The organism is Streptococcus urinalis 2285-97 (assembly GCF_000188055.2).
Lineage (GTDB): Bacteria > Bacillota > Bacilli > Lactobacillales > Streptococcaceae > Streptococcus > Streptococcus urinalis.
On sequence record NZ_AEUZ02000001.1, the window covers coordinates 1,663,429 to 1,894,114 of the forward strand.

The window sequence follows — 230,686 nt, forward strand, 5'->3', positions numbered from 1 at the left end:
TCATGACGAATCCTCCTCAGTCTCATTTACCATTATATCATACTTGAAAACACTTGCAAAACAATCTGAAAATAATCAATTTTTAAAACTATGAATAGGTGCAGGGATCTGTCCACCCCGTTGAATAAAGGCATTTGATGAGTTTTTATTAACAGACATAACAGGTGCCATGCCTAATAAACCACCAAAATTAATCAGATCTCCTTCCTTCCCTTTCGGAATGATACGGACAGCTGTTGTTTTTTGGTTAATAACACCAATAGCAGCTTCGTCAGCTATCATAGCAGCAATTGTTTCATGCGGTGTTTTTTCTGGGATAGCGATCATATCTAGTCCTACTGAACAAATTGCCGTCATCGCCTCAAGTTTTTCTAGGTTTAAAGAACCATTTTGTACAGCAGCAATCATTCCTTCATCTTCTGAAACAGGAATAAATGCTCCTGAAAGACCTCCAACTTGATTGCAGGCCATAACGCCGCCTTTTTTTACAGCATCATTTAAGAGAGCTAAGGCAGCCGTAGTACCATGTGTTCCTACTGCTTCAAGGCCCATTTCTTCTAAAACCCTGGCAACTGAGTCCCCAACTGCAGGTGTAGGTGCTAAACTTAAATCCACAATTCCAAATTTTACACCTAATCTTTCAGAGGCCATTTGACCTACTAATTGACCAATTCTAGTAATCTTAAAGGCAGTCTTTTTGACAGTTTCTGCAACAACATCAAAACTTTCACCTTTTACCTTCTCTAGTGCTCTTTTGACAACACCTGGACCAGAGACGCCAACATTGATAACAACATCCGCCTCACCAACACCATGAAAAGCACCTGCCATAAAAGGATTGTCTTCGACCGCATTTGCAAATACAACTAATTTAGCTGCACCCATATCTGATAAATCAGCTGTTTCTTTAATAACCTTTCCCATATCAGCAACTGCTGTCATATTGATTCCAGCTTTAGTTGACCCAATATTAACAGAAGCACATACTTTATTGGTTTCTGCTAAAGCTCTAGGAATAGATTGGATAAGAATCTCGTCGCCTTTTTGATAGCCTTTTTGAACTAATGCAGAAAAACCACCAATAAAATCTACTCCAATTTCTTCAGCAGCGGCATCCATAGCTTTTGCAATAGGTGTATAATCGTCCACATTAGTTGCAGCCCCAATCAAAGAAATCGGAGTCACTGATACCCGCTTATTGACAATTGGAATACCCAATTCTGCTGCGATTTGATTACCCACTGTAACTAGATTTGAAGCTTTGTCAACAATTTTACGATAGACTTTATCACAAACCTTATCAATATCAGTATCGATACAATCTAGTAAAGAAATCCCCATTGTAATGGTTCTGATATCAAAATGTTGTTCATCAATCATGTCAATCGTTTCTTTGACCTGTCTAATATCCATTTTTTTCTCCTATAGATTATGCATAGCATCAAATATGGCAGCACTTTGGATATTAATTTTAACATTCAAAGTTTTACCAAATTGAGTTAAATCATCACGCAATGTTGTAAAATCCAAATGATTTTCAGAAGAAACAACCGCCATCATTGTAAAATATTCGTCTAAAACAGTTTGTGAAATATCATCAATATTTAGACCCAACGCTGCAATTTTTCCAGAAACTCCTGCTACTATTCCTTTACTATCTCTTCCTACTACTGTGATAATTGCTTTCATACCATGCCTCCATAATTTTTTTATATTTTAGCATAAAACATTTTAAAAAACTATTTTATTTTCAAAAAAGCTGATTACAGCAATGATTTTGTAATTAAAGGACATATTTTTGTTATCTAAATATTACATAAATTATTTATAATAAGCTTGTAGCCTGAAAAATTTAGAAGATAAGACATCTAATGCTACTTTTGTCGTTTCGACTATATGAAAAAGAGCTAGCTTTTGCTAGCTCTTTTTTAGCGTTTATCAAGAAAATAAGCAACCACTGCTACAACTATTACTGCTCCTAGAATAGATGGAAAAATAGCCATTTTAGCTAAATGTGGTCCCCAATTTCCAAATAGTGCTTGACCTACTGAAGAGCCAATAAGCCCAGCAGCAATATTAGTAATACATCCCATGCGATTATTATTTTCAGTTATTCTACCTGCAATGGAACCAATAATGGCGCCTACAATTAATGACAAAATCATAATGTCTCCTTTATATTTCAATGTCATCTCGAACTATTTTGACAGCTTCTTTGTTAATTACTTTATCTCTTAAACTGATTATTAAAACAGCTGCTAATATTAGTGTCATTCCTAAAAAGTCAATAGGATAAAAATGTTGTTTAATAATTACAATTGCAAAAACAACTGATGCTATCGGCTCGACACATGCTAATAAACTTCCTTTAACAGGACCGACAATTGTAGTTCCCATCAAAAACACGGTATAAGCAAAAACAGTTCCCACCCCAATGATACCAAACAAAGCAAGTATTGTTTTACTATCATATGATACATGGTATTGCCATGATTTGGTAATAATTGGAAAAATAATTCCTGCAATTAACATTCCAAGTCCGATAACACTCAAACTTCCCCATTTTTTTATGAGTTGAGCTGGCAATATAATATAAACAGAATAAGTAAATGCAGATAATAATCCCCAAAAGAGACCTTTAGGTGTCATTGCCATATGTGTGATTTGACCATGTGTCGACATGATTAATGTCCCAGAAATAGCAAAGAGTATTGATAAAAGCTCTGCAAAAGTTGGCAATTGTTTCTTGGTCAGTGATACATAAAGTAAAATGAGAACTGGTGACAGGTATTGTAATACTGTAGCTGTCCCAGCATTAGTAAATTTGATTGCCGACAAAAAAGCAAGTTGATTCATTAACAATCCTAATATACTAAAGATAAAAAGTGTCAATATGTTTTCTTTTTTCTTGATTAGTGATATAAATTTTTCTTTTTGAATGAGAAAAGCTAAAAATGTTATCACAATACCTGAAATCAAGAGTCTCAAAGAAGTCAAAAGATTAACTGCCATCCCGTGTGACATGAGATACTGACCAGATACACTCGAAATACCCCACGCTGTTCCAGCAGATAAAACCAGAAGAGTTCCATATTTAACTTTCATATGCCATCCATTGAGTTTGAGAAAAAATCAGTTTAGACTGATTTTTTAGTCTTTTAATTTAGCTAGTTCTTGTGCTAATAAAGTCAAGGCAACTTGTGGGTTTGCTTGACCTTTTGTCGCCTTCATTAAATAACCTGTAAAAGCTTTATCAGCATTGCGTTTTCCTGCTTTAAAGTCAGCAACTGCAGCTTCATTATCTGCAAAGACTTGATGAATAATAGGAATAAGTACGTCTGGATCTGAAATTTGAACCAGTCCTGCTTTCTCGACATAATCACGCGCAGAACCGCCATTTTTAGCCAAATGCACAAAAACTTTCTTAGCAATTTTAGATGAAATGGTACCATCTTCGATGATAGAAATCATTTCAACTAGATTCTCAGGTGTCAATTCAATTTCTAAAATTGATTTAGATTGACTATTTAAGAATTGTGCGACTTCACCTTGTAACCAATTTGAAACTTGCTTAGCATCACCACCAATTAAAACTGCCTTTTCAAAAAAGTCAGACAAGGCTTTTGTTGCTGTTAATTGCTGTGCATCATAAGCTGATAAGCCTAATTCAGAAACATAACGTTGACGTCTTTGAGCTGGAAATTGCGGCAAATCTTTTCGCATTTCTTCTATCCAAGCATCATCAACTTCAAATAATGGCAGATCAGGTTCTGGGAAATAACGGTAATCAGCCGCACCTTCTTTAACACGCATCAAGATTGTGCCTTTATTTGCTTCATCATAACGGCGTGTTTCTTGACGAATAATACCACCTGAACGCAATAGTTTCGCTTGACGAGCAACTTCAAATTCTAACCCTTTTCGAACATTAGAAAAGGAGTTTAAGTTTTTCAATTCAGTTTTTGTTCCAAATGCTTCTTGTCCGTATGGTCTTAATGACACATTGGCATCAACACGCATTGATCCTTCTTCCATTTTGACATCTGAAATACCAGTATATTGGATAATTTCTTTTAATGCAGTTAGATAAGCATAGGCTTCTTCAGGCGATCTCATATCAGCTTCTGAAACAATCTCAATCAAAGGAACACCTTGACGGTTTAAGTCAACATAAGAATAACCATCTGTTCCATGAGTATTTTTCCCTGCATCCTCTTCAAGATGAGCACGTTCAATTCTAATTTTTTTAGTCGAGCCATCTTCTAAATTGATATCAATCCAACCATCATAACCAATTGGCTCATCAAATTGAGAAATTTGGTAAGCTTTTGGATTGTCAGGATAAAAATAATTTTTGCGGTCAAAGTGCATCTTTTGATGTATAGACATATTTAAAGCCAGAGCAGCTTTAATACCCGCATCAATCACACCTTTATTCATTACAGGAAGTACTCCTGGGAAAGACCAGTCAATGACATTTGTATTGGTATTTGGATTTTCCCCAAAATGAGCTGAAGAAGGTGAGAAAATTTTTGAATTTGTGTTTAATTCAACATGGACTTCTAATCCAATTATCGTTTCAAAATTCATTAGCGTCCTCCTTCAAAAATAATTGGTTGTTGTTTATGATAATCTGTACTTGCCTCAAAAGCAGCAGCAACTTGATAAATGACTTCTTCTGAGTACTTAGGTCCAATTAATTGTAAGCCTACTGGAAGTCCTTCAACAAATCCTGAAGGAATTGAAATTCCAGGTAAACCTGCTAGATTAACCGGTATTGTTAATAAATCAGCTAAATACATAGCAACCGGGTCATGACTTAATGTATCTAAATCAAATGCAACATTTGGTGTAGTTGGTCCTAAAATTAAATCATAGTCAGCAAATACTTTGTCAAAATCTTGAATAATTAGTGTTCTCACTTGACCTGCTTTTTTAAAGTAAGCATCATAGTAACCTGATGATAAACTGAATGTCCCAAGCATTATACGACGTTTAACTTCATCACCAAATCCTTGACTTCTCGTATTCACATAAATCTCTTCTAAGCTTTTAGCATCATCTGCTCTAAAACCATAACGAATACCATCAAACCGTTGTAAGTTAGATGATGCTTCTGAAGATGCAATGATATAATAAACTGCAACCCCATATTTACTATGTGGAAGACTGACTTCCTCAACTATGGCACCTAATTTTTCAAATGTTTTAGCCGCTTCTAAGATATTTTCTTTGATTTTAGGGTCAATACCTTCACCAAGATATTCTTTTGGTAAGGCAATTTTCATCCCTTTAATATCTTTGCCAATCTTACTAGTATAGTCCCCCACTTCAATAGGTGCAGATGTTGAATCTTTGCTATCTTGGCTGGCAATAACATTTAATAGCTGTGCATTTTCTTTGACAGTCGGAGCAAATGGCCCAATTTGATCTAATGAAGATCCAAACGCAATCAACCCATAACGCGAAACAGAACCATAGGTTGGTTTCAAACCGACAATCCCATTAAAGGCTGCTGGTTGACGAATAGAACCTCCTGTATCAGATCCTAGAGATAAGCGAACTTGTCCTGATGCTACTGCTGTAGCTGAACCACCTGAAGAACCTCCTGGAACTTTTGTTTGATCCCAAGCATTTTTGGTCTTTTTAAAGTAAGATGTTTCTGTTGATCCGCCCATAGCAAACTCATCCATATTGGTTTTCCCAATCAGAATCATTCCTTGGTTTAAAGCATTTTCGACAGCTGTTGCATTAAAAATTGGTTCATAATTATATAACATTTTAGAAGCAGCTGTTGTTAAAATACCAGATGTTGAAATATTATCTTTAACTGCTAAAGGAATTCCACTCATTAGATTTGATGCATCAATTCCAGATTGGTCGATTGCTTCGGCTTGCGCCAACGCTTTTTCTTCAGCAATTGTAATAAAAGAATCAACTAATTCTTCTCTCTTTTTGATATCAGCAAGCGTTTCTTTTGTCAATTCAGTGGCTGAAATTTCCTTTTTTACAAGGAGATCATGTAATTCTTCAATTGTCTTATCATGTAATGACATTATGCATCTCCTCCATCTTCTAAGATTGCTGGAACTTTAATATAATGCCCTTCTTTTTCAGGGACATTTTTAAATAGTAATTTAGGTTCTGTTCCTTTTTCAGCTACATCTTGACGAATAACTGTTTTACGATCAGCCATTGTTGAGGTGATGGCTACGCCTTCTGTGTCTACTTCATTTAAGAGTTCAACCATATCGACTATTTTTGTCAAAGTTGTTGCAAATTCTGTTGTTTCTTTATCAGAAAAAGATAACTTTGATAAATGAGCAACATGGCGAACTTCTTCTTCAGAAATTTTCATTTCGTGTCTCCTTGTATTTCTGCAAGTTCTTATATGTCAATAAAAAGACATAGTCTAGTTTATTATATCACACTTTGATTAATTTAAGCTGGCTCCTTGCCAGATTATATCGAGTGAAATAAAACATTATGAACGAGGAAACATTTCACCCCAAGCTAATGTTCCACCCATAACATCAACAACATTATATCCATGATCTGCTAAAAATTCAGCAGCTTTTCGTGAACGTGTCCCACCTTTACAAACGATGTAGTAGGTATCTTCTTTATCAAGAGACATTTTGTCGTGGTAGACATCACTAAGTGGTATGTTTTTTGCACAAGGGATATGAAAAGAATCATATTCTTCTTTTTCACGAACATCTATTAGATTGATAGCTTCTTTTGCCATTAGTTCGTTTAATGATTTTACTGAAATAGTTTCCATAGTCTATACATCACTTTCTTTGATTTAGACAATGCATTTTGCACCTAAAACTGTTAGCATATGATTAATTGCCCAGTTATGGTCTGTCTCATTTATACTTGCTACTGCACTTGGTGATAGTTCAATTTTATAACCTAGTTGGTAAGCATCAATAGCAGTATGCAAAACACAAATATTCGTCATGACACCTGTTATCATAACCGTATCAATACAACGTTCTCTTAACCTAATATCCAAATCAGTTCCTGAGAATGCAGAATAATGCCTTTTGTCTAACCAGTATATCTGTTCCTTGTTTTTATGTTTTTTATAAAAATCACCTAATTGCCCATAAAGATTTCGACCAGCACTGTGTTTAAGATTATGTGGTGGAAATAAACGAGTCTCTGGATGATAAGTGTCTTTTTCTTCATGACAGTCAATAGCAAAAACAATAAAATCACCAGCATTAAACGCAGCTTCAGTTACTTCAGCTATAGCAGTTTCAATTAATTGAGCTGGTTTTCCAACAGTTAATTTGCCTTCATCTGCTACAAAATCGTAAGTGTAATCAACTGAAATAACAGCTTTCATTTTCATCCTCTTTTCATTCAACTTTTTCAAATTGGAAATAGCATACCTTAATCTAATAAGGGTGTCAAGAAAAATATAACATCAAAAAAGCCTAAAAGTCAGATGCTTTAGGCTTTTTTTATTAGAATTCTTGCAATTTATCGAAGATACCTTCATTGATAACCTTTAGGTAAGTTCCTTTCATACCTAATGAACGACTTTCAATAATACCCGCACTTTCAAGCTTACGTAAGGCATTTACAATCACTGAGCGTGTAATCCCAATACGATCAGCGATAACTGATGCCGTAAGACGTCCTTCATTGCCATCAAGTTCTCCTAAAATAGCTGCTACAGCTTTCATTTCAGAATATGACAAAGTATTGATTGCCATATTAACAGCCGTTTGTTTACGGATGGTTTCTTCAAGGTTTTCAGTTTGAAGATTCAATAGTTGGATACCAACAACGGTACTTGAAATTTCAACAAGAATTAAATCATCATCGCTGAATTCTTTATCATTACGCCAGATGATAAGTGTCCCTAGACGCATACCACCACCGTAAATAGGTGCAATAGTTGTCAAACCATCTGGATAAATATCTTTTGATTCCACTGGAAAGACTGTTAAGTCATTTTCAACAGGTAAATTTGCTTCAGTATCGTAAATGCGACTAGCAGATTTCACATATTCTTCTGGAAATTGTTTGGCTTCGAAAAATTCTTCAACACGATCAGTGTTTGTTTTATATTTCATCGCATAACCTAACAATGCACCACCACCGTTGATAATACATGCATTACAATCAATGATATCAGCAAGCTGTGCTGCCATAGTATTATAAGGTAATTCAGAATCAAGACTGTCAACTGTGCGTTGTAAAATCGATGTAATACGACGTGTTTGTTGTAATAAATTTGGCATTCTTTCTCATCCTTTGAATAATTTTGCGTCTCAATTATAACAAAGAGGATTTGATTATGCAAGGAATTATCAGAAAATTATTTACTTTTTTGATAATTCCTTGCAAGCGAATTCATTTTTAAAAAATTAGAAAATTAGAAAATTAGAAAATTAGAAAAATCCCTCCTAATAAAGGAGAGATAAGCTTACTTATCCTATTTCTCTACTTATCGAAACATAAAGATTAGAAAATAAATTATCTTCTATATTTTGAAAGAACACGAGTGATCTTTTCTTGCACTTCTGACAATTCTGAAACAGTTGGTAGATAGACTATTCTAAAATGATCAGGATTTTTCCAGTTGAATCCTCTACCATGAACAAGCATGACTTTTTCTTGTTTAAGCAAATCAAGAACAAACTGTTCGTCATCATCTATGCGATAGATTGACTGGTCGATTTTTGGAAAAATATATAATCCAGCTTTGGGTTTCACCGCTGAAAGTCCCGGAATATTATTAATAGCGTCATAAATGAAATTACGTTGTTCAAAAATACGACCACCTGGAAGCAAGAGCTCATCAACAGATTGGTGACCTCCTAATGAGGTTTGCACCACTTGCTGAGCAAGAACATTTGAACAAAGGCGCATATTAGCTAACATGTTTAAGCCTTCAATATAACCTTTTACATGGTTTTTAGGTCCAGAAAGCACCATCCAACCAACACGAAAACCAGCTATTCGATGTGATTTAGAAAGACCATTCATGGAGACACAAAAAACATCAGGTGCTAGGCTAGCAATGGCAATATGTTCGCCGCCATCCATAACCAACCTATCATAAATCTCATCTGCAAAAATGATTAGATCATTTTGACGAGCAATGTCAACAATTTCTTCTAAAATCTCTTTAGGATAGAGCGCTCCTGTTGGGTTATTGGGATTAATAACTACAATCGCTTTAGTCTTACTTGTGATTTTTGATTTGATATCATCAATATCTGGATACCAGTCTGCCGACTCATCACAAAGATAATGAACCGCATTTCCACCACCTAGACTGATACAGGCTGTCCAAAGTGGATAGTCTGGCATTGGAACCAAGACCTCATCATCTTGATCTAAAAGTGCTTGAAGTGACATTGAAATGAGTTCTGAAACACCATTACCTAAGTAAATATCGTTTATATCGACATCTGGTATCCCTTTTAATTGAGAATACTGCATAATCGCTTTACGAGCAGAAAATAATCCTTTACTATCTGAATAGCCTTCAGATTGTCTGGCATTTAAAATCAGATCACGAATGACTTCATCAGGAGCTTCAAATCCAAATGCAGCTGGATTACCTGTATTTAAGCGAAGAATCTTTTCACCATTGGCAATCATTCTATCTGCTTCGTCTAATACTGGACCACGGATATCGTAAGCAACATGAGCTAGTTTGGATGATTTATCAAAAGTTTTCATAGCTTTTTTACCTCGTAAAATATATTATAAACCAATTTTTTTTAAATTGAAAGAGTTTTCTATGAGAGGTATTTCTAAGAAAAGATTAATCAAACGCTTTCAATTCTTTCAGAAAAGAGGTATAATATTATCATAAAATCAAGGAGGGCAAGAAGATGTCTCAAAAATATGAACGAATACTTGTTGCGATTGATGGTTCCTACGAATCTGAATTAGCCTTTGAAAAAGGCGTCAATGTCGCACTCAGAAACCAAGCAGAATTGCTTTTAACTCACGTCATTGACACAAGAGCCCTACAAAGCGTCGCAACTTTTGATACTTACATTTATGAAAAACTTGAACAAGAAGCTAAAGATGTTTTGTCTGACTATGAAAGACAAGCACGTGAAAAGGGTCTCACAAATGTTCGCCAAGTTATTGAATTTGGAAATCCAAAAACCTTGCTTGCGATTGATATTCCTGACAAAGAAAAAGTGGACTTAATTATGGTGGGAGCAACAGGATTAAACACCTTCGAGCGACTTCTTATTGGTTCATCCTCAGAATATATCTTGCGCCATACTAAAGTGGATATGTTAATCGTTCGTGATAGCGAAAAAACACTTTAATAAAAAAACTCCAGACTGACTGGAGTTTTTTATTTTTTCAGTGATTTTTGCATTTGTCGATCAACTTCTTTTTTGATGTCTTGTTCAGGTGCAAATTTTTCTTCCCAATCATCAGGTTTCAAAATCTTATGCGTTATTGGGTCAAAATGCGCTTGCCCATCTGGAAATATCTTTCCCATATTAGCTTCATGAACAATTTCAAAAATAGGTTTTGGATCAACACCCATTAGCACAAATGAGCCATAAGTAAAATACAAAAGATCCATCAAAGCATCAACTTGACCAACCAGTGGCGTTTCTGCATGCTCTTTTGACTGTACTTTTTGACTTGCCTTATCAATCGCTTGATGTAAATTTATGAGAGATTGTGTAAAGTCTGCTTTATCTCCTTGGCTAGAAGCATATAAAAACTCCACAATTTCTTCGACTTTAAAATCTGCTCTATGACCAGCTTCTTCTAATGAATAAACTTTTGGTGTCTCAACTGTCTCACCATCCATTAGACGATGAAAATCTTTAACTTTATTGAAACTATCATCACGACTGGTGAAAGATTTTTCAACATCTAAATGAATGAGTCCATAATGCGCTAAAGCTTTTGAAATGCCATCATTATTGTTAGATGCAGTTGTGTAATCAGATTTTTCTTTAACCAAATCCGAGGCATTCCCCATAGCAATGCCTAAACCAACTTCTGTCAACATTTCTATATCATTATCAGAATCTCCAAAGGCAAGGACTTGGGATAAGTCGAATCCAAACATATTACCTAAACGCTCGATACCTTTAACCTTTGATTGTCCCAATGAAATAAGGTCAGCAGAATAGGGACTACTTCTCGTCAATTTTAAATGAGGAAATTTTTCTTGAATGACTTGACTCTCAGACTCTGTAGCCACCATCACGATTTGATAAACAGGTTCTTTCATAATAGTAACTAAATGGTCGAAACTTTGTGGTTTAAATCGTCTAACTAAATGTTTAAAACTCCCCTCAACAGTCTTGGCCATTTTTTTAGGGACAACGGTGCTTACCATTTGTCCAAAAGAACTTGTTCCCATATCAATAATGCGTGAACCAATAAGTCCAGATGATGTTCCTAGAGAAATTTCTTTTTTTCGATCATTAGCAAATCGTATGACTTTATATATGGATGATTTTGGAAGTTGATTTTGATAAAGAACTTTATCTCTGGTCAAAATATATTGACCATTATAAGTAATGGCAAAATCCAGATTTAAATTTTCAATATAAGGCTGCACAAAACCAGGACCTCTACCAGTGGCTAGGCCGACAAAAATCCCTTGTGCTTTTAACCGTTGAATCGCTCTTTTAGTTGATTTTTGGATACTTTTACGGTCATTTAATAATGTGCCATCAATATCAAAAAATACTGCTTTAATTGCCAAAACCTTTTTTTGCTCTCTTCCTTTTATGTTAAAATAGATTATAACACAATTTTGAAAGAAGTTTGAAAACAATGAAAAAAATTCTTGTTCTCCATACTGGTGGCACTATCTCTATGACTATTAATGAAGATGGTCAAGTTGCTACTTCTGAGACAAATCATCTATTGGCTCCTTCAGATTTGAAGTTGCCTAACATTCATCTAACAACAATTGATTTTTTCAATATTCCTAGTCCTCATATGACACTAAAGCACATGTTAGCACTTTATCAAGAAATCAAATCTAAAGCTGATCAATTTGATGGTGTTGTTATTACTCACGGTACAGACACTCTAGAAGAAACTGCTTATTTTTTGGATACTATGTCAATTCCTAATATTCCAATTATCATAACTGGAGCAATGAGAAGTTCTAATGAAATTGGAAGTGATGGCATATACAATTTTATTACAGCACTCCGAGTGGCCAGTCATCCTAAATCTCATGATAAAGGTGTCCTAGTTGTGATGAACGATGAAATCCATGCCGCTAAATATGTCACAAAAACCCATACAACCAATATTTCAACCTTTCAAACACCTACTCACGGTCCGCTTGGTATTGTCATGAAACATGATATTTTATTTTTCAAAACTGCTGAACCACGAATTCGTTTTGATTTAAAAGCTATTTCTGGAACCGTTCCTATTATTAAAGCTTATGCTGGAATGGGACGAGGTAGTATTATTAGTATTTTAGGTCCTGAAAATGTTGATGGTGTTGTAATTGAAGCACTTGGAGCAGGAAATGTGCCACCAAGTGCTGCTCGTGAATTGTCTGAGCTAATTGAGAAAGGTGTCCCAGTTGTTCTGGTATCACGCTGTTTTAATGGTGTTGCCGAGCCTGTCTATGCTTACGAAGGTGGAGGTGTTCGATTAGAAGCATCAGGTGTTATGTTCGTCAAAGAATTAAACGCCGCTAAGGCTAGACTTAAACTTATCATCGCTCTAAATGCTGGGCTTGAGGGAAATGAGTTAAAAGAATATATTGAAGGTTAAAAAAGATAGGTCAAACCTATCTTTTTTTTATGGTAATTGATTTCCAGCACTTCTATATATATCATACCATTCAGATCTTTCTAAGTTAACATCATAGGCTTTGGAAATTTTTGCAATTCTCTCAGGATTCATTGATCCAATAATAGCTTGCATTTTTGCAGGATATCTCAAAATCCATGCTATGATGATAGCTTCATCAGATACATGATATTTTTCAGCATATTTTGAAATCGTTTGATTCAATTCTTTATACTCTGAATTTCCTGAAAACAAACCTTTTTCAAGATCAATTTGAAACGGAGACCAAGCCTGAATAGTCATTTTTTTCAAACGACAATAGTCAACAATACCATTTTCATGATCCACACTAGCTTGATTTTTCATATTCACATTAAAACCAGAATCAAACATTGGCGTATGAGCAGGCGATAACTGCAATTGATTAACAGCAAGTGGTTCTTCTAAATAACTTTGTAATAATTCAATTTGAAAACGATTTTGATTGCTAACTCCAAAATGTCTTACTTTTCCTGACTTTTTAAGCATAGAAAATGCTTCAGCAACCTCATCAGGCTCAACTAATGTATCTGGACGATGTAAAACTAAAAAATCTAGATAATCCATGCCCAATCTTGTCAAGATACCATCAACTGAAGTCACAATATGCTCTTTTGAGAAATCAAAATAACCTTGTCTAATGCCACATTTTGATTGAATGAACAATTGATCACGACTAATATTAGTTTCTTTTAGAGCTTTTGCAAAGGTTATTTCAGACTCTCCTCCACCATAAATATCAGCATGGTCAATGAAGTTAATACCATTGTCAAATGAACTATTGATGACTTTAACAGCAGCATTAGTATCTAAAGAAGCCATGCGCATACAACCTAAGGCAATTCTAGACACTTCAAGGTCCGTTTGTCCAATTAATTGTGTTTTCATCTTTTTTCCTCACTAAAAACTTTTATTTTCGTTAGTATAACATTTTTGAAATCGTTTTACATGATTTACCTTAACAAATTAACTAATATCCTTCATTTTTAATAAAATAAATGTTAATCAAAATCACCGTGCTCTTTAAGGTGTTTTACAATCACAGACCAATTAGGATCATTCCTCCAATGGGTATGTGAGACTATTTCAGAGGATACTCGTCTAGCCTCTTCCATGATATTAAAATCCTCAACAATATCAGCTATTTTAAATTCTGGAATGCCTGATTGTCTTGTTCCAAAAATTTCACCAGAACCTCGCATTTTTAAATCTGCCTCTGCTAACTCAAAGCCATCATTTGTTTTTGTCATGATAGTCATTCGTTCTTTACCAGATTCAGTTTTTGGATTTGCTACTAAAATCACATAAGATTGCTTTGTTCCTCGTCCGACACGCCCTCTCAACTGGTGTAATTGACTGAGACCAAAACGATCTGCATCCATGATAACCATGATAGTTGCATTCGGAACATTCACACCAACTTCAATAACCGTTGTTGACACTAAAATATCGATATCTTTTGCTTTAAAAGACTGCATGATTTTCTCTTTTTCATCATTTTTCATTTTCCCGTGAAGTAAGGCGACAGTTGCTTGTCCTGAAAAGTAATTTTTCAATTCTTCTTCTAATGCAACAGCATTTTTTAAATCTAAAGTTTCAGATTCCTCTATTAAAGGCGAAATCACGTAGATCTGAGCTTCCTTTTGGACTTCTTTTTTTAACCATTCAAGTACAGTATCAAATTGCTGATGTTTTACCCATCTCGTTATGATCGGTTTTCGTCCAGCTGGAAGTTCGTTGATTATTGAAACATCCATTTCACCATAGGTTGTTATGGCTAATGTTCTTGGAATTGGCGTTGCTGTCATCATAAGTACATCTGGATTTTCTCCTTTTTCTCTAAATAATCGCCTTTGATTAACCCCAAATCGATGTTGTTCATCTGTGATAACCAAACCTAAATTAGCATAATTAACACCATCTTGAATTAAGGCATGAGTCCCAACAATCATATCAACTGAGCCATTTTGTATAGCCTTTAAGAGGGGCTTTTTTTCTGCTACTCTCATCCCAGATTTTAATATCGCAATAGATAAATCAGGAAATAATTCCCTTAGACTCATATAATGTTGTTCTGCTAAAATTTCCGTTGGAACCATTAAAGCAGACTGAAATCCTGCTGTATATGCAGCATACATAGCCAAACTAGCAATAACGGTTTTCCCTGAACCAACATCACCTTGTAACAGACGATTCATGTGTGCACCGGATGACATATCCTTTAAGATTGCTTCTAAACTTACCTTTTGAGCTTTTGTTAACGTAAAAGGAAGTTGGTAAATCTTCTGATTAACTAATTGTTGTTTAAAAGGGATAGCTATACCATTTGTCAATTCTTTGTTCTGTGCTTTAAGCAATTGCAAATGCATTTGGAAATAAAATAATTCTTCAAATTTAATTCTTCTTAGAGCTTGTTTATATTCATTAATATCTTTTGGAAAATGCATTGCTCTAACAGCTGTTTTTCGATCAAGAAGTCTATATTTTTTTAATAGTAAATCGGGGAGATTTTCATCAAGTTCTTCAAGCAACTGGGTGTTCATAGCTGATTTTATTGCTTTAACAAGAGAAGACTGACTAATTCCCTGAGCGACATGGTAAACAGGTTGCATATCATCTTCCGTTTGAATAAGAATTTTCATACCTGTAATCGCTGTTTTCTTCTGATCCCATTTCCCAAATACTGCAATATCTTGGCCTAACTCTATTTTATCCGCTAAATAAGGTTGATTAAAGAATGAAATATTAATAACCACTTCATCTTGCTTCAATTTAAAACTGAGACGGTTTCGTTTAAAACCGTAATATTGAACATTTGCTGGTGTAACAACCTGACCAACTATAACAGCTTTTTCCCCATCTATTAGGTCAAAGACTTTTTTCTGTTTAAAATCTTCGTATCGAAATGGAAAATAAAGTAACAGATCTTTTATAGTAATGATCTCAAGCTTTAAAAACTTCTCTGCTGATTTTGGTCCCAAACCTTTAAGTTCTGAAATTGGGCTATTTAAATCCATCTTAACCTCTCATTCTTAATGTTATTATAACAAAAAAACTGAGTCTAGCTCAGTTTCTTTATTTTTTACCAATAACATAAGTTAATTGACTAGCTTGTTCAGCCGTAAAAGTTCTGTAAGAGATAACACCTAAACCAAGACAATTGGACTCTGAAATGAGGACTGAACCGTCTTCACGTACTTGTTCGACGATGGCAACATGCCCATAAGTTCTATCAGCACCTGCTTGTCCAGGTGAAAATGAAACGGCATATCCTACTTCCGCTTTATGACTAGTTGTATAACCAGCTTTATGTTGCCAGCTTCCACCATTGCCCATATATGGGTCATAGTGATACCCCAACTCATTTGCCCGGTTATAAACATACCAAGTACATTGTCCCCAAGCATATGTTGCAGCTGTGTAATTAATAACAACATTTGCCTTCATTGTTTTGAAACCAACTGGAACCATATCAAAACTTGTAGATGATTTTAACTTAAGTGATTCAGGAATAGCTGGTGTTCCCCCATGTTGATCAATCCAGCGATCAATTTCTTCCATAATACGAGCACGTTTTTTACCACTATCGCTTGTATCAGTAAAGTAGACACCACCATCTAAGGCAACATCTAAGAAACCTTGTGACAGTTTTTTTGCTTTTTGGTCTTGAATGGCAAAGGATTGATTTTGATTTTGTAGAATGGTTTCTTGAGTTAATTTTACAAGTGCCTTTTCATCATTAAAATGACGTGCAAAGTTTGGATTAGAATCAAATGCCGCATAGCCAAACATATTGGCACCTTTATGTGTTGCGACACCTGCAGTTCCAAGTGAACTTTCAGCTATAGCAATAGCGATGATCGCTCTGACATCAAGTCCACTTATTTTTTGCCATTCTAATAACTTTTGTCCGTTTATGCGATTGGAATCATAATGAATACCAGTTGATTGTAAGTAGCCATCTAATTGTTGAGCTGTAATACCATAACGTTTTGACATTAAATGATGTGTATAAGCATTTCCACTACTCCAGTGTTCTACATAAGCATCTGCTACATTTACAGAAGGTAAATTGATCGTATCAAAAATGGCAGAACTCAGTTGTTGTGTATTCGTTTCTTTAACAACAGGGACTGTATTGGTTTTCTCTTGACTGAGATTTGGCGAAACAGTCTTAGATGGAATAACTTGTTGACTAACACTATCACTTTTTGGTACTTGTGTAGACTTTTTATTTTTAGTCTCTTCTAACTTATCAGGCATTTCAGATGTTTTTGATGTCTGATTAGCATTGACATCTTGACTCTGACTAGTCGTTTCAGTTTTTGCATTACCATTAGAATCACTTGGTTTTGTCAAGGATTGTGATGTTGGTACAGTGCTAGATTGACTTAAGTCTGTACTTAATGATTGAGAAGTTTGTGTCTTTTCTGAAGAACTCTCGTTATTTTCAGGGACACTTTTGACTGACTCTTCTGATGTTAAATGACTTTCATTTGCATTAGTCTCTTCAGCATATGCTTGTAAGACATTTGCATTTGGTGATAATACTGCCATTAGCATCATCAGAGTGAATATTTTTTGTTTTTTCATATATTCACTTTCTTTATTTTTTCTCTAATCATTATAACATTATTTTAAAATTTGTCTATTAAATTATATATTAATTAGTATTTTCTTGGTATTCTATCACTTAATAAGCACAAGACTTCATAATTGATGGTATCACAATAGTTAGCAATATCTGTAGCTGTAATTACCTCATTATTACTTCTACCAATTAAAACAACTTTAGTGCCTAAGGGTAGTTTTTTGGGTAATTTTATGGTAATTTGATCCATCGAAACACGACCAACAATTTGACAATATTGACCATCTACTAAAACTGAAAAATCTTTTAAATGTCTAGTCCAACCATCAGCATAACCAATCGGAACGGTCCCAATTATTTCTTGATTTGTTGTTTCATATGTTGCACCATATCCAATTTTAGACCCTTTTTCTAATTCTTTGACATGTATTAATTCTGATTCTAAACTTAATGCTGGTTTCAAAGGATATGGCAACTCAAGATCTTTACCACTTGGATTTAAACCATAAATAACAATTCCTAAGCGTACTGCATTAAATATAGTTTCAGAATGCCAAAGACTTGTAGCTGAATTACTTGCATGAACACATTTAGGACAATTATCTATATTAGATAGGATAGATTTAAAACGACTTAATTGTTGATTAAAATAGGTTTCTGATGCTTCGTCAGCAGTCGCAAAATGAGTAAAAATACCATCAACAATAACACCACATTCACTTAATGCTTTCAGTAGTTTATTTACTTGATTTGCATTTCTTACTCCTATTCTTCCCATGCCTGAATCCACTTTAACATGAACATGTAAACCAGATAGGTTTATGCCAAGTTTTTTTGCTTCCTCTAACCACTCATGACTGGCTACTGTTAAAGTAATCTTATTTTCTTTTGCTAGTAAAACCACTTCAGGCATTACAACCCCTAAAATTAAAATTTCTGTGTCGATACCTGATTGTCTAAGCTCTATTGCTTCATCAAGATTTGATACACAAAAGCCATCCACTTGTTTAAGAAGGTGTTTTGATACTTGTACAGCACCATGACCATATGCATTTGCTTTAACAACTGCATAAACTTTTTTATCCTTTGCGATATGACCTTTCACTTGAGAAATATTAAACGAAATAGCATCTAAATCAATCTTAGCTATTGTCGGTCTGTGAATACTTGAAATCATCTTACATCCTCCAAAATGACACTTGCTTCAACATAGTCACCACTGTGTGAGATACTGATGTGGGCTTTGCCATCAAAATTTAATTTTGAGAAGTAGGGTACGCCTTTGTCATCATTCAATATTTCAATATCTTGAAAAGACAGTTGACCAATTCCCGTACCAAGGGCTTTCGAAAGAGCTTCTTTCCCAGCCCATCTTCCAGCTAAATAAGTCATTCGCCTTTGACCTTTTAAGCTTTCAAACTTTTCTTTTTCCTGTTTCGTTAAAACACGACTGGCAAATGAATGATGTCTCTGATAAGCATTCTCAATTGCAGAAATGTTTTGTAAATCTATTCCATGTCCAATTATCATTATTATTCCCAAAAAAACTAGCAAAGGCTAGTTTTTCTTTCTTTTATTGATGATTAATAGCGTTTTTTACCATGACAGTTTTTAAATTTTTTACCTGAACCACATGGGCAAGGATCGTTACGGTTAACATTACTAAAATCAATGTCACCTTCCAAATCATCAAAGTCTAATTTTTTAGCTTTAATATTTTGAGCTGATGTCGTTGTCACGCGCTCAGTTGAACGTTCTCTTTCTTGCTCATGAATTTGTGCTTTCATCATCGTTCTTGTGACGTCAAATTCAATTGCACCAATCATATCTTGGAACATTCTAAATCCTTCTGACTGATATTCAACAACTGGATTATTTTGGGCGTAACCACGTAGACCAACTGATTGTCTCAATTGATCCAATGCATCAATATGATCTGTCCATTTATTATCCACAACCATTAATATCAAGACTTTTTGGAATTCAAGAATAGCATCTTGATCTTTCAGTTTTGAAATTTGCTCTTCATAGACTTTATATGCTCGGTCTACAAGATATGACTTGATTTCAGCATCTTTTTTACCTTTAAGATCTTTAATACCAATTGATTCTTCTGAAACGAGATTGGTTCTTGCAAAAGTCAAGATAGCTTCTAAAGCATCATTACGATTACTTCTACTATGAGCATCAACCGCACGATTAATCGTTCGTTCAATCATTGCTTTTATTTCAGGAGATAAATCACGGTTAGCTGTAATCACATCACGACGATTGGCATAAATGATTTCACGTTGTTCTCTCATGACATCATCGTATTGCAAGACTTGCTTACGCGTATCATAGTTATTACCTTCAACACGTTTTTGAGCTGACTCAACTTGTCTTGAAAGCATTCTTGACTTGATAACCAAATCTTCGTCATCAGTCTTCATACGGTCAAGGAAAACTTTAATTCGTTCTGAACCAAATCGTTTCATCAAATCATCTTCTAAGGATAGATAAAATTGTGATTCACCAGGGTCCCCCTGACGTCCAGAACGCCCACGTAATTGGTTATCAATACGACGACTTTCATGACGTTCCGTACCAATAACGCAAAGGCCGCCTAATTCGCGAACACCTTCACCAAGTTTAATATCAGTACCACGACCAGCCATATTGGTCGCAATTGTAACCGCTCCGCGTTGACCGGCATTCATGATAATTTGTGCTTCTTTGAAGTGGTTTTTAGCATTTAAAACTTCATGAGGGATTCCTGCTTCGACAAGCTTTTTCGAAATGTAATCACTTGTTTCAACAGCCACTGTACCTACAAGGATTGGTTGTCCCTTCTCATGACGTGCTTTGACATCAGCTACTACAGCTCTGAATTTTGATTCTAATGTAGGATAGAGCAAATCAGTATTATCAAGACGTGCAATTGGTTTGTTAGTTGGGATTGGAATGATTCGCATATTATAAACTTCACGAAACTCTTCTTCTTCCGTCTTGGCAGTACCAGTCATACCTGCAAGTTTTTTGTACATGCGGAACATATTTTGGTACGTAATGGATGCACTTGTTTTTGACTCTTCCTGGATACGAACGCCTTCTTTAGCTTCAATAGCTTGGTGAAGACCATCAGAGAAACGACGACCTTCCATTGTACGACCCGTAAATTGATCAACAATTAAAATTTCACCTTCTTCACTGACAACATAATCAATATCAAGAAGCATGATATAGTTAGCTCGTAAAGCATTATCCACAAAGTGAGTCAATGCTACATTCTCAATATCATACAAGTTAGCAAGACTAAAGTAAGTTTCAGCTTTATCAATCCCTGAATCAGATAATCCAATGGTTTTAGTTGGAACATCAATGATATAATCTTCTTCTGATAACGTTTTAACAAACATATCAGCACGGATATAAAGTTGATTTGTTTCAGAACTTACTGCACCAGAAACAATCAAAGGTGTTCTTGCTTCATCAATAAGAACAGAGTCAACTTCATCGACAAGTGCGTAATTAAGTGGTCTTTGAACCATATCTTCTTGACGAACTACCATATTGTCTCTTAGATAGTCAAAGCCAACTTCTGAGTTTGTTGAGTATGTAATATCACATAAATAAGCGTCACGCTTTTCAGCGGGTGATTTAGCCGCTAAATTGATCCCAACTGATAAGCCCAGCCAGCTATAGACTTCACCCATTTCAGTTGCATCACGAGTTGAAAGGTATTCGTTGACCGTAATAACATGTACCCCTTCACCTGCTAGTGCATTTAGATACACTGGCATTGTGGCAGTCAACGTTTTACCTTCACCAGTACGCATTTCTGGGACATCACCATTATGGAGAACAACCCCCCCCATAATTTGGACACGGTAGGGATATAACCCTAGAACACGTTTTGCAGCTTCTCGAACAACAGCAAAAGCTTCTGGAAGTAATTGGTCTAATGTTTCACCATTTTGATAACGATTTTGAAATTCTGGAGTTTTTGCTTGCAAGTCGGCATCTGATAAATTTGCCATTTCATCAGCATATGACTCTACTTTTTTTGCAATTTTTTCTAATTTTCTTATTTCGCCTTTGTCATTTTCAATGACTTTGCGTAGAATATTTGCCATTCTAATTCCTTTCGAAAGTCTTATCGTTTCATTTTATCATAGTTTCCTTAAGTGTACAAGAATGCATCATTAAAACGAACTATGTCTCCACTAAAGAAAGTTAAAGAAATTATTTTGAATTAGGATGACTAGCAATTATCCTTAAATCACCAGAAATTTGCCATGAAGAAACATCATTTGGCAATATGAAATGACTACCTTTAGTTAGTGCATAAGTCTGCCCATCAACGACTATTTCACCTTGTCCTTCTATTACACTGACCAACAAGTATGGAGCTACTTTTTTAAAGTTTGTCTCACCTGAAATTTCCCATTTATAAACTGTGAAAAATGGATTTGAAACAAGCACCGTATTGCTCAAATGATCACTAAGGACACAAGCTGGAGTACTATTATTAGGTTCCCCAATGGTTAAGACATCAATTGATTTATCAATATGCAGTTCTCGTGTTTGACCATTGGCATCTTTGCGATCAAAATCGTACACTCTATAAGTCGTATCACTAGATTGTTGCGTTTCTAAAATAAGGATGCCTTTCCCAATAGCATGCATTGTACCACTTGGAACATAATAGAAATCACCAGCTTTAACAGGAATTTTTGTTAACAAATCATCCCATTTCTTAGCTTCAATCATTTGTCGTAATTCTTCTTTAGTCTTGGCATTATGTCCATAAATAATTTCAGCACCAGGTTCGGCATCAATGACATACCAACATTCCGTCTTACCAAGTTCACCTTCATGTTTCAAACCATAAGCATCATCTGGATGAACTTGTACACTTAACCAATCATTAGCATCTAAGATTTTAGTTAATAATGGAAAGACTTTTTCTTTAGGATTTCCAAAAAGAGTTGGAACTTCTTGATATAACCTGTCTAGTGGCATATCTTTGTATTTTCCATTTGATACTGTCGATACACCATTGGGATGTGCAGAAATAGCCCAATATTCTCCTGTTGTTTCAGTTGGAATATCATATCCAAATTGTTCCTTTAGTTTCGTTCCACCCCAAATTTTATCATGCATTTTTGCTTTTAAAAATAATGGTTCTGACATATTCTCTCCTTAGATTTCTTTTTTTCTATTATAACACTTTTAAACTCTTTTTTTGATTTGCCTTAGCCTTTTTATTGTAGCAAAAAGCTTTAACAATCGTTAAAGCTTTTCAATTATTCTAGCTATTAAAAACTGTTTCATCAATTAAAAATTGGTTACTATCAATCATATTTTTCATCCAATAACCTGATTTTTTTATTGTCTTAGTTTGAGTATGGATATTATTACTAATTAAACCATAACGATTGCGATAAGCATTGGCCCATGACCAACAATCAATCGGCGTCCACAAGTGATAACCAATACAGTGGCTACCCTCAGAGATTCCTTTTTGTAACCAATAGAGATGTTCTTTGATGAATTGAATGCGGTAGTCATCTTCAATCATACCCGCTTCATTCATGAAACGTTCCTCTTTAGAAACGCCAATTCCATTTTCACTCATATACCATTTTATATTGCCATAGTTTTCTTGAATATCTTTTGCAATATCATAAACAGCCTTTGGATAAATTTCCCAACCCTTATCAACATTCATTCTAGCCATAGGCATATCGTAGGATTGCCAATATTTATTTGGAAGAAAATCTACTGCTAAACTATTAGGAGAATACTTAGGTCTTTGCACACGATTAGGATGATAAAAATTTACCCCTAAAATATCAATGGTATTATTTTTAATAATTGTCAACTCTTCTTCAGTTGATTTCCAAAGTGCATTTTCCTTTTTCAAAATAGAAACGAGTTCTTCTGGAAAATAACCTTTACTACTGGCATCCATAAACATACGGTTATACCATAAATCTGCAATTCGTGCGGCTTCTAAATCTTCTGGTGAGTCACTCGCTGGATAAGCAGGAGTCAAGTTCAAAATAATACCAATTTCACCCTCTAAATTTAGTTGTCGATACCTTTCAATAGCTTTACTACTTGCCAACTGTAAATGATAAGCCACCTGAACAGCTTTATACCCATCTACTATTTTAGGATAATGAAATTGCTCTAAATAACCCCCTTCAACTACAACTAAAGGTTCATTATGAGTAAACCAATACTTAACTCTATCACCAAAAAGTGTAAAACATTTTTCAGCAAAACCAACAAAAAGGTCAACTACAGGCCTACTTTCCCAACCACCATATTGATGCAATAAATCAACAGGTAAATCAAAATGATGTAGATTAAGGATAGGTTCAATACCATTTGCGATTAATTCATCAATAACATGATTATAAAAATCAACAGCTTCTGGATTAACCTCATTTGTCTCTAAATTTTTAATTAAACGCGACCATTGAATAGACGTCCTAACACTATTTAGCCCGCAAGCCTTCATCAACTTGATATCTTCTTTATAATCATGGTAAAAATTCGAAGCTGTATCTGGACCAACCTGATCATAAAAATCTTCTGGCGATTTAGCATACCAATAATCCATGACATTTTGATGAGGTTTTTTAAAAGAGCCTTCAGATTGCGGCCCACTCGTTGCAGCACCCCACCAAAAATTTTTTTCAAAAGTTACTGTTTTCATGACATTACTCCTTTAGTAAAAGAGTTAGTTAGACTAACTCTTTTTTCAGTTATAAATCTTCAACATTAGTGCGATCAATCATTTTCAAGAATGGGAACCATATCAATGCAATAGCCACTACCTGAACTAATTGTAAAACTGCACCCATAATTGAATTGGTTGCTAAGAAACCAGAAACAAAGATTGGCATCGTCCAAGGTACTTGTGCCCCCGTTGTTAAAGGTACCAAGCCACTTGCAAATCCAAGATAAGCAATGATGGCAGATACAATTGGCGCTAAAAGCCAAGGAATGACAATGCTAGCATTCATAACCATTGGTAAGCCAAAAATAACGGGTTCATTAACATTGAAAATACCTGGTGCCAAAGCAAAACGACCAACCTCTTTATATTGTTTATTTTTCATAATAAAGGCCATCATGATAACCACAATCAGAGTTGATCCTGAACCACCAAGTCCAACAGTAAAAGTATCCATGAAAGATTTAGTGACAATGTGACCATGTTTAGCTAGAGCATCTGCTCCTTGTTGGGTTAATTGCGCATTGTCTAGCATGTTGGTTTGCCAAAAAGGTTCAAAAACAGAATTAACAATAACTTGACCATGTAAACCAAAGAACCAAAGGAATTGTACAAAGAAAATAGCAATAACAGTAGCAAATAAACTTGTTCCAAGACCAGTTAGAGGTTTTTGGATAACATTATAGATAACATCATGTAGATTCGTATTAAAAATGGTTACCATCAAAGCATTAACAATCAAGAAAGCTAATAAAGTCCCAATTGCTGGAATTAGCGCTGAAAAAGATTTTGAAACTGCTGGTGGTACACTATCTGGCATCTTAATCGTAAAGCCACGTTTTGTTAAGTAAGCAAAAAGTTTTGCTGCTAAGAATGACGCAATAATCCCTAGGAACATTCCTTTTGCTCCCAAACGATCAAGACTTAGAGCACCTGTAGCTGTTGCGGCAACTTTTCCTTTTGCATCTAAAACATCAAAGAAAAAGGGTGTTAAGATCAGAAATGCTGCTAAAGACACAACGGCACTATAAATAGCTTCTTCCAATTCTTCAGATTTAGCCATATAATAACCAATACCTAAAGAGACAAAGACTGTCATAATTGACATCGTAGCACTTTGACCATTGCCAAATATTGTTCCAAATTGTGTTTTTAAACTATCTGGCCAAAATGGTAGGTTATTAAAGACAACTATCAATGACCCAAACATGGTTAAAGGGAATGATAGCATAAAGGCATCACGTAAGACTAATAAATACTTGTTATTCCCAAGCATTGTTGCGATGGGTAGTATTTTTTCGCTTAATTTATCCATAAATTTATTCATGGCATTTGCTCCTTCTTTCAACAAAACATTAATTTGTTTCATAAAGATTATACTATTTTTGAAATTTATTTCAATATATTTTTTATATTTTAAAATTTATTTTAATTCAAGGGCGATATAAGAGGATAATATTTCAGAAAAAATAGAAAATATAGATCTATTATCCAAAAGATATAGAGAGCCTTCTTTTTGATCAACTTGCATGGCATTCGACGGTAAAATGACTAATTCATCAGCATATTTTCGCACATAAGCATTATCAACCATCGTTACAATAATAGTTTTTGAGCCTGCTTCTTTAGCAGCTTTAAAAATAGCTTTAAAATCTGTATTTCCTGAAACGGTGTAAAAAAGTAAAGCTGTTTCTTTTTTTAAACTACGAGATAGATAATACATTTTGGTTTTACTAGTGACACTTTCAGTGTAACAATCTTGGTAAAGTAAATTATATACCATTTGTTCAGCATTTAAACCTGAACTCCCAATCCCTAATATTTTTAGGTCTTTTGCTTCAAGCATAGTCGTTGCTATTCTTTGAAGTTGTTTTTCATCAAGTTGTTCTTCAATGAGATTGAGATTTCTTCGATAATGATTGAGAACAGCTGTTTTTGGAGTTTCATCATTGTTGTCATCTAAACTTGGCTTTTCTTCTGCATAACGATCTAAGTCAATTTTTAATTCAGCTAATCCTTTATAACCTATTTTTTTTGAAAATCTGACTAAGGCTGCTGGTGACGTCTCAATAACCTTAGCAGCTTCTTGAACGCTCTGATCTGATAAAAAAGCAGGATTATCCAATAGATAGTTGGTTATTTTTTTATCTGTTTTTGTTAGATTTGTGAATTGTATTGAGATTCTTTCTTTAAAATTCATATTGACTCCTTACTACCATTTAAAAGATTACCATGACTCTGAAAAAAAGGGAATAAAAAACCTCTTATAAAAAGAGGTTTGTATTATTTTGAGATTTTATCTGCCAATGCAAAATTACCAACTGTAGCAGAACCATTACCTTCTATTGCAGGTGTAACAATATACTCCTTTAAATCAGGAACTGGTAAGTAACCATTTAAAAGTTCGCTAAAAGTATCATGAACACGTTTTAACATATGAGCTTGTCCCATAACACCACCCCCAAAGACAATGACTTGTGGACGATATAACATTGTCGCTTGCAATGCAGCTTGTGCAATATAATAAGCTTGAATGTCCCAAATTTCTGAGTATTCAGGAATTAATTCACCTTTCATACCAGCTCTAGCTTCCAAACTTGGTCCAGAAGCCATTCCTTCTAAACAACCTTTATGGAATGGACAAACACCTTCAAAATGATTTTCCAAATCTTTCGGATGTGGCTTAACATAAGTGTGACCAGCTTCGGTATGACCTAAACCACCAATAAAATGGCCATCTTGAATAGCTCCAGCACCAATTCCAGTACCAATAGTATAGTATACTAGACTATCAACTTCTTTTCTGACTAAGGCTTCACCATAAGCAGAGCTATTGACATCTGTTGTAAAGTAAAAAGGAACATCAAAAGCATTAGCAATTTTTCCTAATAAATCAACATTAGCCCAATTTGCTTTGGGTGTCGTTGTCACATAACCGTAGGTTTTTGAATCTGGGTCAATGTCAATTGGTCCAAATGAACCAATAGCAATCCCTTTTAATTCCGTTTCAAATGCTTTAAAAAATGCAATTGTTTTTTCGATCGTTTCATCAGGAGTTGTTGTTGGAAATTGAACTTTTTCAATAATCTTATAAGACTCATTTCCAACAGCACAGACAAATTTGGTCCCTCCTGCTTCAATACTTCCAAAAAGTTGTGTCATGATATCCCTCTCTTTTTTGTCAAAAAGACTCTAGTCTTTCAACCAGAGTATTTTGAAACCTTAGTTTACTTTTATTAAGTCGTCTCCTACAGCAACTTGACCAGTCGCAACTGCAGTTACTTCTTCATAATCAGCTGTGTTTGTCACAATAATCATTGTTGTGTCATCTAGACCAGCAGCTTTGATTTTCTCAGAATCAAAAGTTCCCAACAAGTCACCCTTTTTAACAGTTTGGTTTGCTGCGACATTTTGGGTGAAGCCATCTCCATCCATCTTAACAGTATCTATACCAATATGAATGAGAATTTCAGTCCCATTATCAGATTTCAAACCATAAGCATGACCTGTTTCAAAAGCAATTTGAACAATTCCATCAACTGGTGAGAATACTTTGTTTTCAGAAGGCTTAATAGCAATTCCTTTACCCATAGCTTCTGAAGAAAAGACTGGGTCACTGACTGATTTAATATCTAATGCTTTACCAACAAGTGGTGAGACAAGTGTTTCAGCTTGTTTTGGGTTAGTGTTTGTTTCTACTGCTCTAATGCTTTCTTGATTTGACGTTTTTTCTACTTCATTTGTTTCAGTTTCAACTTTTGCTAACTCTGCAACTTCTTCAGCTGCAAATACTGCTGAAGCTTTTGTTTTACCATAAGCATATGTTATCACAAAAGCAATAGCAAAGCTAATCAATTCACATAGAACAAAGAATGGAATTGACGTTGCATTGATTGAAAGGAATCCTAAGAAACCTGCAGAACCAAGTGATACTGCAATAACTTTTAGCAAGCCTGCAACTGCTGCTGCCACTGCTGATCCTACTAAAGCACAGAAAAATGGGAAGCGGTATTTTAGGTTAACCCCAAATAATGCTGGCTCTGTAATCCCAAGTAAGGCTGAGACTGCAGCTGATGATGCCAAACCTTTTGTTTTTGAACTTTTTGTTAAAAACCAAATTGCAAATGTAGCTGCACCTTGTGCAACATTAGCCATTGAAGCGACAACAAAGATAAAGTCTCCATAGCCAGTACCTTTTGTCCAAGCTGATAATAATTGTGTTTCAATTGCAGGGAAAGATTGGTGTAATCCAGTCATAACAATTAATGAATATGTTCCACCAAATATTCCCATTCCAAGGAATCCTGTTGTATGGTATAGCCAGACGATGCCATTAGTAATACCATTAGACACTAATAACATTACTGGACCTATAACAGTAAAAGTGAGAAAACCAGTAATCATGACTGATAGTAAAGGTGTGAAAGTGAAGTCTACTGCTGATGGAAGCTTCTTATGGAAATACTTTTCAAGAATAGATAATACCCATACCGCAACTAAAACTGGAATAACTTGGTAAGTATAACTGGTTTGAGCTACATGATATCCAAAAATATCCCAGAATTTTGTTAAGCCACCTAAGTCTGGAGTTGTCATAATCATACCAATGGCAGCACCTAAGTATTGATTAGCACCAAAGCGTTTAGCAGCTGAAACACCAACTAATATAGGTAGGAACATAAATGGCGCTGCAGACATCAACTGAATCATTGCTGAGATGCCTTTAATAGCAGGATACATCGCTTCAAGTGATTTTGATCCAAATAGACCAGCAGATGTCAAGAAGTTACGTAAAGCCATTAACAGACCACCAGCAACTAAGGCAGGAATGATAGGTACAAAAATATCAGAAAGTAACTTGATAAGTGCCATAATAGGATTAAATTTCTTATCACTAGCAGCTATTTTTTTCAAGTCATCTGTCGATACTTCCGATAGACCAGTCTCTTTAATCAACTCGTCATAGACATAATTAACATCTCCAGCCCCAATAATAACTTGATACTGACCATCAATTTTGAATGTCCCTTTTACATTTGAGTTGTTATCTAACAGTGTTTGATTCACTTTACTGTCATCTTTTAAAACAAGTCTTAGACGTGTCGCACAATGTGCAGCAGCAACGAGATTATCTTTTCCGACAGCATCTACGACATCAGATGCAACCTTTTTGTAATCCATAGGATCCTCCTTTAATATTTTTGCTTCTGTAAGCGTTTCATAATTTACTCTCTTATTCTAACATCTTATAATAATATGTCAAGCGTTTGTCACAATTTTTATTTTTTCATTGAAAATCATTGATTTTTATAAAGAAAACGATTACTATAATAGTAAGTAAAATAGTATCAGGAGAACTAATATGACTTTTTCTAGAGACCTTCGTTACCGTCCATACCAAGATTGGACAACTGAAGAAAAAAATAAAATAAAGGCAAATGTCAATAAATCCCCTTGGCATGCCAACTATCATATTGAACCTAAATCAGGTCTTTTAAATGATCCAAATGGTTTTTCTTTTTTCAATGGGAAATTTCATCTTTTCTATCAAAACTGGCCATTTGGTGCGGCACATGGTTTAAAGCAATGGGTTCATACCGAAAGTGATGATTTAGTACACTTCACCGAAACAAATACGCGTTTATTACCTGATAACCCTAACGATAGCCATGGCTGCTATTCAGGATCAGCTTATGAAATTGGTAGTAAATTATTTTTATTCTATACTGGAAATGTTCGTGATGAAAACTGGGTACGAACTCCTCTTCAAGTTGGTGCCTGGATGGATAAAGAGGGAAATATCTCAAAAATGGATACCATTCTCATCAACCAACCTAGCGATGTTACAGAGCATTTTAGAGATCCTCAGATTTTTTCCTATCAAAATCAATTTTACGTCATTGTAGGGACACAATCTTTGGATAAAGAAGGTTTTATCAAAGTCTATAAAGCAGAACAAAATGATGTTAATAATTGGACTTTTATTGGTAATCTTGATTTTGATAATAAAGGTCATGCTTACATGATTGAATGTCCAAATCTTGTTTTTATTGACAATAAACCTGTCCTAATATATAGTCCACAAGGAATCAGTCACGATGAATTAGATTATAATAACATTTATCCAAATGCCTATAAGATAGGTCAATCGTTTGACACATCAATTCCAAAAATGAACCAAGTGTCCTCAATTCAAAATCTTGATTATGGTTTTGAAGCTTATGCCACACAAGCTTTTAACGCTCCTGATGGACGGGCTTTAGCTGTTTCGTGGATTGGATTACCAGAAATAGACTATCCTACTGATCGATTTGATTACCAAGGGGCTTTGAGCTTAGTTAAAGAATTAACCCTTAAAGACGGCAAACTTTATCAATACCCAGTCGACTCCATTTCTACTCTTCGCTCTAAACAACAGGAATTTGGACCACAAGAGAAAACATCAAATTGTTATGAACTTGAACTTCATATTCCTAAAGAGGAAAAAAGCATCCTAAAACTCTTTGCTGATAATAAAGGTAATGGACTAAGCTTGACTGTGGATTCAAGCAATGGTTTTATCACATTGGATAGATCTCAAGTAGGAGAAGTTTTTGGTCAAGAATATGGTACAATAAGAAAATGTCCGATTGAAAACAAAGCTATTACTTTAAATATTTTCGTGGATAACTCAATTGTTGAAATTTTTATTAATAAAGGAGAAAAGGTAATGACTAGTCGTGTTTTCCCTGAACAAGATCAATCAGGTATTTCCATCATTTCTGGAAATATTACAGGTCATTACTTTGAATTAAACTAAATGGTCGCTAAACTCACCGATGTCGCTGAATTAGCTGGTGTTAGTCCAACAACAGTTTCACGCGTAATCAATAAAAAAGGCTACTTATCTGAAAAAACCGTAAAAAAAGTTAACCAAGCCATGCGAACACTAGGTTACAAACCCAATAATCTCGCTAGAAGTCTTCAAGGAAAGTCAGCTCAACTGATTGGTCTTATTTTCCCAAATATCAGCAATATTTTCTATGCAGAATTGATAGAACATCTTGAAATAGAACTGTTTAAAAAAGGGTATAAAACCATTATTTGTAACAGTGAAAAGAATCCTGATAAGGAAAGAGAATATCTCGAAATGCTCGAGGCTAATCAAGTGGATGGTATTATCTCTTCAAGTCATAATTTAGGTATAGATGATTATGAAAAAGTATCAGCTCCTATTATTGCTTTCGATAGAAATTTAGCTCCTGGTATTCCAATTATTTCTTCTGATAACTTTGAAGGTGGTAAATTAGCTGCTTCCATACTTCAAAAAAATGGATGCCAAAAGATTATTATGATTACTGGTAATGATAATACAGATTCACCAACAGGTCTAAGGCAACTTGGATTTTCCTACCAACTTAATAAAAAAGCTGAAGTCATTAGATTACCCAGACATTTTTCAACCATGAGACGAGAGATGGAAATCAGATCCATTTTAACTTCTAGAAGACCTGATGGTGTCTTTGTCTCTGATGATTTAACCGCTATTCTTGTTATGAAAATTGCAAAACAACTTCAATACAAGATACCTGAACAATTAAAAATAATTGGTTATGATGGCACGCAATTCATTGAAAATTATTATCCACAACTTGCAACTATTAAACAACCCCTACAAGAAATTGCCAGCTTAATGGTGGAAGTTTTACTCATGAAGATTGACCACAAAGCAACCAATAAAGACTATATCCTACCAATCACTTTTATTCCTGGTGGTAGCATATAAAAAGAACCGAGAAGTAATCTCGGTTCTTTTTTAAGCTTCTTCTACGAATTGACTTAATAAGCCGTTAACAAATTTTGATGATGTTTCATCAGAATATTTTTTTGCAATTTCAATGATTTCATTGACGGCTACACGACTTGGAGTTTCATCAAAAAATTTGATTTCATATAATCCAAGTCTGAGTAAAGTTTTATCAGTTAAAGTTAGTCTTTCTAAAGACCAACCTTTCTTTAAATGACTGGTAATTAACTGATTAATTTCTTCAGTATGTGATTCAACACCATTTACTAAATTAATGAGAAATAATGGTAATTCATTACTTGCTTCAGATTCTTCACTTATTTTGTCATAATGATAAGCAAATTGAGTAGCTTCAATAGCATCACGACCAAATTCAATACTAAATAAGGCTTGAAATGCTCTTTCTCTAAGGTCTCTTCTAGAATCAATAAAGCTCTTAGTCATCCAAAAAGTCCTCATTAAATAGAGATTCAAGATCTGGTTTAGATGTTTTTTCAGGAACGATGCCTTCAACATGAATATTAACAGATGAAATAGTCACTTCTGCCATATCATAGACAGTTGCTTTTACAGCTTTTTGAATGGCAATAGAAACAACAGGAACATTCACACCATATTGTAAGTAGACGTAGATATCTGCATTAACTGTTCCATCTTCTTCTGTTTGTAAATAGACACCTTTACCAAGGCTTGCTTTATTAAAGCTATCTGCTACTTTTTTATTATGAAGTGAGTGAACGCCATCAACTTTGGTTGTCGCAATTCCAGTAATCACTTCTAGTACGCGTGGTGAGATAACAATTTCACCGATATTTTCAGTTGTCATAAGATCCCTTTCTATTGCTTTTTCATCACTTTTATAATGATTGATTAAGCACGAGAAACGTATGTTCCTTCAGCAGTATTGATGATAAGTTTTTGTCCTGTTTCAATAAAGTCAGGAACATTTACAACAAGACCAGTTTCCAAAGTTGCGGGTTTTCCTGAACCTGTAACAGTAGCACCTTTAATAGATGGTTGTGTTTCTTCAACAGTTAACTCAACAGTTGTTGGTACTTGAACACCAATAACTTCTGTTCCATAGAATTGAATCTTAACATCTGAATTTTCAAGAATGTAAAGCAATTCTTGTTCTACATTAGCAACTGGGATTTCATATTGGTCATATGTTTCAGTATTCATGAAATAAGCTGTTTCATCCATTTTGTATAGGTATTGGGCAGGAACTGTTTCAATAATAGCTTGCTCAAATTTTTCTTCTGGACGATAAGTAGTATCAAAAGTTGAACCTGTACGAACATCACGTAATTTCATACGCATAACAGTGTTTCCTTTACCAGGTTTATGATGACTGGCTTCTAACACTTTGATTAATTTTCCTTCTGATTCAAAAGTCATACCTGCTTTAAGCTTACTTGCTTCAATCATTATTAATTACCTCTTATTAAAATATTTATCATCTCATTTTATCACAAAATGAACAATGGCTCAAATGTTTTATTAGAATCAATTGGCTAAGTCCTATAGAGTATAAAAAGAAGATGATCTTCATCTTCTTTTTTTCTTCTAATAGTAATTCAGTGACTGATTAAACGGCATAACCACGCCAGTCAAAGAATACTTCTGAGCCATCAGACAAAGTAACCCATTGGTTACGAGCCATTTCACCAGAATTTGGATCATAATAAGTTCTATGGTCATTTACTATCGCAATGCTGCCTTTAACTTGGCTTCCATCTACATTGAAATATAAATGTTGACCATTAATAACTTGACTACCAGTCACAGCTTTACCATCTAAACCAAAATAGTACCAAAGACCATTTACAGATTCAAACTTATTCACAATCATTTGACCTGAGTCTGCATCATAATAGTATTTTGATCCATCTTCAGTTTCAATAAGTTTTCCTTTATCTTGAAGACCAGTACTTTCAAAGTTAAGTTTTTGACCTTTAATTGTTTGTGAACCTGTCACCAAATTACCATTTGAGTCTGCATAATACCAGTTATTATCTCCAGTTGTAAAGAATTTATTAATCATCTTTTGTCCAGAATCAGCATCATAGTAACTTCTGCTACCATCTGTATTAGTAACAATACTTCCCTTCACTTGAACACCATTTTCGTCAAAGTATAGGTCTTGGCCTTCTATTGTTTGAGCACCTGTTACAGCAACACCATTGGCATCAAAATAATACCAATTATTGTCTCCGATTTTAACAAAATCTGAAACTACCATTTCTCCAGAGTCAGCTTTGAAATAACGAATATTGCCATCTTTATCTGTAACAATTTGTCCTTTAACTTGGTAACCATCATTATCGTAGTATTGATATTTACCATCTATTTGGACTAAACCTCGTGCCATAACCCCATTTTCATCAAAATGACGCCATTTTGTTTCAGTTGTTGTTCCATCTGCATTATTGACGTCAACATCAAATGAATAGTAGTTATTTTGATATTGGTTACCATTACTTCCATAATAGTATTGATTACCATTTTCATCTTCATAAATAGCATCTCTTAATTGAATACCATTTGGTAGGAAGAAATATGTTTTACCATCTAATCTACTGTCTTACTTCCAGTTACTATATAACCATTTTCATCAAAGTAATAGTAATTGTTATTAAACACAATAAACTCAGATTTAGCACGATAACCACTCGTTGAGAAGTAAGTCATGCCACTACCATCATAGTAAAAACCAGTTACCGCTGAATTTGAGGTTAATTGTTTTGGTAAGAATACCCCTGTATCAGAAACTGTAAAATATTTACCAGTAGCTTGATCACTTAGTACATATCCGTCACCTCTACCTAATATATTTGTACCATTAAAGTACTCAGCCTTCCAGGTTGTGATTTTAGTAGAAGGATCAATGGGTTCTCCAGTTGAAATCATATTGACTGTAAATAAGTCTGAATATTGAGATTGTAAATAATCTAAGAACGCTCCACCATATTTTGCTTGGTAATCTGTTCCGCTACTTTTTGTATTAGCAACATAAAGAGTGTTATTAATATAGGCACCCTCTTTTACTTCACCATAATCATTGACACGTGTTGCTGTCACAACTTCTTCATTTGGTAATGAGTAAATTTGGTCAGGTACCCAGTCTGCAATAACTTGTAATCCAGCTGAATGAAGTGCTAATAAAGCATCACGTAAATCTTCAGCCGAACCATATTTATTATTTTTACTCATTCCTAAATCATAACGGTCTGTGAAAGCATAACCATTTTGTATGATTGAATCAAGGAATGATCCATCTGTAGAAGAGACATATTGTGGCGCCATTTCAAATGTTGTAATTCCCCATGAAGCAAAAAGTTCAGAATTTTCAGCAATTACCTTATTGGTATATTGAGAATCATTTGTGACAAAATCTTGGAAATTAGAAAATCCTTCATAGATAACTTGTGAATCAAGTGCAGCAGTCGCTTTAATTGTCTTGTCACCATCAGAATAAGTTTCTGTGCTTGCAGCTACTCGAATATCTTGATCATCAGATGCTCCTACAGGAACCCAAACTGACAAATAACCATTCATATCAACGGTTTGATAACCTTTAATTTCATCTGCAGTAAAGTAGATAAAGCCATTATTATCAACTAATTTTCTTAGGGTTGTATCAGAGTCATTTGAATAAGAGACTAGTCCATTATCTGTTGGCAAAAAAAGTGGACGATAATACTGTCCAGCATGAGCAATACCGACTTGTACTGCAACTTTTTCAGTAGATGCAAGTTTGAGGTCAGGATTATTTGAAATTACAGTTACTATACCTGAAGTGACTGGATTACCATCAGTAGCTGTTTGATCAGCAGTCATGATACCACTACCATAACGAACAGAAGTTAAAACTCCAGTTTGATTTAAAACAGAATCTTGATTATCAGTCTTCATAGTAGAATCAGGAGTATAATAATTAACTGCCATTGATTGACCACCAGCTGAATATTTGATACGAGCTTTTAATAGTTCTGTAATTTGATCATAATAAGGTGATTTTGTTTCCATATATTGACCATTATCAGTGTACAAATCACCATAATAAATACGTGGTACAGATTCCATATTCGTTAAAAGTAAAGAATAAGCAGCTGGTATATTATAATGAGTATACTCTTTATTAACGCTATTCATATCAGCATTATAAATTTCAAAGGCCTGTTTTAATTCATCTAAAGTAAATGTCATCCCATCTGTTTTTGGATTAATTTTACTTGAAATGATTTGAGCAATAATCGTTTGAACTTCACTATCGTGTGCACGAACAAAAGTATATGAAGGTGTGGTATCACCATAAGCACTATCAGTACTACGATCAGTCAATCCAATTTCTGAAGAGATTAATGGTTCTAACCCAGATCGTTCAGATGTGTTTCTTGTTAATGAATACAAGAGTGACAAACGTAAGCCGTTATCAACTGCTAAACCATCAACATTTGTATCTTGTACATAATCAGGATCATTATAGCTCCAAGCTTCTAAGATAGAAATATGAGCAAGTGCATCTGCTTCTGATTTGTCAACATTATATGCCGCTTCAAAATAATTTGTGTAAATTTGAAGTAAGTCAGCATTAACATTATCAACTGCATCTAAACGGATACCATCAAAGTTTGCATTTTTATCACCAAATACAATTGAACCCCAATTTGTTAGGTAGTAGAGTTGATTTAACTGTACAGCCTGAACGACAGGATTTGAATTATCAACATCATTTGCTAATAAGAAGTCGTATCCTCCAGTTTTATCTGCTTTAAAGTATTTAGTTGTTCCCGTTTGATAAGTTGGTGTGCGATTAAGAAGACGGTAATCTGAGTTAGCCCATTGTGTTAAATCACTGTTAACATAAAGTAATGCACCACCTTGTAAATGGTCGGTACCAACGTTTTCAGTATCTTTATTCCATTGAGATTGAGTCGTAACAAATGAACTCATGACTTCACGTAACCACTCTACATTGTTTTTTGCTGAAATTTCTTGTTCAATTTTTACTTGAAGTGCTTCTGCAGCCAAATTCAATGATGCTTGTGAATCTTCTGTAGAATAAGTTTTTTCTATTCCAAAATAATCAGATAGATAATTTAAATAATTAACTTGTGTATCGACGCTTGGCCACCAAGTTGTTAATAATGGACGAAAATCTGACTCAGATGAATCCACCCAAGTTTCTCCATTTTGAAGAATTTTTGTTGGACGATACCAACTATCTGCAGTCAAGTATCAATCTACTACTTCAAAACTATTAGCTGTAGAATCATATACTTGATTATTAATTGTAAAATTATCAGTAAGATTTGTTAAACCTTCTGTAAATGAGTAAGTTGAAGTGCTACTTAAAGCTCCTGTTTCTTCATCAAAATACAATAATTGTCCATTTACAGTAATGGCAAAATTCTTTTTGTAACTACCATCTTCATTGACATAGTAATATTTACCATCAATTAATTTAACATTATCCAAGCTAAGTGCCGCTTTTGTTTCTGAATCTTCACTCACAGCTTGTTTTGAAAATTCAGTTTTTAGTTCAGTATTTTGTGAAGTATTCTCATCTGTTGTTGTAGCTGTTTCTGTTGTTGCAGTTGCACCATCTGTCGTTGTAACTGTATCATTTGCAGTATCAGCTGAAACAGTTAAAGTAGGAAGAGTAGCTCCTAATCCTATCAAAGTTAAACCAGTAACTGCAATAGTTACCCAGTGTTTTTTAACTTTATGCAATTTGAAATGTGTTTTCTTTTCCATTATGACTCCCATCTACACATAAAATAAAGAATTTACTGAACATTTTCATTTTAATACTAAAAATTTAAAATTACAACATTTTAATGTAAAATTGATGAAATTTTTCTGAAATAAATTGAAAACGAATGAAAACTGATTTTTTAAATATTTCTAAAACAGATAATTTTATTAGAATAATCAAAAAAAGTAGTCCATAGACTACTCTTTTTATTTTTCTCCTAATGTAATTACGGGGACATCATGCTGTACATAGGCAACACCTTTTTTATCCATTAACTCGATAGCTAATGGATGTGGTCTATAGTTAGCTTTATATGTAATTTTCTTGATTCCAGCTTGTAAGAGAGCCTTGGTACAATTGAGGCAGGGAAAATGTGTTACATAAATTTCTGTTCCATCCGTAGAAATGCCTTCTTTAGCACATTGGATTAAAGCATTCATTTCAGCGTGGACCGTTCTAATACAATGTCCTTCTTCCATGTAATGGCCTGCTTCATTACAATTATCAGTATCTGAAACTCCTCCATTATAGCCTGTTGCAATGATACGATTATTCTTAACTAGAACAGCACCAACAAAGGCTCTATCACAAGTTGAACGTTTTGAGATGAGCTCTGCATTAGCCATAAAATAATCTTGCCACGATAGACGTTTAGACATCTTTTTCTCCTTTATCCTTGCTATTTGATGACGATTAGTTCTTTTGGAGCAAGTGTTAGAATTTCACAACCGTCTTCAGTTACCAATAAATCATCTTCTATTCTAACACCAAATTGATTGTCCAGATATATACCAGGTTCATCGGTAATTACCATATTAGCTTCAAGTTTGTTATCAGGTTTGTTAAAATAAGGTTCCTCATGAATATCAAGACCAATTCCGTGACCAATCCCATGTGTGAAATACTGACCATAACCAGCATCAGTAATCACCTTTCGAGGAATAGCATCGTAATTTTTAAAAGACAAACCTGCTTTTGTCTTTTCAATCAGTGCTTGATTGGCATTTAAAGTAATTTGATAAATTTCACGTTCCTTATCCGTTACATTACCAATGTGAATGGTTCTTGTCATATCACTAACATAATGCTTGTAATAACAACCGAAGTCTAGAGTTAATGTCTCTCCTGACGCAATCACTTTTTGACTAGCAACGCCATGAGGCATAGCAGAACGAAATCCTGATGCAGAAATCGTCTCAAAGGAAATCCCTGATGCTCCATACTCACGCATTCGAAAATCTAAAAAGTTAGCCACTTGTAACTCAGTTGTCTGACCTGGCTTGATAAAATCAAGAACATCAATAAAGGCTTTATCGGATATTTGACAAGCTTGTTTAATTGTTTCTATCTCTTCTTTATCTTTAATCACACGTAATTCTTCTACAAAGTTAGTCTGAGGTAACCAGTGAATGGTTGAGTCCAATTGTTTCAATTGTTCAAAAAAAGCATATGAAACCTGACTATCAAAACCAATCCTATTAAGGTGATCATTATTGATGATCTTAATGACTTCAGCCAAAGCTTGACGCGTTTCAATAATCTCAAAATCCTTAACCACTTCTTTAGCAATCAATGTATAACGAGCATCTGTCATAAAAATACGTCTGTTTTGAGAAATAAAAACAGTGCTTTCTGTCCCCCAAAATCCAGTCAGATAATAAATATTGTTTTGACCAGTCACCAAAAAAGCATCTAAATCTGAATGGCTTAACTTTTTTTCAAAACGACTCACTCTAGAATTCATGATTACCTCCGTATTTGTCTTTATTAATTAACTTATTTTACCAAAAAACTTCCATTATCTTCAATAAAATAGTGGAAGTTTTAGGTATTCTACATTACTTATTATTCAGCTTCTTGGTATTTAAAAGCAATATGAGTTTGATAAAGGTTAACCATTTTATCAAATACGACGTAAGAAACAATTGCTGAAACTGTAGGGATAACTAACCAAGCTAATAGTGTCTCAACTAATGAATTTCCAGCTTTAAGTCCTGCTAAAGGTCCTACCATACCGACAAGTCCAAATCCTGCAGAAGCTGGGGTTCCTGTAATATGAAAAATTGGCACAGACAAACTTGAAACCATTGCCGTTGTTAAAATTGGGCAGAGAATAATCGGGTATTTGAAGAGATTTGGCATCATCATCTTCATAGATCCCATTGCAATCCCAAGTGTCACACCTGAATTATTCGTTTTCCATGAATGAACGATAAGTACTAAAGTTGTACTTGCTACACCCATTGTTGAAGCACCTGCTGCGAGTCCAAAAAGTCCTACCGCAATCCCTAATGACACCGTAGATACAGGAGTAATAATCAGTACCGCGAACATACAAGTAATAAGCATACTCATAAGGAAAGGTTGAAGCGTTGTGAAATAATTAATGATATCGCCAATAGCAAGCGTAATAAAACTAACACTTGGAAGGGTATAAAGTCCAATAAGTCCAGCCAAACTACCAATAACAAGCGGTATCAAAACCAATTCTGCAGAACCAAAACGTTTTTTTACCCATTTGATCATTAAAATTGCTACCGTAGCTGTTAACATGGTATTAGTGATATTTCCTTGTCCATTACCAATCAACAAAGTAGCTGCTTTCCCTGCCTTATCAAAATAAGTTTGACTGTTTCGGGTAATAACACCAGAGCCAACAAATGCTGCTCCAGCAACAGTCATACTCCGAAGCGAATCTAATTTAAATTGGTGCGAAATGATGGCACCAATAATCAGAGGCGTTGCTAGTTGAAAGATTTTGACAACAGTGATTAAGTTAGTTCCTAAGGTAAATCCAGGAAAGTATTGCAAAATAGTTGCTAAGATGGCATTTGGAATTAATCCAATAATAATCCCAAGTGCTGTACCATTTAAGACTCTAAAAAAGAAAGCCTTGGGTGAAACATGGGAAAATTGTGCATCCATTTGCATACCTCCTAAAAGCCCCATTTACTGGGATGTTCTTTCCATTATAACAAGTCAAATTCTAATGTCAATACAATTTTGAAAATTTTCTGATTTTTCCACTAATTTAATTGACACTAACATAAGCCATTATGCAAATAGAAACACCAAGCTTTATAATAAGCTTGGTGTTTTTATAGTTTCATTTTTAGATAGTGACCCGTAAAACTATCAGGATTTTTAGCAACTTCTTCTGGTGTTCCAGTGGCGATAATAGTTCCACCACCAACACCACCTTCAGGTCCTAAATCAATGATATGATCTGCCGATTTGATGACATCTAAATTATGTTCAATGACTAAGACAGTATTGCCATCATCAACAAAGCGCTCCAGAACTTTTAATAATCTCGCTATATCATCTGTATGGAGTCCAGTTGTCGGTTCATCTAAAATGTAAAAACTCTTACCCGTAGAACGTTTATGAAGTTCAGAAGCTAGTTTCATACGTTGTGCTTCTCCACCTGATAAGGTTGTCGCTGGTTGGCCTAATGTCACATAACCCAAGCCAACATCTTTTATGGTTTGAATTTTTCGTGCAATTTTTGGAATTGACGCAAAGAATTCTAAGGCATCACTTACTGTCATGTCCAATACTTCAGAAATATTTTTATCCTTGTAGCGAACTTCTAATGTCCCTGAATTATACCTTGTTCCATGACAAACCTCGCAAGGGACATAAACATCTGGTAGGAAATGCATTTCAATCTTGATAATACCATCTCCCGAACAAGCTTCACACCGTCCACCTTTAACATTAAATGAGAAACGTCCTTTTTTGTACCCTCTGATTTTAGCTTCATTCGTTTGTGCAAATAAATCACGAATATCATCAAAAACACCGGTGTAGGTAGCTGGATTAGAACGAGGTGTCCTTCCTATCGGACTTTGATCAATATCAATAAGGCGATCTAAATGTTCAATACCAGTAATAGATTTATATTTACCAGGTTTTTCTGAATTACGATTTAATTTTTGAGCGATGACCTTTTTCAAAATACTATTTACTAAGGTTGATTTACCAGACCCTGATACACCTGTCACAGCAATAAACTTACCAAGTGGAAACTTGACATCAACTGATTGAAGATTGTGTTCTGATGCTCCTTTTAGTTCAATAAAACGGCCATTTCCTTTTCGTCTTTCTTCTGGTACTGGGATAGCTTTCTTACCTGACAGATACTGTCCAGTAATTGATTTTTTTACTTTTGAAACTTGTTTGGGCGTTCCTGAGGCGATAATCTCGCCACCAAATGCACCGGCACCAGGTCCAACATCAATTAACCAATCAGCTTGCATCATTGTGTCCTCATCATGTTCAACCACGATTAAGGTGTTTCCTAAGTCACGCATCTTCTTAAGACTCTCAATTAAACGATCATTATCCCTTTGATGCAGTCCAATAGATGGTTCATCCAGTACATAAAGAACACCTGATAAGTTTGATCCAATTTGCGTTGCTAGTCTAATACGTTGGCTTTCACCACCAGACAATGTTCCAGCTGCGCGTGATAGAGTGAGGTAATTTAAGCCAACATTATTTAAGAATGTTAAGCGGTCTCCAATTTCTTTAACAATTGGTTTTGCAATCGTGTTTTCATTATCTGTCAGTTGTAATTGATTTAACCATTCCAAGTGATCAGCGATTGATAATTCAGAGAGTTGACCAATGTTTAGACCTTTTTCACCACCAATTTTTACAGAGAGTGCTTGTTCATTTAAGCGATACCCATGACATTCTGGACAAACCAATTCATTCATGTAACCACGCATCACGTTTCTAGTGAAATCACTATTTGTTTCATGATAACGACGATTAATATTTGTCAGAATACCTTCAAATGGAATGTCAATATCGCGTTCTCCACCAAAATCATTAATGTAGTGAAAATGAAATTCTTTTCCATCAGAACCATTTAAAATAAGGTCTTGGTCTTCTTCACTCAATTCTTCGTATGGCCTATCCATATCTATTCCAAAATGAAGCATGGCTTGCTCTAGCATTTGAGGATAATAATTTGATGAGATTGGATTCCAAGGTGCAATAGCCCCTTCTCTAAGTGTTTTTGACGGATCTGGTACAACTAAATCCTTATCCACTTCTAGATTCATCCCTAAACCATCACAAGTTGGACAAGACCCAAATGGTGCATTGAAAGAGAATAGTCTTGGTTCCAATTCTGGAACTGTAAAACCACAAACTGGACAAGCATAATGCTCAGAAAATAACAGTTCATTGCCATCCATGGTGTCAATAATCACATAACCATCACCAAGTCTTAATGCAGCTTCGATGGAATCAAAAAGACGACTTCTAATCCCATCTTTATTGACAAGTCGGTCAACAACGACTCCAATATTATGCATCTTGGTTTTAGAAAGTTCTGGAACTTCAGCGACATCAAAAATATCACCATCGACACGAACTCTGACATAGCCATCTTTTTGAATTTTTTCAAAAATCGTTTTGTGTTGTCCTTTTTTTCTTCTAACGATCGGGGCAAGAATTTGCATTCTTGTTCGTTCTGGAAGTTGTAGGACATTATCCACGATTTGCTCTACAGAAGATGCCGTAATCGGACCATGACCATGAATACAGTATGGTGTTCCTACACGCGCATAAAAGAGTCTGAGATAGTCATTAATCTCAGTAACCGTTCCAACTGTTGATCTAGGATTTTTACTAGTTGTTTTTTGGTCAATAGAGATGGCTGGACTTAAGCCATCTATCGAATCAACGTCTGTTTTTTCAACATTACCTAAAAATTGTCTAGCATAGGCTGACAAACTCTCAACATAACGTCTTTGTCCTTCGGCATAGATGGTGTCAAAGGCTAAGCTAGATTTTCCAGACCCTGACAAACCTGTCACAACAACCAATTTATCTCTGGGAATTTCGACATCAATATTTTTTAAATTATGGGCTCTGGCCCCACGAATGGTTAATTTATCTTGCATAGCTAGCGACACGCGCCTCCCTAATTAATAATGATTACATTATACCAAAATTTTAGATAAATCAGTTGTCCAAAAAATCAACATTTATAGTATAATAGTACAGTATGATTCATTTGAGTAACTATTTGACATTTTCTCAAATATCACAAGAATAACAACGACAAAGGAGGGTATAAGCATGAGACAAATGTTTTTGTCTTCAGCATTAGAATTCAAAGAAATCAGTACCTTTGAGCCAGGCGCTTGGGTAAACTTGGTAACCCCCTCCCAGGAAGAAACGACTGCTGTTGCCCAAGAGTTTGATATTGATATCTCTGACTTAAGAGCACCTCTCGATGTGGAAGAAACATCTCGTATTGCAATTGAAGATGATTATACACTTATCATTGTCGACGTTCCGACTTATGAAGAGCGTAACAGTAAGACATACTATGTCACAATACCTTTAGGCATTATTGTTACTGAAAATGCGGTAATCACGACTTGTTTACAAGAATTAACCTTATTTGATCATTTTTTCAATAAACGCGTTAAAAATTTCTACACTTTTATGAAAACACGCTTTGTTTTCCAACTCTTATATCGAAATGCTGAGCTTTTCCTTAGTGCCTTGAGGACAATTGACAGACAAAGTGATCGCTTGGAAGCACAACTTGAAGCCGCTACCCGAAACGAAGAACTCATTGATATGATGGAGTTGGTAAAATCCATTGTCTATCTTAAAGCATCGCTAAAATTCAACGAGCGGATTGTCAAAAAATTATCCAGTAGTTCCAGCTCTTTAAAAAAATATATTGAAGATGAAGATTTACTAGAAGACACACTGATCGAGACCCAACAGGCCATTGAGATGGCAGGTATCTATGAAAATGTCTTAAATGCAATGACTGAAACAACTGCTTCTATTATTAATAATAACCAGAACACCATTATGAAAACTTTAGCCTTGATGACAATGGCTTTAAATGTTCCAACAGTTATCTTTTCTGCCTATGGTATGAACTTTAAAAATAATACCATGCCATTTAACGGGTTAGAAAATGCTTTTTGGGTAATTGTTTTATTAGCCGTAATCGGATCATCTTCAGTAGTCGTATATTTTATCAGAAAAAATTGGTTCTAAGCCAAGAAATCAAAGAGGATTTTATGAATATTCAAGAATTAACAAGAAAAAATCAAGATTTTGTCAACATTGCGACACACTATCTCATCCAAGATGGAAAAACAGATCAAGAAATTAAAAGCATCCTAGAAGCTGTACTTCCTGATATTATCGAAAATCAGAAAAAAGGAATTCCTGCTCGCAGTTTTTTAGGTGCTCCAACAACTTGGGCAAGCCAATTTACAGCTAAAACAATTGAAGCCAATAAACAAGAACAACCTAAAAATGACAATCCTTGGTTAATGTGGTTAGACACATCACTTCTCTTTACTGGATTTGTTGCATTATTAAATGGCCTAATGTCTCTTTTTGGTAACAATGGATCACAAACTGGTCTCTTATCGTTACTTGCTTTAGGTTTTGGTGGTGGTGCATCTATGTACCTAACCTATTATTTTGTTTATAGACATATGGGTAAGCCAAAAGATCAAAGACCACGTTGGTATAAAATTATTGGTTATCTTGTCTTGGCTATGGCAGCATGGATTCTCATCTTCTCAGCATCAGCGCTCTTACCAGCCGTCTTAAACCCTAAATTACCTGCTATTGCTTTAATTATTATTGGTGGTATCGCATTTGCACTTCGCTATTACCTTCAAAAGAAATACAATATTCTCAACGCAATGGCACCTCAACAAGTTCAAAAATAAAAATCAATTTATTGGTTTTTATTTTTTTTGTAAAAAAAAAGAGCTAGCCCAATGACTAACTCTGTTTGCGGAAAGGGGGACTTGAACCCCCACGACCTAAAGCGGTCACAGGATCCTTAGTCCTGCGCGTCTGCCAATTCCGCCATTTCCGCCTATTCCTTAGCAACATCACTTATTATATCAACTAAGTAGAATAGTGTCAATATTATTTTACATATTTTCTTAAAAAGCGCTCTATGTGTTCTTGATAAGCCTTAGGTTTTGTTTGAAATGACCTTGCATGCTTTGCTCCTTTGACTATGTATAATCCTTTAGGACCTTTGGTCGCATGATAACTATCATAGACCATGCTGGTTGGTACAAAATCATCTTTACTGCCGTGAATAAAGAGCATAGGAATTTTATTTTTGCCCAATTGTTTAACAGAGCTTGCTTCTTTATAAGAAAAACCTGCTCTTATCTTGGAAAGTAATGAAACTTCATATAAAATTGGAAAAGCTGGTAAATGATACATTTCTTTTGCCTGAAATTTGAGTTCATCCCAGACACTTGAATAACCACAATCTTCAACAATAGCAGAGACTTGTTTAGGTACGTTTTCACCACTAGCCATCATTACTGTTGCTGCTCCCATAGATAGACCAAACCAAGTAATCTGATCATTAGGATGATCTTTAGCTAAAAGTTTTGTCCATTTGATGACATTAAGACGATCATTCCAACCATAACCGATTAGACTACCCTGGCTTTGACCATGAGCCATATTATCTGGCATCAAAACATTATATCCCATTTGATGGTACATCCAAGCATAAGCTTTCATATTAGCTTTACTATTAGCAAAACCGTGAACGATAATAGCTGTTTTATTAGACTTTTTTGCTGCCGGAACATACCAAGCTACTTGTTTTAAGCCTTGGTTAGTCATTTTTTTTGTGGTCTTTGGAAGGTTATCAAAAGCTTGATCGTAAGAATACAAAGGATCATTTTTTGAGCGTTGACCATTAGAAATAAAACTTTTTTCAGCCCTTACTTGAGCTACATGGAAAAAATAAAAGCTAGCACCAACACTCAATCCCAACACTAGCACCAAAAGTGTTACAAAATACTTTGATAATCGAATCTTTTTCATAAAAAATATTGTCACATAATTTTTTAAAAAAAGCAATAGCAAAAAAAGCCCTTGGGGGCTTTTTTATAAGAGGATACCACTTAACATTGGAACCACCACTGAGACAATAACACCAACAATAACGAGTGCAATTGAACCCATTGACTCTTCAACTTGACCAAACTCTTGAGCTGCTGAAACACCTAAAGCATGGCCTGCAGTTCCAAGAGCAAGTCCTCTTGCAATCGGATCATTGATTTTGAAGAGATTGATAAGAGGTTTGGCAAGTGCGTAAATGATAACCCCATTAAGAATACAGGCTAATGATGTTAATTCACCAGAACCACCTAAAGCAACTGAAGTTGGCATTGCAATAGCTGTTGTTGCTGCCTGAGGAAGCATTGAAGCTGTTACAATTCTACCAAGGTGGAGAAGTGTTGAGATGAAATAAATACCATAGACTGCAATCACACTGCCTAATGTTATGCCACCTAAAATTTGGAGCCAGTATTTTTTCAAGACTTCTCTTTTACGATAAAGGGGAATAGCAAAACAAATGGTTGCTGGTTCAAGGAAGAAACTGATGACTTGACCACCTTTATTGTAATCCGCAAATGAAATACCAGTCGCTTTTAAAGTAGCAATCCCTAGTACCATTGCGACAAATAAAGGTGCAAATAAGAAGAATCCTTTAGTCATTTTAAACAATAATTGTCCAATGAAGAATGTTCCAACTGAGAGTAGAACTCCAAAAATAGGTGATTCTTTTAAAATAGCTACAAATGCATCCATCGTAATCTCTCCTTACCTTTTTTATTTTATATAGGCTTGATTAGTAGCCATACCTTTTTGTGATTTTACTGAGTCTTTATAGTTGTAAGCATTTTTTGATTTGAAAAATGATTTGGGTTCAAATTGCAAAATCACTTGTGTCATCCAACCAGTTGCTACTAGTAAGATTATGGTTGATGCAAATATTAGAATCATATCTAAAATAAAATGTGCTTTTAGAAGTCCAAGTGAATTGATAACAGAAACTCCCGCTGGAACAAAAAACAAACCAATGTTATTAACTAAGCTATCACCAACACGTTCAACTTGTTCTAACTTAATGATGTTAAAAGATAAGGCCAAAAACATAAGAACCAAACCAATAACAGATGCTGGCATAATAAATGGTAACAAGTGTTCAATAACTTTTGAGATTAGAACAATTGTTCCAATAACAACCGTTTGATAGATAGTTGAGTATGTCTTTTTCATGATGCTTACTCCTTTTTCTTTTGCTTTGATGACTTTATTATAGAAAAAAAGAACCTGAAAAGGTTCTTTTTGGAATAAAGCGCATTCATTTTGGTATGAAATACTATCTCAATAACATAAAATGCATCTACAAGCCCAATCGCTCTTTAAATTCTTTTAGATAAGATCGACTAACGGGAACTTTCCCATCATTAACCATTGTCACTTGATAAGTGTGATTAAACCAAGGTTGAATTTCCTTGATTTCATCTTGGTTAATGATAAAAGCACGGTGTACCTTAAAAAAAGTACTATATGGTAGTAACTTTTCAATTGAAGACAGAGTGGAATGACAGGTAAATCGACCTTTTTTAGTATAAATGGTTGTTTCTTTTCCTTGAACTTCACAATAGTAAATATCCTTATAGGCAACTAAGTAGATGCGTTCATCAGTTTCAATTGTTAATTTACCACTTGATTGTTCCTTTTTTTCTGAATGTTCAATTGGTCGTTTTTGCTCTAGAGCATTAGCAGCCTTTTCAATAGCACGATTTATTCTTTCTTGTTCAAAAGGTTTTAACACGTAATCTAAAGCATTGACCTCAAATGCTTCCACAGCATGATTATCATAAGCAGTTGCAAAAATAATTAACGGTGCATTGGGAACTTCACTTAACTTATTTGCCAAATCCAATCCACTTTCATCCGTCAAATGAATATCTAAAAAAAGTAAATCTGGCTGATGCACCAATATTAATTGAAAAGCTTCTTCGATGGAATCCCCTTCAAAAATCTCAGAAACCTGACTAGTTTGCTTTAGCAGATAAGATAATTCCATACGTGCTAAAGGTTCGTCATCAATAATTCCAACTTTCATTATTCAACCTGCTCTTTCATTTGTAGTGGCATCAGAATCTCAAATTGAGTCCCTTTTTCTGATGATGATACGTTAAATCCAGCTTTATCACCATACAAGCTTACTAGTCGTCTGTTCAAGTTTTCTAGAGCAGACCCTGTCCCTTTTGAGGAGGTAATAACTTCTTTTCCTAATTTTGGTAAAATGTCTTTGGAAATGCCATTCCCATTATCCATAACTTGAAGCTTAAGTTGATTATGCTCTGAGAGCATTTTTACAATAACTTTATTATCTGTTTTTCGACTAATAAAAGCATGTTTTAAGGCATTTTCAACGAGAACTTGCATGACAAAAGGTGGTAGATAAGCTCCTTGTAGCTTTTCAGGAATGTCCAAATCAACTTGATAACGATTTGGAAATCTGGCTTGCTCAATAGTCAAATAAGCCTTTAAATGACTAACCTCTTCTTCAACTGTAATGGTCTTTTGACGCGTACTTGTCAGATTTGAACGGAAATAGTGACTTAGTTGTAAAAGGAGGTATCGAGCCTTTTCACTATCAATTCTTATTAAAGCTGATATGGTATTTATAGCATTAAATAGAAAATGTGGGTTGACCTGAGCTTGCAAAGACTTTATCTCAACATCTTTTAGTAATCCCTGTTCAATAGCCATTTCACCCAGTTCCAGTTGACTTGAAAAAATATTGCCTAACCCACTTGCCAATTGTTCCTCCACATAGGTCAAATCATCTGGATCTGTAAAGTAGAGCTTAAATGTTCCAGCAACTTTATTTTTGACATATAAAGGAACAACGATGGCTGCAGCTAGTGGACAATTAGGATAATGGCAACCAATTTCTTCTTTGTGTTTGACGACATGAATTTTCCCAGTTTCAATGACCTCTTTGGATAAGTCTGTAATGATTTTTTTGGAAGGAATATGATGATCACTAGCCGCACCAACATGAGCTAGTATGGATTTTGTATTAGTGACGCTAACTGCGGAGACTCTCATAAATCGTTTGATTTCTGTCGCTGCTTTTTGGGCTGATTCAGGAGTCAATCCCTGTCTAAAATAAGGCAGTGTTTTATTGGCCAATTCCAACACGTCATGTGTCTGAACAGCTTTTGTACTTTCTTCTTGCTTTAATGTTCCAACAATAATAGAAAGAAAAATACCAGTACCTAAAGCATTAACAAAAACCATAGGAATAGCTATCGTTTGAATCAGCGACAGTGCTTGTGTCTTATCGGGCATAAAAAGAGATATGCAAAGCATCTGGATAATTTCCATCAATGCGCCACATAAACTCCCCTGCCAAATACTAGGATAACTTTTTTTCTTGAGACTTATCCTGCCAAGAAGACCAGAAAACAAACCAATCAAAATGGAAGAAATAAAATAGGTGTACGGTGCACTTCCTCCTTGTAACCAACGGACCGTCCCCGATATCAAACCAACAAAGAAACCAACAAATGGTCCTCCAATCAATCCTGACATCCCTATTGTTAAGGTTCTTGTATTAGCTATTGATGTATGAGACGATAATGTCACTAAACCACCACTACCAGGATTAGAAGGTGCATTGACAAGGACACCCGTAAAGTTACTGATAATCGCAAAAAAACTAAAAGTGAGTATCAATACCCAACGAACTTTTAAATTGTCTCTTTGAGACATCATTTTCTTATAAAAAGGGCTAATCATTAATAGATTAGCCAACAAAATTATTAATCCTACGCGTTCAAGCAAGGGTAAAAATAATGAAATCATAGACTACCTCTAAAAAATATTATACATGGATGTGTTTTGGCATACAAGTAAATATTTTTTCTAAAAAGACTATGCTTTATTTTCAACAGCTGCAGTTACAAAAGCAGTGTAAAGTTCTTCGGGACGATTTGGACGGCTTTGTAATTCTGGATGGTATTGGGCAGCCACAAAGAATTTCTTATCTGGTAATTCCACAATTTCCATCAAACGATTATCTGGTGAAACACCTGAGAAGACAAAGCCAGCCTCTTCAAATTGTTCACGGAATTTTGTATTAAACTCGTAACGATGACGATGACGTCGTTGCACGACTTCTTGATTATCATATGCTGCAGCAGCTTTTGAGCCTTGTTTTAATTTACATGGGTAAAGGCCAAGTCTCAACGTTCCACCCATATCTTCAATATCAATTTGGTCACGCATGATATCAATAACAGGGTATTTCGTTTCAGGATCTAATTCTGATGAATTAGCATTTTCAAGTCCTAATACATTTCTAGCAAATTCAACACATGTTAATTGCATACCCAAGCAGATACCCAACATTGGAACATCATTTTCACGCGCATAATGAATGGCTTGAATTTTACCTTCTGTTCCACGATGACCAAATCCACCAGGTACAATGATACCGTCTACATCTCCTAATAGGTCAGCGACATTTTTTTCAGTGACATCATTAGCATTAACCCAGTTTAAGTCAATTGCAGAATCATTTACATATCCTGAGTGTTTCAATGCTTCAACAACTGATAGGTAAGCATCTGGAAGCTCAACATATTTACCAACCAAGGCAATCTTAGTTGTTTTCTTCAAGTTCATGACTTTATCAACCATTTGAGTCCACTCAGTCATATCTGCTTTTGGCACATCAAGTTTTAGGTGATCACAGACAATTTGATCCATTCCTTGCGCTTGCATATTAAGCGGAATTTGATACAAATGTTCAACATCACGAGACTCAATCACAGCTTCAGGATTAACATCACAAAATTGAGCTAATTTGTTTTTAACATTTTGTTCAACAGGTTGTTCTGTTCTGATAACAAGCATGTTAGGTTGAATCCCTAAACCACGTAATTCTTTAACAGAATGTTGGGTTGGTTTTGTTTTCATTTCACCAGCAGCTTTTAAATAAGGTAATAATGTGGTATGAATGTACATCACATTGTCAGAACCGACATCTGCTTTCATTTGACGAAGTGCCTCTAAAAATGGCAAACTTTCAATATCACCTACTGTCCCACCAACTTCAGTAATGATAACATCAGAATCAGTCGTTGTTGCTGCACGTTTGATTTTTTCTTTTAAAGCGTCTGTGATATGTGGAATAACTTGAACCGTTGCGCCTAAGTATTCACCTTTACGTTCTTTTCGAAGAACTTCACTATAAATTTTTCCTGTTGTCACATTTGAGTATTTATTTAAATTAATATCAATAAAACGTTCATAGTGACCCAAGTCTAAGTCAGTTTCAGCACCATCATCAGTAACATAAACTTCACCATGTTGGTATGGGCTCATTGTTCCTGGGTCAATATTGATATAAGGATCAAATTTTTGAATCGTTACTTTTAAACCACGGTTTTTCAATAATCGACCAAGACTGGCTGCAACGATACCTTTACCGATAGATGAGACAACACCACCTGTCACAAAAATATATTTTGTCATTGTTAAAACTCCTTCAAATAGAAAATAAAATATAAGTCACTTAGTCTACTTATCTTACAATAAACGTAAAAGTATCCTTTTTAAAAAATCGAAATTGCCTACCAATAATAAGCCATAGACCTCTCATTGATAAGTCTTTAAAAATGCTTGAGGAAAAAATAAAAATAGCTCCCTACAAGTAGGGAGCTTTTTCATTGACCTCATAAAGAGGTGCCCGAATAATAATATAAACTATAATTACTTTTTTGTCAATCTTTTATTGGACTATAATTAACTAACTTATGAGATTTGTTGATAATCAGTAAATCTCAAAATATCAGATAGATTATTACCATGATCTTATTGTTTACAATCATAATAGTGCTGTCTAATTTTTATACTCAATACTTCCTCCAGGAGAAAGCGTTGTACCCCATAGACTGACTTCAATTTCTTTTGCTAATTTAACATTTTGATCATCAAGGACCGTTCTCCACCATTCCCAGGCTAAGCCTGTACATTCTCTAGCAAATACTTTAATGTTTCGAGCATTTGCAGGAAGTGGAATTACCGTTGAAAATGGTGAGGTTCTATCTTGATAATTGCCATCCCATGATTTCTTTGTCAAGATTTCCTTACCTGCTGCATCATAGTCAACCTCATCCCATTGAACTCTGAATTGTGCAACAAAGCCACCTTTATTAATAAGTTTCATTTTTCCACTATTGTATTCAGTAGTCGTTGTTTCGACATATTCACTTCTATTATTGACTCCAGCAATTTTATTGTTTTTAAGAAAAGTACTTGTATATGAGATAGGATATGCTGGATTTATACGACTAAAGGTTGCATTATCTTTAATCACATTTCTGATGACATTAAAATCTTTAGTGACTACTTTATTATGTTCTGCCGCATCACCACCTAATACTAATGCGGTAAATGAACTATTCTCTAAAATATCTGAATATTTCCCAGTTTTTTTAACATCTGTTCCTTTAAGAGCTGCACTAAATGCTGCTTCAACATCAAGACTCTTAGAACTTGTTTCTAGTTTTACAAAGACTGTTCGACCATAGGCGACATTACTTACAAACAATGGTGGTGCAGAATTGCTGACACCTTTTTTAACTAATTCATCAAAGCTAACAGATTTATCAAAAACAGCTGCTGGATTGTTAGGAAGTGTTGCTGATACGGTATAAAAGATTTGTTTATAAGCAGCAATCATGACCTTCTTTTCACCTTTTGAGATAGATTTAAAATCAACTCCCAATGTCCCATCTAGGATTTTACTATTAACATTTAAAGCTGCCTCAACTTGGGATTTTGAGTAAACCATCGTTTCAGAATACTGTGTACGAGCAGGTAAACTATTACCACCTGAATGATTATCATGCCATTTATTAACAAGCTTATCGATAGTCGTTGAAACATTTGCATATGTAGGATTTTCCACTTCAGCTGTAGCTGCATCTCCCATACCTGGCAAATCAATATGAATCGTTTGTGGTTTACGTTTTGTGATTAGTGCATCAGGTTTATTTTCAGTAAAATTTTTATTAGTCAACTGAAGAGCCCCTGGATAGGTACGGTCAGTCACAGAATCAATGATAGAAATATCGACTGGTGTTGTATTAATGTCTTTTTTCTTTCTTTCAACAACAATAAATTTATCTGCCTTTTTCTTTCCTTCTTTAGGAACGAAATTTTCAACCGTTTCTCCATTTTTTGCCAATACTTCCAATTCATTATATTTCAACCCATAAATACCATCATTTAAAGCATTGGTGTGATCTTTTTCTTCATTCTTTTTTGTTTCTTCTTTGCTTGATTCCGTTGGTACTTCTTTAGGTTTAGTATGAATCATCTTATCTGAATTAAGCATCTTATCTTGCTTAGGATTGTCAGCCATTTTTCCTAAAGTGGTTTCATCTGACATTGTATGTCCTTGTTCAGTACCAGTAGAACTTGAGCTACTATCACTAGATGTATTACTTACAGATGTGTCACTAGCAGATGTAGGCTCTGAAGGCTTATTATTGGATTCAGCACTTGCTGTTGCAAGATTACATATGATGGCTGCTACAGATAATACAGCAGCTACTTTACTATATTTTCTTATCTTTTTTTCATTGACTTTATATCCTTAATCTTAGTTTAGAATGTTTGTAAAACTCTCTCTAACATATCAAACAAACTGTCTTTATATTGTGCAAATTCTCCAACTTGATAGGTTTTCATTTTGTTTACTAAAGCAGTATCGTCTATCGCTTTTTTGATATTGGATAAAATGGGTTCTTGTTCGATTATGAAAGGAACAGCTTCATAGTATTGAAGTAACATATTTTGAGAGTTGAGAAATAGTAAGGCTTGATAGATCTGAATAGGATCATTACTCGTAGACATATTAAGAAGTGTCTCTTGTGTCAGATCTTTGATGTCAGTCTTTCCTTGTAAAAATACGGGATAAAGACAATATTCTAAAATAAATTCAGTATCAGAGATGTCAGACATCAATGATTCTCGATTGTTTAGTCGGTATTTCTTATCTTGACCAACAAAATAACGGGTTAATGTCTCCTTATCAAGTGTTTTGTTAAATAATGGTATGTACTTTTCATAACCACTTGGACAGTTATACATGGTTACCTACTTTCTAGCTTCCAATAGTTTAATTTTAAAATGACCATCAACTTGTTTTCGCTCACCTTTAGGTGTAATAATCTTTGGATTAACAATTTCATAGTAGCCTTTTGATTTGATAGCTGCTAATACTTTTTTCGAAGAAATACCTTTGACATCAATTGAAAGAAAGATGAGTTCACTCTCAGAATTTTGAATATTTTTACCGGCAAATGTCTGACATCCTGGAATATTTAAGGAGCTAGCTCCTGGGGTATCCCCGTTTGCAGTCCTGATAAATCCTAATTGATTAATAGTTTTAGTAAGTGTCGCATCGTATTCAAATTGATAAGCGCCATCATTGTATTTCCCTTTATCAACACCCTTAATCTCTTCAATTTCTTGTAAGGCTTTTAAGGCTCCTTTATCATCATGAAGATGAGCATTATCCTCAGCAATACTTGTGACAAACAGCCCATGTTCTTGTCTACCAATTGAATAACCTCTACTTGGATTGTCAAATGCAGAAATCAAGTCTTTTTTACTGATAACGTGTGATGCACCTGATTCTAAGTATACTTTTTTGAGATTTTCAACAAATTCTTTTTTATAATGATATTGACGACTTTCATACATTCTGTAGTATTCTGCTCTAGAAGAAACAGCTGACATAGCAATAGCTTTATCTGCGTACTGATCTACATACTTAATGAATTCTTCAGCTTGTTTATCAGTTACCTATTTTTCTCTCAGTTGGTTGAACTTATTTTTAAAATGGTGTTTTTCTAAATTCCCAAAAGTCACTTCAGAGACAGCTAAGGTATTTTTTTGCTTCCCTTTATGGACAGCCGTCACTTCTATTTTGACTTTATTCACATCGACTTTCTTATTTGGTTCGATGTTATGAGGCTTTTGGGTGTAACCATCTTTAAATTCAACTTGTTGGACTAATACTAATTTATCCTCATTGAAATAGCTGATTTTAGCCTTGGCAATACGATTTTTGTTATAAAAATTTTCTTTACTAGAAACATCACCATTTGTGATTAGTATTCTTGCGATATGTGTGACAGCATCAAATTTATAAGATAATACTTCTCCAACACCACTTCCCAGAGAATTTTCTTCCCAAGCTGTTTTCATAGAACTATCCAAAGTATGTGTAATACTTTTACCATCTTTAGCGCTAGTTACAGAAGCTTCTACAACATTTGTCGAATCATAGGTCTTTTCATTTCGAGACTTACTATTATTTTCTTTCAATGTATTAGAATTTGTTTTATTTGATACTTTAGTAGAATCAGCAAACACTTTATTTTCTAATAGTTGAGTATTGGTTATTCCTACAATAAAAGCGGTAATAATCATTAAAAACACTATTTTACATATATTTAACTTTATTAGTTTAATCAAATTATCCTTTAACTATTTTTTAATAATATAAAATAAATATATGTTTTTATTGTCTTTTTGTCAATATCTTTTTGCGACTCTAAAAATCCTTATTTGTTTTCTCACACCGAACAAGAAGTTAACAAATGGATGCAATCTCGATAAGATCGAGTGTTTGCACAACTAAGAAGCGAGGGATAGAAATGTGTCTCTCTAAAAAAATAAACAAAAAAAAGAGAACAACTTCTCGTTCTCTTTTTTGTTTATGTGATAACTTTTCGGTTTAAAAAGTTTCAATGTATTGAGCTAAAACATTCTGCCAAGAAAATGTTTTAGAGCTTCATTTATTCTTCGTCTTCTTCCTCTTCTTCATCGTCATCATCTTCTTCGTTGATTTCGACTTCTTCGTCAATATCTTCATCTGGGATGATTTCGTTTAATTCTGAGTCATAAGATTCCACTTCAGATTTTTCATCGTCAGGATCTTCTTCTTCGTACTCAACTTCTTCAGTTGGTTCTTGGAAATCTTCGTCTTCTGGATCATCGTCATTGTAATCAATGGCATCTTCGTCGCCATCCATAAAGGCATTAACCCGTTTTTTCTTACGTTTGCCTGATCCTTCTTCCGTTTCTTCTAAAGTAATGATTTCTTCATCAATCTCGTCAACTGCATACCAAGAACGTAAACCCCATTTGTTTTCACCTAATGGAATAAAACTTCCATCAGTATTTAAATCTGTGTAGAAAAATGGTAAGGCTTCTCGAATAGCAGAATCAGATTTTCCTAAATAGTTTTGAATTTCATTGACAAGATCACTAAAATACATATCATTGTCACGGCCACGCACTTCAAGAATAGCACGCGCAACTTCAATCATTGATAACTCACTCTTTTCTTGTCCAGCAAATACTTCTAATTCCAAGGCAGTTCTCCTTATTTTATCATTCCCTACTATTTTACGCTAAAATCATCAATTCGTCAAAAGATTTATAGGACTTTATCAACAAGATTAGCGAAATAAAAAATAATACCGTTAGCAATTATTTTTTAAAAAAAGACTAATCTCTGCGGAAGATATCTCTCGTATAGACTTTTTGAACAACATCATCTAGACTCGAATCATATCTATTTGCGATAATTGCTTGAGACCGAGTTTTAAACTGTTCTAAATCATTAACAACGCGACTGCCAAAGAATGTCGAATCATCTTCCAATGTTGGCTCAAAAATAATGACTTTGGCTCCTTTAGCTTTGATACGCTTCATCACTCCTTGAATTGAAGATTGTCTGAAATTATCACTATTACTCTTCATGGTTAGACGATAAACACCTATAATATCAAATACAATTTTTGTATGGTAATTTTTATTTTTGTAATTTAAGGCCTGGTTAACAAGAGAATTTGGTGGAAGTAATATCCATATTAAATCATAGCTACTATCTAGTCTTTTAAAAACATCTCTTGCAAATTTAGAATGAGAAGAAAGTCTAGCCAAAGATAAATTCTTAATATATGGCTTTGTTTTGACAAAGATAAAATGCTCCTTTTTACCTTTTCGTTTTGATTTTTTTATATGTCTAAAGTCAGAAGAAAAAACAGACACATGGTTCCCATTTTCAATGAAATAACTGACTAAAAGATCAACTCTGTGTTCATAAGTATCAAAACAATTAATAATTGCTAATCATCACCACATCAATAAAGTATAAAATAACCCTCTTTTGACTTCTCTTCATTCTCTAAACTCTCTCAAAACTGATACAAACTGATGTTTTTTCGCAACATCAATCACTTCTGTATATTAATTAATACGAATTCTATTTTCTTCTACGTGAAGCTTTTCTACTTTTCTCATTTTCTTTACCATATGATCCATAACTACCATAGGCACCATAAGCTCCATAGCCACCATAAGCTCCATAGCCACCATAAGAATCCACTGTATTTTCAACTTTATTTAAGATAATTCCCAAGAAAGTTGCGCCACTTTGTTCCATTTGGTCTTTTGCTTTTTGAATGAAACGTTTTTTGATAACTCCTTCTTGCGTTACTAAAATAGAAGCATCTGCCTTTTGTGCAACAATAGCGGAATCAATAACAAGACCAATTGGTGGTGTATCAATGATAATATAGTCAAAAATACCTCGTAGGGTCTCAATCATTTGATTAAAATGCGCATTTTGAAGTAAGGTTGTTGGATTAGGTGGTACTTGTCCAGCTGGGATAACCATTAATTTATCAATATTGGTACTAACAATCACTTTTGAAAGTTCTGTATTTCCTGATAAGTAGCTTGATAAACCTTCATATTTACTGTCAGACTTAAACGTACCTGACATAACCGAATTACGAATATCCGCATCGATTAACAATGTTTTCAATCCTGCTTTTGCTAATGAGATTGCTAAATTAACAGATGTTGTTGACTTTCCTTCGTTGGGTTGAACAGAAGTCAATACAATTACTTTTAAATCACGTCCGCTAAATTGGATATTGGTACGAATGGTATTGTAGTATTCTTCTGCAGTGTTATATAATTCTTGTTTTGATCTGACTAATTCTAAATGTGACATCGATAGCACCTCTTACATCTTGTCTGTGTTTGGAACGATACCTAACAAGGTCATTCCCAAGACTTCTTCAACATCCTCAGGACGTTTGACACGGTCATCTAAGACTTCTTTTAAGATAATAACAACAATTGTCATTAAGCCACCAATCAAGACCCCAATTAAAGTATTACGTTTAATATTTGGTGATGATGGTGACGTTGGCAACTCCGCATTTTCAAGAGGAGTGACGTCTTGTACTTTTGTAACGGATTTGATTTTTTCAGAAGCCACTTCACGAACTGAGTTAGCTAAAGTTTTAGCTTGTTGTGGATCATGATTCGTTACTGAAATTGAGATAACGCGGGTATCTGCTGGTATCGTCACAGTAATCATCTTACTCAATTGTTCAGGTGTTAAGGTAACATTGTTATTAGCAATAACATCCTTCATCACATCACGAGATGTAATAATTTCTTTATAGTCATTAACTAAGTAACCACCAGCTTGTAAATCAAGTGCTGTTAAGTTATCCGAATTTTGTTGGTTAATAACATATATACGCGTTGACGATGTGTAAGATGGTTTAATGAGAAAAGCACTTACTAAAAGTGTTAACACGCCAACAAATATGGCCATAAACAAAATAAGTGTCTTTTTCATCCATAACTTTTTCAAAAGACTTAAAACGTCAATTGCAATTGAGGGTGTCTCATTTGTATTCATTATATCTCCTATAAAAACTCATTATCAATCCATGTTTTAGGATTAGTTTCAAATAATTTTGTGGCTCTTTTCAAACCATAAGTCTCTTCAATTATTTTTCTTGCTTCCTCCATAAATGGAGGTCTCTTTTTAAGGTTATGCATATCACTTGCTACGCAATGTACCAAATCTTCATCAAGAAAATATTTTACTCGTTTTTTGAATACTTTTAACCTATCACCAAATAGTTTTGCTTTTAAAACATGAGCACTATTTATTTGAGTATAGCAACCCATATTAATAAGTTCGCGTACCCTATCTTTTTCAAAAGATAAGGCATCATAACGTTCAATATGAGCAACTATTGGTGTGACACCAAGCATCAAAACTTGTGACAAAGCAGAATGAATCTCTTTCCACGGTGTTGTCATCGAAAACTCAATCAATGCAAATCGGGTATCATTCATCCTTGGTACACGATTGTGTTCCAATTTTTCAAGAATATCCCTTGTGAAATAAAGCTCGCCACCATATAAAATGGTTAATCCATCGTACATTTTTTCAGCTTCAAACTTTACCTGACTAAATTTATTAAAAATATCATCCTCAGGTGTTTCAAACATTCCCTTTCTACGATGAGATGTTGATACGATTGTTCTCACACCTTGTCTGTAACTTTCTCCAATCAAAGCTAAACTTTCATATATTGTTAATGGACCATCATCGACATCAAAAACGATATGTGAATGAATATCGAACATTTACTCTCCTTTCATCGTTGCTTTTATAGCTTCTTTGGCTTTAGCGACACTGTTATCGTCAAGTTTATACATGTAAAGAGCAGACCCTGGCATAGCATAAGAAGATAATTCCCCAGTTGAACCTGTACCTGTAACATCCTGTGAGTCAACAGTAAATTTTGTTTTACTTTCTAATTGACTATTAGCCATTGACATCATTTGACTTAAACTTAAATTTGTCTGTACTGAATTTTGTAAGCCTGTGGCAATTGATGAAAATTGAGATAATGAATTAATAGACGTCAACTTATTAATTATGGCTTTAATCACTTTTTCTTGATTTTTACCACGATCATTATCGCCACCTTCAAGTGCATGTCTTTCTCTCACAAATGTTAGTGCTTGTTGTGAATTTAATGTAATATTTCCTTTAGGGTAATTATAACCACCTGCAGAGAAGGCTGTATCATTATCAACTTCAATACCATTTAACAAATCAATCAGATTAATAAATGAGGTAAAATTAATTCTTGCATAATCATCAATAGTAATGTCATATAGATTAGCAAGTGTTTTCATTGATGTTTCAACACCATAGATACCAGCATGTGTCAATTTATCATATTGATTAGCGCCACCATCTGGAATTTTCACATATGAATCTCGAGGTGTTGTCGTTAATAGAATTTTATGTGTGTTCATATTTACGGTAATAATAATATTGACATCTGAACGTGAAACCGTAGAAATTGGGCCATAGGTGTCAATACCACTCACATAAATATTGTAGACACCTGAAGTGTTTGTTTTTGTCTTTGAACTCTTGATATTTCGTTTAATAGTGTAACTATATAGGGTTTTGACTTTATCTGCATAATTACTATCATTTTGCTCAATTAAAGACAAATAAGCACTATTCATGACCATTGCTTCAGAAGTTCCCGCAACTAAATGATTATAAGCAGTAAGATAAGAATCAACACTATTTGTCTTTAAAGTCTTATTTTTCTCTTTTTTCAGTTGTTTCTTAAGAGCTTTGATATTACTTGCATCTGTATCAGTTGGTGCTTCAGCACTCTTGACATCACTGATAGAGCTGATTTGACTATCTTTTGGGACAACAACAGACATTTCAATTTCTGAAAATGATGCGGTTTTATTCATTTCACCAGTAAAATCAATGGTCGTTTTAAAAGCAAACAACATAATAGCAAGTCCAATATTTGCTATTATCAAAGCTATCATTGTTAACAACTTTGCTTTTTTTCGAAATAACATAACCAATGTAAAGAAAAAAAGAAATAATAAAATAGCACTAATCACAATATTAAGATGATGAAAAGCCAAAAAGTTATAGCTATACATCATAAAGCTTACAATAATAGATAATATTGTAAATAATATTAATAGTGCTAAATTAATTATTCCAAAATTCCCATTTGATGATTGTTTTGATTTTTTCTGATTTCTTCTTTTAGAAGCCATAGTTTACCCCAAATTTTTAAAAACTTAATAAATTCATAAAATACAGTAAAATTATGCCACTATAATAGATACAATGCAATTTAATATCGAGTAGTCAGTTATAAGATTAATTTATATCTAATTATTTAGATACTTCGTAAACATATGAGAAAATACAAAAAAAGAGAGCAAACATCATCACTCTCTTTTTGTATAATTATTTTTTATTTTACTTTAGCTGAGCTAGTAATAACTTCTACTGCTTTTTTCATTGCAATATCATGTTTTAACATTTCTGGTGAAAGTAATGAACGAACTTGATCAACAGGCATATTGTATTCTGTTGCTAAATCGTTAATTTCTTTTTCAATCTCTTCATCTGAAGCCTCAAAACCTTCTGCTTTTGCGACTGCTTCGATAACAAGATTAGTTTTAACACGTTTGTCAGCATCAGCTTCGTATTGTTTGTGTAAATCTTCTTCACTTGTTCCAGTTAATTGGTAGTACATTTCTGGAGAGATACCTTGACGTTGCATATTGCTCATGAATTCATTCATTGAACGATGTACTTCATCATGAACCATTTCTTCTGGCAATTCAACAATTTCAGCATTTGAAACAGCTAATTCAATTGCAGCTCCTTCGACAGCATCATCATATGCAATTTCTTTTGCTGACTCTAACTCTTTACGGTATTTGGCTTTCAATTCGTCAAGTGTGTCAACTTCTTCGTCGATATCTTTAGCAAGTTCATCGTCTAATTCTGGAACTTCTTTTACCTTAACTTCATGAACAGTTGTTTCAAATTTTGCAGCTTTACCAGCTAAATCAGCAGCTTGATAATCTTCTGGGAAAGTGACATTAACTTCAACTTTTTCACCAGCTTTTGAACCAACTAATTGTTCTTCAAATCCTGGAATAAATTGACCTGAACCAAGTTCTAGTGAGAAGTTATCACCTTTACCACCATCAAATTCAACACCATCTACAGAACCAACAAAGTCGATAACAACAGTGTCACCTTCTTCAGCTGCACCATCTTTAACAGCTAATTCAGCGAGATTTTTACGTTCACGTTCAACTTTTTCATCAACTTCAGCATCTGTAACTTCTTTTGAAGCTTCAACTTCAACAGTTAAATCTTTATAGTCGCCAAGTTTTACTTCAGGTTTTGTGACAACTTCAGCTGAGATTTCCCAATCTTTACCTTTTTCCATTGAAACAACATCGATTTTTGGTTGTGCAACAACATCTAGTTCTAATTCTTCAACTGCAGCTTCATAAGCACCTGGTAAAACAATATTTAAAGCATCTTCATAAAGAACTTCTTCACCAAATTTTTGGTTAAAGATAGCACGGGGCATATGACCTTTACGGAATCCTGGTGCATTAACATCTTTTTTGACTTTATTGAATGCTTGATCAAGAGCTGGTTTGATTTCTTCTTGACTGATTGTAAATGTAATAACGCCACGATTTGTAGCTTTGTTTTCAAATGATGTAGACATTAAGTCATTTCTCCTTAAAATAATTTCGATACAGTTCATTCTATCATAATTCAATAGCTTTTTAAAGTTTTTTTATACTTTATCCTAAACCGTTTTCTTAGGATAAAGAATCTACCTCAAAGTGTCATTAAGTAAAAAAGAGTTTTTCTTTTTACTCTTTTTTGATACACTAGAAATCACAAGAAAGGATTTTCAATGACCTATATTTTAAAATATCTTGATCACATTAATATTGAACAATTAATGGTCAATATTATTAATAAAATCATCTCTCTAGTATTAATATTCATACTTTTTCTTATCATTAGATATATTATCAATCTCGCTTTTGAAAAAGCTTTAAATAATTCTTTTGCCTTTACCCATCAAACAGAAGCAAGAAAAAAAACACTCTTAAAGCTAAGTCATAATATGCTCAATTATTGCTTATATTTCTTTTTAGCTTATTGGGTATTAAGTATTTTAGGTGTTCCGGTATCAAGCCTCCTTGCTGGTGCAGGAATTGCTGGTGTGGCCATTGGGCTTGGTGCACAAGGTTTCTTATCTGATGTTGTCAACGGTTTCTTTATCCTTTTTGAAAATCAATTCGAAGTAGGCGATACAGTGAATATTGTCAATATAGATGGTATTATTGCTAATGTTGGTATTAGAACTACTCAAATAAAGGGATTTGACGGCACACTGCATTTTATTCAAAATCGTAATATTACAGTGGTGAGTAACAAATCTAGAGGGAATATGCGTGCCTTAATTGACATTCCTTTATATACTACTGCTAACTTAGAACAAATTACTTCTATCATTGAAAAAATCAATCAAACTGAAATATCGAAATTTCCTGAGATTGTTGGCGAACCAAGTATTATCGGACCTCAAACGACTACAAATGGGCAATTTGTCTTTAGGGTTGCTATTTATACAACAAATGGAGAACAATTTAATGTTTACCATGAATTTTACCAAAAATACCAATCTGCTTTGTTAAAAGCTAATATCCCACTTCCTACAGCTCATATTTATAGTCAACAGAATAACTAAAAAGACAGTCAATTGACTGTCTTTTAAAATTTTCGGATTGGATCTGTATTATACGCTGCTCTTGCACCACCTATTAATTTAGGACGGCTGGCTAAAGCTGTAACATGTGCTCCACCCAATTCTCTCATTTTTGGTATCAAAGGAACCTGTACACGTTTTACATGCATTCCAATACTGGTATCTCCAATATCTAATCCAGCTTTAGCTACAATTTCTTCGACTTCAATTGGATCTTCCATCCATTTAAAAGCCGCAACTTGTCCACTACCACCTGCATGTAAACTAGGAATAACATTGACTTCTTCTAGATGAAATTTAGTAGCTGCTTCTCTTTCAACAACTAGAGCTCTATTAACATGTTCACAACCTTGAACAGCTAAAAAGATACCTTTTTCTTTTAATTGCTGAAAAATTGTTCTAACAATGATATCACCAATTTCTTGACTGGAATTTTTCCCAATTTTTCCACCAATAACTTCACTAGAAGATAATCCTAGAACAAATAGTTCCCCAGATTGAATGGCTGAACGCTCGATAATATCATCTAAAATTAGTTTTACATCACTAATAAGTTTTTCTTGATCCATGATTTTCTCCTTTTATCACTTATTACCTCTATATTTTTGATAGGCTTTAAATAAGCTATAACCAACTAACATACCAAAGAAATTTTGGAATGTATTTCCAAGTAGCCCAGCAATTGCTGCTCCAAAACCATACATAAACCCACTGGTTATAAAGTAAATAAGAATCATAACTAAGGAAGCTAAAGCAAGACCAAAGGGACGTTTCTTCCCTTTTAGTCCCGCAAAATAACCTTGTCCCCCATGAGCAAACAAACTAAAGATCATCCAGTTGGGATATCCAGATAAGAGGTCAATAAGAAATGCTGAAACCCCACCAACTACCATTCCTTGATTTGGTCCTAATAAAAAGGCAGTAAAATAAATACCAGCATCAAGTAGTGTTAAAAAGCCTGTTGGTGTCGGTATACTGACAAATTTTCCTAAAACAATTGATAGTGCAATTAATATCGCCAATTGTGTTAATTGATTATTTTTTGAATGCATATTGACTCACCCCAAAATGATTTCCATACTTAATAGTTTTATAAACCAGTCCTTTGGCAATTTTAACAGATTCTAATAAAGAATACCCTTTGATTAATAATGCTGTAATTGCTGAAGAAAATGTGCAACCTGCTCCGTGACTTTTTTTATTTAGTCTATCATTTTCCAAGAATTCAACGTTTTCGCCATCAAAATATAAATCAATGGCTTTTTTAGAAGAAATCGTCTGATCGCCTTTTATCACAACGCATTTGATACCTAAATCAAAAAGATATCTGGCAGCATCTATCATATCCGTTTTATTTCTAATAGTTATCCCAGATAGAATCTCAGCTTCTTTTAGATTTGGTGTTAAAACTGTAATATTAGAAAATAATGATTTGAGTAATTCTTTTTGATTTTGAATCTCTTGATAATTATTTTCCTTAAAAACCAAAACGGGATCCAAGACAATATTTTGACAATTTTGATTTTCCAAAAAGGATTTAGTTTGATTGATAATTTCAGCACTCGGTAATAAACCTATTTTAATCCCATTGAAACTAATCTTATCAAAGCTATTTAATTGTGATAAAAAACGATTTGCAGAAAAAATATCAATTTTTAACTGGTCATTATCGAAGGTTGTTAAACAGGTTTGAGCAACCATACCATAAATTCCTAATTGACTAAAAGTTGTGAGATCAGCTTGTAATCCACCACCACTAAAAATATCACTACCTGCTATTGTTAATGCTAATTCAGTCTTCATATATTATTTCCTTAAGATATAATCCATTTCCTGCAGCAGTTGGTCCAGCATCTTGACGATTTTTTGATTCTAATACTTTAGCAATTTGACCTACAGGCATTCGTTCATTCCCAATTTTTAATAAAGTTCCCACCATATTCCTAACTTGTTTGTACAAAAATCCATTAGCAGTAAAAGTAAAAATTAAAAATTGCCGTTTCTCATCAAAAATCACATCAGCTTTAGAAATGGTTCTCACCTTATTTTCAATGCTACTTCCTGAAGCAGTAAATCCTGTAAAATCATGTTGGCCAACCAAATCCTTTATCGCCAACTTGATTAAAGCAATATTCAAAGGATAAGGATAGGAAGTTGCATAATGTCGCATCATCGGATTTTTAGATCTACCGATATCTACTAAAAACTCATAGGTTTTAAAATGTTTTTGATACCTTGCGTGAAAATCTTCTGATACTATCTCAACAGTAACTACCGCAATATCTTCTGGAGTCTGACTATCCAATGCAAATCTAAGTTTTTCAATATCGCGATTGTCATCTAGATCAAAATGAATAACTTGTCCATAAGCATGGACACCCGCATCTGTCCTTCCTGCACCGTGTACAGAAACTTTTTTACCACTATTTATTTGTTTTAGTGTTTTTTCAAGTTCTTCTTGAACAGTTCTTGTTCCTTTAGGTTGTCTTTGAAAACCATTAAACAATGTCCCGTCATAAGAAATAATTGCTTTGTATCTTACCATGGATACATTCTAACACGATAATACATTTTCATCTATATAAAAATGTATTATCTGTACCCATACAGTTTTACAATAAATAAAAAAAAAGATATAGCAAATATCTTTTTTTATTTATTCATTTTTTTAGTGGTATATGATATTAAGGATACAGCACCAAGTGTAACTAGGAGTAAACCTGACAAAATAGCCTTATTTTCAGTCTCATCTCCAGTACCAGGTAAATCTTTTAGTTTCTTTTTTGATTTTTTAGATTTCTTTTTAGACTTGGCTGTTTTATTTTGATTTTTAGCCTCTTTTTTAGAATTTTTCTTAGTTTTAGTTTCATTTGATTTGCTACTATCAGAAGAAGATTGTGAGTCATTATTTTCAACTATAGTTTTTGAATTATTCTTCTTAGTAGTTGAACTAGTTTTACTGTCTTCAGTTTTAGAAGAACTTGAAGTATTTGTATTGTCTTGTGAATCACTAGCTTGAGCTACTTTTGTACCAACACGAATAATTTCTGTTGTGGGTTCCTTAGTTTCAAAAGATTGAGTCCAAGTTACAAAGTTATCTGTACTAGTCCTAATCTGATAACGTACACCATTTTGGCCAGGAACTTGAACCTTCTCTACACCGTCTTCAATATTAGCATCTGTTATATAGGTAGTTTGATATGGAATAGGTGTTTCCTCTGTTTTAACCATATAACCATCAGAATATGTCTCAACTTTCACTTGATTCCCCGTTTCAGAGTCTGTTTCATATGATGTTGAGGTTAGCGTTCTTTCCTTATTAGTTGGATCCTCAGAGACATTAGAATTATCTGTTTGATCACTTGATTTATCTTCAGCGACAACAGTCTCAGTCTGATCATTTAATGTAAGAGGATTAGTTTGTGATGAATCTATTTGATCACTTTGTAAAATTCGAGATACAGAAATAGAAAAAACAAAACTTATTAATAAAATATAGCATTTTTTTAACATTTTAAATCTCCAGTCGAACTACATTATAACATCAAAAAAAAATATTTACCAATACTAACCTTTCTTTCAGAATGCTGACAAAACTATTAATCAATCTAAAATCCATTCTCAAAAGACTAGTAATTTTTTGAAATTTTGCTATAATTTAATTTAATATTTTAAAGGGGTGTTTCATATGAAAGTTATAAAATTTGGTGGAAGCTCATTAGCCTCCGCTGAACAAATTAATAAAGTTTTAGATATTATCAAACAAGATAACTCAAGAAGAATTGTAATAGTTTCCGCACCAGGTAAGCGCCATGATAATGACACTAAAGTTACAGACGCCCTAATTGAATATTATAACAGTTACATCACTGATCAATCATTAATTGAACATCAAAATTGGCTTATAAAGCGCTACGAAGATATTATTTCAGAACTCAAATTAAGTCAAAGTTTACTAAATGATATTTCTGAAAGTATTCGAGGTCTCTCTGAATTACCAAAAGAAAATAATCCCTATCTATTTGATCATTTTCTAGCAAGCGGGGAAAACAATAATGCAAAATTAATTGCCTCTTTTTTACAAAAAAATGGTTTAAAAGCAAAATACCTTCATCCAAAAGATGCAGGAATTATAGTAAAAGGTTCCTCTTGCAATGCACAACTTCTATCGTCAAGTTATTCTAAGATTAACAAAATAAAAAATGAAACAACCATACAAGTAATACCAGGTTTTTTTGGTGTTACAGAAGATGATAATATTTGTACATTCTCCCGTGGAGGATCAGATATTACTGGATCTATTGTAGCCGCAGGTATACATGCAGATTTATATGAAAATTTCACAGATGTAGATGGTATTTTTGTAGCACACCCAGGAATTGTAAAAAAACCACAATCTATAGAAGAACTATCCTACAAAGAAATGAGAGAACTGGCTTATGCAGGGTTTTCAGTTCTTCATGATGAAGCCCTTATTCCAGCTTACAGAGGTAAAATCCCAATAGTCATTAAAAATACAAATAATCCCAAGCATCCAGGAACTAAAATTATTCTTGAACATCAAAATAAAAACCTTCCAGTAGTTGGAATTGCATCTGATGACAAATTTATAAGTATCAATCTTTCAAAATATCTAATGAATAGAGAAGTCGGTTTTGGAAGAAAAGTCCTTCAAATTCTAGAAGATCTTAATATCAGATGGGAACACATGCCAACAGGTATTGATGATATGTCTATCGTTATTAGAGAAAGAGAGTTAACCCCCATAAAAGAAAGAGAAATCATCAATCGTTTAAATAGAGAATTAGAAGTTGATGAAGTAGACATCATTAGAAATCTTTCGATTATCATGATTGTAGGTGAAAACATGAAAAGTCATGTGGGTGTCACTTCAAAAGCTACAAAAGCATTCTCTGACAAAAATATAAATATCGCAATGATATCTCAAGGTGCAAGTGAAGTATCCGTTCTATTTATTATCAATAAAAGTGAAGAAAAAAAAGCAATTCAAGCTTTATATGATACCTTTTTCAACATAAAAAAGCATTAGCCTACTAATGCTTTTTTTGAGACTTTATGGCATAAAAAAAGAGAAGCTAACTTCCCTCATAAAAACTCCGCCAGTAGGACTCGAACCTACGACATCATGATTAACAGTCATGCGCTACTACCAACTGAGCTATGGCGGAATATCGCTAAGCAACTCCCGTATCTAACAGGGGGCAACCCCCAACTACTTCAGGCGTACTAGGGCTTAACTGCTGTGTTCGGCATGGGTACAGGTGTATCTCCTAGGCTATCGTTACTTAACTTAAATGGGTAATCCATTCAAAATTGAATACCTATATCTTATCAAGAAACCGCTACGCTGTCAATCTTGACTTCGGTTTGGATAAGTCCTCGAGCTATTAGTATTAGTCCGCTACACGTGTCACCACGCTTCCACTTCTAACCTATCTACCTGATCATCTCTCAGGGCTCTTACTGATATGAAATCATGGGAAATCTCATCTTGAGGTGGGCTTCGCACTTAGATGCTTTCAGCGCTTATCCCTTCCCTACATAGCTACCCAGCGATGCCTTTGGCAAGACAACTGGTACACCAGCGGTAAGTCCACTCTGGTCCTCTCGTACTAGGAGCAGATCCTCTCAAATTTCCTACGCCCGCGACGGATAGGGACCGAACTGTCTCACGACGTTCTGAACCCAGCTCGCGTGCCGCTTTAATGGGCGAACAGCCCAACCCTTGGGACCGACTACAGCCCCAGGATGCGACGAGCCGACATCGAGGTGCCAAACCTCCCCGTCGATGTGAACTCTTGGGGGAGATAAGCCTGTTATCCCCAGGGTAGCTTTTATCCGTTGAGCGATGGCCCTTCCATACGGAACCACCGGATCACTAAGCCCGACTTTCGTCCCTGCTCGAGTTGTTGCTCTCGCAGTCAAGCTCCCTTATACCTTTACACTCTGCGACTGATTTCCAACCAGTCTGAGGGAACCTTTGGGCGCCTCCGTTACCTTTTAGGAGGCGACCGCCCCAGTCAAACTGCCCGTCAGACACTGTCTCCCTAGACGTTTAGCCTAGTGGGTTAGAGTAGCCATAACACAAGGGTAGTATCCCAACAACGCCTCCAGAGAAACTGGCGTTCCTCTTTCAATGGCTCCTACCTATCCTGTACATGTGGTACAGATACTCAATATCAAACTGCAGTAAAGCTCCATGGGGTCTTTCCGTCCTGTCGCGGGTAACCTGCATCTTCACAGGTACTAAAATTTCACCGAGTCTCTCGTTGAGACAGTGCCCAAATCATTACGCCTTTCGTGCGGGTCGGAACTTACCCGACAAGGAATTTCGCTACCTTAGGACCGTTATAGTTACGGCCGCCGTTTACTGGGGCTTCAATTCATACCTTCGCTTACGCTAAGCACTCCTCTTAACCTTCCAGCACCGGGCAGGCGTCACCCCCTATACATCATCTTACGATTTAGCAGAGAGCTGTGTTTTTGATAAACAGTTGCTTGGGCCTATTCACTGCGGCTGACTTTAAGCCAGCACCCCTTCTCCCGAAGTTACGGGGTCATTTTGCCGAGTTCCTTAACGAGAGTTCTCTCGATCACCTGAGGCTACTCGCCTCGACTACCTGTGTCGGTTTGCGGTACGGGTAGAGTATAATTAACGCTAGAAGCTTTTCTTGGCAGTGTGACATCACTAACTTCGCTACTTAAATTTCGCTCCCCCATCACAGCTCAATGTTAAAAAGATAAGCATTTGACTCATCTTACACCTCACTGCTTAGACATGCTCTTCCATTCGCATGCTTTAGTTAGCCTACTGCGTCCCTCCATCACTATATACTCTAGTACAGGAATATCAACCTGTTGGCCATCGGATACACCTTTCGGTCTCTCCTTAGGTCCCGACTAACCCAGGGCGGACGAGCCTTCCCCTGGAAACCTTAGTCTTACGGTGGACAGGATTCTCACCTGTCTTTCGCTACTCATACCGGCATTCTCACTTCTATGCGTTCCAGCGCTCCTCACGGTACACCTTCTTCACACATAGAACGCTCTCCTACCATGACACCTATGTGTCATCCACAGCTTCGGTAAACTGTTTTAGCCCCGGTACATTTTCGGCGCAGGGTCACTCGACTAGTGAGCTATTACGCACTCTTTGAATGAATAGCTGCTTCTAAGCTAACATCCTAGTTGTCTGTGCAACCCCACATCCTTTTCCACTTAACAGTTATTTTGGGACCTTAGCTGGTGGTCTGGGCTGTTTCCCTTTCGACTACGGATCTTAGCACTCGCAGTCTGACTGCCGATCATATCTCGTTGGCATTCGGAGTTTATCTGAGATTGGTAATCCGGGATGGACCCCTCACCCAAACAGTGCTCTACCTCCAAGAGACTTAACATCGACGCTAGCCCTAAAGCTATTTCGGAGAGAACCAGCTATCTCCAAGTTCGTTTGGAATTTCTCCGCTACCCACAAGTCATCCAAGCACTTTTCAACGTGCCCTGGTTCGGTCCTCCAGTGAGTTTTACCTCACCTTCAACCTGCTCATGGGTAGGTCACATGGTTTCGGGTCTACGTCATGATACTCTTTCGCCCTATTAAGACTCGGTTTCCCTACGGCTCCGTCTCTTCAACTTAACCTCGCATCATAACGTAACTCGCCGGTTCATTCTACAAAAGGCACGCTCTCACCCATTAACGGGCTCGAACTTGTTGTAGGCACACGGTTTCAGGTTCTATTTCACTCCCCTCCCGGGGTGCTTTTCACCTTTCCCTCACGGTACTGGTTCACTATCGGTCACTAGAGAGTATTTAGGGTTGGGAGATGGTCCTCCCAGATTCCGACGAGATTTCGCGTGTCTCGCCGTACTCAGGATACTGCTAAGGTTAATCAATCATTTTAAATACGAGGCTGTTACTCTCTTTGGCTTACCTTCCCAGGTAATTCTTCTATAATCATTAATCCTATATCGCAGTCCTACAACCCCGAGGAGTAAACTCCTCGGTTTGCCCTCCTGCCGTTTCGCTCGCCGCTACTCAGGCAATCGCGTTTGCTTTCTCTTCCTGCAGCTACTTAGATGTTTCAGTTCACTGCGTCTTCCTTCTCATAACCTTAACAGTTATGGATGACAACCATTAGTTGCCGGGTTCCCCCATTCGGACATCTCTGGATCAGCGCTTACTTACAGCTCCCCAAAGCATTTCGTCGTTAGTCACGTCCTTCTTCGGCTTCTAGTGCCAAGGCATCCACCGTGCGCCCTTATTAACTTAACCTTATTAACCTAGTTTCTTTAAACTAGAAAACTCATTAATTCACAGCGTTTTCGGTTTATTTTCTTGTTACTTTTCTACAATCTTTTTCAAGATCGTGGAATTTGATATAGATATTCAATTGTCAATGGACTATCCTAGAGTATCGCTACTCTATGGAGCCTAGCGGGATCGAACCGCTGACCTCCTGCGTGCAAAGCAGGCGCTCTCCCAGCTGAGCTAAGGCCCCACAAGACCTCTCAAAACTAAATAAGACGACCAATCGTTTCCATTTCCTTAGAAAGGAGGTGATCCAGCCGCACCTTCCGATACGGCTACCTTGTTACGACTTCACCCCAATCATCTATCCCACCTTAGGCGGCTGGCTCCTAAAAGGTTACCTCACCGACTTCGGGTGTTACAAACTCTCGTGGTGTGACGGGCGGTGTGTACAAGGCCCGGGAACGTATTCACCGCGGCGTGCTGATCCGCGATTACTAGCGATTCCGACTTCATGTAGGCGAGTTGCAGCCTACAATCCGAACTGAGATTGGCTTTAAGAGATTAGCTTGTCGTCACCGACTTGCGACTCGTTGTACCAACCATTGTAGCACGTGTGTAGCCCAGGTCATAAGGGGCATGATGATTTGACGTCATCCCCACCTTCCTCCGGTTTATTACCGGCAGTCTTGCTAGAGTGCCCAACTGAATGATGGCAACTAACAATAGGGGTTGCGCTCGTTGCGGGACTTAACCCAACATCTCACGACACGAGCTGACGACAACCATGCACCACCTGTCTCCGATGTACCGAAGTAAAACTCTATCTCTAGAGCGGGCATCGGGATGTCAAGACCTGGTAAGGTTCTTCGCGTTGCTTCGAATTAAACCACATGCTCCACCGCTTGTGCGGGCCCCCGTCAATTCCTTTGAGTTTCAACCTTGCGGTCGTACTCCCCAGGCGGAGTGCTTAATGCGTTAGCTGCGGCACTAAGCCCCGGAAAGGGCCTAACACCTAGCACTCATCGTTTACGGCGTGGACTACCAGGGTATCTAATCCTGTTTGCTCCCCACGCTTTCGAGCCTCAGCGTCAGTTACAGACCAGAGAGCCGCTTTCGCCACCGGTGTTCCTCCATATATCTACGCATTTCACCGCTACACATGGAATTCCACTCTCCCCTTCTGCACTCAAGTTCTACAGTTTCCAAAGCGAACAATGGTTGAGCCACTGCCTTTAACTTCAGACTTATAGAACCGCCTGCGCTCGCTTTACGCCCAATAAATCCGGACAACGCTCGGGACCTACGTATTACCGCGGCTGCTGGCACGTAGTTAGCCGTCCCTTTCTGGTTAGTTACCGTCACGAAGTAGACTTTCCACTCCTACTTCCATTCTTCTCTAACAACAGAGCTTTACGATCCGAAAACCTTCTTCACTCACGCGGCGTTGCTCGGTCAGGGTTGCCCCCATTGCCGAAGATTCCCTACTGCTGCCTCCCGTAGGAGTCTGGGCCGTGTCTCAGTCCCAGTGTGGCCGATCACCCTCTCAGGTCGGCTATGTATCGTCGCCTTGGTGAGCCGTTACCTCACCAACTAGCTAATACAACGCAGGTCCATCTCATAGTGAAGCAGTTGCTCCTTTTAAGTTCCTAACATGTGTTAAAAACTCTCATGCGGTATTAGCTATCGTTTCCAATAGTTATCCCCCGCTATGAGGCAGGTTACCTACGCGTTACTCACCCGTTCGCAACTCCTTGGTCTTGTGCAAGCACATGACCTCAGCGTTCTACTTGCATGTATTAGGCACGCCGCCAGCGTTCGTCCTGAGCCAGGATCAAACTCTCATTAAAAGTTTGAGTATTCCTACTCTTTTCTTTCTGTCGCTGACAGATTTATTTCGTCTTTGACGGGTAATATGTCTCCATATCACCCTCACGTTTGGTTCGTCTTATTCAGTTCTCAAAGGTCTTTCGCCTCTTTCGAGACAACTATTTTATTCTATCAAATCATCACAAGCTTGTCAAGAACTTTTTTTACCTTTTCTTACCTGTCACTCGCCCGCTTCAACAGCCTATTTAGTATACTAAATCTACTTTACCATTGTCAAGGGATTTTTTCACTTTCTTTTTATTTTATTAACGGCACTTAATTTATTCACTAAATTCGGAATTTAAGAAATGACTAATTTTTTCTAATCCCTTGATTAGCGTCTGCTTTTTGCAACAGTATCCTAATCGCACTAGGTGATTAAAAGTACTTTCTTTATAGTTGTAAACATCTCCTGGAACTAATAGTACTCCTGTCTCTTCTAGCAATTTCAGGCAAAACGTCTTTGTATCTAGCGGAACATCTATATGTACAAAAGAGGTAGAGACTTTGTTTGGTAAACGCAATGTTATTTTTTCTTCTTTATCTACCCAATTTTTTAAAATTTGATAATTTTCTTCTATTATTTTTTGATTACGATTTAGAATTTTATTTTTATTTTTTAATACATGTACAGCTACTGCGTCATCGATTATTCCAGAAGAAATCATCGTGTAGTCTCTGTATTTTCTAAAGGATTCAATAATTGTTTCTGAAGCTGCTAACCAACCTATTCTTATTCCTGGAACGGAAAATGTTTTTGATAACGAATTTGTAGAAATCCCTTTTTCATAGATATCAACAATAGATACCCACTCAGTATCTTCAAATGGGTAATAGACTTCATCAACCAGGACATATGCATTAACTTCCCTTGCTATTTTTGCGATTTCATTCAACATTTTTTTGTCAATAACTGTTCCTGTTGGATTATTTGCTGAATTTAAAAGAATAAGCTTGGTATCACTTCTAATAAGCTGCGTTAATTGATCTAGTGGAAAATTCCAATTATTTTTCTCCTCAAGCTTAATAAAATCTACTTCTGCACCAAGGGTTTTGGGTAGTTCGTATAACTGCTGATAAGTTGGCATCATTGAAATAACATGATCACCAGCCTCTACAATAGAAAATATTGCTAATAAATTAGCACCTGTTGCACCATTGGTTTGGAGAATATTTTCGGCAGACATCGTTTGATATAAAGTGGAAACTTGATATTTAAAAGCATTTGACCCCTCAATATCACCATAATTCATTTTCTTAGTCTTTAACTCTACAAAAAATTTTTGAAAGTCAGTTCCATCAATAGTAATGATTTCTTCTAAAGATAAGGAAGAGACTGTACTTTGTGACAAATCGTAAGTCGCTTTTGCCTCCCATCGATTAAGCCAATCTTCTACACCAAACTTTGCTATTTTCATAAGTAACTCCGTTGTATTTTTATTCATTATAACAAAATATTCATATATTCACTAATAATTATTCTTTAAAAATAAAAAAGTACTAGAAAATTCTAGTACTATTTTTATGAGAACATATTGATTAATAAGCCACCCAATATGAGGATAATAGCTCCACCCAATCTGTTAGCCATTTGTGCAAATGCAATCATCTCCATGCGATCTGCTGCTGAAAGGACGGCAATATTACCTGTACCTCCCATTGAGTTATTGATCATCCCTGCACCAATAGCTGTTTCTACTGGATACATACCTAATAATTTACCAATAAACCATGAAGCAAGTCCCATAGAAACCACTGAAGTCAAACTAATAAGTACAAATTGCCAAGTCATGGCTTTTGCAAGTGAAGAAAGGTCTATCATAGCAAGCCCAATACCAGCTAAGACTGCATGTGTTAAGTTTGTCATAATAACTTGATTAAACATAACCACACATTCTTCAAGTGGTTTAGGTACAGCATCTAATGCTTTTAAGATAAAGACAATAATAATCATGAAAGCATATGAATGCACTTTAGGAACAAAGGCATTAAGGATAACACCGACAAGGAACAACATGAAGGCAAGCATTAAACCAACACCGATTTTTGTTGCATCAAGAGTTACTTTTGGTTTTTCCAAGTCTTCTTTATTCACTGGAATTAAAACACCATTACCATTGTATTTTGTCTTTGCAAATCCACGCGCAAGTACAATTGCACCAATGATGGCAAAAATGTTACCTAAGGTAGTTGCTGGGGCAAGTTGCGATAAGATGGTCGCTGAACTTGTATGTAAGTTTGCAGCATAGATTTTTGACAAAGGAACAATCCCAGCACCCATACCACCTGCCATTTGTGCGAAGGAAATATACATAACGGAATGTCCGAAACCTTGACCGAGCAATGCTCCAACTGCACCAGTTGCAAAGAATCCAATAACCATTGAGATCAATGCTACTGGAATAAACTTAGCTGAAGCTTTTACCAATAGCTTACGGTTCATCCCTAAGATGGAACCACAAATAAGGGCAGCAATATAAAAGTCTAGAAAACCCCAGTCACTCATGAAACTAGAAGTGGCTGTGATAACTGATTTTGGAACTAAACCAACAGCAGCTAAGATGGCTCCAGCTAGGAGAGTGAAAACGGAACCACCTCCAAGATAAGTATTCCAAACAGGAAGTTTCTCACCGATATAATAGAACAAATGTCCTAACACAACCAACATAAAGGTAATACCCACCATATTTAGAGGTAGTTTGCCCATTGCTATAGTGATCGCAAGAACAATAACTAAACCTATATATAATGGTAAAGATACACCTGCTATTTTGATGTTATTTAACTTTTTCATAATGTTTTATAACACCCCTCTTAGTATTCTGGATACCATTTGAGGTCACGAACAGCTTTGGCCATATCTGTTTCTTTTGCTTGTGACAATCCTTGTTCTTGTGCTTTTTTAGCAACAGCTTCAGCAACTTTGATAGAAACATCAGCAACGTATTGGAATGGAGGAAGCACAGGTGCGCCAGGTTGACCAGGATTAACAATACCTGATAGAGAATGTGCAGCGGCACCAATCATTTCATCAGTTAATAATGATGCTTCAGATGCTAGCATACCTAAACCAAGTCCTGGATAGATAAGTGCATTATTGGCTTGACCAATTTCATAATCAACACCTTTATAAGTAATTGTACCTGAAGGAACACCAGTTGCTACAAAAGCTTTACCATCTGACCATTCAATAACTTGTTGAGCTGTTGCTTCAAGTTTTTTAGTTGGGTTAGAAATTGGGAAAATGACTGGACGTTCAGTATTTTCACACATAGCTTCAACAACTTCTTTTGTAAAGGCACCAGCATCAGTTGAAGTACCAACTAAAATAGTAGGTTTTACTGTTTTGATAACTGTTAGTAGATCAGTCATATCACCAGCATTTTCAAAATCTGAACGTTTTTTAGCAAATGGTTTTTGAGCATCTGTTAAGTCGTCCATATCATCAAATAATAGACCTTGTTGGTCAATCATAAAGAAATGTTTGTAGGCTTCTTCTTCTGAAAGACCTTCTGCAACCATTTCTGCATGGACACGATCAGCAATACCAGCACCAGCTGAACCACCACCATAACATAAGTAAACTTGATCTGTTAATTTTTCACCAGTAATATCTAATGCTCCAAAAATACCACCTAATACAACAATACCTGTTCCTTGGATATCATCATTAAATGTTGGAATTTCTTTTTTGTATTTATTTAAGATATTTGCTGCATTTGAACGACCAAAATCTTCCCAGTGAAGGTAAAGTTTAGGAAAAAGATTTTCAGCTGTTTGAACAAATTGATCAATAAAGTCATAGTATTGGTCACCACGAACACGTTCATGTCTATTACCAAGGTACATGTCATCATCTAACAATTCTTTACGATTTGTTCCAGCATCAATAACAAGTGGCAACACTGATGATGGGTCAATACCTGCAGCGGCTGTGTAAACCATTAATTTACCAACTGAAATATCAACACCTTGAGTTCCCCAGTCACCAATTCCTAGAATACCTTCAGCATCTGTTACAACGATAAGACGAATATCACGATCTCCTGCTGCATTTTTAAGTGTTTCTTCAATATTTTCTGGATGATTGATATCTAGATAAGCAGCGTATTGAGGATCAACAAATAGATGACTGTAGTTTTCAATTGTATCAGCAATGATTGGATCATATACAATTGGATTAAATTCTACAATATGTTGATTAAATAAATAGTAGAATAAAGTACGGTTTGTATTAAAAATTTCCATCAAGAAAAGACGTTTTTCTAAATCTGATGGTTTTTGTAAGTAATGTTGATAAGTTTGAGCAGCTTGCTCTTCAAGTGTTTGAACATAAGGTGGAAGAAGACCAATTAAACCATGTTCTTTACGTTCTTCCATCGTAAAGGCAGTTCCCTTATTCAAAAATGGGTTATTTAAAATATCATGTGCACGCATCATGCAACCTCCTCGAAAGTGATAATAATTTTTACAAATCATATTGTATTCTCTTATAAAACTTATAGTCAACTCCGTGAAGTTTGATAAAAAATATTTATAATAACTTATCAGTTGTGGTAGAATGAAAAAAAGGAGAATTCTATGAATATACGTGACTTAGAGTACTTTAACCAACTTTCAAAACGCCTTTCTTATACGGTTGTTGCACAAGATTTTAATGTTAGTCAACCTACTGTTACTTATGCTATCAAAAGACTTGAAACACTTTATGATTGTCAACTGGTCATTAAAGATCCTTCTCATCGTTCAGTTGTCTTAACTCAGGAAGGCCAATTGTTGAATAGACATATTGAAACCATTCTAGAAGAATTTAAAATTACAAAAAAGGCTATTGAGCATTCTAAAAAGAACAAACTCCATATCGGATTTCCTCCTATCATTCGAGCTCGTATTTTATCTAAGATTTTGGATAATCAAGAGACCATTTCAGCATTGTCACAATTTAACATTGTCTCAGGAGGTTCTTCACGTTTATTGTCACAGTTACTGTCAGGTGAGTTAGATTTTAGCTTACTTGGGAGTATTGAACCATTACACCATCCTAGTTTAACTATTAATCTTCTTTACAAAAGAGAATTTTCTATTTTTGTTTCTAAAGACCATCCGTTAGCTTCAAAAAAAGAAATTTCATTTAGCGAAACATTAGCCTATCCTTTTGTGATTTTAGATGAAAGTTCTGTTCATCTAAAAGCATTTCAGCTGTTAAATCAAAAATATCAAAATAAAGCAAAAGTTATTTTAAATCTTCCGGATGCACAGACTATTGGACAAGTTGTTAAGACAAATATCGGGATCACTCTAATGTCTGATTTTTTACCATTTTCTGATGAACATGATTTAGTAAAAATTCCACTTGTTGAAAGTGATAAATTATATTTTTATGTTCAATATGCCTATCTCACATCCAGTTTACTAAATAGTCAACTACTTTCATTCAAATCAATACTTGATGAAATGGCAAGACAATAAAAAAGCAACTTTACTGTTGCTTTTTTATTATTTTATTTCTGTTTTTTGTATTGTTGTGAAATAAGCAAGAATAAACAAGCTTAAAGTCACAAGACTGACGATAACTTCTTGCCATTTTGCCATTTGGGCTAGATCATTAGCAATCGCTAAAAATTTCCAACCCCAATGATAAATGGCATACCCAAGAAGAGCAAAGATAAGAAGAGCAAGAAAATTCCCAATAAAACCATTAAAAGTCAAATTCATAAATGCTGATTGAAAATAGTCCAAAAGTTGTGGACTATTGGTTTTTACATGTCCAAAGCCATCAAAAAGCAATTTAATAAAACTTAGTATTAAGTAATAGAAAATATTGAATGAAAAATAATGAAACCTTGATATTCCAAGATGTAGAGCAGAATCAAAATCACTAGAGCCATCACTAAAAGGTGAAATGAAAGTGAAGACAGCAACCATAAACCCTAGAAAGACAAAAATAAATTTAGTTATATCATTCCAGTTTAATTGAAAATGACTAGTTTCAAAATGACGTCCTAAGAAAAATCCAATAATAACTAAAATACCAAGAACGGCAAATACTGAAAAACAGACAATCAAACTGACACATAACTGTGACAAAATTTGTTTTTTTCTTAAAATGAGCGTTCTATTCATGTTACACCTCCATTAAGTAATTGAATAATGTTTGTAAATCATAATGATCTAACTTACCACCATTAGCTAAAATCAGTTCTTGATCGTCTTCAGAAATATCATCAAATAAATAGTATTCTTCAAATGAACCTAGTTGCTTTTTACCAATAATATTACGATCTGATACATTAGCTTGTTGCACCTTAATTGATTTTGCTTGAACAACTTCAATCGATTCATTTAGAAAAACTTGTCCTTCTTTAAGCATGATGACATGTGTTAGATAATTTTCTACTTCTTGAATAAGGTGAGTTGATAAAATAAATAGTCTTGGATTTTCAGCATAATCATCCATCATTGCTTGAAAGAACAACTGTCTGTTCACTGAATCTAAACCATTGGTGGGTTCATCTAGTAATGTTATTCTAGCTTGACAGGATAGGCCGATAATATTTTGGACTAGTGTTTTATTACCTGTTGATAATTTTGAAAATTTATCTTTTAATTTAATATTAAATTTGTTTAATAATCTTTTTGCATAGTCAAGATCAAAATGGTCATATAGAGCATTATAAAAATCTAATAGTTTATCTATTTTCCCCTGGAAAAGTGAGTTATAACTATAAATCTGACCACCAACATATAGGATGTTTTCCAGATGAACAGAAGGTGATTTGATATCTTCATTAAGGTACTCTTACCAACACCATTTCTTCCTAATAATCCATATACACCATAATTATCTTCAAAATTTATTGAGATATTCTTTAAAACTTCTTTTTTCCCGTAATTTTTACTTACATCAATCACTTGTAACATCATAAATCTCCTCAATCATCTTTATTAGCTCATCTTTTTGAATATCTAATTGTTGTGCTTCTTTTAAAAAGTCTGGTAATAGATAGTGTGAAAAAGCATGTTGTCTTTTTTTGGTAATTATATTCCTAGCATTTTCAGTAACAAACATTCCCATACCTCTTTTTTTGTAAAGAATTTCTTGATTAACTAGATCATTTAATCCTTTTCCAGCTGTAGCAGGATTAATCTGTAACAATTTAGCAAATTCATTAGTAGAAGGTACTTTATCATCCATCTGATAGCGTCCACTGATAATGTCGTCTTCTATGATTTGTGCAATTTGCAAGTAAATAGGTATAGCATCATTCATTTTGTTCTCCTACCTTAAAGTATATCAGTTAATCAGTTGACTAATTAACCTATGAACTAAGTTTATCATGTCCGTTCTTTTTTTTGCAATAGAAATCTAAAACTTTAAAAAAAAATAAAAAACCCTAATCAAATTGACTAGAGTTTTACCCTTTAGGTTGAAAGGTTCCTTTTTTGATATTTCCTTTTAAAATGTGCTCCGCTATCAGACTGAGGACTTCAGTATTCTGAGGTAAGTCAGAATGCTCTGCTGCATCACCTGTGACTGTTACTTGAGTGTAATGTGCCACTTGGTTTTGATAAATATATTTTCCCAACTCTACACTTGCAATTGGGACAATGTAATCTCCATCATAGGTTTGTGTACCTGCAACGTTGTACATTATTAAGGAACTTGGTAAGCTTTTTTTGTCTGCAATTAAATCCTTTAACATTTCTGTTTGATGAGCCGTATCTGTAACTTCAAAATTATAAGGTGTCCCAATAGTCATCAGTGTTTTAATATTTAGAGCAGATGAACTATAATATTTTTCTAGATAAACTGTCCAGTCAAGACCACCATTTGAATGACCAATAGCATTGAAATTTCGGAAATGATACTTTTCTTGAAGATCATCTAATGCTAATGATAACCATTTGGCTTGTTTTTTTATGGTTGCATAACTATCTGTATTATTTTGAAAGGCAATGACAATGTATGGCTGATTATCACTTGACTGTAGTTGACCACTATACTTAATATGTCCATTTGTTTGAACCGTTAATTTTAATAAACCATGTTTTCGTCCCATCTGATTTAGCGAATTAACTGTCCCATTAAATCTTTCTTGACTAGCACTTGAACCAGGCACCAAAATAGTTGGGACCATTCTAGAATGGTAAATCTTTTGTTTTGTCTTTGTAGTTGTCATCATGTGATTTCTACCAACTAGAGCCATTATAATAAAACCTACCGCTATGATAAGGACAAGACAATTATTGAGCCACTTTTTGAACATCGTCTTCTCCTTTCACGATTTTCTTAACAAATGGGTAATAAATACTCGTAGAAATAATCATAATAACTAAAACAATCAGAAGGTATCGCCAATCTCCATTTGAAGCTAAAAAACCAAATAAAAGATTAGGTGTCCCATTTGGCACATTATAGATAGCTGGAGTTAACCAACCTAAATAGAGTACTGATGCTCCAATCAATTCAGCTATAAGAGTTGATAAAATCATTGGAATGACTAAAATCGGTTGAAAGATTAGTGGAAAACACATTACAAAGGGCAAAGATTGATCAAACAATAAAGGAATAAATGACAGGGCTAATAGTCTTTTCGATAGGGGATTGGGATTTTGTTGTAAATAGATAACCATTGCGCAAGCCAATGCCAAAAGTAAACCGACACCTCCAAATAAAGCAAAAGGTGAATGAACAGTATATAAATTAAAAAGATGAGGTATTTTAGCTGTTGAACTTTTTAATATTGTATTTAAATTATCACTAACAGAAGGTAACGACGAGTCTGGCCAAATCAGGAAACTGGGGTTGGGAAAACCAGTTGAAAAAATAATGATAGCTATAATTGACCACAACAGGACACTATACAAATGCACGGGGCCACTTCCGGCAAGTTTAAAAAATAGACCTTGCCAAGAGAAATTAGGATCTATATTTGGAAATTTATTTGCCCAAGTATTAAATGAAGTTGCAACGTAGGTTAGAACAATAATAGGTATCCATACTAACATTGGAAACTGATATTCCCACTTACGAACAATATGGCTAGCAAAAGCAAATAAAAATGCCAATAATATTAGTAATACCCAAAAAGGCTGAGCAACAAATCGATTATCAATAATTAAGTTAGAGCTTCCTAAAATAAACCATACAGTCAAAAATTGAAATAAACTAGATAAAAAAGGCTTTTCAACCTTTTCTTCAAGCAACTCTTTTAAGAGGTAAGCTGCAAAAAGCCCAATAATCAACCCTAATACTAAATTATTGAAATTAATAAGACGGCTTGACACATAGTTAACATAGGTATTTTGATATAGTTTTAACCCTATTGTTTCTGAAAAAAAGCTATGTGGCGTCAAAAATAAAGTATTCACAATAGTTACAAATGAATAAATTAAAGCCAAAGGAAAAAAGCGCCTCATGCTTTTATAGATGGCTATTTTAACATGATTAATTTTAGATTTCATTAGTAATTCCTCAAGACAGAATTGGTAATTTTATTATAACAATAAACTGTTCTAGAAAGCTTAAATCTCGGATACTCAACAATTTATTATTTTCATTTGGTCAATAGCTGTTTTAAGCTTTCCTTGAAGTTACTTTCCCAAACTGCCATTTCCTTTAATTGAGTTGCAAATTCATAATCTAAATAATTCAAACGACAATCAAGATGATTGTGATCAGTATGTATTTTTATTTTTGACTGATCTAACTCATCACCAATATAAACATAATAGTTCGAATAGTCTATTGGTGTTATTATTTTGCTAAAAAAAGATCATTTCATCTTGCTTTTCAAAATGAGTAGCAAAAACAGGCCCAAAAGCTGAATTCTTCATTATTTCTGCTTCAATCCAAATATGCAAATCCTGGCCAAATGCTTCTTTTTCTATAATTTTCATTTTCATTTTTAATCTTCCTATAAAGTTATCTTACTATAGCACTTCTTCACCAAAAAACATTTTATGACTAACCATAAAGTGTTTCTTTTTAATCCTTTAATCGTGCATCTTTTTGGGCTTTAGCAAGAAAATAAAATGGTACGGCGATAACTAGAGCACCCAGTCCCCAAACAAGTTGTTCCAGTGTAACTTGTGTCAATAACCAAATACTGATAGCTAAAGCCACTAATGGAATGACCGGTCCAAATGGTAGTTTAAAGGCTCCTTCCACATCCTTTTTAGTTCTCATAAAGACTATTGCAGCTAAAATTGTTGGAATGTATTGCGCAAAACGTGAAATCGAAGAAATTAATACCAGTTTTTCAAATGTTCCTGACCAAGCAACAATAAGAACAATTACCATTGAAACTAGAATTGCTGAACTTGGAGCACCGTACTTATTACGCTTAGCCATAAATTTTGGCAACATTTTTGTCTCAGCAAGTGCTACACCTGAACGAGGAGTTAGATAAGTTGAAGCAATGAAGAGGCCTCCTGTTGATAAAAGTGTTCCGGTTGCAATTAGAGATGTTCCAAATCCTCCTAATACTTTTCCAAACGCTTCTTGTAAAGGCACAGCTGATTTAGCAGAGGCATCTGGACCTAAGATACCAATTGTAACTGTTTGAATCAAGATGTAAATCAAGGCAACTACAATAACAAAAAGAAAGACTGATTTTGGCAGATTTTTCTTTGGATTTTTCATATCACTAGCAGCGACAACAAGTCGCTCAAATCCAGTAAAAACGTAAAAAAGTGTCACTGCTGCCACTCCAAAACTACCAAACTGGTAATGACCAGATGGAAACATCGGTGTAAAATTAGAACCCTTTATAAAGAAAATTCCAATAGCAATAAATAAAAAAAGCGGAACTAATTTAGCAACGGTAACAGTATTGATAATTAATTTTGAAATAGGAACACCATAAAGGTTAATGATAGCCATACCGACAATTAAGACGGTCACTACAATTTCTTTACCAATACCTGATCCTAATCCTGGGAAAATAGAACCTAGAGCTGTCGCAAAGGCAACTGAAATTGTGGCTTCGGCAATCATTCTAATTGCCCAAGTAACAAATCCAACTTCAAAACCAACAAACTCACCAAAAGCCTCTCTAGCATATAAATAAGGTCCACCATCTTTGTCGAAATAGTTTGCAGCTTGAGCAAAGCAAAGAGCTGTACAAATAACCAAAAGGGCATCAAATGCTAGAACAAAAAAAAAGAACTTACCCCTATTAATTTAACGCCTGAACTCGGTAATAGAAAAATACCTGATCTGACAATACCCGTTATTCCAAGAAGGATAATACTAAAAATCCCCATTTTAGATTGTTTCATAGATTTCTCCTATACTTTTCTTTCACACATTAACACTTTGAAACAAATTGTTTGAAAACTTCAAATTGTTTTTCATCGGCACGCCACATATTTTCTGGATGCCACTGAACAGCACTTACTAAACCATCACTTGTCTCAATAGCTTCAACCACACCATCTGCTGCGACAGCTGTTGCTTCAAAACCATCAGCAACTTTTCTAACGCCTTGGTGATGTCTTGAATTGACATAAGATTTTTCTCCAAGAACACTATAAAAGACACTTTTGGAGTCAACCGTTACATAATGTGTTGGAAAGCCGCCAGGAGCTAATTGAGAGTGTTTCATATAACTATCAGGATTTTGTTTGGCTAAGTCTTGATATAAGTCACCCCCAAAAGCAACGTTTATCACTTGTAAGCCTCGACAAATACCAAAAATAGGTTTTTTAGCTTTTTTGGCAGCTTTTACAAGTGGTATTTCAAAAGCATCTCTTTGATAAGCTGTCCGTCCTAGTTCACGAATAGGATCTTCTCCAAACCAAGTTGGATCAACATCTGGGCCACCAGGAATAATAAGACCATCAAAAGATGAAACAAGTGCTTCTGCCATTTCTTGGCCTAATTTTTCATCATCTGGAAAGGGAAGAATAATTGGGATACCACCAGCTTTTATAACGGCTTCTTTTAAATCTCTAGGTGCAAAATCGGCGTAGACCTGATTAATAATAGCTGATGGCTCTACAATGCTATCAGCAGTAATCACAATAATTGGTTTAGACATTACTATTCCTCCTTTAGTATTAGAATTATAAAAAATATTCAGAATATTACAATACTGTTTTGGGATTTTCTGAAATTTTCTCTTGTTTTAGATTGTATTTCACACTATTTACAAGAAAAAAGAACCTGTTTGAACAAGTTCTTTAATCTAATTTGGAATGTAATCGATTCAATAAAAGTTCAACAAACATAATTGAAATGGATTGGATATCAACAATTGATTCTTTTGATAAAGAGATCCCTGGCAAAACAATCAATTTTTGGTAGTACTTTTTAACTTGTGCGTTTGGATTAAGCGTTATGAGAAATGATTCTTTAGGCATATTGTGTGACAGGGCACTTAATGCGTACCGGTAATTCTCAATTAATCCTGAAATAGAAAAATCGATTAAAATATCATTTTCATCAATAATATTTGTCAAATGAGATATCGCATTTAAATCTCCGGCATAGGACGAACACATTCCTAAATCTTGTAAACCAATATGTAATAGTCTTGCAGGTAATGACGAATGAAAGATTCCAACAATATGAATTTTTGAACCAGATCTAATGACAGAGATCAGATGATCAAGCTGTTGACGGTCTAATTTTTTGAGTTGATTAATGCTTGTTGCATACTGATCAATCATATGATCTGTAATATCCTCAGAATTTTTTTGTTGTTGATGATGTAAATAATGAGTGACATCAAAACGAAAGTCTTTATAACCTTTATATCCTAATGTTTGACAAAACCTTAATACCGCTGATGTTGACGTATGACAAACATTTGCCAATTTACTAATGGTGAATATCTCGACATCATCTAAATGTGTTTGTAAATATTGGTAAACTTTGAACTCTGCTTTTGAAAAAATGACCAAGTTGTCTTTCCATTTTTTGAAAAATATCCATATTGACCTCTCTTAGTATCATTATTTTATACTATTTTTCTTTATAAATCAAAATGAAGAAATCCTTTAATTAAATATTGACACCGCTTACAAAAAGAAGTGCAATGATTTTGTAAAAATTATCATATTTTTTTGACAAAAATATCAATACATGATAGGAGATGCCCTATGGATTACCAAAAGTTCGCAAAGGATATCATCGACAATGTTGGTGGTGTCAGCAATATTAATCAATTGTCACACTGTATGACAAGGTTGCGTTTTAATCTAAAAGATGCCTCAAAAGCTAATAAGGAGGCGCTGGAAAATTTAGAAAATGTCATTGGTGTTGTTTATGCTGGTGGACAGTATATAGTTATTTTAGGTCCACATCTTATCCAAACCTATGAAACTATAATGAAAAATTACCCCATTCAATCTGGTGGGTCAATCAATGAAAATTTAGATGGCGATTTGCAAGAAAAAGAAAAGCTCACCTGGAAAAATGCGTTTTCCAAATTAATCAGCTTTGTGTCTGCCTCCGTAACACCTATGGTTCCTGGCCTTATTGCAGGTGGTATGCTGAAAGTCGCACTTATTTTGATTACAACCTTTATCTCTAAAGATTGGGCAACATCTTCATCATATCTACTGCTATCTGCAATTGGTGATGCGCCTTTCTTCTTTATGCCAGTGTTTGTTGCTTATGGTGCCGCTACTAAGCTAGGAGCAACCTCTATCTATGCAATGGCAGCGTCTGCTGCACTTTTACATGCAAATTACACTACTTTAGTAGCAGCTGGTAAAGGTTTTGAACTTTTTGGGCTTCCTGTTAATCCACTATCTTATGGAACATCTCTCTTACCAGCTCTTCTTATTTCAGTTGTTGCTTATTATACTGAAAAATGGTTAAACAAAATTATTCCAAATCTCTTTAAAGCTATTTTTGTTGGTATGGGAACTATTTTTATCGCTGGTTCATTAGGTTATCTTATACTTGGACCTTTAGGTAATTATATTGGTCAAGGCGTTGCTTCAATCTTTATGTTCTTGAATGATACAATCGGTCCTTTTGCAGTTGGCTTACTAGCTGCCGCTCTTCCTTGGATGGTTATGACTGGTATGCATCAGGCTATCACACCATTTATGCCACAATTACTGGTTAATCCTGGTTATGATGCTCTTTTACGACCAGCATTCCTAATGCATAACATGGCCGAAGGTGGTGCCGTTTTAGGGGTTAGCTTTAGAATTAAAGATAAAGTTAAACGCAGTGAATTCTTATCAATTGCTGTCGGTGCTATTGTCGCAGGTGTTTCTGAACCAGCAATTTATGGTGTTAACTTGAAATACAAACGTCCAATGTGGGCTGTTATGATTGGTGGTTTTGCTGGTGGTTTCGTGGCTAGTTTATTAGGTGCTAAAGCTTATGTCATGGGCTATTCAAATCCTCTTGCTTTACCAATTTTTGGAAAAACATCGCTAGCCGCTGCTGTCGGAATTTTAGTTACTATTATTGTCGCAACAGTTGCTGGATATATTTTTGGTATTGGAAATGATCCCAAAGAAGCATCAATTACAAATCCTGTTCAAAAAGATTTTCCAGATGATGCAATTGTAGCCGTTTCTGACGGAGAATTATTACCTTTAGAGACTGTAAACGATGATGCTTTTGCAAAAAAATTAATGGGTGATGGTATTGCCATCAAGTTAAAGAGTGACTTTATTGTTTCACCAATTAATGGGGAGTTGATGACTGTCTTTCCTACTGGTCATGCTTTTGGTATTACTGGTCATGATGGTCTTGAAGTTTTAGTTCACATTGGGATTTACACTGTAGAACTTGAGGGAAAAGGTTTCAATGTCTTAGCTAACACTGGTGACAAAGTCAGAGCTGGTCAACCAATTGTTACAATTGATCGACAAGAAATTGAAAAAGCAGGCTATGATACAACAACTATGCTCGTTATTACAAATGCCAATAATCAAGAAATTCACTTACAAGAAAAAGGAGAAGTAAAAGCTTCTCATGTCTTAAATTAGGAGGTTATTATGTCTTATCAATTACCAGACGGATTTTTATGGGGTGGTGCAACAGATGACTTTCAATTTGAAGGTGGTTTTGACCAAGGTGGACGTGGTTATTACCCTCGCTATTCAAAAGAAATCTGGCGTCATCACGATGTTAACGAAATTATCTTTGAAGAAGGTGATGAAGACATCTTAAAAGAAGGTCAGTTAGATTTTATTTCATTTAGTTACTATCGTTCCAATACAACTGAAGCTGGAGATGACTGGTTTAATGTTGGGGGTTCAGGTAACCCTTATCTTAAGGAAACACCATGGGGATGGGCAGTTGATCCACTTGGACTAAGACATGTCATGAATGAAATTTACGATCGTATCCAAAAACCAATTTTTATTGTCGAAAATGGTATGGGCGCTATTGATCAAGCCGATGAAAATGATTATGTTGAAGATGATTACCGTATAGATTTCCTTAGAGATCACCTCCAAAATATGGCGGATGCTATTAATATCGATGGTGTTGAATGTCTTGGCTATACAATGTGGGCACCAATTGATCTTGTTTCACTCTCTACAGGTGAAATGAAAAAACGCTATGGTTTTATCTATGTTGATATGGACGATAAAGGCAATGGCAGCCTTAAACGAACACCTAAAAAATCTTACCAATGGATGAAAGCTATTGTAGAATCAAATAGTCAAAAACTTGCAGAATTATAAAAAACCAGGATAAATCCTGGTTTTTTTATGCTAGTTGATACACTTTTGTGCTGACTAACTCAAAGACATCATTTTCTTGAAACCAAATCGCATTCCAGTCAGCTTGAGAGCGCTCAAAAGCTGTCCTTTCTTGGTAATCTTCAATTGTCTGGTAATAGATATTTAAAGAAATATCGGTGTAGTCATTGTGTTCTAAAAATGCCATTTCAATTTTTGTATTTGTTAGCTGAGAATCAAACTTGGGGTCAGCTGATTCAGCAAATTTTGCCAGTAACTGTTCTTTATTTATTGTCTTGACACGATATAAAAAGTCTACTCTAATCATTTTTTTCTCACTTTTTCTTTAGTGGCTTTAGTTTACTAAAGACTTTTAGATATAGCAAGAAAACCAACTTTACTACTCCTTTATGATAGGTAAAATTTACTTAAAGACTAAAAAGATTAAAAATTAAAAACAAAATTCAGACAGTATGGAAAAGTTTTGATATTATTATTATAATATCGCTTTTTTAAGAGGAGAAAATAATGGCTCAAGAACCTATCATTGAATATCAGAATGTTAATAAAATTTACGGTGACAATGTTGCTGTCGAAAATATTAACCTAACCATTAATCCTGGTGATTTTGTTTGCTTTATAGGAACTAGTGGTTCTGGTAAGACAACTTTAATGCGTATGATTAATCATATGCTAAAACCAACAAATGGGAAATTATTATTCAAAGGTAAAGATATTTCAACCATCAATCCTATTGAATTAAGACGTAAGATCGGTTATGTGATTCAAAATATTGGATTAATGCCACACATGACCATTTACGAAAATATTGTTTTAGTTCCAAAATTACTAAAATGGTCTGAAGAAGAAAAAAGAGCTAAAGCTAGAGAATTAATCAAATTGGTAGAATTGCCAGAAGATTTTCTAGACCGTTATCCTAGTGAACTTTCAGGTGGGCAACAACAACGTATTGGTGTTATTCGTGCACTTGCAGCTGACCAAGATATCATTTTAATGGATGAACCCTTTGGTGCGCTAGACCCTATCACACGTGAAGGTATCCAAGACTTAGTAAAATCTCTTCAAAAAGAAATGGGAAAAACTATTGTTTTAGTAACTCATGACATGGACGAAGCCCTCAAACTAGCAACTAAAATTGTCGTTATGGATGGCGGAAAAATGGTTCAAGAAGGGACTCCAAATGACCTCTTACACCATCCAGCAACTAGCTTTGTTGAACAGATGATTGGTGAGGAAAGACTTCTCCACGCGCAAGCTGATATCACACCTGTTAAGCAAATCATGTTAAAAAATCCTGTATCTATCACTGCTGAAAAAACACTAACTGAGGCAATCACCTTGATGCGCCAAAAACGGGTTGACTCACTCTTAGTTACAGATGATGATAAATTAATTGGTTTTGTCGACTTAGAATCTTTAAGCAGCAAATACAAAAAAGACAGATTGGTTTCTGATATCTTAAAACATACAGATTTCTATGTTATGGAAGATGACCTCCTTAGAGATACAGCTGAACGTATCTTAAAACGTGGATTGAAATATGCACCAGTTGTTGATAAAGAAAATAACCTAAAAGGTATCGTTACAAGAGCATCTCTCGTTGATATGCTTTATGATATCATTTGGGGAGATGGTGATACAGAAACGGAGGATGATCAGTAATGCTTGATTTTCTTTCAGAATATGGTACTCAAATCCTTGTCAAAACTTGGGAACAAATTTATATCTCATTTTTTGCCATGGCACTTGGTATCTTAATTGCTGTGCCATTAGGAGTTTTACTGACCCGTTTTCCAAAAACAGCAAAAATCGTAATTTCAATTGCTAGTATGCTACAAACCATTCCAAGTTTGGCCCTTTTGGCTTTGATGATTCCTTTATTTGGTATCGGGAAAACACCAGCTATCATTGCTTTGTTTATCTATTCTCTCTTACCAATCTTAAGAAATACTTATATCGGGATGGATAATGTCAGTCCTACTTTAAAAGACTGTGCTAAAGGAATGGGAATGAAACCCATACAATCTATTTTTCAGGTTGAATTACCATTAGCAATACCAATCATAATGGCTGGTATTCGTCTTTCAACCATTTATGTAATTGCTTGGGCAACCCTAGCCTCATATATTGGAGCTGGTGGTCTTGGTGACTTGATTTTCAGTGGGTTAAATCTTTTCCAACCAAAACTAATCCTAGGTGGTACAATCCCTGTTATTATCCTCTCACTTATCATTGATTATTTATTAGGCCTATTAGAAACTGCATTAACACCAAAAACAAGAAGGGAGGCCTAAAATGTTTAAAAAATCACGTTTACTCTGGTTTCCACTTGTAATGCTATCGTTAGTTATCGTATCTGGCTGTCAATTAACTGGACAAACAAAATTCTCAAATAAAACCATTAAGGTTGCAGCTCAAAGTTCTACTGAATCTAGTATCGTTGCTAATATTGTCACTGAATTGATTCATCATGAACTAGGTTATAACACAACTCTTATTAGTAACCTTGGTTCTTCAACCGTGACTCACCAAGCTTTACTTCGTGGCGATGCTGATATTGCCGCAACACGTTATACTGGTACTGACATTACTGGTACTCTTGGTTTAAAAGCTGTTAAAGACCCAACAAAAGCTGCCAAATTAGTAAAATCTGAATTCCAAAAACGTTATGACCAAACTTGGTATCCTACCTATGGCTTTTCAGATACTTATGCTTTTATGGTAACAAAGGCCTTTGCAAAAGAAAATAATGTTACTAAAATTTCTGATCTCAAAAAACTAGCAACAAATATGAAAGCTGGTGTCGATAGCTCTTGGATGAACCGTGAAGGAGATGGCTATAATGATTTTAAAAAAACTTATGGCTTTAGCTTCACACATATTTACCCAATGCAAATTGGGCTTGTGTACGATGCCGTTGAAAGCAACAAAATGCAATCTGTTTTAGGGTATTCAACTGACGGTCGTATCTCAAGTTATGATCTTGAAATTTTAAAAGATGACAAACAATTCTTCCCGCCATATGAAGCATCAATGGTAGTTAATAATTCCGTTATTAAAAATGATCCTAAATTGAAAAAGCTACTTCATCGTTTAGATGGAAAAATTAATCTCAAAACAATGCAAAACTTGAATTATCGAGTAGATGATAAGTTATTAGAGCCTTCAGTTGTTGCAAAACAATTTTTAGAAAAAAACCATTATTTTAGAGGAGATAAATAAGATGAAAAATATGAATACTTTCCAACAGTTTATCTACTATTTTCAACATAATGGCAGCTACATTTCACAACAATTTATCCATCACTTTTTAATCTCAGTATATGGCGTTTTATTAGCAGCACTTGTTGGAATTCCTCTAGGTATTTTTATTGCAAGGCGACGTAAAATCAAAGGTGTTGTCATGGGGATTGCCAATGTTATCCAAACCATTCCTTCTTTAGCTATGATTTCTATTATCATGTTAGGCTTAGGGCTTGGTATTAAAACTGTTATTGCAACTGTATTCCTTTATTCTTTATTACCAATAATTACAAATACATACACTGGTATCAGAAATGTTGATGACAATCTTCTAGATGCTGCTAAAGGTATGGGAATGACTACACGTCAACGTCTTTTTATGGTAGAATTACCTCTTTCAATCTCAGTAATCATGGCAGGTCTTCGAAATGCATTAGTCGTTGCTATTGGGATTACTGCAATTGGTGCTTTCGTCGGCGGGGGCGGTCTTGGTGATATTATTATCCGCGGGACAAACGCCACAAACGGTGGTGCCATTATCCTAGCAGGATCTCTACCTACTGCTTTAATGGCCATCTTTTCAGATATCATCTTGGGAGGCATCCAACGTATGCTAGAACCTAGAAAATAAAGAACCGAAGATTGACTTCGGTCTTTTTTTATTCTAATATTTTAAATCCTAAGCTATTACTATCATTTAAAAACATATTAACGGTTTCTAAAGAGTAGGTTTCTAAATCCTTCCCTGCCAAAGATAATTTTTTAATTAAATCAGGGGTACAAGTAATAATATCAACTCCTAAGGCATTTGCTTGATAGATATTAAATGTTTCTCTAGGACTAGCCCATAATAGTTCAATAGATTTCTTAGCATGACATATTGATAAGGCTTCTTTCATAATTGGAATTGGATCGATTCCCGTATCCGCAATTCTACCCGCAAAAACTGAGACAATAGCAGGCGTGTCTTCTGATAAAGCTTCGACAACTTCTTTAACTTGTTTAATTGTAAAAATAGCTGTTACATTTAGTTTAATACCATTGTGTGATAGTTTATTAATTAATTTAGCAGTTGATTCACCTTGCGAATTAGTAACAGGTATTTTGACATAAACATTGTCGCCTAATTGTGCAATTCGATTTGCTTCTTTTTCCATTTCTGATAAGTCATCAGCGAAAACTTCAAATGATACTGGATAATCTGTGATGACCTTTAGAACATCATTAGCAAAACCAATATAACTTTTTATGCCTGCTTTCTTCATTAGGCTAGGATTTGTTGTAAAACCACTAACTCTTCCAGAATTGAGATCCTTCAACATATCATTTAAGACTGCACCATCTGAGAACACTTTTACCTTTAATTCCATTTTTTCCACCTCTACTCTTCTGTAATATTATTGATAGCAGTTGTTTTTTTGGTTATTAAAGTTGGTAAAATTAAAGCAATAACCATTAATGCCACAATCAAATAAATACCAATTTGTCCGATTGACCCACCAATTCGTCCTAGAAGGATTCCAAAGACACCAAAATCAAAATCACCAAAAGTAGTATTTGCAAAGCCTAATTTACCAAGTACTGGCAAGACTGCTGCTGGTAAAAAGGCTAAAAAGAGACCATTTACAAAAGCTCCTGCAACTGCTCCACGACGTCCACCAGTGGAATTGCCATATATCCCAGCTGTCGCCCCACAAAAGAAATGTGGTACCATACCAGGAATAATAAGGACACCTCCAATAGCACCTAAAATAAACATGCCGATTAAACCGCCTAAAAAGCTAGACGCAAATCCTAAAATAACCGCCGTTGGTGCATATGGGAAAAAGACTGCACAATCTACTGCCGGTACTGCATTTGGTATTAGTTTTGTCGCAATTCCTTGGAAAGCAGGAATCAAATCAGCTAAAATCATTCTGACACCAGAATAAACAATAGCTACACCAACCGCAAATGTTAAACCACTAATGATAGCAAAGATAAATGGGTTTTCCCCCCCACTTAATTGATCAATAACCTTAGGATTTCTAATCAAACAAGCTATAACACCAACCAAGTAAAAGACAACCATCACTAATCCCGTTGAAATAGTTGTATTTCTTAAAAAACTCCATTTCTCAGAAATATGTAATTCCTCTGTACTTTCACTACCTTTACCAACTTTTGATCCAATCCAAGCAGATAAGTAATAACCTAGACTACCAAAATGTCCCATTGCTATCTCGTCACCATCGGTTACTTTTAAAGTGTATTTTTGTCCAATTGCAGGTGAGATAGCTGACCAAGAACCTAATATAAGACCACCAACTAGAACCATAGGTATACCACTAAAATGTAATGCACCCAATACTGCTGATAATAAACAAGCCATGAAGAAACTATGGTGCCCTGTCAAAAAGATATATTTATATCTTGTAAATCTCGCAATCAATAAATTAATAAGTAAACCAATGATTAGTATTGACATGGTTTCAACCCCTAGAATTTTTTGAGCTACCGATGTGACAGCTTCATTATTAGGGACTACACCTGTAATGTTAAATCCTTTTTGAATTAATGTTGCTAACGGGTTGAGATTTGCTTGAATAACTCCTGCACCTGCAGAAAGCATTAGATACCCTAAAATAGGTCCCAATGTTCCTGTCAGAACTTTATGACCAGGTGTCTTTAAAGCAATTAAACCAACAAAAGCAATTAGTCCCATTAAAAATGCAGGTTCACTTAAGATATTTTGGAAAAATATTAGTACTGAATTCATCATTCAACTCCTTTTTGAATTTTACAGTTTTATTGTTCACTCATCTCCTTAAGGACAGGAACAAGACTTTCTTCAATTTTTTTACGATTAGTATAACTTTTGACAATACAAAGTTTAGTGCCTGCTGGAAAAATATCCTCAAATTCTTTTACGGTTACATAAAGGTCTGCATTCTTTCCAACTGCAGCATTTGAATCACAAGACTCAGCATCAACGTCGATACCCAAATCTTTTGCGATTGCTTCAACTTTCATTCTTAGTAATAGACTACTTCCTATACCATTTCCACAAACGGTTACAACTTTAATCATTTTTCTTCCTCCATTTTTAGTTTTGTATTTATGATGGTTAATATCTGAGATTGATCAGTTGCATTTGCAATATCAGATATAATTGTTTCATCCTCTAACACCACTGCTAATTCTTGCAGAGCTTTTAAGTGAGCTGTTGAATCAATAGCAGCTAATACAAAAATTAACCTCACTTGTTTATCTAAGTCACCATCTTTTTCAATATCAAAATCAACAGGTTCTTTTAATTGGAGTAGGCTGATTCCTAATTTATGAACACCAAATTTAGGTAAAGCATGAGGTACAGCCACCCCTGGTGCGAGAACAATATAAGAACCATGTTCCTTAACAGAATCTATCATTGCTTCAACATAGGTATCTGAAATATAACCATTCTTTTGAAGTGGCGTCGAAGCTAGTCTTATTGCTTCTTTCCAATCTTTGACTGAGTCGACTTGTAAGATAAGTTCACTCTTTAACAAATCCATTAACCCATTTCCTCCTTTGTTAATAAGATCATTTGGACTGACCAGATAAGTTGACAGTTCATCAATCAGTCGTTCTTTATGTCTAATTGTTGTGTTTTTTTCAATAATTGCTAATAGTTTATTAATTTGGATACAACTATCATCATGAATTCCAAAATCTGTCGCAATTCGTCTTTTTAAGAGTAACTTTTCTAGTGGATTCATCACAATTTCAACCTTGTAAAAGGGTTTTAAAGTCTCAAAATAGCTGGTTGAAAAAATCAAATCATAAGAGTCTAAATCAAGTTCTTTAATTTTTCCAATTTCATGAATTTCTAAAAATGTCATTTCTGGGAAAAGTTGATTCAAGTTAGACTGTAAAATCAAAGATGAACTAATTCCATTAGGGCAAACAGTCAATGCTCTTATAGGTTTTTCCTCATGTTTGTTAACATTTTCAAGGTAACCACCAAAATGAACTGTAAAATAAGCAATCTCATCATCGTTTATTTTTGTGTTGGTAGCTATTTCTATTGGTTCAAGGCTTTTTTGAACCAGATAAAAGAGAGACTTGTATTCCTCCATTATCTTTTCTTTTAAAGGATTGTTGTAAGTTATCCCAAACAATATACGATGATAAGCTGAGTAAAAATGAGAATAGAGATTCTGATAAAAAATAGGTTTATTTTGGACATCAAAACCTGTATAAGCAATCATATTAGCGGTAACAGTTTCCATTAGTCTATAAATATGAAGATTATAATTGCGATTTATATCTCCTTGTATCGAACATAATAATCGTGAAGTAATAATGGACTGATAATTCCTTAAATTTGGAAATAAAATCATTAATTCACTCACTAACGGTTCAATGTAACTATCACTAATATCATTGCTTACAATTGATTCGCTAAATTGACACTTATTAACTGTATTTAATATAGCAAATAGATAAGCGACTTCTTTAACCTTATCGCGAATAAAATAGATTTGATGTGTTTTTCCAATACGATAGATGACTGATAACATCTCATCGATATAAATCTTAGTTTCATCAGTCTCAAGGACATATTTGATAATCCATTTTCCCGATGGATAGGCTAAGAGTCTGGAAATCAAATCTTCTAAAAGAAGAATGAAATGATTAAAGTTAGCCTCAATAAAATAACCTCTTTGTCTGGTATAATTGAGCTTAAACCCTTTTAAACTTAGGTCTTCACGTATTTTTTTAATATCATTTAATATTGAATTTTTACTCATCTTTAGCAGATACTGTAAGTCAAAGTTAGACACATATTGATCTGATACTAAAATATACAATTGGATTATCTCCAACCTTTCTGCTTGAAAAAAGAATTCTGAGACATTACCAAAAACCTTATCAAATAAATCATTTAGTGCTATTTCAGGAACCTTGATAAAATGATTATCCATTTTTATTTTTTCAAATCCATATTCTTCTAGTTCCCTATTAATTTTTTCAATATCTTGCTGTAATCCGCGACGATTAACTTTTAGGTATTCCTCTAATTCAGAAATGGAACAATAATTGTATCTTGAAAATAGCTGAAATTTTTCAATGAGCTCGTTTGAAATCAACTTTCATCCTCCTACAGTTCAATTATACAAGTAAGCGTTTCCAACAACAAGCTTATTTTAGCCCAATTTAGAACAAAATGATAAACCTCTTCTTGTGCTAAATCTTGATAAATCCTTTTATATAGCTATTTATTCCTATTTTTAATTTTTGGGTTTTTCCATATTTTAACGTATTTATTTGATCTTTTATCATTTGGTTATCACTTTTAATAACATTAAATTTAAAAAAAATTATATCTTTTGTTGACTTTTCACTCTTCCTTAATTATAATCATTATAAATAAGGAAATAAGTAGGAAATAATCATGTCAAATAACAAAAAATTTTTTATTACCATAGTCATAGGCTTGGTGGCTCTCTTTTTAACATTTGGGCTTCAACAAGAGAAGCTTGCTTATATGTTAGTTGCCATTGCTGGAGGTATTGTTTCACTGTCCATGCTTATGGAAATGGTGAAAACTTTACGCGAGGGAAAATATGGTGTCGATATTTTAGCCATTACTGCTATTATTGCAACCTTAGCAGTCGGTGACTATTGGGCATCATTAATGATTCTGATCATGTTAACTGGTGGTGAAAGTCTAGAGGATTATGCCAGTAAACAAGCAAGCAGAGAACTCCGTAGCTTATTAGACAAGACACCTCAATTAGCTCATCGAACAAATGGTAATCAAATTGAAGACATAGAAGTCGATGACCTTCATATAGGTAACTCTGTTTTGGTTAAACCAAATGAAATGGTCCCTGTTGATGGTGTAATTTCAAAAGGGGAATCTGATTTTGATGAATCCTCATTAACAGGTGAATCTAAACCAATTGAGAAAAAAATTGGTGATCAATTACTGTCTGGTTCTATTAATGGCACTAATGCCATTTACTTTACCGTATCTGCTTTGGCTAAAGATAGCCAATATCAACAATTAGTTCAGCTAGTCAAAGAATCTTCTGATAATCCAGCACCCTTTGTACGCCTTGCAGATAAGTATTCTGTACCATTTACAATTTTGGCTTATCTCATAGGTGGTTTAGCTTGGTTTATCTCTAAGGATCCCGTTCGTTTTGCACAAGTTCTTGTGGTTGCATCACCTTGTCCTCTAATTCTGGCAGCACCAGTTGCCTTAGTAGCAGGGATGAGTCAATCCTCAAAAAATGGTATCATTATCAAAACAGGAACAAGCATTGAAAAATTAGCACAGGCTAAAACAGTTGCCTTTGATAAAACAGGTACGATAACACAAGGTAATCTCATTGTTGATCAGATTTTTACCAATCATATTCCAGAAACAGATCTACTCACTTATGCTGCTAGTTTAGAGCAAGCATCATCTCATATTTTGGCCAGATCAATTGTGTCTTATACTAAGAAACAAAATTTAAAAATCATTGAGATGGAAAATGTTCAAGAAATAACAGCACAAGGTGTCACTGGCCGTTATGATAATCACCAGTATGCTGCTGGTAAAATCTCATTGATTGAGGATGAAAGTCATCTCACAGAAAGTCAACAAACAACAGTCTATATTGCTAAAGACGGACAATATCTAGGACATATCACCTTTAAAGATGCCATCAGACCTGAATCAAAAGAAACCATGACTAGACTAAAATCTTCTGGCATTGAACATCTTGTCATGTTAACTGGTGATAAAAAAGAGATTGCAAAAGAGATTGCAGCTCAAGTAGGTATTTCTGAATACCATGCAGAATGTCTCCCTCAAGATAAAATTAATTTCTTAAAATCAGTCTCTAAAGACAATCGTCCAGTGATTATGGTTGGTGATGGTGTCAATGATGCACCAGCTCTTGCTTCAGCTGACATTGGAATAGCTATGGGAGCACATGGCTCAACAGCAGCTAGTGAAAGTGCTGACGCTGTTATCTTAAAAGATGATTTAAGTAAAGTTGCTACTGTTGTTACCATCTCTAAACACACTATGACGATTGCCAAACAATCAGTCCTGATTGGCTTAATTGTCTGTGTCGTCCTTATGTTAATTGCATTTACTGGTATCATTCCAACACTTATCGGTGCAATCTTACAAGAACTGGTTGATACCGTATCTATCTTATCTGCTCTTCGTGCAAAGAATAAACCAAAAAAAAAATCATAAAAAGGACTTAGGAAAGTCCTTTTTATGATTTTTGATAATTTATTTGTCCAATTCTTCTCTTAATTCTTCCCAAAGACCATCAGTTCCAATTCCAGTGAGAAGAGGTAAACCCATGATTACCTTGTCTTTGATATTATCAGGAACTACAGTAGTACTAATGACAATGTCATAATCGTCGATTTTGTTAACTTCCTCCGCTACTTTTGATTGATATAATTTAACTGAGTCAGAATAACCATTTTCTGAGAGCCATTCTTTGACCTTTCCTGTTACAACTGTAGAAGTTGCAATGCCTGATCCACACATTACTAGTAATTTTTTCATTATTTTCACCTATTTCTTAATTTTATTTTCGTAGATTAATCCAGCAAGTGATGATATAAAGATAACACTTATGATCACCCATGGTAAATAATTTGCTGCAAATACAAATAATCCTGTGGTCCAGAGTCCTCCTTCTGCTAATGCTGTAATTTGAGAATTTCCTGCTAAATTAAATTTAGCTGCTTTAGCTGCTGAAGTGACCAAAGGGGCTACCCAAGAAGTTATATAAAGAATAGAAATTAAATAAATTGTTCCCCCTACAACAGTACGAACAATATTTCCTTCAAAGACTGCAGCCATCAAACAGACTACAAAAGGTATTGTAGCTAAATCTCCAAAAGGTAATGTCGTATTTCCTGGCAATATTACAGCCAATAAAATTGTTATTGGGACTAGAATTAATGAACTTGATAGAACAGCTGGATGACCTACTGACAATGCTGAGTCCATGCCAATATTGACTTCACGTCCTGGGAAGCGTTTTTGAACAAAACTATTTGCTGCTTCTGAAATTGGTGCAAGTCCTTCCATAAGAATTGACACCATTCTAGGCATTAATAACATAACAGCCGCAGTTTTAACACCTAATTGTAATATCCCTGCAGCATCATAACCTGCAAGTATACCTATGACAATTCCTATTATTAATCCAATTACAGTGCTCTCTCCAAAAATGCCAAACTTTTTCTGAATTGTTTCAGGATCAGCTTGTATTTTATTAAATCCTGGTATATGATCGAATAACCAATTTAAAGGTATTGCAACAAAAAATCCTGGTGCAGATGTTCCATGTGGAAAAGTTATATTTGGAAAACCATAGAATTTCTTTATCATTGGTGCAATAATATCAGCGAATAAATAGATCATTACTTGATAGGCTATCATACCATATAAACCTAATCCAAAGTTATTGGTTACAGCGAACACTAGCGAACCTATGAAGGCAGCATGCCAAAAATTCCACATATCTACCATTAAAGTTTTTGTCCATCCTAAAAATAGGAGTATTAAGTTTATTCCTACTCCAAGTGGTATTGCTAAGCTACCAAGTAATGTTCCGTATGAAATTGCTGAAGCCGCTGGCCAACCAACATCAACTGTGTGAAGACTTAAACCAAAGCGTTTAACCATTTCTTGTGCTGCAGTTCCTAAACTACCAGATAGTAGGTCTACAATTAGGTTTAAACCTACAAAGCCTATCCCAACTGTCAATCCTGCAGTAAATGACTTTTTGGCTGGTGTCCCTAATAATAATCCAAATAGAAAAATTAAGATGGGTAGAACAACTATAGCACCCAAATTAATAAAACTTTGTAGCGCATCTAACATTTTTTGCCTCCTAAAGAATATTATTTTTTTTCAATAAATCTTCTATTTTTTTTTCTTCTCCTACAGAAAATTGCATTAGTTTTCTAACTATATTTTCATCCTGCAAAAGTGCCATCAATTTTTGCAACATTTCAACTTGTGAATGTGCTTCTTTGATTGCTAACATAATAATTAATTTAACATTAACAACTTGGTCTGAGGTTCCCATTTGAATAAATTGAATTGGTTCTTTTAGAGTAGCAATTCCAATTGCTGTTTGTGTGACATATTCAGGATCTGTATGAGGAATAGCAACACCATAATCTGAGAATTGAAGACCTGTTGGGAATGATTTTTCTCTTTCTAATAAAGCATTAGTGAAACTTTCTTTAGCAAAACCAGATTCAATAAAATATTTACCAAATTTCAATAATGCTTCTTCTGTATTATTCCAGTTTTGATTTAATAATACTATGTCAGACATCATTTATCGTCACCTCATTTCTTAATTACATTATAATAAAAGCGTTTTCAAAACAAAAATCAAAAAACTTCCACATTATTGTAGAAGTTTAGATAATTTCTAAAATTTCTTTTATTTTTCTTGCTCTTGTTATCTGATTAACTACCATTGAATCTACAATTTTTGAATAGAATTCTAAAAGTGGCTCTTTATATAACACTTCTTCATCTTTTTTTATTGATATGAGCGCAACAACACTTACATTATTTTTCCCCCAAAGTATTGGTTTATTCAATGTAAGAACTTGTAATTGAGAAACTTTTACAAACTTAGGATCAGCATGAGGTAATGCAATTCCAGTATACAAACTTGTACTTCCCATTTTTTCTCTATTAATAATTGATTCTTTAAAACCATTAGAACTATTATTTAAATGATGTGATTGTGTAACTAAAAAGTCAATACATTCTTCTAATGTTGTGAAATTTTTTTGAAAGTAAACAGAGTTTGAAAGTAGAACAGATAATTGTGAACTTGCGAGATTAAAATCCACTGTTGATCTATTTTGTTCTATATTTCCATAAGTAAGATTAAGATATTTTTGTTGAATGAGCGAAATGTCATCATTACTAAGTAGCGGACTTACTAAACAATAGTCCTTTGTGTCGAGTTCTAAAATAATAGAGCTTATCAATATATCATATTTTTTACCATTTTTGATATCAATCAAATCTACTTTTTCAACAAAATCAAATTCAGTAATAAAATCTTTTATAGAACTGATAATTAATTCAGAAGTTGCGATGCCATGTGGACACACTACTCCAATAGAAACTGGACGACGTAATTCTTTAAGGGCAGCAACAAAATATAAGGTTAAAAATGCTAATTCTGATTCAGGAATTTCGATTTCAAAAGTCAGCTCTAAAACATTAGATGCTTGCCAAACGATATTATATAAGGAATTATATCTTTTATTTATCTCTTTTGTTAAGCCATTTTTGATGTTAATTTTATTTTTTATTCGATAAACCATGGGTTCAATATGATTGATTAACTTATATTGTATTGTATCAATTAATGAAAAATTAATCTTAGAGATACTACTTACTTGTTCTATAAATGCATTAATGGATTCTTCATATAGTTTCGAAGGTTCTTTTATCTTTTTGTAAGTAACAGATAATATCGAATTTGAAATAAAATTGATTTGATTTGGATTAATCTGAAAGGTTTCTATTTTTAATATATTAGCTAATAATTCTGCAGCAAATAAATAATTGGGATAGGTATCTTGTATCTCTTCCAATTGAAATAGATGTGTACTATCTTGTTGTAATAGATAACGAGATTTTGCAATCAATAGATCCGTAATAAGGTAAATTTCATATTGTTGTGAAATGAAAAAATCATACTTTTCACATAACTCACGAATACATGTCACAGTATCTAAAATATCTTGTTTTAAAAAGAGAACAGTCGCTAGTTCACTTTCTTGCCATTCAACAGCGTTTGAACAAAAATGATCAATTAAAAAATTCCTTAGATTAATAGCAATGTCAATTTCATTTCCTAAAATATACTTTTCATTACAATGCTTTGAAATCTTAAGGTCATAATTATTTAATTCCGACTGAAGTTTATCCAAATCACGATTTACTGTAGACTCACTAATGTATAATGCATCAGCAATCTCACCTATATCTGTTTTACGATTTGATAAACAAATATATTTAACATAGTAAGGCTTTCTAGAAAAATAATCAGTGAACTTATTATTACCAATTAATTTATGGATAATTTGTCTATTCTTTTTTTTATCTTTTGCCTCTTCAAGAATTTTTATTCCATACCTTGGTTTTTTTTCAATCAAGATAGCATACGGACTTAGAAAGTCTTCTAATTTCTTAATGTCTCCTAGTATTGTTTTTGTTGAAACCTTATATTTTTTCGCAAAAACTAAAGCTGTAATATATTCTTGAGTTTCTGATAGATCCCTGAGAATCATCATTTGTCTATTATTCAATGTATTGCCCCCATCATTTTTATTATAGATTTTCTATCAAATTTGTCAAAAATAAATAGAGATGCAATTTGCAACTCTATTTATTCACCTATTACTGTTATAAGACATTTTCTTACTCTATCACGGGTTTTGTCAAAATCTACAAAATAATAATAACCAGTCTTTCCAATATTTAACTGTTTATTCTTTACATCAATTACTAAGCTTGAACCAATTATAGTTGCTTTTAGGTGAGCATCACCATTCCACAATGCTTTCTCATCATTATTTGGTAAGTAGTCATCAACATTTTCCCACGAGCGAACAGCTTTATAATGTTCAGGGCCAGGATAATTGTAAGTTTTTGAAGATACATGATTAGGAACAATTTTTTCTAGTATCTTATTCAAGTCCAGTTGCAAGAAATCATTTCCATCTTTATCAAAATCATGAGAATACTCTTCGAAAAAAACCGAACAAGTAGTATGTGGAGAAACAACTGTAATAATTCCATCCCTGATGTCACTTCTATCTAATATTTTTTGAATTTCATTTGTAATATTGTGATATGTGATTTTATTATCAGTATTCAATTTGATTTCTTCTTTATAAACTACCATCTAACTACTCCTTATTTTCAATTGCTCTTTGACACGCAAGAACCATTTCAGAAAAAGTTTCTCGGGGATCTTCACTAGTTGTAATTCCACTTGTACAACCTGTACCATCTGCACCTAATGTAATTACCCGAAAAACATCATCAGCTGTTGAAATCCCAGCGCCTTGCATAATCAAAGTTTGAGGCGATATTTCTTTTACGACTTTATTTGTATTAAGAATATATTCTTCTGAACTTATTTTTCCAGTTCCAATTAATTCAGTAGGCTCACATAGAATAATATCAGGGTGTAAAGCAGATATAGCTTTAGCTTCCTCTAATGAATTCGCACAAACTATCGTAATTAAATCGAGTTCGTCAGCTCTCTTAATAGATTGAATAATTTGATCAAAAGTCAGAGGATGTTCCGCATGATTAATAAATGTTGCAGATGCCCCTGCATATTTTACCGATTCTGGTAAGATTAACCCCATACCACGACCAGGTTTTATACCATCAATATGTTGAGCTGAAATTAATGCTGAGTTAACATTTTGAGATACGCTACTAATATCTGCAAACGGTGCTGTTAGTAATACACTTACTTGTGGATATTTATTAGCTAATATTTCAGCTAATTTTGACATTTCTTCTAAATCATGACCATACAAATAAGATTTGGGATTAAAGATGAAAAAAGGTTTCTTAATTTTTTTCTTTGCCATAATTTATTCCTTTCGTCTCAAAAACTTGGTAATAATGTTGTAAAACCAATTTCATAGCATCCTCACATGCATTCTTTTCTGATATATAATCAGAAAATTTTTGAGATTGACTAGCTTTTAATGCAGAAACTATAAAATCAGTGTAAATATTTATTTTTGAAATTCCCTGTTTTGCACATTTTTTTAGATTATCATCACCAGAAGAAGAACCTCCATGAAGTACTAAAGGAATATCAGTTCTATTTTTTATTTCCCTTAGTCGTTCAAAATTAATCTTTGGTCTACCTTTATAAATTCCATGGGCTGTACCTATTGAAATAGCAAGTGAATCAATTTTGGTTTGGTTCACAAACTCTATTACAACATCAACTTCTGTATATATAGAATCTGTTAATTGATCTGTTTCAGTCGATTGATTTGCGCCTACATGTCCTAACTCCGCTTCAACAACAATACCACGCGCGTGAGCATATTCTACTACTTTTTTTGTAATAGATATATTTTCTGCGAAGCTTTTTTGTGAAGCATCAATCATTACAGATGAAAATCCTAAATCAATTGATTTTTTAATAAATTCGAAATCTTCGCCATGATCCAAATGCAATACAACAGGTACTTTAGCATGAGTTGAGAAGAAATTCCCTATGCATGCAGCTTCCTCTAAAGAAATGATATCTGAATGTGATTGAGCAAATGCCAAAATTAAAGGTAATTGCTTTTCTTCTGCCACACTTACAAAAGCTCTAGCTGAATTCCAATCAATAAAATTTGCATGCGGGATTGCATATCCTTTCTTTCTTGAATCTTCAAACATCTTTTTAGAATCCACTTTTACCATTTAGATTAACCTCCTATAATCACTTTTTTTACCCAAATTTTATCATTTTAAAAATAATATTCAATATTAATTATGATATAATTTTACAAATGATAACTAAATAATAAATTTAGCCTAAAATACCCAAAGGAATTATCAGATGTATAATAGAAATAATTTACTCTACCTTATCGCTTCAGCATACTATATTGAAAGAAAATCAAAATCTCAAATTGCATCAGAGTTCAATATTAGCCGACCTACAGTTAACACCCTTCTAGATGAGGCTCTGCAAGATGGTACGGTTACAATATCCATTCATCCAAAACCTCATGACCAAATAAAATTATCTGAACATATTAAAGATAAATTTAATCTAAAATATGTTTCAATAACAGATAGTGCCTCAGATTATAGAATCACCAAAACTAATGTTGCACGTAATCTTGTTAATTTTATTGAAGAGAATGCATATAGACTGAAAACAATTGGTTTGGGGTGGGGAACAACTTTAAAAGAGTTTGTCGATCAAGCTAATTTTATCGATTTACATCATTTAACCATTATTCCGATGATGGGGGGTGCTAATACAGAATATGCTTACTTACATTCTAATCAATTATGTTTTTCTTTAGCTGAAAAATTTAATGCTAATACTTCATTCTTTTATGCACCAGCTATTTGTGACAGTATACATCTTAAGATGGAGTTAGAAGCATCTTATCATGTTAGAGAAGCAAAACAGCGTGCAAAATTAGTAGATATGGCAATTATCAGCATTGGAAATCCCAATAAGTCATCTACATATAAATTACTAGGAAATGTAATAAAATCTGATGAAATAAATCCTCTAGATGATATTGCATATGGTGATATCTTGGCAAGTTTTTTTGATAAGAATGGTATGATAGTCAGTACAGGACTTTCAAAAAAAATGATTGGAATAACACTTGAAGATTTAGAATATATGAAAGAAATTACAATTATTGCTAGCGGTATGAATAAGGCCGAGAGTCTATTTTATTTATTAAAAAAAGGTTTTATTGATAATATTATTATTGACTCTGAGATTGCAAATTTTCTCTATGATGTTCATTATTAATTTATAAGAATACAAATTAATATCATAAAAAGACACCTAATTAGGTGTCTTTTTCTTTATAGTTTTGAGATAGCCTCTTTAATAGCCGTTTCCCCATCAGACATGTCAATCCCTTTACCAAAGGTATTTTTGGCTTCTAATAAAATACCTGGTCTTAAGATTGTATAATCTAAGTTTGTCCGATGCTTCAACCATTCATTAGCAAAGAATTTTGCAGCTTGATAGTCTTCAATCCCTGTTTTTTTCCAAAATTGCGGTTGATTGGCATAGACTGCAGACAACATGATAAAACGTTTAATCCCTAATTGTTCCGCAGCTTTCATGACTTTAACAGCCCAGTAGGCATCGGTTTGTAACAAATCCTTACCTCTAGAACCAGCAGTGAAATATATTGCATCCACATTTTGTCCTATTGTCTCTGCTAATGTCTCTTCATCTTCATGTAAGTCAAATAAAACGGGTTTCACATGATCTAAATCAATTACCGCTTCAGGCCGTCTAGCACCTGCAATAACCTCATGGCCATCTGCTACTAAATCTTTGATTAATTCTGTAGCAACTCTACCAGTTGCCCCAACTACAAATATGTTCATCACTAACTCCTTTCGACTAATCAATTATGTTAAGAGCATTCGATTTTCTACTTACATCTTGACAAAAATGACCTTAAAATGCAACTAATTGCTATAACTTAAAAACACTAACCAAGAAGAAGATAAGAAGATTCCTATCCTCATCAGTCAGTGTTTAATCATTTTTATTTAATCTGGTAATGTGATTGCGTTTAAGTTAACGATTTCAGCATTGGAATAATCTCTTTTTAAGAAAGCAGAAATATTAGTCAAAGAATCTTCAGCTCCCTGAACAAAGGCATCTTGAGAATAAAATGCAATATGTGGTGTCATAAGCGTATTGTCTAAATTAACTAATGGTGTCTCAGCTAAATTTGGTGATTCTGAAGAAAGAACATCCAATATAGCATAAGCCAACTGACCATCTGTTAAGGCTTCATATAAATCAGCTTCATTGACAACTCCACCACGAGACGAGTTGATAAAAACAGCTCCAGACTTCACTTTTTCTAGCAAGTCCTTGTTAATAAGCTCTTTGGTTGCATCATTTAGTGGTAAATGTGATGAAATATAGTCACTTTGACTAAAAAGGTCCTCTAAAGTTACTTTTTCTACACCATAACGAGCAAATACATTATCATCTATAAAAGGATCATAAGCGACAATTTTTGATCCAAAGACTTTCATGCGTTCTGCTACCAATTTCGGAATATTACCGAAACCAATTAAACCAATGGTTTGTGTTGATAAACGTCTAATATCTGGGAAAAGTTCAGAATCCCATTTTTTATCGACTTTAACAGAACGATTAAAATCAAGTAAACGTCTGCTGTAGGATAAAATGGCAGCAACTACATAGTTAGCAACTTCATCTACACAGTATTTTGTAATATGTGAGACCGGCAAATTAATTTGATTGGCATAAGTCATGTCAATATTATTGAAACCAATTGAACGGTAGACGACTAATTTTAAGTTTGGTAAATGTTCCAAAACATGTTTTGTTAATGGTTCATAAACAGTAATGATGATATCAGCATCCTTGGCATTTTTGATCACTTCTTCTGTAACAGTTGGCTTAACTTCAATATCAAGGTCTAAACCAAGTGATGCTATCTTTTCTTCTTCAACTGAAAGCATATCATCTTCAAATAAGCGTACGATTTTCATAGTAAACTCCTTAGGCAATTAATTTCACAAATAAAATAACAAATGGAAGTGACAGGTAAGTTCTTTCCAAAAAGATGAAGATCACATCAATAAAACGTGGAACTGTTTTTGTTGATGTCAACAAAGTTGCTGTTTCTGAAAGGTAAATAATGGAAAGGATACTCATCATTGCAACAATTATTTTTGTTGATGTTGCTGTAATACTACTACCAATGATGACAGGTAAATAATTATCAGCCAGACCAGACATGATTGCACTAGCTGCAATATGCGCTTGAGAAACTCCCATGAGATTCATAATCCACTCTAAAGGCAATGAAATCCAACCAAGTACTGGCGTATATAATGCTAAGACGAGAGCGGCTGTCCCCCAAAAAACAATAATAGGTGTCAACCAAAAGATATAGAATGACATATTGTCAATTTTAGCAATAAAATTTTTACTGGTCACTTCAGAAGCCCTTTTTCAGGAATATCATCAAAGCCTATGACGTAAGTCAAGACAAAACCAATCACCAAAGCAACTACCCAAGAAATTATGTAATAAATAAAGGTTTTACCGAAGAAAAGGGGAAGACCCGCAATTGGTCCCGTTCCCATCCCCAGTGCTTCTACACGGAAGGCTCCTGCAATCACACCACCAACAGCCCCACCAATAGCTACTGCAATAAGAGGACGTTTCAAGCGAGAGGTTACCCCAAAGAGCGCCGGTTCTGTAATCCCCAGGAAGGCATTGAAAGCTGCTGTGCCTGCTGTGGCTTTAAACTCTTTATTTTTCGTTTTTGTAAAGACTGCAAATGTTGCGCCAGCTTGTGCAGCATTGGAAGCGACAAAGAGAGCCATCAAATAGTCAACACCATATTGAGAAAGGTTCTGTACCATAACTGGTGTAAAACCAACGTGCATCCCTAGAATAACCATGAAAGGATAAACTGCACTAATAACTGCACCAGCTAACCAGCTTTGTGCCATGTAGAATTTAATAAAGATTTGACCAATTCCATTCCCGATAATCGTACCCAAAGGACCTAAAATACCAAGTACAACAGGTGCGACAATCAAAATAGTTAATAGTGGTACCAATAAAGTTTGGAGAATCTTTGGAATGTATAGTTTGAGGAAACGTTCAACATAGATTTGGAAACCAACAGCCATAATCATCGGCAAGACACTACTTGAATAGCTAGCACTTGTAAATGGAATTCCAAACAGATGAACACTTGAATGTTTGCTCATTAACTCAACCATAGTAGGATGGATTAAAATACCAGCAATCGCCATCGCAATATAGGGATTAACCTTAAAACGATTTGCAGTAGAGTTAGCAATCAAGACGGGAATAAAATAAAAGGCTGCATCTGAAAAAACATTGATGATTTGAAAATTCTCACTGTCAGATGAAATGACGCCGAAGAACATGAGGGAGAAAAGAACTCCCTTTATCATCCCAGCCCCAATAATAGCTGGAATAATCGGTACAAAGATACCTGACAAGGTATCTAAGAAGCGATCAATTAAGTTCCCTTTTGGAGCATCGTTTTCTACTTGATTACTTCCATCAAGACTGACTAAGCTTGTGAAAGCTTCATAGACCGAAGTGACTTTCCCTCCTAAGATTACTTGAAATTGATTGCCAACAGTATTTACTCCCAAAACACCAGGCAAAGCAGAGATCTCATTGCTTTGAATCTTATCACCGTCCTTAAAAGATAAACGTAGACGTGTGACACAATGAGTAACATCTGATAAATTTGCTTCATCACCCACAAGCTCAAGGATACGTTGTGCTAATTCCTTATCATTCATGATAAACTCCTTTTGTTTTTCTTGAGCTTATCTTACCATGTGCCATCTCAAAGTTCTATACTTACCTGTTAGAAAGGTCCTAAGGTTCATAAAATGAACAAATCAGATGACCTTGTTGATACTTTTGGTCCAATATAAAGTTTTCATTACTTTGTCATGCTACATTCAACCTAAGAATCTGTTTAAAATCTGAATTTTAGTAAGGTAAGATTCTTACAAAACAGGCTATTCTCATTTGATTATTTTCCTATCCACTAAAATCAACAAAAAACAAAGAAATTTACCACTAATTTAGCTGTAAAAAATCCTACTGGGGAGAGATTTTAAACAGGTTCTAAGACTGGTATCTATCTTTTTCAATAACTTGCTTTGCAAATGCAACCTGTTGATTATAATCAGCTATCACAAGGCCTGCGTAAAGCAAATCTAAAATATAAGTCGTTGCTGAATATGGTGCCAAAGCTTCCATCGTTAGAATATGACTATCAACAGTAATTGGTAGATACTCATGACAAATCTCTTTTAAATCAAGGTTATCCAAACTTCCAATTCCAACTGTAAAAATACCATTACTTTTTAGATAGTTTGCTGCTGCTAATATCATCTCATTTTTTCCTATAAACGAGAGTAAAATAGACACGATGCGCTGATTTTCTTTAGTTACAACTATCGCATGTTCATTGATGTTTGTCTGTTTGTGTGCATTTAATCCCAATGCTTGAAACTTAAAAACTGCCATGTCCACAGCAGACTCTACAATTCCTACACCATAAAGATCAATTCTATCTGCCATTTTTATACGATTAACAACTCTTTGGACAATAGTTGGATTTAGGGCCAACTTTGTACTAAATATAGCTTGAGTATAAATGGTAGGCACCAAATCCATGAGCTCTTTTATGGGTGTCTTATTATTAATCGGCTCATCATCCAAGAGAGCAAGAAATCGTGATTGTTCGTGTGTTTCAAATTCAATCAACCGTAAAAACTCATTATAACCTGATAATCCTAGTTTTTTACAAAGTCTTAGAACAGAGGCTTTAGATGTCATGCTCGATTCCCCTAGCTGACTAGCAGTCATCCCTATAATTCCATTAGGAAATTTTAATACAAAATCTGCGATTGCCTGTTCGGAATTGGTAAAGCCTTCCTTTTGTTTCAATTGATTAATAATCATTCTAAACCTCCCTTGTTCTTTTCTTCATTTTATCATAAATTTCAAGTAGACAACGTCTTATGCTATAGCATCACTATCTTTAACAGTTATCGAAATTTTAAATATTTTTAATTATAAGCTATTACGATTTATTCTATTATTCTGAAGAGCTGAACAAAATTAATAGTGGAAAGAAATCCTTTTGAAAACCTCGAAATCAACATAGGAAATTTTAGTGAATACTCTTGATTTCTAGACAAAAAAAGACACCCAAGATAAAAATCCTGAATGTCTTGAAACGTTGATATATCGCAGATAATTAACGTTTTGAGGCACAGAGACGTTGTCTCCTTTGCAGCCGTATTCGTAAGCAACTGAAGTTGCAACGACTGCGTCAATTGTACTGCCAGTTCCCAATAAAAAATACTCCATGAAAATCCATGAAGTATTATTCTGCTGTTATGTAGCTGGTTCTTAACGTTTAGAGAACTGGCTAGCTTTACGAGCTTTTTTAAGACCTGGTTTTTGGTTCATTCTGTTTTTTAAAGTCAAATCCCTTTAAAATCAACGTTTCTAAATCCAAATATAGTTAAAATTCTTATATATACACAAATATTTAAACTCAAACGGTATCAAAAAGGTATCAAATCTCTAAGGTTTCGGTGCTTATAAAATAATGAAAATTTGTCTCAATATTGAGTCTTTTTTTATTGACTTTTTTTATGTGTATGAGATAATTAAATAAATTACATAAAGGAGTTACATAATATGGTTACAGCAGAAAAAAATAGAGCTGTCACATTCCAAGCTAACAAAGAATTGGTAAGCGAAGCAATGACAGTATTAAACAAAAAAAATTTAACCTTATCATCTGCTTTAAGATTATTCCTACAAAATGTCGTTGTCACAAACGAGGTTGACTTATTGACGGAAGAGGAGTTAGAGAAAGAAAAACTTTTCAAGCAATTTCAAGCCGAAATCAGCAAAAATATTGAGGATGTTCGTCAAGGGAAGTTTTATACCTCTGAAGAAGTGAGGGCTGAACTTGGACTATAAGAAATATCAGATTATCTATGCTCCTGATGTTTTAGAGAAGCTAAAAGAAATTCGTGATTATATTTCCCAAAACTATTCCTCAACATCAGGTCAGCGTAAAATGGAGCAAATCATTAATGACATAGAAAAACTTGAAGTTTTCCCAGAAGTTGGTTTTGATGCCGATGAAAAATATGGTTCAGAAATCAGCAATTATCACAGTACTAGAGGTTACACCTTAAGTAAAAATTATATTGTCCTATACCATATCGAAGAGGAAGAGAATAGGGTTGTTATTGATTACTTGCTTCCTACTCGAAGCGACTATATGAAATTGTTTAAATAGCAATCAAAAAGCCTTAGCGTAATGCCAAGGCTTTTTGAAGATTACAAATTAACTAGGAGCAAAATTAGTTTGGGCTGTTTAGTAGATATTCCACAAGGCAGAGCCAACCCTGTATTGATAAACAACACCTTTGAGAAAACTGTTACCAGTCAATCAACCTTCTCCTAATGTAAAAGCTGAGAACCCAGTCGGGGATTTACCTAAGTATACTCAGGAGGCAACACCTCTACCTAATACCTTCAATAAGTATTTTTTGAATGAATTGTTACCAATTCAAACTCAATCTCAACTTTCTTCCACTCTATCACTTTTTATTACCTTTTGCAAGGCTTTTATAAACATTAATTTGTTCAATCGGTAGCATTGTGTCCATGGTTTTAATTAGTCGATGATAGATTGCGTAACGTGTGTCCGGATTGGAAATATCAGCAATAAAATTTCTATATCCCTTAACATAATCTTCTTCATCAGTTGGCAAAATACCTATCAGCATCTTTGTACTATCTTTTGGATTAACCTCATATCCAAATCTGATATTGTAATTAGCTAGTTCATTTTTTATACGATAAAGCTCTAGACCATTATTGTAAAAATCATTGAATTCTGGGACTTCAAACAATGACGTATCAATGTCTAAATTGTCTTCTGCCACATAAGAATATGTCCACCAAAGTAGGAATAAAAGATTTTTACCGGTGTAGGTAGGTCCTACTCCTCCCGTATCTTTTTTTGATAAGTCATGGTCAAAGTAATAAACAATTTTTTTATCTGTCATTTTAATTTCTCCTTGCTCATTTATTCCATGGTTCTCTTGACAACAAGTAACCTAGACTGTTTTAGCCTATGGCGATCGGTCGCCAGTTCTTTAGCATGACGACTCGACCCCATCTAGTCTAAACTTGCCTAGCTTGTTATCAAGAGACTTTCACGGCATAAAAATAGCTAACTATTACTATCAACCATCTTCTTAACTTGTCTGATTGCTGTTTTAGCTAAACCAATAGGATTTAGAGAGTTTATGATTGATAATGTTTCTCTATAAACCTGTTTAGGCATAAATTCTTTAGCTTTTTCTTTCCAAACAGAGAGGCTTTTATTCAGAATTTTCACTTGTTCATCAAGCATTTTTACTTTGTCCTTTAATTTTCTGTTTTCTTGACTTAATTTGATATTTTTATCAGCTGTCTTACGGTGATTGAGTAATTCTCTAGAAAGGTGATTGTTCTGCGACTGGGCTTTAACCAACTCTCTTTTTAACTCAGCATTACTAGATGCATGTTTCGAAGCAGTTTGAAATAGTCTATTATAGGTTTCTTTATCCATCTTCAATTTGCCATCAAAGCTTTGTTTTACCAAATCTTCTTTTTGAATTCTATCAAGTTGTAATAGTTCAATGTCTTTTATGTCTTCAATGCTTTCAGCTAGTGACTGTTTCTCTAATTCATACTGCTTCAAATCGCCAACAGCATCCCATTCTTTCGCTTCCAATTCTTTAAGCCTACTTTCTTTATCAGCTATTGTATCGTTAACATTTGAAATCTTATCATCAAGTGCTTTCAATTCTTCATGTTTATCAGCTAGTTTTCTATCAGCGTTATCCAGTAATCGTTGTTTTTCTTTAAATTCAGCAGTTTCCAAATGTTTTTTCTTACTGCCTATTTCGCCACGTTGTAGGTTAAAACCATGCTCATTAAGGTACTTGGGAAGTTCATCTTGGATTGCTACAAGTTTCTCTTTATTTCCAAACAGTGCTTTTGAACTTCACTTACCATTTTTCATTGGCACGATACCTAAATGCATATGCGGAGTACTTTCATCAAGGTGAACTCTAGCGTAAGCAATATTAGCATCACCATATTTTTCAGCAAAATAATCTTTAGCTGTCTCAAAAAACTCTCGTGTCTGTTTCTCATCTAACGAGTTAAAAAACGTTTTATCTGAAGTAATAATCCATTCGTTACAGAGTATAGCATCTTTACGGACTCCACGAGTAGATAAGCGATTTTCATTGATATGCTCCTTTATTTGTTTGTGATAATTTTGTGCCTGGTCTCGATTTGTCAGTTCATAATTAAGGTGAGATTTCTCAACGTCAATTTCTTTATTTGAGTGATTTTTAAAAATCCGTTCATTATGATTATAAATAGCCGTCAACTGACCTGACTTGTACTTAGCCCTTCTAGCAACAACATAACTCATTTTTTAATTCTCCTTTCTCGGCTCAAAAGGTCGCCGAGATGGTGGCGGTAATTGCCACCATGAATAAGCAACCTATTATCTGGATTTCTTCTTAAGGGATCGGCATAACTTCCATGTAAAGTGTAACGCACTACACTTTACTACGTAAATGTGCGTTCTCCGAAGGGTCTTGCAGACAGCTCTTCGCTCCGAATACAGGAGCGACTTCGAACCACCTCTCGAGCCACAAGAGGAGCTTCGATTATACTCGCCGAAGCGAGTAGGGCACTTAAGCAGTGCCCTTGGTCGGACGCTTCGCATTGTCCGACAATTGCCATCAAAAGATGGCAAGCCATATTGCCACTAATAAAGTGATTACCATGACAGCTAAAGTAATAATCAGCAATAGCTTCTGTCGTTCCAAGCTCCGAACATAGTTGAGTAACTCATAATTTTTTTGTACCAAGTTTTGGTTGTCCTCAAGTAAAGGAGTTAACTTGTCAGCTAGTCTATCTATCCGATATTGCATTCCCTTCTTTTCTTGCTCGAATTCTTCTTGAATATCACCCAGCGTTTTTTCCAGTTCAATGACATCATTCTCAAAATGATAATCTTCAAGTATCTTAATGCCTATCAAATCAAGATTTTCAACCTTTTGGTTGTCTCGGTATAAATGACCTTTCAACATTTCTTTATATTTTGGAGAGCGTATGCGTTTATAGATAGATTGGCTACTAACTCCTAGACTATCAGCATAATCTTTTATTCTCATTTTTGACCTCGTAACTCCTTGATAATACTGAATTTTCAACAAAAGGGTTGAAAGCTATTTTTGTCTATCCTACCCCCATAATAAGCGAGCTGATTTTCTAGTCTTGGTCTTTCATGCTTCAACAAGTCTTTCAGCAAACCTAACAGTCAAAAAAGATGGAGAAGTTTTTTCAAAAAGGTATCAAAAGCAAAAACGACAAAAAAAGCACCTTGCAAGAGACTTGCAAAATGCTTGTAATCGTTGATGTAAAGGGGTTCTTAACGTTTTGAGAATTGTGATGCTTTACGGGCTTTTTTAAGACCTGGTTTGGAAAGTATGAGTTTCAGTTGGGTTAAAAACAGTGCAATATCAAGGCTTTTCAGAACGATATCTACTAATTAATTTCATAAAATTTGAATCAATATTTTTAAAATGGGGAAATAGTTTAGGTATGTAAGAATTAATATAATACGCCAAACCTTGGTCACCATTTTTAGTTATTCACTCTTTTTTCAGATAGTGTTTTTAAAGTTATGATGTAAAATGGTAAAATGCCGCAATTAAAACACTATACATCATAATCGGAGGATAGACAATTAAAGATAGAATCAATCCCACTCCTTTAATTATTAGGTCAGGTATCAATAACTTTCTATATTGTGCGGTAGCTTCAAGTAATTCTTTCTGATCTATATTGGGTTTATCAATTACTTTATGTAAAAACCAGTTTGCTACCGTTGAAACAATAACAATCAGTCCATAAAAGAGCTGTGCCGTATGATTCATGAAATGACTACTAACTATTCCAGTAGCATAGGGCATAAATGAAACAAAAAATAAAAGATACAAATTCTTTCAAATTCCTCCCTTTTCAACTTGGCTAACTTGACCTGCATTACCTAGGTCGCTTGCTTTAAATTATACTTTTTTCTTAAACATTTGATACGAGTAGGTATTTCTTGTGAGTAATTTTCATCAAAAAATTTCATATATAATCTCCCTATAACCATGGAAAAGTAGTAAAAATAGTTGTTATCCTAGTTGATTAAAAAAATCTCTGATTTCCTCATCTTTTATAAAATAATATATAATTTTCCCCTCTCTTCTAGTGTCCAAGATGTTTTGATTGGCTAGTTTACGAAGATGGTGGGAGGCAGATGCCATACTGAGATTTAATAAACAGGCTATATCGCAGACACAGAGTTCTTCGACGGCAAGGAGATAAAAAATGATATTTATCTGTTTATTATCGGTAAATTTTGATAAAATGCGAAGTGATTTTTGGACTTTTTCCTTTTCAAGGTAGTTCGTTGCGGTTGTAACATTTTGTTGATTTATAACATCCATTTGACAGATACTATCTTTTTTCATAATTTTTTCTCCTAGCCTAACACAGCCCATAGCATGTCAAAGCTGTTGTTTTCAATCAGGATATACATCCCCAATCCTAAATAGACAACGGCAATAAACCATCTGCTATATTTTTCCAAAGTTTCTCCAACAGAAGGGACTTGTGCTAATTTTTGGGCAGAAAAAACCAAGAGATAAATCATGACTAGAAAAGTAAGTAAAGTCACTATCAAATTCGCTAAATTTAAGGTGGTAAAATATGGGACAAAGACACCAATATTGTCAGCACCACAACTTGCAAAAGTAATCATAGCGACTAGAAAAATCAGGTTTTTATTGTCTTTTCGCAAACCATCTTTTGCAATAGCTTCTCCATCAGAATCTCCTAAAAGCAAAACTTTGAGGCCTAGGAAAATTGGAATCAAACCGAGTAAACCTAAAATCTCTTTACTAGGAATATAATTTAAGACAAATGCAAAAAGCAAACTTAGGGATATTAGACTAACAGAGCCTAGAAATTGTCCTAAATAGATGTTAATGATGTCCTTTCTGCTTTTTCTTTTGGCAAAAAATAACATTAGGATAATAAGTAAGTCTACGGCTGTCCCAGAATACAGGATTATTGAAGTAACAATATTTTGAATCATAAAACACCTTATTCAAATATATTTTTGAATGTATTCTAACATTAAACTTTGTAGATGTCAACTTAAAATCCACCAATTAATAATTGCATGTCAATATTTGTATTGTGAAACTAGTTTCAGAAATATATAGTCTTAAAGTATGTCCACTGCCAATGATTTTTTCAATATTTAAGAGGAGATTTATAATGGTTCATTTCTATAAATTTTTAAACGAGTTATATATTTTGTTTAACCAATTATTAACTATTTTTATCAATAATCACTTCATTAATTTGTACTTTTTAATTTTGATTTATTTTTCGTGCATATTTTATATGAATTTAATTCTAATACATTTTAAATAAAAAATACGCAATTTTAATTGGCACCGACCCCCGTAAATGAGAATTAAATAAAAACACCTCCAAGTTGGATTTGGTACAATATAATCAAATGCTCATGGAGGTGGTTTTTTATGGTTAAAAAACGTGTGGAGACGGTGGTATTATTGTCAAGAAAATAGAATAACAAGCTATAAAACTGTCGAAATAGGTGGCTTTTAGGATTTTTAAAAGAAATCGGTTCTATAATAAATTAAAAATCGTCTACTTCTACCAACACGATTTCACAAAGAGCCAGTACTTACATCTCTTTTTCTCCTGTAAAACTATTGTATCTTGATACTTTAAGGAGTTTCAATCATTCGATCTGTTAACCGTTATTTTTTGGATCTAAACTTAATAACATAGCATTAATGGCGACGATGACTGTTGACACAGACATTAGGGTTGCTCCTAATGCAGGGCTTAATGTGATACCAATAGGAGCCAAAATTCCTGCAGCTAGAGGGATAGCTATAAAGTTATAACCAGCTCCCCAAAATAGGTTTTGTTTCATTTTACGAGTTGTTTTGTGTGCTAATTCAATGAATGATTCAATATCTCCTGGATCGGATTGAGTCAATATGACATCAGCTGAATCCAACGCAACTTGAGTTCCAGCACCTATAGCTATACCAACATCTGCTAAGGCAAGAGAAGGAGCATCATTTACACCATCACCTACCATGATAACTTTCTTTCCTTCATCTTTAAGTGTTTTAACTAACTCATATTTGTCTTGTGGAGATTGATTTGATCTATATTCAATCCCTAAATCTACTGCCGCGCCTTGAGCCGCTTTTTCATTATCACCTGTTGCCATAATTGGTCGAATATTGTTCTTTTTAAGAGCTTTAATTAACTCTTTACTCGTTGGTTTTAATTCGTCCCCTAAAGCTACAGAACCAATGGCATCATCGTTTTCTACTAAGACACTAAGAGTTGCTCCTTTTGGAGTATCCATATCAAGATTACGTCCATAGGCTTTTTGACTGATTAATTGGTAACGGTGCCCACCTGCTTTACCCTCTACTCCAGAACCGGAAATCACATCAATCGAATCAAAAGATGCTGGACGTATATTTTGCTGCTCGGCGAAACTTATAATTGATTGAGCAATTGGGTGGCTAGATCCTCCTTCAATACCTGCCAATAAGGCAATGATTTCCTCTTTTGTATATTTGTCATTAAGAAGTTTTACATCTAATACTTTAAATTCACCAGTTGTTAAAGTACCCGTTTTATCTAAAATCATCACATCTGCATCTTGAGCTATTTCTAAGGCTTGGCGGTCTTTTACTAGTAAGCCACGGCTAGCTCCTAAGCTTGTGCTACGGGCGGTTACCAATGGAATAGCCAGACCCAATGCGTGCGGACAAGCAATAACTAATGTAGTAATAGTAAATATAACTGCCGTTGGGATATCTCCAATAATCCTCCACACTACAAAAGCAATTAGCGCGACAATAACAGCAATATAGAAGAGCCACCCTGCAACCTTTTGAGCAATATTTTCTGCTCTGGAAGGCTGACTTTGAGCTTGGCTGATTAAATTCTGAACTTGAGAGATGAAGGATTGATCACCTGTCTCATTCACTTTAATATAAAGAACCCCTTCTCCATTTGTTGAGCCCCCGATTACTTCATCGCCAGGGCCTTTTTTAACTGCTTTTGATTCTCCAGTCAAAAGAGCTTCATTTAAACGTGATTCGCCACGCTCGATAATCCCGTCTGCTGGCACATTTTCTCCGGCTTGAACACGAATTAAATCACCTACCTGTAAGTCAGCAACTGGTCGTGTTTCAATTGAATCGTCTTCTAATACAACGTGAGCATCTTTCGGCACTAACTTAGCCAATTCTGCTTGTGCGTCTCCTGCTTCTCCAATAGCTTTCATCTCAATCCAGTGACCTAATAGCATGATTAATAGTAATGAAGCAAATTCAAAGAAAAAGTCCATCACGTGTTCACCCGTTACGTAGGTAATGATCACAGCATAAATACTGTATAAATATGAAACACTTAAACCTAAAGAAACGAGTGCCATCATTCCAGGTTCTTTTTGTTTAAATTCGTCAACTGCACCTTGATAGAATGGACGTCCACCATAAATAATTAATATAGTAGATAAAATAGCTACTACAATATCAGAATATGGAAAAGTAAACTGGAATGGTAGTTCAAATCCATGCAAAGGGACTAAGAGCATAATAATGATTCCTAGTGGCAATGACTTTAAGAAAAGTTCCTTAAAGCTTCCGTGATGATGGTGATCATGTCCACTGTGTCCGCTGTGATCATGTCCACTGTGCCCGCAGTGATTATGCCCAGCATGATGTACTTGATGTTGCTCCTTATGGTATCCATGTTCATCTGTGATTCCATGCTCGTGTTTTAACTTATCCATGTCGTCATAATCATGGTGATTATGGGAGGAATATTTGTTGTAATTATTCATTTTAAATTCCTCCTTATGCTTAATGATGATGTAAATGACATTCGCATTGTCCTTCTGGACAATTGCAATCCACTTCTTCTACTGCGAAAGATTTTTTCATCTCTAATATTTTTTCTAGTCGATCTATATCATCGAAGCTTAAAACATGATCTTCAATGATGCTTCCTATTACATTTCCGACTTTCTTATTTCAAATACGGTTAAAAATATCTTCTGCATAATCCCTTACGGCTTCTGTCTCTTCAATATTGGCAGTGTAAATAAACTTTCTACCTTCATGCTCTGTATTTAGTACGCCTTTTCCAACTAATCGACCTAAGATCGTTTTGATAGTGGATTGTGTCCAGTCCATTTTTTCTTGCAATACGGAAATGACTTTTTTACTAGTTACTCGATCATTTGCCCAAACTACACGCATGACTTCCCATTCTGCATCTGTGATATAAGTATTAAATTCTATTGTGCTCATTCTCCTCCCCCCCATATTTGTCTACAGATGTAAACAAATATGTTTAAAATGAGTTTACCATTGTAAACGAATTGTGTCAAGTCTTTTTATTAAATTCTCACTTTTTGATGTCAGTCCCTTAAAACATGCTATTTTTATCATTGATAAATATTAATAGCTAACTTTCCGAAAAATAAGTATTTTCCTGAAACTTTTTTATTTAGTTATAATAGACATTTCTAGATATTTCCATTATGTAGTGGTTGCCATCCAATCAAACATCGCTCTACTTGTTTTCTTGAGGCAACTGTGCATAGCATATCTCTATGCGACTAAAGTCGTTAGAGCTAGCCTAATTGTGTACCGCCAGTTCTCATACAAAAAATACCTTGCAAGTTGCAAAGTATTTTCGTTTGTATTGTGCTTCCCAGCAACGAATTAACGTTTTGAGAATTGTGATGCTTTACGAGCTTTTTTCAAGCCTGGTTTTTTACGTTCAACCATACGTGCATCACGTGTAAGAAGTCCAGCGCGTTTTAATGAATCACGGAAATCTGGGTCAACTTCTAAAAGTGCACGTGAGATACCATGACGTATCGCACCTGATTGACCAGCGTATCCACCACCGATAACGTTAACAAAAACGTCATATGAACCTTCAGTTGAAGTAACTGCAAAAGGTTGGTTGATAACAAGACGAAGGTCTGCGTGTGGGATGTATTCTTCTACATCTTTCTTATTTACAGTAATTTTACCTGTACCTGGTACTAAACGAACGCGTGCAACAGCGTTTTTACGACGACCAGTACCTGTGTATTGTGCTTGTGCCATTATAATATGCTCCTTTCCTCTTAGATAAGTCCTGAGATATCAAGTACTTCAGGTTGTTGTGCAGCGTGAGTGTGCTCACCACCAACGAAGACTTTCAATTTCATACCTTGTGCACGTCCAAGAGTGTTATGTGGAAGCATGCCTTTAACTGATTTTTCAATCAAACGTACAGCATTTTTAGAACGTAGTTCACCTGCTGAAATTTGTTTCAAACCACCTGGGTACATTGAGTGAGTGTAGTAAATTTTATCACTTGCTTTTTTACCAGTTAATTTAACTTTTTCAGCATTGATAACAATTACAAAATCACCAGTATCAGTGTGTGGTGTAAAAGTTGGTTTGTTTTTTCCGCGAAGTACGCTAGCAACTACTGCAGAAAGACGTCCAAGAGGTACATCTGTTGCGTCAACAACGTACCATTTACGTTCAACTTGGCCTGGTTTAGCCATAAAAGTTGTTTTATTCATGATTTCTCCTATACGAATTCGTAATATGTGTTTACAGTTGTGGATGTTCCGGTCCACGAGTTATTTGGAAGGTTCCGGGGCCTTTCAAATGGGGTAAACAATACCGTCTAATATGATACCAAATTTAAAGGCTCAAAGCAAGTACTTTGGGCCTTTAATTCGCTAATTTTAAAAATAATTAATCAATATCATTCATAAATTGACGTAATTGATTGAGTTGATCATTATTAAACGAACCTAGTTTTGGTTTTTTTAAATCAATAGACTGTGACATTTTATCCAAATCAGATTTTACCGTATTTACCCTTTTTTCGAGTTCACGCGCTGATACTCGTAGTGCACCTTGAGAAAAAACAGTCCATTGCTCATTAAGATCACTCGTTGCAACTTCTACCAGATGGATTCCATTATTTAAGTCAGCAGCTAACCGTTCAATATATGAGTCTGCTGTTTCATCTTCTTCAGTAAATATAGTTGTTATCTTATATTGTTCATAACTTTGTCTAACTCCAGGGACATATTGAGCATCAAAGACACAAACAATATCTATATTTTCAAAATGGGCATAATGATTAAGCTTTCTTAATAGTATTTCTCTTGCTTGATCTAATTTATTCGTCTTAAAATATTGTTTTGTTTCTGTCCAAAAAGCTATCATATTATAGCCATCAACCAGTAAAATTCTTTTTTTCATGTTTTAATTGAGTTTGTTGCGAAAAACTTCATACATTAATAGAGCTGCAGCTACACTAGCATTAAGGCTTTGAACATGACCTTCCATTGGAATCGTAATCATTTCATCAACTTGTTTTTTAAGATTTGCAGAAATACCTTTACCTTCATTACCAATAATGAGGACAATTTTTCCACTTGTATTCCACTTATGAGAAGACGTTCCATCCATATCAGTTCCAAAAATCCAATAGCCTTCTTCTTTTAACTTATCCAAAGTTTGGCTTAGATTTGTAACTCTAGCAATTGGAACATATTCAACCGCACCAGTTGAGGTCTTAGCAACCACTGGAGTAACACCTACTGCTCTATGTTTTGGAATAATAATACCACTTACCTTTGTAGCATCAGCTGTTCTCAATATGGATCCAAAATTATGAGGATCCGTAATGCCATCTAAAATCAAAATTAGTGGATTTTCTTCATGTGAAGCTCTACTAATAATACTTTCTAGTTCTGAATAAGCAAATGCTGAGACTCTTAATACGAATCCCTGATGAACTGCACCATCAGTCATCTCTGATAAGGTTTTTTTTGGTGTCCAAGAAATGGAAACTTTTTTCTCTGTTGCCAATGCTTTTATTTTATCTACATTTTTTCCATGTAAGTCATCTTGAATATAGAGTTTATTTGCTGTATTAGCTGTCAAACTTTCTATAACAGCATGAACACCATAAACGATATCAGACGTCTCTTTTTGAGAATTATTATCATATGTTTTCATATCATTATTATATCATGAAACAGAGCTTATCACAGCAAGTCTTTATTTTCTTTTTGGTTTTAAAGAAAGGAGGATAGCCCCAGCAAATCCCAATAACACAATTGCAATGATACTTAAAATGATTTTCTTCAGTAAATGATTTTTTTGTTTTGAGCTAACACTTACTTCATTCATATCCTGCAAGGTCTTTTGATTTTCTTCAACTAAAGGACTAGTCATCTTTTTTTCAACTGAGTTATCATCCTTTATTTTTTTATCAGTTTTATCATTTTTTTGTGATTTTTTTATTTTAGGATTTGGTACAACTATTGAGTCTGAGGAATTAACTTTAATATCATTCTGTTCTTGTTTACTGGAATCATTAAGCTTTTGAGTTGTTTTTTCCTGGTGAATTTCCTTGTCTTTATTTTCGATATGATTTTCGGAATGATCATATCTTACAGCTGAACTTTGACCTTTATACTCCTTTTGATTATCTCTGATTAGAACTGAGACAGTGTACTGGGAATTTGGTAGATGTTTCATATCAAACCAACCGTTAAAATAAGATTGGCCACTTGGAATATCATAACGTAAACTTCCTACAACACTCCCTGTTTCATTTTTCAAAAATAGTTGTGCGGTCGTTCTTTTTTCAACAGATTTTGGTAAATGAACGCTCGCTTCGATAATAGGGCCCGACTGTCTATTTCTCTGTTGAGCTGAAATCATAACGGTGTCTACTGCGTCTTCTTGACTACTTTGTAGTGTATTCTCATCAGTAGCTTCAATACCATAAACTGAATTCATTGGTAAAAATACCGACATCAGAAGTCCCAAAAGTAAAATAGCTCTTTTTGGTTTTCTTAACATTTTTTCTCCTTTTTATTTCTAAACTATCTCTATATCTTTATTCGAAAAAAAATGGAAAAATAATTAAGAAAATAAAAAAGATAGGCTATTTAGCGCTATCTCTATTTTCGATAGTGTTTATACACCAATCGATTAACTCTCTTAGACGATCTTTTTGTAAGGTCATATCTAGATAACCCATAAGAGCTTCAAAGCCAGTTGACATGCGGTAAGTAACGACGTCCGCATTTTTAGCTTTGGTATGACTATTCGTATTACGACCTCTTTTATAAATAGCCATTTCTTTGTCAGTCAACAACCCTTCATCCAACATTGTTTGAATTAAATAAGCTTGTGCTTTTGCAGAAACAAATCGTGTTGCTAAATGATGCAGTTGACTAGGCTTCGTCTTGCCTTGAAATATCAGATACCGTCTAATGAAATAAGAATAAACTGCGTCTCCTTCAAAGGCTAAAGCAATACCATTTATGAGATTAACATCAACATTAGTCACGTGTCCACCTCACCCCGTCTTTGGTGTCTAACAATTTAATGCCTTCTTTCACCAATTGATCACGAATAGCATCTGCTTTGGCAAAGTCTTTTTGCTTTCGTGCCTCCTGACGTTCAGCAATTAGAGCCTCAATATCACTATCTAATACTTCAGTTTCAAAGACAATACCAAATACACTAAGCATCTTTTCAAATTCATCTTTGATTTCTTGATTATAGTGACCCGAATTGATCCATTTTGCAAATTCAAAAATCAATGTAATACCATTTGCAGCATTAAAATCATCATCCATCGCTTCAATAAATTGAGATTTAAAAGATTCTAACTCCATATCATCATGACTAGCAACAAGTGGTTGTTGGTAAGTATTTTTTAGGTATTTGACATTAACTTCTGCATCATGAATGGCTTTTTCGGTAAAATTAATGGGTTTACGATATTGCTGAGTTGCTAAGAAGAACCGTAGCACTTGCCCATCTACTGTTTTTAACATGTCATGCACAGTAATAAAATTGCCCAAAGATTTTGACATTTTTTCATTATCAATATTGACAAAACCATTATGCATCCAATAATGAGCAAATGGTTTCCCAGTTTTTGCTTCAGACTGTGCAATTTCATTGGTATGATGAGGAAATTCTAAATCTGCACCACCACCATGGATATCAATAGTATCTCCTAAAAGTTCTGTCGCCATCACAGAACACTCAATATGCCAACCTGGACGACCTTGTCCCCAAGGACTGTCCCAAGAAATTTCACCTTCCTTCGCAGATTTCCAAAGTGCAAAATCAAGTGGATTTTCTTTTTTTAAGGTTTCGTCATCTGTTCTACCTGAAGCACCAACTTGTAAATCTGCTAATGTTTTATTAGCTAATTGTGCATAATGCTGCGACTTACTAACTCTAAAATAAACATCTCCTTGAGACTCATAGGCAAAACCTTTATCAATCAAGACACTCACAAAATCAATGATTTGAGGCATAAATTCAATGACTCTAGGATTTTGAGTTGCTGGTTTTACACCTAATTTAGCTGTATCTTCTTTAAAAGCAGCAATAAACTTATCCGACAGCTCTTTTGTGGTCATCCCTGCTTCTGCAGCTGCTTTGATTATTTTATCATCAACATCTGTGAAATTTGAAACATAATTTACAGTATAACCACGATATTCAAAGTAGCGACGAATTGTATCAAATGCCACTGTAGAACGGGCATTCCCAATATGAATATAGTTATAAACAGTTGGTCCACAGACATACATGTTAACCACATTTTCCTTGATTGGTTTAAAGTCTTCTAATTGCCTTGTTAAGGTATTATAGATTTTTATCATGTAATGTCCTCTTATTCTTTCTCATTTTAGATAAAATTATTATAACTTAGATGAGTTATAACTAGCTTCACGTCTTTGCTCAATTGTCTCAATTGAAGCAAGATCCTTCTCACCATGAACTCTGACAACTTTGGCAGGAACACCAACAACAGTTAAATCAGATGGAACATCTGTTAACACAACTGCAGCAGCTCCAACTTTAGCATTTTCACCAATTTCAATTGGTCCAATAATTTGTGAATGAGCTGACACCAAAGCACCACGACGAACAGTTGGATGTCGTTTCCCTGTATCTTTACCTGTTCCACCAAGTGTAACACCATGATACAACATCACGCCTTCTTCAATTATAGCAGTTTCACCAATCACTAGACCCGCACCGTGGTCAATGAAAACACCGCTAGCTATTTCAGCACCAGGATGAATTTCTATATTTGTCCAAAAACGCCAAAATTGACTATGCATTCTCGCTAAAAGGCGAAAATGATGTTGCCATAAAAAATGTGACAAACGGTGAGCCGCTAAAGCCTTTACACCAGGATAGGTCAATAAGACTTCGAGACTTGTTCTGGCTGCTGGGTCTTGTTCTTTGACAATGGCAATTGTTTTTTTCCACCATCCCATAGAAACAACCTCAATTATCTATTTCTGACCAGTCAATCAAAATTTGCTGATCATCAAATGGGTTAATAGCGACACCAAAGGTCTCATCAATATCATTTTCCCCATTTCTAGGTTTATAGATATCATCAATTTTCCAAGTCAAAATGGTCCCTTTTCCTCTTCTAAAAGCACCTCCAAAGTCATCTTGGTTGTACCATTTAGCCAGACTTTGTAAGTTTGAAAATGCTGGCACATAGCTCTTCCCTTCAGGAGTAGCCATTGTTGGAAATAGTCGATCATAAAATTGATTATCCTTAGGAAGTACAAAAGCAGGAACAAAATAAAACTTATCCATAGTTTCTGCCGATTGATTATCGTCACTCATCACAGTATTTAAAATAGTTGTGAAGTTATTAATAAATTGAATCATATCAGAACTTTTAAAAATCGTTGAATTTGTAAAATCGCCTACTTTTTTCAAGTTAAAGACAAGTCCAGATAGTCCATTTTTAATGACATCTTCAAGCACAGTTAGCGCAGATTGTTCACGCCAAACTTGGATTTGAGCACTTTCTTGTTCTGTTTTAAATTGATTCAGATCTTTATAGTCTGTAAAGACAGGAACTACCTTTACGCCGTCAACTTCAATAGCATAAAGATCTTTTCCTACTAAAACAGGATATTGATGCAAGGCATTAACTAAACCAACACATTCTAAAAAATTATCTGGTGCATTGATAAATGTCCTTAAACGGAGATCAAGTTCTTTATTTAGTGTCATCTTTATCTTCTTTTTTATTTCTTTGTACAAAGTCTTTTTTAGGAGCTTTGTGACTTTCTTTATCGTCGTCTTGTTTTTCTGGTTTTGGAGGTTTTGGTAGTAAAGCTTTCATTGAAGCATCTACTCTACCTTTATCATCAATCTTGATAACCTTAACATCAACTTCTTCACCAACTTCAAGGACATCCTCAACTTTATTTGTACGTGTCCAAGCGATTTCTGAGATATGAACAAGAGCATCTGTCTTATCAAAAAGATTGACAAAAGCACCAAATTTTTCAATACGGACAACTTTTGCATGGTAGACTTCGCCAACTTTAGCTTCACGAACTAAGCTTTCAATAATCGCTTTTGTTCTATCAATAGCAGATTGATCACTAGAGAAGATTTGAACATTTCCTTCTTCATCAATATCAATTTTAACACCAGTTTCTGCGATAATTTTATCAATAGTTTCGCCACCTTTACCAATGACAACTTTGATTTTATCAACATCAATTTTAACGGTGTCAATTTTGGGAGCTGTTGGTGCCAATTCTGGACGAGGTTCTTTGATAGTAGACTCAATCAAATCAAGAATTTCAAATCTAGCTTTTTTAGCTTGTGCTAATGCTTCTTCTAAGATTTGTGGTGTGATACCTTCAATTTTAATATCCATTTGAAGCGCCGTGATACCATCACGTGTTCCAGCAACTTTAAAGTCCATATCACCAAAGTGATCTTCAAGGCCCTGAATATCAGTCAAAACAGTGTAGTTCTTTCCATCTGAAATAAGACCCATCGCAATCCCAGCAACTGGTGCTTTAATTGGCACACCACCTGCCATTAGGGCTAATGTCCCCGCACAAATTGATGCTTGTGATGACGAACCATTAGATTCTAAAACTTCAGCAACTAATCTAATAGCATATGGGAATTCTTCAATATCTGGTAATACTTGTGCTAAGGCTCTTTCTCCTAGGGCACCGTGTCCAATTTCACGACGGCCTGCTGCACCATAACGACCAGTCTCCCCAACAGAATATTGTGGGAAATTATAATGATGTAAGAAGCGTTTTTTGTATTCTGGCTCAAGACCATCAACAATTTGTGTCTCACCCATTGGTGCCAAAGTCAGAACAGACAATGCTTGTGTTTGTCCTCTAGTAAAAAGTCCAGAACCATGAACTTTTGGTAAAAAGTCAATCTCAGCATCCAAAGGTCTAATTTCATCAATTTTACGACCATCCGGTCTAACCTTATCTTCTGTAATCAATCGTCTGACTTCAGCATGTTCCATTTGTTCAAGAATTTCGATAACATCACGGTTGATTCGCTCAATCTCTGGATCTTCCTCATAACGTTCTGTATATTCTGCAATAACTTGTTCACGAACTGCATTTGTGGCATCTTGACGAGCCAACTTCTCTTCAACTTGAACAGCTTTTGCTAGGCTGCCATAGTACTTATCATTAATTTCTTTTTGTAATTCAGAATCAACTTGCAATAACTCAACTTCGGCCTTTTCTTTACCTACAGCTGCAACAATCTCTTCTTGGAAAGCAATTAACTCTTGAATGGCTTTATGACCAGTTAAAAGAGCCTCAAGCATAACTGATTCTGAAAGTTCTTTTGCACCAGACTCAACCATATTAATGGCTTCTTTGGTACCAGCAACGGTTAATTCTAAACTGGATTTTTCCATTTGGTCTTTGTCAGGATTGATGACAAATTGACCATCAATATAACCTACTTGCACACCGGCAATTGGCCCGTTAAATGGAATATCAGAAATAGATAGTGCTAATGATGATCCAAACATGGCTGCCATTGGTGCACTTGCATTTTCATCATAAGATAAAACAGTGTTAATCACTTGGATCTCATTGCGAAAGCCTTCAGCAAACATCGGACGAATTGGTCGGTCAATTAGTCGTGCCGTTAGAGTGGCATCAGTAGATGGACGACCTTCACGTTTCATAAAACCACCAGGGAATTTCCCTGCAGCATACATTTTTTCCTCATAGTTAACTTGAAGTGGGAAGAAATCCCCAGTTGCCATTTTTTTTGACATAACTGCTGCTGTTAAGACAGTTGAATCTCCATAACGAACGACAGTTGCTCCATTTGCTTGCTTAGCTACTTGACCAATTTCGACAATTAATGGTTTACCAGCAAAAGTCGTTGAAAATGTTTGTTTTGTCATTTTTTCATTTGAAACAAGGCCTATTCCTTAAGTCTCGTTTCTTTCCTCTCTTATTTATTGTCTTTTTTCTACGTTGTTTTGCTACAAAAAACAATCTAGAAGGCATTTCTAAACTCTTCTTTGTATAAAACCACGTATCTCTACTATTTTATCATATTTGACCTAAAATAACACCTTGAAAAAAAGGGTGATTGCTTCTTTTTAGTTCCAAATAAACAAAAAGAACCTCCCAACGGAAGGTTCTGAGAATAGATCACTATCAATTAACGACGTAGTCCTAATGATTGGATTAATTCACGGTAACGGTTAACATCTGTACGACGTAAGTATGCTAATAAGTTACGACGGTGACCAATTTTTTTCATCAAGCCACGGTAAGTTGCGTGGTCTTTTTTGTGCTCTTTAATGTGGTTGTTAAGGTGGTTAATTTCCCATGTAAGAACTGCTACTTGCACTTCTACTGAACCTGTGTCACCTTCATGACGAGCATATTGAGCGATAATTTCATTTTTTTTCTCTTTTGAGATTGCCATAATCATTTTCTCCTTTTATTGCTTCAACCGAGTCTTAGGATTGGCACTCCTAAAACCAAGAAGAAGTTGGTTTGTCTTAAGACTATACTAGTCTATCAGATAATCTTTCTTAGGTCAAGATTTTAAGTTTTAGAATACATCTTCACATAGTTACAAAATCAGCTTAACAAGCTTTCTTCTTTTTCTAGTTCAAATAATATCAAATACATGAGTTGAATACATAATTCAGACTTGGAAACATTATCAGTTGTTCCTGTCAAATAGACATCTAGTTTTGGGCAATAAAAAGCAAAGGCGCCACTTAGTCCAGAATGACCAATAAATGATAATTGATTTTCTTGGTCATATTGCCCCATGACAATTTTCATGTGTCCACCACCATATTGAACAGGTGCATAGTCTCCTTGGAGCGCACGATAATTTTTTAATTCCTGCCAGTGCTTCATATCAAACAAGCGTCCTTCTATAAAAGCTCTGATAAAGACCATTAAGTCAGCAGTCGTTGAAACGCCCCCACCAGCTCCTTGACCACTCGCTATTACTTTTGGTCTATTAAGATAGCCTTTAGTTGTATATAAAGGTGGAATATTATCAAATTCAGTACTGACAAGATAACTATCAGACAAACCTAGCGGTTCCATAATGTATCGATTGACACAATCATCAAGTGACAAATGATAACAATACTCTACAATTTCTCCTAATAAATAGAAATTAATATCAGCATAGTATGCCTCATCACTATCAGGAAGAAAATGCCCCTCAATTTGGCTAACCCAAGAAAGCATATCGTCAATTGTGTAAGAAAAATCCTCAGCTGCAATTCGTTCTTTTAATAAAATGGGTTCTTCCAAAAAGACATTCCCGAAACCACTTCGTTGATAAAGCAAGTTTTTAACTGTCAAAAAAGCTGTCTGGTCCTTACCATGAATACAAAGACTATTTTTTAACTTTTCTTTTGGAATGAAATCGGTTACAATACTATTGTAATGCAATTTATTAGAATCAATTAATTGTAAGATTAAAGTGGTAACCCATAATTTAGAAACACTGGCCAACAAGAATGGTGTTTTTTCAATCATTCCACCATGTTCAAATTGGGCTGTTTCATGGCCGTCACCCTTTTGAATCTTAATGATCGCTTTTGGTAATTTATTTTTTTCAATAAAATTTTGGAAAAGTAAATTTAATGTTTTGGTTTTCACCACTAATTACCCCCATATTAAATAAAGATAGAATACAGCTATTAGTCACTAAAAAATGAAAAAGAGAAATTATGGATATTAGACAACTTTCCTACTTTTTAACCATTGCAAAAACTCAGAATTATTCTCATGCTTCAAAGATATTATTTGTCTCACAACCAGCTTTAAAACAATCTATTTCAAAGTTAGAAGAAGAATTAAATACACAGCTTTTTATATACAATGATCATAGACTTCATCTTACGAGTACTGGTCAAACTCTTTTTGAAAGAGGTGAACCTATTCTCAAAGAATTTAATCAACTTGTTTATGATTTACAAAATAATTCTGACGACAAACACCAAGAAATAACAATTGGCGTTACTTTTTTGACCATGTTACAATTTATGGATCAAATATCTCAGTTTATCCGTAATAATCCAGCTGTCAATGTCAAGATTGTTGAAGAAGGTTCCATGAAACTCCAACAATTAATCGTTGATGAAGAAGTTGATGTTGCCATTTTATCTTATCCCCAAATTGAACATGATATTATTATTGATCCTATTGCTATAAATCACTCTTCTTATTCTGCTTGCATTGTTGTTCCAAATGATCACCCATTAGCTAACAAAGATTTTGTCGTTTTTAAAGATTTAAAAGGGTATAACATTGCTAGCTTAAGCGATCATTTCTCCTTGGGAGAATTCACCAAAAAACGTTGTCGCGAATTAGGCTTTGCAAATCAAGTCATACTGACACATGATGATTTTGAAATTTTATTACACAGTTTAGAGAAGCTAGATGCTATTACAATATTACCTAAAGAATTAGAAACATTTAGTCCCATTTCCAGCTTAGCTTGGATTCCACTTCATGATATTAATAGTTTTTATAAACAAGGTCTTGCATACCGCAAACATTTATCTAGTAACTATCTGGTTATCAATCAATTTATCGAAGCTATCAAGCACTAATTCTCATGTTCAAACTCTAGCACTTGGTAGGATTCTGTTTTGTTATAAACCCGTAAGCCACCTAATGCCAGTGCCTCTAGTTCAAATTCTCCAGGAAAAGCTTTGAAGGGACCTATAAAAGCAGTTCTTTCTGCAACTTTTTGACATAAGGCTTCAGAATACGCCATACCACCCGTTAGGCAGACCATGTCAATTGGACCATTAACACTGACTGCTAAGGTTGCCAGTGTCTTTGCTATGCCAAGTGCCAGAGCATCAAAAACCAAAGCTGCATCTTTGTCCCCAGCAGCTATTTTTGCTTCAACTTCTCGTAAATCTGCTGTTTGACATAAGGATTGCAGTCCTGCTTTTTTTCTTACTAAAACGCTAAAATCATCTAAGCCAATTTCTTTAATGACTTTTACCATGGCTTTTATTGGCATTCCCCCTGAACGCTCGGCAGAAAACATGATTTCATCATCTGAGACAAAGTCTACAATGTGTCCTTTTTCATGTGCACTAGCACTTGATCCACCCCCAACATGAGCGATGACTAAGTTAACATTATCATAAGGTTTTCCAAGTTCTTCTGCAGCTTTTCTAGCAACAGCTCGCATATTCAAATGATGTCCTGTAGACGTTCTTTCCACATTTTTTAGACCCGTTATGCGAGAAACAGCTCGCATAGAATCTACAGTTACAGGATCATAAACATATGCAGCTTTTTGATTACCATATTTTGACATGAGTGCTTTTGCTAATTTTGCTCCTAGATTTGATGGGTGTTCTAAAACGGGATGATATTGTAAATGATTTATCAAGGCATCATTGGCTAGAATTGCACCAGATTTTACTGGACCAATCAAACCACCACGACCAACGGCTAAATCAATTGTTGAAACGTGATGTCTGAGTAATAAATCTTCAATATCTTTTAAGCGTATATCAAATTGGTCAAAAACATGTGGAAAAGAATCTAAATCTTGGCTGTCATAAATAATCTCATCTTTCCAAACACATTTTTCATCTTTGTATAAAGCCAATTTTGTTGAAGTTGCTCCAGGATTAATTGCCAATATTGTTGTCATTGTGCACTCCTCCGACTCTTTCATGTGTCATGATAATTTGTGATAACAAAATAGATGCGTATTTTTCTTCAAAACTTGAGCTTCTAGATGTAATAATAACTGGTACACTTGCACCCATAATCAGTCCAGCCATTTCAGAGCCACCAAATAAGGTCAATGCCTTAGACATAATATTTCCAGTTACAATATCTGGAGCAAATAAAATATCAGCGTCACCTTGAATATCTCCTTGGTATTCTTTTTCGTTTGCACTTTCTTTTGATAAGGATAAATCAATAGACAAAGGTCCTTCTACACTAAAGTCTTTACTTTCTTGATATTCCATAGCTAATTCTGATTCCATAACAGATGATGGCAATTTAGGGATAATATTTTCTGCTGCCGATAATAAGGAAACTTTTGGATGATCTACATGTAAAGCAGTCATTACCTCTACTGCATTTTCAATGATGACTCTTGAAGTGGGCTTGTCTGGTTGTAAGATAAGTCCACCATCAGTAACAGCAATTAATTTTTCTAAACTTGGCATTGATAAAACGGCCACGTGTGATAATACGTCAGCTTTACGAATACCTGTTTCTTTGTTAACAACTTCCTTCAACACCTTACCAGTAGGAATATGCCCTTTTAAAATAGCATCCCCTTTACCTTGACGAACAAGCTCAATACCTTTAAAAGCAGCTTCTTGATCATCTTGAGTTGGAATAATTTGGTAATAGGCTTCATCAATAGCAAAAGCTTTTAATTTTTCATGAAGTTTTTCCTGATTATCTAGCAAATAAGCATAGACTCGTTTTTCTTTAACTGCTTGTTCGATACAGGCTAAAACTTCGTCATCTGCTGCTTTTATGACAACAAGATTTATAGGTGTTTGAACATCTTTTAACTCTGGACGTCTTTGCATCAACATATCTATTAGTAACGACATTTTTTCTCCTAACTGAAAATGGGATACAATGATTCAACTGAATCTTAGATGTATCCCCTTTTTTACTAAATATCTAGTTTATAATCTTCCGGCTTAACTACATGAAGAACATTCATAAAGAGGTGTTTGAACAAGAACCCAAATAGTACAGGTCCTCCCATAAAAACAAGTAAGGTAATCAATATATTCACAAGTGACCAACCACCTTTAACAAGATTTAAATGGTTAATAGGACCAACCAGACCACTAAAACCAAAACCTGCACTCATGGGTGTTCCTTGGATATTAAAGAGATAAGCTAAAATACCACAAACAGCGGCAGAACAGATGATCGGCAATAAGATTTTTGGATTTTTTACCCACACCGGCATCGAAATTTTAGGTGATCCTAAAAAATGCGCTAAGGCTGTTCCATGAGTATTAACAGTCCAGCCAAGAATTGCAAAACCAAAACCAGTTGCACAAATACCAACATTAGCAGCACCAGAGCCAAGTCCTGCCAGTGATATATCCAAGGCAATCCCTACAGTAGTAATCGGTGTCACAATCAATAAGCCAAAAACAATAGCAATCAAGATACACATGAATAAGGGTTGTAAATGTAATAATTGAGCTGTTCCAATACCAATCCATTTTGTAATCATTGAAACATATGGCAATAAGAAGCGACCAAATAAGCCAACCACTAACATCATTAATGGTGGAATTACTAGTATGGTATAAGCTTTCAAGCCATTACCTACCCATAATATCAATGCTGCACCAATGGCTGCAGTGATCATCATGTTAATAATATCACCTGTTCCTGCCATTATTAACATGCCACCCTTAGATGAAATAGAACCAGCTGCAAATAGTGTTGCAAGGCCAAGTGATGCTGATTGTATGGGATTAAATTTAAAATTAACGCCAACCATTGTGCCACAGACAAGTCCCATAACGGCATTGGACATGCTAAGACCCCATGCTAAGGGTGCCAAAAATGGCATCGAAGGTATGATTACTTTGACTAATTCAGACAATAAGGCTCCTGGAATGAGCACCACTACTGCTCCAGTCGCAATGCCATTCAAAACATTCATAGCAAATGCTTTTGCTGTTATTTTATTTTCCATAGTTATCTCCTCTACTGATGGATTCCTTGACCCAGCAATATTTCACTAGCATCCATAACCATTTCAGAAAGGCTAGGATGATTATGAATGGTTAAAGTCAGATCTTCTGCTGTCATTAGATTCTCAATAGCTAATGTGATTTCTGCAATTAATTCACTCGCCCCTTGACCAACCATTTGTGCCCCAATAATTCGATTGTCTTTTTTATCTGCTACTAGTCGAAGAAATCCAGATGTGTTTTCCATTGAAAGAGCCCGGCCATTACTTGCAAATTTAAAAGTGGCAAGCTTAGTATCAATACCTTCTTTTGTAGCAGCCACCTTTGTCAATCCAACAGTAGCAATTTCAGGTTGAGTATAGGCAACTGTCGGAATGACCAGATAATCATTTGCAACACCTTCTACTTGTGAGATAGCTTCAGCGGCAATCTTTGCATCAAAAGAAGCTTTATGAGCTAGTGAGGGACCTTTTGTAATATCTCCAATAGCATAAATATGTTTTTGATTTGTCTGCATTTGTTCATTTACTGGAATAAAACCACGCTCATCTAATTCAATTCCAGAAAGTTCTATTGAAAGATTATCAGTGTTTGGCCTGCGACCAACAAGTACTGCAATTTTGTCTGCAAGGATTTCTTCTTCCTTATCGTCTTTTTGGTAAAAGAGGTGTAAACCATCTTTTTTCTTTTCAAAGTGACTTGCTTTTGCTTGTGTTATTATGGTCATTCCTAGTTTTTCAGCTTGTAATAAAACTGGTTTAACTAGGTCACTTTCAAAATTGCTAAGAACTCTGTCTAAACCTTCAAGCACGGTTACATGACTTCCTAAATTGGCATATGCCATAGCTAATTCCATACCAATATAGCCACCACCTATAATCGCTAATTCTTTAGGAATTTCATTCAAATTTAACAGTCCACTTGAATCTAAAATATCGTCACTAAATGGAAAGGATTTTAATGCTATTGGACGCCCACCTACTGCTAAGATAAGGTCTTTAAAGCGATAAGCTTCTCCCAATCCATCTTCTGGTGTGACAAAGATGGTATCCTTAGATACAAAATGTGCCTCTCCTTTTACAATGGTTACTTTATTTTTCTTTAACAGAGTCTCAACACCTGTCGTTAATTTGGAAACGACGTCTTGATTTTTCCAATTTTGGACTTCTGAAAAATCTAAATTAGAATCCCCATAAGTCAATCCATAGGATGTTTTTTCTTTCGTTTTGGCATATTCTTGTCCCACATGGATGAGGGCCTTGGAAGGGATACAGCCAACATTTAAGCAAACTCCTCCAATTGATTCTTTTTCAATAATAACTACTTTTTGACCAAGTTGTGCCGCACGTATAGCTGCCACATAACCACCAGGCCCTGAACCAATGACGACTGTTTCTACTTCATTTGTAAATCCACCAACTACCATACAATCACCCCTCTGCTAATAATAAGTCTGGGTCGTTAAGATAGCTCTTAAGAAGGTTAATGGCCTTTTGGACATAAACACCATCTACTGCTCTATGATCAAATGCAAATGATATTTTCATGACATTTTTTAATACAGGATTACCTTCTTCATCTGGAAGAAAGACTTTATCTATACGACCAACATTTAGAATAGCAACTTCTGGTAAATTTATGATTGGTGTTGACCAAACACCTGCTGTTGCTGCAGCACCAACATTTGTCAATGATATAGACCCTTTTCCCATATCTGATGAGGAAAGTTTTCCTTCACGTGCTTTTTCAGAAATTGCTGTAATTTCTTGTGCAATATCAAATAAACTTTTACGTTCGGCATGACGAATCATTGGAACCATCAAGCCACGAGGTGTATCTGTAGCAACACCAATATTATAATATTGGTGGTGTGACAACTCATTTTTATCCATATCAATAGACACATTGAGATCTGGGAAGCGTTTTAACATTCCAACAAGTGCTTTGACAAGGTATGGAGTAAAGGTTAATTTGATATCTTTTTGCTTAGCAATCTCTTTCATTTTATTTCGGTGAGCGACTAAGGCATCTACTTCTACTTGATCAAAAACAGTCACTTGCGCAACTTCCTGACTACTTTTTGCTAGTGCATCAGCAATAGTCCGTCTGATTGCTGGTATTTTTTCGACTAGTTCAGGATAAGTTTCATTTGTTAAACTTCCTCTACTTTCTGTTTCTTCTGATGGAGCTTCAGTTTTTTGACTGGTTTGTTTCACTTCAGATTGACTAGCATTTTGACCAGATGTCAAAAAGCGATCAATATCTTCAATGGTTATTTTGCCATGGTTTCCTGTTCCTTCTACCATGCTTAGATCAACCTGTTTTGTCCTAGCATATTTACGAACACGTGGTACTGCAAGCTGTCTCACATCTATTGATGTGTTAGTTGTTCCTATTTTTTCTTCATTCTCTACATCTTTTTTAGTTTCTACTTCAACTTCTGGTGTTGCTTTTAAGTCTTCATTTGATTGTGGTTGTTTTTCACTATTTGAGGTTACTGTTTTAAGCTCTTTTTCAGATTCGGCTATTTCTGCTATAGGCTGTCCAACTATCCCTGTCTCTCCAGCTTCCACATATATTTTGGCTAGATAACCTGTTATCGGACTTGGTAATTCTACAACTGCTTTATCACTTTCTATTTCAAGTAATGTTTGGTCTTCAATAACTTTATCACCCACATTGGATGCCCAAGACATAATGACACTTTCATGTGTGCCTTCTCCAGCGTCCGGTAAAATATATTGATACATTTTTTTCTCCTTCTAAAAATCTACTGTTTCTTTAGCTTTTAAAACAATATCTTCAACACTTGGCATCCAGTCTTCTTCAGCAAGTCCGAATGGGAAAATGGTATCAGGCGCTGTTACCCGTGCAAGTGGTGCATCCAAATCCATAAAATTACGTTCACTAATTTCAGACATTACTTGACCTGCAGTACCTGCTTGCCTTTGTGCTTCTTGCATAACAACTGCCCTGTGCGTTTTAGCAACTGAAGCCGTAATGGTTTCATAATCAACAGGTGAAACTGTTCTTAAATCAACAATTTCTGCACTAATACCTTCTTTTTCCAAAATATCAGCAGCTTGCATAGCTAATTGAATCATCAAGCCATAGCCAATCAAAGTCACATCCTTACCTTCTCTGACAACATTTGCTTTATCTAGAGGAACAGTATAATAACCTTCAGGTACTTCATCTTTAACTGTGCGGTAAAGGCGTAGATGTTCTAAGAAGAATACTGGATCTTTTGATTCAATGGCTGACAGTAATAAACCTTTTGCATCATAAGCTGATGAAGGAATAACAACTCGTAATCCTGGAATTTGTGCAAACATGCCTTCTAAACTATCAGAATGTAATTCAGGTGTGTGAACCCCTCCACCATATGGGGCACGAATTGTGATTTGTGCATCCCTACTGCCACCAGAACGATACCGTTGTCTAGGTATTTGTGTAATAAGTGCATCCATTGCTTCTACAACAAAGCCTGAGAATTGAATTTCAGGGATTGGTAAAAATCCTTCTTGTGCTAATCCAACAGACATATGAAGAATACCTGACTCAGCTAGAGGCGTATCAAAAACACGATTCTTCCCAAACTGATCTTGCATGCCTGATGTAATACGGAAAACACCACCATTTTTACCAACATCTTCTCCAAAAATCAAGGCATTTTCATGTTTTTTCATTGCTTCATTTAATCCGTCTGTCACGGCTTGAGCTAAAGTTAAAATTGGCATTTTAATTTTCCTCCTTAGCATTGTAAACGTCTATTTGTTCTTTAATATTTTGTGGTTGATCATCATACATGAAATTTAAAAATTCTGTTACTTTCTGAGGTTGTGCTTTAGCCATTTCTGCTAATGCCTCTTTTGCTTGTGTCTTCACTTCTTCATAGATGTCATCTGTTTTTTCTTGATTCCACAAACCACGTTTTGTTAAATAATTTCCTAATCTGATAAGAGGATCTTTTTTACGCCAAATTTCAACTTCTTCATCTGAACGATACCGTTTTGGATCATCTGACATAGTATGAGGACCAAAACGATAGGTCATATTTTCAATGAGAATTGGTCCATTTTCAATAGCATATTGACGGGCTTTTTTGACTGCAAAATAGACTGCAACTGGGTCCATTCCATCAACACGAATGGCAGGTATACCAGCAGCAACTGCTTTTTGAGCTAAGGTTTCTGCTTTTGTTTGACTTGAAGTCGGTACAGAGATTCCATAGCCATTATTTTGCACAACTGCTACTAAATTAGCTTTGAAAACACCAGCAAAATTTAATGCTTCATAAAAATCACCTTGAGAAGTCGCTGAGTCACCACAAAGTGACAAGGCAATTTGTTTTTCACCTTTCATTTGTTTTGCAATTCCATTTCCTAAGGCTTGGATTATAGTACCACCAACAATTACATTTGGAGAATACATATGAAGGTCTTTTGGATAATCATTTGCAATGTAATGACCTTTATACCATAAGAATGCTTGGGACAATGTCATGCCAAATTTGACACCCGCAAAGACATCGCGGTAAGTTGGTGCAAAAACATCATTTTTATCCAAAGCTAGGACACTACCATACTGGCTAGCTTCTTGTCCACCACCCGGAGCATAATTACTAAGAGCGCCCTGTCTATTGAGTAAGATGACACGTTCATCAATGGCACGCCCCCAAGAAATAGCTTCCATGAGGTTAATCAACTCGTCATCGGTTAGTTGAGAAAGTGCTTCCTGATCAACTACCTCACCTTCTTCATCCAAAATTTGATACATAGGAAAATTATCCCTATATGTTGAAACAAGTTCTGCAAAGTTTAATTCGCTTATTTTCATTATTTTGTTCCGTCCTTTCGATATTTATGATAGCGCTTTCTTTTTGGTCGGTAAACTTCTTATTTCTTATAGTGCTATAAGAAATAGTAGACTCAAACAAAAAAAGAACAGCTTTCACTGTCTTTTTTGTGATGACTTCAATATTGATCTCTGAGTTTGTATAAAAAGAAAGCCAGCTAATAAGAGACTCAAACAGCCAAATACTAGATAGGCAAATAAATTATTAGCTTTGATTTGCCAAATCAGTTGTAAAACAAGTGCTGATCCTCCACCACCAATATTACAACCAATTAAAATAAGCGTTGTCGCAGTTGTCAATTGTTGTGTCGTCATTTTTTCTGAAATGGTATAAAAAACCTTTGTAACACCTAAACTGTAAACGAGTCCAATTATCAACGCCCCTACTGTAATACCCGTTAAAGAGTAGCCTTGCCATAGTATTAACATACCTAATCCTATTAAAAAGGCAATAACAGACATAAAATAATGACCAAGCTTTCTCAAAGCACAGTTGAAGAAGAATCCTGAGACAATTCCCATTAGCATCATCAAACTCAAAATTAAACTAGATTCTTGTGGATTTCCTAAACCCAATTCTTCAATAACAACTGGAATTCTAAGTGTCACAGCAGTATTTACTAAAATCAAAAATCCTGCATAAAATGCCATCCCAGACAGATACATCAATTGACTTTTTGTCATTTTTTCGTTGTTTTCCGAATTTAGCTTGCTGACATTCTTACTTGGTTCTGGCATTCTAGCTACAATAGTAAGGAAAAGAATCAGTATTAATAAAGCAAAAAGATAAATCAAAAAAGCCTTATCCCAACCAAAAGAGACTAAAAATCCTGAAATCATTGTAAAGATAGCCGATCCTAGTACTTCAGCTGAACCTCTGTAACCGAGCATTTTACTGCGTTCACTACCACTATAATGCTCACTAATCAAATTAATAGCTTTAGCATTAATGAGACCTATTCCAGCTCCTAAAATAAGCCTTGATAAAAAAACAATAGGAAAGGCAGTGAAAAAAGCTGGTAGTGAGCCACCTAAAGCTAACAAAATCAGCCCTAATGAAATTATTATTTTTTCCGAAAGGACATGGCTTAACAAAGGACTAAGCAATAAAACAGCTAGAATGATAAAGGAAGGAAGTGAAATCAACAGCTCAACTTGACTTCCAGAAATACCTTTAGTTTCATAATAAGCCATCATTTGTGGCAGAGCTGGTGCGACCGCAAATGTTGAGACTAGCATTAATGATAAACTTAATAAACTCATTTTTTCAATAATTGACTTCATGGTAATTCCTTAATTGCTTTTTTTAATTTTGTTCAGTATAATCAATTGCAAGAAATAAAAATAGGACCTATGTCATATATGATGAAATTATCAAAAGATGCTTCTTTATTAAAATCTTATATTGAACACTATCAATTGAGTACTTTTTTCCAGAGTATTATCATAAAGATTTGCAGTTAGTCCATTTCCAAAAAGGTGATTTTGTCTGTCTTCAAGGACAAGCACTGGATTTTTTAGCTTTTTTGGTATCTGGTCGACTAAAAGCTGTTAGTCAACTCGAAAATGGAAAAGAACATATCATTGAAACTTTGGAACCTTCTGCTATTATCGGTGATATTGAACTCTTACTTGATCAAAAAGCCTCTTTGTCTATTATTGCTATGAAGGATTGCAGTTTAGTTTTGCTACCAATTACTGAAAAAGATAGTCTTTTTAAAGATGCTTTATTTTTATATCATCTTAGTCGTAATTTGGCACAAAACCTTTACAAACAGTCCATTACCACAACAGCAAATGTCTTATATTCTGTTAAAGAAAGACTTGCTACTTACATTCTAGAAGAAGAACAAGATCTTTTTTTCCAATTAGATTTAAGTGATTTAGCAGATCAATTTGGAACTTCCTATAGACACTTACTACGTGTCATCAAGCAATTCATTGACTTAGGTGTTATTACTAAAATAGCTTATAAGCAATATTACATTTGTGATTTAACTTTTCTTAAATCACTACAAATCAAGAACTGAGAATACTTTTCAGTCACATTAATTTATGATATAGTAACAATGATTGAATTTTCAAAGGAGAAAAAATGTCTACACAAGATAAAATTATTAAAGCCAGCCATCAAATAAACATGGCTGATATTATTAGGGAAGGTAACCCTACTCTTAGAGCAAATGCCAAGGAAGTGACTTTACCACTTTCAGATAGTGATATCATTTTAGGTGAAAAAATGATGCAATTCTTAAAAAATTCTCAAGATCCTGTTATGGCTGAAAAGATGGGATTAAGAGGAGGCGTTGGTTTAGCTGCACCTCAGCTTAATATTTCAAAACGCATTATTGCAGTTTTGGTTCCAAATATTGAAGATTCTGAGGGTAACCCACCAAAAGAAGCCTACAGTCTACAAGAAGTCATGTACAATCCTAAAGTTGTTTCTCATTCTGTTCAAGATGCAGCTTTAGCAGATGGAGAAGGCTGTTTATCGGTTGACCGTGTCGTTGAAGGTTATGTTGTTAGACACGCGCGTGTCACAGTTGAATATTTTGACAAAGAAGGCCAAAAACATAAAATCCGCTTAAAAGGTTATAATGCTATTGTCGTCCAACATGAAATTGATCATATTAATGGTATCATGTTCTATGATCGCATTAACCAAGCTTCACCTTTTGCTATTACAGAAGGTATGCTAATCATTGAATAATAAAAAAAGCTCATCAATGATGAGCTTTTTTTGTTTCTATTAACCAATGACTTTGAAACGATCTTCGTCTGCCATAAATTCTTTTTCACCAGCTGGTGCTTCAATTGTACCAAAGTTAAATTGAGCACGTAGTTTCCATGATTCTGGAAGGTCATATGCTTTTGCAACTGATACATCAATAACTGGGTTGTAATGTTGTAAGTTACCACCGAGACCTAATTCTGCAGAGAGTGCAGTCCAAGTGTTTACAGCTGTGATACCTGAAACTTGTTCAGACCAAACTGGGAAGTTATCGGCATAAAGTGCAAATTGTTCTTGCAATCCTTTAACAACTGCTTGATCTTCAAAGAATAAAACAGTTCCTTTTGCAGCACCAAAACCAGCTAATTTTTCTTTTGTTCCTGCAACTGCTTCTTCTGGAACACCTTGTTCTTTCATAGTAGCTGCCAAGTCAGTAAATACTAATTCATTCCAGAATTTTGTTACTTCGTCATCAAATAAAATCACGGCACGAGTTGTTTGGCTGTTAAAAGCTGATGGTGATTGACGGATAGCTTCTTTAATAACTTCAGCAATTTCTTCATTTGAAACTTCAGTGTTACGACCTAAAGCATAGATAGTACGACGGTTTTTTAATTCTTCTAAGAATGACATATTATTTCTCCTGTTATTACTATTTAACAATCAAACCAGTTCTCCTGTGATTCTTAAATAAACTAATTAATACTATATAGTAATTATATGCCTTTATTCAGAGAATGCAATTATTTTGCTTATAAGTCTTTAAATTTTTTCAGTAAATCAATCAACTGTAATTGTTCTTCTTGTGTTAATACTGAAAAAGACTCTTCTACACGTTTGATGTGTTTTGGTAGGATAACTTCAATCAGTTGACGTCCTTCTTGTGTTAAACCAACAATAAAAGCTCTTTTATCTTCACGGCATTTCTGTTTGAAAATCCAGCCATTACGCTCCATATTACGTAAGACAACTGTCATATTCCCAGAAGTAGCCAGTAATGATTCAATCAAATTGTTGATGCGCATATCACCTTTACTGTATAAAACTTCCAAGACACTAAATTGTGTTGGCGTTAAATCTGCAGATTTGAAAACATCTGATCCAAAACTATCTAAAGTTCTTTGGGCCTTTCGAAAGACCACCATAGCTTTGACAGCTGTGTTCTTATCTAATTCACTCATTCAATTCTCCTATACTTCCCTAGTAATCTTTTTTTGACTATCTTGATTAAAAAAAGAGTTAGGAACTTTATCCTAACCCTTTCCTCAAGTTCTGAACTTTATTTTATCATAGAAGATTACAAAAATAAAGTTCTAAAAGAAATCATCAAATAAGCTCAGTTGATTGTCCTCAGGCATATTTCCAAGGATACCCATCTCAGACATTTTCTCTACTAAAGTACTTGATAATCCACCACGCTTACGTAATTCTGTTTTTGAAAGAAATTCCCCTTCTTCTCTAGCTTTGACTAATTGTTTAGCAACGTTTTCACCCAAGCCTTCAACTGCAACAAATGGTGGAATTAAGGTATCGCCATCAATGATAAATTCTGTCGCTAAACTTCGATATAAGTCTAATTTACCAAACTTATAGCCACGTTCGAGCATTTCATTGACTAACTCTAGAGTCGTAAAGAGATCATTTTCAACATTTGTTGCTTCATTATGCTGTCTTTTCTCAGTAATATCAGCCATTCTCGCCTTAACCGCATCAAGTCCTGCACTCATGGTTTTTAATTCGAAAGCTTTTGCACGAATTGAAAAATAAGCACAATAATAATAGATTGGATGGTGAACTTTAAAGTAAGCAACTCGCAATGCCATAAGAACATAGGCAGCAGCATGGGCTTTAGGGAACATGTATTTGATTTTTCCACAGGACTCAATATACCAATCAGGTACATTATTATCTCGCATGGCTTGAATATAACCATTTCGTTCTTCTTCTGAAATTTTTAACCACATTCCTTTACGCACACGTTCCATAATGGTAAAAGCCATCTTTGGCTCTAAGCCTTGGTGCATCAAGTAAACCATGATATCGTCACGACAACCAATAACAGTTGATAGGTCTGCAATACCTTGTTTGATGAGATCCTGCGCATTTCCAAGCCAAACATCTGTTCCGTGTGATAAACCAGAAAGCTGTAATAACTCAGCAAAAGTTGTTGGGTGTGTTTCATTGACCATTCCACGGACAAAATTTGTTCCAAACTCTGGTATGCCAAGCATTCCAGTTGGTGTTCCAATTTGCTCTGGTGTAACGCCAAGAACCTCTGTCCCTGAAAAGAGTGCCATTACATCAGGATCATCAGCTAAAATACTTTTTGGATCAATTCCTGATAAATCTTGCAGTTTACGGATCATGGTTGGATCATCATGCCCAAGAATATCCAGTTTTAATACGTTTTCGTCAATATCATGGAAGTTAAAGTGAGTTGTCCGCCATGCTGCACTCAAATCATCAGCTGGATATTGGACTGGGGTAAAGTCATAGACATCCATATAATTTGGAATAACAACAATTCCTCCTGGATGTTGACCTGTTGTTCTTTTCACACCAGCAGCACCTTTTGCTAATCTGTCAACTTCGGCATCACGGTAAAACTTACCGTAATCTCTCTCATAACCTTTTACAAAACCAAAGGCCGTTTTATCTGCTACGGTACCAACAGTTCCTGCTCTAAAGGCATAATCTTCACCAAAAATATCGCGGACATCCAAATGGGCATCTGGCTGGTCATCACCAGAAAAGTTTAAGTCAATATCAGGTACTTTGTCTCCATCAAATCCTAGGAAGGTTTCAAAAGGAATGTCCTGTCCATCTTTCAAATAAAGTGTTCCACAATTTGGGCAATTCTTATCTGGTAAATCATAACCTGACCCATAAGAACCATCTGTTATAAATTCTGAATGCTGACAAGTTGGGCAAATATAGTGTGGTGGCATAGGATTTACCTCAGTAATCCCAATCATAGTAGCAACAAAACTAGAACCTACCGAACCACGTGAACCAACTAAATAACCACGTTCATTTGAACGGTTAACAAGCATTTGGGAAGCTAAATAAATCACCGCAAAGCCATTCCCTAGAATAGACGTTAATTCCTTTTCTATCCTTAAATCAATAATATCAGGTAGTGGATTGCCATAAATTTCAAAAGCTTTTTCATAGGTTAATTCCGCAACGGTTTCTTCAGCCTTATCAATATATGGCGTGTACAAATCTTGTTTTACAACTTCCACATCTTCAAATTGTTTTGCAAATGACTGTGTATTGTCAACAACAATCTGATAAGCTAATTCTTGACCTAAAAAAGCAAATTCATCGATCATCTCATTAGTTGTTCTGAAATGAGCTTTTGGTAATGGTGCTGATTGAGCATGTTCCCCACGACCAATTGGACGGTTTATCATGGCTCCTTGACCTAAGCTCCTAACAATAATTTCACGATAAATAGCTTCTTCTGGTTCTATATAATGGACATTTCCAGTTGCTAAAACAGGTTTATCAAGACGACGTCCAACCTCAATTAAATCTTTGATAATACTTTCTAGTCCAGACTGATCTTTAACTAACTCTTTAGCAATTAAAGGTTCGTAAAGAGCTGGCGGCATCACTTCAATAAAGTCATAATATTTAGCCACTTCAACTGTTTCATCGACACCTTTTGATAAAACTGCATCAAAAACTTCGCCTTCTGAACATGCTGTACCAAGAAGTAAGCCTTCACGATACTGGTCTAAAATAGTTCTAGGAATCCTTGCCACTCCTTCAAAGTATTTCACATTTGAAAGACTAACTAACTTAAAGATATTTTTTAAACCAACTTGATTTTTGACATAGATAGTTGCATGTTTGACACGTGCTTTTTTGTATGAATCCTCAGCAACTAGTTTGGTATTTAAATCAATCATATCTGATATACCATGTTTATCAAAAGCATGATTAATAAAAATAAATAAAAGTCTGCCTGTCGCTTCTGCATCATAATTGGCCATATGGTGATGTTCTAACGACACTTGGAAACGTTTTGTTAAAGGACCTAGGCCATGACGTTTATATTCTGGATAAAGATTTCTCGCGAATTCTAATGTGTCAATCACAGGTTGTGTGATAAGTGCTAAGCCATTTCGCTCGTAGTTAGCATTCATAAACCCAACATCAAAAGTAGCATTATGGGCAACAAGGACCGTATCTTGACAGAAATCTTGGAAAGCTTTCAAAACCTCAATAATCGGTTTTGAACCCCTAACGTGGTTATCTGTGATACCAGTCAATTCTGTTGTGAAGGCGGATAAAGGATAACCTGGATTGATAAACTCATCAAATTGTTCAATGATATTGCCTTTATACATTTTAGAAGCAGCAATTTGAATCAAATCATTATTAACAGCAGATAGTCCTGTCGTTTCAACGTCAAATACAACATATGTTGCTTCTTTTAAGGGCATTGAAACTTCATTATAAGTAATGGGAACTTTATCTTCAACGATATTAGCTTCCAAACCAAAAATGGCTTTTATCCCTAATTTTTTAGCGCGATGATAGCCATGCGGAAAACTTTGAACATTACCATGGTCAGTAATAGCGATGGCAGGATGTCCCCACTCAGCTGCTTTATCAATTAATTCCTCAACAGTTGGCAGAGCATCCATGGTTGACATATTAGTATGGGCATGAAATTCAACTCTTTTTTGATCTTCAGGCATCAAATCTTTACGATTATGGTGAACAATCTCTTTAACTTGTTGAACATTCATGGTCAAACTTTTGGTAAATTGATTATTTTCAATGTTTCCCTGAACTCTTAACCAAGCTCCTTTAGAAATCATGTCATATTTTTTAAGATCATCATCATCCTTTGCCCATTTTTGCATGGCAAAACTAGATGTATAATCTGTCATTTTAAAATTAATGATGTGTCGGCCAGTTCTGGTTGTTTTCTTTTCAACATCAAAGACCATCCCTTCAAAGACAATCCGATTTTCCTCAGTTTGAATATCAACCATAGGTGTGATTTCAGCTTTTTCAAAACCAGATTGGCGTTTTGGCGCCCTCTCTTGATAAGAGTAGCTAGGTTTTTGAACTTCTTCTTGTGGCATTGAAGCTTCCAGCGATTTTTGAGCTTGCGCATTTTCTTGCACTGCTTTTTCAAGTAAAGCATCTTTGCTTGAAATATAATCCTCAGTCATAGCTTTTGTCATACCATCATCGGACACAATATCAAACGATAACTCTGGAAAACCAAACTTTGTCATCTGTTTTGCTAAATTAGGAAGATGATTTTTTCTAAAATGATCATTATTGACAAATTGTGGTGCTGTTATCAAAACTTTGTCATCTTGTAAGGATACTTTTAAGTGTGAAAATGAAGATTTAAAGCTAGCACCATTACATGGGGGATAATTAAAAGCAGCCTCATAATAAGCTTGTAATAAATCATCAGAAAACTGATGATTCTTTACTTCAATTGTAAAACTTACTTTGATGTCAGCTTTTTCAAAACTGTTGGTTAGTCTACTTTCAAGCTCATAATAATCTCTTAAAGGAAGAATTTCTGAAAAAAGAAACTGAAATTCCCAATGACGAGACACTGAGTGAACATTGACCTCTTTAATATCCGCAGATGAAAAAGCACCTGATTGCTTAATTTCAAGTGGCATTTCTATTTGGTCCATCAATTTTTCAAACAAATCTGACATCTTATACTCCTGAATTTTCTATTGTTTATTTTACCATAAATCAAGATTATTGACGATTATCTAACAAGAAAAAAGCCAAGACATTTCTTGACTTTCTTTCTGTTAATCAATTAGAGATTCATTGATTAAAGGCTGATCTTCTGGTGATATTTGAGGTGATTCAATGGATAATTCATCTTCTTTTTCGGCTTCAATACTTTGAGTTGACGCTTCTGTAACATCGTCTAAGTCATTTTCAATCAAACTTTGATAATAGGCGGCATCTGTTGCATAAATGTATGGTACTAGCCAAATATAACCAATTCCTAAAGTTAATGTCGCTAACAGTTCCCAACCAAGAAAGCTCAACTGAAGAACAAAATATTCCCACTTATGACCATCCATCAGTTCTCTACTTTTGGTAATTGGAGAAGTAACGCTTACTTCTTGTCCATTTTCAAGATCATCTTTTAACACATAAATGGTTTGAGAATAGCTGAAGCTTTTGATAATGCCAGGAATAATAAATAATAAGAACCAAAGATATAAAAATATGCTTTCTATAATTATCATCCATAAAAATTTAAAATAACGTTTTTCTTTAAAAGCATATAAAACAGCATCTTCAAAGTCATGACGTTTATTTCTGATTAAATCTAACATAGCTGTACTTTGGCTGACATTAAAACCAATCAAGGCTAGTACAAAAGCTAAGTAAACAATCAAGATTAATATAATAACCACAATTATGGTTGTATCTGTTGGATTAAAACCAATAAACATGATTAAAAAAGTAATTAATATGGTATAAATGGGCATTAGTGCAAAACTGGGAACCAATGTCACCGCTATCGCCCAACCCCAATTTCCTTTTAAAGCTTCTTTAGCTTGCGATTTGAGTTCACTTCTTGTTTTCATAAAAATCCCTCATTTCTTTTCTTTTATTATAACATACATCTCAGATTAAATATTAATCATCATAACATTTTAACTGTGGCCATTTATCCTTCCAATTTTTTTGTTTTAGTCTATTTTTATATAAACGCATTCTATCTGAATCTTCTTTAAAATGTGGTGTTGGGTGAATTTCTAATGAGGCAATGACTGAAAGGCCATAGGGTGCAAATAAAATTAGTTTTCCATCAATATCAATTTTTATTGCGATAGCTGTTGCTGTTTCAGGGTATTTTGAAATGGCATCACGACTACTTGTATAAGGTTTTGTATTTGGACTATGATGATACATCAGATACTGGTTTCTAACTTGCCACTGATAATCTGAAAATTTTTGATTAAGCTTTGTCTCAATTGACAATTGATTTTCATAGGTCATCTCTGGATCATAAAAGACAATATCTATATCAGATTCACTTAAGCTGTGATGTTGATGTGTCACTTCATCCCAGATAACATTTCGAACACTACCTGCAGCAAGCCAAGCATCTTTTAATGGTAATTCTGAAATAATACCTAACACTTGCATTAGTTGTTGATTATTTGAAATAAGTTCTAGCAATTCTTTTTCTGTCATAACTAAAGTATAACAAAATAAAAACAACCTAAATAGCTGTTTTTAACATTTTACCTTTGATGACTTCTTAACAGTTTTGCTCTCATTCAATGCTATGATATAAATAGCATTTAAAAAATGAAGGGAGAGTTAAGAAAAGCATGAGAAAACTGATTAAACTATGTTGTGTCACTGTTACAATTTGTTTTAGTTTGTTAATAATCAATATGTTTAGAACAAATGAAATAAATCGCATTAATCATATAGAAGATGGACTTTATACACTTCATTTCTATTTATCAAATCAACAAAAATCCTCAGAAGAAGTCATGACTTTTTTGACTAACCTCTCTAAAAAACAAAAAGTCTCAATTGTTAAAACTGATAATAATGGTAGTGAAGTGATAAAGTCTGTCATCCTTAACAAAACAACCTTTCCTAGTAGTAACTTTGGGTTAAAGAAAATTGATTTTTCATCAAATCCTAAAGGTCAATATACCAATAAGAAAGTAGAAAATCAGTTAGGTTATATCAAAACTTTTCTAAAAGCCAAAACAATCAAACTTCAGCTCTTATCCACTTACTTTGAAGATAACTCTCACTCTATCAATGGACAATACAGTCTTGTCTCCACCTATCACTTTAATCAAAAAAAAGATAATTGATGAGCTCGCAAACTATTTTAAGACCGACAAACATTTACTTCTTAAAGCAAATTCACAATCAATGGCTAGTTATATCAATCAGTCATTTATCATTACCTTAATATGCTTTTTACTGTCCTTGTTTATATTATTACTATGTGCAACCTATCAACCACTCACACAACTTAAGCAAATTGGCATCAAAAAATTATTAGGACATTCACATTTATCAATCCTGTCAGACTATGTTTTGTCAAATTGTCTTTTGATTTTCATAACGTCAGTGATATTTGATCTTCTTTGTTTGATGCTTCTTGAAGTCATTCCTCAATATTTTTTTATGAGTTTAATTTGGGGACAATTGGCGCTAATCTTCTTTTACTTGCTAACTGGTCTCATTGTTTATTTTATTATTCAACAAGTTACGATTTCAAAACTACTAAAAGGTTTCTAAGGCTTTCGTATTGGTCTTATCATTAACCTCTTTTTCAAAGTAATCATTACCGTTTTGGTTGCTCTTGGTGCGTTCAGTATTTCAACTATTTTAAACGACTTAAATAAACAAGTTAAAATTCAAAAAGACTGGGATAAACATGCTAGACAATATTTGACAGTTGAATCAATCTCACCTAGTCAAAAACTTTGGCAAGATTTACAAGCAAACCAACTAGCTTCTAATGATTATTTCAGTCACGTTTTTCATGAAATTTAAAAAAAGACAAATGCTTTATATATCAAAAGTGAGCAAATTCAGGTGAACAAGACATATGGTATTAGTGGATTTGGGCAAATAGATGTATTGTATGTTAACCAAAATTATTTAAAAACACTTCCTATTAATCTTAAATCTCCTAGCCACAAAAAAGTCTTTTTAGTTCCTGTCCAATATAAAAATAAAGCAATTGAAAAATTAGTTAAGCAACTTTATTTTTCACAACTCAGTTATGAAGAACAACAAAAAACAACTGTTGAACATTTACCAATCGCAATTAGCTATTATCAAAACACCATAAAAACTTTTAACTATAATGATACTAAAGCAGAAATGATTAGTAATCCTATTATAGGTATCTTATCTAATAAATTATTATTTGAAGAAGCTGCTTATCTCTCAAACACTGGTCTGAGTAATCCTTTAAAAATACCTAGAACACATCATTCGCAAAAGGTAGCTAACCAAATTTTTACTAAATATGATCCTGAAACGACCATAAAATTATCAACCTTACATGATATTCAACAAAACATGTTAGATTCCTTAATAAGTGGCAGGAATAACTTTTTATTTCTTGTTGGTATTTTAGTATTTCTAAATAGTGTGATTTCTTACTTTTTAATTGTGGCCCTTTTTCTTACTCGTAAACAAGAATTATTAACCATGAAATTTTTAGGATGGCGCTTAATTAATCGATATCTTTTTCTACTATCTATTGTTGCTTCAATACAGATAGTCGCATTTATTTGTTTATTCATAGCAAAAGCTCAACTCAGTGTCTTACTTTTATATTGCTTCTACATTACTATTGATCTTTTCTTGATTATTTTAATGGTCTATTCTTATGAATCAAAAAATTTGGTACTGCTTCTAAAGAAAGGTGAATTATGATACACGTCAAAAATCTAAGTAAAAACATTAATGGCCACATTATTTTTCAAGATGTTAATATTGATATTTCTGAAGGTGAATTAATTGCTATCACTGGTCCTAGTGGCTGTGGAAAGACAACGCTACTAAATATACTTGGCCTAATTGATGATGACTATACGGGTACATATCAGTTTGAAAATGTTCAAAACATCAAATCAAATACACACCAGTCTCAAAAAATAATTAGAGAAAAAATAAATTATCTCTTCCAAAATTTTGCACTGATTGATAATGAAACTGTCTTTAATAATCTAAAACTTGCTCTGAAATATGTTAAACTATCAAAGTCAGAAAAACGAAAGATGATTACAACCATGTTAGAAGAGGTTGGTCTTGCCCATAAGATAGATTAAAAAGTATTAGAACTATCTGGTGGTGAGCAACAACGAGTCGCTGTTGTCATAGCTATCATAAAGCCCTGTCAAGTCATTTTAGCAGATGAACCTACAGGTTCACTTGATGATGATAATAGAAATTCAATATTACGATTACTCAAAAAAATCCAACAACAGGGTAAAACCATCATCATTGTCACCCATGATTTAGAAGTGGCAAATCAATGTGATCGTATTATAAGGATTCATACAATTAAGTAAAAAAAACAGCCTAAACAGCTGTTTTTTTATTTTGTCAATATTTCTAAAGTTTCGATAAGATTGTAAGCATGAACTTCAATGCTATCACCACTAGATTTAATTTTAACTTCAACAATTCCTTCTTGAGCTTTTTTACCAACTGTGACACGGATAGGAAGTCCAATCAAATCACTATCAGAGAATTTTGAACCAACACGCTCATTACGATCATCAGTTAATACTTCATAACCTTTTTCAACTAATTGATTTTCAATGGTTTGCGTTAAATCATTAGCCACCTGATCTTTAACATTTACAGTAATAAGATGAACATCAAATGGTGCTAATTCTTTAGGGAAATTAATACCCCATGAATATCGAAAATCACCTTTAGGTGTTTTATTAACAAATAACCTAGCATGTTGCTCAATAACCGCTGATAAAATACGACTGACACCAATACCATAGCAACCCATGATTACAGGTACTGAATGACCATTTTCATCTAAGATATGTACATTCATACTTTCGGAATAACGTGTTCCAAGTTTGAAAATATGGCCAATTTCGATACCTCTAGCGAACTGTAGTGTCCCTTGTCCATCAGGTGATAATTCACCTTCTTTAACTTCACGAATATCAACGTATTCAGCTTCAAAATCTCGTCCTGGATTTACACCAGTAAAATGATAACCATCTTGGTTTGCCCCAGCAATTGCATCCGTCAAATCTTGAACTTTACGATCAGCAATAATGCGGATATCTTCTGCTAAATTGACTGGCCCTAGAGAACCAAATCCAGCACCTAAAATAGCTTTCGCGTCATCTTCGCTAGCTGTATCAAGGAAGTCAGCACCTAAATAATTTTTAAGTTTAACTTCATTTAGCTGGTCATTACCAACTAACAAAGCAACAACTGGTTTTTCATCAGCAATCAAAAGAAGTGTCTTGATTGTTTCTTCTTCACCAACTTTAAAGAATTCAGATACTGCATCAATTGTCTTGCAATCTGGTGTCTCTATTTTTTCAAGTTGGTTTTGACTAGCTACTTTTGTTTTGGGTTTGTAAGCATCGGAAGCCATTTCTAAGTTTGCTGCATAGCTTGAGGCAGTAGAATAGGCAATGGTATCTTCGCCAGAAACCAACCAAGAAGTTAACTCAGTTTTAATATTTTCCAGAACATCTTCAGGAATGTCATCAATAGAAGCGATTGATTTATCTAAGACTAACCAGCGACTTAAATCTGTTCGTTCAGGTGTAATTGCCATAAACTCTTGGGAGTCTTTACCTCCCATTGCACCACCATCACCAATAATTCCTTTAAAATCTAGACCAGCACGTTTAAAAATGGCTTCGTATGCTTTTCGATAATCTTCATAGGTGATGTCTAAGCTTTCATAATTTGGATGGAAACTATAACCATCTTTCATGATAAATTCACGTGTACGCAATAGACCATTACGTGGTCTCTTTTCATCACGGTATTTTGATTGAATTTGATACACATTAAGTGGTAATTGTTTATAAGATTTTACCGCATCACGAATTAAGACCGTTAAGGTTTCTTCGTGCGTTGGCCCAAGGATAAAATCAGAATTATCACGATTTTTGAGTTTGTAAAGGTCATCGCCATAAGTATCATAACGACCTGATTCACGCCATAAATCAGCGGTTAGTAGTGCAGGTGCTAACATTTCTACAGCACCAATCTTTTCAAATTCTTGACGCATAATAGTCTTGAATTTTTCGATGGTACGATTTGCCAATGGCAAATAAGCATAGATACCTGCAGAGATTTGTCGGACATAACCAGCTCGAACCATTAAAGCATGACTGATTACTTGTGCATCACTTGGCATTTCGCGAAGTGTTGGGATTAACATGTTTGATTGTTTCATTACTCTTTTTCAGAAAAAACAAATCACTAACTGTGTTGAGATTTGTTTTTTTTATTCCTTTCAATCAATTTTAAGATAAATTTATCTTTAGAAATGTTGTATTTTAGGTTGTTGATTTTTTAGAAGAAGGTTCGCATAATATCATTCCAAGTCACAGCAATCATTAATACCACCATGATAGCAACACCTGCTAAGGTAATATAGGTTTCTGTTTCTTGTTTCATTGGTTTTCGACGAATTGCTTCAATGATATTCATCAAAATTTTACCACCATCAAGGGCAGGGATCGGGATGAGGTTAAAAATACCTAAGTTCATTGATAACATTCCCATAAGACTTAACACTGAGATAATGCCTTGTTTTGCAGCATCACTACTCATCTTGTACATAGCAACTGGTCCACCAAGTTTATTTAAACTAAAGTTGAAAACAAGATTCTTCAATGCAACAAGAATAGCAAGTGCACCATAAATAGATAATTTTAAACCACCAACTAATTTATCAACTAAACCTGTTTTTAGTGCAGGTCTGACCCCAATAATATAGGAGGATTGACTTTTTTCCGGTTTTAATGTCAGTTTTTTAGTCGTATTTTTAGATTTTACAGAAACCCTTATGGTCTTGTGTTTTGAATCCAGTTTTTGAGTTGCTTTCTCAACGGCTTGAGTCAAATCTTGCCAATTTGAGACGGTATTATTTCCAACTGACAAAATCCGATCATTTGTTTTGATACCTGCTTTCTGAGCTGGGCTATTTTCAACAACTCGAACGGCATTGGTTTGTTCATTAGGTGAACCACCTTGCATAAAAACAAGAATGGTAAAAACAATAATACCCAAAATAAAATTATTCATGGGACCTGCAAAATTAGTTATCATTCTCCCCCATACGCTTGCATTTTGGTATTGAACATCTAGAGGAGCTATTCTAATTTCTGTTCCATCTTCTTCCACAATAGTAGCATCATGATCGACCTTATAAGTTTTTGTTTCATCAAAAACTAAACCTGTGATAGTCAGTTTATCTTCCAAATCATGAGATGTCACATAAATGGGAAGACTGGTATTATCAATTTGTTTTGATGACAGATTGATACGGGTTACGATGTGTTCATCATTTAAACTCAGACTTGCTGGCGTACCCGTTTTTATCTCAGTCTTGTCATCACCCCAACCTGCCATTCGGACATAACCACCAAGTGGTAAAATACGAATAGTATAAAGGGTGCCTTGACTATCCATATGGGAAAAAATCTTTGGTCCCATACCAATAGCAAATTCTCTTACTAAAATACCTGATTTTTTAGCAAAATAGAAATGCCCAAATTCATGGACAACAACTAAAATACCAAAAATAATGATAAAGGTTAATATTCCTAGCATAGATTTCCTCTCATTTTTTAATTGATACTTTTAGGAATTAAAACAAACCTACAAGGTGCATGATTGGAAAAACAAAAATCAATGAATCACAGCGGTCTAAAATACCACCATGACCTGGAATTAATTTACCAGAGTCTTTAACATTAAAATGACGTTTAAAAGCACTTTCTACTAAATCTCCAAATTGACCAAAAATACTAAAAATGACCACATAGAGCAGCATCATTATGAAGGAGTGAGGTGCATAGACAGACTTGTCAACAATCATAAAAATAATGGCAACAACTACTGCACAGATAATTCCACCTAAACTACCTTCAACTGTTTTATTAGGTGAAACAGAAGGTAGGAGCTTACGTTTTCCAACACGACGTCCAATAGCATAAGCACCAATATCTGTCGCCCAAACAATAAATAAAGCTAATAAAACTTTATCAATACCAGCCATACGAGCTGTTACTAAATTTTGAAAACCAATCCCTACGTAAAAGCTACTCGCAATTGGGAAAGCAGCATCATCAAAACTGTAAGAATGATTGTTAAATACAGTTCCAGCTAATATGAGAAAGACCATCATGGCATAAACTGTTATGTTGCCATTCATTGGTAAAGATGAAAAATAGTTATCTAAAGGTATGGTTAGAAAGAAGGCTCCAAGCATTGCCAAAACACCTTCAAATGATAAGATTTCTAAACCCTTCATTTTAAGCAACTCTGATACCCCAATCATGGCTAAAATACCAACAAAAAATTGAAATGGCAGATTCCCAATTAATAAGAAGGGGATAAAAATCGCTGCTGCTACACCACCCCAAATGACACGTTCTCTCATTAGTTTTTTCTCCTTCTAGACACCACCAAATCGACGATGTCTGCGATTATAGTCTTCGATTGCTTTCATTAATTCATCCTGATTAAAATCAGGCCACAAAACTGGTGTAAAGTATAATTCACTGTAAGCTGATTGCCAAGGTAAAAAATTACTTAATCTGAGTTCACCACTAGTCCTAATGATTAAATCAGGATTACGATACAAATAAGGTAAATTATCCGTCATCAAATAATTGGCAATTAAATCTTCTGTGATATCATCAGGATTTAATTTGGCATCTAGGACATCTTGAGCAATCAATTTAACAGCACTGGTAATTTCATCACGACCGCCATAATTCAAAGCAAAGTTAAGAACCAATCCAGAATTTCCACGCGTTTCTTTGATAGCTCTATTTAAAGCATCCAGTGTTTCTTTAGGTAGCCTATTTGTCTGTCCAATCATTTGGATGCGGACATTATTACGGTTTAACTCTGGAACATACTTATCAAAGAATTCCACAGGTAAATTCATGATAAATGAAACTTCATCTTGGGGACGAGACCAATTTTCAGTTGAAAAAGCGTAAACGGTCAAGACTCTAACCCCTAGTTCTGAAGCTTTAATGGTGACATTTTGTAATGCATCCATTCCAGCCTTATGACCAAAAACACGTGGTTTTAAGCGTTTTTTAGCCCATCTCCCATTACCATCCATGATAATGCCAATATGTTTTGGTATTTTGTCAATTATGATTTCTTTTGTTTTTCGATTTAATCCAAACATGTTTTTTCCTTATAAAAGCATACTAACATTTATTTTACCATATTTTCCGCTATTTGACTCACCATTTGCAAACTTCAAGGCCAAAAATAAAAAAGGACAGTAAATGCCCCCTTTTTATCCATAAGTCTGTATTATTCTTCAATTGCAGATTCTTCTGCAACGACTGATGTTTCTTCCACAACGGGTGTTTGTGATACTGCAGCATTAGCTTTTGAAACGATACGTTTGATAGCTGATAATTCAAAAGTTAAATAAACGCCATCAACATCTAAAACAATTTTTTTAGCATCACGATCTAATTCATCAACAATGGCAAACATACCGCCAATAGTAATGACTTCATCGCCTTTTTGAATAGTTTCTAACTGATTTTGACGTTCTTGTGCTTGTTTTTTTTGTTGGCGTTGCATAAACCAAATCATACCAAACATAATAACAAACATGATAATAATTGAGTAATTCATTTTTTTCTCCTTATTTCCTTAAAGATCAAAATCTACTATATCAAAAATATGGTAACAAGGCAATATAATCATGCAAAATTGATGACTATCTTATCCTTTGATAAATGAGCTAATAAATGGTTCTGTAACAGATGAGTCACAAACCACCTTAGTTTCACCAGCTTTAGAAACTAATAGACCAGGTACCGTTGGCACATCATATTTATTTCTTAAAGCCATAATTTGGGATTGGTCTTCTAAATTTCCACTATTTAAATAGTAAACAGCAATAGATTCTTCCTTTATAACGTTAGCTAGTTTTGGAACAAACCGTTGACAATATGGGCAAGTAGGACGACCAATAAAAGCTACTAAATCCTCTTTATTTGCTAGTTTTTCTGAAAGTTCTTTTGCTGTAACTTCCTTAAATTGTGCTACTGATTCTTCAAATGATGACATCTTGTTCTCCTTCTTTCGTCTTTTCTAAACTTATCTTATCCAAAAACGAGATAAACTTCAAATTTATGCTATCAAAAAAAGACCTCTAGGAGGTCTTGATTTCTATAATTTAACACAGAATGCATCCCATGCAGCTAATTGTTTCTTTTGTTGAATAGTTGCTACTTCTGTATTTGAGATAATAACTTGATCAAAATCAAAATCTAACTCAAAATCACTTTCTTCATCAGAGACATTAACGACAACTAAATAACTATCATCATTCAATGTTCGTTTATAAGCAAATACTTTTTCAGCGGTATCAAGGAGTTCAAAATCCGCATCAACAAGCCAATCTTCCTTTTGTCGTAAGGTGATTAAATGTTGATAGGTATAAAAGAGTGAGTCTTTATCTTCAAGTGCTGATTTAACATTAATTTCTTTATAGTTAGGATTAACCGTTAGCCATGTTTCATCAGCTTCAGAAAAACCAGCATTCTTTGAACCATCCCATTGCATTGGGGTTCTGGCATTGTCACGTCCAACTTTTCGGATACTTTCTAAAATGTTATCTTTTGAAATGCCTGCTTCTAACGCCTCTTGTGCGTAATTAAGGGATTCAATGTCATCCACTTCTTTTAAGTCTTTAAAGGGATAATTGGTCATCCCAATTTCTTCACCTTGATAAATATAAGGTGTGCCACGCATTAAATGAAGTAAAATTGCTAAGGCCTTACCAGATTTCACCCGATAGGTACCATCATTTCCCCAAATAGACAATACTCTAGGTAAATCATGATTATTCCAAAAAAGAGAATTCCAACCTTGACCTAGCTCAAGTTCTGTTTGCCACTTATTAAAAATCCTTTTAAGTGCTGCAACATCTAGTGTTTCAGAAAAGTCCCACTTTGGTGCTTCTGGTTTATGTTGTAAACCAACATGTTCAAATTGAAAAACCATTGATAACTCATGATTTTCTGGACTAGAATATTGTTTCGCAATTTCTGGTGTTGCACCCCAAGTCTCTCCTACTGTCATTAAATCATGATTACCAAAGCTTGCTTGATTCATTTCTTTTAGATAGTTATGGAGTTTGGGTCCATTTCCTGTAATTAATTGATCAGGAACTTTCCCAATCAAATCGATGACATCCATTCTGAAGCCACCAATTCCTTTTGCAATCCAAAAATTCATCATGTCATAAATTTTTTGACGGAGATCTTTATTTTCCCAATTAAGATCTGGTTGCCGTTTACTAAAAAGGTGTAAATAGTATTGTCCAGATTTGTCATCATATTCCCATGCTGAACCACTAAATGTGGACAGTAGTTCATTTGGCTGGTCACGCCAAATATAATAGTCTCTTTCTGGACTGTCTGGATTTTCTTTTGCCTCAATAAACCACGCATGTTCATCAGAAGTATGATTGACCACTAAATCCATAATGATTTTGATCCCTCTTGCATTTGCTTCTTCTAGCAATCGATCCATATCAGCCATATTTCCAAAAATATCCGCTATGGCTTGATAATCTGAAATGTCATAACCATTATCATCCATTGGACTCTGATAAACAGGAGAAAGCCAAATAGCCGTCACTCCTAATTTTTGAATATAGTCTAGTTGACTGATTATCCCATTTAAGTCACCTACACCATTTCCACTGCTATCTTTAAATGAACGAGGGTAAATTTGGTATACCGTCGCTTTATGCCACCAATGTTTTTCCATATCCTATAATAGTCTCCTCTCCTCATAACATAAAATCCTCAAGATTTGATGAGGATTTTAGTGATTTCATATTAACGAATAGCTTGTTCCATTTCAATATCAAAGAAATGTCCTTTTGATACATTGAAGGTTAAGCTAACATTTTCACCTGGATTGTGGAAGTCACGCGCGTCAACACGTGATGCAAATTCAGTTTGTCCAAGTTTTACATAGAGCATTGTTTCTGCTCCTAATAATTCAGAAACAAGAACTTCAGCAGTTACATTTGCATTTGGGAAGGTTTCTTGCACAATATTTTTACTTGAAATGTCTTCTGGACGAATACCAAAAGTAACCTTTTTACCAAGATATCCAGCATTTTCAAGCATTTTTTCTTGTCCTTCTGGAATGGCAATATCTAGGCCATCTTCACTAGTGATTCTGCCGTCTTTAACAATAACATCAAAGAAATTCATAGCTGGACTTCCAATAAAGCCGGCAACAAATTTATTTGCTGGTAAATTGTAAAGTTCTTGTGGTGTTCCGACTTGCTCAATCTTACCAATTGTTCCATTTCCTTGAGGGTTTTTAGTGGCACTCATGATAACAATACGGTCAGCTAATGTCATGGCTTCAGTTTGGTCATGAGTAACGTAAATCGTTGTTGAACCAATACGTTGATGAATTTTGGCAATTTCTGCACGCATTGACACCCGTAATTTTGCATCCAAGTTTGATAAAGGTTCATCCATCAAGAAAACTTTTGCATCACGAACAATGGCACGACCCATAGCAACACGTTGACGCTGACCACCTGATAAATCAGCCGGTTTGCGCTCTAGGAATTCTGTTAGTCCCAAAATTTGTGCAGCTTCTTTCACGCGTGTATCAATTTCAGCTTTTTTGTACTTACGCAATTTGAGACCAAAGGCCATATTGTCATAGACTGTCATATGTGGATATAGGGCATAATTTTGGAAAACCATTGCGATATCACGGTCTTTTGGTGATTTGTTATTAACAACTTCACCATCAATTTTGAATTCACCCTCAGAAATATCTTCAAGTCCAGCAATCATACGTAAGGTTGTTGATTTTCCGCATCCTGATGGCCCAACAAAAACGATAAACTCTTTATCTTTGATATCCAAATCAAAATCTTCAACAGCATAATGATCAGTATTAGGGTATTTTTTATAAATGTGATTTAGATTTAATTCAACCATCTTAATTCCTCTTTTGCGTTTTATTTGTATCATTAGTATAACAAAGTTAACGCTTTCAAAATACAGACAAGGTGACCAAAAAAATTGGTCACCTTGCACAATTAAGCTATTTCTAATAACAGAAGATATGAAATGGTTAAATCCTCTAGTTGTTTTAAGTTTAAACCTGATGTAGTTTGGATTTTGTCTAATTTGTAATTTAATGAATTGCGATGGATAAATAATTTTTGTGCTGTTTGAGCTAGGTTTCCTTGAGATTCCCACAAAGCCTCAACGACATCCTTCGTTTCTTTAACTTGGCTTAATTGAGAAACCAACAGTTGTTTAATGACAGAGAAATGTTTTTGGTGACTTAAACCCCATAATATCAGATGCGTAAAGCTAGTTACTTCTAATGTTTTTTGTTCCCTAACATAGGTTTGCCACAATTGTCTTTCTTCTTGATAGACTTTTTTCAAATGATCATTGTCTAACTGGTGCCACCGATTACCTAAACATAAAGATAAGGTGACTTCAAAATCACTTTCCAGAGTTGGCAAAAGATTTTTCAAAGTTTCATTAACCTCAAAAAATTGTGATTGGTTAACAATCAAAACACTTTCGTGGTCACTTAAAGTAACTATTGATTCTAAAACGGGAATCAATTGATTTAACAAATCAACTAACTCTACTGAAAGCTTTTTAGAATGATTCAAATAGATAAATTGAAGATCCGTAAAAGAGATTGGTGGTGTGCTATGATTAGACTCTAAAAAACGCTCCCACGGTGTCAAGACAACTGATTTATCTATCTTATGATTCTGAAATAAAGAGAGGAGTTGGTATTCTCGCTGACTTAAGTCTTCTTTTAAAAAATGATAATAGATTCCTTCTTTTTCGATACTAATAAAATCATCTGAAACAAAAGGTTCTTGACTTATTTTTACTCCATTGAAAAGGTCTTCTAGTGACATCCTACCCCTCATTTCCACTCTTTTTATTCATTATATCATAAGACCTCCAAGGACTCATAAAGTTGGAGGTCTTATTTTCTATTAAGGTTGTTTCGTGTCAAGGCAAATGGTAACAGGACCATCATTTATCAAGGAAACCTTCATATCTGCACCAAAGACACCCGTTTGGACAGGAACTTCTTTAGCTAATTCCTGGTTAAAAGCTTGGTAGAATTTTTTGGCAAGCTCTGGTTTAGCAGCAGCTGTAAAGGCTGGTCTATTTCCTTTTTTCGTTTCAGCATATAAAGTGAATTGTGAAATGGACAAGATACTACCATTGATATCTTTAACAGATAGGTTCATCTTGCCATCTGTATCTGAAAATATTCGCATATTGAGTATTTTTCGACAGGCATAGGCCAAGTCCTCTTCCCTATCATCTGGACCAATCCCAACTAGTAATAGTAAACCTTGATCTATTTGTCCAACAATTTTTTGCTCAATGGAAACATCAGCAGAACTAACTCTTTGAATAACGATTCTCATTTTATTTCTTTCTAATTAACCATTTGTTCGTTTAACACTATAGACATCAGGAATGATTTTAATTTTATCAACTACAGTTGTTAAATGAGCTAGATTTGGAATTCCAAAAGAGACATGAATATTAGCAAATTTCATATCCTTAGTGGGTTGCGCATTAACAGAAGAGATACTCTTTGTTGCATTTGATAAAATTTGTAAAATATCATTTAGAAGACCACTACGGTTTAAACCATAGATATCAATTTCAGCTTGGTATTCTTTGCTTGAATTTGCTTCATCCCATTCAACTTCGATAAGGCGTTGTTCATACCCTTCTTGACTCTTAATGTTATTACAATCTGCTCTATGAATAGCAATGCCACGACCTTTTGTAATGTAGCCTTCAATAGGGTCTCCAGGGACAGGATTACAACACTTAGCAATTCTCATTAATAAGCCAGATGCTCCTTGAATAATAACCCCATTCTCACTTTTAACCTTAAGTACTTCACGATTTTCGTGTTTAATTTCACCACCGTGCAAAAGCTCCTCAGCCTCAGCTTTTGCCTTAGCACGCTCTTCTTCACGACGTTCTTTTTCCGTGAGTTTGTTAAAAACACTAACTGGACTTAAATCACCAAAACCAACTGCAGCATATAAAGCTTCTTCACTTTTGACACTTAATCTTGGTAAAATTTCATCGATGCGTTTTTTCTCAAGGTATTTATTAGCCACAAATCCTTGTTCTTGAAAATAATCAACTAATAACTCTCGACCTTTATTAATGGACATTTCCTTATCTTGATTTTTAAAGAATTGTCTAATTTTATTGCGGGCTTTGTTTGTTTTTACAAGTTTGATCCAATCACGACTTGGACCAAAAGAATTGGGATTGGTCACAATTTCAACGACATCACCAGTTTTTAATTTAGCAGTAAGGGGTACCATTCTTCCATTAACTTTGGCACCTGTCGCTTTTTCACCAACTTGAGTATGAATGGCATAGGCAAAATCTATTGGACCAGAATCTTTTGGTAGTTCCTGAACAGCACCATTTGGGGTAAAGACATAAATTCTTTCAGAAAAAATTTCTTCCTTAACAGAATCAACAAAGTCTTTGGCGTCACCATTTGAAGCATCTTGTAACTCAACCAGTTCATTAATCCAGTTCATTCCAACCTTTTGTTCTGCTTGATTAACTTTCCCTTTGATTCCTTTTTTATATGCCCAATGAGCTGCAACCCCATATTCCGCAACTGCATGCATGTCTTTTGTCCTAATTTGTATTTCAATTGGACCTTTTGGACCATAAACCGTTGTATGAATAGATTGATAACCATTTGCTTTTGGTGCAGCAATATAATCCTTAAAACGTCCCGGCATTGGACGCCACAATTCATGGATGTAACCAACCATAGCATAGACATCACTTGCTGTTTCCATAATACAACGAATAGCAATTAAATCAAAAATCTGGTCAAACCGTTTTTTCTTATCACGCATTTTACGGTAAATGGAATAAATATGCTTTGGTCGACCATAAACTTCACCATAGAGGCCTTGCTCATTTGTATAGGTTGTAATCTTTTCAACAATTTCATCTACTAAGGCTTCACGTTCCCGACGTTTTTCACTCATTAGGTGAGAAATCTTGTAAAACTCAACTTCGTTAAGGTATCGAAAAGCTAAATCTTCAAGTTCCCACTTAATCCGACTAATCCCTAAACGATGTGCTAATGGCGCATAAATCTCCATCGTTTCACGAGAAATACGTTCTTGTTTATCTTTACGTAAATGCTTTAAAGTCCGCATATTGTGTAGACGGTCAGCCAGTTTCACTAAGATAACACGAATATCCTTTGACATTGCCATGAGCATTTTGCGATGATTTTCGGCTAATTGCTCTTCGTGAGACTTATACTCAACTTTACCAAGCTTTGTGACACCATCTACAATATCACGGACATCTTTGCCAAAATCAAGCTCAATATCATCTAACGTTATATCCGTATCTTCAACAACATCATGCAAAAAACCACAAGCGACTGTTACAGCATCTAAGTGGAGGTCGGCTAATATCCCTGCAACTTGAATTGGATGAATAATGTATGGCTCTCCTGATTTTCTTGCCTGATAAAAATGTGCTGCAGTTGCGTAATCTAGCGCTTTTTTTACAAATGCAACATCAGACTCATTCATATATTTTTTGGTGAGATCTAGGACTTCATCACCAGTTAAATTTACTTCTTTAGCCATATTTTTCCTCTGTCAAAATTTCTTTTCCCTATTCTACCATTTTCCGAACGAAAGCAAAAGAAAGAATACCAAGAAATCCTTTTCAGGTAGTTTTCTACGTTCTTCATTGAAAAATTATAAGAGAAAAACTTTAAAATAGTTACAACTTGTTTGAGTATTTTTATTGTGATAAACTCATATTAAATGTCCAAAAAGGAGAAAAATATGACTGAAGAATTGACAATTGTCTACATCAGTTTAAGTGGTAATACACAAAGTTTTGTCAAAAGATTATCACAACATTTGTTGACTAAACATCAAATTAAGGTAAACCAAATCAACATAAAAGACCTAAAACATGAAACCTTCCCTGTCGAAGAGGATTATGTTGCCATCTTACCAACCTACCTTGAAGGAGGCAATGGTCTTGATAGTGGAGATGTTGAAATCTTGACCACACCATTAGGTGAATTTATAGCCAGTCATGGAAATGTCGACCATTGTTTTGGCATCATTGGTTCAGGAAATCGAAATTTTAATAACCAATATTGTCTGACTGCAAAACAATATTCAAAACGTTTTGGATTCCCAATGCTAGGAGATTTTGAATTACGTGGAACAAGCGCTGATATTGAAAGACTTGCTGACATTATATTAAAAGCTAAAGAAGATTTTCAGACAAAATAAAAAAGCTAGTTTTCAATTTGAGGGAGTAAAAATTAGATGAAAACAACTATTGACTACATTACAAAACTGACAACAATTCCATCACCAACAGGATTCACAAATACCATAATGACTTATGTTAAAAACGAACTAGAACATTTTGGATACCAACCCAAAATAACAAACAAAGGGGGATTAATGGTTAGTGTCGAAGGTGAGGACACAGAAAAACACCGTGTCGTTACTGCACATTTAGATACTTTAGGAGCTATGGTTCGTGCCATTAAACCTGATGGTCGTCTAAAAATGGATCTTGTCGGTGGCTTTGTTTACAACGCTATCGAGGGAGAAAATTGCACCGTACATGTTGCTAAAAATGGAAAAGAAATTTCAGGTACTATTTTAATTCATCAAACATCTGTACATGTCTATAAAGATGCTGGAACTGCTGAGAGAAATCAGACTAGCATGGAAGTCAGACTTGATGAAAAAGTGAGAACTGCTGAAGATACAAAAGCATTGGGTATTGAAGTTGGAGATTTTATCTCTTTTGATCCACGTGTTGTAGTCACAGAGTCAGGCTTTATCAAATCACGTCACCTAGACGATAAAGTCTCTGCTGCTATCTTAATAGAGCTTTTAAAAACTTATAAATCTGAAGACATTACCCTTCCACAAACAACTCATTTTTATTTCTCAGCTTTTGAAGAAGTTGGTCATGGTGCAAATTCAAGTTTACCACCACAAGCTGTTGAATATCTGGCGGTCGATATGGGAGCTATGGGTGATGACCAAACAACAGACGAATACACTGTCTCAATTTGCGTCAAAGATGCCTCTGGACCCTATCATTATGATTTTAGACAACATTTAGTTGAACTTTGCCATCAAAATAACATAGCATTCCAACTAGATATTTATCCATACTATGGAAGCGATGCTTCTGCAGCAATGCGCTCTGGTGCTGAAGTCAAGCATGCCCTCTTGGGTGCAGGTATTGAATCAAGTCATTCTTATGAACGCACACACATAGACTCTATTCAAGAAACAGAAAAACTTGTGGATGCCTATCTAAAAAGTCCCCTTGTCTCAGAAAATATAAACTAAAAAGTATAGCAAGTGCTATACTTTTTTTAATTGTCACATTTTATTTTCAAGCCAAAATGATCACTGACTATTGGTTCTGTTCCACCATCTAATGTCACTTCCGACGATATTACCCTAAAAGTTGAGCTGACAAAAGCATAGTCGACTTTGAGTTGTTGATGACTGTCTTCCCAGCCATCAATATCCGCCAAAATAGTATGAGTACCTATCACTCTACGAGCTACCTTGTGACTATCAAAAAGCTCTAAAGGACTTTTTAAAATCATCTGATAGCCTTCTTCTCCTGATGGATTATTAAAATCTCCAAGTAGAATGAGATTATCTTTTTTGGGTAATAAAACTTTCTCAAGCCTTCTCCACTCCTTATCAAATCCTTTTTCATACCAAGACATATGTAGGCTGACCACAGTTATTGGTTTATCTTTTAAAAACGTCTGAGCTATGAGCGCACGTCTTGTATGGTAATCACCGGGATCGTCTGTATCAGAAATAAGTTTTGCTTCAACATCAATAGCTGTCTTCGATAATATGGCAACACCTTCTTGGTAAATATCATAACCAATATGATTGTAAGCCCAAGACCAATGATAATACCTGCCATGTTTTTCTAAATAATTAACCAATAAAAAAGCATAATTATCAGTGTGAATTTCCGGTGATTCAGCAATAGGGTGATAATAGTCTAAATCAGATTGATCAACTGTCTCACTTTCAATTAATTGATTGATTTCTTGAAGACAGACAATATCATAGTTCTCTGCTAAAATATGTTCTGCTAAATCAAATAATTTTTTTAGTGCATTCACTTCCATCCAAGAATGCGTGTTAATCGTTAAACAATTGATCATAAATCTTCTCCAGTCTATCCGCGTTTGTAATCGTTTACATTTTTAAAATTATACCATTAATTTGAATTTTGTAAAGGTAAATATAGTAAAAAGACCATTAAAATGGTCTAATTGTCATTTTGCATCTCCAAAACATAGGAAAGACTACTCAATGCATATAAAGGAGCCGTTTCTGTTCTCATGATTCTTGGACCAAGGCCAACTTTAACAGCACCTTTAGATTCAAAATGAGCTATTTCATCAGGAGAAATACCCCCTTCTGGTCCAAAAATGAAGAGGATTTTCTCTCCTTTTTTGATTGTCTGTAGATTTTTTGCTAGTGCTGATAATTCCCCTTCTTTCGCTGACTCTTCATAGGCCACAAAGACCCAATCAAAGGCTTCAATTGCCTGAAAAAAGGAATCTTTCTTAGCAAAGAGACAAACTTCAGGAACTTTGTTGCGTTTTGATTGTTGTGCTGCTCCTAAGGCTATTTTGCGAAGCTTATCCTCTTTTTTTGCTAGTTTTTTGCTGTCCCATTTTACCACAGACCAATCTGCTGGGAAAGCCCAGATAGCTGTAGCACCTAGTTCAGTCGCCTTTTGAGTAACAAGATCTAACTTATCTCCTTTTGAAAAACCAGAAGCTATAGTCACTTGAACAGGCATTTCAACATTATCTTCTAAAGTTTTTATCACTTCAAACTGATAAATCTCTTTATTTCTAACTTTAGCTAAACGTTTGATCCCATCATCAAAAACCAAAACCACTTGATCATCTTCTGATAATCGCATGACATTGAACATATGCTTGATGGTCTCTTTATCTTCGATAGTGACAAAGTCTTGAGCTTTGCCATTGACAAAATACTGTTGCATTAGCCACCAATCACTCCTGACATATCATCTGTTTTTTTAAATACACAAGCATTCCATTCACCTTGAACCATATGTGTTTCAAGGAAAAAGCCTGCTCTTTCTGCACTGTCACGCACCATGTCCCACTTCTCAGAAATGATACCAGACATGATGAGATAACCTTCATCCTTGACTAGACGATAAGCATCTTCTGTCAAATGAATCAAAATATCTGCCAAAATATTGGCAACAATGACATCTGCCTCTTGATGGACACCTTTAAGCAGGTCGCCAGCAGCCACATGAATATTTTCAGTACCTGGGTTCATGTCAATATTTTCCTGAGCCACGCGCACCGCAACATCATCCAAATCATAGGCATAGATGTCCTTGGCACCCAAAAGGGAGCTAGCGATAGACAAAACGCCAGAACCAGTACCCACATCAATAACCGTCTCACCACCACGAAGGACTTGCTCCAAAGCAAAAAGACTCATCTTAGTTGTTGGGTGAGTTCCTGTCCCAAAAGCCATACCAGGATCCAGCTTGATGATTTTCTCACCAGCCTTAGCCTCATAGTCCGTCCATGACGGCACAATGGTCAAATCGTGAGTAATGCGAGCTGGCTCATAGTATTTCTTCCAGTTATCAGCCCAAGCTTCTTCTGCCAAATCATGACTAAAAATGTTCACATCTCCAGTCTTGATTCCTATTTCACTTAGTTTATCTAGTGAAGTTTTAATAGCCTTTTCAAGCAATTCAAAATCCATAGTATCTGGGAAGTAAGCTGTAATAGCAACCATTTCAGATTGCTCTACTTCAGGATAAAGTTCGCCAAAACGATTCTCTTGTCCTAAGTAATCAGCCGAGTCGCTAATGGCAACCCCCTGACTTCCCATTTCAATCAATAAATTTGAGACAGCTTCCTCTGCCTCACGGTTAACTGTTATCGTAAATTCTTTCCAATTATTCAATTATTACTCCTTTTTACACTAACAATAAGGTCTTTGTTTTATCAAACAACTCATAAAATGTGAACAAAGATTTTATGTAATCTTAACATAACCAGATAGCACTTATACAAATCTCAATACCTCGGATAAGGGTAAAAGTCTTTTTCTTCAAGCTTTGCTCTACCTTGCTCAAAGGCTTCTTGATTCCATGTCAATGCAAAATCAATTTGCGCATCATCTTCTAGAAAGTCCATTAAATCACTATGGCCTTCAGTAGCGACATCATTCAAAAATTGTGCAAAATAGTTTAGAAATTCTCTTGATAATCCTTTTTTAGCATCAAAAGGTATGGTCACAAGATAATCTTCTGCATCAAATTGTGATTTTTGAGGATTGTAAAAGAGCACATAATCTTCAAATACAATGTCATTATCATTGACTTGACCTTTATCATCAATCGTTTCTACAGCTTCTTTATTTTGAGCCTCAATGATAAAAGTAACTTCAACCGCATGATTTTTCTTGTCCCAATCCATAGCAAAGTCATAGTTTAAGTGTTTGTCCAGTTCTTCTTCCAATACTGATAAAAATCCAAAATTAGCCATTCCAATGATTCCTTTTTCCTTGTTTTCATTATTATAACATGAAAAGCCTTTTAGAAGGCATGATAGTAGTTGTTTCCTTTAAAATCGTCAGTTGTCTTCTTTATGATATAATTTCAATATGCATCAAATTTCCATCATTGATTTTAAAGAACTCGGTTATCGCCTTCAATTTACAAACCCCATAACTGAGCTAAAGACAAAAATATTAGCTGACATTCCAAAATTAATGGCTGATGTAACAGCCTATCAAGAAAAAGGGTATTATGTCGTTGGTTACTTGACCTACGAAGCTGCTAAAGCTTTTGATCCACAGTTTGAAACGTATTCAAAAACTTTAAACAATGGATACCTAGCCTACTTTACTGTACATGACAGCTATCAACAACTTGATTTTCCTCTATCTTATCAGAAAACACCTTTAGCCCAAAATTGGCAAACAAATATCACTGAGGCTAATTATCAAAAAGCAATTGCTCAGATTCACCATCAAATGCGTTATGGCAATACTTATCAAGTCAATTTTACAATACAATTAGAACAAGAATTAGATGAGTTGAATCATCTTGATTTATACAACCAGCTAATGGTCGAACAACAAGCAGGTTATAATGCCTATATTGCTTATGATGATGTCGTTATTCTCTCTGCCAGTCCCGAACTCTTTTTTAAAAGATTGTCTCAAACTTTAATCACAAGGCCAATGAAAGGGACAACAAAACGAGGCGCAAATCTTATCCAAGACAAAGCTGAAGCAAATTGGTTAGCCAACGATGCTAAAAATCGCTCAGAGAATATGATGATTGTTGACTTACTTCGTAATGACATGGGAAAAATTTGTCAAACAGGTTCCGTTAAAGTAACGTCACTCTGTCAGGTTGAACAATACTCAACGGTTTGGCAGATGACATCCACAATAGAAGGCCAATTAGATAAAGGAACGACACTCTATCACATTTTCGAGGCTTTATTTCCCTGTGGATCCATCACAGGTGCTCCAAAACAGTCTACCATGTCAATCATTAGTCAATTAGAAGAGAATCCACGCGGCGTCTATTGTGGAACCATAGGTATTTTATTCCCAAATGGAGATGCTTATTTCAATGTTCCTATTCGCACCATTCAAATGAACCAAAACAAAGCTACTTACGGTGTTGGTGGCGGGATCACTTGGGAAAGTAAATGGCATGAAGAATGGCAAGAAATCAAGCAGAAATCTGCTATTCTCTATCGACAAAAGCCAACATTTGACCTCTTGACGACTGCAAAAGTTGAAAACCAGCACATCTTGTTTTATGCAGAACATCTTAATCGTTTAAAAGAAGCTAGTCACTATTTTGGTTATCCTTTTTACGAGGAAAAACTGAAACAACTGATTACAGACCACCTTTCCACATTAGACTCTAGCGACTACCGTCTCTCTATCAAGCTAAATCATCAAGGTCAAATAAGCATAAGCAGCCAGACACTTGTTCCTTTATCTGAAGCTTTTTTGACAGCCAAGTTAAAAAAACAAGATAAACCCATTAAAGACTCGCCATTCACTTTTTTCAAAACGACTTACCGTCCACATCTTGAAAAAAGTAATCAAGAAACAATTTATTTTGATGACGACCAATTTCTACTAGAAACCAGTATTGGAAATCTCTTTTTAGAGATAGATAATCACCTTTATACCCCACCAGTAGATTTTGGTATTTTACCAGGTATTTTTAGGCAATCACTATTAGAAAAAGGAATCGTGATTGAAAAGAAACTGACGCTAGATGACCTCAAGAGAGCTATTCGTATCTTTGCTGGTAATGCGATACGTGGTCTCTATCAACTGACTCTTGATGATTAAACTGACAAAGGAAAAACAATGTTGTTATTAATTGATAATCATGATTCTTTTACTTATAATTTAAAGCAGTACTTATCAAAACATGACCAAGTTCTTGTTCTAAAAAATGATGACCCTACTTTATTTCAAGTAGCAGATAAAGCAAATGCTTTAATCTATTCTCCTGGTCCTGGTAGACCTGAGGAGGCAAATGCTATGCTAGATATGATCAAGACATTTTCCAAACAAAAGCCAATTTTAGGGGTCTGCCTAGGACATCAAGCTTTAGCCCTTTCATTTGGTGGAAAATTATCACTCGCTAAAGAAGTCATGCATGGTAAAGAAGTTTTGATAAAGGTCGATAGAGATAGTACTTTATTTCAGGGTTTACCTGAACAAGTAAAGGTAATGCGCTATCATTCTTATATTGTTTCAGAACTACCAAAAGCTTTCCAAATCACTGCTAGAACTATCAATACTAATGAAGTGATGGCTATTGAACATCAATCATTGCCACTCTATGGTTTACAATTTCATCCTGAAAGTATTGGAACGCCACTCGGACAAGTCATGATTGATCATTTTATCAATAGTATCAATGATAAGAGATTCACTTAGAAAGGATTTTTATGCCTGATAATTTAGCATTACGCATGAGACCGCTAACGATTAACGAGGTTATCGGTCAACAACATCTCGTTGGTGACGGTAAAATTATTGCCCGTATGGTTGAGGCAAATAAACTATCATCTATGATACTATTTGGCCCTCCTGGCATTGGAAAAACATCTATAGCTAGTGCTATTGCCGGTACAACAAAATATGCCTTTAGAACTTTTAATGCCACTGTAGATACTAAAAAAAGGTTACAAGAAATTGCTGAAGAGGCTAAGTTTTCAGGTGGTTTAGTGCTTTTACTAGATGAAATTCATCGCCTAGATAAGACTAAGCAAGATTTTTTATTGCCACTTCTTGAAAATGGGAATATTATCATGATTGGTGCCACCACAGAGAACCCTTTTTTCTCTGTCACTCCAGCCATTAGGAGTCGTGTCCAAATTTTTGAACTAGAGCCACTGACAAGTGATGACATCGCAAATGCTTTAAAAAATGCACTAGATGATAAGGAACGCGGTTTTGATTTTTCTGTTCACCTTGATGATGATGCTTTGTCATTTATTACAACAGCTACAAATGGTGACCTTCGCTCTGCTTATAATTCACTTGATTTAGCGGTCATGTCCACAAAACCACAAGCAGATGGTAGTAGACACATTAGTTTGGAAACCGTTGAAAACTCCTTACAACGTTCCTATATCACTATGGATAAAAATGGTGATGGCCATTATGATGTTCTTTCTGCCTTACAAAAGTCAATCCGCGGTTCCGATGTTAATGCGAGTTTACATTATGCCGCTCGATTAATTGAAGCAGGTGACTTACCAAGCTTGGCTAGACGTTTAACGGTTATCGCCTATGAAGATATTGGACTGGCAAATCCTGAAGCACAAGTGCATACAGTAACTGCACTTGAAGCTGCTCAAAAAATAGGATTTCCCGAAGCACGCATTTTGATTGCAAATGTCGTTGTCGATTTGGCTTTGTCTCCAAAATCAAATTCAGCTTACCTTGCAATGGACCAGGCATTAAGTGATTTAAGGTCAAATGGCAATCTGCCTATTCCACGTCATTTAAGAGATGGCCATTATGCAGGCAGTAAAGAATTAGGCAATGCACAAGACTATCTTTATCCTCACAATTACCCTGAAAAATGGGTAAAACAAGATTATTTACCAGAAAAATTAAAAGGAAAAAATTATTTTTCACCAAATGAAACAGGTAAATATGAGCGTGCTTTAGGAGCTAACAAAGAGCGAATTGACAGGCTATCACAGGAATAATCTCATTTTAGAAAAAGGAAACGTTACCATTTTTTAACCGATTTACCTTGAAAATTTTTCAAAAAGTGGTATCATAATGATACAGAATTAATGCTGTGGCATACGAATCTACATCTAAGTGTTGACCGACTAATTTTTTGTATTTTCGGGAAACGAAGTCTTGTCCTAGTCTGCAAGCCGTTACACGCGGACGCAACTTCCAAGGATAAGCGAGTTACCCACCTGCTTAACGTGTGCGGGTTCAATACAAAGCGTAGATCACCGGTGCCAATACAGCATCATGCCTCCTTAGCTCAGTTGGTAGAGCAGTGGACTCTTAATCCATGGGTCACAGGTTCGAGCCCTGTAGGGGGCATTAATAATAGTGTCAAAAACCTTGATTTTAAAGGTTTTTTTCTTTGTTTCAGCAGATTTGTTCTAAATTTGTTCTAGAAGATATTCTTTAAAAATTAGCTTTAAGATACTAAACTTCTGACCGTTTCATATTCCTTATTTATTACTTCTGTCAAGACGTGACCATAAGTTTCAAGTAACTGTGTAATATCCTTATGACCCATTAATCTTGCAACTACCCAAATATCAACACCCTTAGCCAATAAATAACTTCCATAGGTATGTCTCGCACCTGTTGCAGTCATTTTTGAATCAATATTTAATAAATGTAATACATTTCTCAAACTTTTATTAATGGCACTATTTGACGACACACCGTACCTATAGTCATAAAATATTTGATTATTAATATTTACAATTTTTAAGTTTTTCAACATAACTTGCTGATCATCCTTCAAACGTCTTAAGGTTAATGCCAAAGATTGACTAATAGGAATAGTACGAATTGAGGTTTTTGTTTTAGGTGGACTAAAAGTTCCCTTATCCCCACTAAATCTTCTATACGTCTTGATTTCTAGATCTTCAAAATTAACATCATCCCAAGTTAAAGCTAAAGCTTCCCCCACTCGTAAACCTGTTTTAAATAGCACCAGTAATAAATAATAAACAATACTATTTGAATAATCCAAATTGTTTTCTAAATAAGATATCACTTTCTTGTAATCAGAAATACTATGTAGATATTTATCATCTGCATCCTTAACAAATTTCCTACCAGCTATGACAACTCCATCAGTAAAATCAGATAATAAGACACCATCTCTTTTAGCAAATTGGATAGCTTTTTTTATATCTGAATTTAACCTTCTAACATGGTTTTTAGTGTATTTTTCAGCGTACGTATTTAATTTCCTCTGATACGCACTATGCTTTATTTTATTTACTTTCTGATTTCCAAAAAGTTTACGAATAACAGAACCTCTTGTAAAATATTTGTTCTTTGTAGTCTCTGCTAGATTGCTAGGCTTTATAATTAAACTGTACCATTCAAACCACAAATCATACAATGTTATATCAGAAGATATAGAATTTACTAATAACTTTTGTTGCTCTATCCTCATAGCTTCATTCATAGCTTCACGCTTTGTCTTAAAACCTGAACCAGAAGCAACTAACTCACTTTTTTCATTGAATATTCTATAATCCCATAATTTCTTTTTACCTCTTTGTCTATATGTTGCCATTTTACTCCTTTCTTAGACATCAAGGAATTTATCCTCAATATTATACCATTTAACTATTTAATAAAATAGAACCAAAATTATCTTCAAAATATTTTCTAGCTTTTGTTGCTAATATTTTATATCGACTACCTTTACCTTTCGGATAAACAATAAAACCATTTGGATTAATTGATAAATCTACTTCTTTTTTTATATCTGGATTTAACAAAATATCATTAATCAATTTTGACCTTCCAATTCCCAATAACTCTTGTAAGTTATCAATATCCCACCACTTGCCTTGTTCATTATCACTTAACAAATTTAAATATTCTTCTTTTGAAATAATAACAACATCATCTGGTACAGGAACACTCACATTAAAAACCTGTTGCATACTCATCCTCCTTATAACTTGCTTAATCCGAACGTTATTTGTTCCAGGTAATTAGGTTTTCCACTTTAAAACCGAACTATTTTTCAATTGCAGTTTTAATTTAAAATCCATATCCCCCGAACATTACGCTTTAATAAAAAAACAAACAAAAAAAGCCATGAAATTAATCACAACTTTATTTCTATCAACTTCTTATCCTTCAAGATCATTTAATATTCTTCTTAAAGTACTTTTTATTTCTTCTGCTTCGCTATAACCGCCATCCTCAAACCTAGATAATTCCCTTTCAAAACTTGAAATTGATTTACGTAATTTTGATATTTCATCATTTTTAGGTTGATTTGATAAATCGACTATTTTTTCCTCTAAAGAATTAACTTTTAAGCCTAACATTTGATTTTCTCTGCTTACTTCACCAAACTTCAAAATTAATTCATTAGCAAAATCCATTTTTTCAATAAGTTTATCTCCATTTTTCACATGATTATAAACTTCTTTTCTAGAATTTTTTTCACGTTCCATTTCGTTACGGATATATTTAGTATCTTCTTTAACATATGAGTTTTTTTGAACTAATTCTTGTTTATTCTTTTCAATATTGTTTGATAAATTGCTTTGTATCAGAACATATTTATCATATTGATTTGTCGAAATTTTGGAAAATTCGTCTACCAATTTCTCTTGACCTTCTTCTAAAAGCTCAAGTTCTCGTTGAATAGCTTTATTATCCCTAGAGTTTGAAATCAAAACTCCCACATTTGTAAAAATAATTCCTACAACACCACCTAAAGTAGCCCAATCCATTACTGAATAATCCCCTATCATTTTTTCTCCTATTCTATCACATTTTATTCCATTCTGTATTATTTAATTAAAAAAGCCATGAAACTAATCATGACATCAATGTTTCTCCATATCTAATAAAATATCATTTATCAAAAATAACAAATACTTTCTAACTTCTCTTTTTTTAGAATCATGCAAAAAGAATTCTTTAAAACCTACATAATAAATATATAAAACAAATATCCATACAATTAATAAAATACTAGATTTAAAAGTTTTGGCATTTAACCAAGAAGTTACAACTCTCTCTATTGAATTATAACCTAATATTACTGGAATTAAACCTACTACAATCACACCAAAATAATTAAATATCTTTTGTAAAAATGCTTTGAATTCTAAACCAATCCCTGTTGTCTCTCTATTTTCAATTATCATTCTTAAATGCTTCAAATCAAGTTCTGATAGTCCCATTAATTCTTTACGAACACTTTCGATTTCTTGAAATGTAGTTCTTGAATTTTTAATAGACAATTTTTTTATTATAAATCTAAATTTAGAATACTTTTTTTCCTTTTTTAAATCTCGTAATACAAAATCTAACCAAACATTTAACTCATAACTATCATTTAGAGTAATATACTTATAGTTCAACACAATAACATCCCTTTATTTGTTATTATATCAATCGTGCAAAACTTTTTCTAGTAGTATAATTAATATTAGTAATAATATTGTCAGTATTAATCTGCTAGATATTGTTTCAATTAATTTCAATAAAATAATACTATAAATTAATGCTATGAAATAATATACTAGTCTTTTCAATTTCGCTCCTTTAAACAAAACTAAAGCCATGAAATTAATCATGGCATTATCTTATTTTTCACTTTTCTTTTTGAAAAAGGTTAAATACTTTTTTATATTATCTTTAAATCCAATCCAAACTGCTCCAGCAATTAACAAGAGACCTACTATTGTAAAGATAGTCTTACCCTCACCAGTGTTTGGCAATACTTCTATTTTTCCATCTGATTTTTTAATTGCTACAGTACCGTCTTTTTGTACCTCACCACCAACCTCTTTGGCATCCTTTAGTATTGTTCCAGATGCACTTTGAACAATCACTTTTCCATTTTCAGTGCCAATTACTGTATCTCCTGTAACTGTTGAAATTGGAACATCAACAATAGGTTTTGTAATAGGCTTAGGCGCATCTGGCTCTTTACTAGGTGCTGGTTTTTCTGCTTCTGTACTTGGTGCTGACGTACTTGAATCTGTCGCATCTGTTGTTTGATCTGTACTTGGTGCTGACGTACTTGAATCTGTCGCATCTGTTGTTTGATCTGTACTTGGTGCTGACGTACTTGAATCTGTCGTATCTGTTGTTTGATCTGTACTTGGTGTTGGTGCACTTGGTTCTGTGGTATCTGTTATTGGATCTGTACTTGGTGTTGGCGCACTTGGTTCTGTGGTATCTGTTATTGGATCTGTACTTGGTGTTGGCGCACTTGGTTCTGTGGTATCTGTTACTGGATTTATACTTGATGATGGTGGCGTTATAGAATCAGATACACCTGCATCTACCCCTGATAGCATTATAGTATCACCTCCACTAGTTACAACATCTGCACTTGCTGATAAATTACCAGCAATTAAAAATAGTCCTGAAACAGTAATTAAACTTAAAACTTTTACTTTTGACATAAATTTTCCTTCTTTCTTAAAATACTACATTTACAGGTGTACCATGTACACTCGCAATCTCAAATTGGTCTGTACCTAATACATAATTACCAGCTAAACTTAATTTGTCTCTTTTATCTGTTACTAAATTAATAGTAAACTGATAAACATTACTCGCATCTGACTCATATACTTGTAAACTTTCCAAATCAAAATGATAACCAGCCATCAACATGGTTTTTACAGTTTGGGCAACTGTAGGATTTGTAATGGATAATTTATTTTGATAATCACCCTTAATATCTGATTGTGTTGGGATTTTTACAAGGTAATCAATAGGTACAGTTATAGATTTTTTAACCTTCTCCTTTTCCTTATCAGATACTTGACGATCACTAGCTTCCAAAGTAGATTTTGCTTCTTTAGTTGAATCATAAGACTTAACCTTATGTTTCGGTTCAACTCGTTCAACTTTTGTATGATTACCACTTGTTTTAATCACTGGATTATCTTTTTGAATAACTTTATAAACTATAAAAGCCATCACTAACACCATTAAAAATAAAACTATTTTTCTACGTTTCATTAACTACCTACCGTTTTCACTTTATCAGACAATTTATAACCAGCTTTAGAGGGATTATAAAAACTATAATGCTCTTTTTTTAATTCTAAAGTAGAAACATAACGATAATTCCATGAATATGGTCCAAATCCTCCATTATCTCCAGAATAAGTTGAATAATTTTGCTCTACTATTAACATATCGCCATTTTCAAATACATGACTAACCACTCCAGTATGCCCAGCACTAGAAGTACCTGAACTTGAAAAAACAGCTCCAGAAGATGGAGTATTTTCAGAGCGTCCACCGAATTCAGATACCCAATTAGAAACAACCATATTACCATTGCCCATTCTTTGCGTTGGATGCATTCCGCCTTTAAGCCATAAACCATACATCAAACTTGCTGATAAGTCAGTACATTGACCACCAGTAGAAGCTATCGCATTCCAACCCTTAGAGTTACGATAAGATAAACCAACTGACTTAGGATCTACAGCATATTTCTTCAAATCATTAGGCAACTGATCTGGCTTCCAAGCATTATAAGAAGTGTATTTAACTTTCCCTGACTTATCTTTACCAAATAAGCCCTGTACCGCATCACTAGCTGAATCACAAAGAGATAAAACTGTAGAATCAGAAATTATATCGCTCTTACCAGACGAGGACGTTTTTGAACCACCACTAAAACTTTTAGAAAATTTTTCTGCATCAAATTTATATTTTGAACCATTAAACATGTCATAAGCTTTTTGACCATCTGCAGACTTTTGACTTTTGTTAATATAAGCTGTATTACCTCTTTCATAGGCATTCCATACTAAAGTAGCTTCTTTAGGATCAGTCATCTGTGCCATCTCTTCAAAAGAATGATTCCCTCCAGATAGATCATGAGCTTTATTCCAGTCACCACCTTTTATAGACTTCATGACAAATGCATTCATTGCATCCGCATCTTCCCACTTGGGATCACCAAGTGGTGCATATTTTGTAAAAGGTGTAAATTGATAAATACCTCCTCCAGCTTCGGTAGTATAATAAGACAATCCAGCAGGTCTAATATTAAAAGCAATTGAATTCGTTTTCAAATCATTACCATAATGTCCTTCTGCTCGACCTATCATAGCAAATCCACCTTCTGAATTTACCCATCCTACAATACCTGATGCACTTGCTCCAGATAAGCCTTTACTTACCCAAGCATTGAATACCTTCTCTGCAGTTTTATTAGCAACAGAGCCTTTTTTAGTCCAATCACTATTGGAAGCATTCTCACTTGAGGTTTCAACTTGTGAAGATACATCTGGTGTAATTTGACAATCTTGTTGAGAACTTGACGAAGCAATCAACAATAAAACCAATAAAAAAGGAAATACGATCAGTATTCCCAAACAGCCTAATTTTTTCTTATGTTTTACTTTAGTTCCCTCCTTTCAAATAAAATAAAATAAAAAAGCACCAACAAAAATTGATACTTTAAACCACTATGAAATATGATATAATAATGAAGCAGAAAAGTTAAGACGGTGGCTCTTATTTCTGAAAGGTAGGTGGTGCCCATAGGCAATTCATCAAAATCCAACAGAAAGGAGGAGCTAGATTTGTCTACCTTTGAGGTCTTAACACTCATGTTTATAGCAGGTAACTTCGTTATCGCTCTCGTGAAGTTAGTCCTTGAACTGGTAAAATCGACAAAAAAATAACCGTCTCAACTTTGGCGAGTTAACGGTTATTTTTTAACGGTTATTTTCTGCCACCGTCTTAAACGGTTCTGCTAAGCAGTTGTTAGAAGCAACTGCTTTTTATTTACACTTATATTATACATAATCTAAAAAATAGTGTCAATTAATATATAGTTTACTAAACCTCTCAATGTCATGAAACTCCTTGTACTACTTACCTTCTCTCAGCTTTTCTAGTTCTTCCAAAACTTTTGACTGTCGTTCAAGATTATGTCGCTTTCTAACTTCCTTAGTTTTACTGGCATTGAATCCCTTTTCAAAAGCATTTTTACCATGATTTTTTGTCATGGATACATCACTATTAAATTGACTTAATTCACCCTCTAGCTTATTAATCTTTCGCTGTTTTAACGGTGAAAGATAGTTATTTGAATGATTTTCTATATCATTTGTTATCATATCCTGATTTGTTAATGAAGTATCTCCATCTCCTTCTTGAAACGTGTGATTATCCGACTTAACATTTTTTAAAATTTCCTCTGTTGAATTACCTTCTGATATAAACGATAGCTCATAAGAAGATTCCTTTCCCAATTGTTCAATCCTTTTACTTGCTTCTTTAGGTAACTCTGATTGATATTCACCTTCATTAGTCAGCTCAGCCTCTTTAGAAATAACAGTATCATCCGCATTAGCTTCATCATACTTATCAGCATCATTAGTTTTAGACTGACCATCATCTAAATTAGCTTGTTGTCTTTCTTTGAAAGCATTCCAATTATCTTGTGCATTCATCATTGTACCAACACCATAGCCAGCTCCCATCATGGCAAGGCTTGACATATCGTGTGCCCTCTCATAAATGGATTTTGGCGTAATTCCTAGATTTTCTGCTTTTTCATTAATTTTATCTACAGACTGATTAATGACTTGAGAAGCTCTAGACCCTATAATCAGTCTTAAGAAAGTTTCTTTATATTTCCAAATTCCCCAAAACACACAACCTTGGACGAAAACTGTTATTAGCAACATAAACAGTATTGCCTGACCTTTAAAATTACTACCACTAAGCAGGGAACCATCTGTAAATTTTTTCTTAACAAAGGTGGCTATTAAAGTTTGAGTATAGAAGACTATCAAGGTTAAAAAACCAGCTAAGGCAGGAAAGGAAACAGCCCCAAACATGACTTTCAAAACATTGAAAATGATATCTTGCATTCTAGGCAAAAATGAAACTAATAAAGCTAATGGAAAAATAAACATTAATATAATCACTAAAACATCTGCCATAAAAGCAATTAACTGAATGAGTATTAATGGAACTGCGAGTATAACCGCTTCAAAAATCTTTAAGATAACATAGCCTGATTTTATCCAAAGATAATCATTTACTGCAGAAAGCCATCTATTTTTTTCCTCCCCTTCGGTTGCCTTATCTCCCAAATTATCAGTATAATTCAATATATCCTTTTGTTTTGGAGTGATAAATTTACCTGATTTATCGTACTTACCTAAAACTTGTTCGTTATCAAACTTTTCTTCTTTACCTGTTTGATTATTGTGAAACTTACCATTTAACTGACCAGTATTGACAAACAAATAAGCCGTATAAGAAGTTTTCATCACATAATTATCAGCTACTGATGATTTTTGTGTGATCTTTGTTTTACCACCTGATGGATTATCCAGTGATAAATTAGTTACCGCATCTGAAAACGAACCAGCTAGTTGATGAACGGTATCTAAAATATAAATACCACCTGATGTTGATTGAATCGTACCAAAGTAACCCATACCTAAAATGATAACCACGAACAAGTGGATCAAACGTTTAGAAAAATCTCCTTTTGAAAAAAGATATGAAATAAATATTGAAAAAGCTGAAATCGCAACCAATAAATAAAGCAAGGAGCTTGTATAAGACCCATTACCTGATAGATTTTCCCATAATTTTTGAGACGAATGATAAACTGTTTGTTTATAGGTATCATACAAACTGAAATTTTCAAAAAAGCGTAGAATAACAGAAAATAAACCAACAATCAAGTTAAGTAGGAAAAAGGGAAAATTAACAAAAACATCTAACAAAATGCTTTGAGCTCCAGTCTCAGCTCCGTGAGTTATCTCCATATAAGCCTTTAACGCAAATATATCCACATCTTTTACCTTCGCAAAGGTCGAAGCAATCAAACCATCATCTATTTTGTCCATCTGATTACCTCCCTTCTACGAAGCATATTTATTTTCAAGGTGACTTGATACTGTTTTCTTCATAGGTTTTAACAATGGATCAATATCTGGATGAATGTTATGTATCGAAATCATATTCAAGTTACCGTAAACATCATAATAAAGACATTGACCTGAAATCATATTATCAATCCATTCTAGATTCTTAGGTGTTACTTCTAAACCAACATGACTTAAAATATCTTCACGTTCCGATTTTTCATAAAATGAAAAAATTGTCCCAAAGCCGGTCGTATCATCATCGTTTTCTGCATCATGAACCGATTGAGATACTAGCATCAACACATTATACTTAGAGCGACCAACACGACGCATAGACTTGATAACAGCCTTACCTTCTGAGGATTGCATAAGTACCCATGCTTCATCAAAAATTTCAACTGTTTCATCATCACTACGCTCACCAAAATGCTTACAAAACGCACCTAAAGCAAACATTAAAGCAATCGAATTACTTTCATGATCAGATATATGATCTGAACCGTCCTTAGGCAATGATAAATCCGCAACTTCTAAAACTGTCACACGTTCTTCGTAAGAAAGACCAGCAACATCACCATCTGAAAATGCCAACTCTAAAATAGAATTCTGAATAATAGCTTTAAAATAACGACCAACTGACTGAACTTCATCACTTTCAGAATCAATAAGAACTTCATTAACCTGATTAAAACCAACGACTTCACCAGCTTCACGTTTTGCAATGACTTGACTAATTGCTTCTGTTAAAGCTGTTGTTTGATCTAATTTAATCTCTGTAGCGTTTTTTAACAAATAAAGCAACATATTTTTAGCCGTTGAGGAAGCACCTTCCTTATCAAGAATAACAATAGGATCTAATACACCATGATTTTCTTTGACAGAACTATCAAGAGTGACAAAATTCGTTTCCTCAATTTGCTTCTTACGTAGAGGAAACTTACGTGCATACTCTGGATCAGAAACAACTTTTAAATAGTGTTGCCGTAGTTCTCGTTTAGGGTCAACATAAAGGACACGAACATTTTGTTGAGCAGTATGTAAAAAGATCATCTGTGCTAAGTATGATTTCCCTTGACCTGTCGCCCCAGTTATAATCACGTGAGGATTTTTAGTAACCTTACCAGCAACATCTTCTTTATTCGCGACTGTCGCATTAAATAAGACAAGATTTTTAGATCCCATAATAGCTTCGTCAATAGAATCCCAAGCAGTTAAACGATTATCTACTCGTCCAATATACCAACCAATCCTGTTACCTGATTGGGTATTTGTAAAAAGCATCAACTCCGAAAAACCTCGAGCAGTTACTAAATGATTCCACTTACGAGTTGTTTTTTGTAAATCTTGACCATAAAGTAACGCTTGAAATAAATATGGTGTATCATGACTGGCTTCATAAACATTGACTTTCATATCATCAAAGTAACTTAAAATGGCATATCTACGTTGTTTTAGTTGATTTAAACTAGAACCAGCAACTACCAAATAACAACCATACTCTATGATTTCTTCCTTATTTCCAACTTTTTTCATAAGATCCTTAAGCGAATATGCTCCCATCAAGATATCATCTTGTTGAACCGTATTTGTGTTATAAGCTTCTTTCATGATTTGATCATAGCGTGTATTTGAGCGACCCATAGTGCCACCCAATTTTGTCTTATCTATAAATTCCGCTTTAAATCTTAATTCAACCGGAAAACTCATTCTTTGAACTAGTTCACCAAGATGAAAGCCATTAAATATGGTAGAGAACCGACCTACTGGAAGAACGGATACAAATGAACTCCCATAAGCACTCTCCAATTTTAAAAAACCACCTTCTAGTGATTTAATCAACGTATCTGTCACATTTAACATATTCCGATTAGCTATAACCTCACTTTTAGTATGGGGAACATATCTTAAAAATTGCATCCGTTGATAATAAAATAAATCAACATCCGTTAATCTTTTGGCTTTCAGGGTAGACAATAAACTATAGACAAGTAATTCTTCTTCTGAATGTTCTTTATACCAATCTTCATCTACTTCTACCTCATAACCAGCTAAAGAAGCGAAGTTTGATGCGATAGATTCAAACTGATTATAAATAAATTCTTTTATATTAGCATTGTATTGCCCTTTACCAAGATCAACTCCAATTAACCAATCAAACTGATACGGTATCTCCATTTCATGTGTTAACGTATCAACTGTAAAATCGAGTGTTTCTAACCCTAATTCTTTAACATCATCTGCTAGATCCGCTTCAAAATCCGACATTTTTTCACCAAGAAGATAATCTTTTGGTATTAATGAAATATCAAAATTTTTATATTTAGCTAATTTTTTGATAACCTGTGCTACCTTCGTTTTGTGACTATCTTTCTTATCACTATCTGTAATAGTGATTGGTGTATTTGGAATGCGATAGTATGCGACAACAACTTTATCTTTTCGTAAAGCTAAATTTTGATGTATTCTATCAATCGGATATTCCAATTTTTTTACCATCTGATCTCCTTTCTTAGTCTTTATATTTTCGTCTTCTCAAAAACTATTTCCTCTACAATGTCAACACGTTCTCCTTGATAAATCCCTTTTTTATTTAACCCAAAATCTTTGAGATAAACCAGATAATCCCACAAAAAGATATGCATCTTTTTTCCTTGCGGTTCATATTCTACATAAAATTTCGCTAACTTGCTTGGAACAAACCAATACAAGAGCATTGAAACGGAATGCGTTAAAGCATTTAACACCTGCATTAATGGAGAACATACCGTCAGCATCAACATTAAGATGATAAAGAAAACAATAAAAAATGATAACTGCATAGGTGTAGAAAAATACCAAATCACTTTGCCTTTTGCCGTTTTAACTTCCTGAATCCAGTAAGGAGCATTCAAGCCCCTGCTGTAATCAAAATATTTTTCTTCTTCCATAACTTATAACCCAGTCTCAACACCAAACCAGCGAAGCACATTCCACCTAAGAAAGATAGAATCTGTTGACCTTTAAGCATTGATACAATAATGGCATAAATAGCTAAGGTTGAGAAAACTTTTAACCAATTAGCTTCTTTCCAATTTTTAGCAATTATAAAGACAGCAATTACACTAATGAGGTAAATCCCATCACCTTGAAAAAATTGCTTCAGTCCTGAAACGTTGGGACCACCTGCTAAAATAACACTATTCACTTTTACTAAATTCATTTTTTCCCTCTCTTACACCTCTATTTAAAATAATGATACATCTCTTCAACATACCAACCATTGTCTGCTTTAGATAAATATAATGTAAAGTTTTCTGATCGTGTGCCACCTGTTACAAGATCTTCAAAAGTTACTGATAATTGCACGACTTGATGCTTTTTTTCTTGATAATAAATCGCATTATTAAGATCTAGCTCACTAACTTTAAATCCTTTCCCCATCAGTTCTGGAGTTTTCATTAACAGTTTCAAGTCTGTCTTGTTACTTAAGGCATATTTATTAAAAAAAACTGGTAAAAACTTTTGAATAGAACTTACTTGTTCTTTCGATAGTTCCTTGACTTGATCTAATGTTTTCTTCTCAAATGCTTTAGATTTACCTAAATACAAATCTTCTGCCACAGTATAAGGTTGACTAACGATTGCAAGCAATCCTCTTTGCATCTGAAAAGGAACAGCCAAGTTAATCTGATATGATTTTTTATCAACTTCATAACCAATACGCATCAAAGCTATATAGTAATCTTTTTCTTTTTCAACACTTATTAAACGTTGTGTCTGCAAAGTCCTAGACTTTCTAACATCATCTGTCATACTGGCAGTTGAGAAAGAATAATAATTTTCTAATTCTGTTTTTCTTTGATCTGCAGTATCTTGTGAATAGTTGATATAGTAGTAGACAAAATTATTCATGTAATACTGAATTCTAGATATATCTAATGAATCGTCAGTTTTCTTATGTTTTGACTTTTTTTCTACAGCAATAACTGTTTCTTTTAAATGTTGTACCTGATTAGATAAGCCAATTGCCCTCAATGATCCAAAAAATCCTACAATAAATAACAAACCTAAGATACCATAGACAATAAAATTGGCTGTCCTTTGCTTTACTTCTTTTGTCTTAGGCTGTTTACCTCCCTCTTCTTTCTTTGTATATCTCAATAGAAACTTTTTTATTTTTTGTATATCAATCATTTAACCCCTTTCTATAAAATAAAAAAGCAGTCACTTTTTTTAGCGACTACTTCTACTTATAATGATCTCTAAAAGATAAAAAATAGATTTCTCCATCTTCTATCATATAAATCAACCTATGTTCTTCTGTAATTCTTCGAGACCAAGCCCCTGAATAATGGTATTTTAAAGGTTCTGGTTTTCCAATGCCTTCAAACGGGTCTCTTTTAATATCTTCTATCAAACGATTAATTCGTTTCAAGATTTTTTTATCTTCCTGTTGCCAAGAAACATAATCTTTCCATGCTTCTTCAGTAAAATTAAACATCTTCTACCTCAATTAAACCATGTTTAGTGACTTGCTTCTCTTTAACTTGTGATATACCATTAATAACCTTATGTGATAGATAATCATTTTCCATCAAACGAATCGTTTCTTGTAAACTTTCCCAGCTATCTTGAGATAAAACCACTATATTTTCATCAGGATTTTTATTAACTACAATCAAAGGCTCAAATTCATCATTGACCTTCTTCATATAATCTTTTAAATTATTTCTAAAATGTGAATAAACAATAGCCTCCATATTAATCACCTCAACTTTACTAGATATGTTGTTATTATATCATTTGACAACATGTTGTACAAGTTTTGGTTTTGATAATCACTAAATAAATAACTTACAAATGATAACAATACATAAATTATCGTTAAGCTTCCAATTACCTCCTCATTCTGTTTTTAACACGTAAAAACCTTTTGAGGTGTTTAATACTATTCCTTCTTCAATATAAGCATTTAAAGCATTTACCCAAGTTACTGACCGTTGCCAAAAATCAATTAAAGAATCAAATTCAACTTTCCTTAAGATATATTTCATTACTTTATTTTCATTATTTGACAAAAATATATAATATTTTGTCACTATTGAATGAACTGATAAACCTTTTTTCAAAAGATATTGAACAATATAGTCATCACCATCATAAAGTCCTTCAATACATCTTTTTAAAAGATAGACTTCTGTAAGTGACATAATCCTATCAACATTCCAATCAGAAAAACCACAAATAAAAAAGGCATCATCCTTAATGCCTTTTTCTATCATACGGTTTCTTACTTGATTTTCCGTAAACTGCATGATGTCTAACTCACATAAAAATTGACTTCTACCTTTTTCACGAGTCCTTATAATTGCAATCATTATCTACTTACCCTGATATTTCGACATATCCGTAGTCTGAAAAACCACCTTGGCTTTCTAAGTCAATATCTCGACCATAAGCTTCATGATCAAAATACATCTCCAGAGCCTCTTTACCAACTCCTTGTACGCCTAATTCATCGAAATAATATTCACCTAGTTCTCGTCTAGTTGTGACATCAGACAGTAAACAACAATCACCAAAATTAAAATCATAATCCACAAAGTCTGAGGCAGTATAACCTATTACCTGATGCACTGCTTTAACAAGTTCACTATCAACATTCTCTACCAGTTCAACAAATTGATTAATCATCTCAATAGAATCATGTTCTTTTAGTAACTGACAATCTGAATCTGCAATAATATACTCTAAATCATCTTCTTCACGAAGACCCAAAGCTAACTTAAGCTCATTCATCTCCACAGGAAAACAAACTAACGTAGCTCTACCAGTTTTTATATCTCTAACAATTGCACTAACATCCATTTTTGACACTCCTTAATTAAAAAGGAGCAAGTCATTGACTCGCTCTCAATCTTAATGAAATTCTTGTAGTTTATGACCAATCGCTGACATAGACTTATGAGCCTTATTAATCATATTATTTTGGTAGTAGTATGACTTCAAATGTTGTTGAATCATATCGACCATATAACCTGGTAAAGTGAATTCCTCACGTCTCTTAAGTAAGCTATTTAACTCTCCAGCTTTTTCCCACGACTGTTCATACTGATGACTAGTCAACAGTTCTGATAGCTCCTGAGTAACCACTAACAACTTTTTATCTGCTTCTGAACGTGTATTTGACATTTTTCTTTTCCTCTTTTTCTATTGAATATTAATAATTTACAAATTGTTTCTAACTTTAGTTGGACTTCTAATAAACATAATTTCCTCCCAAAATAAAAAGAGTAGGGGTAGCCTACTTACTTTTGTATTTTTTATTCTTTTAAACTCAAACCAAATTCTATAATCTTTTGATAATCATATTTCTTTACAAAATTTTCAAAAACCGAAACAGCAGACAAAATCTTTTCTGCTTTACGGCTATATTCATCAGTTTGAAACATTACTCTTTCTAATTCAATTTGTTGTGGTGTTCCAAAAAGTTCCGTTGCCGAGACATTGAAATATCGAGCAATTTTATCCAAGTTTGAAAATGTAGGATAGCCTTTTTGATTTTCAATATTTGAAATGGTTTGCGGTAACATTCCTATTTTTTTGGCAAGTTCTTTTTGAGATAGACCTTTTTGTTTGCGTAAACGAATTAAATTAAGTGCAAAATTTTCAATCATCTGTTACCCCCAATAAAAAATCTGTAGTTGTTTTAAATAATTTTGCTAGCTTTACGACATTTTCTAAAGTCGGTTCTCTTTTCCCATTTTCCCAATTTGAATACGATCCTCTATTAATACCAATTTTATCAGCAACTTCTTGTTGAGTAAATCCTCTTTTTTTTCGCTCTTCTCTTAGTTTTTGTGGAAAATTAGTCAACTTCTTCATCTCTAAACATTTCCCTTCTCATCAGAATTCTTTTTTCCAAACGATATTTACCAGCTAAACGAATAACTATCTCTTTTTGCTTTTCTAAAGGTTGCATAAGCAAACCAAACTTAAGTAACTTTCGTTTCAATGTTGCTAACTGTTGAAGTTTATCTTCATATTCTTTCTTAACTTCATAGACACCACAATAGCCAAATTGAATGAGATCAAAAATATCTTTTTGATAGTCACTTAATTCACCTTGATTAATTTCAGGATAATAAAACTCACGATCAGGAATCATAAAAACTAGTAAATCAATCATTTTATCCAAATTATTTCGTCTATTAACAAAATAAGCAAATTCTCGGTTACTATACAAAACAAAACTTACCTCCTACAAAATACCTAAGCTAGCTTTGATACTGTCAAGTATCTTCTCCCCACGCTCATTGACTTCCCCAGAATTAAGAATGGTTTGTAAATAGTCACCATCCACAATCATGTCATACTCTCTTATCATAGCTAAAGACGGAGAAACAGAATCACTTAACCAACGTAAGGTTCGTTCAATACTATAAGCCTCTGGCTTTGTAACAAATTTTAAAGGCTCAACACCTCCAAACATTAATTGCCATTTCTTATCAGCTTGAAAAGACCCATATTCATTTTTCCCATCATACACGTCAATTTTACTAACAATTAACCCTCTAGATATTTCACCAATTGAGACCCCAGATATAAATTCATCCACCACTGAATTAGCTTTACTTTGTGATAAGCGTATTTCGTAACGATTCCACAACTCAAAAATTTCTAATGCTTCTTCAACAGTAATTCCTTCCTGCTTTGCGATTTCGTAACGTTTTTCATAAAAGTTAAAGTACATTTCTGATTGACGACTACCAAAATAAAGCGATATCCCTTGTCTATTCTGCTCAATCTCTTCCATATCCGAAAAATTTAAAGAACCGCCACCGATGTAATTCCAAGTTCTCAAACTTTCAAAATCTAACTCATGACGATAATATTTTGAAATCATATCTGACAAATGAAACTGTTCATTTTCTCTATCCTTACCCAGATACAATTCATCAATAGCAATATCAAAACGTGTCACATTCATATCATCACGATATGAATTTCTTAGATAACTTAACCAATCATGCCATGTAAATTTTTCAGTTTCCATCAACAATTCTAGTTGTCGACATCCACGACCAGATAATTGAATCGTGATTTGAAAATTACCTATTTCATGTTTATCCGCAAAATCAAATATCCAAATATCTCCACGCTTCCAAAGATGATTATAATTCATCAACTTGGATTCAAAAGGCTGAAATTCTTTAAATGCGCAGTGCAAAAAGTTACGACAGAAAAATTCAAGATCCCTAACATCCTTTAACGTAATTCTGACATAATCAATCATCACTTGTAATCGTGAACTATCATTTTCTACTAGATATCCAAAATGTGATTTTATCTCTTGATACTTTTCAAGTGTCAACTTCCGCTTTCCTTGCTCATAGTTTCTAAGTGATTTCAATGTCAAACCAGAACTTAAAGCAAATTCCTTTTGTTTTAGACCTGTTTTCTTTCGAAATTTTTTTAAATAGATAGCATCCACAATAAACAAACTCCTTCTTAGGATTAGTGACCCACTTTTTTCACTAAAATGACCCACCTTTAAAAATCTGAAAACCCTTGATACATATAGGTTTTTGGGGGTTAAAATTCGAAATTTTTCATTTCTTACCCCCCTATTAGAAAACGGGGGTTTTAAAATTGATAAATCCCTCTGTAAAGCCCTAGTGTGTGCGCTGTGTCCGGCGTGTCCGTTTTCGCTACGCTACACTACGCCTACAGCTACACTAGGGCTTTACAGAAGGATATTTAAAAAATACCCTTCATCTACTATTCACCCTTAAAATAATTCAATAGTAACTCTTTCCAGCTACCCTCAAATTCATCTTTTTGTGTCAGTAAACTTTCTAAGACGACTGCATCAGAATCATTTAATACAACCTTTTCATCTTCACGACTAAAAGTCATATAATTATCTTTTTCAATCATATCTATTAAATTCTTAATCTTACCAAATGAAAAACCTGTTTTCTTAGCTAAATCACCAATACTCATATTTTCCATTTCCTCCATTTCATCATCAAAATCAAATCCTACTGAACCTTTAGGTAACTCATTGTCAGACGTTTTTTCTACAAATTCTCTTAACGATTCATCTTTAAGAATTGCCTTAGAAACTTCATGATTTTCTGTCGGATCAAATGGATTTTTGTGCCTATTTATTTTTTCAAAAGCATCATAAAAAGAGAAATTTTTAGGCAATAAAGGAGAATAAAATTCTCTTGCTACTTCACCAAAAACAGCCGAATAACCTCGACCATAAATACGACGACCAGCAAGATATTTAATAAACCTAAACTCCTTATTCCTATTTTCATCACCAAACATCATCATATAACCGCCATCATCAAGACGACCAACAGAAATATGATGCATCATATTAGATCTAATTTTAGTGGGAAGATCATCAGCACTAGGTTTTTGCATTGCTATAATCGCATTACATCCAACCTGACGTCCTAACAATATATATTGAGTAAATGCATTATCTACAATCTCACGTTCCTGATAAGACAAAGAACTCATTAAAGCATTATATTCATCACATACAAAAAAATAAGGTTCCAATCCATAATCATAAAACTTTTTCATATCCTTATGACCTAAACGCTTCATTTCATTTCGAACAAAATCATAACGTGCAAACATAATTGTTATCGCATTTTCAAACTTCTCAATAATATCAGCTTTTTCAAATGCAATTCTTCCTTCAAAAGCTGATAAATCTGACATAGTAACAAAATCGGCTCTTTTAGGGTCACATATATCACAAACTCCAATTTCCGCAAGACAACGAAGGATTGACCTTAGTAATACCGTTTTACCTCCACCAGTACCACCAGCAACTAATAAATGAGGATCATTAATAAAATCCCAATAATAACCAGCCATTAGCTTTATACCCTTGTCCTTATCCCACATAACATCTTTAACCGTAATACGAGATAAAAAAGCCGAATAAGCTAATTTGTAAATTTTAAAACGTGGATCATCAGTTTTTTCCATAAAATCCATGAAAAAAGTATCTTCTAATTCTCCACCAATATCCTTAAATTTCTTTTGAAATTTTCCTCCAGCCATTTCAAATGAAACACTTAAATCATACTTACCTTGTTTCACATAAACTTTTGGAAAACGATATTTTGTCTTAGTTTTCTTATTTGATTTTTTACGTTTTTCATAAACATAGCCATTCTCATATAAAAACTTAGACATTCTTTTTAATCGATCTAGTTTATTAAATAATGGATTAGCTTCTTGCAAAAACCAAGTCAAATACCAAGAAACAAAAAATGCTAAAAACAAACCTGTACCTACACTGATCATAGACATTTTATCCATCATTTTTAACAAATCTAAATAGTAATAACTATACACGCCTACAGGTGTCAAAAACAAAATAAATAGAAAAGAAAAAAGGTAATAACTCATATACCTCATATATGGTTTTACCTTAATCCCTCTATATTGTGGTATTAAACGAGCCAAATTACCCCTCCTTTACCGTTTATTTATTAACTTTAGATGCTTCATTTTTTGATGCGTTTCCATTATTTGCAACATCCTTTTTCTTAAGTGATGATGCAAAAATTTTAAACATACCACCTGAAACGTTAGACCATGTCACAACAACATCACTTAATTCAATAGGGTCACCCAATTTAAGACCTAAATCTTCAATTGCATAAGAAGGCATATCAGTAATTGAAACAAAAATTGTTTCATTTTGAGCAGTACTAAATACTGCAATATCATTCCACTTCACTTCACCTGTTGGTTTTTGTGGATAACGACCAAATCTATCTGGTGGTTGTGTCGTATCATCTTCCGTAAATTGAACTGGTTCTTCATATCGTCTCCAAGTTAAATCTCCTAACAAAACATTTACATCCAATCCATCATTAAAGGTACGATATTCCTTATCTGCAATTTGTAATTTTTCTCCAAAGTTTAAACCAATTTTTGCCATACTTCTAATCCTCTACTTTCCTTATTTCACTTCTACTAGTTTTTCAGCCCAGACATTTTTTGCGGGTTCAATATTTCTTCCATAATTAGATGTATCAATAAACAATAACGGTTTTTCAACCCTTACCATTTTTCCATTCCCAATCACACGAGATGATGCAGGTGTATAAACATAAAACTTACCATGTTTTTCATTAAACAAAATATGTCTTATATAAGAACCTTTTTTTCCATTCATTTGAGATGGACCAGCTTCAAACCCTTCATAAATGGCATCGCCAATAAATTGTGGTAGTAATACTAATGTTTCTTGTTTCATAATTTCCTCTTTTCTAAAAATAAGAAGCACTTTTTCAAGTGCTTCTGAACATTGACTGTTTAATTTTCTTTACGTTTTTTGACCCCTGCAAATCCAAGAGCAGACAAGATAATTGCTCCAATTGCTGTAAGTGATGACATGCCTGCTTCACCCGTTTGAGGTAAACCTTTAGCTGGGGTAGTTGGTACACCTTTTTTGGGTTCAACTGGTTTTGGTTTCTCAGGAGTATGTGTTACCACAGTTTCAGACTTAACTTTATATCCATTAACATATAAATCAGCAGTATTGTAAACATCACCTGCCTTAATACGTTTAACTACAATAAAATCATCTGCACCAAATTCTGATTCACGAGAAACCTTAGCTAAAAACTCTTTTTTAAAGGCAAGCTCATAACGACCTGTCGTTTGGTTGTAAACTGTTTCTGTGTACTCTCCTAAATTAGTCCCTTTTTTAATGACTGTACCATCTTTTAATGTCACATCAACTTTAGCGACCACTTTATCACGTAAGTAAAGATCATGTGTGCGTTGTAATTGATCCACAAATTTGTATTCAAAAAGATCGTAACCACGGTTTGCTGGTACAACCCAGCCCTCAAGCTTGTAGGTCACTTCATCACCTAATTTGACAGTACCATTGTTAATAGATTTCCCATCTTCTTTGTCTAACACATCTTTATGGACTTCTGGAGTTGTCAAATCGTTGACTACAATATTACCTGTGTAACCATTTCCGAAATCAATCTGTGCAACACCATTTTGAATTTGACCTTTAGTAAACTCTTTTTTAACTTTAAATGATAAGTTATAAGTAATATCTAGACCTTTTTGTACATAAGCTTTATAAAAAGCTTGTGGATCTTTTGCAATCCACATGTAAAACTCACCGACAGGGCTGATTCCTGCTTCTTTAATAAGAGATTGAAGTTTTTGGTCTAAAGTATCTTTTGATAAAACATGACGCATTTCTAACAAGCTTGATACATCATCACCATTAGATGCTTTGATAGACTTAACAGTCAACTCTCCTAACGCTTCATTTGGTTGATCCACAAAAGCAAAACCCTTGGCAATAGCTTCTGCAGAAGCTTTAATACCTTTGTATTGACTAAAGTTTTGTTTAGCTACATAGTCTAATGTTGCATTTGGTAATACGGTTTTACCATTAACGGATTGACCTGCTTCATCAATGACAGCTTTTGAAGGATTAGCAGCTGGAACCAAAACAGGGTGAACACTAACTGAGTAGTTAACCTTTTCGGGGATTGCTACATGTGGTTTTACTTTAGGTTGCGCTGGGGTGAATTTCTCAGGAGTGAAAGTTTCAGGAGTGATTGGTTGCGGTTTATAATCTTTTGGTACAAATGGCACTGGGGTGTAATTTTTTAAATCAGGAGTAACCATTTTAGGCTCTATTGGCTTTTCAGGTAATGGTGCTGTTTTATAAGTTAGTTTTGCATATAAACTAGATGGAGCTGAAACAAGCCATCGAGGTTCTGTTTTCAGGAACATTAATTCATCAGAGCTTTGACCATCTGCCAAGGTAATGACCTTATTAAAAGCAAATGATTTATTAATAGTCTGTGCACCAATAGATTGTAGACCATCGTATTTAGTTGTATAGAGTACATTACCCGCTAAATCTTTATAAGTTGCTGTGATGTCATGATTGACGGCAGTTGTTTTACGAGTAATATCTAACTGCCAACTATTTAATTGAACACCTGTGATTGTTACTACAGCACTCTGTGTCTTCTCATCAAAGTTGACAGTATAGTTAAATTTACCAGTTACTTTAGTATGACCAAAGGTACCATCAGTATCAAATTGTGGTTCTGAAATGACAAAATTGCCATCTTTATCCACTGTTACAACATCAGCTGTTTTTTGTCCAAAACCAGTAGCTGTTTCGGATTTGCCAAAGCCATCGAAAGTAACGTCATAAGCAACAAGATTCTTTCTATCTTCAACGGCTTTTTCGTAAGCTAATTTTGCTTTTTCATAATTAGCTTTTAATTGAGCATTTGTTTGATCTGCTTTTAATCGAGCAATCTTATTTTGATTGTCGACATTCGCTTGAGCTTCTGCATTAAGCTTATTAATACGTTCTGCTTCTGCTTTATTTTCCGCATCAATTTTTGATTTCTGATCATCTTGAGCTTGTTGTTTAGCTTTGTTTCGAGCATCTACAGCTTCTTGTCCTGCTTTATTACGAGCATCTACAGCTTCTTGTCCTGCTTTATTTTGTTGGGCAATACGCTCTGCTTCTGCTTTATTTTCCGCATCAATTTTTGCATTTTCTGCAGAAGCATTCTTAATAGCTTGTGTATTAGCTTGCGCTTTTGCAGTGACATCTTTAACTGTTTGTGTTTGATTAGATAAGTCAGCTTGTGCATCAGTAGTTGTCGCATGATTAACTGCAGCTGTGGTTGTAACAGCTACACCTACAATTTTAGCTGTATCTACTGCTTTATCAAGTTGAGTTGATGTTACTGTTTCTGCTTGATTTTGCGTTACTGTTTGAGTTGTTGCTTGAGTTGTAACTTGATCAGCAGACACTTGACTAGTAGCTAATGTAAATGCACCTGCTAGTGCAATAGCACATACTAAGCCGTACGCCTTTGATTTGCGGAAAAATCCGTGACCTTGTTGTGTATTATTCATATTTTCTCCTTTGATTTTTTTTGATTTCTATTTTTTAGACAAAAAAAGAAGGCGATCTCGCCCTCAAAATATCACACATAAACCATCCTCCTTATTATTAAATATTATTCTTATTATTTTTACGTATACCTAAAAACCCACTTAAAGATAACAGCATACCTAAAACTGCAATTAAACCTGTCTTAGCATCACCAGTTGATGGCAAGACACTAGATTTTACAACTGATATTTGTTCAACATCAACTGTCTTAGTTACAACGTCTTTCTTATCGTTAGCAACAACTATTTGTTGTGCTTTAACAGCTTCTTGCAGTTTTGGTTTAGAAGTAATATAACTAGTAATTTTACCTGTTTCATCAACTACTGCTACTGCTTCTTGTCTTACTTTCTCAATTTGAGCTTTTTCTTCTGCTAATTTCAGTTTTTCTTTAGCTTCTAAAACTGACTTATAAGCTGATAAAACTTTTTGATATTGTGATTGCGCATCTACTGCTTTAGTTTTTAACTCTTGTAAATAAGCTACTTCTCTTTGTAACTTAGCAATCTTATTTGCTAAGTTATCTTTAGCTTGTGCTACATCAGACTGTACTTTAAGCAAATTAGCTTGTGCATTGCGTAGATTTGTAAGATAAGCAGTTTTTTGTGTTAGATTATCTTTAGCTTGCTTGTAATCTTGATTTGCTTGTGCTACTTGTTGACTTGCTTCTGCTAACACTTGTTTTAATTGATTGAGTTTAGTTGTATTTGTCGTCAATTTAACTTGTGCATCTGCTAATTGCTTTTGAGCATCTATTAATTTAGACTCTGCTTTTGTTAAGTCAGCTTGTTTTTTAACACTATCTTGATTTGCTAATTTAACTGCTTCTTGTGCTTTAGTGAGTGCATCTTGAGCATCTTTTAAATTAGACTGTGCTTTAATCAAATTAGCTTGTGCAATCGGTGTCTGCATAGTTACTGCATTAAGACCTGTTGCTTTAGCTTGTGCATCATTTAATTGTCTTTGAGCAACTTGTTGCCTTGCTAAAGCTTGTGACTGCTTAGTTAAGGCATTAGCCATATCTTTAGTCATAATTGAGAAGAACGGTACACCTACACCAGCAGTATCAATACTATCTCGTGACTGTTCATTCCAAATGCGGTCAACACTGTAAAAACCATTGTTATCACGGTTATACGGATCATAAACATACGTATTGCCATTTGAACTACCTCTCAATACAATTTCGTGACTGTATTGAGGTCCCCAAGGACTGAATTTATTATTTTGTACAGCAGCAACAACATGATGACCTGCTTTCAAAGCTTCTTTTATAGCATTTTGACTTGCTAAATGAGTCACAACATAGCCAAACGCTTTAGTAGCTTCAACAATACCTCTTCCACTTGTTCCACCAAAATTCTTATTAAATTCATTTGTTTGGTTAAAAAGATAATCCGCAACTTCCTTTGGTGTAACTGTCTTGCGTGATAAATCAGAATAAACCATCGCTAAAGCCGAAGGTACACATCCAGTTGAAGCAAAAGTATGCCCTCCATATACGCTAGCCCATGCGCCGTCACGTTGATTGTAATAATGACTTTGCCCTAGAGCAGTTTTAAACTTATTCTGGTTAACAGTAGCATTAGCTTGTGCTAACTGTGCATCTTTAACAGATAAATTTTGTTTTGCGTTATCAAGATTTTGTTGTGCTTTTGCTTTTTGATTAGTAAGTGTTTTATCAGTCGCTTGTGCTTTTGTAAGTGCATCTGTCGCAGTTTTAACATCAGCTGTCTTAGTTGTGACGTTTGACTGTGCTTTATTTAAATCACTATTAACTGTAGTATTAGTCAGAGCATCTTTAGCTCTATCCACTGATGATTGAGCTTGTTTAACATCAGTTGTCTTAGTTGCAACGTCTTGCTTATCGTGTGCAACAACTATTTGTTGTGCTTTAACAGCTTCTTGCGCTTTGACTTGTTCAGTTTCAGCAGTTTTTTGTTTAGCTTCAATCTGCGACAACATTTGTTTAGCTATATCAATTGTTTGTTGTGCTTTAACTTTATTTTCTTGAGTTGACTCTTGAGCTAGTTTTTGTGTTGCATTCAACTTTTTAGTTGCATTGACTAGAGTTTGTTGAGCTTGATTTTGTTGATTTTGTGCAGTATTAACTACATTTTGTTGTGTTTCAACATCACTCGTTGCTCTATCAGACTTTGCTTTTGCACTGTCAACTTGTTCTTGTGTTACTTCTGTAATGTTATTAGTTTGATTCGCAGTTGTTTCTAACGATGATGATTTAACTTCGTCAGCATTTACTGCTACGCTTACTGTACTTAATGTTGCAACTACTAAACCTGTAATAATTTTTGCTTGATTCATTTTAAACCTCTTTCTTTATTTAATAAAAAACTACACCTAATGCAAACCACTGTTCTCTCACTCGATCTTTTCCTCCAGAACCAATCCCATAGACAAATCTACCAAAATCATAATTATGACCATTACAATAAAAATTTAACAAATCATTCTCATAAGTATTCACAAACTTTTCTAAATTCTTAACATCTTCTTTTGACCTAACAAAAGGATATGTAGGTCTATAAAATTCTTTATCTCCTTCATAAATCGCTATTCCATATAAAAACTCCTTTACACTTCTAAACGATTCATCATACATAGCCTTTTTAATAATTTTTATAGTTCGAGTATTTCCTATTTCAGATTCATTTGTTTCTACATTTTTTATTAAATCTCCTTCCTGATATTTCATTATTAATACAATACCTTTCTAATTTTATCTAATTTCTATCTAAAGCATATTTGCTCAAACCAAGAGTAAATTCATTTACTACGAGGAGAGAGAAGAGGTTTACTCTTGGTTTCAACAAATATAAAAAGCTATGAAATCATCCATAGCTAACTTCTAAATACTTCTTTAATTTTATTTTTTTCAACAACTATTTTTTTACCTTTATCATGAGCATATAAAAATGATTTATTACTATTCTTACGAATAGCAACTATTGTTGGAGCATATTTCACATGATACCTCTTAGCAATTTCAAGACCTTTTTTTGATTCAACATTAATGAAATAAGTAACTATTTTACTTTTTTTCGCTTGATTTGTAACTTCATTTTTTCCTGCTTTACAATAAGGACAACCAGCTTTGTAAAATACTAAATTTACTTTATTATCAGATTTAGTATTGTAATACTCGTTCTCACTTAATCGTTTATCAAAACCTGAATTCCAATGATAAATCCAAGCTCCTAAACAAAAAAATAAGATGAGTATAAAACTACTTAATATTATTTTCTCATCTTTCAATTTTAATAAACTCCTTAATCATATGTTTATTACACCTAATACCTTCAATTAACTATTTTTGATAAAATAAAATTATCAATACCTTTTGTCAAGTCGCTCTTCTATTGCACTCAATACCTCAGGAGAATCAGTTATGTCAATCAAATCTCTAAAACACTCACTATCCTCTCTTAAACTTGCAAAAAAAGCAACTTCCACTTTGTTTAAAGATGAAATCTTCTTATCACTAATTTCAAGATTTTTTGATTCAGATACACCAAATAATCCCTTTATCAACCCTAACATAAACACCTCTTCTAATGCTATCTTTTATGAAACTATTTACCAAGAAATATTAAGCTTAGAAATTCAAAAGAATACGACTCAACAGCTATTAAGCGGATAATATGCAGACCATAGAACAAATACTTAGGCTATATCTATGAAATTAGTAGATTACTCTTCCAAAATCAAATCTTGTAATTTATCATCATAATAAGGTATTCTCTCTACTATAAACATAAAAAATTCTTTACTCTTACAAATATCTCGAGTTTCATCTACTAAATCTTTCAAGATATCATCAACCTTTTCTGAAATTGATTCATTGAATGGTAACAAATTTATCAAAGTAAACCACAACATTCCATGATCATATACATCCCTATCACCTAACTTTTTATTAATCTCTTCCATAAGATCAGGTGGATATTGAGATAATATGAAATTTCTTATTTCAAATAAACAATACCTAATCAATTTAACTCTTAGTCTATCTTTAATTTCCATTATTTATACCTATATTAATCTATATCCTAAACCTCAATTTATCCCCAAATTTCTTTATTTATAACATATAGTAAACTAAACCTATGTTTTAAAAAAAGATACTTTTTAGTATCCTTTTTAAAAACAAAAAAGCCATGAAATTAATCATGACTCAATAAAATAGTTATTAATATTATTGTTCTGCTAAATCTCGCTCAACTTGTCTTAAAATAACACGAAGTCCATCTAACAATTCAGGAATTGACTTCTTAACAATATTGATTACCTGAACACCATCAATTCTACCATAATGATGATAAGCTAAATTTCTAAAACCTTTTATCAACTTCCAATCAACTACTGAACTATACTTTTCTTTAAATTCTTCTGAAAGTTTTTGACTATCTAATTGCTCTCCTACTTGACCTATCATCATAGTTAAAGAAGCAATAACCATATCATCATCTAAAGGAATTCCAAATTTATTAGCTTTAGGAATAACTTCTAATGTCTTTTCAGCGTAATAAATCATTTCTTTAAGATACAAATAATCTTTTTCCAACTGTTCTTTTCTCATACAATATTACCTTTTCTTTTTCAAAATTTTTCTTAACCTCTTTTTCAATAGGAGATTTTGCTTCTAATATAGACTCAACTGTTAAACAATCAACAGGTATTTCAAAAACTTCCTCAATCTCTAACATAGGAGCTACCCCTCCCCATAACAAATCACTATTGCCTAATTCAATTGCTAAATCAATATCACTATCTTCATCAGCTTCATTTCTTGCATAAGATCCAAAGAGATAAATAGCAGGTAAATCATACTTTTCAGCTATTGGCTGTATCTTTTCTTTAATTTCTTCCAATGTATAAACCATTTTAAATACCTCCTTTTTCCTTATTATATCATATATAGTAAACTAAACACATATTTCTAAAAAAGGTAGCAAAAATTACTACCCTTTATACAAATAAAAAGACAACTAGTTATAGTCGCCTTTTATAAATTCATACATATCATACTTTAAACTCAATTTTAAGTATACTGAAAACACCTTGGTTTAAAGCTTTAGTACGCTCATATCCTCGCATACCTTAATATATCTATGTCACCACAAATATACATGTTTTCAGTCGACGTTCCCGTCTTAAGCCAATCTATTTTAGATCAACCCCCACCGCCGTGCCTTTTAAGCTTATAATATCGGAGCAGTTCTTGTTTTTTCTACAAATGCGGGAAAACATTAGCAATTCCAACCCATTCTTTGAATTTTTCTTACTAAGAGCCTTAGCTCAGCCGAAACCCGAGTACCTCCTACAAAAATCCCAACTTTGAGGTTTAGTAAACTAAACCTCCTTTACTTTTGAAGAATTTCACGTTATAATAAACTTGCTAGAATTTATTACGTGTGTTATTCAACTTAGCTTAGCTGTGTTGTCTGACGCACTTTTTATTTAATTATCAATGGGCAACCTATTTAGTCACTCTTAATTTCTATACGATGTTGTCTTTTGCTAATTATTAATTGCTCAACATCAAATAGAAAGAATTGACTAACAACCGTATCGTTGTTATAATTATTTTACAACTTTATGGTTGTTTTTGTCAATAGGTAAATTCAAGAAATTTTATGTTTTCCAAAAAACTAAAAGAATTAAGAATTAACAACAAGCTCTCTCAAAAACAAATAGCTGAACAAATGAATATTTCTCAACAAGCTTATGCAAAATGGGAAAGTGGAAAAAATTCTCCATCTCTCGCAACACTTGAGAAAGTTGCAAATTTCTTCAATTTATCTATTGAAGAATTACTATCTGATGGTACTGTTAGTCTTGACAACTTATTAAAAGCTGAAACTATTACTTATCAAGGAAAAACACTATCAGAAGAAGATGCCTTTAAAGTAAAAGAAGTTTTGAACATTGTCATTAGTACAATCAAATAATCTATTGAATTATCAATGATCTAAATTTTTAACTCTGTACTCAAATAAGTGCTTTTTAGGATTATTGATAAATACTTTAACACTTTTTTGCAAGAGTTTTTGATAAGCTATCGCTTGTATTTTAATTATATAACCTTTAGCTTTTATTGTCAACTGTTTTTTCACTAAAAAATATTAAAAATTCAAAAGGTATAAATATATGTTCTCAGAACGCTTAAAATCGCTTCGGAAAGAAGCTAAATTAACTCAAAAAGATATAGCTTCTCAATTTGGATTTTCTCAACCTGCTTACCAACAATGGGAAAGTGGGAAAAAAAAACCAAGTGCAGAAACGCTTGAAAAATTCGCTTCCTTCTTTAATGTCTCTACCGATTATTTATTAGGAAATACAAATAAAAAAAATGCCAACGATTTAGACATTGAAAAAGTAAAAGAGAGCCTAAAAAAATCTCTTGGTTACAATGGAACTTCTGATATTCCTGAAGATGAGCTAGAAAGTATGGCACAAGCTTTTATTGAACACTTTAAAAATCAATAATTAATAATGGATTTATCAACTGTAATTAAAAAAACGGAAGATTTAGGAATTACTATCTTATTTTGTAATATGCCAAAAACCAAAGGAAGATATGATAACACACTTGAAAAGCCTTGTATTTATGTCGACAAAAGTCTTTCAGATATAGAAAAAATTAACATCATTCTTCATGAAAAAATGCACTTTACAAAAAATGATCAGAGTAACTGCTTATCTTATATTTCTTCATATTCACATCATATCGAAAATCAAGCTGAAAAAGACCGCATATTAGATTTTATGAATCTAATTAACGAAGAATATCCGATTGATGAATCTTTTAACTATATCAACTATATGAAAAATGCTTGTGTACCTGAAAAGTATGAAACTTATATCAAAAATCTTGCTAAAGAATTTTATCTAAGAAATCACAGAAAAGAGAGCTAGTAGTTAGTTAGCTCTCCTTTTTATTCTGAAAAATAATTTTCATGGAACAGAATATAATATAATATAATAAAATACTATTCTTTTCCTACTTCTTTATAACCATATTTTTTCAATGCTTCCTCACATGCTTTTGATCCCTTTTTATAAACAATGTGATCACTAGGACTTACAGCCTTACCTTCCTTAGTAAGTTTCATATTAAATGTCCTATTTCCATAATCAGTCGAAACTGTAATTTGCTTGTTTTCATTATCAACTTTAACAATAGCATAGTCTTTCCCATCAACATCCACACTACCAGCATTACTAGTGATTGTCATCTCCAAATCATTTCTATATTTATTAATCCAATAATATTCACCTTCAAGTGAATCATTAGAACATGCCACTAAAATTAGTGTAGATAAAGCTAGAACAATAAAGCCAACTAATTTCTTTTTCATATTTTATAAACCTCTACCCTTAAGAAAATCTTTTAATCTTTCAATATCTCTATCACTTAACTTACCAATAATTTTAATATTGAATCCCTTATTCTCTAAATCATAATACTGAATTGTATCAATCCAAGAACGTCTTTTTAAATTTGCTTTTGCCCAATCAATAACTTCTAGATACTGACTTTTTATATAATCAGACTTATTCTCATATTTTGTAGTTAGTCTATAAGTCCTAATAACCTCATTATTAAATTTCACTACTACTGCAGGTCTTATTTTTGAACCAGTACCATCTGCATAATCAATACATGAAACTAAAACAGAATATACCTCAATATTGTTCATTTAAAATATTCCTCATATTCTGAAAAATCCTCATCACCAAAAAATTCTTTTACACTTTCCGGATCATCAGCTCTAACTCTAATTCCTTTAGAGTTTAATTCTACTAATTTTTGAAATTCCTCATCAGAAATAAATGACTTATTTTTTATCTCAAATGGAATACTTTGAGTTTTAACCGATTGAATTAAAAACATTTTTACAGCTGTACTCATATCTAAACCTAAAGATTGAAAAAGCTTTGTTGCTTCATCTTTTAACTGAGCATCAACTCTTACTGCTACTGTTGACATAATATCACCTCAACTTATATTTGTATCACTATTGTATCACTATTATTCATACACAACAAATAGTAAACTACAAAGCATATCTCCAACAGTTCTTTTTTTACTTGTCATCAACCCTCACAACAACATTAGACATAATGTCACTTCTCATATACTTTATTAATACTTTTGTGATGCTATAAACGTTAATTTCTATATTTTCCTTTGTATAAACCTAATTTATAAAAATATACATACGTTTTACTCTATAAAAATATTATAAATGACTTACACTAAAAACTATTTTGAACCTAAGCTGTTTATTACTTTTATATCTTATAAATTTGGATATAGCAGTATAATACATATATCGAAATTTATTTTTAGTCTATTTATAATCAGATATCTAAAAAGGCAACAACGAATATCGCTGTTGCCTTTCAAAAGAACAATAAAACTATCATTCTTTTTATTTAATAAATAGGCCATATTTATTATTTAATTTGATAGGAACGGACCGGAGATTAGTAGTAATCGCGTTCTGGTTTAGTATCAACTCATTTCAAAGCAGTTTGAAGTGCCATTTGTAGGTTCACAATCTCTTGATCCACTTCTTGAACGGTTACATTAGGATTTAATTGGACGCCTACTGCATGTGTGATAGCTTTATTTAAAGCATTATAAACATCAAAACTTTTCTTGTTTAAAACTTTTTGGTCTCTTTGTACACGAATATCCCAAATTGCTTTGTCCAGTTTTGACTTAGTATAAATAGTTGCTTTATCTGTTGGCTTCAAATCTGGATAAGTCATTACTTTTTGTTCTAATTGCTTCACTTCTGCTACTTGTGCTTTTATAGAATCAACAGATGCAAATGGATCAGCAATACGAATAACTAATTTAGTTATTCCGAATCCCATGTCAACATTAGCTTGACTAACTTTGTTAGTCAAGTTATGTGTTGAAAAATTAATTGCTTCAATAACATCTGTGATAGCTTCTATACGTGGACCAATAGAACCAAGATCGTAGATTGTCGCTGGATTACCACCTAAAGAAGACTTCATCTTATCAACAGCATTTATAGCAGTATCTACAGGTTTTTCATAATCTGTGCCTTGAACTTGATTTTTAATAGTATTCAATTGAACACTATCTTGATCAAGTTTTTGTTTTATTTGTTGTTGATTATTAACTTGACTAACTACGACATGATTAGTAGCTTGATCAGCATGAACTTCCAAAATCGCTGGAGAAAACAATGCAACTCCTGTCAAAATAGCTATGGAAAAATAGACTACTTGTTTCTTTGCCATGGTTTTTCCCTCCTAAATCAAAATAACTTAATATACTGCAGTATTTTTAACTTGTAGGTACCTACACCAGTAGTATACAGTCTAAAAAAAATACTGTCAAACCTAATTTAAAATATAATTCTATTGAAAATCATATAATTCCACTTATTTTTTAATGAGATTAAATATTTTTTTTTTATATAATATAATAAAATCCTATAAAATATAATTTTCAGACATATTAGAATTAGCTATAACTATAAAAGCAACTATTATCTTTTTAAATTGGGTATTCGGATTTTATGGTGGAAAAGGGCTTATAAATCACCCTTCTCCAAATTCTTAATAAGTGTGGAAAAATCGACACCTAAGTTGTCTGTAATGTCGTGATCATTCACTTCATACCAATTGAAAGTATCGTATAACATAGCTTTATTGAAAGCACTTGAATTAAATCGTGGCTTACGCTTTTTATGGAGCTTCTCATTGAAAAGGATTTTGGCTCGTAAGGCATCAAACGAGTAACCTCTACCCATTCGCTCTACCTGCCTAATAATGCTGTTAATTGACTCCGTATAAGCATTAGTGAGCCTTTTATCAAAGTAGTTGAATATTTCAACATGCCAGTTGTCTACGGCTCTCACGAGGTCTTTATATGCGTCTTTAGAGTTGCTGGACATACAACGGTGTCTCCATTGACTATAACGAAGATGACCTTCATCTGGATCAGGAGTATCCCATATCCAGTAAAACTCTTCTTTGAGTTCATAGGCTTCTTTTAAAGCAGGAAGATTACCTAACCAAGTATCTAAGAGGAATGATTCACGTTCATTTAGATCGTGTTTACGCTTTAGAAGGATAAACCTTTCACGCATAAGGGTACGTCTTTCTTTTTGGCTCATATGGGCTTTCAAAGACTTTCTGACGTTATCTAAGGCTTGATTAGCCATTCTAACTACATGAAACTTATCTACGACAACTTTAGCTTGTGGAAGGATAGTGTTCACTGCGTCTTTGTAGGGCTTCCACATATCCATTGTGACGTACTCAATGTAAGTCCTGTCACTGATTTCTGAAAGACGTTGGATGACTGTTTCCTTGTTACGGTTAGGCTTGATGTCATAAATAGTCCTGCGTTCAATATTAGTCAATACAAGCCGAGGTCTACGGATAATATGTATCTCGTCTATCCCAAGCCACTTAGGAGTTTCAAACTGGTATTCACGTTCTTTGAGTGCCACATAGTCCTTAAAAACGTTCCTAATGGTTTTCTCGTCAACACCAACGCTTTCTGCGACTTCTACAAAGGTCTTAGACATGGATTGCTCTTGAATGGACTTTAAAAGCCTTTTGGTCATACTACGCTTTTCATCTACAGATATGGTAGATCCGCATTCACGACACTTGTATCGTCTACGGTTCAAATGTAAGCCCACTCGCTTTAAACGAATGGGCAAATCCATAATTAGTTGATTTCTTGAACTGTGTTTGTACAACTTGTCAAAACCACATTCAGGACAACGTTCAGGTGGTCCGACTGCTTCAACTTTAAACATCATATCGGTTTCATTTTCTTGTGGCGGTTCTATTGTTTTAATGTCTGGTAGGGATAATAAGTCTGACATATTATTCATCCTTTATTACTCTGCGGTGTTAAGGTATCAATTATAGATTTGATGTCGAAATCATCAGTGTTAAATTATTTTTGTGACCACAAATGCACTTAGAAAATCCCTTAAAGCATTAGCTGGTTCACTTGAATAGGGAGTTGTAAAAAAGTTCCCTTAGCCTGCACAACAAGATAATTTCGAAATATCTTTATCGAACGTAAGTGCAACTAATTTTAGCCCTTCAGCCATTGTTAAATATGGTGCTAGGGTTTCTGTTAAATCTTCTATCGTTAAGCCAAATTTAACAGCTAATGATGCTGCATAGATGACATCTCCTGCATTTTCAGATACAATATGAACCCCTAATACTTTTAGTGTTTCTGCATCTGCTACTAGTTTAAATACACCGGTTGTTTCACGGTTTACAATTGCTCTTGGAACAGCACCTAAAGGTAATACAGATGTCTTCACATCATACCCTTTCTCTTTTGCTTGTTCTTCTGTTAAACCAACCGTTGCAACCGTCGGATTCGTAAACGTAACAGCAGGAACTACCGATAAATCTATTTTTTTGTTTAATCCACCAATAGCATTATCAGTAATAATTCCACCTTCATAGGCTGCTACATATACAAATTGTGGTCCTAAAGTCACATCTCCTGCTGCATAAATCTTTTCATTACTTGTTTGACCAAAATCATTGATCAGGATTTCATTATTTTTTCCAGTTTCAACACCTGCTGCACTTAAATTTAAAGAATCCGTATTTGGTTTTCTTCCAGTGGCAACAAGTAACTGATCTGATTCAATGACTTCTCTACTGCCATTTACTGTTACGTAAACCCTTTTTATCTCTCCACTTTGTTCAACACGCTCAAAAGTTGCCCCTTTGACAAGGTTTATACCCTGTTCAATTAACGCTTTTTCAACTGACTCTGAAATCTCAGGATCATACTCCTTTAAAAGTCGCTCACTTCTTTGCATAAGCGTTATTTCTGAACCTAAATGATGAAATAGTTGTCCAAGCTCCATTCCAATGTATCCTGAACCAATTACAGTTAATCGTTTTGGTATTTTCTTTAACTCAAGAAGTGTTGTACTAGTTAAATAGTCCATTTTTTCAAGTCCTGAAATTTGGGGCAACGAAGGCGATGCACCTGTTGCAATTAAAAAGCGTTTTGCAGATAACTTTGTCCCATTGACCTCAACCGTACTAGCATCAACGAATTTTGCTTCACCTTTAATTAAATCAAAATTATATTCATCAATTAAATCCATATATTTTTGATTCCGAAGTTCGCTCACCAATTTATCCTTTTGCGTGATTAAACTAGCTAAATCCACTTCTCCAGCGGATGTTTGTAAACCTATAAACGGATTGTCTTTTGATAAATGATTGATTTTCCCTGCCCTAAGAAGAGTTTTTGACGGAACACAGCCAATATTCACACAGGTTCCCCCAACCGTTCCACGCTCAATCATTCCAACTTTTGCACCGTATTCTATAGCTTTAATTGCCGAAGAAAAGGCAGCAGCACCAGAACCAATAATAAGAAGGTCATAATTGTCTTCATTAATTAACGCCACGTTTTCTAGTGATGATACTTCTTCAATTTCTCCGGCTTGGTAATTTGCTTCATCAATCGCCTTTATTGCACTTTCAACCTCAATATCATCGGGCAGTTCAAATACTGCTTCACCACGACGATAACTAGACTCAATATTTTTAGCACCTATCTTTTCAAGTGCTGATTCTACGTGTTTTTCACAACCCGTACAAGTCATTCCTGAAATGTTTACCTTAAATTTATTCATAAAAAAGCTCCTTTCGTTAATTAATCTCTCATGTTAATGTTTCTATTATTGGACACGAATGTAATTTCTTTTCATCTGGACATCGTTGTTTTAAGTCGTCTAACATAGTTTCAATTCGTTTTAAATCCTCTATTTGTTTTTGCACTTCCTTTTGTTTTTTAGAAACAAATTCGAACATATCTTGACAACGAACTTCATCTTTATCTACAACACCAAGTAATTTATAAATCTCGCTTAAAGAGAAACCAAGTTCCTGTATTCGTTTAATAAACCCAACACGCTTAACGTCATCATATGAATATATCCGATAACCAGCTTCCGTTCGGTGAGGTTCTTGTAATAAATTTTTTCGCTCGTAATATCTGATCGTTTCTTTATTAACTCCACATTTATCTGCAAACTCACTAATGCGATAAATCATCTTATTTCACCCCCTGAATATTATAAACCATGTACTATAGTACACGGTCAAGTAAATTGGACTATTTTATTTTTTTCCCAAAGTATCACTCGTATGTGATTGATACTTTTATATAATACTATTGATTATCCTAACATCCCACCAGAAAATCCGATTTAAACACCAGTTGTTTTTAAACTATTAAGAAAGTAATTCCACTATATATTCCGAAGACCCTTTAAATTTAAGTTAATCTAAATATTTCTGAACTTTCATGCTAATCAATTAAATTTCATACGTGTTTCTTATTTAATCTTACCTCAACAAAATAAATTTTATTAAAATATATAAAAAGCAGACTATGTTATATTTTCCATATTTAAAGTGTTAAAAGCCCAACAGTATAAATGTCGATTCTTCTAAAAATATAAGTAGTTGTTATCTTTTGATTTCATTATACCTTTACTATTCTATTTAAATTTGTTCGGTTTCAGTCACACCATAAAATTAACTTTTTAAATAAGATTTTATTTCGGTATCAACATAAACACTTTATAGCGATCTGAAAAAAGAGTAAGATTCTGATTCCCTTAAACTTTTATTCCTGATAAGAGAATTCTTTATTTTTAAAATTAAACATTGAAAAATTTTTATCATTGTACTAAAATTAGGTGTGGTTAATATATTATTTAACCATACTATTTCAATGGAAAGGTTTATAGTTCAATGAATCTACAAAAAAATGATAAAACAAATAGTTTTATCCATTATGCAAACGGTCCTTCCCTAGAAGAAATAAATGGGACAATTGAAGTTCCTAAAGATTTGAGCTTTTTTAAAACTTTACTAGCTTATTCTGGACCGGGTGCACTTGTTGCTGTTGGTTATATGGATCCTGGAAATTGGTCCACTTCCATAACTGGCGGTCAAAATTTTCAATATTTACTAATTTCAATTATCTTAATGTCTAGTTTAATTGCTATGCTACTTCAATACATGTCAGCTAAGCTAGGTATTGTTACTCAGATGGATCTTGCTCAAGCTATCCGAGCAAGGACCAGTAAACAGTTGGGAATTGTCTTATGGATTCTCACTGAGCTTGCTATAATGGCAACAGATATTGCTGAAGTTATTGGTGGGGCTATTGCACTTTATTTACTGTTTCATATTCCACTTGCGATTGCTGTTTTCATTACAGTATTTGATGTATTACTCTTATTATTGTTGACAAAAATAGGAGTTCGAAAAATTGAAGCTCTAGTAGTTGCTTTAATATTGGTTATTTTCTTAGTTTTTGCATATCAAGTGGCTCTTTCTCATCCTATATGGACGGATATTTTTAAAGGTTTAGTACCTACATCTGAAGCTTTCTCAACCTCTCATACAGTAAATGGACAAACACCACTTTCAGGTGCCTTAGGCATTATTGGGGCAACTGTTATGCCACATAATCTTTATCTACATTCTTCAGTTGTTCAAAGTCGAAAACTAGATCATAATAACAAAAAAGATATCGCTAGAGCAATTAGGTTTTCAACTTTTGATTCAAATATTCAATTAACAGTAGCCTTTTTTGTTAATTCACTATTACTCATTATGGGCGTTGCTGTTTTCAAAACAGGAAGTGTTACTGATCCATCATTCTTTGGTCTATTTAAAGCACTATCTAATTCTACTATTATGAGTAATTCTATTTTAGCTCATATAGCAAGTTCAGGTATTTTATCACTTTTATTTGCAATAGCTTTATTAGCATCTGGACAGAATTCAACTATTACTGGAACATTAACAGGTCAAATTATTATGGAAGGATTTATTCATATGAAAGTTCCAATTTGGTTCCGTCGTATCATTACTCGCCTAATTTCTGTTATTCCTGTAATGATTTGTGTCTTAGTAACTAGTGGTAGAAGTACTGTTGAAGAACATATAGCTATTAATAACTTAATGAATAACTCTCAAGTCTTCTTAGCATTTGCATTACCATTCTCAATGTTACCTCTACTAATATTTACTAATAGTAAAGTTGAAATGGATGATGATTTTAAAAATACTTGGATAATTAAGATTCTTGGTTGGCTTTCAGTTATAGGATTAATTTATCTCAATATGAAGGGATTGCCAAATCAAATTGAAGGTTTTTGGGGAGATAACCCAACTCATCAACAAATTATTCTTGCGCATCAAATAGCTCATATCATCATTATTAGTGTAATACTAACTTTAATATGGACTATTGTTGAATTGTATAAAGGAAATAAAAAATACAGTACGATGCAACAAAGTGCAACTTAATTTAGTAAACTAGGTAGCCTCAAGTAAAGATAAAAGTAGTAGAATAATTCTACTACTTTTATTGATATTATTTTTTAAGAAGTCAATTATAACATTGAAAAGAACTCAACATAAGGAGTTGCTATCTATTTTGATAATATTATTGATATGTATAAAAAATCTTGTTGTAACCTAAAATATTTAGAGATCATTAGATACAGCCTTAGTGGCTGGTGCTAACTGGACTCAGAATTTATTCTTAGAGATAAAAATGTATGTACATATTCCCATATTCTAGATAACTTATACTAAAAAATTTTTATTCTAGAATATAAAAATTACTTTAATCTTTTTTAAAACCCAAAATGACAAATCCCTTGATTTTACTAGATATTTTTATTTAGAAATTAAATTTAAATTACTTTAATTACTAATAGGGACATCTAACTCAACAAAAAAAGCCCTAGGGATGGGGCTTTTAGTGTTCCTTGAAGTGGATTCGTTGCGATTTTAAATGAAATTTTTGATAACCTCAAATTCCTCTTTTTAATGCAAAGTTATTTATAAAGGCTAGCTTATCATAGGAGGTTACATTCCATTTAATAACCATCTTCTATTTGATAAGCACACTATCAAAAAACTAATTACACTAAGGCATATCATATAAGGAACAATTATAAAAAAGTCGGTTAAATCAATAGTCATCGGATGTGAGAAAAGTTTCCCTATTATTTTATAGAGAGAATTTGAAGCATCAAAAATAGCAGATACTTTAAAAATTCCTCCAATTGCCACTAAAATAATGGATGTAATCCAATAAAAAATAGTAACTCCAATAGAAACTAGCATATTAGAAAACAGGATACTAATAGTTGAGACGACTAGTAGATACTGTAGAACAACGAGTGAAAATAAGATTGTAGTTGTTAAAAAATAAAATAGTGAATATCCCCAAAGCAATGAAGCTAATATATTGCAAACTATTATAGCAATAAAAAATTCTGAAAATAATACTAACAGTTTAGTATAAAAGTATTTAGTTAGATGATACCCTGAAAAATAGTGATATAAAATACATTTGTCAGAGTAATCTTTATTAAAGAAATATACAATGACAAAGCCGAATATTAAAAATCCAAATTGGGTAAATACTGTGTAGGTACTAAAGTAAAATTCTCCCAAAGTTAAATGTCTTATTTTATCTATCCCTACTGGTAAAATATATCCTAATACATAGGTCAAAGCTACAGTAGATATAATATAAAATAATGTTCTACCTCTTATAGACTTTCTAAACTCCAATCCTAACATTTTTTATTCTCCTAAATACCAACTAATAGCATCATCTAATGTGTCTACTTTACAAATTTTTTGATTATCAATTAGAAAATAGTTTCCCTTTAAAGACCTGATATTATTGATATCATGTGAAATATTAATAATAATTTTTTCGGGATAATACTGAATATAGTTTTGCAAAAATACGTTTATCTCATCAACAGACTTTTTATCTAAAGCATTAGTAATTTCATCAAGTATAATAATATGCTTGTCTAAAGACAACAAAACTAATAATTTCACCTTTTGTTTCTGCCCATCACTTAATTGCTTTAACTTAACCGTTTTACTTATTTGATTAATATTCAATAACTGATAAATTTCTTTAGAAAGCTTCCACGGAATTGTCCTTTCTAAATCGTTAATGGTAACATCACTAGGAAGATTAGAATAACTCGAAATAATCAGCGTGTCTTCATAAATATCATTTGAAAAATAATTCCCTCTATTTATGATAAAATCTTTAGCTAGTTGAGATTTACCTGATCCATTCCTACCTAAAAGATGATTTATTTCCCCTTCTTCAAAGTCTAAGTTAGTATTCTCTAAAAGTATTCTATTTCCTATTTTTAAGGTGTAATTATTAATAAACATAGCTACTCCAATTTACTTATTTCAGACAGCAACCTATCCATAAAGATTAAACTCTAATTAATGGGCTGAACCAGCAACCCATCTATTTTTTGAACTTCTTACAAAATACCATAAATCGTTTACATTGTCTAATTCGTTTTTCTTAGTTAGAACTTTTGCAAAGCTCATATCATTTAGAATTGGTTTTACTTCTCTCTGAATATTTTTTTGTTTCATAATTATTTCCTCCTTAAATTATGTGGACAGGTCACTCTCTGAAATAAGTAGAATTATAGTTAAATATTAAATATAAACCAAACTGTGTATAGAATAACAAAAATAATATTACAAAGTTTAATTACTTTAACTAGCATTGAATTCTCATTAAACGACTTAGCTTCTAGAACACCTCTGGTTGCAATTATTACTTTATAACCATCTGAATTCATTAAAGGGATAGAATTATAAAGAATGTCTATTGCCATATATTTTGCTAAATAAATTAAAATTGTACATTTTAAACATACTCCCAGAGTAAACATGATATTATTCAAAATTAAACTAAAAAATATTCCACCTAAATGAACAACTATCTTCTCCTTTTTACTTAACATATATGTATCATTCATTCTTACATAAAACGAAGGAAAAATATAATTTAATTTAAAACCAATTTTATCTACACGTCTACCAAAATACTTAAAAAAAGTTATATGACCTAATTCATGAAAATAAATAAAGAAGGGAAAGTAAATCAGAAGATATTTAATAAAGTCATCTCTCGTTATACCTACTACCTCTTCATGGGAATAAAACAGTATTAACACATTTACTATTTCCAAAGCTATTATTGAACATACGAAAAAAATATAATTAAAATTTGAAATTTTTTCTTCCCTATCTTTGAAAATAACACCCATACTTAGTACATCAGAATAGTCCAATTTATAATATTTTTTTCTAACTTTATCCTTAATTATATATAAATCATCTTCACCAAATATCTCATAATTTTGATACTCCGATGTTTTCAAATTCTTTGACATAATACTCCTTTATATCATCTGTAATACTCTTTATTTTATTCATATCGGAAAAAATAAATTTACAGACCTCACAACTTGATACAAATTTCTTACCAGTCAAATCTAATTTCATTTTGTCTATAAACCAAGTAAACCCTTCTCGTTTTAATATATACAACAACATATTAGAGTAAAATTTATCCTCTAATTCTGATATATCAGCATCACCAATACTTCCAATTCTCAAATTCGTCTCAAAAACTGATGGAGAGCAACAAGGATAAACATAACCATCATGATGAATCACAAATTCCCAGCCCGTTGCAGGACATGTAAGTTCTAATTCATCTATCGTTTTTAAATACAAATCTTCCATATTTAGATTTTTGGCTCTACCTACTGGAGATGCAGGAACAATCGTAATAGGAACACCAAATATTGACTCACCTAACTTATCTAATAAATCAACACCACGATTTTTCTTATCTACTACCATATTAAGTGCAACTTCAATATCAAACTTCTTTATATGTAAAAATAATCTTTTTATATTATCTACTGGGATATACTCTGAATGATAGTTGTCATAACTAACGGTTAAATAACGTAAACCGGCTGTTCTTAAAGAAGTTAGTAAACTCTTCGTATTTTTATCATTAGTTGCCCAGAAGCCATTTGTAATTAACGTAACATCTTTACCTAAAATCGATAAGCGATGAATAGTTTCTAAGACTTTGCTCTTTCTTAATAGTGCTTCTCCGCCAGTCAAAGAAACTAGTTCAACATCTTCATGAGTTTCCGCATAGCGTACTACTGCTTCAATTTCTTCATCCGTAAGACAATTGACAGAGTTAGGTAAGCAACTAAAACAACAATGATCGCACTTTGCATTACACTTTTGGGAGAGATTAATTACTAAACTCTTCATAATTCCTCCTACATATTAAATAAATTAAATCTGTTCAAACATTCGCATTATACTCCTAATGTTTTTTTATTTCAATAGTCAAATTACTTTATATAACAACTAAAAATATATTTAAAAATAAATTTTTGGAGATTTTTTTAATTTTGAAAATCAACAAAAATTAATGTATTCATCTTTTGTACAATATTCAAATACATTTGAGTACTCTAAAAAAGGCATATCTTGTATTTCTTCAATAACTTATTTTTGTTCTAGATTTGTTCTAGAAAATTTATCTTTCTTTATTAATTTTTATAAACAAAAAGTGATAAATTCCTTGATATTACTTGTTTTCTTTTTTTATACATTAACTTTAAATACATATAGTTACTTGTAGGGGGCATCATTTTACCCTTAGAAACATTGATATATCAACGTTTCTTTTATTTTTGGTCACCATTTGGTCACCAAAATGTTAGACATGCTAAAAGCCCTAGAAATAGGGCTTTTAGCATGTCTTGAAGTGGAATTATCCATCAAAATATTATTTATTTTACATGGGATTTGTATAACTTGTAAAAACCTCCTCTTAGATTCAATAGTTCTTCAAAACTACCACTCTCACAAACTTCTCCATTATTGAAAACAATAATTCTATCAACCCCTTTAATACTTTCTAGTCTATGTGCAATAATAATTATTGTCTTGTTTTTAAATTCTCCTAATAATCTATTCAGTACTTTTTGTTCAGTAATATTGTCTAATGCTGAAGTTGCTTCATCAAGAATTATAAGCTCTGAGTTATCAAAATAAAGTCTTGCTAGGGATATTCTTTGTCTCTCACCGCCAGACACAACTATACCTTTCTCTCCAAGTTCTGTATCGAAACCTAGCTCTAATTTTGTATAAAAGTCTAGTAGTTCTACTTTTTTCAATACATTAATTATATCTTCATCACATATTTCTTTATTAAGTACAATATTTTCTCTTAATGTTCCATCAAATATTGGTGACTCTTGAGGTAAGTAACTGATCTGTTTGTATAAGTATTCCAATTTCAGTTCACTTAATTTTACATTTCCAAAAAAGATCTCACCACTATCTGGTTTAATTAGACCAAGTATTATTTTAATTATTGTTGATTTTCCACTTCCACTTGATCCTACAAAGGCTGTTGTACAATTCTTTTTTATTGTTAGGTTAAAGTCTTCAAATAAATGATTTCTTTTGTTATAAGAAAAAGCCAGTTCAGAAATTCTAATGTCATCATTTTTCAAATCGTAAGATTTTCCATAATAAATATGGGTATCATCTTTACAATCTAAAAAATCAAGGTATCTTTGAATAGATAATTTGTTAAGCTTATAATCAACATAAATAACATTGAAAATTGCGACTGGCTCATAAGCTTTTCCAAGTAAGGTTACAATTGCAACTATCGATCCCGCAGACAGCTTTGCTTCGAATATTGCATAAACAAGTACAACTATCTTTAGTAAATTGATAATTAAACCGAAAATAGTAAAGAATAACTCATGAATCATTGTTAATTTAGTTCTTGCATTAGTAATTGAACTTGCATTTCTTGATAAAATTCTACTTTCGGATTTATATCTATTATTTAGTCTAAAGAGAACCATTTCCATAAGTCCCCTTACTAACTTTTTATTAAATAATTCTTGATCTATAAGAATATTTTCTTTAATAGAGTATAATTTTTTTAATAAAAATGTTGTTGTTAGGACAACAAAGATGTATCCCATCAAAATATAAAATAGAAGTCTTTTTTCAAGGTTATATATTAAAAATAGGCTCAAAAAAACATTGGGAACTAATTCTCGAATTATTGTCAACCAAAAGTTTGTAATCGAATTCCGGAGAGCAAGAGCACCTTCTTCGATTTTCTGTATTAACTGACCCACTCCATATTTTTGGTAGTTACTATAATCAATTCGACTGATCTTATCAATCGATAAGAGTTTGAAGTCCAAATATAAACCTTCAAATAACTGCTGATGAGGATAATTATCGAAATAAGCAAATATTGCTGGAACAATTAATAATAAACTATAGATTACTATATTTCTCCAGCTAAGTAATCCCTTAGGATATGTATCAATTATTTCTTGAAAAAAGGAAATTGAGACAAGATTGAGTGAATTAATTACAACACCTAACAATATATAATATAATAATAAAATTCTTTTCTGTTTTAAAACTCCAATTATCGCTTTCATTTATGCCTCCATTTTTATACCTTGTGATACAAAAAGAACCTCTTTCATGTATAGCAAAAAAGCACAAGATATTGTGATTTTTTGCCATTCATGAAGAAGTTCTAAAGGCTCATCATTATTCCTCTGATACAATCGTATCATATGATAGTAAAACGCGAATGGCGAATTGGATTACTATATTTATAGTATACTAAAGTTTATGTTCAGATTCAATAAAACTTTAAAACAGTTAGATTATTTTATTTCGTTTTTTCTCTTTTGTATAACAAAATTATTCTTACATAATTGACAAATCCAAGGTTTTCTTGGAATTTAGGAGATAGTAAGCTTTCAGTATAATTTAAAATATAAAATATAAAATATAAAATATAAAATATAAAATATAAAATATAAAATTTGAAACTAAAATATTGATGTAACTGTTTTTTTCTTTATTTAATCCATTCTCTACTATTACATCATTTTCACAAAATTCATATCTACACTTTATTACAAAAGATGTTTCATGATAGATTTCTTCATCTGTGCGAAAATATATTTTCCTAAATGTTCTTTAGCAAGCTTAGAATTATTTTCAATTGGATTATCAAAATAAAATCTTTATTAATAGAAAAAAATTATTTTTTGTTCCATTTTTGTTCCAATTCAAAATTCAAAACATAATTTGTTAAAAAAATACGTGGCTTTATTTACATATAAATACGCAATTATCAATTAGTTATTAACAGTATCAATAGGAAATTTCTTGTTGGGGCATCTAAATACATAATAAAAAGCCTTGATTTTCAAGGCTTTTTATTATAATTATCTAATAATATTATCTCTATTGATAGATTTAGTATTAGTTATTACGATTACTATTTAAATCTTGTTTTTCAATTTTTGCTTGCGCTGCTGCTAATTTTGCAATTGGAATTCTAAATGGTGAACAAGAAACATAATTGAGTCCTTGTTGATAACAGAAACGCACTGTTGCAGCTTCGCCACCATGTTCACCACAAATGCCCATTTTTAAGTTAGGTTTTGTTTCTCGGCCAAGTTTTACAGCCATACTAAGTAGACGACCAATCCCTTTTTGTTCCAAAACTTGGAAGGGGTCTTTCTCGAAAATGCCTTTTTCAGTATAGTCACTTAAGAATTTACCAGCATCATCACGTGAGAATCCAAATCCCATCTGAGTCAGATCATTTGTACCAAAACTAAAGAAATCAGCTTCTTTTGCAATTTCATCAGCTGTTACGCAAGCACGAGGTATTTCAATCATGGTTCCAATTGTGTATGGCAATGTTATACCTGCTTCTTCTAATTCAGCATTCACCGTTTCTTCAATGAGTTTTCTAAGAATCCGTAGTTCTTCAACAATACTGACAAGAGGAACCATTATTTCTGGTTTTACCTTGACGCCTTCTTTAGTTGCCTGAATGGCACCTTGAGCAATAGCACGAGCTTGCATTTTATAAATTTCTGGATAAGTGATCGCTAAACGACAGCCACGATGACCCAGCATTGGATTAAACTCTCGTAATTCTTTGATCCGTTTTTCAAGCTGAACTCTTGAAATACCTAATTGTAAGGCAAGACTTTCAATTGAATCGTTATCTTGCGGTAAAAATTCATGCAAAGGTGGGTCCAACAGCCTGATAGTACAAGATTTTCCATTTAAAGCTTTGAATAATTGATAAAAATCATCACGTTGATGAGGCAGTAATTTTTCAAGAGCCTTAATGCGATCTTCCTTGTTATCAGCAACTATCATCTGACGGACAAGTGGAATGCGCTCTTCATCGAAGAACATGTGTTCTGTTCGACAAAGTCCTATACCTTCTGCACCAAATTCAAGTGCTTGCTTCGCATCTCTTGGATTATCAGCATTTGAGCGAACACCCATGTCTCTTTCTTCATCTACCCATGACATAAAGACTTTAAAATGATCATCTAAAGAGGATGTGGACATTGGTATTTCCCCAATATAAACGGCACCATTACCGCCATCTATAGATAGGTATTCTCCTTCTTTAATAGTCACTTGACCAGTAGTGATTTCCCGTTTTTCTTCATTAACTGATAGCAATGTACAGCCTGCCACACAAGGTTTCCCCATACCTCTAGCAACTACTGCGGCATGGGATGTCATTCCGCCACGCGCTGTTATGATACCTTTTGCACTTACCATACCTTCAATATCTTCTGGGGATGTTTCTTGTCTTACCAGTAGAACTTTTTTCCCACACTTAGCTTCTTTTACAGCATCATCAGCATGGAAATAGACTTGTCCACAGGCAGCCCCAGGAGAAGCAGGAAGGCCTCTTGTCAATTGAGTTGATTCTTTTACACTTTCTGGATCAAAAGTTGGATGTAAGATCTGTTCAAGCTGATTTGGTTTGATGCGCCTAATAGCTTTTTTTCTGGTGATTAAACCTTCATTAACTTGATCTACTGCTATTTTAATAGCTGCTTTTGCCGTACGTTTACCATTACGGGTTTGCAGCATAAATAATTTTCCTTTTTCAATAGTAAATTCAACGTCTTGCATGTCTTGGTAATGCTTTTCAAGAATTTGCGTTATATTGATGAATTCTTGATAGATTTCAGGCATCTCTTCTTTAAGACGGTCAATACTTTGAGGTGTCCGAATACCAGCAACCACATCTTCACCTTGTGCATTGATAAGGTACTCCCCAAAGAGTTGATTTTCACCTGTAGATGGATTGCGTGTAAAAGCAACCCCAGTCCCACTATTTTTCCCCATATTTCCAAATACCATTGCTTGAATATTGACAGCAGTTCCAAGAGTTTGAGGAATATCATTGAGACGACGATAAACTTTTGCACGCGGATTATTCCAAGACTTAAAAACTGCTTCAATAGCTAATAATAATTGTTCTTTTGGATTTTGAGGAAAAGCACTTCCTGTTTCTTCAAAATAAACATTTTTGAATTCGGTTACAATTTCTTGTAAATCTAAACTTGTTAATTCTGTATCATCTTGATAATGTTTTTCATTCTTAATATGATCTAAAATCGTTTCAAATTTGTCATTTGGTATACCGATAGCAACATTTGAAAACATTTGAATAAAGCGACGATAACTATCATATGCAAAACGTTCATCTTGAGTGCTGAAAATTAATCCTTTTACACTGGTATCAGTTAAACCTAAATTTAAAATAGTGTCCATCATTCCTGGCATTGAAAAAGCAGCACCTGAGCGTACAGAGACTAATAAAGGATCTTGATCACTACCAAGTTTTTTACCTTGTTCAACTTCTAATTGTGCTAATGCGTGATCAATCTCTTGTAGCATTTCAGAATCCATCATTGAATCATTTTCATAATAGTCATTACAGGCCTCAGTTGTGATGGTAAACCCTTGTGGCACTGGTAGACCAATACTAGTCATTTCTGCCAAATTGGCACCTTTACCACCTAACAAGTTTCTCATATCTTTATGACCTTCTGTAAAATGATAAACAAATTGTGTTTTCATGTGTACCTCCAAACTTAGATCGGTTTATTTTTAAGAATCTCTAAAATAATAGTTGCTGTCTCTTCAATAGCTTTGTCAGAAACATCAATGACAGGGCATTTTAGGTTTTGCATGACTTTTTCAGCATAATTGAGTTCTTCATAAATGCTTTCCTTATTAGCATAAGATGCTGTTCCAGTCAGTCCTAGCGCTTTAAGCCTCTCCTTACGAACCTGACTAAGTCGGTCAACTGAATTCGTTAAACCAATAATCTTTTTGGCACTAATTTGGTAGATTTCTTTAGGGATTGGAACTTCTGGGACTATTGGTATATTAACCACTTTCACTTGCTTATCAGCTAAAAACATACTTAATGGTGTTTTTGAAGTCCTAGATATCCCAAGCAAAACTAAATCGGCTAATAATATTCCTCGTGGGTCCTTTCCATCATCATATTTTACAGCAAATTCAATTGCTTCTATTCGTTTGAAATAGTTTACATCTAGTTTTCTCAGCAGCCCTGGTTGACCAATGGGTTGTAATCCTGAAATGTTTGACATGGCTTTGATGACATTTGACAAGAGATCAACGTAGACAAAATTCTCTTCTTCAGAGCGTTTTTTAGCATAATTAGCTAAGTTTTCATCCACTAAACTAAACATCATACAAATATTTTTTGTTTTGGCATTTTCAAAAACATTGTCGAGCAGTTCTTGATTATTGATATAAGAAAATCGCTCAAATCTCCAATTATCATGATTGGGAAACTGTTGAATACAAGCTCGAGCAATAGCTCGAGCAGTTTCTCCCAAAGAATCTGAAACAATATAAATGATTAACTGATCGTCCATTTTACCACCTTTCTAATCTTTTATTTCTAAAAAAAGTTTTGTGATTATTGTTTTTGATAATTTACCAACAATTTGTGTTTTGCCATCTTCTGATAAGCGAACCACTGGTAAACTATCAACTTGTCTGTTAACAAGTGTTTCAATGGCATCGAAGATAGATTCTTCTTCTAAAACAGTCGTCACATTAGGAACACGTGTCATTATCATTCCAATCGGAATTTTTGACAGATCCCCACCGCCTATACTTGCTTTAAGAAGGTCTTTTCTTGAAACAACTCCACAAAATGAATCCTTTTTATCTTGAATAAAAGCGCATCCAGCATCTTCCATAAAAATCTTAACGATGACATCATAAACGGACTCTGTTTGGTGAACAATCAAAGGAACTCCCATAATATCAGAGACTTTTAAATCCTTAAAATAGGTGTATTCCTTTTTTTCATCTTTAATTCCTACATAAAAATAACCAACTTTTGGTTTAGCATCTAATAATCCAATCATGGTTAGTACTACTAAATCTGATCGCAAAGTAGCTCTTGTTACATGTAGTAATTCTGCTATCTTTTCGCCAGTAATGGGCTGGTTTTCTTGAACAATTTGACTAATCGCTTCTTGTCTTTTTGTTAGTTGAATAAAAATCACCGCTTTCATTTATTATATACTATTTATTTATATAGTGTATTATAATACTTACTTTTTTTAAAATCAAGATAAAAAATGATGACATTTATCATTTATTTAACATCAATAATATCTATCATACTAAGTAAATTGATAAAATAACTAAAAAATTGGTTAATTAATGATATTGATTAGTGTTCAATTTTTCCCAAGTCAGTCTTTATTAAAGACAAAAGAAAAGACCTTGAACAGATTCTTCAAAGTCTTTTTGATTTGTCATTTTTTTCTTGTTTGCCCATTATCAAAAGTTGTGTGATTGGCTTTCCATTCTTTTAGGTATTTAAGACGTTCTTTAAAACGGCTTTCATGGCCTTCTTCTGTAGGTTTATAATAAGTGTGACCAACTAAATTATCTGGCATGGTTTGCATATCCGTCAACTTATCCTGATAAAAATGAGCTAATTGATAACCTTTCCCATACCCTACCTCTTTCATAAGATTTGTTATGGCATTTCGTAGATGAAGGGGAACAGGCTCATTTTGTGTTGACTTGACATCTTTAGCCGCTGCTAATCTTGCTTTATAAACAGCATTGGATTTGGGTGCTAGCGATAAATAGATAACCGCCTGTGTCAAATGAATATCACACTCTGGTAATCCTAAAAATTGACAAGCCTGATAAACTTCTGTCGTCAGAGACAATGCCCTGCTATCTGCTAAACCAATATCTTCTGAAGCAAAACGAATCAGCCGTCTAGCAATATAAAGTGGATCTTCACCACCATCTAACATTCGTATCATCCAGTAAATAGCCGCATCAGGGTCACTATTTCGCATTGATTTGTGCAGTGCAGAGATAATATTATAATGTTCTTCACCCGTTTTATCATAGAGAAGCATTTTCTTTTCCAGTAAATCTTCCATGATATCTTCTGAAATAATAACTTTCCCATCATGAATCTCACTATAAAGGACGGCCATCTCTAAGGTATTTAGCGCTGTTCTAGCATCTCCATCAGCATATAGCGCTATTTTTTTCAGATTTTCTCTGCTAATACTAATGCTTTGATTTGGAAATGCTCTGTCATCCCTTAAAACATGACTAAGCAAATCAACCATCTCATCTTCTGTTAGCTGATTGAGGACAAAGACTTTACAACGAGAAAGCAGTGCACCATTGACTTCAAAAGAGGGGTTTTCAGTGGTTGCCCCTACCAGAATAATAGAACCTTTTTCAACAAAAGGTAAGAAGGCATCTTGTTGTGCTTTATTAAAACGATGAATTTCATCAATAAAAACGAGCGTTCTTTCTCCATATTGACGATTCTCTTCAGCTTCTTGCATGATCTTTCGAATTTCTTTAATACCTGAAGTGACCGCTGAAAAAGTTAAGAATTTAGCTTGCGTTTGATTTGCAATGATATTAGCAAGTGTTGTTTTTCCGACACCTGGAGGTCCCCAAAATATCATAGAAGACATCTGTCCTTGTTTTATCATTTTTCTCAAGACTTTTCCTTGACCAATCAGATGACTTTGACCAAAATACTCATTTAAGTTTCTTGGTCTCACACGCGCCGCCAAAGGTTGATTATAGTCTGAGATTTCATCAAAAAGTGATACCATTGTGACCTTCCTTTTCATCATAAAAAATGATAGTGTATCTGACTGGTTACCTACTTCACTAAATCAGATATTTTTAACATCATCACACCTTGACTCTATTATAAACTATAAGGTTGAGTTATAGTCAAATAAGAATCTCTCTTTTGAACTTTCTAATCACCTCTTATTGAATCCATAGCTTTCCTAACTTTAAAATATGCTATAATGATACAGATAATTTAACTTTTTAGGAGGGCTTATGCCGAAACAGTTGAGCAAACGAGTATCAAATTACGAACTCTTTTTTGATTTGTCCATGGTTATGGCCATTTCTAATTTAACATCATCCATACATATTAGTCATTTGATCTTTAGTAACCTCTTTGCCTTTATTATGGTCAGCGTCATTTTGTTAAATGTTTGGTACAATGAACTTTTTTACTATAATAAATATGGTGATTCTCGTCGTATCGATATTTTTACAGTTGTTGCACTCATGTTTGTCATGGGAAATCTAGCCCTCAATTTTAATTTTGGAATGGTCAAAATGACAGCTGGCACCCATCGGGTCATCTGGTTTAACAGTCTTTTAATATTAGCTTATCTGATTATTGCTCTGCAATTTTTCTTGAAAGGTCGAGTACTTGGTTTTAATAATGATATTAAAACTCATATTGTCAGGCTTTTAGTTGCTGCGGTTAGTCTCATCCCTTTTGCTGTGGGACTGATCGGTGCAAGCCCCGTTACTTCACTAATTTATCTTATACCTTTTATCAGTCACTATCTGATCCGTTTTGATAAAAATGCTGACCGGAATGGTCTCAATTTTCCACATATGATGGAGCGAATGCAACTGATGACTATTCTAGTCTTTGGAGAAACTGTCATTGCCATCATACAGACCTATCCTTTATCCAGTCATCCAATTGATAGTATCTTGCTCTTTCTAGGTATGGCTCTACTTTTCATGTTTTACATGACTCAAACCTTCCTCAGTATTGACCATCATTCTAATCGTGAGGCTAGTCTTCTATTCTTTGCTCATCTCTTAATTTTCTTGGGTGTCAATTTCTTTACAGTTGGTATTGAATTCCTAGTTGATGCTCATCATGCTAGTATTGGTCACTGGTTATTTCTCTTTGGCGTCTTACTCTACTTTATTGGTGTCTTGTCGACTGCTATTTACAACCAAGAACTCTATAGATTCAATAAAAGTGCTTGGTTTCTTTTTATCTTCATCATTCTTCTCAGTGGAATTGTCATTGCCCTTTCTGGTACAAGAGTATGGCTACTTGGTCTAATCCTTATTATTTCAGCACACAGTATCTCTCGACTCAATATGCTATTTAGACGAAAAACACGTGAACGTAACCATATCGCACATCCAGATCCTACAAAAAATAGAAGAGATTTTTCGTAGGTTATTGAAACTCATCTCGTAAAGAGACTAATATAAAAATTAAATACATTAATAAACTAAGCTTCCTTATATAAGGAAGCTTAGTTTTCTATTTTTAACAACCAAGTGACTTTTTTTGTGTATCTTATAATGAGATTTTGGAAGTTCCTTAAAATTTCTACCGAATTTTTATCCTCTCAAATAGCAAAAATTAATTATTTATTTGATACTTAATCTTTTTATCATTTCAATACGGTACTTTATTCGATATTTAGAAGTGATCTTCCAATTTTCTAATTCTTGTCGCTTAAAAAGCAAGTTTACTTATTTAATAACCGAATCATTTTGTTTCTTATTCCATTGTAAGTATTATCTTTATCTTCCATTTAAGATATTATTAAATTTTTCAATATTATTAAACGACTATTAATAATATTTATCATTTTTTACAATTTTTTGTAAAAAAATAAAACATTAGTATTGTCAAACAACTTAATTTTGAGTATAATGATATGATTTTATTTTTCTAAGGAGAATATATGCGTTCTTTTAAGGCATTTACGACCAAAAGACAGACCTTTTCGTTACGAAAATTAACTGTTGGCCTTTGTTCTGTTTATCTTGGATCACTTTTGATTTTAGGTGGGCAAACTGTCTCAGCTGATTCACAAGTTACTCAACCAATTGATAGCGCTAATACCACTGTAACAACAACTGCAATTACTGACTCACAATCTACAACTTCTACTGTTGAAAATAGCACTCAAGCTTCTGAAATAACAAGTACGACATCATCTTCAGAGTCAACAACTGCAATACAGAATTCTGAAACTACAAATACTAACAGTACTTCACAAAGTCTCAATTCTACAACTAGTCAAGACTCTCAACAATCAAGTACTGCTCAGTTTTCTGAGTCAACAAGTTCTTCTATAGTTCAAAGTGCTGATTCAACCACTTTAAAAACAGCAACAAAGTTAGCTTTTCAGTCAAAATTGGCTTTAGTGACAACCGATACTAACAACAACCCAATTGCTAACTCATCAACACTGTCTGACAATACGAGTGGTATTGTAACAGCTTCTATCACGTCTAATACAGCAACAACTAATTTATCTGTTGGTAATGCTATTACTGAAACATTTAATTTAAACGTTTCCGGGACAGGTGCTGATTATAATGGTGGCACTTTACAAGTTAAAATTACTAATGGTAAATTAACAACGATCAGCACGACACCTCCTAGAGGCGTTACTTATACTATTGAGTATGTGGGTAACGATGCTTATGTAACATACACGCCAAACCTTCTAACGGGTGGTTCCGATTATCATATTGTTTTATCCTATAAGCCAAATATCACTGATAATGGAGGTACTTTTGAAGAAGCAGTAAGACCTGATAACAATTCAATCATCACTTCTGCACTCTTCTTAGATAAAGAAGGTTATCTTGTCAAAGATTTAGGAACAATTTCCCACCAATTTAAATCAGTAACTAATGGTGTTGGTGGTGGATCAAATATGTCACTTGGACAAGTTGTCGGTTACGATACCAATAAAGATGGAACCATTGATAGTGGGACAGAAGCCACCATTTCAATGTTTGTATGGACTGGTAACTGGAATGATGCCACGAAAACAGCATCTCGTGACTATAATGACCCTGGTACAGGCATTTATGATGGTAGAACAATCAATGGACTTGGTGGAAATAACATTAATCAAGGTGCTCTTGTTGAACCAATTGTCAGTGGAACTTATGATTTACCATTAAGACCTTATCAAAGTCTAAGTCAAGCTTCAAAAGATTTTGGTTGGACCGAAGATGCGACAGGTTATCATTTGTCATTTGACCGTGAGCATAATCCTATTGGTGGTGATAGCACATCAAATTGGAATAATTCATCAGATTATGTCCCTATCTCATTTGTTATTCAAGAAGGAGCGCCAGCTAAAGCTTTTAATGGTGATTATTATCAAACTGTAAATGCAACTTACAATTTAAGTGATGGCACTTCTTACACGCGCACAAATACTGTTAAGCTTGTGACAACGGTACCAACTTCACAAGCATCCAATAGTGTTATTACTTTAGCCCAAAATTTATATAGTAACGGAGACTCTGAAATTATCTATGCACATGGTCAAGCTTACTATAAAACAGATATTTCTTTATCTACAGCAGCTCCATTAGATACAAAGTATGCCATAGATAACTACACTGTCATAGAAGATACTGTCAATGATAATGAATATTACTATCAAGTAACAGTAGACGATCCTTCCACTCGTGGTATTTTACAAAATGGTGGTAGTATTGATGTCTATGACAATACTACAGGCACAATGTTAGGAACTATTACCTATACAAATCAAACTCTTGATATTCCTGAATCAAGCAAAGTCTCTACCTTACGTTATCAGTTCAATAACTTCATCCTAGAAAAGAATTCTATCTCTACGGGTAATATTAGTAAATTTACGATTCGTGAGAACACCTTCTTTGGTGATTGGAGAACTTTATATGATGATTCTACTATTACTAAGTTAACCTCAACCACTACTGCAACATTGACTAATTGTAGTGATGCCACTTCCGTAACACAAAGTAAATCAACCGACCTAACACGAACTGTTGTTTATGTGTCAATGGATGATGCTACTGGCGTTTCAACCTGGACATCACGAACAAATGTCCAAGGAGGTATTCAACACCAATACACAACCTATGCAAGTGAAGCAGCGACCACTGGGAGTCAGAAGCAAGAAATTGACTTAACTGCATATGAGCCACCAATCAGAAATGCCTAT

General features: G+C 34.1%; 212 protein-coding genes, 4 tRNA genes, 3 rRNA genes, 1 other RNA gene and 9 pseudogenes (2 of these 229 running past the window's edge). 41 read left to right on the forward strand and 188 right to left on the reverse strand.

The window, feature by feature from the left end:
* The 12 genes from STRUR_RS08510 to STRUR_RS08565 form a co-directional block, all read right to left on the reverse strand.
* Window positions 1–4 carry the start of a histidine phosphatase family protein gene (locus tag STRUR_RS08510; protein ID WP_006739958.1) on the reverse strand. It extends 704 nt beyond the left edge of the window, so 4 of the gene's 708 nt are visible here — the first part of the coding sequence; its start codon is at window positions 2–4; its stop codon lies off the left edge, out of view.
* Between the two features lie 71 nt (window positions 5–75).
* Window positions 76–1,413 carry a PFL family protein gene (locus STRUR_RS08515; protein ID WP_006738856.1) on the reverse strand — a complete coding sequence of 446 codons (1,338 nt, stop codon included), beginning with the start codon at window positions 1,411–1,413 and terminating at the stop codon, window positions 76–78.
* A 9-nt stretch (window positions 1,414–1,422) separates the two neighbouring features.
* Complete coding sequence (locus tag STRUR_RS08520; RefSeq protein WP_006740270.1) at window positions 1,423–1,689, reverse strand: ACT domain-containing protein; 267 nt, start codon at window positions 1,687–1,689, stop codon at window positions 1,423–1,425.
* A 239-nt stretch (window positions 1,690–1,928) separates the two neighbouring features.
* Entirely contained in the window at window positions 1,929–2,165 is a 237-nt protein-coding gene (locus STRUR_RS08525) for a GlsB/YeaQ/YmgE family stress response membrane protein (RefSeq protein WP_006739338.1), read from the reverse strand.
* A 10-nt stretch (window positions 2,166–2,175) separates the two neighbouring features.
* Window positions 2,176–3,105, reverse strand: a complete 930-nt coding sequence (locus STRUR_RS08530; RefSeq protein WP_006738915.1) for a DMT family transporter — start codon at window positions 3,103–3,105, stop codon at window positions 2,176–2,178.
* A 45-nt stretch (window positions 3,106–3,150) separates the two neighbouring features.
* Window positions 3,151–4,590 carry an Asp-tRNA(Asn)/Glu-tRNA(Gln) amidotransferase subunit GatB gene (gene gatB / locus STRUR_RS08535; RefSeq protein WP_006739725.1) on the reverse strand — a complete coding sequence of 480 codons (1,440 nt, stop codon included), beginning with the start codon at window positions 4,588–4,590 and terminating at the stop codon, window positions 3,151–3,153.
* Window positions 4,590–6,056 carry an Asp-tRNA(Asn)/Glu-tRNA(Gln) amidotransferase subunit GatA gene (gatA, locus tag STRUR_RS08540; RefSeq protein WP_006738966.1) on the reverse strand — a complete coding sequence of 489 codons (1,467 nt, stop codon included), beginning with the start codon at window positions 6,054–6,056 and terminating at the stop codon, window positions 4,590–4,592. The genes gatB and gatA overlap by 1 nt, the downstream gene beginning before the upstream one ends.
* Window positions 6,056–6,358, reverse strand: coding sequence for an Asp-tRNA(Asn)/Glu-tRNA(Gln) amidotransferase subunit GatC (gene gatC / locus STRUR_RS08545; protein ID WP_006740259.1), 303 nt, complete (start codon window positions 6,356–6,358; stop codon window positions 6,056–6,058). Before gatC ends, gatA begins: the two co-directional genes overlap by 1 nt.
* Before the next feature lie 126 nt (window positions 6,359–6,484).
* On the reverse strand, window positions 6,485–6,784 hold the full coding sequence (locus STRUR_RS08550; RefSeq protein WP_006739800.1) for a rhodanese-like domain-containing protein: 300 nt from the start codon (window positions 6,782–6,784) through the stop codon (window positions 6,485–6,487).
* A 24-nt stretch (window positions 6,785–6,808) separates the two neighbouring features.
* Window positions 6,809–7,357 carry a cysteine hydrolase family protein gene (locus tag STRUR_RS08555; protein ID WP_006739971.1) on the reverse strand — a complete coding sequence of 183 codons (549 nt, stop codon included), beginning with the start codon at window positions 7,355–7,357 and terminating at the stop codon, window positions 6,809–6,811.
* Window positions 7,358–7,478: 121 nt separating this feature from the next.
* Complete coding sequence (gene codY, locus STRUR_RS08560) at window positions 7,479–8,261, reverse strand: GTP-sensing pleiotropic transcriptional regulator CodY (RefSeq protein WP_006739450.1); 783 nt, start codon at window positions 8,259–8,261, stop codon at window positions 7,479–7,481.
* A gap of 235 nt (window positions 8,262–8,496) precedes the next feature.
* The gene (locus STRUR_RS08565; protein ID WP_006738849.1) at window positions 8,497–9,711 is read right to left on the reverse strand and encodes a pyridoxal phosphate-dependent aminotransferase; all 1,215 of its coding nucleotides are present in this window, start codon (window positions 9,709–9,711) and stop codon (window positions 8,497–8,499) included.
* Window positions 9,712–9,866: 155 nt separating this feature from the next.
* Between STRUR_RS08565 and STRUR_RS08570 the strand changes: the two genes are divergently transcribed.
* Window positions 9,867–10,319, forward strand: coding sequence for a universal stress protein (locus STRUR_RS08570; RefSeq protein ID WP_006740012.1), 453 nt, complete (start codon window positions 9,867–9,869; stop codon window positions 10,317–10,319).
* Window positions 10,320–10,348: 29 nt separating this feature from the next.
* On the opposite strand, the gene STRUR_RS08575 is transcribed toward STRUR_RS08570, so the two are convergent.
* Window positions 10,349–11,728: a Cof-type HAD-IIB family hydrolase gene (locus STRUR_RS08575; protein ID WP_006738533.1), complete on the reverse strand. Its 1,380-nt coding sequence runs from the start codon at window positions 11,726–11,728 to the stop codon at window positions 10,349–10,351.
* 71 nt (window positions 11,729–11,799) lie between these two features.
* Here STRUR_RS08575 and STRUR_RS08580 point away from each other — a divergent pair, with 71 nt between their 5' ends.
* Window positions 11,800–12,765 carry an asparaginase gene (locus tag STRUR_RS08580; protein WP_006740750.1) on the forward strand — a complete coding sequence of 322 codons (966 nt, stop codon included), beginning with the start codon at window positions 11,800–11,802 and terminating at the stop codon, window positions 12,763–12,765.
* A 27-nt stretch (window positions 12,766–12,792) separates the two neighbouring features.
* Here the strand turns inward: STRUR_RS08580 and STRUR_RS08585 are convergent, their stop codons facing one another.
* The 12 genes from STRUR_RS08585 to STRUR_RS08640 all read right to left on the reverse strand — a co-directional run bounded on the left by STRUR_RS08585 (window position 12,793) and on the right by STRUR_RS08640 (window position 29,324).
* Window positions 12,793–13,710 (reverse strand): aldo/keto reductase, encoded by a 918-nt coding sequence (locus STRUR_RS08585; RefSeq protein ID WP_006740311.1) that lies wholly within the window; start codon window positions 13,708–13,710, stop codon window positions 12,793–12,795.
* A 113-nt stretch (window positions 13,711–13,823) separates the two neighbouring features.
* Window positions 13,824–15,839, reverse strand: coding sequence for an ATP-dependent DNA helicase RecG (recG, locus tag STRUR_RS08590; RefSeq protein ID WP_006739863.1), 2,016 nt, complete (start codon window positions 15,837–15,839; stop codon window positions 13,824–13,826).
* Between the two features lie 58 nt (window positions 15,840–15,897).
* Window positions 15,898–17,415: a CHAP domain-containing protein gene (locus STRUR_RS08595; RefSeq protein ID WP_006740283.1), complete on the reverse strand. Its 1,518-nt coding sequence runs from the start codon at window positions 17,413–17,415 to the stop codon at window positions 15,898–15,900.
* Window positions 17,416–17,489: 74 nt separating this feature from the next.
* Window positions 17,490–18,590: an alanine racemase gene (alr, locus tag STRUR_RS08600; RefSeq protein WP_006739828.1), complete on the reverse strand. Its 1,101-nt coding sequence runs from the start codon at window positions 18,588–18,590 to the stop codon at window positions 17,490–17,492.
* Entirely contained in the window at window positions 18,587–18,943 is a 357-nt protein-coding gene (acpS, locus tag STRUR_RS08605) for a holo-ACP synthase (protein ID WP_006739345.1), read from the reverse strand. Before acpS ends, alr begins: the two co-directional genes overlap by 4 nt.
* A gap of 53 nt (window positions 18,944–18,996) precedes the next feature.
* The gene (secA, locus tag STRUR_RS08610) at window positions 18,997–21,528 is read right to left on the reverse strand and encodes a preprotein translocase subunit SecA (RefSeq protein WP_006738879.1); all 2,532 of its coding nucleotides are present in this window, start codon (window positions 21,526–21,528) and stop codon (window positions 18,997–18,999) included.
* A gap of 109 nt (window positions 21,529–21,637) precedes the next feature.
* Complete coding sequence (gene manA / locus STRUR_RS08615; RefSeq protein WP_006740194.1) at window positions 21,638–22,588, reverse strand: mannose-6-phosphate isomerase, class I; 951 nt, start codon at window positions 22,586–22,588, stop codon at window positions 21,638–21,640.
* A 118-nt stretch (window positions 22,589–22,706) separates the two neighbouring features.
* Window positions 22,707–24,122, reverse strand: coding sequence for a glycoside hydrolase family 1 protein (locus STRUR_RS08620; RefSeq protein WP_006740359.1), 1,416 nt, complete (start codon window positions 24,120–24,122; stop codon window positions 22,707–22,709).
* A gap of 49 nt (window positions 24,123–24,171) precedes the next feature.
* The gene (locus tag STRUR_RS08625) at window positions 24,172–25,470 is read right to left on the reverse strand and encodes a PTS sugar transporter subunit IIC (RefSeq protein ID WP_037595849.1); all 1,299 of its coding nucleotides are present in this window, start codon (window positions 25,468–25,470) and stop codon (window positions 24,172–24,174) included.
* A 96-nt stretch (window positions 25,471–25,566) separates the two neighbouring features.
* A complete protein-coding gene (locus tag STRUR_RS08630; protein ID WP_006740085.1) occupies window positions 25,567–26,343 on the reverse strand; it encodes a MurR/RpiR family transcriptional regulator in 777 nt (258 codons plus the stop codon).
* An 83-nt stretch (window positions 26,344–26,426) separates the two neighbouring features.
* A complete protein-coding gene (scrK, locus tag STRUR_RS08635; RefSeq protein ID WP_006739587.1) occupies window positions 26,427–27,305 on the reverse strand; it encodes a fructokinase ScrK in 879 nt (292 codons plus the stop codon).
* Between the two features lie 60 nt (window positions 27,306–27,365).
* Window positions 27,366–29,324 carry a sucrose-specific PTS transporter subunit IIBC gene (locus STRUR_RS08640; RefSeq protein ID WP_006740081.1) on the reverse strand — a complete coding sequence of 653 codons (1,959 nt, stop codon included), beginning with the start codon at window positions 29,322–29,324 and terminating at the stop codon, window positions 27,366–27,368.
* A 181-nt stretch (window positions 29,325–29,505) separates the two neighbouring features.
* On the opposite strand from STRUR_RS08640, the gene STRUR_RS08645 reads away from it, so the two are divergent.
* Window positions 29,506–30,942, forward strand: a complete 1,437-nt coding sequence (locus STRUR_RS08645) for a sucrose-6-phosphate hydrolase (protein WP_006738918.1) — start codon at window positions 29,506–29,508, stop codon at window positions 30,940–30,942.
* Window positions 30,943–31,908 (forward strand): LacI family DNA-binding transcriptional regulator, encoded by a 966-nt coding sequence (locus STRUR_RS08650; RefSeq protein WP_006739244.1) that lies wholly within the window; start codon window positions 30,943–30,945, stop codon window positions 31,906–31,908.
* A 30-nt stretch (window positions 31,909–31,938) separates the two neighbouring features.
* On the opposite strand, the gene nusB is transcribed toward STRUR_RS08650, so the two are convergent.
* The 8 genes and pseudogenes from nusB to uvrA form a co-directional block, all read right to left on the reverse strand.
* The gene (nusB, locus tag STRUR_RS08655) at window positions 31,939–32,373 is read right to left on the reverse strand and encodes a transcription antitermination factor NusB (RefSeq protein WP_006739858.1); all 435 of its coding nucleotides are present in this window, start codon (window positions 32,371–32,373) and stop codon (window positions 31,939–31,941) included.
* The gene (locus STRUR_RS08660) at window positions 32,366–32,755 is read right to left on the reverse strand and encodes an Asp23/Gls24 family envelope stress response protein (RefSeq protein WP_006739647.1); all 390 of its coding nucleotides are present in this window, start codon (window positions 32,753–32,755) and stop codon (window positions 32,366–32,368) included. The genes nusB and STRUR_RS08660 overlap by 8 nt, the downstream gene beginning before the upstream one ends.
* A gap of 44 nt (window positions 32,756–32,799) precedes the next feature.
* Complete coding sequence (efp, locus tag STRUR_RS08665) at window positions 32,800–33,357, reverse strand: elongation factor P (RefSeq protein ID WP_006740227.1); 558 nt, start codon at window positions 33,355–33,357, stop codon at window positions 32,800–32,802.
* Window positions 33,358–33,517: 160 nt separating this feature from the next.
* A pseudogene (locus STRUR_RS11920) lies at window positions 33,518–37,689 on the reverse strand (glycoside hydrolase family 70 protein).
* A 207-nt stretch (window positions 37,690–37,896) separates the two neighbouring features.
* Window positions 37,897–38,349, reverse strand: coding sequence for a deoxycytidylate deaminase (locus tag STRUR_RS08685; RefSeq protein ID WP_006740342.1), 453 nt, complete (start codon window positions 38,347–38,349; stop codon window positions 37,897–37,899).
* A 20-nt stretch (window positions 38,350–38,369) separates the two neighbouring features.
* Window positions 38,370–39,434, reverse strand: coding sequence for a M24 family metallopeptidase (locus STRUR_RS08690; RefSeq protein WP_006739970.1), 1,065 nt, complete (start codon window positions 39,432–39,434; stop codon window positions 38,370–38,372).
* Window positions 39,435–39,535: 101 nt separating this feature from the next.
* Window positions 39,536–40,615 carry a PTS sugar transporter subunit IIC gene (locus STRUR_RS08695; RefSeq protein WP_006740421.1) on the reverse strand — a complete coding sequence of 360 codons (1,080 nt, stop codon included), beginning with the start codon at window positions 40,613–40,615 and terminating at the stop codon, window positions 39,536–39,538.
* 173 nt (window positions 40,616–40,788) lie between these two features.
* On the reverse strand, window positions 40,789–43,611 hold the full coding sequence (gene uvrA, locus STRUR_RS08700; RefSeq protein ID WP_006739981.1) for an excinuclease ABC subunit UvrA: 2,823 nt from the start codon (window positions 43,609–43,611) through the stop codon (window positions 40,789–40,791).
* Window positions 43,612–43,789: 178 nt separating this feature from the next.
* Between uvrA and STRUR_RS08705 the strand changes: the two genes are divergently transcribed.
* Window positions 43,790–44,734, forward strand: a complete 945-nt coding sequence (locus tag STRUR_RS08705; RefSeq protein ID WP_006738931.1) for a magnesium transporter CorA family protein — start codon at window positions 43,790–43,792, stop codon at window positions 44,732–44,734.
* Window positions 44,735–44,757: 23 nt separating this feature from the next.
* On the forward strand, window positions 44,758–45,423 hold the full coding sequence (locus STRUR_RS08710) for a DUF1129 domain-containing protein (RefSeq protein ID WP_006738492.1): 666 nt from the start codon (window positions 44,758–44,760) through the stop codon (window positions 45,421–45,423).
* Window positions 45,424–45,489: 66 nt separating this feature from the next.
* On the opposite strand, the gene STRUR_RS08715 is transcribed toward STRUR_RS08710, so the two are convergent.
* The 18 genes and pseudogenes from STRUR_RS08715 to tig form a co-directional block, all read right to left on the reverse strand.
* Window positions 45,490–45,575 (reverse strand) — tRNA-Leu (locus tag STRUR_RS08715).
* A gap of 53 nt (window positions 45,576–45,628) precedes the next feature.
* On the reverse strand, window positions 45,629–46,555 hold the full coding sequence (locus STRUR_RS08720; protein WP_006740172.1) for an alpha/beta hydrolase: 927 nt from the start codon (window positions 46,553–46,555) through the stop codon (window positions 45,629–45,631).
* 63 nt (window positions 46,556–46,618) lie between these two features.
* Window positions 46,619–47,326: an antiholin-like protein LrgB gene (gene lrgB / locus STRUR_RS08725; RefSeq protein ID WP_006740285.1), complete on the reverse strand. Its 708-nt coding sequence runs from the start codon at window positions 47,324–47,326 to the stop codon at window positions 46,619–46,621.
* A 21-nt stretch (window positions 47,327–47,347) separates the two neighbouring features.
* Window positions 47,348–47,797, reverse strand: a complete 450-nt coding sequence (lrgA, locus tag STRUR_RS08730; protein ID WP_006739100.1) for an antiholin-like murein hydrolase modulator LrgA — start codon at window positions 47,795–47,797, stop codon at window positions 47,348–47,350.
* 127 nt (window positions 47,798–47,924) lie between these two features.
* On the reverse strand, window positions 47,925–48,653 hold the full coding sequence (locus STRUR_RS08735) for a LytR/AlgR family response regulator transcription factor (RefSeq protein WP_006739589.1): 729 nt from the start codon (window positions 48,651–48,653) through the stop codon (window positions 47,925–47,927).
* Window positions 48,653–50,407 carry a sensor histidine kinase gene (locus STRUR_RS08740; protein WP_006739046.1) on the reverse strand — a complete coding sequence of 585 codons (1,755 nt, stop codon included), beginning with the start codon at window positions 50,405–50,407 and terminating at the stop codon, window positions 48,653–48,655. The genes STRUR_RS08735 and STRUR_RS08740 overlap by 1 nt, the downstream gene beginning before the upstream one ends.
* A 69-nt stretch (window positions 50,408–50,476) precedes the next feature.
* Window positions 50,477–52,081 (reverse strand): CTP synthase, encoded by a 1,605-nt coding sequence (pyrG, locus tag STRUR_RS08745; RefSeq protein WP_006739714.1) that lies wholly within the window; start codon window positions 52,079–52,081, stop codon window positions 50,477–50,479.
* A 367-nt stretch (window positions 52,082–52,448) separates the two neighbouring features.
* The gene (locus STRUR_RS08750; RefSeq protein ID WP_196792587.1) at window positions 52,449–54,185 is read right to left on the reverse strand and encodes a thiol-activated cytolysin family protein; all 1,737 of its coding nucleotides are present in this window, start codon (window positions 54,183–54,185) and stop codon (window positions 52,449–52,451) included.
* 35 nt (window positions 54,186–54,220) lie between these two features.
* Window positions 54,221–54,706 carry an NAD glycohydrolase inhibitor gene (locus STRUR_RS08760; RefSeq protein WP_006738505.1) on the reverse strand — a complete coding sequence of 162 codons (486 nt, stop codon included), beginning with the start codon at window positions 54,704–54,706 and terminating at the stop codon, window positions 54,221–54,223.
* 6 nt (window positions 54,707–54,712) lie between these two features.
* The gene (locus STRUR_RS12160) at window positions 54,713–55,357 is read right to left on the reverse strand and encodes a nicotine adenine dinucleotide glycohydrolase (protein WP_040832804.1); all 645 of its coding nucleotides are present in this window, start codon (window positions 55,355–55,357) and stop codon (window positions 54,713–54,715) included.
* A 66-nt stretch (window positions 55,358–55,423) separates the two neighbouring features.
* Complete coding sequence (locus STRUR_RS12165; protein ID WP_006739950.1) at window positions 55,424–56,053, reverse strand: NADase-type glycan-binding domain-containing protein; 630 nt, start codon at window positions 56,051–56,053, stop codon at window positions 55,424–55,426.
* 368 nt (window positions 56,054–56,421) lie between these two features.
* A complete protein-coding gene (gene rpoE / locus STRUR_RS08775; protein WP_006739698.1) occupies window positions 56,422–57,000 on the reverse strand; it encodes a DNA-directed RNA polymerase subunit delta in 579 nt (192 codons plus the stop codon).
* A gap of 136 nt (window positions 57,001–57,136) precedes the next feature.
* Window positions 57,137–57,415 (reverse strand): annotated as a pseudogene (locus tag STRUR_RS11930) (UDP binding domain-containing protein); the annotation flags it as partial.
* A 481-nt stretch (window positions 57,416–57,896) separates the two neighbouring features.
* Window positions 57,897–58,652 carry a tyrosine-protein kinase gene (locus tag STRUR_RS08785; RefSeq protein ID WP_006738926.1) on the reverse strand — a complete coding sequence of 252 codons (756 nt, stop codon included), beginning with the start codon at window positions 58,650–58,652 and terminating at the stop codon, window positions 57,897–57,899.
* 12 nt (window positions 58,653–58,664) lie between these two features.
* Window positions 58,665–59,354 (reverse strand): Wzz/FepE/Etk N-terminal domain-containing protein, encoded by a 690-nt coding sequence (locus STRUR_RS08790; RefSeq protein WP_006740429.1) that lies wholly within the window; start codon window positions 59,352–59,354, stop codon window positions 58,665–58,667.
* An 8-nt stretch (window positions 59,355–59,362) separates the two neighbouring features.
* Window positions 59,363–60,094 carry a capsular polysaccharide biosynthesis protein Cps4B gene (cps4B, locus tag STRUR_RS08795; protein ID WP_006739959.1) on the reverse strand — a complete coding sequence of 244 codons (732 nt, stop codon included), beginning with the start codon at window positions 60,092–60,094 and terminating at the stop codon, window positions 59,363–59,365.
* The gene (gene cpsA / locus STRUR_RS08800; protein WP_006738939.1) at window positions 60,095–61,558 is read right to left on the reverse strand and encodes an LCP family glycopolymer transferase CpsA; all 1,464 of its coding nucleotides are present in this window, start codon (window positions 61,556–61,558) and stop codon (window positions 60,095–60,097) included. It lies immediately after the preceding gene.
* A 203-nt stretch (window positions 61,559–61,761) separates the two neighbouring features.
* On the reverse strand, window positions 61,762–63,045 hold the full coding sequence (gene tig, locus STRUR_RS08805) for a trigger factor (RefSeq protein WP_006738454.1): 1,284 nt from the start codon (window positions 63,043–63,045) through the stop codon (window positions 61,762–61,764).
* A gap of 195 nt (window positions 63,046–63,240) precedes the next feature.
* Here tig and STRUR_RS08810 point away from each other — a divergent pair, with 195 nt between their 5' ends.
* Complete coding sequence (locus STRUR_RS08810; RefSeq protein ID WP_006740145.1) at window positions 63,241–64,083, forward strand: mechanosensitive ion channel family protein; 843 nt, start codon at window positions 63,241–63,243, stop codon at window positions 64,081–64,083.
* 23 nt (window positions 64,084–64,106) lie between these two features.
* On the opposite strand, the gene STRUR_RS08815 is transcribed toward STRUR_RS08810, so the two are convergent.
* The 5 genes from STRUR_RS08815 to STRUR_RS08835 all read right to left on the reverse strand — a co-directional run bounded on the left by STRUR_RS08815 (window position 64,107) and on the right by STRUR_RS08835 (window position 67,614).
* Window positions 64,107–64,670, reverse strand: a complete 564-nt coding sequence (locus STRUR_RS08815; RefSeq protein ID WP_006739665.1) for a TIGR01440 family protein — start codon at window positions 64,668–64,670, stop codon at window positions 64,107–64,109.
* Window positions 64,671–64,685: 15 nt separating this feature from the next.
* Window positions 64,686–65,153 carry an ECF transporter S component gene (locus tag STRUR_RS08820; protein ID WP_006738669.1) on the reverse strand — a complete coding sequence of 156 codons (468 nt, stop codon included), beginning with the start codon at window positions 65,151–65,153 and terminating at the stop codon, window positions 64,686–64,688.
* Window positions 65,137–65,904, reverse strand: coding sequence for a bifunctional hydroxymethylpyrimidine kinase/phosphomethylpyrimidine kinase (locus tag STRUR_RS08825; protein ID WP_006740446.1), 768 nt, complete (start codon window positions 65,902–65,904; stop codon window positions 65,137–65,139). The genes STRUR_RS08820 and STRUR_RS08825 overlap by 17 nt, the downstream gene beginning before the upstream one ends.
* Window positions 65,894–66,646: a tRNA pseudouridine(38-40) synthase TruA gene (gene truA, locus STRUR_RS08830; protein ID WP_006739920.1), complete on the reverse strand. Its 753-nt coding sequence runs from the start codon at window positions 66,644–66,646 to the stop codon at window positions 65,894–65,896. The genes STRUR_RS08825 and truA overlap by 11 nt, the downstream gene beginning before the upstream one ends.
* Before the next feature lie 107 nt (window positions 66,647–66,753).
* Window positions 66,754–67,614 carry a G5 domain-containing protein gene (locus STRUR_RS08835; RefSeq protein ID WP_006739529.1) on the reverse strand — a complete coding sequence of 287 codons (861 nt, stop codon included), beginning with the start codon at window positions 67,612–67,614 and terminating at the stop codon, window positions 66,754–66,756.
* 175 nt (window positions 67,615–67,789) lie between these two features.
* On the opposite strand from STRUR_RS08835, the gene STRUR_RS08840 reads away from it, so the two are divergent.
* A complete protein-coding gene (locus STRUR_RS08840; protein WP_006738983.1) occupies window positions 67,790–69,151 on the forward strand; it encodes an aspartate kinase in 1,362 nt (453 codons plus the stop codon).
* 65 nt (window positions 69,152–69,216) lie between these two features.
* Here STRUR_RS08840 and STRUR_RS08845 read toward each other — a convergent pair.
* From STRUR_RS08845 to STRUR_RS08880, 8 genes are all read right to left on the reverse strand, one after another.
* Window positions 69,217–69,290: transfer RNA gene (locus tag STRUR_RS08845), tRNA-Asn, on the reverse strand.
* Window positions 69,291–69,295: 5 nt separating this feature from the next.
* Window positions 69,296–69,411: ribosomal RNA gene (gene rrf / locus STRUR_RS08850) — 5S ribosomal RNA — on the reverse strand.
* A gap of 78 nt (window positions 69,412–69,489) precedes the next feature.
* Window positions 69,490–72,394 (reverse strand): 23S ribosomal RNA (locus tag STRUR_RS08855).
* A 153-nt stretch (window positions 72,395–72,547) separates the two neighbouring features.
* Window positions 72,548–72,620 (reverse strand) — tRNA-Ala (locus tag STRUR_RS08860).
* Between the two features lie 51 nt (window positions 72,621–72,671).
* Window positions 72,672–74,220, reverse strand: a 16S ribosomal RNA gene (locus tag STRUR_RS08865).
* Together the 16S, 23S and 5S rRNA genes with 2 tRNA genes alongside form the textbook arrangement of a ribosomal RNA operon.
* 300 nt (window positions 74,221–74,520) lie before the next feature.
* Entirely contained in the window at window positions 74,521–75,657 is a 1,137-nt protein-coding gene (locus STRUR_RS08870) for an aminotransferase (RefSeq protein WP_006738866.1), read from the reverse strand.
* Window positions 75,658–75,761: 104 nt separating this feature from the next.
* Window positions 75,762–77,033, reverse strand: a complete 1,272-nt coding sequence (locus STRUR_RS08875; protein WP_006738852.1) for a 2-hydroxycarboxylate transporter family protein — start codon at window positions 77,031–77,033, stop codon at window positions 75,762–75,764.
* A gap of 20 nt (window positions 77,034–77,053) precedes the next feature.
* Window positions 77,054–78,676 carry a malolactic enzyme gene (locus STRUR_RS08880; protein ID WP_006740747.1) on the reverse strand — a complete coding sequence of 541 codons (1,623 nt, stop codon included), beginning with the start codon at window positions 78,674–78,676 and terminating at the stop codon, window positions 77,054–77,056.
* A gap of 144 nt (window positions 78,677–78,820) precedes the next feature.
* Here STRUR_RS08880 and STRUR_RS08885 point away from each other — a divergent pair, with 144 nt between their 5' ends.
* On the forward strand, window positions 78,821–79,708 hold the full coding sequence (locus tag STRUR_RS08885) for a LysR family transcriptional regulator (protein ID WP_006739017.1): 888 nt from the start codon (window positions 78,821–78,823) through the stop codon (window positions 79,706–79,708).
* 27 nt (window positions 79,709–79,735) lie between these two features.
* Here STRUR_RS08885 and STRUR_RS08890 read toward each other — a convergent pair whose 3' ends face one another.
* From STRUR_RS08890 to STRUR_RS08930, 10 genes and pseudogenes are all read right to left on the reverse strand, one after another.
* Window positions 79,736–80,362: a hypothetical protein gene (locus STRUR_RS08890; RefSeq protein ID WP_006738647.1), complete on the reverse strand. Its 627-nt coding sequence runs from the start codon at window positions 80,360–80,362 to the stop codon at window positions 79,736–79,738.
* 1 nt (window position 80,363) lies between these two features.
* Window positions 80,364–80,726 (reverse strand): P-loop NTPase family protein, encoded by a 363-nt coding sequence (locus STRUR_RS11935; RefSeq protein WP_126430498.1) that lies wholly within the window; start codon window positions 80,724–80,726, stop codon window positions 80,364–80,366.
* Between the two features lie 206 nt (window positions 80,727–80,932).
* A complete protein-coding gene (locus tag STRUR_RS11940; RefSeq protein ID WP_006740745.1) occupies window positions 80,933–81,160 on the reverse strand; it encodes an ATP-binding cassette domain-containing protein in 228 nt (75 codons plus the stop codon).
* On the reverse strand, window positions 81,144–81,509 hold the full coding sequence (locus STRUR_RS08905) for a GntR family transcriptional regulator (protein ID WP_006740316.1): 366 nt from the start codon (window positions 81,507–81,509) through the stop codon (window positions 81,144–81,146). Before STRUR_RS08905 ends, STRUR_RS11940 begins: the two co-directional genes overlap by 17 nt.
* Before the next feature lie 145 nt (window positions 81,510–81,654).
* The gene (locus tag STRUR_RS08910; RefSeq protein WP_006740744.1) at window positions 81,655–82,506 is read right to left on the reverse strand and encodes an alpha/beta hydrolase; all 852 of its coding nucleotides are present in this window, start codon (window positions 82,504–82,506) and stop codon (window positions 81,655–81,657) included.
* A complete protein-coding gene (locus tag STRUR_RS08915) occupies window positions 82,484–83,704 on the reverse strand; it encodes a PTS sugar transporter subunit IIC (protein ID WP_006739693.1) in 1,221 nt (406 codons plus the stop codon). The genes STRUR_RS08910 and STRUR_RS08915 overlap by 23 nt, the downstream gene beginning before the upstream one ends.
* 300 nt (window positions 83,705–84,004) lie before the next feature.
* A complete protein-coding gene (locus STRUR_RS11770; protein ID WP_006739009.1) occupies window positions 84,005–84,145 on the reverse strand; it encodes a hypothetical protein in 141 nt (46 codons plus the stop codon).
* Window positions 84,146–84,227: 82 nt separating this feature from the next.
* A pseudogene (locus STRUR_RS08920) lies at window positions 84,228–85,522 on the reverse strand (APC family permease).
* Window positions 85,523–85,551: 29 nt separating this feature from the next.
* On the reverse strand, window positions 85,552–86,283 hold the full coding sequence (locus tag STRUR_RS08925; protein ID WP_006739259.1) for a gamma-glutamyl-gamma-aminobutyrate hydrolase family protein: 732 nt from the start codon (window positions 86,281–86,283) through the stop codon (window positions 85,552–85,554).
* Between the two features lie 142 nt (window positions 86,284–86,425).
* Window positions 86,426–87,148 (reverse strand): MurR/RpiR family transcriptional regulator, encoded by a 723-nt coding sequence (locus tag STRUR_RS08930; protein ID WP_006739352.1) that lies wholly within the window; start codon window positions 87,146–87,148, stop codon window positions 86,426–86,428.
* Between the two features lie 198 nt (window positions 87,149–87,346).
* Between STRUR_RS08930 and STRUR_RS08935 the strand changes: the two genes are divergently transcribed.
* Entirely contained in the window at window positions 87,347–89,200 is a 1,854-nt protein-coding gene (locus tag STRUR_RS08935; protein ID WP_006739808.1) for a glucose PTS transporter subunit IIA, read from the forward strand.
* A gap of 90 nt (window positions 89,201–89,290) precedes the next feature.
* Window positions 89,291–89,905: pseudogene (locus STRUR_RS08940) on the forward strand (family 1 glycosylhydrolase); the annotation flags it as partial.
* Window positions 89,906–89,930: 25 nt separating this feature from the next.
* On the opposite strand, the gene STRUR_RS08945 reads toward STRUR_RS08940, so the two are convergent.
* Window positions 89,931–90,230, reverse strand: a complete 300-nt coding sequence (locus tag STRUR_RS08945; protein ID WP_006738432.1) for a hypothetical protein — start codon at window positions 90,228–90,230, stop codon at window positions 89,931–89,933.
* Between the two features lie 200 nt (window positions 90,231–90,430).
* Between STRUR_RS08945 and STRUR_RS08950 the strand changes: the two genes are divergently transcribed.
* The 4 genes from STRUR_RS08950 to STRUR_RS08965 are packed head-to-tail and all read left to right on the forward strand — an operon-like array spanning window position 90,431 to window position 93,797.
* Window positions 90,431–91,585 (forward strand): betaine/proline/choline family ABC transporter ATP-binding protein, encoded by a 1,155-nt coding sequence (locus STRUR_RS08950; RefSeq protein ID WP_006738580.1) that lies wholly within the window; start codon window positions 90,431–90,433, stop codon window positions 91,583–91,585.
* Window positions 91,585–92,217 carry an ABC transporter permease gene (locus STRUR_RS08955; RefSeq protein WP_006739626.1) on the forward strand — a complete coding sequence of 211 codons (633 nt, stop codon included), beginning with the start codon at window positions 91,585–91,587 and terminating at the stop codon, window positions 92,215–92,217. The genes STRUR_RS08950 and STRUR_RS08955 overlap by 1 nt, the downstream gene beginning before the upstream one ends.
* Window position 92,218: 1 nt before the next feature.
* The gene (locus STRUR_RS08960; RefSeq protein ID WP_006739302.1) at window positions 92,219–93,145 is read left to right on the forward strand and encodes an osmoprotectant ABC transporter substrate-binding protein; all 927 of its coding nucleotides are present in this window, start codon (window positions 92,219–92,221) and stop codon (window positions 93,143–93,145) included.
* Between the two features lies 1 nt (window position 93,146).
* Window positions 93,147–93,797 carry an ABC transporter permease gene (locus STRUR_RS08965; protein ID WP_006738711.1) on the forward strand — a complete coding sequence of 217 codons (651 nt, stop codon included), beginning with the start codon at window positions 93,147–93,149 and terminating at the stop codon, window positions 93,795–93,797.
* 28 nt (window positions 93,798–93,825) lie between these two features.
* Here STRUR_RS08965 and STRUR_RS08970 read toward each other — a convergent pair whose 3' ends face one another.
* The 4 genes from STRUR_RS08970 to STRUR_RS08985 are packed head-to-tail and all read right to left on the reverse strand — an operon-like array spanning window position 93,826 to window position 98,280.
* Window positions 93,826–94,536, reverse strand: coding sequence for a transaldolase (locus STRUR_RS08970; protein ID WP_006740485.1), 711 nt, complete (start codon window positions 94,534–94,536; stop codon window positions 93,826–93,828).
* A gap of 11 nt (window positions 94,537–94,547) precedes the next feature.
* A complete protein-coding gene (ulaA, locus tag STRUR_RS08975; protein ID WP_006740176.1) occupies window positions 94,548–95,924 on the reverse strand; it encodes a PTS ascorbate transporter subunit IIC in 1,377 nt (458 codons plus the stop codon).
* 29 nt (window positions 95,925–95,953) lie between these two features.
* Window positions 95,954–96,235, reverse strand: a complete 282-nt coding sequence (locus STRUR_RS08980) for a PTS sugar transporter subunit IIB (protein ID WP_006739412.1) — start codon at window positions 96,233–96,235, stop codon at window positions 95,954–95,956.
* Window positions 96,232–98,280, reverse strand: coding sequence for a BglG family transcription antiterminator (locus tag STRUR_RS08985; RefSeq protein ID WP_006738942.1), 2,049 nt, complete (start codon window positions 98,278–98,280; stop codon window positions 96,232–96,234). Before STRUR_RS08985 ends, STRUR_RS08980 begins: the two co-directional genes overlap by 4 nt.
* 305 nt (window positions 98,281–98,585) lie before the next feature.
* Between STRUR_RS08985 and STRUR_RS08990 the strand changes: the two genes are divergently transcribed.
* On the forward strand, window positions 98,586–100,391 hold the full coding sequence (locus STRUR_RS08990; RefSeq protein WP_006738625.1) for a heavy metal translocating P-type ATPase: 1,806 nt from the start codon (window positions 98,586–98,588) through the stop codon (window positions 100,389–100,391).
* 39 nt (window positions 100,392–100,430) lie between these two features.
* Here the strand turns inward: STRUR_RS08990 and STRUR_RS08995 are convergent, their stop codons facing one another.
* The 7 genes from STRUR_RS08995 to STRUR_RS09025 form a co-directional block, all read right to left on the reverse strand.
* Window positions 100,431–100,715 carry a PTS sugar transporter subunit IIB gene (locus STRUR_RS08995; RefSeq protein ID WP_006739869.1) on the reverse strand — a complete coding sequence of 95 codons (285 nt, stop codon included), beginning with the start codon at window positions 100,713–100,715 and terminating at the stop codon, window positions 100,431–100,433.
* 9 nt (window positions 100,716–100,724) lie between these two features.
* Window positions 100,725–102,044, reverse strand: a complete 1,320-nt coding sequence (locus STRUR_RS09000; RefSeq protein ID WP_006739637.1) for a PTS galactitol transporter subunit IIC — start codon at window positions 102,042–102,044, stop codon at window positions 100,725–100,727.
* A gap of 10 nt (window positions 102,045–102,054) precedes the next feature.
* Window positions 102,055–102,510 carry a PTS sugar transporter subunit IIA gene (locus STRUR_RS09005; protein ID WP_006739639.1) on the reverse strand — a complete coding sequence of 152 codons (456 nt, stop codon included), beginning with the start codon at window positions 102,508–102,510 and terminating at the stop codon, window positions 102,055–102,057.
* Window positions 102,511–102,595: 85 nt separating this feature from the next.
* Window positions 102,596–104,512 (reverse strand): BglG family transcription antiterminator, encoded by a 1,917-nt coding sequence (locus tag STRUR_RS09010; protein WP_006739554.1) that lies wholly within the window; start codon window positions 104,510–104,512, stop codon window positions 102,596–102,598.
* 80 nt (window positions 104,513–104,592) lie between these two features.
* Entirely contained in the window at window positions 104,593–105,111 is a 519-nt protein-coding gene (locus STRUR_RS09015; protein ID WP_006740004.1) for a YjbQ family protein, read from the reverse strand.
* Window positions 105,112–105,115: 4 nt separating this feature from the next.
* A complete protein-coding gene (locus STRUR_RS09020) occupies window positions 105,116–105,814 on the reverse strand; it encodes a triose-phosphate isomerase (protein WP_006738661.1) in 699 nt (232 codons plus the stop codon).
* Window positions 105,795–106,652, reverse strand: a complete 858-nt coding sequence (locus STRUR_RS09025) for a class II fructose-bisphosphate aldolase (protein WP_006739108.1) — start codon at window positions 106,650–106,652, stop codon at window positions 105,795–105,797. Before STRUR_RS09025 ends, STRUR_RS09020 begins: the two co-directional genes overlap by 20 nt.
* 139 nt (window positions 106,653–106,791) lie before the next feature.
* Here STRUR_RS09025 and STRUR_RS09030 point away from each other — a divergent pair, with 139 nt between their 5' ends.
* Window positions 106,792–107,733 carry a sugar-binding transcriptional regulator gene (locus STRUR_RS09030; RefSeq protein WP_006740225.1) on the forward strand — a complete coding sequence of 314 codons (942 nt, stop codon included), beginning with the start codon at window positions 106,792–106,794 and terminating at the stop codon, window positions 107,731–107,733.
* A gap of 56 nt (window positions 107,734–107,789) precedes the next feature.
* Here the strand turns inward: STRUR_RS09030 and STRUR_RS09035 are convergent, their stop codons facing one another.
* The 5 genes from STRUR_RS09035 to STRUR_RS09055 all read right to left on the reverse strand — a co-directional run bounded on the left by STRUR_RS09035 (window position 107,790) and on the right by STRUR_RS09055 (window position 112,458).
* Entirely contained in the window at window positions 107,790–108,326 is a 537-nt protein-coding gene (locus STRUR_RS09035; RefSeq protein WP_006738690.1) for an SDR family oxidoreductase, read from the reverse strand.
* A 168-nt stretch (window positions 108,327–108,494) separates the two neighbouring features.
* Entirely contained in the window at window positions 108,495–109,475 is a 981-nt protein-coding gene (locus STRUR_RS09040) for a C-terminal binding protein (RefSeq protein ID WP_006739323.1), read from the reverse strand.
* 10 nt (window positions 109,476–109,485) lie between these two features.
* Window positions 109,486–109,926 carry a hypothetical protein gene (locus STRUR_RS09045; protein WP_006739919.1) on the reverse strand — a complete coding sequence of 147 codons (441 nt, stop codon included), beginning with the start codon at window positions 109,924–109,926 and terminating at the stop codon, window positions 109,486–109,488.
* Window positions 109,923–111,281, reverse strand: a complete 1,359-nt coding sequence (locus STRUR_RS09050) for a PTS transporter subunit EIIC (protein WP_006739787.1) — start codon at window positions 111,279–111,281, stop codon at window positions 109,923–109,925. Before STRUR_RS09050 ends, STRUR_RS09045 begins: the two co-directional genes overlap by 4 nt.
* A gap of 334 nt (window positions 111,282–111,615) precedes the next feature.
* Window positions 111,616–112,458 carry a MurR/RpiR family transcriptional regulator gene (locus STRUR_RS09055; RefSeq protein WP_006740372.1) on the reverse strand — a complete coding sequence of 281 codons (843 nt, stop codon included), beginning with the start codon at window positions 112,456–112,458 and terminating at the stop codon, window positions 111,616–111,618.
* A 747-nt stretch (window positions 112,459–113,205) separates the two neighbouring features.
* Here STRUR_RS09055 and relB point away from each other — a divergent pair.
* Together relB and STRUR_RS09065 are read left to right on the forward strand one after the other, a co-directional pair.
* On the forward strand, window positions 113,206–113,493 hold the full coding sequence (relB, locus tag STRUR_RS09060; protein WP_006738697.1) for a type II toxin-antitoxin system RelB/ParD family antitoxin: 288 nt from the start codon (window positions 113,206–113,208) through the stop codon (window positions 113,491–113,493).
* Window positions 113,483–113,818 carry a type II toxin-antitoxin system RelE/ParE family toxin gene (locus STRUR_RS09065; protein ID WP_006739169.1) on the forward strand — a complete coding sequence of 112 codons (336 nt, stop codon included), beginning with the start codon at window positions 113,483–113,485 and terminating at the stop codon, window positions 113,816–113,818. Before relB ends, STRUR_RS09065 begins: the two co-directional genes overlap by 11 nt.
* 304 nt (window positions 113,819–114,122) lie before the next feature.
* Here STRUR_RS09065 and STRUR_RS09070 read toward each other — a convergent pair whose 3' ends face one another.
* From STRUR_RS09070 to STRUR_RS09165, 21 genes and pseudogenes are all read right to left on the reverse strand, one after another.
* Complete coding sequence (locus STRUR_RS09070; RefSeq protein WP_006739650.1) at window positions 114,123–114,593, reverse strand: hypothetical protein; 471 nt, start codon at window positions 114,591–114,593, stop codon at window positions 114,123–114,125.
* Window positions 114,594–114,760: 167 nt separating this feature from the next.
* Window positions 114,761–116,017 (reverse strand): annotated as a pseudogene (gene mobV / locus STRUR_RS09075) (MobV family relaxase).
* Between the two features lie 316 nt (window positions 116,018–116,333).
* Window positions 116,334–116,768 carry a hypothetical protein gene (locus tag STRUR_RS09080; RefSeq protein WP_006739931.1) on the reverse strand — a complete coding sequence of 145 codons (435 nt, stop codon included), beginning with the start codon at window positions 116,766–116,768 and terminating at the stop codon, window positions 116,334–116,336.
* 35 nt (window positions 116,769–116,803) lie between these two features.
* Window positions 116,804–116,911, reverse strand: a pseudogene (locus STRUR_RS11565) (replication initiation protein); the annotation flags it as partial.
* Window positions 116,912–117,278: 367 nt separating this feature from the next.
* Window positions 117,279–117,596 carry a hypothetical protein gene (locus STRUR_RS09085; protein ID WP_006740289.1) on the reverse strand — a complete coding sequence of 106 codons (318 nt, stop codon included), beginning with the start codon at window positions 117,594–117,596 and terminating at the stop codon, window positions 117,279–117,281.
* A 183-nt stretch (window positions 117,597–117,779) separates the two neighbouring features.
* Complete coding sequence (gene cadX, locus STRUR_RS09090; RefSeq protein WP_006739797.1) at window positions 117,780–118,118, reverse strand: Cd(II)/Zn(II)-sensing metalloregulatory transcriptional regulator CadX; 339 nt, start codon at window positions 118,116–118,118, stop codon at window positions 117,780–117,782.
* 11 nt (window positions 118,119–118,129) lie between these two features.
* Window positions 118,130–118,744, reverse strand: coding sequence for a CadD family cadmium resistance transporter (locus STRUR_RS09095; protein ID WP_006738760.1), 615 nt, complete (start codon window positions 118,742–118,744; stop codon window positions 118,130–118,132).
* A gap of 690 nt (window positions 118,745–119,434) precedes the next feature.
* Complete coding sequence (locus STRUR_RS09100; RefSeq protein WP_006739204.1) at window positions 119,435–121,561, reverse strand: heavy metal translocating P-type ATPase; 2,127 nt, start codon at window positions 121,559–121,561, stop codon at window positions 119,435–119,437.
* Window positions 121,562–121,580: 19 nt separating this feature from the next.
* Window positions 121,581–122,030: pseudogene (locus tag STRUR_RS09105) on the reverse strand (CopY/TcrY family copper transport repressor).
* A 417-nt stretch (window positions 122,031–122,447) separates the two neighbouring features.
* A complete protein-coding gene (gene rpsI / locus STRUR_RS09110) occupies window positions 122,448–122,840 on the reverse strand; it encodes a 30S ribosomal protein S9 (protein ID WP_006740440.1) in 393 nt (130 codons plus the stop codon).
* A 20-nt stretch (window positions 122,841–122,860) separates the two neighbouring features.
* On the reverse strand, window positions 122,861–123,307 hold the full coding sequence (gene rplM, locus STRUR_RS09115; RefSeq protein WP_001867156.1) for a 50S ribosomal protein L13: 447 nt from the start codon (window positions 123,305–123,307) through the stop codon (window positions 122,861–122,863).
* Window positions 123,308–123,485: 178 nt separating this feature from the next.
* On the reverse strand, window positions 123,486–124,001 hold the full coding sequence (locus STRUR_RS09120) for an NYN domain-containing protein (protein WP_006738955.1): 516 nt from the start codon (window positions 123,999–124,001) through the stop codon (window positions 123,486–123,488).
* Window positions 124,002–124,004: 3 nt separating this feature from the next.
* Window positions 124,005–124,763 (reverse strand): 23S rRNA (guanosine(2251)-2'-O)-methyltransferase RlmB, encoded by a 759-nt coding sequence (gene rlmB, locus STRUR_RS09125; protein WP_006738504.1) that lies wholly within the window; start codon window positions 124,761–124,763, stop codon window positions 124,005–124,007.
* 42 nt (window positions 124,764–124,805) lie between these two features.
* The gene (locus STRUR_RS09130) at window positions 124,806–125,615 is read right to left on the reverse strand and encodes a hypothetical protein (RefSeq protein ID WP_006738716.1); all 810 of its coding nucleotides are present in this window, start codon (window positions 125,613–125,615) and stop codon (window positions 124,806–124,808) included.
* An 85-nt stretch (window positions 125,616–125,700) separates the two neighbouring features.
* Window positions 125,701–126,108 (reverse strand): Mini-ribonuclease 3, encoded by a 408-nt coding sequence (locus STRUR_RS09135; protein ID WP_006739720.1) that lies wholly within the window; start codon window positions 126,106–126,108, stop codon window positions 125,701–125,703.
* Window positions 126,101–127,444, reverse strand: a complete 1,344-nt coding sequence (gene cysS / locus STRUR_RS09140; protein ID WP_006738870.1) for a cysteine--tRNA ligase — start codon at window positions 127,442–127,444, stop codon at window positions 126,101–126,103. The genes STRUR_RS09135 and cysS overlap by 8 nt, the downstream gene beginning before the upstream one ends.
* A gap of 39 nt (window positions 127,445–127,483) precedes the next feature.
* Window positions 127,484–128,068: a serine O-acetyltransferase gene (cysE, locus tag STRUR_RS09145; RefSeq protein WP_006739336.1), complete on the reverse strand. Its 585-nt coding sequence runs from the start codon at window positions 128,066–128,068 to the stop codon at window positions 127,484–127,486.
* Between the two features lie 10 nt (window positions 128,069–128,078).
* Window positions 128,079–128,828 carry an SseB family protein gene (locus STRUR_RS09150; RefSeq protein WP_006740094.1) on the reverse strand — a complete coding sequence of 250 codons (750 nt, stop codon included), beginning with the start codon at window positions 128,826–128,828 and terminating at the stop codon, window positions 128,079–128,081.
* On the reverse strand, window positions 128,815–131,013 hold the full coding sequence (pnp, locus tag STRUR_RS09155) for a polyribonucleotide nucleotidyltransferase (protein ID WP_006738417.1): 2,199 nt from the start codon (window positions 131,011–131,013) through the stop codon (window positions 128,815–128,817). The genes STRUR_RS09150 and pnp overlap by 14 nt, the downstream gene beginning before the upstream one ends.
* A gap of 263 nt (window positions 131,014–131,276) precedes the next feature.
* Window positions 131,277–131,546, reverse strand: a complete 270-nt coding sequence (rpsO, locus tag STRUR_RS09160; RefSeq protein WP_003046456.1) for a 30S ribosomal protein S15 — start codon at window positions 131,544–131,546, stop codon at window positions 131,277–131,279.
* Between the two features lie 158 nt (window positions 131,547–131,704).
* Window positions 131,705–132,751 carry a serine hydrolase domain-containing protein gene (locus STRUR_RS09165; protein ID WP_006739123.1) on the reverse strand — a complete coding sequence of 349 codons (1,047 nt, stop codon included), beginning with the start codon at window positions 132,749–132,751 and terminating at the stop codon, window positions 131,705–131,707.
* A 71-nt stretch (window positions 132,752–132,822) separates the two neighbouring features.
* On the opposite strand from STRUR_RS09165, the gene STRUR_RS09170 reads away from it, so the two are divergent.
* Complete coding sequence (locus STRUR_RS09170; RefSeq protein WP_006740260.1) at window positions 132,823–133,707, forward strand: LysR family transcriptional regulator; 885 nt, start codon at window positions 132,823–132,825, stop codon at window positions 133,705–133,707.
* Here the strand turns inward: STRUR_RS09170 and buk are convergent.
* The 8 genes from buk to STRUR_RS09210 all read right to left on the reverse strand — a co-directional run bounded on the left by buk (window position 133,704) and on the right by STRUR_RS09210 (window position 142,956).
* The gene (buk, locus tag STRUR_RS09175; protein WP_006739804.1) at window positions 133,704–134,774 is read right to left on the reverse strand and encodes a butyrate kinase; all 1,071 of its coding nucleotides are present in this window, start codon (window positions 134,772–134,774) and stop codon (window positions 133,704–133,706) included. The genes STRUR_RS09170 and buk overlap by 4 nt on opposite strands.
* Window positions 134,752–135,702: a phosphate acyltransferase gene (locus tag STRUR_RS09180; RefSeq protein ID WP_006739541.1), complete on the reverse strand. Its 951-nt coding sequence runs from the start codon at window positions 135,700–135,702 to the stop codon at window positions 134,752–134,754. Before STRUR_RS09180 ends, buk begins: the two co-directional genes overlap by 23 nt.
* A gap of 65 nt (window positions 135,703–135,767) precedes the next feature.
* Window positions 135,768–136,817 carry a PTS sugar transporter subunit IIC gene (locus STRUR_RS09185; protein ID WP_006740240.1) on the reverse strand — a complete coding sequence of 350 codons (1,050 nt, stop codon included), beginning with the start codon at window positions 136,815–136,817 and terminating at the stop codon, window positions 135,768–135,770.
* An 11-nt stretch (window positions 136,818–136,828) separates the two neighbouring features.
* A complete protein-coding gene (lpdA, locus tag STRUR_RS09190; RefSeq protein ID WP_006738415.1) occupies window positions 136,829–138,241 on the reverse strand; it encodes a dihydrolipoyl dehydrogenase in 1,413 nt (470 codons plus the stop codon).
* Between the two features lie 4 nt (window positions 138,242–138,245).
* Window positions 138,246–139,565, reverse strand: a complete 1,320-nt coding sequence (locus tag STRUR_RS09195; RefSeq protein ID WP_006739305.1) for a dihydrolipoamide acetyltransferase family protein — start codon at window positions 139,563–139,565, stop codon at window positions 138,246–138,248.
* Between the two features lie 12 nt (window positions 139,566–139,577).
* Window positions 139,578–140,555 (reverse strand): alpha-ketoacid dehydrogenase subunit beta, encoded by a 978-nt coding sequence (locus tag STRUR_RS09200; protein WP_006739112.1) that lies wholly within the window; start codon window positions 140,553–140,555, stop codon window positions 139,578–139,580.
* Between the two features lies 1 nt (window position 140,556).
* Window positions 140,557–141,654 carry a thiamine pyrophosphate-dependent dehydrogenase E1 component subunit alpha gene (locus STRUR_RS09205; RefSeq protein ID WP_006740267.1) on the reverse strand — a complete coding sequence of 366 codons (1,098 nt, stop codon included), beginning with the start codon at window positions 141,652–141,654 and terminating at the stop codon, window positions 140,557–140,559.
* 114 nt (window positions 141,655–141,768) lie between these two features.
* Window positions 141,769–142,956 carry an MFS transporter gene (locus STRUR_RS09210; protein WP_006740051.1) on the reverse strand — a complete coding sequence of 396 codons (1,188 nt, stop codon included), beginning with the start codon at window positions 142,954–142,956 and terminating at the stop codon, window positions 141,769–141,771.
* A gap of 170 nt (window positions 142,957–143,126) precedes the next feature.
* Between STRUR_RS09210 and STRUR_RS09215 the strand changes: the two genes are divergently transcribed.
* Both STRUR_RS09215 and def read left to right on the forward strand, forming a co-directional pair.
* Window positions 143,127–143,702, forward strand: a complete 576-nt coding sequence (locus tag STRUR_RS09215; protein WP_006738515.1) for a Crp/Fnr family transcriptional regulator — start codon at window positions 143,127–143,129, stop codon at window positions 143,700–143,702.
* A gap of 65 nt (window positions 143,703–143,767) precedes the next feature.
* Window positions 143,768–144,382: a peptide deformylase gene (gene def / locus STRUR_RS09220; protein ID WP_006739911.1), complete on the forward strand. Its 615-nt coding sequence runs from the start codon at window positions 143,768–143,770 to the stop codon at window positions 144,380–144,382.
* Between the two features lie 39 nt (window positions 144,383–144,421).
* Here def and STRUR_RS09225 read toward each other — a convergent pair whose 3' ends face one another.
* The 5 genes from STRUR_RS09225 to STRUR_RS09245 form a co-directional block, all read right to left on the reverse strand.
* Window positions 144,422–145,036 (reverse strand): nitroreductase family protein, encoded by a 615-nt coding sequence (locus STRUR_RS09225; protein ID WP_006740480.1) that lies wholly within the window; start codon window positions 145,034–145,036, stop codon window positions 144,422–144,424.
* Between the two features lie 119 nt (window positions 145,037–145,155).
* On the reverse strand, window positions 145,156–145,584 hold the full coding sequence (locus tag STRUR_RS09230; RefSeq protein ID WP_006738683.1) for a MarR family winged helix-turn-helix transcriptional regulator: 429 nt from the start codon (window positions 145,582–145,584) through the stop codon (window positions 145,156–145,158).
* 132 nt (window positions 145,585–145,716) lie between these two features.
* On the reverse strand, window positions 145,717–150,108 hold the full coding sequence (locus STRUR_RS09235; RefSeq protein WP_006739312.1) for a PolC-type DNA polymerase III: 4,392 nt from the start codon (window positions 150,106–150,108) through the stop codon (window positions 145,717–145,719).
* Window positions 150,109–150,210: 102 nt separating this feature from the next.
* On the reverse strand, window positions 150,211–151,005 hold the full coding sequence (locus tag STRUR_RS09240) for a DUF975 family protein (protein WP_006739066.1): 795 nt from the start codon (window positions 151,003–151,005) through the stop codon (window positions 150,211–150,213).
* A 52-nt stretch (window positions 151,006–151,057) separates the two neighbouring features.
* Complete coding sequence (locus tag STRUR_RS09245) at window positions 151,058–151,618, reverse strand: nucleotidyltransferase family protein (RefSeq protein WP_006739032.1); 561 nt, start codon at window positions 151,616–151,618, stop codon at window positions 151,058–151,060.
* Between the two features lie 140 nt (window positions 151,619–151,758).
* Between STRUR_RS09245 and STRUR_RS09250 the strand changes: the two genes are divergently transcribed.
* The 4 genes and pseudogenes from STRUR_RS09250 (at window position 151,759) to STRUR_RS11945 (ending at window position 154,485) form a co-directional block, all read left to right on the forward strand.
* Entirely contained in the window at window positions 151,759–152,262 is a 504-nt protein-coding gene (locus STRUR_RS09250; RefSeq protein ID WP_006740741.1) for a hypothetical protein, read from the forward strand.
* 487 nt (window positions 152,263–152,749) lie between these two features.
* Window positions 152,750–152,953, forward strand: coding sequence for a hypothetical protein (locus STRUR_RS09260; RefSeq protein ID WP_006739823.1), 204 nt, complete (start codon window positions 152,750–152,752; stop codon window positions 152,951–152,953).
* 42 nt (window positions 152,954–152,995) lie between these two features.
* Window positions 152,996–153,847 carry a hypothetical protein gene (locus tag STRUR_RS09265; protein WP_006739210.1) on the forward strand — a complete coding sequence of 284 codons (852 nt, stop codon included), beginning with the start codon at window positions 152,996–152,998 and terminating at the stop codon, window positions 153,845–153,847.
* Window positions 153,844–154,485: pseudogene (locus tag STRUR_RS11945) on the forward strand (putative bacteriocin export ABC transporter). The gene STRUR_RS09265 and the pseudogene STRUR_RS11945 overlap by 4 nt, the downstream one beginning before the upstream one ends.
* A gap of 26 nt (window positions 154,486–154,511) precedes the next feature.
* On the opposite strand, the gene STRUR_RS09275 reads toward STRUR_RS11945, so the two are convergent.
* The 11 genes from STRUR_RS09275 to STRUR_RS09325 form a co-directional block, all read right to left on the reverse strand.
* Window positions 154,512–156,362, reverse strand: a complete 1,851-nt coding sequence (locus STRUR_RS09275; RefSeq protein WP_040832810.1) for a proline--tRNA ligase — start codon at window positions 156,360–156,362, stop codon at window positions 154,512–154,514.
* Between the two features lie 119 nt (window positions 156,363–156,481).
* Window positions 156,482–157,744, reverse strand: a complete 1,263-nt coding sequence (gene rseP, locus STRUR_RS09280; RefSeq protein WP_006739090.1) for an RIP metalloprotease RseP — start codon at window positions 157,742–157,744, stop codon at window positions 156,482–156,484.
* 37 nt (window positions 157,745–157,781) lie between these two features.
* Complete coding sequence (locus STRUR_RS09285) at window positions 157,782–158,576, reverse strand: phosphatidate cytidylyltransferase (RefSeq protein ID WP_006738526.1); 795 nt, start codon at window positions 158,574–158,576, stop codon at window positions 157,782–157,784.
* Window positions 158,577–158,591: 15 nt separating this feature from the next.
* A complete protein-coding gene (uppS, locus tag STRUR_RS09290) occupies window positions 158,592–159,341 on the reverse strand; it encodes an undecaprenyl pyrophosphate synthase (protein ID WP_006740062.1) in 750 nt (249 codons plus the stop codon).
* 131 nt (window positions 159,342–159,472) lie between these two features.
* Window positions 159,473–159,805: a preprotein translocase subunit YajC gene (gene yajC, locus STRUR_RS09295; protein ID WP_006739363.1), complete on the reverse strand. Its 333-nt coding sequence runs from the start codon at window positions 159,803–159,805 to the stop codon at window positions 159,473–159,475.
* Between the two features lie 90 nt (window positions 159,806–159,895).
* Window positions 159,896–160,243, reverse strand: a complete 348-nt coding sequence (locus tag STRUR_RS09300; RefSeq protein WP_006738924.1) for a DUF6568 family protein — start codon at window positions 160,241–160,243, stop codon at window positions 159,896–159,898.
* Between the two features lie 102 nt (window positions 160,244–160,345).
* Complete coding sequence (gene dexB, locus STRUR_RS09305; RefSeq protein ID WP_006739329.1) at window positions 160,346–161,953, reverse strand: glucan 1,6-alpha-glucosidase DexB; 1,608 nt, start codon at window positions 161,951–161,953, stop codon at window positions 160,346–160,348.
* A gap of 71 nt (window positions 161,954–162,024) precedes the next feature.
* Window positions 162,025–163,158, reverse strand: coding sequence for an ABC transporter ATP-binding protein (locus STRUR_RS09310; RefSeq protein ID WP_006738869.1), 1,134 nt, complete (start codon window positions 163,156–163,158; stop codon window positions 162,025–162,027).
* A 101-nt stretch (window positions 163,159–163,259) separates the two neighbouring features.
* Window positions 163,260–164,111 carry a helix-turn-helix domain-containing protein gene (locus STRUR_RS09315; protein WP_006740314.1) on the reverse strand — a complete coding sequence of 284 codons (852 nt, stop codon included), beginning with the start codon at window positions 164,109–164,111 and terminating at the stop codon, window positions 163,260–163,262.
* Between the two features lie 81 nt (window positions 164,112–164,192).
* Window positions 164,193–164,636, reverse strand: a complete 444-nt coding sequence (gene dtd, locus STRUR_RS09320; RefSeq protein ID WP_006739807.1) for a D-aminoacyl-tRNA deacylase — start codon at window positions 164,634–164,636, stop codon at window positions 164,193–164,195.
* A gap of 15 nt (window positions 164,637–164,651) precedes the next feature.
* The gene (locus STRUR_RS09325) at window positions 164,652–166,871 is read right to left on the reverse strand and encodes a RelA/SpoT family protein (RefSeq protein ID WP_006739619.1); all 2,220 of its coding nucleotides are present in this window, start codon (window positions 166,869–166,871) and stop codon (window positions 164,652–164,654) included.
* Window positions 166,872–167,075: 204 nt separating this feature from the next.
* Between STRUR_RS09325 and nrdI the strand changes: the two genes are divergently transcribed.
* Window positions 167,076–167,537: a class Ib ribonucleoside-diphosphate reductase assembly flavoprotein NrdI gene (gene nrdI, locus STRUR_RS09330; RefSeq protein WP_006739132.1), complete on the forward strand. Its 462-nt coding sequence runs from the start codon at window positions 167,076–167,078 to the stop codon at window positions 167,535–167,537.
* Between the two features lie 36 nt (window positions 167,538–167,573).
* The gene (locus STRUR_RS09335; protein WP_006738589.1) at window positions 167,574–168,623 is read left to right on the forward strand and encodes a M42 family metallopeptidase; all 1,050 of its coding nucleotides are present in this window, start codon (window positions 167,574–167,576) and stop codon (window positions 168,621–168,623) included.
* Window positions 168,624–168,649: 26 nt separating this feature from the next.
* On the opposite strand, the gene STRUR_RS09340 is transcribed toward STRUR_RS09335, so the two are convergent.
* The 4 genes from STRUR_RS09340 to STRUR_RS09355 form a co-directional block, all read right to left on the reverse strand.
* Window positions 168,650–169,471, reverse strand: a complete 822-nt coding sequence (locus STRUR_RS09340) for an endonuclease/exonuclease/phosphatase family protein (RefSeq protein WP_006740117.1) — start codon at window positions 169,469–169,471, stop codon at window positions 168,650–168,652.
* A gap of 107 nt (window positions 169,472–169,578) precedes the next feature.
* Window positions 169,579–170,328, reverse strand: a complete 750-nt coding sequence (locus tag STRUR_RS09345) for a 16S rRNA (uracil(1498)-N(3))-methyltransferase (RefSeq protein ID WP_006739881.1) — start codon at window positions 170,326–170,328, stop codon at window positions 169,579–169,581.
* Window positions 170,328–171,281, reverse strand: coding sequence for a 50S ribosomal protein L11 methyltransferase (gene prmA, locus STRUR_RS09350; protein ID WP_006739386.1), 954 nt, complete (start codon window positions 171,279–171,281; stop codon window positions 170,328–170,330). Before prmA ends, STRUR_RS09345 begins: the two co-directional genes overlap by 1 nt.
* Before the next feature lie 113 nt (window positions 171,282–171,394).
* Entirely contained in the window at window positions 171,395–171,865 is a 471-nt protein-coding gene (locus tag STRUR_RS09355) for a DUF3013 family protein (protein ID WP_006738527.1), read from the reverse strand.
* Window positions 171,866–171,983: 118 nt separating this feature from the next.
* Between STRUR_RS09355 and pabB the strand changes: the two genes are divergently transcribed.
* The 5 genes from pabB (at window position 171,984) to STRUR_RS09375 (ending at window position 175,940) form a co-directional block, all read left to right on the forward strand.
* The gene (pabB, locus tag STRUR_RS09360) at window positions 171,984–173,705 is read left to right on the forward strand and encodes an aminodeoxychorismate synthase component I (protein WP_006740217.1); all 1,722 of its coding nucleotides are present in this window, start codon (window positions 171,984–171,986) and stop codon (window positions 173,703–173,705) included.
* Window positions 173,706–173,723: 18 nt separating this feature from the next.
* Complete coding sequence (locus STRUR_RS09365; protein ID WP_006740218.1) at window positions 173,724–174,302, forward strand: anthranilate synthase component II; 579 nt, start codon at window positions 173,724–173,726, stop codon at window positions 174,300–174,302.
* 11 nt (window positions 174,303–174,313) lie between these two features.
* On the forward strand, window positions 174,314–175,585 hold the full coding sequence (locus STRUR_RS09370) for a replication-associated recombination protein A (RefSeq protein WP_006739604.1): 1,272 nt from the start codon (window positions 174,314–174,316) through the stop codon (window positions 175,583–175,585).
* A gap of 87 nt (window positions 175,586–175,672) precedes the next feature.
* A non-coding RNA gene (ssrS, locus tag STRUR_RS11385) (6S RNA) lies at window positions 175,673–175,868 on the forward strand.
* Window positions 175,868–175,940, forward strand: a tRNA-Lys gene (locus STRUR_RS09375). Before ssrS ends, STRUR_RS09375 begins: the two co-directional genes overlap by 1 nt.
* A 100-nt stretch (window positions 175,941–176,040) precedes the next feature.
* Here the strand turns inward: STRUR_RS09375 and STRUR_RS09380 are convergent.
* The 7 genes from STRUR_RS09380 to STRUR_RS09410 all read right to left on the reverse strand — a co-directional run bounded on the left by STRUR_RS09380 (window position 176,041) and on the right by STRUR_RS09410 (window position 181,969).
* The gene (locus tag STRUR_RS09380) at window positions 176,041–177,162 is read right to left on the reverse strand and encodes a site-specific integrase (protein ID WP_006738744.1); all 1,122 of its coding nucleotides are present in this window, start codon (window positions 177,160–177,162) and stop codon (window positions 176,041–176,043) included.
* Between the two features lie 49 nt (window positions 177,163–177,211).
* Window positions 177,212–177,538: a DUF771 domain-containing protein gene (locus STRUR_RS09385; protein ID WP_001188031.1), complete on the reverse strand. Its 327-nt coding sequence runs from the start codon at window positions 177,536–177,538 to the stop codon at window positions 177,212–177,214.
* Window positions 177,539–177,730: 192 nt separating this feature from the next.
* Window positions 177,731–178,363, reverse strand: a complete 633-nt coding sequence (locus STRUR_RS09390) for a hypothetical protein (RefSeq protein WP_006739429.1) — start codon at window positions 178,361–178,363, stop codon at window positions 177,731–177,733.
* Between the two features lie 75 nt (window positions 178,364–178,438).
* A complete protein-coding gene (locus tag STRUR_RS09395) occupies window positions 178,439–178,981 on the reverse strand; it encodes a hypothetical protein (protein ID WP_000935941.1) in 543 nt (180 codons plus the stop codon).
* 222 nt (window positions 178,982–179,203) lie between these two features.
* Window positions 179,204–180,031: an LPXTG cell wall anchor domain-containing protein gene (locus tag STRUR_RS09400; protein ID WP_006740468.1), complete on the reverse strand. Its 828-nt coding sequence runs from the start codon at window positions 180,029–180,031 to the stop codon at window positions 179,204–179,206.
* A 16-nt stretch (window positions 180,032–180,047) separates the two neighbouring features.
* On the reverse strand, window positions 180,048–180,596 hold the full coding sequence (locus tag STRUR_RS09405; protein WP_000829081.1) for a hypothetical protein: 549 nt from the start codon (window positions 180,594–180,596) through the stop codon (window positions 180,048–180,050).
* The gene (locus tag STRUR_RS09410; RefSeq protein ID WP_006740735.1) at window positions 180,596–181,969 is read right to left on the reverse strand and encodes a phage tail tip lysozyme; all 1,374 of its coding nucleotides are present in this window, start codon (window positions 181,967–181,969) and stop codon (window positions 180,596–180,598) included. The genes STRUR_RS09405 and STRUR_RS09410 overlap by 1 nt, the downstream gene beginning before the upstream one ends.
* 237 nt (window positions 181,970–182,206) lie before the next feature.
* Here STRUR_RS09410 and STRUR_RS11950 point away from each other — a divergent pair, with 237 nt between their 5' ends.
* The gene (locus tag STRUR_RS11950; RefSeq protein WP_228775696.1) at window positions 182,207–182,281 is read left to right on the forward strand and encodes a hypothetical protein; all 75 of its coding nucleotides are present in this window, start codon (window positions 182,207–182,209) and stop codon (window positions 182,279–182,281) included.
* A 189-nt stretch (window positions 182,282–182,470) separates the two neighbouring features.
* Here STRUR_RS11950 and STRUR_RS09415 read toward each other — a convergent pair whose 3' ends face one another.
* From STRUR_RS09415 to STRUR_RS09515, 21 genes and pseudogenes are all read right to left on the reverse strand, one after another.
* The gene (locus tag STRUR_RS09415; RefSeq protein WP_006738664.1) at window positions 182,471–184,471 is read right to left on the reverse strand and encodes a hypothetical protein; all 2,001 of its coding nucleotides are present in this window, start codon (window positions 184,469–184,471) and stop codon (window positions 182,471–182,473) included.
* Between the two features lie 15 nt (window positions 184,472–184,486).
* The gene (locus STRUR_RS09420) at window positions 184,487–186,988 is read right to left on the reverse strand and encodes an ATP-binding protein (RefSeq protein WP_006740462.1); all 2,502 of its coding nucleotides are present in this window, start codon (window positions 186,986–186,988) and stop codon (window positions 184,487–184,489) included.
* Between the two features lie 20 nt (window positions 186,989–187,008).
* Window positions 187,009–187,419: a conjugal transfer protein gene (locus STRUR_RS09425; protein WP_000390748.1), complete on the reverse strand. Its 411-nt coding sequence runs from the start codon at window positions 187,417–187,419 to the stop codon at window positions 187,009–187,011.
* A 3-nt stretch (window positions 187,420–187,422) separates the two neighbouring features.
* Window positions 187,423–187,691, reverse strand: a pseudogene (locus STRUR_RS09430) (hypothetical protein).
* Between the two features lie 20 nt (window positions 187,692–187,711).
* Window positions 187,712–188,665, reverse strand: coding sequence for a conjugal transfer protein (locus STRUR_RS09435; protein WP_006738423.1), 954 nt, complete (start codon window positions 188,663–188,665; stop codon window positions 187,712–187,714).
* 52 nt (window positions 188,666–188,717) lie between these two features.
* Window positions 188,718–188,972 (reverse strand): Txe/YoeB family addiction module toxin, encoded by a 255-nt coding sequence (locus STRUR_RS09440; protein ID WP_000481712.1) that lies wholly within the window; start codon window positions 188,970–188,972, stop codon window positions 188,718–188,720.
* A complete protein-coding gene (locus tag STRUR_RS09445; protein WP_000387490.1) occupies window positions 188,965–189,231 on the reverse strand; it encodes a type II toxin-antitoxin system Phd/YefM family antitoxin in 267 nt (88 codons plus the stop codon). The genes STRUR_RS09440 and STRUR_RS09445 overlap by 8 nt, the downstream gene beginning before the upstream one ends.
* 144 nt (window positions 189,232–189,375) lie before the next feature.
* Complete coding sequence (locus STRUR_RS09450; protein ID WP_000560386.1) at window positions 189,376–189,849, reverse strand: hypothetical protein; 474 nt, start codon at window positions 189,847–189,849, stop codon at window positions 189,376–189,378.
* Window positions 189,850–189,856: 7 nt separating this feature from the next.
* Complete coding sequence (locus STRUR_RS09455) at window positions 189,857–190,339, reverse strand: antirestriction protein ArdA (RefSeq protein WP_000383282.1); 483 nt, start codon at window positions 190,337–190,339, stop codon at window positions 189,857–189,859.
* Window positions 190,340–190,390: 51 nt separating this feature from the next.
* Window positions 190,391–190,663: a hypothetical protein gene (locus STRUR_RS09460; protein ID WP_006738396.1), complete on the reverse strand. Its 273-nt coding sequence runs from the start codon at window positions 190,661–190,663 to the stop codon at window positions 190,391–190,393.
* 131 nt (window positions 190,664–190,794) lie between these two features.
* The gene (locus STRUR_RS09465; RefSeq protein WP_000571928.1) at window positions 190,795–191,148 is read right to left on the reverse strand and encodes a helix-turn-helix transcriptional regulator; all 354 of its coding nucleotides are present in this window, start codon (window positions 191,146–191,148) and stop codon (window positions 190,795–190,797) included.
* Window positions 191,141–191,356 (reverse strand): helix-turn-helix domain-containing protein, encoded by a 216-nt coding sequence (locus STRUR_RS09470; protein ID WP_006739728.1) that lies wholly within the window; start codon window positions 191,354–191,356, stop codon window positions 191,141–191,143. The genes STRUR_RS09465 and STRUR_RS09470 overlap by 8 nt, the downstream gene beginning before the upstream one ends.
* Window positions 191,340–191,717, reverse strand: a complete 378-nt coding sequence (locus tag STRUR_RS09475) for a hypothetical protein (protein WP_000287184.1) — start codon at window positions 191,715–191,717, stop codon at window positions 191,340–191,342. The genes STRUR_RS09470 and STRUR_RS09475 overlap by 17 nt, the downstream gene beginning before the upstream one ends.
* Before the next feature lie 15 nt (window positions 191,718–191,732).
* The gene (locus tag STRUR_RS09480; RefSeq protein ID WP_006738730.1) at window positions 191,733–192,965 is read right to left on the reverse strand and encodes a replication initiation factor domain-containing protein; all 1,233 of its coding nucleotides are present in this window, start codon (window positions 192,963–192,965) and stop codon (window positions 191,733–191,735) included.
* 287 nt (window positions 192,966–193,252) lie between these two features.
* Window positions 193,253–194,971, reverse strand: coding sequence for a hypothetical protein (locus STRUR_RS09485; protein ID WP_006739212.1), 1,719 nt, complete (start codon window positions 194,969–194,971; stop codon window positions 193,253–193,255).
* Window positions 194,972–194,990: 19 nt separating this feature from the next.
* On the reverse strand, window positions 194,991–195,452 hold the full coding sequence (locus STRUR_RS09490) for a hypothetical protein (RefSeq protein ID WP_001062569.1): 462 nt from the start codon (window positions 195,450–195,452) through the stop codon (window positions 194,991–194,993).
* A gap of 21 nt (window positions 195,453–195,473) precedes the next feature.
* Window positions 195,474–195,770, reverse strand: coding sequence for a hypothetical protein (locus STRUR_RS09495; RefSeq protein ID WP_006739202.1), 297 nt, complete (start codon window positions 195,768–195,770; stop codon window positions 195,474–195,476).
* Between the two features lie 59 nt (window positions 195,771–195,829).
* Window positions 195,830–198,436, reverse strand: a complete 2,607-nt coding sequence (locus STRUR_RS09500; RefSeq protein WP_006740153.1) for an SspB-related isopeptide-forming adhesin — start codon at window positions 198,434–198,436, stop codon at window positions 195,830–195,832.
* A gap of 97 nt (window positions 198,437–198,533) precedes the next feature.
* A complete protein-coding gene (locus STRUR_RS09505; RefSeq protein WP_006739496.1) occupies window positions 198,534–200,795 on the reverse strand; it encodes an LPXTG cell wall anchor domain-containing protein in 2,262 nt (753 codons plus the stop codon).
* A 19-nt stretch (window positions 200,796–200,814) separates the two neighbouring features.
* Window positions 200,815–201,186: a hypothetical protein gene (locus tag STRUR_RS09510; protein ID WP_006738412.1), complete on the reverse strand. Its 372-nt coding sequence runs from the start codon at window positions 201,184–201,186 to the stop codon at window positions 200,815–200,817.
* Between the two features lie 146 nt (window positions 201,187–201,332).
* Window positions 201,333–201,746, reverse strand: coding sequence for a thioredoxin fold domain-containing protein (locus STRUR_RS09515; RefSeq protein ID WP_006740201.1), 414 nt, complete (start codon window positions 201,744–201,746; stop codon window positions 201,333–201,335).
* Window positions 201,747–201,879: 133 nt separating this feature from the next.
* Between STRUR_RS09515 and STRUR_RS11580 the strand changes: the two genes are divergently transcribed.
* Window positions 201,880–202,131 (forward strand): hypothetical protein, encoded by a 252-nt coding sequence (locus STRUR_RS11580; RefSeq protein WP_006739883.1) that lies wholly within the window; start codon window positions 201,880–201,882, stop codon window positions 202,129–202,131.
* A 50-nt stretch (window positions 202,132–202,181) separates the two neighbouring features.
* Here the strand turns inward: STRUR_RS11580 and STRUR_RS09525 are convergent, their stop codons facing one another.
* The 3 genes from STRUR_RS09525 to STRUR_RS09535 all read right to left on the reverse strand — a co-directional run bounded on the left by STRUR_RS09525 (window position 202,182) and on the right by STRUR_RS09535 (window position 203,374).
* Window positions 202,182–202,514, reverse strand: a complete 333-nt coding sequence (locus STRUR_RS09525; protein ID WP_006740731.1) for a hypothetical protein — start codon at window positions 202,512–202,514, stop codon at window positions 202,182–202,184.
* Window positions 202,515–202,686: 172 nt separating this feature from the next.
* Window positions 202,687–203,070, reverse strand: a complete 384-nt coding sequence (locus STRUR_RS09530) for a HepT-like ribonuclease domain-containing protein (RefSeq protein WP_006740730.1) — start codon at window positions 203,068–203,070, stop codon at window positions 202,687–202,689.
* Window positions 203,030–203,374, reverse strand: coding sequence for a nucleotidyltransferase family protein (locus tag STRUR_RS09535; RefSeq protein WP_006738796.1), 345 nt, complete (start codon window positions 203,372–203,374; stop codon window positions 203,030–203,032). Before STRUR_RS09535 ends, STRUR_RS09530 begins: the two co-directional genes overlap by 41 nt.
* A gap of 753 nt (window positions 203,375–204,127) precedes the next feature.
* Here STRUR_RS09535 and STRUR_RS09540 point away from each other — a divergent pair.
* The 3 genes from STRUR_RS09540 (at window position 204,128) to STRUR_RS09550 (ending at window position 205,409) form a co-directional block, all read left to right on the forward strand.
* The gene (locus STRUR_RS09540; RefSeq protein WP_000491762.1) at window positions 204,128–204,442 is read left to right on the forward strand and encodes a helix-turn-helix domain-containing protein; all 315 of its coding nucleotides are present in this window, start codon (window positions 204,128–204,130) and stop codon (window positions 204,440–204,442) included.
* Between the two features lie 199 nt (window positions 204,443–204,641).
* Window positions 204,642–204,980 (forward strand): helix-turn-helix domain-containing protein, encoded by a 339-nt coding sequence (locus STRUR_RS09545; RefSeq protein ID WP_000490637.1) that lies wholly within the window; start codon window positions 204,642–204,644, stop codon window positions 204,978–204,980.
* A 6-nt stretch (window positions 204,981–204,986) separates the two neighbouring features.
* On the forward strand, window positions 204,987–205,409 hold the full coding sequence (locus STRUR_RS09550; RefSeq protein WP_000366193.1) for an ImmA/IrrE family metallo-endopeptidase: 423 nt from the start codon (window positions 204,987–204,989) through the stop codon (window positions 205,407–205,409).
* A gap of 74 nt (window positions 205,410–205,483) precedes the next feature.
* On the opposite strand, the gene STRUR_RS09555 is transcribed toward STRUR_RS09550, so the two are convergent.
* The 7 genes from STRUR_RS09555 to merR all read right to left on the reverse strand — a co-directional run bounded on the left by STRUR_RS09555 (window position 205,484) and on the right by merR (window position 211,601).
* Window positions 205,484–205,852, reverse strand: coding sequence for a hypothetical protein (locus STRUR_RS09555; RefSeq protein ID WP_000728324.1), 369 nt, complete (start codon window positions 205,850–205,852; stop codon window positions 205,484–205,486).
* Between the two features lie 3 nt (window positions 205,853–205,855).
* Complete coding sequence (locus STRUR_RS09560) at window positions 205,856–206,194, reverse strand: hypothetical protein (protein WP_001059490.1); 339 nt, start codon at window positions 206,192–206,194, stop codon at window positions 205,856–205,858.
* Window positions 206,191–206,484, reverse strand: a complete 294-nt coding sequence (locus STRUR_RS09565; RefSeq protein WP_000108708.1) for a type II toxin-antitoxin system RelB/DinJ family antitoxin — start codon at window positions 206,482–206,484, stop codon at window positions 206,191–206,193. Before STRUR_RS09565 ends, STRUR_RS09560 begins: the two co-directional genes overlap by 4 nt.
* Window positions 206,485–207,017: 533 nt before the next feature.
* The gene (cfb, locus tag STRUR_RS09570) at window positions 207,018–207,776 is read right to left on the reverse strand and encodes a CAMP factor pore-forming toxin Cfb-II (RefSeq protein ID WP_001085574.1); all 759 of its coding nucleotides are present in this window, start codon (window positions 207,774–207,776) and stop codon (window positions 207,018–207,020) included.
* Between the two features lie 296 nt (window positions 207,777–208,072).
* A complete protein-coding gene (locus STRUR_RS09575) occupies window positions 208,073–209,380 on the reverse strand; it encodes an ISL3 family transposase (RefSeq protein ID WP_001281642.1) in 1,308 nt (435 codons plus the stop codon).
* 159 nt (window positions 209,381–209,539) lie between these two features.
* Window positions 209,540–211,180, reverse strand: coding sequence for a mercury(II) reductase (merA, locus tag STRUR_RS09580; RefSeq protein ID WP_006740405.1), 1,641 nt, complete (start codon window positions 211,178–211,180; stop codon window positions 209,540–209,542).
* Between the two features lie 28 nt (window positions 211,181–211,208).
* A complete protein-coding gene (merR, locus tag STRUR_RS09585; RefSeq protein ID WP_000640387.1) occupies window positions 211,209–211,601 on the reverse strand; it encodes a mercury resistance transcriptional regulator MerR in 393 nt (130 codons plus the stop codon).
* A 705-nt stretch (window positions 211,602–212,306) separates the two neighbouring features.
* Between merR and STRUR_RS09590 the strand changes: the two genes are divergently transcribed.
* The gene (locus STRUR_RS09590; RefSeq protein ID WP_006739309.1) at window positions 212,307–213,875 is read left to right on the forward strand and encodes an Nramp family divalent metal transporter; all 1,569 of its coding nucleotides are present in this window, start codon (window positions 212,307–212,309) and stop codon (window positions 213,873–213,875) included.
* Between the two features lie 567 nt (window positions 213,876–214,442).
* On the opposite strand, the gene yydJ is transcribed toward STRUR_RS09590, so the two are convergent.
* From yydJ to STRUR_RS09640, 10 genes are all read right to left on the reverse strand, one after another.
* Window positions 214,443–215,165, reverse strand: coding sequence for a YydJ family epipeptide exporter permease subunit (yydJ, locus tag STRUR_RS09595; protein WP_000901036.1), 723 nt, complete (start codon window positions 215,163–215,165; stop codon window positions 214,443–214,445).
* Between the two features lie 3 nt (window positions 215,166–215,168).
* Window positions 215,169–215,786, reverse strand: coding sequence for a YydI family epipeptide exporter ATP-binding subunit (gene yydI / locus STRUR_RS09600; protein WP_000470461.1), 618 nt, complete (start codon window positions 215,784–215,786; stop codon window positions 215,169–215,171).
* Window positions 215,787–215,843: 57 nt separating this feature from the next.
* A complete protein-coding gene (locus STRUR_RS09605) occupies window positions 215,844–216,002 on the reverse strand; it encodes an epipeptide YydF family RiPP (protein ID WP_000810831.1) in 159 nt (52 codons plus the stop codon).
* A gap of 59 nt (window positions 216,003–216,061) precedes the next feature.
* Window positions 216,062–216,811 carry a YydH/LiaK family epipeptide maturation metalloprotease gene (locus STRUR_RS09610; protein WP_000042044.1) on the reverse strand — a complete coding sequence of 250 codons (750 nt, stop codon included), beginning with the start codon at window positions 216,809–216,811 and terminating at the stop codon, window positions 216,062–216,064.
* On the reverse strand, window positions 216,771–217,718 hold the full coding sequence (locus tag STRUR_RS09615; RefSeq protein ID WP_000839372.1) for a YydG family radical SAM peptide epimerase: 948 nt from the start codon (window positions 217,716–217,718) through the stop codon (window positions 216,771–216,773). Before STRUR_RS09615 ends, STRUR_RS09610 begins: the two co-directional genes overlap by 41 nt.
* A gap of 527 nt (window positions 217,719–218,245) precedes the next feature.
* Window positions 218,246–219,934, reverse strand: coding sequence for an ABC transporter ATP-binding protein (locus STRUR_RS09620; protein ID WP_006740089.1), 1,689 nt, complete (start codon window positions 219,932–219,934; stop codon window positions 218,246–218,248).
* Between the two features lie 841 nt (window positions 219,935–220,775).
* Complete coding sequence (gene ppdK, locus STRUR_RS09625; RefSeq protein ID WP_006739700.1) at window positions 220,776–223,421, reverse strand: pyruvate, phosphate dikinase; 2,646 nt, start codon at window positions 223,419–223,421, stop codon at window positions 220,776–220,778.
* A gap of 14 nt (window positions 223,422–223,435) precedes the next feature.
* A complete protein-coding gene (locus STRUR_RS09630; RefSeq protein ID WP_006739067.1) occupies window positions 223,436–224,251 on the reverse strand; it encodes a pyruvate, water dikinase regulatory protein in 816 nt (271 codons plus the stop codon).
* 12 nt (window positions 224,252–224,263) lie between these two features.
* Window positions 224,264–224,902 carry a transcriptional regulator CcpN gene (gene ccpN / locus STRUR_RS09635; RefSeq protein ID WP_006739269.1) on the reverse strand — a complete coding sequence of 213 codons (639 nt, stop codon included), beginning with the start codon at window positions 224,900–224,902 and terminating at the stop codon, window positions 224,264–224,266.
* A 246-nt stretch (window positions 224,903–225,148) separates the two neighbouring features.
* Window positions 225,149–226,495, reverse strand: coding sequence for a replication-associated recombination protein A (locus STRUR_RS09640; RefSeq protein ID WP_006738680.1), 1,347 nt, complete (start codon window positions 226,493–226,495; stop codon window positions 225,149–225,151).
* A gap of 238 nt (window positions 226,496–226,733) precedes the next feature.
* On the opposite strand from STRUR_RS09640, the gene STRUR_RS09645 reads away from it, so the two are divergent.
* Together STRUR_RS09645 and STRUR_RS09650 are read left to right on the forward strand one after the other, a co-directional pair.
* Window positions 226,734–227,894, forward strand: coding sequence for a low temperature requirement protein A (locus STRUR_RS09645; protein WP_006739150.1), 1,161 nt, complete (start codon window positions 226,734–226,736; stop codon window positions 227,892–227,894).
* 518 nt (window positions 227,895–228,412) lie between these two features.
* On the forward strand, window positions 228,413–230,686 hold the start of the coding sequence (locus tag STRUR_RS09650; protein ID WP_006738531.1) for a MucBP domain-containing protein. Its footprint extends 4,164 nt past the window's final position; the window shows 2,274 of its 6,438 coding nt (coding positions 1–2,274); its start codon is at window positions 228,413–228,415; the stop codon falls past the right edge of the window.

Coding starts and splice junctions, on each gene's coding strand:
- STRUR_RS08515 (WP_006738856.1), bottom strand. CDS start 1,413: ATGGATATTAGACAGGTCAAAGAAACGATTGACATGATTGATGAACAA.
- STRUR_RS08520 (WP_006740270.1), bottom strand. CDS start 1,689: ATGAAAGCAATTATCACAGTAGTAGGAAGAGATAGTAAAGGAATAGTA.
- STRUR_RS08525 (WP_006739338.1), bottom strand. CDS start 2,165: ATGATTTTGTCATTAATTGTAGGCGCCATTATTGGTTCCATTGCAGGT.
- STRUR_RS08530 (WP_006738915.1), bottom strand. CDS start 3,105: ATGAAAGTTAAATATGGAACTCTTCTGGTTTTATCTGCTGGAACAGCG.
- gatB (WP_006739725.1), bottom strand. CDS start 4,590: ATGAATTTTGAAACGATAATTGGATTAGAAGTCCATGTTGAATTAAAC.
- gatA (WP_006738966.1), bottom strand. CDS start 6,056: ATGTCATTACATGATAAGACAATTGAAGAATTACATGATCTCCTTGTA.
- gatC (WP_006740259.1), bottom strand. CDS start 6,358: ATGAAAATTTCTGAAGAAGAAGTTCGCCATGTTGCTCATTTATCAAAG.
- STRUR_RS08550 (WP_006739800.1), bottom strand. CDS start 6,784: ATGGAAACTATTTCAGTAAAATCATTAAACGAACTAATGGCAAAAGAA.
- STRUR_RS08555 (WP_006739971.1), bottom strand. CDS start 7,357: ATGAAAGCTGTTATTTCAGTTGATTACACTTACGATTTTGTAGCAGAT.
- codY (WP_006739450.1), bottom strand. CDS start 8,261: ATGCCAAATTTATTACAACAAACACGTCGTATTACATCGATTTTACAA.
- STRUR_RS08565 (WP_006738849.1), bottom strand. CDS start 9,711: ATGAAAACTTTTGATAAATCATCCAAACTAGCTCATGTTGCTTACGAT.
- STRUR_RS08570 (WP_006740012.1), top strand. CDS start 9,867: ATGTCTCAAAAATATGAACGAATACTTGTTGCGATTGATGGTTCCTAC.
- STRUR_RS08580 (WP_006740750.1), top strand. CDS start 11,800: ATGAAAAAAATTCTTGTTCTCCATACTGGTGGCACTATCTCTATGACT.
- STRUR_RS08585 (WP_006740311.1), bottom strand. CDS start 13,710: ATGAAAACACAATTAATTGGACAAACGGACCTTGAAGTGTCTAGAATT.
- recG (WP_006739863.1), bottom strand. CDS start 15,839: ATGGATTTAAATAGCCCAATTTCAGAACTTAAAGGTTTGGGACCAAAA.
- STRUR_RS08595 (WP_006740283.1), bottom strand. CDS start 17,415: ATGAAAAAACAAAAAATATTCACTCTGATGATGCTAATGGCAGTATTA.
- alr (WP_006739828.1), bottom strand. CDS start 18,590: ATGATTTCAAGTATTCACAGACCGACAATAGCTAAGATTGATTTAGAT.
- acpS (WP_006739345.1), bottom strand. CDS start 18,943: ATGATAATTGGACATGGAATAGATTTACAAAACATTTCTGCAATTGAG.
- secA (WP_006738879.1), bottom strand. CDS start 21,528: ATGGCAAATATTCTACGCAAAGTCATTGAAAATGACAAAGGCGAAATA.
- manA (WP_006740194.1), bottom strand. CDS start 22,588: ATGTCAGAACCATTATTTTTAAAAGCAAAAATGCATGATAAAATTTGG.
- STRUR_RS08620 (WP_006740359.1), bottom strand. CDS start 24,122: ATGAAAACAGTAACTTTTGAAAAAAATTTTTGGTGGGGTGCTGCAACG.
- STRUR_RS08625 (WP_037595849.1), bottom strand. CDS start 25,470: ATGAATAAATTTATGGATAAATTAAGCGAAAAAATACTACCCATCGCA.
- STRUR_RS08630 (WP_006740085.1), bottom strand. CDS start 26,343: ATGAATTTTAAAGAAAGAATCTCAATACAATTCACAAATCTAACAAAA.
- scrK (WP_006739587.1), bottom strand. CDS start 27,305: ATGACACAACTTTTTGGAAGTATTGAAGCAGGAGGGACCAAATTTGTC.
- STRUR_RS08640 (WP_006740081.1), bottom strand. CDS start 29,324: ATGGATTACAAAAAGGTTGCATCTGATGTCGTAGATGCTGTCGGAAAA.
- STRUR_RS08645 (WP_006738918.1), top strand. CDS start 29,506: ATGACTTTTTCTAGAGACCTTCGTTACCGTCCATACCAAGATTGGACA.
- STRUR_RS08650 (WP_006739244.1), top strand. CDS start 30,943: ATGGTCGCTAAACTCACCGATGTCGCTGAATTAGCTGGTGTTAGTCCA.
- nusB (WP_006739858.1), bottom strand. CDS start 32,373: ATGACTAAGAGCTTTATTGATTCTAGAAGAGACCTTAGAGAAAGAGCA.
- STRUR_RS08660 (WP_006739647.1), bottom strand. CDS start 32,755: ATGACAACTGAAAATATCGGTGAAATTGTTATCTCACCACGCGTACTA.
- efp (WP_006740227.1), bottom strand. CDS start 33,357: ATGATTGAAGCAAGTAAGCTTAAAGCAGGTATGACTTTTGAATCAGAA.
- STRUR_RS08685 (WP_006740342.1), bottom strand. CDS start 38,349: ATGTCTAAACGTCTATCGTGGCAAGATTATTTTATGGCTAATGCAGAG.
- STRUR_RS08690 (WP_006739970.1), bottom strand. CDS start 39,434: ATGAATTCTAGAGTGAGTCGTTTTGAAAAAAAGTTAAGCCATTCAGAT.
- STRUR_RS08695 (WP_006740421.1), bottom strand. CDS start 40,615: ATGGATGCACAATTTTCCCATGTTTCACCCAAGGCTTTCTTTTTTAGA.
- uvrA (WP_006739981.1), bottom strand. CDS start 43,611: ATGCAAGATAAATTAACCATTCGTGGGGCCAGAGCCCATAATTTAAAA.
- STRUR_RS08705 (WP_006738931.1), top strand. CDS start 43,790: ATGAGACAAATGTTTTTGTCTTCAGCATTAGAATTCAAAGAAATCAGT.
- STRUR_RS08710 (WP_006738492.1), top strand. CDS start 44,758: ATGAATATTCAAGAATTAACAAGAAAAAATCAAGATTTTGTCAACATT.
- STRUR_RS08720 (WP_006740172.1), bottom strand. CDS start 46,555: ATGAAAAAGATTCGATTATCAAAGTATTTTGTAACACTTTTGGTGCTA.
- lrgB (WP_006740285.1), bottom strand. CDS start 47,326: ATGGATGCATTTGTAGCTATTTTAAAAGAATCACCTATTTTTGGAGTT.
- lrgA (WP_006739100.1), bottom strand. CDS start 47,797: ATGAAAAAGACATACTCAACTATCTATCAAACGGTTGTTATTGGAACA.
- STRUR_RS08735 (WP_006739589.1), bottom strand. CDS start 48,653: ATGAAAGTTGGAATTATTGATGACGAACCTTTAGCACGTATGGAATTA.
- STRUR_RS08740 (WP_006739046.1), bottom strand. CDS start 50,407: ATGATTTCATTATTTTTACCCTTGCTTGAACGCGTAGGATTAATAATT.
- pyrG (WP_006739714.1), bottom strand. CDS start 52,081: ATGACAAAATATATTTTTGTGACAGGTGGTGTTGTCTCATCTATCGGT.
- STRUR_RS08760 (WP_006738505.1), bottom strand. CDS start 54,706: ATGTATAACTGTCCAAGTGGTTATGAAAAGTACATACCATTATTTAAC.
- STRUR_RS12160 (WP_040832804.1), bottom strand. CDS start 55,357: ATGTCAGCTGTTTCTTCTAGAGCAGAATACTACAGAATGTATGAAAGT.
- STRUR_RS12165 (WP_006739950.1), bottom strand. CDS start 56,053: ATGATTATTACCGCTTTTATTGTAGGAATAACCAATACTCAACTATTA.
- STRUR_RS08785 (WP_006738926.1), bottom strand. CDS start 58,652: ATGTCACATTTAGAATTAGTCAGATCAAAACAAGAATTATATAACACT.
- STRUR_RS08790 (WP_006740429.1), bottom strand. CDS start 59,354: ATGAATACAAATGAGACACCCTCAATTGCAATTGACGTTTTAAGTCTT.
- cps4B (WP_006739959.1), bottom strand. CDS start 60,094: ATGTTCGATATTCATTCACATATCGTTTTTGATGTCGATGATGGTCCA.
- cpsA (WP_006738939.1), bottom strand. CDS start 61,558: ATGGCTTCTAAAAGAAGAAATCAGAAAAAATCAAAACAATCATCAAAT.
- tig (WP_006738454.1), bottom strand. CDS start 63,045: ATGTCTACATCATTTGAAAACAAAGCTACAAATCGTGGCGTTATTACA.
- STRUR_RS08810 (WP_006740145.1), top strand. CDS start 63,241: ATGACCTATATTTTAAAATATCTTGATCACATTAATATTGAACAATTA.
- STRUR_RS08815 (WP_006739665.1), bottom strand. CDS start 64,670: ATGGATCAAGAAAAACTTATTAGTGATGTAAAACTAATTTTAGATGAT.
- STRUR_RS08820 (WP_006738669.1), bottom strand. CDS start 65,153: ATGCATTCAAAAAATAATCAATTAACACAATTGGCGATATTAATTGCA.
- STRUR_RS08825 (WP_006740446.1), bottom strand. CDS start 65,904: ATGAAGACTGAATTAGCATTAACAATAGCAGGTAGTGATATTTTTAGT.
- truA (WP_006739920.1), bottom strand. CDS start 66,646: ATGGTAAGATACAAAGCAATTATTTCTTATGACGGGACATTGTTTAAT.
- STRUR_RS08835 (WP_006739529.1), bottom strand. CDS start 67,614: ATGTTAAAAAAATGCTATATTTTATTAATAAGTTTTGTTTTTTCTATT.
- STRUR_RS08840 (WP_006738983.1), top strand. CDS start 67,790: ATGAAAGTTATAAAATTTGGTGGAAGCTCATTAGCCTCCGCTGAACAA.
- STRUR_RS08870 (WP_006738866.1), bottom strand. CDS start 75,657: ATGAAAATAGCAAAGTTTGGTGTAGAAGATTGGCTTAATCGATGGGAG.
- STRUR_RS08875 (WP_006738852.1), bottom strand. CDS start 77,033: ATGAAAAAGTTAAATAACATCAAAATAGCAGGTGTATCTTTACCATTA.
- STRUR_RS08880 (WP_006740747.1), bottom strand. CDS start 78,676: ATGCGTGCACATGATATTTTAAATAACCCATTTTTGAATAAGGGAACT.
- STRUR_RS08885 (WP_006739017.1), top strand. CDS start 78,821: ATGAATATACGTGACTTAGAGTACTTTAACCAACTTTCAAAACGCCTT.
- STRUR_RS08890 (WP_006738647.1), bottom strand. CDS start 80,362: ATGAATAGAACGCTCATTTTAAGAAAAAAACAAATTTTGTCACAGTTA.
- STRUR_RS11940 (WP_006740745.1), bottom strand. CDS start 81,160: ATGTTACAAGTGATTGATGTAAGTAAAAATTACGGGAAAAAAGAAGTT.
- STRUR_RS08905 (WP_006740316.1), bottom strand. CDS start 81,509: ATGAATGATGCTATACCTATTTACTTGCAAATTGCACAAATCATAGAA.
- STRUR_RS08910 (WP_006740744.1), bottom strand. CDS start 82,506: ATGTTCAAAAAGTGGCTCAATAATTGTCTTGTCCTTATCATAGCGGTA.
- STRUR_RS08915 (WP_006739693.1), bottom strand. CDS start 83,704: ATGAAATCTAAAATTAATCATGTTAAAATAGCCATCTATAAAAGCATG.
- STRUR_RS11770 (WP_006739009.1), bottom strand. CDS start 84,145: ATGAAAATGAAAATTATAGAAAAAGAAGCATTTGGCCAGGATTTGCAT.
- STRUR_RS08925 (WP_006739259.1), bottom strand. CDS start 86,283: ATGTCTAAACCAATTATTGTGATTACTGCTGATAGCATTGTAGAGCCA.
- STRUR_RS08935 (WP_006739808.1), top strand. CDS start 87,347: ATGGATTACCAAAAGTTCGCAAAGGATATCATCGACAATGTTGGTGGT.
- STRUR_RS08945 (WP_006738432.1), bottom strand. CDS start 90,230: ATGATTAGAGTAGACTTTTTATATCGTGTCAAGACAATAAATAAAGAA.
- STRUR_RS08950 (WP_006738580.1), top strand. CDS start 90,431: ATGGCTCAAGAACCTATCATTGAATATCAGAATGTTAATAAAATTTAC.
- STRUR_RS08955 (WP_006739626.1), top strand. CDS start 91,585: ATGCTTGATTTTCTTTCAGAATATGGTACTCAAATCCTTGTCAAAACT.
- STRUR_RS08960 (WP_006739302.1), top strand. CDS start 92,219: ATGTTTAAAAAATCACGTTTACTCTGGTTTCCACTTGTAATGCTATCG.
- STRUR_RS08965 (WP_006738711.1), top strand. CDS start 93,147: ATGAAAAATATGAATACTTTCCAACAGTTTATCTACTATTTTCAACAT.
- STRUR_RS08970 (WP_006740485.1), bottom strand. CDS start 94,536: ATGGAATTAAAGGTAAAAGTGTTCTCAGATGGTGCAGTCTTAAATGAT.
- ulaA (WP_006740176.1), bottom strand. CDS start 95,924: ATGAATTCAGTACTAATATTTTTCCAAAATATCTTAAGTGAACCTGCA.
- STRUR_RS08980 (WP_006739412.1), bottom strand. CDS start 96,235: ATGATTAAAGTTGTAACCGTTTGTGGAAATGGTATAGGAAGTAGTCTA.
- STRUR_RS08990 (WP_006738625.1), top strand. CDS start 98,586: ATGTCAAATAACAAAAAATTTTTTATTACCATAGTCATAGGCTTGGTG.
- STRUR_RS08995 (WP_006739869.1), bottom strand. CDS start 100,715: ATGAAAAAATTACTAGTAATGTGTGGATCAGGCATTGCAACTTCTACA.
- STRUR_RS09000 (WP_006739637.1), bottom strand. CDS start 102,044: ATGTTAGATGCGCTACAAAGTTTTATTAATTTGGGTGCTATAGTTGTT.
- STRUR_RS09005 (WP_006739639.1), bottom strand. CDS start 102,510: ATGATGTCTGACATAGTATTATTAAATCAAAACTGGAATAATACAGAA.
- STRUR_RS09015 (WP_006740004.1), bottom strand. CDS start 105,111: ATGGTAGTTTATAAAGAAGAAATCAAATTGAATACTGATAATAAAATC.
- STRUR_RS09020 (WP_006738661.1), bottom strand. CDS start 105,814: ATGGCAAAGAAAAAAATTAAGAAACCTTTTTTCATCTTTAATCCCAAA.
- STRUR_RS09025 (WP_006739108.1), bottom strand. CDS start 106,652: ATGGTAAAAGTGGATTCTAAAAAGATGTTTGAAGATTCAAGAAAGAAA.
- STRUR_RS09030 (WP_006740225.1), top strand. CDS start 106,792: ATGTATAATAGAAATAATTTACTCTACCTTATCGCTTCAGCATACTAT.
- STRUR_RS09035 (WP_006738690.1), bottom strand. CDS start 108,326: ATGAACATATTTGTAGTTGGGGCAACTGGTAGAGTTGCTACAGAATTA.
- STRUR_RS09040 (WP_006739323.1), bottom strand. CDS start 109,475: ATGAAAATCGTACGCTTATTTGAAGATGATATGCTTTCAGTTGAAGAA.
- STRUR_RS09050 (WP_006739787.1), bottom strand. CDS start 111,281: ATGAATGATAAGGAATTAGCACAACGTATCCTTGAGCTTGTGGGTGAT.
- STRUR_RS09055 (WP_006740372.1), bottom strand. CDS start 112,458: ATGATTATTAATCAATTGAAACAAAAGGAAGGCTTTACCAATTCCGAA.
- relB (WP_006738697.1), top strand. CDS start 113,206: ATGGTTACAGCAGAAAAAAATAGAGCTGTCACATTCCAAGCTAACAAA.
- STRUR_RS09070 (WP_006739650.1), bottom strand. CDS start 114,593: ATGACAGATAAAAAAATTGTTTATTACTTTGACCATGACTTATCAAAA.
- STRUR_RS09080 (WP_006739931.1), bottom strand. CDS start 116,768: ATGAGAATAAAAGATTATGCTGATAGTCTAGGAGTTAGTAGCCAATCT.
- cadX (WP_006739797.1), bottom strand. CDS start 118,118: ATGAAAAAAGATAGTATCTGTCAAATGGATGTTATAAATCAACAAAAT.
- STRUR_RS09095 (WP_006738760.1), bottom strand. CDS start 118,744: ATGATTCAAAATATTGTTACTTCAATAATCCTGTATTCTGGGACAGCC.
- STRUR_RS09100 (WP_006739204.1), bottom strand. CDS start 121,561: ATGAATAATTACAACAAATATTCCTCCCATAATCACCATGATTATGAC.
- rpsI (WP_006740440.1), bottom strand. CDS start 122,840: ATGGCACAAGCACAATACACAGGTACTGGTCGTCGTAAAAACGCTGTT.
- rplM (WP_001867156.1), bottom strand. CDS start 123,307: ATGAATAAAACAACTTTTATGGCTAAACCAGGCCAAGTTGAACGTAAA.
- STRUR_RS09120 (WP_006738955.1), bottom strand. CDS start 124,001: ATGAAAAAAAGAATTTTACTGGTTGATGGCTATAATATGATAGCTTTT.
- rlmB (WP_006738504.1), bottom strand. CDS start 124,763: ATGAAAACATATGATAATAATTCTCAAAAAGAGACGTCTGATATCGTT.
- STRUR_RS09130 (WP_006738716.1), bottom strand. CDS start 125,615: ATGTTAAGAAAACCAAAAAGAGCTATTTTACTTTTGGGACTTCTGATG.
- cysS (WP_006738870.1), bottom strand. CDS start 127,444: ATGATAAAAATCTATAATACCTTAACAAGGCAATTAGAAGACTTTAAA.
- cysE (WP_006739336.1), bottom strand. CDS start 128,068: ATGGGATGGTGGAAAAAAACAATTGCCATTGTCAAAGAACAAGACCCA.
- STRUR_RS09150 (WP_006740094.1), bottom strand. CDS start 128,828: ATGACACTAAATAAAGAACTTGATCTCCGTTTAAGGACATTTATCAAT.
- pnp (WP_006738417.1), bottom strand. CDS start 131,013: ATGACAAAACAAACATTTTCAACGACTTTTGCTGGTAAACCATTAATT.
- rpsO (WP_003046456.1), bottom strand. CDS start 131,546: ATGGCAATCTCAAAAGAGAAAAAAAATGAAATTATCGCTCAATATGCT.
- STRUR_RS09170 (WP_006740260.1), top strand. CDS start 132,823: ATGGATATTAGACAACTTTCCTACTTTTTAACCATTGCAAAAACTCAG.
- buk (WP_006739804.1), bottom strand. CDS start 134,774: ATGACAACAATATTGGCAATTAATCCTGGAGCAACTTCAACAAAATTG.
- STRUR_RS09180 (WP_006739541.1), bottom strand. CDS start 135,702: ATGTCGTTACTAATAGATATGTTGATGCAAAGACGTCCAGAGTTAAAA.
- STRUR_RS09185 (WP_006740240.1), bottom strand. CDS start 136,817: ATGGAAAATAAAATAACAGCAAAAGCATTTGCTATGAATGTTTTGAAT.
- lpdA (WP_006738415.1), bottom strand. CDS start 138,241: ATGGTAGTTGGTGGATTTACAAATGAAGTAGAAACAGTCGTCATTGGT.
- STRUR_RS09195 (WP_006739305.1), bottom strand. CDS start 139,565: ATGTATCAATATATTTTACCGGACGCTGGAGAAGGCACACATGAAAGT.
- STRUR_RS09200 (WP_006739112.1), bottom strand. CDS start 140,555: ATGCCAATTTTAACTTTAGCTCAAGCCGTGACAGACGGATTAAATGAA.
- STRUR_RS09205 (WP_006740267.1), bottom strand. CDS start 141,654: ATGAAAATAAGCGAATTAAACTTTGCAGAACTTGTTTCAACATATAGG.
- STRUR_RS09210 (WP_006740051.1), bottom strand. CDS start 142,956: ATGAAGTCAATTATTGAAAAAATGAGTTTATTAAGTTTATCATTAATG.
- def (WP_006739911.1), top strand. CDS start 143,768: ATGTCTACACAAGATAAAATTATTAAAGCCAGCCATCAAATAAACATG.
- STRUR_RS09225 (WP_006740480.1), bottom strand. CDS start 145,036: ATGTCATTCTTAGAAGAATTAAAAAACCGTCGTACTATCTATGCTTTA.
- STRUR_RS09230 (WP_006738683.1), bottom strand. CDS start 145,584: ATGAGTGAATTAGATAAGAACACAGCTGTCAAAGCTATGGTGGTCTTT.
- STRUR_RS09235 (WP_006739312.1), bottom strand. CDS start 150,108: ATGTCAGATTTGTTTGAAAAATTGATGGACCAAATAGAAATGCCACTT.
- STRUR_RS09240 (WP_006739066.1), bottom strand. CDS start 151,005: ATGAAAACAAGAAGTGAACTCAAATCGCAAGCTAAAGAAGCTTTAAAA.
- STRUR_RS09245 (WP_006739032.1), bottom strand. CDS start 151,618: ATGACAGAAAAAGAATTGCTAGAACTTATTTCAAATAATCAACAACTA.
- STRUR_RS09250 (WP_006740741.1), top strand. CDS start 151,759: ATGAGAAAACTGATTAAACTATGTTGTGTCACTGTTACAATTTGTTTT.
- STRUR_RS09275 (WP_040832810.1), bottom strand. CDS start 156,362: ATGAAACAATCAAACATGTTAATCCCAACACTTCGCGAAATGCCAAGT.
- rseP (WP_006739090.1), bottom strand. CDS start 157,744: ATGCTAGGAATATTAACCTTTATCATTATTTTTGGTATTTTAGTTGTT.
- STRUR_RS09285 (WP_006738526.1), bottom strand. CDS start 158,576: ATGAGAGAACGTGTCATTTGGGGTGGTGTAGCAGCAGCGATTTTTATC.
- uppS (WP_006740062.1), bottom strand. CDS start 159,341: ATGTTTGGATTAAATCGAAAAACAAAAGAAATCATAATTGACAAAATA.
- yajC (WP_006739363.1), bottom strand. CDS start 159,805: ATGAATTACTCAATTATTATCATGTTTGTTATTATGTTTGGTATGATT.
- STRUR_RS09300 (WP_006738924.1), bottom strand. CDS start 160,243: ATGTCATCATTTGAAGAATCAGTAGCACAATTTAAGGAAGTTACAGCA.
- dexB (WP_006739329.1), bottom strand. CDS start 161,953: ATGGAAAAACATTGGTGGCATAAAGCGACGGTATACCAAATTTACCCT.
- STRUR_RS09310 (WP_006738869.1), bottom strand. CDS start 163,158: ATGGTTGAATTAAATCTAAATCACATTTATAAAAAATACCCTAATACT.
- STRUR_RS09315 (WP_006740314.1), bottom strand. CDS start 164,111: ATGTCACTAGAAGACCTTTTCAATGGAGTAAAAATAAGTCAAGAACCT.
- dtd (WP_006739807.1), bottom strand. CDS start 164,636: ATGAGAATCGTTATTCAAAGAGTTAGTTCTGCTGATGTTTCCATTGAG.
- STRUR_RS09325 (WP_006739619.1), bottom strand. CDS start 166,871: ATGGCTAAAGAAGTAAATTTAACTGGTGATGAAGTCCTAGATCTCACC.
- nrdI (WP_006739132.1), top strand. CDS start 167,076: ATGACTGAAGAATTGACAATTGTCTACATCAGTTTAAGTGGTAATACA.
- STRUR_RS09335 (WP_006738589.1), top strand. CDS start 167,574: ATGAAAACAACTATTGACTACATTACAAAACTGACAACAATTCCATCA.
- STRUR_RS09340 (WP_006740117.1), bottom strand. CDS start 169,471: ATGATCAATTGTTTAACGATTAACACGCATTCTTGGATGGAAGTGAAT.
- STRUR_RS09345 (WP_006739881.1), bottom strand. CDS start 170,328: ATGCAACAGTATTTTGTCAATGGCAAAGCTCAAGACTTTGTCACTATC.
- STRUR_RS09355 (WP_006738527.1), bottom strand. CDS start 171,865: ATGGCTAATTTTGGATTTTTATCAGTATTGGAAGAAGAACTGGACAAA.
- pabB (WP_006740217.1), top strand. CDS start 171,984: ATGCATCAAATTTCCATCATTGATTTTAAAGAACTCGGTTATCGCCTT.
- STRUR_RS09365 (WP_006740218.1), top strand. CDS start 173,724: ATGTTGTTATTAATTGATAATCATGATTCTTTTACTTATAATTTAAAG.
- STRUR_RS09370 (WP_006739604.1), top strand. CDS start 174,314: ATGCCTGATAATTTAGCATTACGCATGAGACCGCTAACGATTAACGAG.
- STRUR_RS09380 (WP_006738744.1), bottom strand. CDS start 177,162: ATGGCAACATATAGACAAAGAGGTAAAAAGAAATTATGGGATTATAGA.
- STRUR_RS09385 (WP_001188031.1), bottom strand. CDS start 177,538: ATGCAACAGGTTTTTAATGTGAGTGTTCCTGTACCAGATGATGTTGTT.
- STRUR_RS09390 (WP_006739429.1), bottom strand. CDS start 178,363: ATGATAGGGGATTATTCAGTAATGGATTGGGCTACTTTAGGTGGTGTT.
- STRUR_RS09400 (WP_006740468.1), bottom strand. CDS start 180,031: ATGTCAAAAGTAAAAGTTTTAAGTTTAATTACTGTTTCAGGACTATTT.
- STRUR_RS09405 (WP_000829081.1), bottom strand. CDS start 180,596: ATGAAACGTAGAAAAATAGTTTTATTTTTAATGGTGTTAGTGATGGCT.
- STRUR_RS09415 (WP_006738664.1), bottom strand. CDS start 184,471: ATGGACAAAATAGATGATGGTTTGATTGCTTCGACCTTTGCGAAGGTA.
- STRUR_RS09420 (WP_006740462.1), bottom strand. CDS start 186,988: ATGGTAAAAAAATTGGAATATCCGATTGATAGAATACATCAAAATTTA.
- STRUR_RS09425 (WP_000390748.1), bottom strand. CDS start 187,419: ATGGAAGAAGAAAAATATTTTGATTACAGCAGGGGCTTGAATGCTCCT.
- STRUR_RS09435 (WP_006738423.1), bottom strand. CDS start 188,665: ATGATTGATATACAAAAAATAAAAAAGTTTCTATTGAGATATACAAAG.
- STRUR_RS09440 (WP_000481712.1), bottom strand. CDS start 188,972: ATGTTTAATTTTACTGAAGAAGCATGGAAAGATTATGTTTCTTGGCAA.
- STRUR_RS09445 (WP_000387490.1), bottom strand. CDS start 189,231: ATGGAGGCTATTGTTTATTCACATTTTAGAAATAATTTAAAAGATTAT.
- STRUR_RS09450 (WP_000560386.1), bottom strand. CDS start 189,849: ATGATTGCAATTATAAGGACTCGTGAAAAAGGTAGAAGTCAATTTTTA.
- STRUR_RS09455 (WP_000383282.1), bottom strand. CDS start 190,339: ATGGATGTTAGTGCAATTGTTAGAGATATAAAAACTGGTAGAGCTACG.
- STRUR_RS09460 (WP_006738396.1), bottom strand. CDS start 190,663: ATGTCAAATACACGTTCAGAAGCAGATAAAAAGTTGTTAGTGGTTACT.
- STRUR_RS09465 (WP_000571928.1), bottom strand. CDS start 191,148: ATGATTGAAAATTTTGCACTTAATTTAATTCGTTTACGCAAACAAAAA.
- STRUR_RS09470 (WP_006739728.1), bottom strand. CDS start 191,356: ATGAAGAAGTTGACTAATTTTCCACAAAAACTAAGAGAAGAGCGAAAA.
- STRUR_RS09490 (WP_001062569.1), bottom strand. CDS start 195,452: ATGGCAAAAATTGGTTTAAACTTTGGAGAAAAATTACAAATTGCAGAT.
- STRUR_RS09495 (WP_006739202.1), bottom strand. CDS start 195,770: ATGAAACAAGAAACATTAGTATTACTACCACAATTTATTGGCGATGCC.
- STRUR_RS09500 (WP_006740153.1), bottom strand. CDS start 198,436: ATGAATAATACACAACAAGGTCACGGATTTTTCCGCAAATCAAAGGCG.
- STRUR_RS09505 (WP_006739496.1), bottom strand. CDS start 200,795: ATGAATCAAGCAAAAATTATTACAGGTTTAGTAGTTGCAACATTAAGT.
- STRUR_RS09510 (WP_006738412.1), bottom strand. CDS start 201,186: ATGAAATATCAGGAAGGAGATTTAATAAAAAATGTAGAAACAAATGAA.
- STRUR_RS11580 (WP_006739883.1), top strand. CDS start 201,880: ATGTCAATCAAATCTCTAAAACACTCACTATCCTCTCTTAAACTTGCA.
- STRUR_RS09525 (WP_006740731.1), bottom strand. CDS start 202,514: ATGGAAATTAAAGATAGACTAAGAGTTAAATTGATTAGGTATTGTTTA.
- STRUR_RS09530 (WP_006740730.1), bottom strand. CDS start 203,070: ATGAGAAAAGAACAGTTGGAAAAAGATTATTTGTATCTTAAAGAAATG.
- STRUR_RS09535 (WP_006738796.1), bottom strand. CDS start 203,374: ATGGTTTATACATTGGAAGAAATTAAAGAAAAGATACAGCCAATAGCT.
- STRUR_RS09540 (WP_000491762.1), top strand. CDS start 204,128: ATGTTTTCCAAAAAACTAAAAGAATTAAGAATTAACAACAAGCTCTCT.
- STRUR_RS09545 (WP_000490637.1), top strand. CDS start 204,642: ATGTTCTCAGAACGCTTAAAATCGCTTCGGAAAGAAGCTAAATTAACT.
- STRUR_RS09550 (WP_000366193.1), top strand. CDS start 204,987: ATGGATTTATCAACTGTAATTAAAAAAACGGAAGATTTAGGAATTACT.
- STRUR_RS09555 (WP_000728324.1), bottom strand. CDS start 205,852: ATGAAAAAGAAATTAGTTGGCTTTATTGTTCTAGCTTTATCTACACTA.
- STRUR_RS09560 (WP_001059490.1), bottom strand. CDS start 206,194: ATGAACAATATTGAGGTATATTCTGTTTTAGTTTCATGTATTGATTAT.
- STRUR_RS09565 (WP_000108708.1), bottom strand. CDS start 206,484: ATGTCAACAGTAGCAGTAAGAGTTGATGCTCAGTTAAAAGATGAAGCA.
- cfb (WP_001085574.1), bottom strand. CDS start 207,776: ATGGCAAAGAAACAAGTAGTCTATTTTTCCATAGCTATTTTGACAGGA.
- STRUR_RS09575 (WP_001281642.1), bottom strand. CDS start 209,380: ATGTCAGACTTATTATCCCTACCAGACATTAAAACAATAGAACCGCCA.
- merA (WP_006740405.1), bottom strand. CDS start 211,180: ATGAATAAATTTAAGGTAAACATTTCAGGAATGACTTGTACGGGTTGT.
- merR (WP_000640387.1), bottom strand. CDS start 211,601: ATGATTTATCGCATTAGTGAGTTTGCAGATAAATGTGGAGTTAATAAA.
- STRUR_RS09590 (WP_006739309.1), top strand. CDS start 212,307: ATGAATCTACAAAAAAATGATAAAACAAATAGTTTTATCCATTATGCA.
- yydJ (WP_000901036.1), bottom strand. CDS start 215,165: ATGTTAGGATTGGAGTTTAGAAAGTCTATAAGAGGTAGAACATTATTT.
- yydI (WP_000470461.1), bottom strand. CDS start 215,786: ATGTTTATTAATAATTACACCTTAAAAATAGGAAATAGAATACTTTTA.
- STRUR_RS09605 (WP_000810831.1), bottom strand. CDS start 216,002: ATGAAACAAAAAAATATTCAGAGAGAAGTAAAACCAATTCTAAATGAT.
- STRUR_RS09610 (WP_000042044.1), bottom strand. CDS start 216,811: ATGTCAAAGAATTTGAAAACATCGGAGTATCAAAATTATGAGATATTT.
- STRUR_RS09615 (WP_000839372.1), bottom strand. CDS start 217,718: ATGAAGAGTTTAGTAATTAATCTCTCCCAAAAGTGTAATGCAAAGTGC.
- STRUR_RS09620 (WP_006740089.1), bottom strand. CDS start 219,934: ATGAAAGCGATAATTGGAGTTTTAAAACAGAAAAGAATTTTATTATTA.
- ppdK (WP_006739700.1), bottom strand. CDS start 223,421: ATGAAAACACAATTTGTTTATCATTTTACAGAAGGTCATAAAGATATG.
- STRUR_RS09630 (WP_006739067.1), bottom strand. CDS start 224,251: ATGGACGATCAGTTAATCATTTATATTGTTTCAGATTCTTTGGGAGAA.
- ccpN (WP_006739269.1), bottom strand. CDS start 224,902: ATGAAAGCGGTGATTTTTATTCAACTAACAAAAAGACAAGAAGCGATT.
- STRUR_RS09640 (WP_006738680.1), bottom strand. CDS start 226,495: ATGGTATCACTTTTTGATGAAATCTCAGACTATAATCAACCTTTGGCG.
- STRUR_RS09645 (WP_006739150.1), top strand. CDS start 226,734: ATGCCGAAACAGTTGAGCAAACGAGTATCAAATTACGAACTCTTTTTT.